Origin of the sequence: Streptomyces sp. NBC_00224 (genome assembly GCF_041435195.1) — a bacterium.
Taxonomy (GTDB): domain Bacteria; phylum Actinomycetota; class Actinomycetes; order Streptomycetales; family Streptomycetaceae; genus Streptomyces.
On record NZ_CP108106.1, the window covers coordinates 6,270,176 to 6,500,861 of the forward strand.

The 230,686-nt window shown below is 71.1% G+C and carries 198 protein-coding genes, 5 tRNA genes, 2 pseudogenes and 2 riboswitches (1 of these 207 only partly in view); of the genes and pseudogenes, 142 read left to right on the forward strand and 63 right to left on the reverse strand.

Going from position 1 to position 230,686, the window contains the following annotated elements:
• Together OG965_RS28140 and OG965_RS28145 are read left to right on the forward strand one after the other, a co-directional pair.
• A protein-coding gene (locus OG965_RS28140) for a LamG-like jellyroll fold domain-containing protein (RefSeq protein WP_371654843.1) crosses the window boundary here: on the forward strand, positions 1 to 3,829 show its final stretch. 6,743 nt of this gene lie to the left of the window's left edge; only the last 3,829 of its 10,572 coding nucleotides appear in the window; its start codon lies off the left edge, out of view; its stop codon occupies positions 3,827 to 3,829.
• Positions 3,826 to 4,185, forward strand: a complete 360-nt coding sequence (locus OG965_RS28145; RefSeq protein ID WP_371654844.1) for a hypothetical protein — start codon at positions 3,826 to 3,828, stop codon at positions 4,183 to 4,185. Before OG965_RS28140 ends, OG965_RS28145 begins: the two co-directional genes overlap by 4 nt.
• A 95-nt stretch (positions 4,186 to 4,280) precedes the next feature.
• Here OG965_RS28145 and OG965_RS28150 read toward each other — a convergent pair whose 3' ends face one another.
• The 4 genes from OG965_RS28150 to glgX form a co-directional block, all read right to left on the reverse strand.
• Positions 4,281 to 6,317, reverse strand: a complete 2,037-nt coding sequence (locus OG965_RS28150; RefSeq protein ID WP_371654845.1) for a M4 family metallopeptidase — start codon at positions 6,315 to 6,317, stop codon at positions 4,281 to 4,283.
• A gap of 435 nt (positions 6,318 to 6,752) precedes the next feature.
• On the reverse strand, positions 6,753 to 8,636 hold the full coding sequence (locus OG965_RS28155) for an ABC transporter ATP-binding protein (protein ID WP_371654846.1): 1,884 nt from the start codon (positions 8,634 to 8,636) through the stop codon (positions 6,753 to 6,755).
• A complete protein-coding gene (locus OG965_RS28160) occupies positions 8,633 to 10,612 on the reverse strand; it encodes an ABC transporter ATP-binding protein (RefSeq protein ID WP_371654847.1) in 1,980 nt (659 codons plus the stop codon). The genes OG965_RS28155 and OG965_RS28160 overlap by 4 nt, the downstream gene beginning before the upstream one ends.
• Before the next feature lie 101 nt (positions 10,613 to 10,713).
• A complete protein-coding gene (gene glgX, locus OG965_RS28165; RefSeq protein WP_371654848.1) occupies positions 10,714 to 12,993 on the reverse strand; it encodes a glycogen debranching protein GlgX in 2,280 nt (759 codons plus the stop codon).
• A gap of 141 nt (positions 12,994 to 13,134) precedes the next feature.
• Between glgX and OG965_RS28170 the strand changes: the two genes are divergently transcribed.
• The 6 genes from OG965_RS28170 (at position 13,135) to OG965_RS28195 (ending at position 19,904) form a co-directional block, all read left to right on the forward strand.
• Entirely contained in the window at positions 13,135 to 14,391 is a 1,257-nt protein-coding gene (locus tag OG965_RS28170; RefSeq protein ID WP_371654849.1) for an Ig-like domain-containing protein, read from the forward strand.
• A gap of 225 nt (positions 14,392 to 14,616) precedes the next feature.
• Positions 14,617 to 15,873 (forward strand): Ig-like domain-containing protein, encoded by a 1,257-nt coding sequence (locus OG965_RS28175; RefSeq protein WP_371654850.1) that lies wholly within the window; start codon positions 14,617 to 14,619, stop codon positions 15,871 to 15,873.
• A 106-nt stretch (positions 15,874 to 15,979) separates the two neighbouring features.
• Complete coding sequence (locus tag OG965_RS28180; RefSeq protein ID WP_371654851.1) at positions 15,980 to 16,747, forward strand: enoyl-CoA hydratase/isomerase family protein; 768 nt, start codon at positions 15,980 to 15,982, stop codon at positions 16,745 to 16,747.
• Between the two features lie 148 nt (positions 16,748 to 16,895).
• Complete coding sequence (locus OG965_RS28185; RefSeq protein ID WP_371657084.1) at positions 16,896 to 17,504, forward strand: ATP-binding protein; 609 nt, start codon at positions 16,896 to 16,898, stop codon at positions 17,502 to 17,504.
• A gap of 409 nt (positions 17,505 to 17,913) precedes the next feature.
• Positions 17,914 to 18,723, forward strand: a complete 810-nt coding sequence (locus OG965_RS28190; protein ID WP_371654852.1) for a polysaccharide deacetylase family protein — start codon at positions 17,914 to 17,916, stop codon at positions 18,721 to 18,723.
• Positions 18,723 to 19,904, forward strand: coding sequence for a YncE family protein (locus OG965_RS28195; protein ID WP_371654853.1), 1,182 nt, complete (start codon positions 18,723 to 18,725; stop codon positions 19,902 to 19,904). Before OG965_RS28190 ends, OG965_RS28195 begins: the two co-directional genes overlap by 1 nt.
• 80 nt (positions 19,905 to 19,984) lie before the next feature.
• Here the strand turns inward: OG965_RS28195 and OG965_RS28200 are convergent, their stop codons facing one another.
• The 3 genes and pseudogenes from OG965_RS28200 to OG965_RS28210 all read right to left on the reverse strand — a co-directional run bounded on the left by OG965_RS28200 (position 19,985) and on the right by OG965_RS28210 (position 22,783).
• A complete protein-coding gene (locus OG965_RS28200; protein ID WP_371654854.1) occupies positions 19,985 to 21,226 on the reverse strand; it encodes a cytochrome P450 in 1,242 nt (413 codons plus the stop codon).
• Positions 21,223 to 21,942 carry a tRNA-dependent cyclodipeptide synthase gene (locus OG965_RS28205; RefSeq protein WP_371654855.1) on the reverse strand — a complete coding sequence of 240 codons (720 nt, stop codon included), beginning with the start codon at positions 21,940 to 21,942 and terminating at the stop codon, positions 21,223 to 21,225. The genes OG965_RS28200 and OG965_RS28205 overlap by 4 nt, the downstream gene beginning before the upstream one ends.
• A gap of 171 nt (positions 21,943 to 22,113) precedes the next feature.
• Positions 22,114 to 22,783 (reverse strand): annotated as a pseudogene (locus tag OG965_RS28210) (GNAT family N-acetyltransferase).
• Positions 22,784 to 22,918: 135 nt separating this feature from the next.
• Here OG965_RS28210 and OG965_RS28215 point away from each other — a divergent pair.
• A complete protein-coding gene (locus OG965_RS28215) occupies positions 22,919 to 23,131 on the forward strand; it encodes an EF-hand domain-containing protein (RefSeq protein ID WP_371654856.1) in 213 nt (70 codons plus the stop codon).
• Between the two features lie 51 nt (positions 23,132 to 23,182).
• Here the strand turns inward: OG965_RS28215 and OG965_RS28220 are convergent, their stop codons facing one another.
• From OG965_RS28220 to gcvT, 4 genes are all read right to left on the reverse strand, one after another.
• Positions 23,183 to 24,553, reverse strand: a complete 1,371-nt coding sequence (locus OG965_RS28220) for an L-serine ammonia-lyase (protein WP_371654857.1) — start codon at positions 24,551 to 24,553, stop codon at positions 23,183 to 23,185.
• 151 nt (positions 24,554 to 24,704) lie between these two features.
• Entirely contained in the window at positions 24,705 to 25,964 is a 1,260-nt protein-coding gene (gene glyA / locus OG965_RS28225) for a serine hydroxymethyltransferase (protein WP_371654858.1), read from the reverse strand.
• 23 nt (positions 25,965 to 25,987) lie between these two features.
• Entirely contained in the window at positions 25,988 to 26,365 is a 378-nt protein-coding gene (gcvH, locus tag OG965_RS28230) for a glycine cleavage system protein GcvH (RefSeq protein ID WP_371654859.1), read from the reverse strand.
• A 69-nt stretch (positions 26,366 to 26,434) separates the two neighbouring features.
• The gene (gene gcvT, locus OG965_RS28235) at positions 26,435 to 27,547 is read right to left on the reverse strand and encodes a glycine cleavage system aminomethyltransferase GcvT (protein ID WP_371654860.1); all 1,113 of its coding nucleotides are present in this window, start codon (positions 27,545 to 27,547) and stop codon (positions 26,435 to 26,437) included.
• Positions 27,548 to 27,690: 143 nt separating this feature from the next.
• Positions 27,691 to 27,813: riboswitch (glycine riboswitch) on the reverse strand.
• Positions 27,814 to 27,942: 129 nt separating this feature from the next.
• On the opposite strand from gcvT, the gene OG965_RS28240 reads away from it, so the two are divergent.
• The 11 genes from OG965_RS28240 (at position 27,943) to OG965_RS28290 (ending at position 40,231) form a co-directional block, all read left to right on the forward strand.
• Positions 27,943 to 28,572 carry an AAA family ATPase gene (locus tag OG965_RS28240; RefSeq protein ID WP_371654861.1) on the forward strand — a complete coding sequence of 210 codons (630 nt, stop codon included), beginning with the start codon at positions 27,943 to 27,945 and terminating at the stop codon, positions 28,570 to 28,572.
• A 179-nt stretch (positions 28,573 to 28,751) separates the two neighbouring features.
• Entirely contained in the window at positions 28,752 to 29,513 is a 762-nt protein-coding gene (locus OG965_RS28245; RefSeq protein ID WP_371654862.1) for an enhanced serine sensitivity protein SseB, read from the forward strand.
• A 96-nt stretch (positions 29,514 to 29,609) separates the two neighbouring features.
• Positions 29,610 to 30,407, forward strand: coding sequence for an enhanced serine sensitivity protein SseB C-terminal domain-containing protein (locus tag OG965_RS28250; RefSeq protein WP_371654863.1), 798 nt, complete (start codon positions 29,610 to 29,612; stop codon positions 30,405 to 30,407).
• Between the two features lie 371 nt (positions 30,408 to 30,778).
• Complete coding sequence (locus OG965_RS28255) at positions 30,779 to 31,777, forward strand: ABC transporter permease (protein ID WP_371654864.1); 999 nt, start codon at positions 30,779 to 30,781, stop codon at positions 31,775 to 31,777.
• A gap of 65 nt (positions 31,778 to 31,842) precedes the next feature.
• Positions 31,843 to 33,600: an ABC transporter substrate-binding protein gene (locus OG965_RS28260; protein ID WP_371654865.1), complete on the forward strand. Its 1,758-nt coding sequence runs from the start codon at positions 31,843 to 31,845 to the stop codon at positions 33,598 to 33,600.
• 99 nt (positions 33,601 to 33,699) lie between these two features.
• Positions 33,700 to 34,710, forward strand: a complete 1,011-nt coding sequence (locus tag OG965_RS28265; RefSeq protein ID WP_371654866.1) for an ABC transporter permease — start codon at positions 33,700 to 33,702, stop codon at positions 34,708 to 34,710.
• A complete protein-coding gene (locus tag OG965_RS28270; protein WP_371654867.1) occupies positions 34,707 to 35,801 on the forward strand; it encodes an ABC transporter ATP-binding protein in 1,095 nt (364 codons plus the stop codon). The genes OG965_RS28265 and OG965_RS28270 overlap by 4 nt, the downstream gene beginning before the upstream one ends.
• Positions 35,798 to 37,081, forward strand: coding sequence for a dipeptide ABC transporter ATP-binding protein (locus tag OG965_RS28275; protein WP_371654868.1), 1,284 nt, complete (start codon positions 35,798 to 35,800; stop codon positions 37,079 to 37,081). The genes OG965_RS28270 and OG965_RS28275 overlap by 4 nt, the downstream gene beginning before the upstream one ends.
• A gap of 96 nt (positions 37,082 to 37,177) precedes the next feature.
• Positions 37,178 to 38,584 carry a M1 family metallopeptidase gene (locus tag OG965_RS28280; RefSeq protein ID WP_371654869.1) on the forward strand — a complete coding sequence of 469 codons (1,407 nt, stop codon included), beginning with the start codon at positions 37,178 to 37,180 and terminating at the stop codon, positions 38,582 to 38,584.
• 59 nt (positions 38,585 to 38,643) lie between these two features.
• Positions 38,644 to 39,303 (forward strand): trimeric intracellular cation channel family protein, encoded by a 660-nt coding sequence (locus tag OG965_RS28285; RefSeq protein ID WP_371654870.1) that lies wholly within the window; start codon positions 38,644 to 38,646, stop codon positions 39,301 to 39,303.
• An 82-nt stretch (positions 39,304 to 39,385) separates the two neighbouring features.
• Complete coding sequence (locus tag OG965_RS28290) at positions 39,386 to 40,231, forward strand: thioesterase family protein (protein WP_371654871.1); 846 nt, start codon at positions 39,386 to 39,388, stop codon at positions 40,229 to 40,231.
• 31 nt (positions 40,232 to 40,262) lie between these two features.
• On the opposite strand, the gene OG965_RS28295 is transcribed toward OG965_RS28290, so the two are convergent.
• Entirely contained in the window at positions 40,263 to 40,910 is a 648-nt protein-coding gene (locus OG965_RS28295) for a TetR family transcriptional regulator (protein WP_371654872.1), read from the reverse strand.
• Between the two features lie 134 nt (positions 40,911 to 41,044).
• On the opposite strand from OG965_RS28295, the gene OG965_RS28300 reads away from it, so the two are divergent.
• The 4 genes from OG965_RS28300 to mnmA all read left to right on the forward strand — a co-directional run bounded on the left by OG965_RS28300 (position 41,045) and on the right by mnmA (position 43,893).
• Entirely contained in the window at positions 41,045 to 41,203 is a 159-nt protein-coding gene (locus OG965_RS28300) for a hypothetical protein (RefSeq protein ID WP_329401865.1), read from the forward strand.
• Between the two features lie 2 nt (positions 41,204 to 41,205).
• Positions 41,206 to 41,475, forward strand: coding sequence for a DUF4190 domain-containing protein (locus tag OG965_RS28305; RefSeq protein ID WP_266984073.1), 270 nt, complete (start codon positions 41,206 to 41,208; stop codon positions 41,473 to 41,475).
• A 35-nt stretch (positions 41,476 to 41,510) separates the two neighbouring features.
• Positions 41,511 to 42,680, forward strand: a complete 1,170-nt coding sequence (locus tag OG965_RS28310; protein WP_371654873.1) for a cysteine desulfurase family protein — start codon at positions 41,511 to 41,513, stop codon at positions 42,678 to 42,680.
• Positions 42,681 to 42,768: 88 nt separating this feature from the next.
• Positions 42,769 to 43,893, forward strand: a complete 1,125-nt coding sequence (gene mnmA / locus OG965_RS28315) for a tRNA 2-thiouridine(34) synthase MnmA (protein ID WP_371654874.1) — start codon at positions 42,769 to 42,771, stop codon at positions 43,891 to 43,893.
• On the opposite strand, the gene OG965_RS28320 is transcribed toward mnmA, so the two are convergent.
• Positions 43,890 to 44,312, reverse strand: a complete 423-nt coding sequence (locus OG965_RS28320) for a DUF427 domain-containing protein (RefSeq protein ID WP_371654875.1) — start codon at positions 44,310 to 44,312, stop codon at positions 43,890 to 43,892. The genes mnmA and OG965_RS28320 overlap by 4 nt on opposite strands.
• 104 nt (positions 44,313 to 44,416) lie before the next feature.
• Here OG965_RS28320 and OG965_RS28325 point away from each other — a divergent pair, with 104 nt between their 5' ends.
• The 5 genes from OG965_RS28325 (at position 44,417) to OG965_RS28345 (ending at position 51,279) form a co-directional block, all read left to right on the forward strand.
• On the forward strand, positions 44,417 to 44,956 hold the full coding sequence (locus OG965_RS28325) for a TIGR00730 family Rossman fold protein (protein WP_371654876.1): 540 nt from the start codon (positions 44,417 to 44,419) through the stop codon (positions 44,954 to 44,956).
• Positions 44,957 to 44,972: 16 nt separating this feature from the next.
• Positions 44,973 to 45,662 (forward strand): SDR family oxidoreductase, encoded by a 690-nt coding sequence (locus tag OG965_RS28330; RefSeq protein WP_371654877.1) that lies wholly within the window; start codon positions 44,973 to 44,975, stop codon positions 45,660 to 45,662.
• On the forward strand, positions 45,659 to 46,687 hold the full coding sequence (locus OG965_RS28335; protein ID WP_371654878.1) for a methionine synthase: 1,029 nt from the start codon (positions 45,659 to 45,661) through the stop codon (positions 46,685 to 46,687). Before OG965_RS28330 ends, OG965_RS28335 begins: the two co-directional genes overlap by 4 nt.
• A 25-nt stretch (positions 46,688 to 46,712) precedes the next feature.
• Positions 46,713 to 48,911 carry an NAD-dependent DNA ligase LigA gene (gene ligA / locus OG965_RS28340; RefSeq protein WP_371654879.1) on the forward strand — a complete coding sequence of 733 codons (2,199 nt, stop codon included), beginning with the start codon at positions 46,713 to 46,715 and terminating at the stop codon, positions 48,909 to 48,911.
• A gap of 253 nt (positions 48,912 to 49,164) precedes the next feature.
• Positions 49,165 to 51,279 carry a putative bifunctional diguanylate cyclase/phosphodiesterase gene (locus OG965_RS28345; protein ID WP_371654880.1) on the forward strand — a complete coding sequence of 705 codons (2,115 nt, stop codon included), beginning with the start codon at positions 49,165 to 49,167 and terminating at the stop codon, positions 51,277 to 51,279.
• Positions 51,280 to 51,304: 25 nt separating this feature from the next.
• On the opposite strand, the gene OG965_RS28350 is transcribed toward OG965_RS28345, so the two are convergent.
• Positions 51,305 to 53,281, reverse strand: coding sequence for a phosphocholine-specific phospholipase C (locus tag OG965_RS28350; protein WP_371654881.1), 1,977 nt, complete (start codon positions 53,279 to 53,281; stop codon positions 51,305 to 51,307).
• Positions 53,282 to 53,339: 58 nt separating this feature from the next.
• Positions 53,340 to 54,758 (reverse strand): endonuclease/exonuclease/phosphatase family protein, encoded by a 1,419-nt coding sequence (locus OG965_RS28355; RefSeq protein ID WP_371654882.1) that lies wholly within the window; start codon positions 54,756 to 54,758, stop codon positions 53,340 to 53,342.
• 268 nt (positions 54,759 to 55,026) lie between these two features.
• Between OG965_RS28355 and gatC the strand changes: the two genes are divergently transcribed.
• The 8 genes from gatC to OG965_RS28395 all read left to right on the forward strand — a co-directional run bounded on the left by gatC (position 55,027) and on the right by OG965_RS28395 (position 62,967).
• Positions 55,027 to 55,323: an Asp-tRNA(Asn)/Glu-tRNA(Gln) amidotransferase subunit GatC gene (gene gatC, locus OG965_RS28360; protein WP_371654883.1), complete on the forward strand. Its 297-nt coding sequence runs from the start codon at positions 55,027 to 55,029 to the stop codon at positions 55,321 to 55,323.
• A 5-nt stretch (positions 55,324 to 55,328) separates the two neighbouring features.
• Positions 55,329 to 56,834: an Asp-tRNA(Asn)/Glu-tRNA(Gln) amidotransferase subunit GatA gene (gatA, locus tag OG965_RS28365; protein ID WP_371654884.1), complete on the forward strand. Its 1,506-nt coding sequence runs from the start codon at positions 55,329 to 55,331 to the stop codon at positions 56,832 to 56,834.
• Positions 56,831 to 57,070 (forward strand): hypothetical protein, encoded by a 240-nt coding sequence (locus tag OG965_RS28370; RefSeq protein ID WP_371654885.1) that lies wholly within the window; start codon positions 56,831 to 56,833, stop codon positions 57,068 to 57,070. The genes gatA and OG965_RS28370 overlap by 4 nt, the downstream gene beginning before the upstream one ends.
• Before the next feature lie 17 nt (positions 57,071 to 57,087).
• A complete protein-coding gene (gatB, locus tag OG965_RS28375; RefSeq protein ID WP_371654886.1) occupies positions 57,088 to 58,596 on the forward strand; it encodes an Asp-tRNA(Asn)/Glu-tRNA(Gln) amidotransferase subunit GatB in 1,509 nt (502 codons plus the stop codon).
• Between the two features lie 159 nt (positions 58,597 to 58,755).
• On the forward strand, positions 58,756 to 59,268 hold the full coding sequence (locus tag OG965_RS28380; protein ID WP_371654887.1) for a hypothetical protein: 513 nt from the start codon (positions 58,756 to 58,758) through the stop codon (positions 59,266 to 59,268).
• A gap of 204 nt (positions 59,269 to 59,472) precedes the next feature.
• A complete protein-coding gene (locus tag OG965_RS28385) occupies positions 59,473 to 61,692 on the forward strand; it encodes an MMPL family transporter (RefSeq protein WP_371654888.1) in 2,220 nt (739 codons plus the stop codon).
• 40 nt (positions 61,693 to 61,732) lie between these two features.
• Positions 61,733 to 62,302, forward strand: a complete 570-nt coding sequence (locus OG965_RS28390) for a GNAT family N-acetyltransferase (RefSeq protein ID WP_371654889.1) — start codon at positions 61,733 to 61,735, stop codon at positions 62,300 to 62,302.
• Positions 62,303 to 62,337: 35 nt separating this feature from the next.
• Positions 62,338 to 62,967 carry a hypothetical protein gene (locus OG965_RS28395; RefSeq protein ID WP_371654890.1) on the forward strand — a complete coding sequence of 210 codons (630 nt, stop codon included), beginning with the start codon at positions 62,338 to 62,340 and terminating at the stop codon, positions 62,965 to 62,967.
• 4 nt (positions 62,968 to 62,971) lie between these two features.
• Here OG965_RS28395 and OG965_RS28400 read toward each other — a convergent pair whose 3' ends face one another.
• The gene (locus tag OG965_RS28400) at positions 62,972 to 63,673 is read right to left on the reverse strand and encodes an SIMPL domain-containing protein (RefSeq protein ID WP_371654891.1); all 702 of its coding nucleotides are present in this window, start codon (positions 63,671 to 63,673) and stop codon (positions 62,972 to 62,974) included.
• 294 nt (positions 63,674 to 63,967) lie between these two features.
• Here OG965_RS28400 and OG965_RS28405 point away from each other — a divergent pair, with 294 nt between their 5' ends.
• Entirely contained in the window at positions 63,968 to 64,147 is a 180-nt protein-coding gene (locus OG965_RS28405) for a hypothetical protein (RefSeq protein ID WP_371654892.1), read from the forward strand.
• An 18-nt stretch (positions 64,148 to 64,165) separates the two neighbouring features.
• Positions 64,166 to 67,273 carry an AAA family ATPase gene (locus OG965_RS28410; protein WP_371654893.1) on the forward strand — a complete coding sequence of 1,036 codons (3,108 nt, stop codon included), beginning with the start codon at positions 64,166 to 64,168 and terminating at the stop codon, positions 67,271 to 67,273.
• 57 nt (positions 67,274 to 67,330) lie between these two features.
• On the opposite strand, the gene OG965_RS28415 is transcribed toward OG965_RS28410, so the two are convergent.
• Positions 67,331 to 68,488: a sorbosone dehydrogenase family protein gene (locus OG965_RS28415; RefSeq protein WP_371654894.1), complete on the reverse strand. Its 1,158-nt coding sequence runs from the start codon at positions 68,486 to 68,488 to the stop codon at positions 67,331 to 67,333.
• Between the two features lie 191 nt (positions 68,489 to 68,679).
• Entirely contained in the window at positions 68,680 to 69,681 is a 1,002-nt protein-coding gene (locus tag OG965_RS28420) for an aldo/keto reductase (RefSeq protein WP_371654895.1), read from the reverse strand.
• 83 nt (positions 69,682 to 69,764) lie between these two features.
• Here OG965_RS28420 and OG965_RS28425 point away from each other — a divergent pair, with 83 nt between their 5' ends.
• From OG965_RS28425 to OG965_RS28455, 7 genes are all read left to right on the forward strand, one after another.
• Complete coding sequence (locus tag OG965_RS28425) at positions 69,765 to 70,703, forward strand: 2-hydroxyacid dehydrogenase (RefSeq protein ID WP_371654896.1); 939 nt, start codon at positions 69,765 to 69,767, stop codon at positions 70,701 to 70,703.
• Positions 70,704 to 71,153: 450 nt separating this feature from the next.
• Positions 71,154 to 74,003 carry a putative bifunctional diguanylate cyclase/phosphodiesterase gene (locus OG965_RS28430; RefSeq protein WP_371657085.1) on the forward strand — a complete coding sequence of 950 codons (2,850 nt, stop codon included), beginning with the start codon at positions 71,154 to 71,156 and terminating at the stop codon, positions 74,001 to 74,003.
• A gap of 229 nt (positions 74,004 to 74,232) precedes the next feature.
• Positions 74,233 to 76,101: an acetolactate synthase large subunit gene (locus tag OG965_RS28435; protein WP_371654897.1), complete on the forward strand. Its 1,869-nt coding sequence runs from the start codon at positions 74,233 to 74,235 to the stop codon at positions 76,099 to 76,101.
• A 23-nt stretch (positions 76,102 to 76,124) separates the two neighbouring features.
• Positions 76,125 to 76,652, forward strand: coding sequence for an acetolactate synthase small subunit (gene ilvN, locus OG965_RS28440; RefSeq protein WP_067164603.1), 528 nt, complete (start codon positions 76,125 to 76,127; stop codon positions 76,650 to 76,652).
• Positions 76,653 to 76,753: 101 nt separating this feature from the next.
• The gene (ilvC, locus tag OG965_RS28445) at positions 76,754 to 77,755 is read left to right on the forward strand and encodes a ketol-acid reductoisomerase (protein WP_371654898.1); all 1,002 of its coding nucleotides are present in this window, start codon (positions 76,754 to 76,756) and stop codon (positions 77,753 to 77,755) included.
• A 235-nt stretch (positions 77,756 to 77,990) separates the two neighbouring features.
• The gene (serA, locus tag OG965_RS28450; RefSeq protein WP_371654899.1) at positions 77,991 to 79,583 is read left to right on the forward strand and encodes a phosphoglycerate dehydrogenase; all 1,593 of its coding nucleotides are present in this window, start codon (positions 77,991 to 77,993) and stop codon (positions 79,581 to 79,583) included.
• A 95-nt stretch (positions 79,584 to 79,678) separates the two neighbouring features.
• Positions 79,679 to 80,275, forward strand: coding sequence for a TetR/AcrR family transcriptional regulator (locus OG965_RS28455; protein ID WP_371654900.1), 597 nt, complete (start codon positions 79,679 to 79,681; stop codon positions 80,273 to 80,275).
• An 18-nt stretch (positions 80,276 to 80,293) separates the two neighbouring features.
• Here OG965_RS28455 and OG965_RS28460 read toward each other — a convergent pair whose 3' ends face one another.
• Entirely contained in the window at positions 80,294 to 81,469 is a 1,176-nt protein-coding gene (locus OG965_RS28460; protein ID WP_371654901.1) for a PucR family transcriptional regulator, read from the reverse strand.
• Between the two features lie 184 nt (positions 81,470 to 81,653).
• Here OG965_RS28460 and OG965_RS28465 point away from each other — a divergent pair, with 184 nt between their 5' ends.
• Both OG965_RS28465 and pruA read left to right on the forward strand, forming a co-directional pair.
• Positions 81,654 to 82,580, forward strand: a complete 927-nt coding sequence (locus tag OG965_RS28465) for a proline dehydrogenase family protein (RefSeq protein WP_371654902.1) — start codon at positions 81,654 to 81,656, stop codon at positions 82,578 to 82,580.
• 34 nt (positions 82,581 to 82,614) lie between these two features.
• On the forward strand, positions 82,615 to 84,246 hold the full coding sequence (pruA, locus tag OG965_RS28470) for an L-glutamate gamma-semialdehyde dehydrogenase (RefSeq protein ID WP_371654903.1): 1,632 nt from the start codon (positions 82,615 to 82,617) through the stop codon (positions 84,244 to 84,246).
• Between the two features lie 86 nt (positions 84,247 to 84,332).
• Here pruA and OG965_RS28475 read toward each other — a convergent pair whose 3' ends face one another.
• Both OG965_RS28475 and OG965_RS28480 read right to left on the reverse strand, forming a co-directional pair.
• Positions 84,333 to 85,199 (reverse strand): alpha/beta fold hydrolase, encoded by an 867-nt coding sequence (locus tag OG965_RS28475; protein WP_371654904.1) that lies wholly within the window; start codon positions 85,197 to 85,199, stop codon positions 84,333 to 84,335.
• A gap of 125 nt (positions 85,200 to 85,324) precedes the next feature.
• Positions 85,325 to 86,029, reverse strand: coding sequence for a nitroreductase family protein (locus OG965_RS28480; RefSeq protein ID WP_371654905.1), 705 nt, complete (start codon positions 86,027 to 86,029; stop codon positions 85,325 to 85,327).
• 66 nt (positions 86,030 to 86,095) lie between these two features.
• Here OG965_RS28480 and OG965_RS28485 point away from each other — a divergent pair, with 66 nt between their 5' ends.
• Positions 86,096 to 86,638 carry a GNAT family N-acetyltransferase gene (locus tag OG965_RS28485; protein WP_371654906.1) on the forward strand — a complete coding sequence of 181 codons (543 nt, stop codon included), beginning with the start codon at positions 86,096 to 86,098 and terminating at the stop codon, positions 86,636 to 86,638.
• Between the two features lie 55 nt (positions 86,639 to 86,693).
• On the opposite strand, the gene OG965_RS28490 is transcribed toward OG965_RS28485, so the two are convergent.
• Positions 86,694 to 87,542 carry an NAD-dependent epimerase/dehydratase family protein gene (locus OG965_RS28490; protein ID WP_371657086.1) on the reverse strand — a complete coding sequence of 283 codons (849 nt, stop codon included), beginning with the start codon at positions 87,540 to 87,542 and terminating at the stop codon, positions 86,694 to 86,696.
• Positions 87,543 to 87,665: 123 nt separating this feature from the next.
• Between OG965_RS28490 and OG965_RS28495 the strand changes: the two genes are divergently transcribed.
• The gene (locus OG965_RS28495) at positions 87,666 to 88,499 is read left to right on the forward strand and encodes a helix-turn-helix transcriptional regulator (protein WP_371654907.1); all 834 of its coding nucleotides are present in this window, start codon (positions 87,666 to 87,668) and stop codon (positions 88,497 to 88,499) included.
• Between the two features lie 110 nt (positions 88,500 to 88,609).
• On the opposite strand, the gene OG965_RS28500 is transcribed toward OG965_RS28495, so the two are convergent.
• The 3 genes from OG965_RS28500 to OG965_RS28510 form a co-directional block, all read right to left on the reverse strand.
• Positions 88,610 to 89,359, reverse strand: a complete 750-nt coding sequence (locus OG965_RS28500) for a hypothetical protein (RefSeq protein ID WP_371654908.1) — start codon at positions 89,357 to 89,359, stop codon at positions 88,610 to 88,612.
• On the reverse strand, positions 89,356 to 89,706 hold the full coding sequence (locus OG965_RS28505) for a PadR family transcriptional regulator (protein WP_371654909.1): 351 nt from the start codon (positions 89,704 to 89,706) through the stop codon (positions 89,356 to 89,358). The genes OG965_RS28500 and OG965_RS28505 overlap by 4 nt, the downstream gene beginning before the upstream one ends.
• Before the next feature lie 120 nt (positions 89,707 to 89,826).
• Positions 89,827 to 90,828, reverse strand: a complete 1,002-nt coding sequence (locus OG965_RS28510; protein WP_371654910.1) for an NADP-dependent oxidoreductase — start codon at positions 90,826 to 90,828, stop codon at positions 89,827 to 89,829.
• Between the two features lie 101 nt (positions 90,829 to 90,929).
• On the opposite strand from OG965_RS28510, the gene OG965_RS28515 reads away from it, so the two are divergent.
• Entirely contained in the window at positions 90,930 to 91,814 is an 885-nt protein-coding gene (locus OG965_RS28515; RefSeq protein ID WP_371654911.1) for a LysR family transcriptional regulator, read from the forward strand.
• 438 nt (positions 91,815 to 92,252) lie between these two features.
• Here OG965_RS28515 and OG965_RS28520 read toward each other — a convergent pair whose 3' ends face one another.
• Positions 92,253 to 92,381: a hypothetical protein gene (locus OG965_RS28520; RefSeq protein ID WP_371657193.1), complete on the reverse strand. Its 129-nt coding sequence runs from the start codon at positions 92,379 to 92,381 to the stop codon at positions 92,253 to 92,255.
• A 101-nt stretch (positions 92,382 to 92,482) separates the two neighbouring features.
• Between OG965_RS28520 and OG965_RS28525 the strand changes: the two genes are divergently transcribed.
• Positions 92,483 to 93,523: a 3-isopropylmalate dehydrogenase gene (locus tag OG965_RS28525; protein ID WP_067161675.1), complete on the forward strand. Its 1,041-nt coding sequence runs from the start codon at positions 92,483 to 92,485 to the stop codon at positions 93,521 to 93,523.
• Between the two features lie 254 nt (positions 93,524 to 93,777).
• Positions 93,778 to 94,863: a branched-chain amino acid aminotransferase gene (locus OG965_RS28530; RefSeq protein WP_371654912.1), complete on the forward strand. Its 1,086-nt coding sequence runs from the start codon at positions 93,778 to 93,780 to the stop codon at positions 94,861 to 94,863.
• 408 nt (positions 94,864 to 95,271) lie between these two features.
• On the opposite strand, the gene OG965_RS28535 is transcribed toward OG965_RS28530, so the two are convergent.
• Entirely contained in the window at positions 95,272 to 96,699 is a 1,428-nt protein-coding gene (locus OG965_RS28535) for a cytosine permease (protein ID WP_371654913.1), read from the reverse strand.
• Positions 96,700 to 96,878: 179 nt separating this feature from the next.
• Between OG965_RS28535 and ureA the strand changes: the two genes are divergently transcribed.
• The 7 genes from ureA (at position 96,879) to OG965_RS28570 (ending at position 105,960) form a co-directional block, all read left to right on the forward strand.
• Positions 96,879 to 97,601, forward strand: a complete 723-nt coding sequence (gene ureA, locus OG965_RS28540; protein ID WP_371654914.1) for an urease subunit gamma — start codon at positions 96,879 to 96,881, stop codon at positions 97,599 to 97,601.
• A complete protein-coding gene (locus OG965_RS28545) occupies positions 97,598 to 99,331 on the forward strand; it encodes an urease subunit alpha (protein ID WP_371654915.1) in 1,734 nt (577 codons plus the stop codon). Before ureA ends, OG965_RS28545 begins: the two co-directional genes overlap by 4 nt.
• Positions 99,332 to 99,342: 11 nt before the next feature.
• Complete coding sequence (locus OG965_RS28550) at positions 99,343 to 100,377, forward strand: agmatine/peptidylarginine deiminase (protein WP_371654916.1); 1,035 nt, start codon at positions 99,343 to 99,345, stop codon at positions 100,375 to 100,377.
• Positions 100,378 to 100,409: 32 nt separating this feature from the next.
• On the forward strand, positions 100,410 to 101,033 hold the full coding sequence (locus tag OG965_RS28555; RefSeq protein WP_371657087.1) for a TetR/AcrR family transcriptional regulator: 624 nt from the start codon (positions 100,410 to 100,412) through the stop codon (positions 101,031 to 101,033).
• Between the two features lie 91 nt (positions 101,034 to 101,124).
• Complete coding sequence (locus OG965_RS28560) at positions 101,125 to 102,462, forward strand: MFS transporter (RefSeq protein WP_371654917.1); 1,338 nt, start codon at positions 101,125 to 101,127, stop codon at positions 102,460 to 102,462.
• Positions 102,463 to 102,745: 283 nt separating this feature from the next.
• Positions 102,746 to 104,368, forward strand: coding sequence for a citramalate synthase (gene cimA, locus OG965_RS28565; protein WP_371654918.1), 1,623 nt, complete (start codon positions 102,746 to 102,748; stop codon positions 104,366 to 104,368).
• A 230-nt stretch (positions 104,369 to 104,598) separates the two neighbouring features.
• On the forward strand, positions 104,599 to 105,960 hold the full coding sequence (locus tag OG965_RS28570; protein ID WP_371654919.1) for a hypothetical protein: 1,362 nt from the start codon (positions 104,599 to 104,601) through the stop codon (positions 105,958 to 105,960).
• Between the two features lie 19 nt (positions 105,961 to 105,979).
• On the opposite strand, the gene OG965_RS28575 is transcribed toward OG965_RS28570, so the two are convergent.
• On the reverse strand, positions 105,980 to 106,582 hold the full coding sequence (locus tag OG965_RS28575; protein WP_371654920.1) for a YceI family protein: 603 nt from the start codon (positions 106,580 to 106,582) through the stop codon (positions 105,980 to 105,982).
• Positions 106,583 to 106,698: 116 nt separating this feature from the next.
• The gene (locus OG965_RS28580; protein WP_371654921.1) at positions 106,699 to 108,042 is read right to left on the reverse strand and encodes a helix-turn-helix domain-containing protein; all 1,344 of its coding nucleotides are present in this window, start codon (positions 108,040 to 108,042) and stop codon (positions 106,699 to 106,701) included.
• A gap of 112 nt (positions 108,043 to 108,154) precedes the next feature.
• Between OG965_RS28580 and OG965_RS28585 the strand changes: the two genes are divergently transcribed.
• The 4 genes from OG965_RS28585 (at position 108,155) to OG965_RS28600 (ending at position 113,959) form a co-directional block, all read left to right on the forward strand.
• A complete protein-coding gene (locus OG965_RS28585; RefSeq protein ID WP_371654922.1) occupies positions 108,155 to 109,528 on the forward strand; it encodes a M64 family metallopeptidase in 1,374 nt (457 codons plus the stop codon).
• 131 nt (positions 109,529 to 109,659) lie between these two features.
• Positions 109,660 to 111,999: a polysaccharide lyase 8 family protein gene (locus OG965_RS28590; protein WP_371654923.1), complete on the forward strand. Its 2,340-nt coding sequence runs from the start codon at positions 109,660 to 109,662 to the stop codon at positions 111,997 to 111,999.
• A 154-nt stretch (positions 112,000 to 112,153) separates the two neighbouring features.
• Entirely contained in the window at positions 112,154 to 113,737 is a 1,584-nt protein-coding gene (locus OG965_RS28595) for an acyl-CoA carboxylase subunit beta (protein WP_371654924.1), read from the forward strand.
• A gap of 12 nt (positions 113,738 to 113,749) precedes the next feature.
• Positions 113,750 to 113,959, forward strand: a complete 210-nt coding sequence (locus OG965_RS28600) for an acyl-CoA carboxylase subunit epsilon (RefSeq protein ID WP_371654925.1) — start codon at positions 113,750 to 113,752, stop codon at positions 113,957 to 113,959.
• Positions 113,960 to 114,031: 72 nt separating this feature from the next.
• Here OG965_RS28600 and OG965_RS28605 read toward each other — a convergent pair whose 3' ends face one another.
• The 9 genes from OG965_RS28605 to OG965_RS28645 all read right to left on the reverse strand — a co-directional run bounded on the left by OG965_RS28605 (position 114,032) and on the right by OG965_RS28645 (position 127,836).
• Complete coding sequence (locus OG965_RS28605) at positions 114,032 to 117,196, reverse strand: NACHT domain-containing NTPase (RefSeq protein ID WP_371654926.1); 3,165 nt, start codon at positions 117,194 to 117,196, stop codon at positions 114,032 to 114,034.
• 113 nt (positions 117,197 to 117,309) lie between these two features.
• Positions 117,310 to 117,891 carry an ATP/GTP-binding protein gene (locus tag OG965_RS28610; RefSeq protein ID WP_031229389.1) on the reverse strand — a complete coding sequence of 194 codons (582 nt, stop codon included), beginning with the start codon at positions 117,889 to 117,891 and terminating at the stop codon, positions 117,310 to 117,312.
• Complete coding sequence (locus OG965_RS28615; protein ID WP_371654927.1) at positions 117,872 to 118,441, reverse strand: DUF742 domain-containing protein; 570 nt, start codon at positions 118,439 to 118,441, stop codon at positions 117,872 to 117,874. The genes OG965_RS28610 and OG965_RS28615 overlap by 20 nt, the downstream gene beginning before the upstream one ends.
• 115 nt (positions 118,442 to 118,556) lie before the next feature.
• Positions 118,557 to 118,970, reverse strand: coding sequence for a roadblock/LC7 domain-containing protein (locus OG965_RS28620; protein WP_053725133.1), 414 nt, complete (start codon positions 118,968 to 118,970; stop codon positions 118,557 to 118,559).
• A gap of 10 nt (positions 118,971 to 118,980) precedes the next feature.
• Positions 118,981 to 122,319 (reverse strand): nitrate- and nitrite sensing domain-containing protein, encoded by a 3,339-nt coding sequence (locus OG965_RS28625; protein ID WP_371654928.1) that lies wholly within the window; start codon positions 122,317 to 122,319, stop codon positions 118,981 to 118,983.
• Positions 122,320 to 122,659: 340 nt separating this feature from the next.
• Positions 122,660 to 123,241: an ATP/GTP-binding protein gene (locus OG965_RS28630; protein WP_067164660.1), complete on the reverse strand. Its 582-nt coding sequence runs from the start codon at positions 123,239 to 123,241 to the stop codon at positions 122,660 to 122,662.
• On the reverse strand, positions 123,222 to 123,629 hold the full coding sequence (locus OG965_RS28635; RefSeq protein ID WP_371654929.1) for a DUF742 domain-containing protein: 408 nt from the start codon (positions 123,627 to 123,629) through the stop codon (positions 123,222 to 123,224). The genes OG965_RS28630 and OG965_RS28635 overlap by 20 nt, the downstream gene beginning before the upstream one ends.
• Positions 123,630 to 123,738: 109 nt before the next feature.
• Positions 123,739 to 124,152, reverse strand: a complete 414-nt coding sequence (locus OG965_RS28640; RefSeq protein WP_067164664.1) for a roadblock/LC7 domain-containing protein — start codon at positions 124,150 to 124,152, stop codon at positions 123,739 to 123,741.
• Positions 124,153 to 124,161: 9 nt separating this feature from the next.
• Positions 124,162 to 127,836 (reverse strand): nitrate- and nitrite sensing domain-containing protein, encoded by a 3,675-nt coding sequence (locus OG965_RS28645; RefSeq protein ID WP_371654930.1) that lies wholly within the window; start codon positions 127,834 to 127,836, stop codon positions 124,162 to 124,164.
• Positions 127,837 to 128,419: 583 nt separating this feature from the next.
• Here OG965_RS28645 and OG965_RS28650 point away from each other — a divergent pair.
• The 9 genes from OG965_RS28650 (at position 128,420) to OG965_RS28690 (ending at position 132,445) form a co-directional block, all read left to right on the forward strand.
• Entirely contained in the window at positions 128,420 to 128,602 is a 183-nt protein-coding gene (locus tag OG965_RS28650; RefSeq protein ID WP_371654931.1) for a hypothetical protein, read from the forward strand.
• 82 nt (positions 128,603 to 128,684) lie between these two features.
• Positions 128,685 to 129,458, forward strand: coding sequence for a fumarylacetoacetate hydrolase family protein (locus OG965_RS28655; RefSeq protein ID WP_371654932.1), 774 nt, complete (start codon positions 128,685 to 128,687; stop codon positions 129,456 to 129,458).
• Positions 129,451 to 130,935, forward strand: a complete 1,485-nt coding sequence (gene gltX / locus OG965_RS28660; protein ID WP_371654933.1) for a glutamate--tRNA ligase — start codon at positions 129,451 to 129,453, stop codon at positions 130,933 to 130,935. Before OG965_RS28655 ends, gltX begins: the two co-directional genes overlap by 8 nt.
• Before the next feature lie 169 nt (positions 130,936 to 131,104).
• On the forward strand, positions 131,105 to 131,824 hold the full coding sequence (locus OG965_RS28665) for an HAD family hydrolase (protein WP_371654934.1): 720 nt from the start codon (positions 131,105 to 131,107) through the stop codon (positions 131,822 to 131,824).
• 89 nt (positions 131,825 to 131,913) lie between these two features.
• Positions 131,914 to 131,985, forward strand: a tRNA-Gln gene (locus tag OG965_RS28670).
• 41 nt (positions 131,986 to 132,026) lie between these two features.
• Positions 132,027 to 132,099 (forward strand) — tRNA-Glu (locus OG965_RS28675).
• A gap of 62 nt (positions 132,100 to 132,161) precedes the next feature.
• Positions 132,162 to 132,234, forward strand: a tRNA-Glu gene (locus OG965_RS28680).
• 16 nt (positions 132,235 to 132,250) lie between these two features.
• Positions 132,251 to 132,322: transfer RNA gene (locus OG965_RS28685), tRNA-Gln, on the forward strand.
• A gap of 50 nt (positions 132,323 to 132,372) precedes the next feature.
• Positions 132,373 to 132,445 (forward strand) — tRNA-Glu (locus OG965_RS28690).
• 78 nt (positions 132,446 to 132,523) lie between these two features.
• Here the strand turns inward: OG965_RS28690 and OG965_RS28695 are convergent.
• Entirely contained in the window at positions 132,524 to 133,171 is a 648-nt protein-coding gene (locus OG965_RS28695) for a MerR family transcriptional regulator (RefSeq protein WP_371654935.1), read from the reverse strand.
• Between the two features lie 104 nt (positions 133,172 to 133,275).
• Here OG965_RS28695 and OG965_RS28700 point away from each other — a divergent pair, with 104 nt between their 5' ends.
• Positions 133,276 to 133,761, forward strand: a complete 486-nt coding sequence (locus tag OG965_RS28700) for a DUF4188 domain-containing protein (RefSeq protein ID WP_371654936.1) — start codon at positions 133,276 to 133,278, stop codon at positions 133,759 to 133,761.
• 242 nt (positions 133,762 to 134,003) lie between these two features.
• Here the strand turns inward: OG965_RS28700 and ndgR are convergent, their stop codons facing one another.
• A complete protein-coding gene (ndgR, locus tag OG965_RS28705) occupies positions 134,004 to 134,720 on the reverse strand; it encodes an IclR family transcriptional regulator NdgR (protein ID WP_371654937.1) in 717 nt (238 codons plus the stop codon).
• Between the two features lie 172 nt (positions 134,721 to 134,892).
• On the opposite strand from ndgR, the gene leuC reads away from it, so the two are divergent.
• The 4 genes from leuC to OG965_RS28725 all read left to right on the forward strand — a co-directional run bounded on the left by leuC (position 134,893) and on the right by OG965_RS28725 (position 138,206).
• Positions 134,893 to 136,317: a 3-isopropylmalate dehydratase large subunit gene (gene leuC / locus OG965_RS28710; RefSeq protein WP_371654938.1), complete on the forward strand. Its 1,425-nt coding sequence runs from the start codon at positions 134,893 to 134,895 to the stop codon at positions 136,315 to 136,317.
• A gap of 6 nt (positions 136,318 to 136,323) precedes the next feature.
• The gene (gene leuD / locus OG965_RS28715) at positions 136,324 to 136,917 is read left to right on the forward strand and encodes a 3-isopropylmalate dehydratase small subunit (RefSeq protein ID WP_371654939.1); all 594 of its coding nucleotides are present in this window, start codon (positions 136,324 to 136,326) and stop codon (positions 136,915 to 136,917) included.
• A gap of 247 nt (positions 136,918 to 137,164) precedes the next feature.
• Positions 137,165 to 137,392, forward strand: coding sequence for a hypothetical protein (locus tag OG965_RS28720; RefSeq protein ID WP_371654940.1), 228 nt, complete (start codon positions 137,165 to 137,167; stop codon positions 137,390 to 137,392).
• A gap of 145 nt (positions 137,393 to 137,537) precedes the next feature.
• Positions 137,538 to 138,206 carry an HU family DNA-binding protein gene (locus tag OG965_RS28725; RefSeq protein ID WP_371654941.1) on the forward strand — a complete coding sequence of 223 codons (669 nt, stop codon included), beginning with the start codon at positions 137,538 to 137,540 and terminating at the stop codon, positions 138,204 to 138,206.
• Between the two features lie 106 nt (positions 138,207 to 138,312).
• Here OG965_RS28725 and OG965_RS28730 read toward each other — a convergent pair whose 3' ends face one another.
• Positions 138,313 to 138,516: a hypothetical protein gene (locus tag OG965_RS28730; RefSeq protein ID WP_371654942.1), complete on the reverse strand. Its 204-nt coding sequence runs from the start codon at positions 138,514 to 138,516 to the stop codon at positions 138,313 to 138,315.
• A gap of 10 nt (positions 138,517 to 138,526) precedes the next feature.
• Positions 138,527 to 139,255, reverse strand: coding sequence for a 2-phospho-L-lactate guanylyltransferase (cofC, locus tag OG965_RS28735; protein ID WP_371657088.1), 729 nt, complete (start codon positions 139,253 to 139,255; stop codon positions 138,527 to 138,529).
• A 139-nt stretch (positions 139,256 to 139,394) separates the two neighbouring features.
• On the opposite strand from cofC, the gene OG965_RS28740 reads away from it, so the two are divergent.
• Genes OG965_RS28740 through OG965_RS28750 form a run of 3 tightly spaced genes read left to right on the forward strand, consistent with a single transcriptional unit; the run spans position 139,395 to position 142,355 of the window.
• Positions 139,395 to 140,147: a lysophospholipid acyltransferase family protein gene (locus OG965_RS28740; protein ID WP_371654943.1), complete on the forward strand. Its 753-nt coding sequence runs from the start codon at positions 139,395 to 139,397 to the stop codon at positions 140,145 to 140,147.
• The gene (locus OG965_RS28745; RefSeq protein ID WP_371654944.1) at positions 140,144 to 141,157 is read left to right on the forward strand and encodes an NAD(P)H-dependent glycerol-3-phosphate dehydrogenase; all 1,014 of its coding nucleotides are present in this window, start codon (positions 140,144 to 140,146) and stop codon (positions 141,155 to 141,157) included. The genes OG965_RS28740 and OG965_RS28745 overlap by 4 nt, the downstream gene beginning before the upstream one ends.
• 34 nt (positions 141,158 to 141,191) lie before the next feature.
• The gene (locus OG965_RS28750; RefSeq protein ID WP_371654945.1) at positions 141,192 to 142,355 is read left to right on the forward strand and encodes a D-alanine--D-alanine ligase family protein; all 1,164 of its coding nucleotides are present in this window, start codon (positions 141,192 to 141,194) and stop codon (positions 142,353 to 142,355) included.
• Here the strand turns inward: OG965_RS28750 and OG965_RS28755 are convergent.
• Positions 142,352 to 142,834: a DUF3515 family protein gene (locus OG965_RS28755; RefSeq protein WP_371654946.1), complete on the reverse strand. Its 483-nt coding sequence runs from the start codon at positions 142,832 to 142,834 to the stop codon at positions 142,352 to 142,354. The two genes, OG965_RS28750 and OG965_RS28755, sit on opposite strands and share 4 nt — an antisense overlap.
• A gap of 20 nt (positions 142,835 to 142,854) precedes the next feature.
• Positions 142,855 to 143,088: an Lrp/AsnC family transcriptional regulator gene (locus OG965_RS28760; protein ID WP_371654947.1), complete on the reverse strand. Its 234-nt coding sequence runs from the start codon at positions 143,086 to 143,088 to the stop codon at positions 142,855 to 142,857.
• 248 nt (positions 143,089 to 143,336) lie between these two features.
• Between OG965_RS28760 and OG965_RS28765 the strand changes: the two genes are divergently transcribed.
• Both OG965_RS28765 and thiD read left to right on the forward strand, forming a co-directional pair.
• Complete coding sequence (locus OG965_RS28765) at positions 143,337 to 144,299, forward strand: thiamine-phosphate kinase (RefSeq protein WP_371654948.1); 963 nt, start codon at positions 143,337 to 143,339, stop codon at positions 144,297 to 144,299.
• Complete coding sequence (gene thiD / locus OG965_RS28770) at positions 144,296 to 145,090, forward strand: bifunctional hydroxymethylpyrimidine kinase/phosphomethylpyrimidine kinase (protein ID WP_371654949.1); 795 nt, start codon at positions 144,296 to 144,298, stop codon at positions 145,088 to 145,090. The genes OG965_RS28765 and thiD overlap by 4 nt, the downstream gene beginning before the upstream one ends.
• A gap of 182 nt (positions 145,091 to 145,272) precedes the next feature.
• Here the strand turns inward: thiD and rpmB are convergent, their stop codons facing one another.
• Complete coding sequence (gene rpmB, locus OG965_RS28775; protein WP_003951095.1) at positions 145,273 to 145,458, reverse strand: 50S ribosomal protein L28; 186 nt, start codon at positions 145,456 to 145,458, stop codon at positions 145,273 to 145,275.
• A gap of 244 nt (positions 145,459 to 145,702) precedes the next feature.
• On the opposite strand from rpmB, the gene OG965_RS28780 reads away from it, so the two are divergent.
• From OG965_RS28780 to mutM, 9 genes are all read left to right on the forward strand, one after another.
• The gene (locus tag OG965_RS28780) at positions 145,703 to 147,286 is read left to right on the forward strand and encodes a DAK2 domain-containing protein (protein WP_371657089.1); all 1,584 of its coding nucleotides are present in this window, start codon (positions 145,703 to 145,705) and stop codon (positions 147,284 to 147,286) included.
• A gap of 105 nt (positions 147,287 to 147,391) precedes the next feature.
• Positions 147,392 to 149,599, forward strand: a complete 2,208-nt coding sequence (recG, locus tag OG965_RS28785) for an ATP-dependent DNA helicase RecG (protein ID WP_371654950.1) — start codon at positions 147,392 to 147,394, stop codon at positions 149,597 to 149,599.
• Between the two features lie 138 nt (positions 149,600 to 149,737).
• Positions 149,738 to 150,322, forward strand: coding sequence for a 16S rRNA (guanine(966)-N(2))-methyltransferase RsmD (gene rsmD, locus OG965_RS28790; protein WP_371654951.1), 585 nt, complete (start codon positions 149,738 to 149,740; stop codon positions 150,320 to 150,322).
• A 20-nt stretch (positions 150,323 to 150,342) separates the two neighbouring features.
• Entirely contained in the window at positions 150,343 to 150,825 is a 483-nt protein-coding gene (gene coaD / locus OG965_RS28795; protein WP_180357494.1) for a pantetheine-phosphate adenylyltransferase, read from the forward strand.
• 96 nt (positions 150,826 to 150,921) lie between these two features.
• A complete protein-coding gene (locus OG965_RS28800; protein ID WP_371654952.1) occupies positions 150,922 to 151,986 on the forward strand; it encodes a DivIVA domain-containing protein in 1,065 nt (354 codons plus the stop codon).
• Between the two features lie 121 nt (positions 151,987 to 152,107).
• Positions 152,108 to 152,794 (forward strand): DUF177 domain-containing protein, encoded by a 687-nt coding sequence (locus tag OG965_RS28805; protein WP_067164708.1) that lies wholly within the window; start codon positions 152,108 to 152,110, stop codon positions 152,792 to 152,794.
• A 2-nt stretch (positions 152,795 to 152,796) separates the two neighbouring features.
• Positions 152,797 to 152,970, forward strand: a complete 174-nt coding sequence (gene rpmF, locus OG965_RS28810; protein WP_003965982.1) for a 50S ribosomal protein L32 — start codon at positions 152,797 to 152,799, stop codon at positions 152,968 to 152,970.
• 19 nt (positions 152,971 to 152,989) lie between these two features.
• On the forward strand, positions 152,990 to 153,823 hold the full coding sequence (gene rnc / locus OG965_RS28815; RefSeq protein WP_371654953.1) for a ribonuclease III: 834 nt from the start codon (positions 152,990 to 152,992) through the stop codon (positions 153,821 to 153,823).
• A 131-nt stretch (positions 153,824 to 153,954) separates the two neighbouring features.
• Positions 153,955 to 154,815 carry a bifunctional DNA-formamidopyrimidine glycosylase/DNA-(apurinic or apyrimidinic site) lyase gene (mutM, locus tag OG965_RS28820; protein ID WP_371654954.1) on the forward strand — a complete coding sequence of 287 codons (861 nt, stop codon included), beginning with the start codon at positions 153,955 to 153,957 and terminating at the stop codon, positions 154,813 to 154,815.
• Here the strand turns inward: mutM and OG965_RS28825 are convergent.
• Both OG965_RS28825 and OG965_RS28830 read right to left on the reverse strand, forming a co-directional pair.
• Complete coding sequence (locus OG965_RS28825) at positions 154,788 to 155,186, reverse strand: winged helix-turn-helix transcriptional regulator (RefSeq protein ID WP_371654955.1); 399 nt, start codon at positions 155,184 to 155,186, stop codon at positions 154,788 to 154,790. The two genes, mutM and OG965_RS28825, sit on opposite strands and share 28 nt — an antisense overlap.
• A gap of 82 nt (positions 155,187 to 155,268) precedes the next feature.
• A complete protein-coding gene (locus OG965_RS28830) occupies positions 155,269 to 156,105 on the reverse strand; it encodes a CAP domain-containing protein (RefSeq protein WP_371654956.1) in 837 nt (278 codons plus the stop codon).
• Between the two features lie 167 nt (positions 156,106 to 156,272).
• On the opposite strand from OG965_RS28830, the gene OG965_RS28835 reads away from it, so the two are divergent.
• The 4 genes from OG965_RS28835 to OG965_RS28850 all read left to right on the forward strand — a co-directional run bounded on the left by OG965_RS28835 (position 156,273) and on the right by OG965_RS28850 (position 162,590).
• A complete protein-coding gene (locus OG965_RS28835) occupies positions 156,273 to 156,554 on the forward strand; it encodes an acylphosphatase (RefSeq protein WP_371654957.1) in 282 nt (93 codons plus the stop codon).
• A gap of 380 nt (positions 156,555 to 156,934) precedes the next feature.
• Complete coding sequence (locus tag OG965_RS28840) at positions 156,935 to 157,153, forward strand: hypothetical protein (RefSeq protein ID WP_067164723.1); 219 nt, start codon at positions 156,935 to 156,937, stop codon at positions 157,151 to 157,153.
• 248 nt (positions 157,154 to 157,401) lie between these two features.
• Complete coding sequence (smc, locus tag OG965_RS28845; RefSeq protein WP_371654958.1) at positions 157,402 to 160,974, forward strand: chromosome segregation protein SMC; 3,573 nt, start codon at positions 157,402 to 157,404, stop codon at positions 160,972 to 160,974.
• A gap of 197 nt (positions 160,975 to 161,171) precedes the next feature.
• On the forward strand, positions 161,172 to 162,590 hold the full coding sequence (locus tag OG965_RS28850) for a sugar porter family MFS transporter (RefSeq protein WP_371654959.1): 1,419 nt from the start codon (positions 161,172 to 161,174) through the stop codon (positions 162,588 to 162,590).
• A gap of 41 nt (positions 162,591 to 162,631) precedes the next feature.
• Here the strand turns inward: OG965_RS28850 and OG965_RS28855 are convergent, their stop codons facing one another.
• Both OG965_RS28855 and OG965_RS28860 read right to left on the reverse strand, forming a co-directional pair.
• A complete protein-coding gene (locus tag OG965_RS28855; RefSeq protein WP_371654960.1) occupies positions 162,632 to 163,603 on the reverse strand; it encodes an LLM class flavin-dependent oxidoreductase in 972 nt (323 codons plus the stop codon).
• Positions 163,604 to 163,662: 59 nt separating this feature from the next.
• Positions 163,663 to 165,114 carry a cytosine permease gene (locus tag OG965_RS28860; RefSeq protein ID WP_371654961.1) on the reverse strand — a complete coding sequence of 484 codons (1,452 nt, stop codon included), beginning with the start codon at positions 165,112 to 165,114 and terminating at the stop codon, positions 163,663 to 163,665.
• A gap of 189 nt (positions 165,115 to 165,303) precedes the next feature.
• Here OG965_RS28860 and ftsY point away from each other — a divergent pair, with 189 nt between their 5' ends.
• The gene (gene ftsY / locus OG965_RS28865) at positions 165,304 to 166,515 is read left to right on the forward strand and encodes a signal recognition particle-docking protein FtsY (RefSeq protein ID WP_371654962.1); all 1,212 of its coding nucleotides are present in this window, start codon (positions 165,304 to 165,306) and stop codon (positions 166,513 to 166,515) included.
• An 89-nt stretch (positions 166,516 to 166,604) separates the two neighbouring features.
• Here ftsY and OG965_RS28870 read toward each other — a convergent pair whose 3' ends face one another.
• Positions 166,605 to 167,252, reverse strand: coding sequence for a bifunctional DNA primase/polymerase (locus OG965_RS28870; protein ID WP_371654963.1), 648 nt, complete (start codon positions 167,250 to 167,252; stop codon positions 166,605 to 166,607).
• 429 nt (positions 167,253 to 167,681) lie between these two features.
• Here OG965_RS28870 and OG965_RS28875 point away from each other — a divergent pair, with 429 nt between their 5' ends.
• The 6 genes from OG965_RS28875 (at position 167,682) to ftsH (ending at position 177,622) form a co-directional block, all read left to right on the forward strand.
• Positions 167,682 to 169,157, forward strand: a complete 1,476-nt coding sequence (locus tag OG965_RS28875; protein ID WP_371654964.1) for a hypothetical protein — start codon at positions 167,682 to 167,684, stop codon at positions 169,155 to 169,157.
• Between the two features lie 332 nt (positions 169,158 to 169,489).
• Positions 169,490 to 170,833 (forward strand): ammonium transporter, encoded by a 1,344-nt coding sequence (locus OG965_RS28880; RefSeq protein ID WP_371654965.1) that lies wholly within the window; start codon positions 169,490 to 169,492, stop codon positions 170,831 to 170,833.
• Entirely contained in the window at positions 170,830 to 171,168 is a 339-nt protein-coding gene (locus tag OG965_RS28885; RefSeq protein ID WP_101390346.1) for a P-II family nitrogen regulator, read from the forward strand. The genes OG965_RS28880 and OG965_RS28885 overlap by 4 nt, the downstream gene beginning before the upstream one ends.
• 36 nt (positions 171,169 to 171,204) lie before the next feature.
• The gene (locus OG965_RS28890; protein ID WP_371654966.1) at positions 171,205 to 173,652 is read left to right on the forward strand and encodes a [protein-PII] uridylyltransferase; all 2,448 of its coding nucleotides are present in this window, start codon (positions 171,205 to 171,207) and stop codon (positions 173,650 to 173,652) included.
• 314 nt (positions 173,653 to 173,966) lie between these two features.
• Complete coding sequence (ffh, locus tag OG965_RS28895) at positions 173,967 to 175,508, forward strand: signal recognition particle protein (protein ID WP_371654967.1); 1,542 nt, start codon at positions 173,967 to 173,969, stop codon at positions 175,506 to 175,508.
• A gap of 194 nt (positions 175,509 to 175,702) precedes the next feature.
• Complete coding sequence (ftsH, locus tag OG965_RS28900) at positions 175,703 to 177,622, forward strand: ATP-dependent zinc metalloprotease FtsH (RefSeq protein ID WP_371654968.1); 1,920 nt, start codon at positions 175,703 to 175,705, stop codon at positions 177,620 to 177,622.
• Positions 177,623 to 177,685: 63 nt separating this feature from the next.
• Here ftsH and OG965_RS28905 read toward each other — a convergent pair whose 3' ends face one another.
• Complete coding sequence (locus OG965_RS28905; protein WP_371654969.1) at positions 177,686 to 178,531, reverse strand: methyltransferase domain-containing protein; 846 nt, start codon at positions 178,529 to 178,531, stop codon at positions 177,686 to 177,688.
• Between the two features lie 165 nt (positions 178,532 to 178,696).
• On the opposite strand from OG965_RS28905, the gene proS reads away from it, so the two are divergent.
• The 18 genes and pseudogenes from proS (at position 178,697) to OG965_RS28995 (ending at position 194,095) form a co-directional block, all read left to right on the forward strand.
• Positions 178,697 to 180,109 carry a proline--tRNA ligase gene (proS, locus tag OG965_RS28910; RefSeq protein ID WP_371654970.1) on the forward strand — a complete coding sequence of 471 codons (1,413 nt, stop codon included), beginning with the start codon at positions 178,697 to 178,699 and terminating at the stop codon, positions 180,107 to 180,109.
• 260 nt (positions 180,110 to 180,369) lie between these two features.
• A complete protein-coding gene (locus OG965_RS28915) occupies positions 180,370 to 180,963 on the forward strand; it encodes a hypothetical protein (protein ID WP_266984280.1) in 594 nt (197 codons plus the stop codon).
• Between the two features lie 254 nt (positions 180,964 to 181,217).
• Positions 181,218 to 181,658 (forward strand): 30S ribosomal protein S16, encoded by a 441-nt coding sequence (rpsP, locus tag OG965_RS28920; RefSeq protein ID WP_371654971.1) that lies wholly within the window; start codon positions 181,218 to 181,220, stop codon positions 181,656 to 181,658.
• A 2-nt stretch (positions 181,659 to 181,660) separates the two neighbouring features.
• Complete coding sequence (locus tag OG965_RS28925; protein WP_361391908.1) at positions 181,661 to 181,900, forward strand: RNA-binding protein; 240 nt, start codon at positions 181,661 to 181,663, stop codon at positions 181,898 to 181,900.
• Between the two features lie 151 nt (positions 181,901 to 182,051).
• A complete protein-coding gene (gene rimM / locus OG965_RS28930) occupies positions 182,052 to 182,627 on the forward strand; it encodes a ribosome maturation factor RimM (protein ID WP_371654972.1) in 576 nt (191 codons plus the stop codon).
• Complete coding sequence (gene trmD, locus OG965_RS28935) at positions 182,627 to 183,448, forward strand: tRNA (guanosine(37)-N1)-methyltransferase TrmD (protein WP_371654973.1); 822 nt, start codon at positions 182,627 to 182,629, stop codon at positions 183,446 to 183,448. The genes rimM and trmD overlap by 1 nt, the downstream gene beginning before the upstream one ends.
• Before the next feature lie 164 nt (positions 183,449 to 183,612).
• On the forward strand, positions 183,613 to 183,963 hold the full coding sequence (rplS, locus tag OG965_RS28940) for a 50S ribosomal protein L19 (RefSeq protein ID WP_371654974.1): 351 nt from the start codon (positions 183,613 to 183,615) through the stop codon (positions 183,961 to 183,963).
• Positions 183,964 to 184,041: 78 nt separating this feature from the next.
• Positions 184,042 to 184,815, forward strand: coding sequence for a signal peptidase I (gene lepB / locus OG965_RS28945; protein ID WP_371654975.1), 774 nt, complete (start codon positions 184,042 to 184,044; stop codon positions 184,813 to 184,815).
• Positions 184,808 to 186,133, forward strand: a pseudogene (gene lepB / locus OG965_RS28950) (signal peptidase I); the annotation flags it as partial. The gene lepB (OG965_RS28945) and the pseudogene lepB (OG965_RS28950), both read left to right, overlap by 8 nt.
• Positions 186,027 to 186,986, forward strand: coding sequence for a signal peptidase I (lepB, locus tag OG965_RS28955; RefSeq protein WP_371657090.1), 960 nt, complete (start codon positions 186,027 to 186,029; stop codon positions 186,984 to 186,986). The pseudogene lepB (OG965_RS28950) and the gene lepB (OG965_RS28955), both read left to right, overlap by 107 nt.
• A gap of 92 nt (positions 186,987 to 187,078) precedes the next feature.
• Positions 187,079 to 187,846, forward strand: coding sequence for a signal peptidase I (lepB, locus tag OG965_RS28960; protein ID WP_371654976.1), 768 nt, complete (start codon positions 187,079 to 187,081; stop codon positions 187,844 to 187,846).
• 133 nt (positions 187,847 to 187,979) lie between these two features.
• Complete coding sequence (locus tag OG965_RS28965; RefSeq protein WP_371657091.1) at positions 187,980 to 188,480, forward strand: NUDIX hydrolase; 501 nt, start codon at positions 187,980 to 187,982, stop codon at positions 188,478 to 188,480.
• A 55-nt stretch (positions 188,481 to 188,535) separates the two neighbouring features.
• A complete protein-coding gene (locus OG965_RS28970) occupies positions 188,536 to 188,844 on the forward strand; it encodes a DUF2469 domain-containing protein (RefSeq protein ID WP_003965949.1) in 309 nt (102 codons plus the stop codon).
• A 138-nt stretch (positions 188,845 to 188,982) separates the two neighbouring features.
• The gene (locus OG965_RS28975; RefSeq protein WP_371654977.1) at positions 188,983 to 189,375 is read left to right on the forward strand and encodes a YraN family protein; all 393 of its coding nucleotides are present in this window, start codon (positions 188,983 to 188,985) and stop codon (positions 189,373 to 189,375) included.
• Complete coding sequence (locus tag OG965_RS28980; RefSeq protein ID WP_371654978.1) at positions 189,376 to 190,992, forward strand: YifB family Mg chelatase-like AAA ATPase; 1,617 nt, start codon at positions 189,376 to 189,378, stop codon at positions 190,990 to 190,992.
• A gap of 158 nt (positions 190,993 to 191,150) precedes the next feature.
• A complete protein-coding gene (dprA, locus tag OG965_RS28985) occupies positions 191,151 to 192,371 on the forward strand; it encodes a DNA-processing protein DprA (protein WP_371657092.1) in 1,221 nt (406 codons plus the stop codon).
• Positions 192,372 to 192,612: 241 nt separating this feature from the next.
• Entirely contained in the window at positions 192,613 to 193,455 is an 843-nt protein-coding gene (gene whiG, locus OG965_RS28990) for an RNA polymerase sigma factor WhiG (RefSeq protein WP_371654979.1), read from the forward strand.
• 82 nt (positions 193,456 to 193,537) lie between these two features.
• Positions 193,538 to 194,095, forward strand: a complete 558-nt coding sequence (locus OG965_RS28995; RefSeq protein ID WP_371657093.1) for a TetR/AcrR family transcriptional regulator — start codon at positions 193,538 to 193,540, stop codon at positions 194,093 to 194,095.
• 58 nt (positions 194,096 to 194,153) lie between these two features.
• Here the strand turns inward: OG965_RS28995 and OG965_RS29000 are convergent, their stop codons facing one another.
• Positions 194,154 to 194,774, reverse strand: a complete 621-nt coding sequence (locus OG965_RS29000) for a murein hydrolase activator EnvC (RefSeq protein WP_371654980.1) — start codon at positions 194,772 to 194,774, stop codon at positions 194,154 to 194,156.
• Positions 194,775 to 195,062: 288 nt separating this feature from the next.
• Between OG965_RS29000 and rpsB the strand changes: the two genes are divergently transcribed.
• The 9 genes from rpsB to OG965_RS29045 all read left to right on the forward strand — a co-directional run bounded on the left by rpsB (position 195,063) and on the right by OG965_RS29045 (position 204,882).
• Entirely contained in the window at positions 195,063 to 195,995 is a 933-nt protein-coding gene (rpsB, locus tag OG965_RS29005) for a 30S ribosomal protein S2 (RefSeq protein ID WP_371654981.1), read from the forward strand.
• Between the two features lie 120 nt (positions 195,996 to 196,115).
• Positions 196,116 to 196,952: a translation elongation factor Ts gene (gene tsf, locus OG965_RS29010; protein ID WP_371654982.1), complete on the forward strand. Its 837-nt coding sequence runs from the start codon at positions 196,116 to 196,118 to the stop codon at positions 196,950 to 196,952.
• A 159-nt stretch (positions 196,953 to 197,111) separates the two neighbouring features.
• Positions 197,112 to 197,891: a UMP kinase gene (pyrH, locus tag OG965_RS29015; protein WP_067164809.1), complete on the forward strand. Its 780-nt coding sequence runs from the start codon at positions 197,112 to 197,114 to the stop codon at positions 197,889 to 197,891.
• A 120-nt stretch (positions 197,892 to 198,011) separates the two neighbouring features.
• On the forward strand, positions 198,012 to 198,569 hold the full coding sequence (gene frr / locus OG965_RS29020; protein ID WP_101392626.1) for a ribosome recycling factor: 558 nt from the start codon (positions 198,012 to 198,014) through the stop codon (positions 198,567 to 198,569).
• Positions 198,569 to 199,687 carry a phosphatidate cytidylyltransferase gene (locus OG965_RS29025; RefSeq protein ID WP_371654983.1) on the forward strand — a complete coding sequence of 373 codons (1,119 nt, stop codon included), beginning with the start codon at positions 198,569 to 198,571 and terminating at the stop codon, positions 199,685 to 199,687. The genes frr and OG965_RS29025 overlap by 1 nt, the downstream gene beginning before the upstream one ends.
• A 103-nt stretch (positions 199,688 to 199,790) precedes the next feature.
• The gene (gene rlmN, locus OG965_RS29030; protein WP_371654984.1) at positions 199,791 to 200,897 is read left to right on the forward strand and encodes a 23S rRNA (adenine(2503)-C(2))-methyltransferase RlmN; all 1,107 of its coding nucleotides are present in this window, start codon (positions 199,791 to 199,793) and stop codon (positions 200,895 to 200,897) included.
• An 18-nt stretch (positions 200,898 to 200,915) separates the two neighbouring features.
• Positions 200,916 to 201,025: riboswitch (TPP riboswitch) on the forward strand.
• Between the two features lie 76 nt (positions 201,026 to 201,101).
• Positions 201,102 to 202,199 (forward strand): thiamine ABC transporter substrate binding subunit, encoded by a 1,098-nt coding sequence (locus OG965_RS29035; protein WP_371654985.1) that lies wholly within the window; start codon positions 201,102 to 201,104, stop codon positions 202,197 to 202,199.
• A 38-nt stretch (positions 202,200 to 202,237) separates the two neighbouring features.
• Positions 202,238 to 203,863, forward strand: coding sequence for an ABC transporter permease (locus OG965_RS29040; protein ID WP_371657094.1), 1,626 nt, complete (start codon positions 202,238 to 202,240; stop codon positions 203,861 to 203,863).
• Positions 203,863 to 204,882 carry an ABC transporter ATP-binding protein gene (locus OG965_RS29045; protein ID WP_371654986.1) on the forward strand — a complete coding sequence of 340 codons (1,020 nt, stop codon included), beginning with the start codon at positions 203,863 to 203,865 and terminating at the stop codon, positions 204,880 to 204,882. Before OG965_RS29040 ends, OG965_RS29045 begins: the two co-directional genes overlap by 1 nt.
• Positions 204,883 to 205,106: 224 nt before the next feature.
• On the opposite strand, the gene OG965_RS29050 is transcribed toward OG965_RS29045, so the two are convergent.
• From OG965_RS29050 to OG965_RS29075, 6 genes are all read right to left on the reverse strand, one after another.
• On the reverse strand, positions 205,107 to 206,039 hold the full coding sequence (locus OG965_RS29050) for a hypothetical protein (protein ID WP_371654987.1): 933 nt from the start codon (positions 206,037 to 206,039) through the stop codon (positions 205,107 to 205,109).
• A 104-nt stretch (positions 206,040 to 206,143) separates the two neighbouring features.
• Positions 206,144 to 207,265, reverse strand: coding sequence for an LOG family protein (locus tag OG965_RS29055; RefSeq protein ID WP_371654988.1), 1,122 nt, complete (start codon positions 207,263 to 207,265; stop codon positions 206,144 to 206,146).
• Between the two features lie 45 nt (positions 207,266 to 207,310).
• Complete coding sequence (locus OG965_RS29060) at positions 207,311 to 208,468, reverse strand: hypothetical protein (RefSeq protein ID WP_371654989.1); 1,158 nt, start codon at positions 208,466 to 208,468, stop codon at positions 207,311 to 207,313.
• Positions 208,450 to 209,187 (reverse strand): ABC transporter ATP-binding protein, encoded by a 738-nt coding sequence (locus OG965_RS29065; RefSeq protein WP_371654990.1) that lies wholly within the window; start codon positions 209,185 to 209,187, stop codon positions 208,450 to 208,452. Before OG965_RS29065 ends, OG965_RS29060 begins: the two co-directional genes overlap by 19 nt.
• Before the next feature lie 199 nt (positions 209,188 to 209,386).
• The gene (locus OG965_RS29070) at positions 209,387 to 210,766 is read right to left on the reverse strand and encodes an aspartate aminotransferase family protein (protein WP_371654991.1); all 1,380 of its coding nucleotides are present in this window, start codon (positions 210,764 to 210,766) and stop codon (positions 209,387 to 209,389) included.
• Positions 210,751 to 211,242: an Lrp/AsnC family transcriptional regulator gene (locus OG965_RS29075; protein ID WP_190091075.1), complete on the reverse strand. Its 492-nt coding sequence runs from the start codon at positions 211,240 to 211,242 to the stop codon at positions 210,751 to 210,753. The genes OG965_RS29070 and OG965_RS29075 overlap by 16 nt, the downstream gene beginning before the upstream one ends.
• A gap of 179 nt (positions 211,243 to 211,421) precedes the next feature.
• On the opposite strand from OG965_RS29075, the gene OG965_RS29080 reads away from it, so the two are divergent.
• The 3 genes from OG965_RS29080 to OG965_RS29090 all read left to right on the forward strand — a co-directional run bounded on the left by OG965_RS29080 (position 211,422) and on the right by OG965_RS29090 (position 214,795).
• The gene (locus tag OG965_RS29080) at positions 211,422 to 212,861 is read left to right on the forward strand and encodes a gamma-aminobutyraldehyde dehydrogenase (protein WP_371654992.1); all 1,440 of its coding nucleotides are present in this window, start codon (positions 211,422 to 211,424) and stop codon (positions 212,859 to 212,861) included.
• A 161-nt stretch (positions 212,862 to 213,022) separates the two neighbouring features.
• Positions 213,023 to 214,210, forward strand: coding sequence for a PotD/PotF family extracellular solute-binding protein (locus OG965_RS29085; RefSeq protein ID WP_371654993.1), 1,188 nt, complete (start codon positions 213,023 to 213,025; stop codon positions 214,208 to 214,210).
• Positions 214,211 to 214,264: 54 nt separating this feature from the next.
• Positions 214,265 to 214,795, forward strand: a complete 531-nt coding sequence (locus OG965_RS29090; protein WP_371654994.1) for a hypothetical protein — start codon at positions 214,265 to 214,267, stop codon at positions 214,793 to 214,795.
• Positions 214,796 to 214,822: 27 nt separating this feature from the next.
• Here OG965_RS29090 and OG965_RS29095 read toward each other — a convergent pair whose 3' ends face one another.
• Both OG965_RS29095 and OG965_RS29100 read right to left on the reverse strand, forming a co-directional pair.
• Positions 214,823 to 215,527: a glycerophosphodiester phosphodiesterase gene (locus OG965_RS29095; protein ID WP_371654995.1), complete on the reverse strand. Its 705-nt coding sequence runs from the start codon at positions 215,525 to 215,527 to the stop codon at positions 214,823 to 214,825.
• A 20-nt stretch (positions 215,528 to 215,547) separates the two neighbouring features.
• Positions 215,548 to 216,579 carry an adenosine deaminase gene (locus tag OG965_RS29100; RefSeq protein WP_371654996.1) on the reverse strand — a complete coding sequence of 344 codons (1,032 nt, stop codon included), beginning with the start codon at positions 216,577 to 216,579 and terminating at the stop codon, positions 215,548 to 215,550.
• Positions 216,580 to 216,715: 136 nt separating this feature from the next.
• Here OG965_RS29100 and OG965_RS29105 point away from each other — a divergent pair, with 136 nt between their 5' ends.
• A complete protein-coding gene (locus OG965_RS29105) occupies positions 216,716 to 217,399 on the forward strand; it encodes a DUF4190 domain-containing protein (RefSeq protein ID WP_371654997.1) in 684 nt (227 codons plus the stop codon).
• A gap of 317 nt (positions 217,400 to 217,716) precedes the next feature.
• Here OG965_RS29105 and OG965_RS29110 read toward each other — a convergent pair whose 3' ends face one another.
• The gene (locus OG965_RS29110) at positions 217,717 to 218,262 is read right to left on the reverse strand and encodes an NADAR family protein (RefSeq protein ID WP_371654998.1); all 546 of its coding nucleotides are present in this window, start codon (positions 218,260 to 218,262) and stop codon (positions 217,717 to 217,719) included.
• Between the two features lie 181 nt (positions 218,263 to 218,443).
• Here OG965_RS29110 and OG965_RS29115 point away from each other — a divergent pair, with 181 nt between their 5' ends.
• The 8 genes from OG965_RS29115 (at position 218,444) to OG965_RS29150 (ending at position 228,304) form a co-directional block, all read left to right on the forward strand.
• Complete coding sequence (locus tag OG965_RS29115; RefSeq protein ID WP_371657095.1) at positions 218,444 to 219,961, forward strand: gamma-aminobutyraldehyde dehydrogenase; 1,518 nt, start codon at positions 218,444 to 218,446, stop codon at positions 219,959 to 219,961.
• A gap of 79 nt (positions 219,962 to 220,040) precedes the next feature.
• Positions 220,041 to 221,291, forward strand: a complete 1,251-nt coding sequence (locus OG965_RS29120) for a spermidine/putrescine ABC transporter substrate-binding protein (RefSeq protein WP_371654999.1) — start codon at positions 220,041 to 220,043, stop codon at positions 221,289 to 221,291.
• Positions 221,292 to 221,340: 49 nt separating this feature from the next.
• Positions 221,341 to 222,492 carry an ABC transporter ATP-binding protein gene (locus OG965_RS29125; protein ID WP_371655000.1) on the forward strand — a complete coding sequence of 384 codons (1,152 nt, stop codon included), beginning with the start codon at positions 221,341 to 221,343 and terminating at the stop codon, positions 222,490 to 222,492.
• Positions 222,489 to 223,409, forward strand: a complete 921-nt coding sequence (locus OG965_RS29130; protein ID WP_371655001.1) for an ABC transporter permease — start codon at positions 222,489 to 222,491, stop codon at positions 223,407 to 223,409. The genes OG965_RS29125 and OG965_RS29130 overlap by 4 nt, the downstream gene beginning before the upstream one ends.
• On the forward strand, positions 223,409 to 224,203 hold the full coding sequence (locus OG965_RS29135) for an ABC transporter permease (protein ID WP_371655002.1): 795 nt from the start codon (positions 223,409 to 223,411) through the stop codon (positions 224,201 to 224,203). The genes OG965_RS29130 and OG965_RS29135 overlap by 1 nt, the downstream gene beginning before the upstream one ends.
• 38 nt (positions 224,204 to 224,241) lie before the next feature.
• The gene (locus OG965_RS29140) at positions 224,242 to 225,663 is read left to right on the forward strand and encodes an NAD(P)/FAD-dependent oxidoreductase (protein ID WP_371655003.1); all 1,422 of its coding nucleotides are present in this window, start codon (positions 224,242 to 224,244) and stop codon (positions 225,661 to 225,663) included.
• A gap of 224 nt (positions 225,664 to 225,887) precedes the next feature.
• Positions 225,888 to 226,355 carry a hypothetical protein gene (locus OG965_RS29145; RefSeq protein WP_371655004.1) on the forward strand — a complete coding sequence of 156 codons (468 nt, stop codon included), beginning with the start codon at positions 225,888 to 225,890 and terminating at the stop codon, positions 226,353 to 226,355.
• A gap of 113 nt (positions 226,356 to 226,468) precedes the next feature.
• The gene (locus OG965_RS29150; RefSeq protein ID WP_371655005.1) at positions 226,469 to 228,304 is read left to right on the forward strand and encodes a chitinase; all 1,836 of its coding nucleotides are present in this window, start codon (positions 226,469 to 226,471) and stop codon (positions 228,302 to 228,304) included.
• On the opposite strand, the gene OG965_RS29155 is transcribed toward OG965_RS29150, so the two are convergent.
• Complete coding sequence (locus OG965_RS29155) at positions 228,240 to 229,067, reverse strand: phosphatase PAP2 family protein (protein WP_371655006.1); 828 nt, start codon at positions 229,065 to 229,067, stop codon at positions 228,240 to 228,242. The genes OG965_RS29150 and OG965_RS29155 overlap by 65 nt on opposite strands.
• 103 nt (positions 229,068 to 229,170) lie before the next feature.
• On the reverse strand, positions 229,171 to 230,505 hold the full coding sequence (gabT, locus tag OG965_RS29160; RefSeq protein WP_371655007.1) for a 4-aminobutyrate--2-oxoglutarate transaminase: 1,335 nt from the start codon (positions 230,503 to 230,505) through the stop codon (positions 229,171 to 229,173).
• Positions 230,506 to 230,686 lie beyond the last annotated feature (181 nt).

Genomic DNA, 230,686 nt, shown 5'->3' on the forward strand with positions numbered 1-230,686 from the left:
GTACACCTACGACACCAACGGCGACCAGCTCTCCGCGACCCGCCCGAACGGCGCCCGCCAGGAGTCGACCTTCGACTACCTGGGCCGCGAGGTCACCAGCACGGACGTGGTGCGCCAGCCGACCCCGCGCGCGTTCACGGCGATCAACTACTACGACGCGCCGGGGCAGCAGCTCTCCCGCCGGGTGAGCCCGGCCGGGGTCAGCGAGTCGTACGGCTACAACGCGCTCGGCGAGGTCACGTCCACCACGGACGGGGCCAACAACACCACGCGGTTCACCTACGACATGGACGGTGAGCTCCTCACCTCCACCGACCCGGACGGCACCAGCACCAAGAACACCTACAACGGGTACGGCGAGCTGTCCTCGGTCAGCGACCTGGACGCGACCGGCGCGGTGCTGCGCACCAGCAGCGCGGCGTACGACCGGATGGGCAACGCGGTCTCCACGACCGACTTCCGCGGGCACACCACCGCCTTCACGGTGGACCCGACGGGCCTGATCACCAAGGCCGTGCAGCCGGTCTCCGCGACCGAGTCGATCACCACGACCTACGGGTACGACGTCGGCGGCCACCGGACCCGCTCCACCGACGGGCGGGGCAACGCGTTCCTGACCACGTACAACACGTGGGGCCTTGAGGAGTCGCAGGTCGAGCCGTCCACCCCGGCCTACCCGAACGCGGCGGACCGCACCTTCACCCTGGTGTACGACGCCAACGGCAACGCGCGCGAGCAGCGCTCGCCCGGCGGGGTGACCGTCACCAACGAGTACGACGTCAAGGGCCGCCTCACCAAGCAGCACGGCACCGGCGCCGAGGCCGCGACGGCCGACCACACCTACACCTATGACTCGGACGACCGGATCACCTCGGTGACCGGCACCGACTCCGACACCGGAAAGGACACCTTCGGCTACGACGACCGAGGTCAGCTGCTGTCGACCAGCGGGCCGTCGGGCACCTCGTCCTTCGCGTACGACGGCGACGGCGGGATGACCTCGCGGACGGACGCCTCGGGCACGTCCAGCTACGGCTACGACAACGACGGACGTCTGTCCACGGTCAACGACGGCTCCACCGGCGCCACGCTGACCTACGGCTACGACGTCAACAGCAACCTCAAGTCGATCGACTACGGCACCGGCAAGGCCAAGCGCGCCTTCGGCTACGACGCCCTCCAGCAGCTCAAGTCGGACACCCTCACCTCGCCGACCGGCAGGACGCTGGCCTCGGTGGGCTACGGGTACGACGAGAACGGCAACGAGACGTCGAAGACGACGACCGGGGTCGCGGGCGCGTCCGCCAACACGTACACCTACGACTGGGCGAACCGCCTGTCGTCCTGGAACAACGGGACGACGACCGAGAGCTACGGGTACGACGCCTCCGGCAACCGGACGCGCGTGGGCGGCGACACCTACACCTACGACGCCCGCAACGAGCTCACCTCCGACGGGCACAGCTCGTACACGTACACCGCCCGCGGCACGATGAACACGCTCACCGACGAGCAGGGCAAGCAGACCGCGGTCAAGTCCGACGCCTTCAACCGGGTGATCAACGAGGGGGACCGCACCTACACCTACGACGGCCTGGACCGGGTGCTCAGCGCCAACGACCCGGGCATGGTCCCGGTGTTCCAGTTCGCCTACAGCGGCACCGGCAACGACGTCGCGAGCGACGGCTCGGCCACCTACAGCCGCAACCCCGACGGTTCGCTGGTCGGTGTGAAGGACGCGTCGCGGTCCGCGCTGGCGATGACCGACCTGCACGACGACGTCATCGCGCAGTTCACGGCGGGCGGCGAGGCGCTCAGCGGCTCGACCACCTACTCGCCGTTCGGCAAGGTCGGCCAGACCAGCACCATGCTGGGCCGGCTGGGCTACCAGTCGGGCTGGACCGACCCGGAGACCGCCAAGGTCAACATGGCGGCTCGCTGGTACTCGCCGCAGACCGGCCAGTTCAACAGCCGCGACACCGCGGACGTGTCGGACGCCGGGGCCTCGGTCAGCGGCAACAAGTTCGCCTACGGCGACGACAACCCGATGACCATGACCGACCCCACCGGTCACTGGAGCTTCGGCGGCGCCTGGAAGAAGTTCAAGAAGAAGGTCAAGCACGTCGCCAAGTCGGCGTGGCACAAGGCCAAGAAGGCCGTCAAGCACGTCGCCAAGGCCGTCAAGAAGGCCGCGAAGAAGATCAAGCACGCGGTCAAGAAGGCGGTCAAGCGGGTCAAGCACGCGGTCCGCAAGGCCGTGCACTACGTGCATGACGCCGTCAAAAAGGTCAAGAGATACGTCAAGCGGACCTACAAGCGCGTCAAGCACTACGTCCACAAGGTCGCCAAGGCCGTCAAGCACGCGGTGAAGCGGGTCGCCAAGGCGGTCAAGCACGTCGCCCACAAGGTGGTCAAGGCGGCCAAGAAGGTCGGCAGAGCGGTCAAGAAGGCCGCCAAGGCCGCAGCCAACTATGTGAAGCAACACGCCTCGACCATCGTCCCGATGGTGGTGGGAATCGCCGGTGCGGTCGCCTGTACGGCACTCACCGCCGGCGTCGGCGCGGTGGCGTGCGCCGCGGCGGCCGGGGCGCTGGCCAACGCGGTCGGCTACGCGATGAGCGACGGTCCCCACACCCTGGGCGGCTTCCTCGGAGCCGCCGCGATCGGCGCGGGCACCGGGCTGATCGGCATGGGCGCGGGCGCGGCGGTCGGCCGGGCCCTGGCGGGCAGCGCGATGGGCGCGGTGGCCAGGGGCGCGGCTTCGGGCATGGCGGCCGGAGCGGCCGAGAGCGGCTCCTACTACGGGGCCACCTGCGCGGGCAGCGAGGACGGCTGCAGCGTCAGCGGCGCCGTGAAGGCGACCGCCACCGGAGCGGCGCTCGGCGGCATCTTCGGCGCCGTGGGCGGCAAGGTGCGCGGCGGCTGCCACAGCTTCAGCGGTCAGACCTCGGTCGTGCTCGCGAGCGGTGCGGCCCGGCCCATCAGCCAGGTCAAGGTCGGCGACTTCGTCCTGACCGCCGAGCCGGGCAAGGACAAGAAGGAGGTCCACAAGGTCACCAAGGTCCATGTGACCAAGCACGACCGGGACTTCGTGGACCTGACCGTCGCCACCAAGGAGGGCCCCAAGCCGCTCCACACCACGGCGCTGCACCAGATCTACGAGACGACCGCCAAGACGTGGACGCGGGCGAAGGACCTGCACCCGGGCCAGCGGATCCAGACCCTCGACGGCTCCACCGCCGAGGTCCTGAACGCCCGCGCCTTCTCCAGCACCACGACCGTCACCTACGACCTGACCGTCGACGGACTGCACACCTACTTCGTCACGGTCGGCGACGAGTCGCTGCTCGTCCACAACTGCAACACGCCGAAGAACGTCGACGCCACGGTCTCCGCGAAGACCCGGGATCACGTGGTGAACGGCAATATCAACCAGAAGGGCGCGTTCGGGGGGTGGCACATGCACCCCAAGCAGTCCGGCGGCATCCCGGCCAACCGCTACATCAACGGTGAGCTGAGCACCAACGCCGACGGCTCGGTGACCGTTCGCGGGACGAACGGCGAGGGCCACGGCAAGGTCGGGGCCATCCGCGAGGACGGCACCACGCTGGAGAAGCAGGGCTCGGCGGGCCAGACCTTCTTCCCGGAGGACTGGTCGGCCGATGACATCATGGAAGCCGGGGCGAAACTCTTCTGCACCGGCAGATACAAGAAGGGCGGCACGGTGGTCCAGGGCGAGCACAGGGGAGTGAAGATGACCGGCTTCCTGGAGAAGGGCGGCGACGGCATGTACCGGCCCTCGACCTTCTACCCGAAGGGCAAGTCATGACCGGGTCCGCCCGCCCGGCCGTGTGGACGTTCGCCCTGGACGAGGACGAGGACTGGGTCCCGTCCAGGGAGCCGGCCGGAGACGAGAACCTCCGGCTGGCGGTGGAGACACTGCTCATGGGGATCGCCTCGGCCAAGGCCGCGGAGGCGTACCTCGCGGCCTGGCGCGCCGACACCGAGCGCTGGGGGTCGGGTTTCTCCCTGTCGACCGCCAGCGCCAGTGTCGAGCGGGTCTCCGCCGGGACCGTCCGGCTGATCGACATGTACGGGCAGTTCGAGGACTGCGACATCGCGGCGGACGAGTTCGACGCGATGCTCCAGGACTATCTGGCGGCCGCCCGGGCCGCCGAGAGCTAGCGGCAGGGCCGGGAGCCTCCCGGTGAAACGAGCGGTGCCCGGACCCCTTGTGGGGGTCCGGGCACCTTTCACGTTCTAGTCAGCCGCCTGACCGTTCAGAACGTGAGCTTGAAGTTGTCGATGTAGCCGGTGTCGATCCGCGCCTTGTCCTGGACCTTCAGCTTCCACGTGCCGTTGGCGACCTCCGAGGAGGCGTTGACGGTGTACGTGGTGTCGATGTTGTCCGTCGAGCCGCCGGTGCCCGTGGCCTTCAGCGGGTAGACCGAGCCGTCGGGCGCCACCAGGTCGATCTGGAGGTCACCGATGTAGGTGTGGACGATCTTCACGCCGACCTTGAGGGTGCTGGGCGCGTTGCCGGTGACACCGGTGACGCTGACCGACGAGGTGACCGCCGCTCCCGGGGAGTCCGGGATGTTGACGTTGGTGCCGCTCTCGAAGACCTTGCCGCCCGGGTCGCCGCCGCCGTGGCGGGCGCCGACCGCGATGGCCGCCCACGCGTCGGTGATGTTGTTGACCTCGGCGCTGCCCGCACCGTAGAGCTCGGTCGCCGCGGCGATGGTGCCGTCGCGGGCGCCCTTGTAGTCGGTGCTTGAGTTGAACTTGGTGGTGAGCGCCTTGTACCAGACCAGCTGGGCCTTGTCGCGGCCGATGCCGGTGACCGGCAGGCCGTCGGAGGTCGGCGAGTTGTAGGTCACGCCGTTGATGACCTTGGTGCCGCTGCCCTCGGAGGCCAGGTAGAACCAGTGGTTCGCCGGGCCGGAGGAGTAGTGGACGTCCAGGTTGCCGATGCCGGCGTACCAGCTGTCCTTGGAGCCGCCGTCCTTGCTCGGCTTGTCCATGTAGCGCAGCGGGGTGCCGTCGCCGTTGATGTCGATCTTCTCGCCGATGAGGTAGTCGCCGACGTCGGAGCTGTTGTTGGCGTAGAACTCCACCGCGGTGCCGAAGATGTCCGAGGTCGCCTCGTTGAGGCCGCCGGACTCGCCGCTGTACTCCAGGCCCGCCGTGTTGGAGGTGACGCCGTGCGTCATCTCGTGGCCGGCCACGTCCAGCGAGGTCAGCGGGTCGTTGTTGCCCGAGCCGTCGCCGTACGTCATGCAGAAGCAGCCGTCGTCCCAGAACGCGTTGACGTACGCGTTGCCGTAGTGGACGCGGGAGTACGCGCCGACGCCGTCGCCCTTGATGCCGCTGCGGCCGAAGACGTTCTTGTAGAAGTCCCAGGTCTCGCCCGCGCCGTAGGCGGCGTCGGCGCCCGCGGTGGCGGCGTTGGAGTTGGTGCCGTCGCCCCAGGTGTCGTTGGTCTGGGAGAACAGCGTGCCGGTGCCGGACGAGCCGTGGTTCAGGTTGTACGTCTTGTGGTTGCCGCGGCCGCCGTCGGTCAGCGTGTAGTTCGAGCCCGACTGCGTGCTGCCGAGGGTGACCTGGCCGCTGTAGTGGGTGTTGCCGACACCGGTCTCGATGCCCTGCCACTGGTACAGCTTCGCGCCGGTCGACGCGTCGGTGATGACGTGCAGCTGGTTCGGGGTGCCGTCGTCCTGCAGACCACCGACGACCGTCTCGTACGCGAGGGTCGGCGTGCCCTTGGCCATCCAGACGACCTTGCGCGGGGCGCGGTCGGCGCTGGCCTTCTTGGCGCCCTTGTCGGCGGCGGCCGCGAGAGCCTGCTTCTGCGCGCCGGCCGGGCCCTGCTTGGCCGTGGTGGCGATGTTCGCCAGCTGGGCGCCGTTCGCCTTGATGACGCCCTGGGTACGGCCGGCGGCCGTGTCGACGACGAGGTCGCCGCCGAGGACCGGGAGCCCGGCGTAGGTGCGCTCGTACCGCGTGTGCTGGGTGCCGTTCTGGTCCTTGGTCACATCGCGGACGACGAGCTTCTCCTGCGCGCCGAGGCCGAGGTTCTTGGCGGTCTCCGCCGTCTTGTCGCCGGCCTGGCGTATGAGCTCTGCGCGCTGCGAGGGCGAGAGCTTGGCGGGCAGAGCGCCCGGGTTGCGTACGGCCTGCGCCTTGAGGGCGTTGGCGGACGCGGAGTCGTCGGGACGTGCGCTGGCGCTACCTGCCTGGACTCCGACGGTGAGCATGGCGGCTGCGGAGAGCAGTGCGGCGGTGGCGGTGGCACGACGACGGTGCGTGGATCTCACGCGAACTCCTTCTGCGAGGGGGGTACCGGCGGCTGGGTAGGGCCGTCCGGGCGGAGCATGCGGAGCGGTGATTCTTGGATCGGGGAGAGAGTGCCAGGAGTGGCCGACCGCTGTCAGGAGCGCGTCAAGAAGTTGGCCGGAAATCGTTCGTTGTACGAAGGACGCCGTTCGTTAAGCGGACGTTTCCTTTGTCAACACCGTGTGTCCAGTGAGCAGTTGGGTGCGTCGCGATCGACGGGAGTGTCCGGATACGCACCCTGCCCGACCAGCACGAAAGGCGTTCCAAACGGTCGCGGAAACCGCTTTCGACAATGGCCGCAATGCGACTCCGCACTTGTCGCCGCGGAGCCCGGACGGCGTCCGCCAGGCGGACAGTGGGACGGATGCGGCGGCGATCCGGTTCCCGCCGCCCCGCCCCTTCCGGGCTCCTTCCGGCTACGCCAGGCTCTCCCGCCACGCCCGGTGAAGATCCGCGAACCGGCCGGTTCCCGCGATGAGTTCGGCGGGCGAGCCGTCCTCGACGACGCGCCCGTGCTCCATCACCAGCACCCGGTCCGCGATCTCCACGGTCGACAGCCGGTGGGCGATGACGACGGCGGTACGGCCGTGCAGCACCGTATGCATCGCGCGCTGCACCGCCCGCTCGCCCGGGATGTCCAGGGACGAGGTCGCCTCGTCGAGGATCAGCACCGCCGGGTCCGCGAGCAGCGCGCGGGCGAAGGCGACCAGCTGGCGCTGGCCCGCCGAGATGCGCCCGCCGCGCTTGCGCACGTCCGTGTCGTAGCCGTCCGGCAGCCGGACGATGAAGTCGTGCGCGCCGATCGCCTTCGCGGCCCGCTCGATCTCCTCGCGGGTCGCCTCGGGGCGGCCGATGGCGATGTTGTCGGCGACCGTACCGGAGAAGAGGAACGCCTCCTGGGTGACCATCACGACCCCGCGCCGCAGCTCGGGCACGGCCAGCTCGCGCAGATCGACGCCGTCCAGCAGGACCCGGCCTGTGGAAGGATCGTAGAAGCGGGCCAGCAGCTTGGCGAGGGTGGACTTGCCGGCGCCGGTCGAGCCGACCACGGCCACGGTCTGCCCGGCCGGGATCGTCAGGTCGAAGCGGGGGAGGACCTCGCCGCCCGTACGGTACGAGAAGCCGACGCCGTCGAACTCGACGCGCCGCCCCGGGAGTTCACCGGAACGCTCCGGCAGCGGCACCGGCCGCTCGGGCTCGGGCACGGTCGGCGTCTGGGCGAGCAGCCCGGCGATCTTCCCGAGGGACGAGACGGCCGCCTCGTACGAGTTGAGGAACATCCCGAGCCGGTCGATCGGGTCGTACAGCCGCCGCAGATACAGCACGGCGGCGGCGAGCACGCCCAGCGCGAGGGTGCCGTCGGCGACCCGGGAGGCACCCCACAGCACCATCGCGGCGACGGCGGTGTTGGCCACCAGACGCGAACCCACCACGTACTGGGCCATTTCGAGGATCGCGTCGCCGTTGGTGCGCTCGTGGTGGTGGTTGAGCTTGTGGAACTCCTCGTCGTTGGCGCGCTCGCGGCGGAACGCCTGGACCGGCCGGATGCCGTTGAGGGTCTCCGCGAACTTGACGATCACGGCCGCGATCGCCGTCGAGCGGGCGTCGAACGCGCGCGAAGCCCGGCGCCGGTAGCGGCGGATCAGCAGATGCAGCGGCGCGTACGAGGCGACGGCGAGCGCGCCGATGCCCCAGTCGAGCCAGAGCAGCATCGCGCAGATGTACACGGCGGAGAGCACGACGCCGATGAGCTCCTGGAGCCCCTCGTTGAAGAGTTCGCGCAGCGACTCCACGTCGGAGGTGGAACGGGAGATGAGCCGGCCCGAGGTGTACCGCTCGTGGAAGTCCACGCTCAGCGCCTGCGCGTGCCGGAAGATCCGCCCGCGCAGATCGAGCAGCACGTCCTGGCCGACACGGGTGGAGGCGCTGATGAACGCGTACTGGAGCAGCCCGGCCCCGAGGGCGCAGACGAGGTACCCGGAGCCGACGGCTATGAGGGGTCCGTATTCGTGCTCGCGAAACGCGGGCACACCCCGGTCGATGGCGTATGCGACGAGCATCGGCCCCGCCTGCACGGCGGCCTGCTGCAACAGGATGAGCAGCGCGGTGACGACGACGCGCCGCCGCATGGGGCGCAACAGGTCGAAGAGGAGGGCGCGGGTGGCGCCGGCGGGGGAGGGGAGGGCGTCGCGATCGAAGGGATCGCCGGCCGGTGGCGGCCCCTCGGTCCCCTTTGGCCCCTCTGACCCCTCCGGCTCCTCCGGATCGGCCTGGCGCTCCGCACCCATGGTGGTCGTCATCGGTCCTCCCCCTGATCCCCCGCGCCGGACATCAGCCAGGCGTACTCGGCGTTGCTGCGCAGCAGTTCCTGATGGGTGCCGACGGCGGCGACTCGGCCGCCGGAGAGCAGCGCGACCCGGTCGGCGAGCATCACCGTCGACGGGCGGTGGGCGACGACCAGCGCGGTGGTCTCGCGCAGGACGTCGCGCAGGGCCGCCTCGACGCGGGCCTCGGTGTGTACGTCGAGCGCGGAGAGCGGGTCGTCGAGCACCAGGAACCTGGGCCGCCCGACGACCGCCCGCGCGAGAGCGAGCCGCTGGCGCTGCCCGCCGGAGAGGCTGAGCCCCTGCTCGCCGACCTGGGTGTCGACGCCGTACGGGAGCTCCCGTACGAATCCGGCCTGCGCGACGTCCAGGGCGCGGTCGAGGTCCTCGGGCCCGCCGCCGCCCATCAGGACGTTCTCGCCCACGGAGGCGGAGAAGAGCGTGGGTTCCTCGAACGCCACGGCGACGAGCTCGCGGAGCCGCTCGCGGGGCATGGTGGCGATATCGACCCCGTCGAGGGTGATGCGCCCACCGGTCGCGTCGTACAGCCGAGGCACGAGCGCGGTGAGCGTCGTCTTCCCGGACCCGGTCCCGCCCACGATGGCCATGGTCTCGCCGCTCCGGATGTGGAGATCGATCTCGGAGAGGAGGGGCGGGCTGTCGGCGGGGGCGTCGGGGTAGCGGAAGGCGACGTGGTGGAATCTGATGCCGTGTTCGTCTGCGGGTGGGTGGGGGCTGGTCGCGCAGTTCCCCGCGCCCCTAAGGGGGTCGGGGGCGTGGCCAAATCCAGCCCCGGCGGCGGGAAAATCAGCCCCTCCGGCGTTTGAGGAGCGGGGTCCGGGGCGGAGCCCCGAAGCGGGGTGCAGGGGCCGCAGGCCCCGCTCGGGGTCCGGGGGCGTAGCCCCCGGGAGACCGCCCTTACCCCCACCCACCCCCGGAGGGTTTAGGGAAGGGGCGGGGTGGGGGCTCTCGTCCAGGACCTCGAAGAACCGCTCTGTCGCCGTCCCCGCCTCCTGGCTCATCGCCAGCAGGAACCCGATCGAGTCCACCGGCCACCGCAGCGCCAGCGCCGTGGACAGGAACGCCACCAGCGTCCCGGCCGACAGGTCACCGTCGGCCACCCGCACGGTCCCCAGCACCAGCGCCGCCCCGATGGCGAGTTCGGGTATCGCCGTGATCACGCCCCACAGCGCCGCGAGCAGCCGAGCCTTGTGCAGCTCGGTGCCCCGCAGCCCCCGCGCCAGCTCCCCGAACGCCCGCGCCTGGCTGCGATGGCGCCCGAACCCCTTGATGATCCGGATGCCGAGCACGCTCTCCTCGACCAGCGTCGTCAGATCGCCCACCTGGTCCTGTGCCCGCCGCGCCGCCACCGAGTAGCGCGACTCGAAGAGCGAACACAGCGCCACCAGCGGCACCACGGGAATGATCAGGACCAGCCCCAGCGTCCACTCCTGCGACAGCAGGATGACGAAGCCCACCAGGATGGTCACCGCGTTGACCAGCAAGAACGTCAGGGGGAACGCCAGGAACATCCGTACCAGGCTCAGATCCGTCGTCCCCCGCGACAGCAACTGGCCCGACGGCCACCGGTCGTGGAAGGACACCGGCAGCCGTTGCACATGCCGGTAGAGATCCGCCCGCATCGCCGCCTCCACCCCCGCGAGCGGCCGCGCCACCAGCCATCGCCGCAGGCCGAAGAGGAGCGCCTCCGCCACCCCGAGCAGCAGCAGGACGAGCGCCCCCAGCCAGACCCCGCCGGGGTCGCCGTCGCTGACCGGGCCGTCGACGATCCACTTCAGTACGAGCGGGATCACCAGCCCGAGGCAGGACGCGAGGACCGCGACCGACGCCGCGCTGAACAGGCGAGTTCGGACGGGTCGTACGTACGGCCAGAGCCTCAGCAGCGTACGGACCGTCGACTGGTTCTTGGTGGGTGCATGTATGTCTGGCATCAATCATCGAGCCTAAACTTCGCCACCGACAACGCCCACCGGCTTTTTGACCCGGGACCAAGGTCGTACCCCGTATCGACCGTTCGTTTGATGACCTCGACTCACCCCGTCACTCGCAGCACTTGTACCGACCGCGCTCCCACCCCCACCTCCGTCCCACCCCGGTGCACCCGCCCCGGCACCCCCGCCTGGTCCTCTCCGGACGTGTCCACCAGCACCTCGTACCCCTCCGCCCACGGCGCCCCCGGCACCACGAACCCCGTCGGGCGGCTGCCCGCGTGCAGGACGATCAGGAAGCTGTCGTCCACCACGGGGGCGCCCCGGGCGTCCCGGCCGGGGATGTCGCGGCCCGACAGGTAGAGGCCGAGCGTGGCCGTCGGCGCGTACCAGTCCCGCTCGGTCATCTCCTCCCCGCGCGCGGTGAACCACGCCAGGTCCCGCAGCCCGTCCGCCCCCTGCGCGCGGCCGGAGAAGAACGCGCGGCGGCGCAGCACCGGGTGGCGGTGGCGCAGGGCGACGAGGCGCCGCGCCAGTTCGAGCAGCCCGCGGGGGCCCGGCTGTTCCAGGAGGGACCAGTCGATCCACCCCACCTCGCCGTCCTGGCAGTACGCGTTGTTGTTGCCGCCCTGGGTGCGCCCCATCTCGTCCCCGGCCACCAGCATCGGCACCCCGGTGGAGACCAGGAGCGTCGTCAGCAGGTTGCGCAGCTGGCGGCGGCGCAGGGCGTTGACCCGGGGGTCCTCCGTCTCGCCCTCCACCCCGCAGTTCCAGGACCGGTTGTCGTCCGTCCCGTCCCGGTTGCCCTCCCCGTTCGCCTCGTTGTGTTTGTGCTCGTACGAGACCAGGTCGCGCAGGGTGAAGCCGTCGTGGGCCGTGACGAAGTTGATCGACGCGTACGGGCGGCGGCCGCCCCACGCGTACAGGTCGCTCGACCCCGAAAGGCGGTAGCCCAGGTCGCGCACATCGGGCAGCGCGCCGCGCCAGAAGTCCCGTACCGCGCCCCGGTAGCGGTCGTTCCACTCCGTCCACAGCGGCGGGAAGGCACCGACCTGGTACCCGCCGCGTCCCACGTCCCACGGCTCCGCGATCAGCTTGACCCGGCGCAGCACCGGGTCCTGGGCGATGACGGCCAGGAAGGGGGAGAGCATGTCGACGTCGTGCATCGAGCGGGCGAGCGCCGCCGCCAGGTCGAAGCGGAAGCCGTCCACCCCCATCTCCGTCACCCAGTACCGCAGCGAGTCCGTGATCAGCCGCAGCACCTGGGGCTGCACCACGTGCAGCGTGTTGCCGCAGCCCGAGTAGTCCGCGTACCGGCGCGCGTCCGACTGGAGGCGGTAGTACCCCTTGTTGTCGATGCCGCGCAGCGACAGCGTCGGGCCGCGCTCGCCCGCCTCCGCCGTGTGGTTGTAGACCACGTCGAGGATGACCTCGATGCCCGCCGCGTGCAGCGCCCGCACCATCCGTTTGAACTCGCCGACCTGCTGGCCCGCCGTCCCGGAGGCCGAGTACGCCGCGTGCGGCGCGAAGTAGCCGATCGAGTTGTAGCCCCAGTAGTTGCGCAGGCCCCGGCGCAGCAGATGGTCCTCGTGGGCGAACTGGTGCACCGGCAGCAGTTCGACCGCCGTCACCCCCAGGCGTACGAGATGGTCGAGCGCCGCCGGGTGCGCGAGTCCCGCGTACGTGCCGCGCAGCTCCTCCGGGATCCCGGGGTGCAGTTTGGTGAAGCCGCGCACGTGCAGCTCGTAGATGACCGAGTCGGCCCATGGCGTCTTCGGGCGGCGGTCGTCCGACCAGTCGTCGTCATCGTGGACGACGACACTCTTGGGGACGAACGGCGCCGAGTCCCGGTCGTCGCGGACGGTGTCGGCCACCTGCTGCTGCGGCCAGTCGCGCACATGCCCGTACACCTGCGGCGGCAGCGCGCTGTGTCCATCTCCTATGGAGCCGTCGACCGCCCGCGCGTACGGGTCGAGCAGCAGCTTCGACGGGTTCCAGCGGGCCCCCGTCCAGGGATCCCAGCGGCCGTGCACCCGGTAGCCGTACCGCTGCCCCGGCCGTACGCCCGGCACGAAGCCGTGCCAGATCTCATGGGTGAGCTCGACCAGGGCGAGCCGGGTCTCGGTGCCCGCCGCGTCGAACAGGCACAGCTCCACCGACTCCGCCCCGCCCGCCCACAGTGCGAAGTTGGTGCCCGCCACCCCGTCCGGCCCCACCCGGAACCGGGCCCCCAGCGGGGTAGGCGCACCCGGCCAGACCTGTGGCCGCAGCCCGCCGGGGCTGCCCCGCCGGCCGTGATGGCCGTTCAGTTCCCGGTGCCCTTCCCCGTGCGGAGCCGGTCGCCCCACCGCCCGCTCTGCCTCCTGCTCTGCTGCGCTCGACACCCCTCGGCCTCCCGCGGCTCGGCGCCTGGACGGAGCGCGGCGTCCCGGCCGCTGCTCCCCACGCGTGTCCTCGCAGGCTTTCTTCCCGTTACCCGGCTCGTACTCACGTTTCCCCCGGCGGGGCGCGGTCGTTGACCCGTCGTGAGATTCGTACTGAAGCGGGCAGGGGCGAGCACCGCGGCCGCCCTGACATGGGTGGGACTGACGGCGGCCCTGGTGGCCGGGCTGGCCGGGTGCAGCGGGGACCATCTGGACATCGGCGGGGTCGACGGGGTCAAGGACGTCGTCGCGGGCAAGGCACAGTCGCCCCGGGACGTGATCCTGGTGACCCCCGACGACGGGGCCAAGGGTGTCAAGGCGGACGGGAGGATCGGAGTGCGGGTGCCCGGCGGGCGCCTGGAGCGGGTCAGGGTGATGAAGGCCGAGGACGCGCAGCCCGAGGAGGTGCCGGGCCGGATCAGCGAGGACGGGCTCTCCTGGGAGCCGACCCGGGGCGCGGCGGAGCGGCTCGAACTGGCCGCCAAGTACACGGTGGACGCGGTGGCGCTCGACGGCCACGGCCACCGCCAGGCCCGGCACACCAGCTTCACCACGCTGGTGCCCGAGCACCGGTTCATCGGCTACTTCAAACCGGAGAACCGCTCGACGGTCGGCGTCGGCATGATCGTCTCGTTCAACTTCAACCAGGCGATCGAGAACCGGGCGGCCGTGGAGCGCGCCATCAGGGTCACCTCGAATCCGGCCGTCGAGGTGGTGGGCCACTGGTTCGGCAAGGAGCGCCTGGACTTCCGGCCCAGGGAGTACTGGAAGCCGGGCACCAAGGTCACCGTGGACATGCGGCTGCGCGACGTCCCCGGCGCCCCGGGGGTCTACGGCATCCAGGAGAAGCGGGTCGGCTTCACCATCGGGCGCGACCAGGAGTCCCTGGTGGACGCCGACGCGCACACGATGGAGGTGCGCCGGGGCGGCGAGCTGGTCAGTACGGTGCCGATCTCGGCGGGGTCGCCCAAGAACACCACGTACAACGGCAAGATGGTCGTCACCGAGATGTTCGACGTGACCCGGATGAACAGCCGTACGGTCGGCTTCGGCGGGGAGTACGACATCCCCGACGTGCCGCACGCCATCCGGCTGACCGCCTCCGGGACCTTCCTGCACGGCAACTACTGGGCGACGTCGGGCACCTTCGGCTCCAGCAACACCAGCCACGGCTGTGTGGGCCTGCGCGATGTGAAGGGCGGCAGCCCGGACACCCCGGCGGGCTGGTTCTTCGACCGCACGCTCGTCGGGGACGTGGTGGAAGTCATCAACTCCCGTGACAAAACGGTCGCGCCCGACAACGGGCTCGGTGGCTGGAACCTCGGCTGGGTGAAGTGGAGGGCGGGCTCGGCCCTCTGACCCACCCTCGCCGGCCGGCCCGGCCCGTACCCACCCCCGGTGACGTCGTGATGTCGCCACAGCGAACGCACGGGACTATTGGCACTGAACGGTGACATTCGCGTGGCGGTGCGTGTGCGTCCGGTGTGATTACCTAGGCAATCGTGTGCGCGCAGGATGCGCGCGGGGGTGTTTTTCAGTACGGGCCGTGGCTTGATCCAGGCCGTGCGAGGGGAGAGAACTGTCGTGAACGGGCAGCACATATCGGGGGCTCCGAACAGGGCGGCGGGACGGCGGCGCGGCACGCCGGGTCTGCTGGCTCTGCTGCTGGGGGCGCTGCTCCTGCTGGTCTCCGCCTGCGGTGGCGGCGACGACTCCGCCGGCGGCGGTGACGGCAAGGGCAAGGGCGGCGCCGGCAAGGCCGCCGAGGACACCAAGGCCTCGGCCGCGGTCGTGACCGTCGCGCCCAAGGACGGCGCCGGCGACGTGGCGACGAGCGGCGCGCTGAAGATCTCCGCGACCCAGGGCAAGCTCACCGCCGTCGCGGTCGCGGACACCAAGGGCAACGCGGTGGCCGGGAAGATCTCCGCCGACGGCGCCGCCTGGGCCCCGGACCAGCACCTCGCCTCCGCCACCAAGTACAAGGTCCACGCGATCGCCAAGGACGACCAGGGCCGCGAGTCCGCCAAGGACACGACCTTCACCACGCTCGTCCCCAAGAACACCTTCATCGGCACCTACGCCCCCGAGGACGGCGACACCGTCGGAGTCGGCATGCCGGTGTCGATCAACTTCAGCCGCGGCATCACCAACCCGCAGGCCGTCGAGAAGGCCATCAAGGTGACGGCCGAGCCGTCGGTGCCGGTCGAGGGCCACTGGTTCGGCAACGACCGCCTGGACTTCCGCCCGGAGAAGTACTGGGCGGCGGGCACCAAGGTGACCGTCAAGTTCAACCTCGACGGCGTCGAGGGCCGCCCCGGCGTCTACGGCAAGCAGACCCGTACGGTGAAGTTCACCGTCGGCCGCTCGCAGGTGTCCACGGTCGACGCGGCCGCCCACACCATGACCGTCGTGCGCGACAGCAAGACGCTCAAGACCATCCCGATCAGCGCGGGCTCCCCGCAGAACACCACGTACAACGGTCAGATGGTGATCAGCGAGAAGTACCAGGTGACCCGGATGAACGGCGCCACCGTGGGCTTCGGCGGCGAGTACGACATCAAGGACGTGCCGCACGCGATGCGCCTGTCCAGCTCGGGCACCTTCCTCCACGGCAACTACTGGGGCGACCCGTCGGTGTTCGGCAACACCAACACCAGCCACGGCTGCGTGGGTCTGCGGGACGCGCGCGGCGCGGGCGACTCCTCGACCCCGGCGGCCTGGTTCTACGACCGCTCGCTCATCGGTGACGTGGTCATCGTGAAGAACTCCAAGGACAAGCAGATCCAGCCGGACAACGGCCTGAACGGCTGGAACATGTCCTGGGCGGAGTGGACGAAGTAGGACGCGCCTGAAGAGACGCGCCTGAAGAGATCCGAAGGGGACGGACCCGGCCGCTGTGACGCACAGCACCGGGTCCGTCGCCGTTGACGGCAACTAACCTGCTGCCATGACTGTGACCCTCGAAGTCTCCGAAGGCGTCGGCACCCTCCGCCTGGACCGCCCCCCGATGAACGCCCTGGACATCGCGATCCAGGACCGGCTGCGCGAGCTCGCCGAGGAGGCGACCCGCCGCGACGACGTGCGCGCCGTGGTGATCTACGGCGGCGAGAAGGTGTTCGCGGCGGGCGCGGACATCAAGGAGATGCAGGCGATGGACCACACCGCGATGGTGGTGCGGTCCCGGGCGCTCCAGGAGTCGTTCACCGCCGTCGCGCGCATCCCCAAGCCCGTCGTCGCCGCCGTCACCGGGTACGCGCTGGGCGGCGGCTGCGAGCTCGCGCTCTGCGCCGACATCCGGATCGCCGCCGACAACGCCAAGCTGGGCCAGCCCGAGATCCTGCTCGGCCTGATCCCGGGCGCGGGCGGCACCCAGCGGCTGTCCCGGCTGATCGGCCCGGCCAAGGCCAAGGACCTCATCTTCACCGGCCGGATGGTCAGGGCCGACGAGGCGCTGACGCTCGGTCTGGTGGACCGGGTGGTCGCGGCGGAGAAGGTGTACGAGGAGGCGCACGCCTGGGCGGCGAAGCTCGCCCAGGGCCCGGCGCTCGCGCTGCGCGCCGCCAAGGAGTCCATCGACGCGGGTCTGGAGACGGACATCGAGACCGGGCTCGCCATCGAACGGAACTGGTTCGCGGGCCTGTTCGCGACCGAGGACCGCGAGCGCGGGATGCGCAGCTTCGTCGAGGAGGGCCCGGGCAAGGCCAAGTTCCTCTGAGCCGCGCGCGGTTGGAGGCCGGTCGTACACCCTGCGGGTGGATTAGCCTGGCCTTAAAGGAGTCTTAAGTACGACGGGTTACGAACGCTTGGTGATCAGCTGATCGCGGCCCGTCATCGCAGCTCGTGGGCGGTGCGGGCGTGATCCGCTGCCCTCGGCATATGCTGAACGAGCTCCCCGGAACCTCTGGTTCCGGGGGCCGTTTTCCCCGGGAACGGCCCCGGAGGCGGCTCCGGGCGGCCATGATGGGGGCATGGCGGGGCTGGATGGTGTGGAACAACCGCGGCAGCGCGGCAGCGCGACCGCGGCTCGGTGGACGCCGGCCGTCGAGGACGAACGGGCGCTCAAGGCACTGGAGTTGTTCGGCAACCCGACGGACCAAGAGGTGCGGCTGCCGTCCCGGCCCGAGTCCGCGGCGACCGCACGCCGGCTCACCCAGTGCGTGATACTGCGCCAGTGGGCGCTCTCCCCGGCCCTCGCCGAGCAGGCGATCCTGCTCGTCTCCGAACTGGTCGGCAACGCGGTACGGCACACCGGTGCCCGCGCCTTCGGGCTGCGGATGATGCGGCGCCGGGGCTGGATCAGGATCGAGGTGCGCGACCCCTCGCGCGGGCTGCCCTGTCTGATGCCGGTCCACGAGATGGACACCAGCGGGCGCGGGCTCTTCCTCGTCGACAAGCTCTCCGACCGCTGGGGCGTGGACCTGCTGCCGCGCGGCAAGACCACCTGGTTCGAGATGCGGGTCGCCGACCGCTAGAGCGGCCTTGAGGGCGGCCTTGAGTACGCCGAAGCCCCCGTGCCTGCCGGATGCGGCCTGCCTGCGGGGGCTTCTGCGGAGCGCCGCCGCGGATCGAAGGGGGTGTGATCCACGGCGACTGAAGACGACCGAGCTCGGGTCAATGAGGGGTCGTGTCCCCGACTATGGCAGACGGGGGGCCTTCACGCCAAAAGTCCTTACTCGGACAAACTTCCCCATACCCTCACAGTTTAGCTGTGAATCGTAGGTGAGCTAGAGCACGGGCCTTGTAAATGGTGAATAAGTATGGGCATCGCTGAGTGATTCAGTGAACCGGGTCGTCGGGCGAATGGCGCGTCCCGGCGACCCGCAAAGGTCCTGAAATGGGTCAATCATTACCTTCCGCCCGTCGGCGCACTTAAATGTCCATGTGCTCAATCCATCTCCCCGTGGGGTCGACCGCCGCAGCGCACTGCGTGCCGGGGCGGGGGCGGCCGTCGTGGGGGCCCTCGCGGCCGGCTGCACGGACGACGAGGGCGGCGCCGGACCGCCGCCCGCCGCAGCGACGCCCACCGGGTCCCCCGCCTCCGCCCGCCCCGGGACCACCCGCGCCGCCCCGGTCCCCCGCGCCTTCCCGGCGCAGCCGGCCCAGATCGCGAACGGCCCCCGCGACCGGCCGCAGATCGCGCTCACCTTCCACGGCCAGGGCGACCCCAAGGAGGCCACCGCCGTCCTCGCCGAGGCCGAGCGGGCCGGTGCCAAGGTGACCGTGCTCGCCGTCGGAAGCTGGCTCGACGAACACCCGCAGATGGCCCGCCGCATCCTCGACGGCGGCCACGACCTCGGCAACCACACCCAGCGCCACATCGACATCTCCGCGCTCGCGGAGCGGGACGCGTACGCCGAGATCACCGGCTGCGCGGACCGGCTGCGCCGGATCACCGGCTCCATCGGGACCTGGTTCCGGCCCTCCCGTACCCAGTACGCGACGCCGCTCGTTCAGAGACTGGCCCGGCGGGCGGGGTACCCGCACGTCCTCTCGTACGACGTCGACTCGCTCGACTTCACCTCGCCCGGCGCCTCGGCCGTGACGCGCAATGTCATCGGGCGGATCCGCAACGGATCCGTGGTGAGTCTGCACTTCGGCTACGCGGACACGGTCGCCGCGCTGCCGGCCCTCCTCGCCGACCTCGACCGCCGCGGACTGCGCGCGGTGACCACCACGGAGTTGCTGACCTGATGCCGACCCCCACCAAGAGGACCGCCGCGCTGCTGTGCGGCCTCCTGCTCGCCGCGCTCGCCGGCTGCGGCTCGTCCGCGGACAAGGGAGGGAACGAGGCCCTGGGCACCAAGGGCGCCGCGCAGCCCGTGCCGAAGAAGGCCGTGCCGCAGGGCCTGCCCGGGATGCCGCCGGTCCTGGACCCCAAGGACGCGTACGCCGCTGACCGCCCCAATGCGCTCCAGCCGGCCGTGAAGAACTTCCTCGAACGCGTCTATGTGCCCAACACCAACTCCAACACGGTGTCGGTGATCGACCCCAAGACGTACAAGGTCATCGAGACCATCCCGGTCGGGCACCAGCCCCAACACGTCGTCCCCTCCTGGGACATGAAGACCCTGTGGGTCAACAACGACCTGGGGGACAGCCTCACCGCCATCGACCCGGCGACCGGCAAGACGGGCCGCACGGTCCAGGTCTCCGACCCGTACAACCTCTACTTCACGCCCGACGGCAAGTACGCCGTCGTGATGGCGTCGATGGACCGCGAGCTGGTGTTCCGCGAGCCCGTCAACATGAACCGGGTCAAGACCGTCCCGGTCCACTGCGCGGGCGTCAACCACGCCGACTTCTCCATGGACGGCCGCTACTTCATCGTCTCCTGTGAGTTCTCCGGCGAGCTGCTCAAGGTCGACACGGCGAAGATGCAGGTCATCGCCCATCAGAAGCTGCCGTTCGAGGGGGCGATGCCGCAGGACGTGAAGATGTCCCCGGACGGCAAGACCTTCTACATCGCAGACATGATGGCCCACGGCATGTGGGTCCTGGACGGCGACCGGTTCAGCACGCCGACGCTGCTGCCCACCGGCAAGGGCTGCCACGGCCTGTACGTCAGCCGCGACTCCAAGGAGATGTACATCTCCAACCGGGGCGAGGGCACCATCTCCATCTTCGACTTCGCCCAGAACAAGCTGACCAAGAAGTGGCAGCTGCCGGACGGGGGCAGCCCCGACATGGGCGGGGTCTCGGCGGACGGCAAGGTCCTGTGGCTGTCCGGCCGTTACGACGCCGAGGTGTACGCGATCGACACCACCACCGGCCGGGAGCTCGCCCGCATCCCGGTCGGCTCGGGCCCGCACGGCCTCGCGGTCTACCCGCAGCCGGGCCGCTACTCGCTGGGCCACACCGGTATCTTCCGCTGAGTCCGTACGCACCGCTGCCCCCGGGGAGGACATCCCCGGGGGCAGCCGCGTCTCACCGGCCGTGTCTCACCGGCCGTGTCTCACCACAGCACCGGCAGCCGTTCCGGCAGGCGCTTGATGAAGCCGGTGCGCCACACCAGCTGTTCCGGCGGCACCGCCAGGCGCAGCCCCGGGAGCCGCTCCACCAGCGCGGTCAGCGCGATCTCCGCGTGCGCCCGGCCCAGACCCGTGGCCGGGCAGAAGTGGCTGCCCGCGCCGAAGGAGAGGTGCGGGTTGACCTCGCGGTCCAGGTCGAGCCGGTCGGGGTCGGTGAAGACCTCAGGGTCGAAGTTGGCGCCCTCGACCAGGACGAGCACCAACTCGCCCTTCCTGACCAGGACGTCACCGACCCGGGCGTCCTCGGTGGCCAGCCTCGGCAGGCCGTCCCCGATGGAGAGGTTCCAGCGCAGCAGCTCGTCCACCGCCCGGCCCATCCGGTCCGGACGCGCCCGCAAGTACTCGATCAGCTCCGGGTGCTGGAGCAGCGCGAGCACGGCGAGCACCAGGAACGCGGACGTGGAGACGGCGCCCGCGCCGAAGAGCGAGACCGCGACCGTCGCCAGCATCTCGTCGGTGAGGTGCGCGGACTCCTCCTCCGTACGCAGCTCCGCGAGGCGGCCGAGCAGACCCGCGCGCCGGTCCTCCGGCGCGTTGAGCCGGTCGACCATGTACCCCAGGTCCTTGTACCAGTTGAGGCGGGAGCCGTCGAAGGCGTGCGGGCTGGTCATGAACGCGATGTCCAGACCGCTCATCAGCCGCCGCCAGTCCGCGAACGGCACCCCGACCACCTTGCAGTGCAGAGCCGCCGAGAAGGGGTCGGCGAACCCCGCCCGGAAGTCCGCCGGCGGCCCCTCGGCGAGCAGCCCGTCGATGAACTCGTCCGCCCGCTCCCGCAGCCACTCCCGCAGGCCGTCGGTGCGCGGGTTGAGCGCCTTCATCACGGCGCCGCGCAGCCCGGCGCTGTTGATGTTCCCCATATTGTTGACGACCTCGGGCGGGATCGTCAGCGCGTACTGCCGCGGGGCGCCCGGGGCCGCGGTGTCCTTGAGGCTGAACCGGTCGTCCTCCAGGACCCGCTTGGCCAGCGCGTAACTGCTCACCAGCCAGGCGGTGTCGCCGGTCATGGTGCGCACCCGGGCCACCGGCTCCCTGGTGCGCAGGGCGGCGCACTCCTCGGGGAGCACATCGCCGCGCCGGCCGAGCGGGAAGCCGAGCAGCGGGCCGGTGCCGGTGGTGCCGGCGGTCGCGCCAGCGGTCGTGGTGGTGGTGCTCGTGCGGCTCATGCGGCGACTCCTTCCGGGCGGACGGCCTGCGGGCGCACGACCGCGTACGCCTGGTTGCGGGAGGCGCGCAGACCGCCGCCCTTGGCGTAGAGGAGTTCGGTGAGCGGGATCAGCGCGTGATAGCTGGACACCGAGGACGGGACCTGGAGGATTCCCGGGGTGTCGAGGAAGAACGGGAGCTCGGCGGCGATGTAGTCGAGGCAGGCGGCGGTCTGCGCCGGGCTCACCGGGGCGCCGTCGGCCTTCCCGGCCAGGAACGCGGCGGCCATCTCCTCGCAGCCGGTGCGGAATTCGCGGTCGGTCGCGAGGAAGTGCCGCACCCGGCGGTGCAACAGGTCGTACACCGGGTTCCCCTCGAACTCCGAGAGCGCGTGCACACCGACCGGGAGCCCGGGGCGGCCGGCCTCCTCGACGCCCCGCACGATCCTTCTGCGGACCGCCTTCAGCTCCTTGGCGGCCCGCCTGCGCGCGTGCTCGTCGTCGTAGCCGAGCGTCGCGAACATCCGGTCCACATGGCGGTCGGCGTAGACGAGGTCGACCCGGTCGAAGCGGGTGGAGGCCCAGCGGACGAGACCGGCGATGCGGTCGGCGCTGAAATAGCTGTTTCCCGGACTCACCCCGATGAGGACGTGGTCGCCCTCGTCCCAGATGAAACGACAGCTCCGGGTGAACGGCTGGAAGGTAAAGGTGGTGGTTGCTTCAGTGGTGGCAGTCACTCCTGAATCGCCCCAGCGCCGCGAGTCCCTGGGAGCCCTGTGCTCCCGGTGTGGCGGCGACAGCAAGAAGTTATCGCCCGGTGGCGGAGCGTAGGGAAGAGGGTTCCGGGCTTTTGGCGGGAATTCGACCCCTCGAAATGCCGTAGTCGATGTTTGCGGTGGCGGCAGGACTCAGTGCGCGACCAGCAGCGCTTCCGAGCCGACGGGGCGGTACCCCGCCGCCTGGAACGTCCGTACGCTGCGGGCGTTGCCCGGTGACTGCTGCGCCCAGACCACCGGCTCCGGCGCCAGATGCCGCGCCGCCAGCGCCAGCCGTACGCCAAGACCGCGCCCCCGCGCGCCCTCGTCCACCTCGATCGCCGCCTCCCAGCGGCCCGCCACGCCCCGCCCGAGGACCAGCACCCCGCCGTGCGTCGCCCACACCCTCACCTCGTCGCGGAACTTCAGCGCCCGCGCCACCCGGGGGTGGTCGGGGTCCGCCAGCTCCGTCAGCGCGAGCGGCGGCTCACCGGGCAGGGCGGGTGCGCAGGTGAGGAGGTCGACGCAGTTCATCCGACGGCCGGTACGTGCCATCAGCGCGGCCAGGAATCCCGGATTCATCGAGGCGCCCAGCGGATCGGCGTCGGTCGCGGCCAGGGTGGAGCGGATCCTCCCCCAAGCTCTTAAGGAGCAGGGGGGACCCCCACGGGTCCTCGTCCAGGAAGACCACCGAGTGCGCGGTGAAGGCGAGCACGCCCGCGTCGCGCGGGTTCGGCTGGGGAACGACGGTCGTCGCCCCGTCCGCGGGCGGGAAGTGCCCGCGTGCGGCGGCGGCCAGTATGTCGCCCAGTTCCTGCCCCATGCCCCTGCCACCTCTCCTGACCATCTCTGCTGCCCCCATGATCGCCCACGGGCGGGGCCGGGCGCCGTACGGGGAGGGCGCGGGGCCGGTTAGTCTGACCCCCGTCAAAAACGCACCAAGATAGGGGTGGACCCAGTGGCGGACATCGAAGAGGCCCGCAAGGCGTTCGCGCGACTCGACGTCGACGGCAACGGCGAGGTGACGGCGACCGAGTACAAGCAGGTCATGGCTCAGCTGGGCGACTTCAACGTCACCGAGACCGTGGCCCAGGCCATCATCCGGGCCAAGGACGCCAACAGCGACGGCAAGCTCTCCTTCGAGGAGTTCTGGGCGTCCCTCAACAAGTGACCCCGAGCCCGTCCGCCGGGCCGCGGTGACGCGGCCCGGCGGACGGAGCCGTCAGCACTCGATGATGTTGACGGCCAGACCGCCGCGTGCGGTCTCCTTGTACTTCACGGACATGTCGGCGCCCGTCTCCTTCATGGTCTTGATGACCTTGTCGAGGGACACCTTGTGGCTGCCGTCGCCGCGCATCGCCATCTTCGCGGCGGTCACGGCCTTCACGGCTGCCATGCCGTTGCGCTCGATGCACGGGATCTGGACCAGACCGCCGACCGGGTCGCAGGTCAGTCCCAGGTTGTGCTCCATGCCGATCTCCGCGGCGTTCTCGACCTGCTCGGGGGTGCCGCCGAGGACCTCGGCGAGGGCGCCCGCGGCCATCGAGCAGGCGGAGCCGACCTCGCCCTGGCAGCCGACCTCGGCGCCGGAGATCGAGGCGTTCTCCTTGAACAGCATGCCGATGGCGCCCGCGGAGAGCATGAAGCGGACCACGCCCTCGTCGTCCGCGCCGGGCACGAAGTTCATGTAGTAGTGCAGCACGGCCGGGATGATGCCCGCGGCGCCGTTGGTGGGCGCGGTGACCACGCGGCCGCCCGCCGCGTTCTCCTCGTTCACCGCCATCGCGTACAGCGTCGCCCACTCCATCGCGTGCGCGTCCGGGTTGCCCTCGGCGCGCAGCTGGCGGGCGGTGGTCGCGGCCCGGCGGCGGACCTTGAGGCCGCCCGGCAGGATGCCCTCGCGGGACATGCCGCGCGAGACGCACGCCTGCATCACGCGCCAGATCTCCAGGAGACCGGTGCGGATCTCGTCCTCGGTGCGCCAGGCCTTCTCGTTCTCCAGCATCATCGCGGAGATCGACAGGCCCGTCTCCTTGGCGAGGCGCAGGAGCTCGTCACCGGTGCGGAAGGGGTACTTCAGGACCGTGTCGTCCGGCACGATCGGGTTCTCGCCCGCCACCGCGTCCTCGTCCACGACGAAGCCGCCACCTACCGAGTAGTACGTCTTCTCCAGGACCAGGGCGCCCTCGCTGTCGTACGCGAAGATCGTCATGCCGTTGGCGTGGTACGGCAGCGCCTTGCGGCGGTGCAGGATCAGGTCCTCGTCGAAGTCGAAGGGGATCTCGTGGGCGCCGAGCAGGTTGATCCGGCCGTCCGACTTGATCCGCTCGACCTGCTCGTCGGCGCTCTCCACGTCGACCGTGCGCGGCGAGTTGCCCTCCAGGCCGAGCAGGACCGCCTTGGGGGTGCCGTGGCCGTGGCCGGTGGCGCCGAGCGAGCCGTACAGCTCCGCGCGTATCGCCGCGGTGTGGGCCAGCAGGCCCTCGTTCTTCAGCCGCCGCGCGAACATCCGGGCAGCGCGCATCGGGCCGACCGTGTGGGAGCTGGACGGGCCGATGCCGATCGAGAACAGGTCGAAGACCGAGATGGCCACGGGAGGACTCCTTGTGGGTTGGTAGACGCCGTTGTCTGCCGGGGTGGTGCGGAAGAGCAGGAAAACGGGCGGTGCAAGGGTTCGGGGCACCGCACTCACTGTCCAGTGTGCGCGGTGCCCCGAAGGTTCGTACGAATAAAAGGGTACGAAACTACTTCAGGCCGGGGTACAGCGGGTGCTTCGCGGCCAGGGCGGAGACCCGGGCGGCGAGAGCTTCCTTCTGGAAGTCCGGCTTCAGGGTCTCGGCGATGATGTCGGCGACCTCACGGAAGTCGTCGGCGCCGAAGCCGCGGGTGGCCAGTGCCGGCGTGCCGATCCGCAGGCCCGAGGTGACCATCGGGGGGCGCGGGTCGTTCGGGATGGCGTTCCGGTTGACCGTGATGCCGACCTCGTGGAGGCGGTCCTCGGCCTGCTGGCCGTCGAGCTCGGAGTTCCGCAGGTCCACGAGGACCAGGTGGACGTCCGTGCCGCCGGACAGGACCGAGACGCCGACCTCGGTCACGTCGTCCTGGATCAGGCGCTCGGCGATGATCCTGGCGCCCTCCAGGGTGCGCTCCTGGCGCTCCTTGAACTCGGGCGAGGCCGCCACCTTGAAGGAGACCGCCTTGGCCGCGATCACGTGCTCCAGCGGGCCGCCCTGCTGACCGGGGAAGACCGCCGAGTTGATCTTCTTGGCGAGCTCCTGCGTCGACAGGATGACACCGCCGCGCGGACCGCCGAGGGTCTTGTGCGTGGTGGTGGTCACGACGTGGGCGTGCGGCACCGGGTTGGGGTGCAGACCCGCGGCGACCAGGCCCGCGAAGTGGGCCATGTCGACCATCAGGTATGCGCCGACCTCGTCCGCGATGCGGCGGAACGCGGCGAAGTCCAGCTGGCGCGGGTACGCGGACCAGCCGGCCACGATCAGCTGCGGCTTGGACTCCTTGGCCAGGCGCTCGACCTCGGCCATGTCGACCTGTCCGGTCTCGTCGACGTGGTACGGGACCACGTTGTAGAGCTTGCCGGAGAAGTTGATCTTCATGCCGTGGGTCAGGTGACCGCCGTGGGCCAGGTTCAGGCCCATGATCGTGTCGCCCGGCTTGAGCAGCGCGAACATCGCGGCCGCGTTCGCCTGGGCACCCGAGTGCGGCTGCACGTTGGCGTGCTCGGCGCCGAAGAGCGCCTTGATGCGGTCGATCGCGATCTGCTCGACCACGTCGACGTGCTCGCAGCCGCCGTAGTAGCGGCGCCCCGGGTAGCCCTCGGCGTACTTGTTGGTGAGGACCGAGCCCTGGGCCTCCATGACCGCGACCGGAGCGAAGTTCTCCGAGGCGATCATTTCGAGGGTGGACTGCTGACGGTGGAGCTCGGCGTCGACGGCGGCGGCGACGTCCGGGTCCAGCTCATGGAGGGACTGGTTCAGAAGCGACATCAGAAGATCCCTGGAGTGGTAGGTCAGCCGGCGGTGAAGGCGGTGTACTCGTCGGAGGAGAGCAGGTCGCCCGGCTCGTCCGTGACGCGCACCTTGAACAGCCAGCCACCCTCGAACGGGGCGGAGTTCACCAGCGACGGGTCCTCCACGACGTCCTGGTTGGCGGCGACGACCTCGCCCGTGACCGGGGAGTACAGGTCGCTGACCGACTTGGTCGACTCCAGCTCGCCGCAGGTCTCGCCCGCGGTCACCGTGTCACCGACCTCCGGGAGCTGGACGAACACCACGTCACCGAGCGCGTTGGCCGCGTGCTCCGTGATGCCGACCGTCGAGACGCCGTCCTCGGCGCCCGACAGCCACTCGTGCTCCTTGCTGTAGCGCAGCTGCTGGGGGTTGCTCATGACCTGAATTCTCCTGTACGAGGGGGAGTGGTGGTGAACAGAGAAGTCTTGCGGTGCGTGTGCGAGGGGTCACTTCTGGCGCTTGTAGAACGGCAGCGCCACGACCTCGTACGGCTCATGCGTACCGCGAATGTCGACGCCGACGCCGGAGGTGCCCGGTGCGGCGTGCGCGGCGTCCACGTACGCCATGGCGATCGGCTTGCCCAGCGTCGGCGACGGGGCGCCCGAGGTGACCTCGCCGACGACCTCGCCCCCCGTGACCACGGAGAATCCGGCGCGCGGCACCCGGCGGCCCTCGGCGATCAGGCCGACCAGCTTGCGCGGGGCCTTGGCGGCGGCGCGCTCGGCGGCGGCCTCCAGGGCCTTGCGGCCCACGAAGTCGCCCTCCTTCTCGAACTTCACGACCCGGCCGAGCCCCGCGTCGAACGGGGTGAGCGCGGTGGTCAGCTCGTGCCCGTACAGCGGCATGCCCGCCTCCAGGCGCAGCGTGTCGCGGCAGGACAGACCGCACGGCACCAGGCCCGCGTCCTTGCCCGCGTCGGTGAGCGCGCGCCACAGCTGCTCGGCGTCGGCCGGGGCCACGAAGAGCTCGAAGCCGTCCTCGCCGGTGTAGCCCGTACGGGCGATCAGCGCCGGGACACCGGCCACGGTGCCGGGCAGGCCCGCGTAGTACTTCAGGCCGTCCAGGTCGGCGTCGGTGAGCGACTTCAGGATGCCGGGGGACTCGGGGCCCTGAATGGCGAGGAGGGCGTAGGCGTCCCGGTCGTCCCGTACGACCGCGTCGAAGGCGGCCGCGCGCTCGGTGATCGCGTCCAGCACGATCTGGGCATTGCCGGCGTTGGCGACGACCATGTACTCGTCCTCGCCGAGGCGGTAGACGATCAGGTCGTCGACGATGCCGCCGTCCTCCTGGCAGATCATCGTGTAGCGGGCGCGGCCCACGCCGATGGTGCTCATGTTGCCGACCAGCGCGTAGTCCAGCGCCTTGACGGAGTCCGGGCCGGTGACGGTGATCTCGCCCATGTGGGAGAGGTCGAAGAGACCGGCCCGGGTACGGACGGCGTTGTGCTCGTCGCGCTCGCTGCCGTACCGCAGCGGCATGTCCCAGCCGGCGAAGTCGGTCATGGTCGCGCCCAGCGAACGGTGAGTTGCGTCAAGGGCGGTGAGACGGGGATTGCTCATGAGGGTGTGGCTCCCAGGGCATGACGGCGAGGACGATCCTCCCCATCTGTCATCGGAACCTGAGAGGTTCGCCGGGAGACCCGGCTTGCACCTTGGGTGGAGCCGCGCCGTCTGAGAACGTGCGGCCCGCTTTTCAGATCTGCCTCATCCACGCGGTACGGGGCCTGAGAGATTCAAGGGAGGGACTTGCTCCTTCGGCGCCCCGCGATCCTCCCGGCCTTCTGGGGCCTTGGGGGAACTGCTGGGGACTCTCCCGCGTGGATTCAAGCGGCCGGTATGCAGTTTGGCGCGCACATCATTGCACGCCTCCCCCGGGCATCACATCACCTGAGTCTCATTACCATCCTTTTACGCGCATGGGGAAAGGGTCGTCCGACCCGGCAGGGGGAGCACCGATGACGGTTCACACGACGGCGGCGGCGCAGGCGGAGGTCCCGGTTCCGGCGGTACGGGACCTGCGCGGCCGGGACGGTCGCTCACCGCACACGCTCCGGTTCGCCGAGGGGGACGTGGTGGTGGTCTCCGGCCTGCCCGGCAGCGGCAAGACGACTCTGCTGCGCCGGGCCGTCACCGGCGTCGGCATCGACTCGCAGGACACCCGCCGCGCCTGGGAGGCCAGGATGGGCGGTGTGCCGTACGCGCTGTACCGCCCGGTGGTGCGGGTCGCCCACTTCCTGCGGATGCACCGGGCGCTGCGGTCGGGCGGGGGCCTCGCCGTCCACGACTGCGGCACCCACGCCTGGGTGCGCTGGTCGCTGGCGAAGGGTGCGGCACGGGAGGGCCGCTCACTGCACCTGGTGCTCCTCGACGTCACCCCGGAGACGGCCCTGGCGGGCCAGGTGGCCCGCGGCCGCAAGGTCTCCTCGTACGCCTTCGCCCGCCACGCCAGGGCGGTGCCCCGGCTGATAGCGGCGGTGGCGGAGGGCCGCCTGCCCCGGGGGGTGGCGTCGGCGGTACTGCTGGACCGCACGGCGGCGGAGACCGTGGGCCGAATCGCTTTCGGGGAGAGCGCTACGCGCCGCTAAGGTTTCGGTACGGGGGATCCACACCCCCCTGTTTTCAGGGGCGCGGGGCTGTGCCATTTGCGGCTCCGCCGCGGGGGCGCGACCCGCCGTACCCCCTAGGGGCGCGGGGCTGTGACATTTGCGGCTCCGCCGCGCGGGCGCGACCAGCCCAAGACGGCACGCAGACAAAGGACAGGCACATGGAATTCCCGCACCCCCAGGGCGGCGGAGGCTGGCCGGGCAACGAGCTGGAGGAGGCGCTGGCCGCCTCGCTCGGCGTCCCGGGTGCGGGCCCCCGCCTGATAGAGGTCCTCGGCCGCAACCCCGTCTGGATCCCCCTCCCCAACGGCGGCAGCCGGGACAGCGCCGACCTCGACCTCCCCACCATGGAGATCGCCGGCTCCCCCTACGTCCCCGTCTACAGCTCCGAGCAGCAGTTCCTCCAGTGCGTCGGCCCGCACATGTCGTTCGCCGTCGCCCCCGCCGTGGAGTTCGCCCGAGGGCTGCCGCCGCAGCTGGGCATCGCGCTGAACCCGGAGGGCGCGGTCGGCGTACCGCTGCCGCCGCCCGCCGTGGCCGAGCTGTGCCGCACCGGGCGCACCGCCCTCGACGGGCCTGCCTCCGGCGCCCGGGTGCGGCTCTTCGAGCCCGACTGGCAGGAGGACCCGGTCGACTTCCTGACCGCCGCGGCCGAGGAGTTCGACGCCACCGGCGTGGTGCGCACCGCCCGCCGTGCGCTCGCCTCCATCGAGGGCGACGACCCGACGCTCTTCGTCGGCGTGGAGTTCTCCACCTGGGACGGGGCCGGGCGTAACGCCCCCATGGAGGCGCTGGGCCGGGCGCTGGGCCGGGCCCCGGTCGGCTGGCCGGTGAACCTGGTGCTGCTCGACGTGGCCCAGGACCCGGTGGGCGAGTGGATGCGGGAGCGCGTGCGCCCCTTCTACACGCGGGCCACCCCCTAGTCCTCCCGCATAAGCTGGTTTCATAATCCGTAGACCCCCACGGCCGCACGCCTGTGCACCGGCGGCGCGGGGGAACGAAGAGGGGCGGGACCCAGGGTGAGTGCGTCAGGCACCGCGGCGGCCGGGCAGGTCGAGCACATGCTGCGCCAGGTGGCCCCCGGACGCTACGACGCGTACGAGGCGCTGCTGCACGCCCTCGCCGACCCCTCGTCCGGCCGGCTGTGGATGCTGCTCTGGCACGGCCGGCCCGGCGCCTCCGACGCGCAGTACGGGAACATGGAGGTCGACGGGGTGGCGTACGCACCCTGTGTGACCTCCGCCCAGGAGCTCTCCGCCAGTGGCTGGAACCGGGACCACGAGATGGTCACCGGCCGTGACATCGCCCGCGCCCTCTACCCCGACCGGTACGGGATCTGGCTCAACCCGCACGCCCCCGGCGGCGGGGTCGGCATCCCCTGGCCGGATCTGCGCCGGATCGCCACCGGCCTCGACCGGATGCCCGCGGGCCCGCTGCGGATCACCGAACCGGCCGTGGAGATCCCGCAGTTCTACGCCCTGCTCACCCAGCACGCGCACCGCACCCCGGCCGTCCGGGCGCTGCGCCGCGCCTGGGTGCAGCCCGCGCTCGGCATGGCGTATCTGGCCATCGGCCTCGACCTCTACGACACCGGGCCGCAGTCCGTCGACGCGGTGCGCGCGATGATGCAGCAGGCCGTCGCAGCCGTGCCCGACGGGCTGCCGGTCTCCACGGTCGCCCTGTCCGACGAGTACGACCCGGTCGGGCTGTGGCTGCGCGCCAACGGACGCCCCTTCTACGACCGCGAGGCGCACGCCGCCCCGGCGGCCCCCGCGGGCGGGTACGGCTACCCCCCGGCCGCCCCGCGCGCATACTGACGTCACACGCGTCACCTACGCAACACGTATCAAATCCCTCTTCATTCACCCCTGTCCCGGTTGCCCGGACTTCTTCACCCAATTCGACAGCTCATAAAGGCAGTTGGGTGACATGACCGATCTGGTCGGTTAGTACACGACTGATCCGCTCAGACGATCACCGCGTCCGGATAACGGAAGACGTCTGACCGCATCACGTTTAGGCAACCATTCACCGTCAGGTCTGGCGGGTGATCGCGAACGCGTTGAAGACTCCCGGCTAACAAGGGCCGGTTGGCCCGTCGCAGATCACCGCACCACCTGATGGAACAAGCCGCCACAGCGGCTGGTACGGGCCGGCCATCCGCCGGCCGGGAGGGGTCAGAGGCACTGTGACCGCACCGCTAGAGACCACCGGATCGGCTGCCGAGGTGCCGCCGGAGGCAGTACTCACGGGGGCCAAGCAGAGCCAGATCGAGGGCCGTTCACTCGGACAGATCGCCTGGACGCGCTTCAAGCGCGACAAGCTCGCGGTCGCCGGTGGCGTCGTCGTCGTCCTGCTCATCCTGCTCGCCGTTCTTTCCAAGCCGATCCAGTGGGCGTTCGGGATGGATCCGAACGAGTTCCACCAGGAGCTGATCGACCCGGCCCTGCTGGCACCCAAGGGAGCTTGGGGCGGCATGAGCTGGGAGCACCCACTGGGTGTCGACCCGCAGTACGGGCGCGACATCCTGTCCCGGATCATCGAGGGCTCCTGGGTGTCGCTGCTCGTCGCGGGCGGCGCCACCATGCTCTCCGTGGTCATCGGCGTGATCATGGGCGTCACGGCCGGCTTCTACGGAGGCTGGGCGGACACCCTGATCAGCCGGGCGATGGACGTCTTCCTGGCGTTCCCGCTGCTGCTCTTCGCCATCTCGATCTCCGCGTCCCTCCAGGACGGGGCGTTCGGGCTGACCGGGCTGCCACTGAGGATCAGCGTGCTGATCTTCGTGATCGGGTTCTTCAGCTGGCCGTACATGGGGCGTATCGTCCGGGCCCAGACGCTCAGCCTGCGCGAACGCGAGTTCGTCGAGGCGGCCAAGAGCCTCGGCGCCCGCGGTCCGTTCATCCTGATCCGGGAGCTGCTGCCGAACCTGGTCGCACCGATCCTGGTCTACGCGACGCTCCTGATCCCCACGAACATCCTGTTCGAGGCAGGCCTCAGCTTCCTCGGCGTCGGCATCTCGCCGCCGCAGGCATCGTGGGGCGGAATGCTCTCCACTGCGACCGACCTCTATGAGGCGGACCCGCAGTACATGATCGTGCCGGGCCTGGCGATCTTCGTCACCGTCCTGGCGTTCAACCTGCTGGGCGACGGGCTGCGAGACGCCCTCGACCCGCGAGGAAAGTAAGCACGCGGCACCTGCCACACAACGACACATCTGCCGCAACCATCCATAGAGGGGGCATTCCTCAGGTGAAGACGAGAAAAGCGACCGTTCTGATCGCTACCGCCGTGGCGCTGACACTGGGGGCCACCGCGTGCAACGACTCCAAGGACGACGACGGTGGTGCCAAGGGCGGCAAGTCCGTCACTGACGCCGGGCTCAGCCAGATCGTGAACAAGTCCGACAAGAAGGGTGGCACCGCCACCTACGCGATGTCGGACGTCCCGGACTCCCTGGACCCGGGCAACACGTACTACGGCTGGGTGCAGAACTTCTCCCGCCTGTACGGCCGTACGCTCACCACGTTCAAGCCGGCCGCCGGCAAGGACGGCCTGACCGTGGTCCCGGACCTCGCGGAGTCGCTCGGCAAGCCCAGCGCGGACGCGAAGACCTGGACGTACACCCTGCGCAAGGGCCTGAAGTTCGAGGACGGCACGCCGATCACCTCGAAGGACGTCAAGTACGCCGTCGAGCGGTCGAACTTCGCCCCCGAGGCCCTGTCCAACGGCCCGACGTACTTCAAGTCGCACCTGATCGACGGTGACAAGTACGAGGGTCCGTACAAGAACAAGGACCCCAAGGGCATCGCGTCGATCGAGACGCCGGACGACAACACCATCGTCTTCAAGCTGAAGGACGCCTTCGCGGACTTCGACTACCTGGCGACGTTCTCGCAGACGGCCCCCGTGCCGGCGGCGAAGGACAAGGGTGCGACCTACGTCCAGCACATCGTCTCCTCCGGCCCGTACAAGTTCGAGTCGTACGAGGAGGGCAAGGGCGCGACCCTCGTCCGCAACCCGCAGTGGGACCAGAAGACCGACCCGGTCCGCCCGGCCCTGCCGGACAAGATCAGCATCCGGTTCAAGGTCAACGCGGTCACGGTCGACAACGACCTGCTCGCCGACAACCTGACCGCCGACGCGGCCGGCACCGGTGTCTCCCCGCAGACCCAGCCGAAGGTCCTCACCAGCCCGAAGTACAAGTCGCAGACGGACGGTTCGTACGCCGGCGCCACCTCGTACATCGGTCTGAACCTGAACGTCGCCCCCTTCGACAACGTGCACTGCCGCAAGGCCGTCCAGTGGGGCATCGACAAGGCGTCGATCCAGGCCGCCGCTGGTGGCGCGCCCAAGGGTGACGTCGCCTCGACGCTGCTGCCGCCGTCGGTCAACGGCTACGCCAAGTTCAACCAGTACGAGACTCCGGGCGACAAGGGCGACGAGGCCAAGGCCAAGGAAGAGCTCAAGCAGTGCAACCAGCCGAACGGCTTCTCGACGAACCTGACGGCCCGCTCCGACCGCCCGTCCGAGATGGCCATGGCCACCGCGGTCCAGGCGTCGCTGAAGAAGATCAACATCAACGCTGAGATCAAGTCCTTCCCCGCGGGCAAGTACTTCCAGAACTTCGCCGGCAACCCGCAGTACGTGCACGACCACAAGCTCGGCATGATCATGACCGCGTGGGGTGCCGACTGGCCGACCGGCTTCGGCTTCCTGGACCAGATCATCAACGGCTCGGCCATCAAGCCGTCCGGTGGCAACAACGTCCAGGAGCTGAACGACCCGGCGATCAACAAGGCGCTGAACGACGCCATCGCCAACACGGACAAGACCGCCCGTGAGAAGGCCTGGGGCGACATCGACAAGATGGTCGCCGAGAACGCCTCCGCCGTGCCGCTGATCTACCGCAAGAACCTGCTGTTCCGCCCGACGTCCGCGACGAACGTCACGGTCACCCAGGCGTACCTCGGTATGTACGACTACCTGCTGATGGGTTCCTCCAAGTAAGCGGCTGAGCCCCCGAGTTCTTTGAAAGGCAGGTGAAGGCTCCGGTGCCCGCCGGGTCGGGAAACCCCCGGCCTGGCGGGCACCGGTTGCCGGACAGCTGTGGCTGCGTACATCATCCGACGCGCTTTCGGCGCGGTGGTCCTGCTGCTGATCGTCAGCGCGGTCACCTTCGCGATTTACTTCCTGGTGCCCCGGCTGGCAGGCCAGACGATGGACCAGTTGGCCGCCCAGTACGTGGGCAAGGACGCCAATGCCGGTGCGATTGCCGCGGTGAAGAAGAACCTCGGGTTCGATCAACCGCTCTACACCCAGTACTGGCACTTCATCAAGCAGATCTTCGTCGGCGCGACCTACAAGTTCGGCCCCGACGCCTCGGTCTGCAACGCCCCCTGCTTCGGCTACTCGTTCAAGAACCACGTCGAGGTCTGGCCGCAGCTGACCCAGCGCATCCCGGTCACCTTCTCGCTCGCCATCGGTGCGGCCGTCATCTGGCTGGTCTCCGGTGTGGCGGTCGGTGTCGTCTCCGCCCTCAAGCGGGGATCCTTCCTGGACCGCTTCTTCATGGGTGTCGCCCTCGCCGGCGTCTCCCTCCCGATCTTCTTCACGGGCATGCTCTTCCTGGGGATCTTCACCGTCCAATGGCCCATCTGGTCGGGCGTGAACTATGTGGCGTTCACGGACAACCCGGCCGACTGGGCATGGAACCTGCTGATCCCCTGGTGCAGCCTCGCCTTCCTCTACTCCGCGCTCTACGCCCGGCTCACCCGGGCCGGAATGCTGGAGACCATGGGCGAGGACTACATCCGCACCGCCCGCGCCAAGGGCCTGCGGGAGCGGACCGTCATCGGCAAGCACGGCCTGCGCGCCGCGCTCACCCCGATCGTCACCATCTTCGGCATGGACTTCGGTCTGCTGGTCGGCGGCGCGGTCATCACCGAGCAGGTCTTCTCCTTCCAGGGCCTCGGCTTCTACGCGGTCGACGGCGTCCGGACCAACGACCTCCCGGTCGTCATGGGCGTGACCCTGGTCGCCGCCTTCTTCATCGTTCTCTGCAATCTGCTGGTGGACCTGGTGTACGCCGCGATCGACCCCAGGGTGAGGCTCTCGTGAGCGACCTGAACAAGACCGGCGCGGCCGTCGGCGAGCCGGTGGCCGAGCGCCCCGCCGACGCCGGGGAGGCCTTCCTCTCCGTACGGGACCTGCGCATCCACTTCGACACCGACGACGGCCTGGTCAAGTCCGTCGACGGGGTCAGCTTCGACATCAAGCCCGGCAGGACCCTCGGCATCGTGGGCGAGTCCGGCTCGGGCAAGTCCGTCACCTCGCTCGGCCTGATGGGGCTGCACCGCAGCACCAACGCCAAGATCTCCGGCGAGGTGTGGCTGGACGGCGAGGAGCTGATCGGCGCCGACCCCGAGCACGTACGGCGGCTGCGCGGCCGGAAGATGGCCATGATCTTCCAGGACCCGCTCTCCGCGATGCACCCGTACTACTCGGTCGGCGCGCAGATCGTGGAGGCCTACCGGGTCCACAACCCGGTCAGCAAGAAGGTCGCCCGCACGCGGGCGATCGAGATGCTCGACCGGGTCGGCATCCCCGAGCCGGGCAAGCGGGTGGACTCCTATCCGCACGAGTTCTCCGGCGGTATGCGCCAGCGCGCGATGATCGCGATGGCGCTGGTCAACAACCCGGAGCTGCTGATCGCGGACGAGCCGACCACCGCCCTGGACGTCACCGTCCAGGCGCAGATCCTGGACCTGATCCGCGATCTGCAGAAGGAGTTCGGCTCCGCCGTCATCATGATCACGCACGATCTGGGCGTGGTCGCCGAGATGGCGGACGACCTCCTGGTGATGTACGGCGGCCGGTGCATCGAGCGCGGCCCGGCCGAGAAGGTCTTCTACGAGCCCCAGCACCCCTACACCTGGGGTCTGCTGGGGTCCATGCCGCGCATCGACCGCGAGGAGACGGACCGGCTGATCCCGGTCAAGGGCCAGCCGCCGTCGCTGATCAACGTGCCGTCCGGCTGCGCCTTCAACCCGCGCTGCCCGTACGCGGACCTCCCCAAGGACAACGTCACGCGCACCGTGCGTCCCGAGCTCAAGCAGTGGGACGACACCGAGGGGCACTTCTCGGCCTGCCACATGTCGCAGGAGGAGCGGGCCCGTATCTGGACCGAAGAGATTGCGCCGAAGCTGTGAGCGACAAGAAGCCCACACAGGGCACCGAGAAGGCGATCCCGGAGCAGTCGGCCGCCTCGCCCGAGCCGCTTCTCAAGGTGGAGGGGCTCGTCAAGCACTTCCCCATCAAGAAGGGCCTGTTCGGGCGGCAGACCGGCGCGGTCAAGGCGGTCGACGGCATCTCCTTCGACGTCCGGGCGGGTGAGACCCTCGGCGTGGTGGGCGAGTCGGGCTGCGGCAAGTCGACGATGGGCCGGCTGGTCACCCGGCTGCTCGAACCGACGGGCGGCAAGGTCGAGTTCGAGGGCCACGACATCACGCACATGTCGGCCGGGCGGATGCGTCCGCTCCGCCGCGACATGCAGATGATCTTCCAGGACCCGTACGGCTCGCTGAACCCGCGCCACACCATCGGCGGGATCGTCTCCACCCCCTTCCGGCTCCAGGGCGTCACGCCCGAGGGCGGGGTGAAGAAGGAGGTCCAGCGGCTGATGGAGCTGGTGGGCCTCAACCCCGAGCACTACAACCGCTATCCGCACGAGTTCTCCGGCGGCCAGCGCCAGCGCATCGGCATCGCCCGTGCGCTCGCGCTCAACCCGAAGCTGGTCGTGGCGGACGAGCCGGTCTCGGCGCTCGACGTGTCGATCCAGGCGCAGGTGGTCAACCTCCTCGACGACCTCCAGAGCGAGCTGGGCCTCACGTACGTGATCATCGCCCACGACCTGTCGGTCATCCGGCACGTCTCGGACCGGATCGCGGTGATGTACCTCGGCAAGATCGTGGAGCTCGCCGACCGCAAGTCGCTGTACTCGGCGCCCATGCACCCGTACACCAAGGCTCTCCTTTCGGCCGTGCCGGTGCCGGACCCCAAGCGCAAGGGCGTCAAGAGCGAGCGGATCCTGCTCAAGGGCGATGTGCCGTCGCCCATCTCGCCGCCGAGCGGCTGCCGCTTCCACACCCGGTGCTGGAAGGCGACGGAGATCTGCAAGACGCAGGAACCGCCGCTGATCGCCCTGAAGACCGGCCACCAGGTGGCCTGTCACCACCCGGAGAACGCGCCGGACCAGGTCCCGGGCGAGGCGGTGCTGCCCGAGGCGCGGGAGTCGGTGGAGGTGGTGTCGATCGTGAAGGGCGAGCCCGCGGCGGAGGAGACGGCCCCCGAGGAGACGGCCCCCGAGGTCATCGAGGTCATCGAGGTCACCGAGACGCCCGCCGACGCGGAAACGCCGGACGCCGACGAGGCCGAGCCGGAAGCCGCAACCGGACCGGACTCCACCGTTCAGGAGTCAACCGACAAGTAACGCATGACGGTTCGGCAAAGTCATGTTCACGCCGAAACGGGAGAGTGCAGAGTCTGCCTGTCCGTACGCACGGAAACGCGTTCGAAGGGCAGACCCATGGCACTCTCCCGTTCGGCACGCCGTACCTCACGGCTGCTCGCCCTCGCCACCGCGGCGGCCTCGGCCTTCACCATCGCCGCCGCACCCGGCGGCGGCTCGCCCGGCGCCGCCGGCATCGGCGACCCCTACTTCCCCGACCTCGGCAACGGCGGCTTCGACGCCCTCCACTACGACCTCGGCGTCAGCTACCACCCGGACTCCGGGCGGCTCGACGGGCGTACGACGATCACCGCCCGCGCCACCCAGACCCTCACCAGCTTCGACCTCGACCTCCAGAAGCTCACCGTCGACGCGATACGGGTGAACGGCAGACCTGCCGACTTCACCCGCAACGGCGACGAGATAGTGGTGACGCCCCGTCACAAACTGCGAAAGGGCCAGGAGTTCGAGGTCACCGTCGGCTACGGCGGAGTGCCCGTCGCGCTCAACGGGCCCATCGTCTTCGGCTCCGACTACGGCTGGATGAAGACCAAGGACGGCGTCTTCGTGGCCTGCGAGCCGAACGCCGCCTCCACCTGGTTCCCCTCCAGCGACCACCCCGCCGACAAGGCCACCTACGACATCCGCATCGACGCCCCCAAGGGCCTGACCGGCGTCTCCAACGGCCGTCTGGTCTCCTCGTACGACCGGGGCGACCGCTCGTACTCCCACTGGCGCGAGAACAGGCCGATGGCGACGTACCTGGCCACGGCGACCATCGGCAAGTTCGACGTGAGGACCGGGAAGACCCCGGCCGGGACGCCGATCTACGTGGCCGTCGACCCGGTGCTCAAGGGGCAGAACCAGGTCGACGTCTACGCGGTCACCGCCGAGGCCACCGACTACTGGTCCAAGGTCTTCGGCCCGTACCCGTTCGAGGAGACGGGCGCGATTGTCGACGACATGCCCCAGGCGGGCTTCTCGCTCGAAGTGCAGTCCAAGCCCGCGTACTCGGCGGTGCGCAACGAGACCACGATCGTCCACGAGCTCGCCCACCAGTGGTTCGGCGACTCGGTCTCGGTGGCGCAATGGAAGGACATCTGGCTCAACGAGGGCTTCGCGAGCTACTCGCAGTGGCTGTGGGAGGAGCACAAGGGGCGGGGGACCGCGCACGACCTGGCCCGCGCCTACTACGACCGGGTCCCGGCCGGGGACGCGTTCTGGCAGACGAAGGTCGCGGACCCGCAGCGCGACACCATGTTCGCCAACGCCGTCTACCGGCGCGGCGCGCTGACGCTCCAGGCGCTGCGCGAGCGCATCGGCGACGGGGCGTTCTTCAAGCTGCTGCCCGCGTGGACGAAGCTGCACCGGTACGGCAACGCGAACACGTCCGACTTCATCAAGCTCGCCGAGAAGGTCTCCGGGCAGCAGCTGGACGACCTCTTCCAGACGTGGATCTACTCGACCGGCAAGCCCACCTGGTAGGAGAGCCCGAATACCCGACACGTTCGAGCGGGAAACACGTATCGGGGTAAAAATGTCGGGTGCTCCATGAACTGTTCACCCCCTCCGTCCAGCATGCGCTCGACCTCGTCGGAATCTTCGTCTTCGCGATCTCCGGCGCGCTGCTCGCCGTACGCAAGAACTTCGACGTGTTCGGCATCGCGGTCCTGGCCGAGGTCACCGCGCTGGGCGGAGGGCTGTTCCGGGATCTGATCATCGGCGCGGTGCCGCCCGCCGCGTTCAGCGATCTCGGGTACTTCATCACTCCGCTGCTCGCCGCCGTCCTGGTCTTCTTCCTCCACCCGGAGGTCGAGCGCACCCAGAACGCGGTCAACGTCTTCGACGCGGCGGGCCTCGGCCTGTTCTGCGTCACGGGCACGACGAAGGCGTACGACTACGGGCTCGGCCTCACCTCGTCCGCGGCCCTCGGCCTCGCCACGGCGGTCGGCGGCGGCGTCCTGCGCGACGTGCTGGCCAACGAGGTCCCGTCCCTGCTCCGCTGGGACCGCGACCTGTACGCGGTCCCGGCGATCGTGGGCGCCGCGATCGTGGCCCTCTGCATCCGCTTCGAGACCCTGAACGCGGTCACGAGCGGCTTCGCCATCGTCACCGCGTTCCTGCTGCGGCTGGCGGCCATGCGCTACCACTGGCGCGCACCGAGGGCGTGGAACCGGAGGAGCGCGGCGGCGGAGGAGGGGTAGGGGGCGAAGCCCCGTGGCGGGGTGCGGGGCGGGGGGCAAAAAAAAGCTACCGCTCAGTAACGTACCCGTGTACCTTTGCCGCATGGCACAGGCAACGATCGGGGACAGCGAGTTCGACCGCGACACCGCCGTCACCCCGCGCGAAGACGAAGACGGCGTCTACGACGCCCACCTCTCGGCGGGGTGGACGATCATCCACGCCGTGAACGGCGGATATCTCCTCGCCCTCCTCGGCCGCACGCTCGGCCGCGCCCTCCCGCACGCCGACCCGTTCAGCGTGACGGCCCACTACCTCACCCCCTCGGCCCCCGGCCCGGCCGTCGTCCGCACCCAGCGCGTCCGCACCGGCCGTACGCTCTCCACCGGCCAGGCCTCGCTCTTCCAGTACGACGAGAACGGCGCCGAGGTCGAACGCATCCGCGTCCTCGCCTCGTACGGCGACCTGGACGCACTCCCGGACGATGTGCGCACCACCGCCAAGCCGCCCGCGATCCCGCCGATCGAGCACTGCCTCGGCCCGGCCGACGGCCCCGCCCCGATCCCGGGCAGCTCGGCCATCACCGAGCGGCTGATGCTGAAGCTCGACCCGACCACCCTCGGCTGGGCGGTCGGCGCCCCCTCCGGCAAGGGCGAGATGCGCGGCTGGTTCGGCCTGGCCGACGGCCGCGACGCCGACCCGTACTCGCTGCTCCTGGCCGTCGACGCGCTCCCGCCGACCGCGTTCGAGATGGGTCTGACGGGCTGGACCCCCACGGTCGAGCTGACCGTGCACATCCGCTGCCGCCCGGCGCCCGGCCCGCTGCGGGTCTCCATCACCACCCGCAACCTGGCCGGCGGCTTCCTGGAGGAGGACGCCGAGGTCTGGGACAGCGCCGACCGCCTGGTCGCCCAGTCCCGCCAGCTCGCCCGCGCCCTGCGCACGCCGTAGCCGTACGTATCCCTCCGCCGGGCCGCCGCCCTCAGTCCAGCCAGTGGCGGCGGCCCAGCGTGACCAGCCTCAACTGCCGCCGCGCGGTGGCCAGCACGGCCTCCTCGGCGCGCCGTGCCGCCTCTTCGTCGCCCTCCGCGCCCGCGCCCGCCTCCAGGATCGCCGAGGCCGTCATCACCATGTGGTCGACGTAGACCCCGGCCAGCATCCGCAGATCCGCCGCGCTCCACCCCTGCGACTCGGGGTCCGCGCCCAGTGCCTCGGCCACCTCGTCGGCGAACCGCCGCAGCTGGACGCCTATGGCCTCGCGCACCGGCGCCACCCCGCCGTGCCGCTCCCGTGCGATGAAGCGGACGTGCGCCGGGTGCGCCCGTACATGAGAGGCGATCAGATCCACGGCCCGGTCGATGCGCTCGTCGCTCCCGCCGGTCGTCACGATCGCCGCCCGGATCGTCTCGTGCAGACTCCCGAGCGCCCCCTCCACCAGCGCCACCCCGAGGTCGGCGGTGTCCTTGAAGTGCCGGTAGAACGCGGCGGGGGCGACCCCCACGGCCCGGGTGACCTCACGAAGTCCCAGGCTGCTGAGGCTCTGGTGCTCCAACAGCCCGAGTGCCGCGTCCAGGAGGGCCTGGCGCGTCTTCTGCTTCTGGGCCTGCCGGATCCCGAGAGTGTGGCTCATACCACTCAGTAAACAGCTGTTCGCTGAATTTGGGAAGGCTAGACTAGGTAGTCAGTGAACAGTCGTACTCCGAAAACGACTTGATCTGAAACCTGATCCGAAGCCTGATCCGAAACGAGCCAGAGAGGCACCCCATGCTTTTCCTCGTCGCAGCCCTCCTCCTGCTGGGGGTCGTGCTGGGCTCAGCGGCGCACCTTCCGCTCCCGGTCACCCTGGCCGTCGCCGGCGCCATCGGGCTCTGGCTGATCGTCTTCGCCGTACGTGAACGCATCTCCTCGCACCGGAGGGCCTGACCATGGAACTCGTCCTGAACCGCCGCCGTGTCCGCGACAAGGACGCCGACGGCATGGCTGTCGCCGCCTTCGTCCTCGGCCTGCTCGGCCTGCTGGTCATGAACGTCGTGCTCGGCCCGATGGCCATCGTGCTCGCCGGGCTCGCCCTGCGGTACCGCACCACCCGGCGCGGCCGCGCCTGGCTCGGACTCGCCCTCGGTATCGCCGACCTGGCGGTGCTCGCGGGCCTGGTCATGGCCGACGGAACCGTCTCCTGGGGGCTCGGCGCCTGAGGCCGGTCCCGGTGGCTCGTAGAATCGGGCCCACCATGGCTTACCTCGACCACGCCGCGACCACCCCGATGCTCCCCGAGGCGGTCCAGGCGATGACCGCCCAGCTCACCGCCACCGGCAACGCGTCCTCTCTGCATGCCGCCGGACGCCGGGCCCGCCGCAGTGCCGAGGAGGCCCGCGAAGAGCTCGCCGAGGCGCTCGGCGCGCGCCCCAGCGAGGTCGTCTTCACGGCCGGCGGCACCGAGGCCGACAACCTCGCCGTCAAGGGCCTGTACTGGGCCCGCCGCGACGCCGACCCGCGCCGGGTCCGGGTCCTGGCCAGCCCCGTCGAGCACCACGCCGTGCTCGACGCGGTCCACTGGCTCGCCGAACACGAGGGCGCGACGGTCGAGTACCTGCCCGTCGACCGGTACGGGCGGGTGCACCCGGAAGCCCTGCGCGAGGCGATCGCGCGCGACCCCTCCGACGTGGCCCTGGTCACCGTCATGTGGGCCAACAACGAGATCGGCACGGTCCTGCCGGTGGCGGAACTCGCCGCCGTGGCACGGGAGTTCGACGTCCCGATGCACGCCGACGCGGTCCAGGCCGTGGGCCAGCTCGACGTCGACTTCGCCGCATCGGGCCTGGCCGCGATGACGGTCTCGGGCCACAAGATCGGCGGCCCGTACGGCATCGGGGCGCTGCTGCTCGGCCGTGAGTACACCCCCGTGCCCGTGCTGCACGGCGGCGGCCAGGAGCGCCACGTCCGCTCCGGCACGCTGGACGTCCCGGCGATCGCCGCCTTCGCGGTGGCGGGCCGGCTGGCCGCCGAGCGCCGCGCCGACTTCGCCCGCGAGGTCGGGGGCCTGCGCGACCAGCTGGTCGACGTGGTCCGCAAGGCGGTCCCGGAGGCGATCCTGGGCGGCGACCCGGCCCCGGGCGGCCGCCTCCCGGCGAACGCGCACTTCACCTTCCCCGGCTGCGAGGGTGACTCGCTGCTGCTGCTCCTGGACGCCCAGGGCATCGAGTGCTCCACCGGCTCCGCCTGCACGGCGGGTGTGGCCCAGCCCAGCCACGTCCTGCTCGCCACCGGCACCCCGCCCGACCTGGCCCGGGGCACCCTCCGCTTCTCCCTCGGCCACACCTCCACGGAAGCCGACGTCCAGGCGGTGGCGACCGCGATCGGCCCGGCGGTGGAGCGGGCGAGGACGGCGGGGCTGAGCTGATCCCGGCGGGGTGCGGCGCCGCCCGCACCCCTCGCCCGGGATACTCGCGAGCCGCCCGCCCCTCACGGCACGTACCCTTATGGGTGCTATGACGAAGACACCCCCGCGCCCCCTCCGCGTGCTCGCCGCCATGTCCGGTGGCGTCGACTCGGCCGTCGCCGCCGCCCGCGCCGCCGAGGCCGGCCACGACGTCACCGGCGTCCACCTCGCCCTGTCCGCGAACCCGCAGTCCTTCCGCACCGGCGCGCGGGGCTGCTGCACCATCGAGGACTCCCGCGACGCCCGCCGCGCAGCCGATGTCATCGGCATTCCCTTCTACGTCTGGGACCTCGCGGAACGCTTCCGCGAGGACGTCGTCGAGGACTTCGTCGCCGAGTACGAGGCGGGCCGCACTCCCAACCCGTGCCTGCGCTGCAACGAGAAGATCAAGTTCGCCGCGCTGCTCGACAAGGCCCTCGCCCTGGGCTTCGACGCCGTCTGCACCGGCCACTACGCCACCGTCGTCCTCAACGAGGACGGCAGCCGCGAGCTGCACCGCGCCAGCGACATGGCCAAGGACCAGTCCTACGTCCTCGGCGTCCTCGACGAGAAGCAGCTCGCCCACGCGATGTTCCCGCTCGGCGACACGCTCACCACCAAGGACGAGATCCGGGCCGAGGCCGAGCGCCGGGGTCTGGCCGTCGCCAAGAAGCCGGACAGCCACGACATCTGCTTCATCGCCGACGGCGACACCCAGGGCTTCCTCGCCAACCGGCTCGGCAAGGCCGAGGGCGACATCGTCGACGAGTCCGGCACGAAGGTCGGCTCCCACGAGGGCGCCTACGGCTTCACCATCGGCCAGCGCAAGGGTCTGCGCATCGGCCACCCGGCCGCCGACGGCAAGCCCCGCTACGTCCTGGACATCTCCCCGGTGAACAACACGGTCACCGTCGGCCCCGTCGAGGCCCTGGACGTCACCGGCCTGACCGCGATCAAGCCCCGCTGGTGCGGCGACGCCCCGGCCGGCCCCGGCACGTACACCGCCCAGCTGCGCGCCCACGGCGGCGAGACGGCGGTGACGGCGGAGCCGGTGGGCGGCGAGCTGGTGGTGAGCTTCGCCGAGCCGGTGCGCGGCATCGCGCCCGGCCAGGCGATCGTGCTCTACGACGGCACGCGCGTGGTGGGGTCGGCGACGATCGCGACCACCACGCGACGTACCGAAGCGCTGGCCTAGTCCGCAGTAGGGGCGCCGGCCTCCGTGCCTATGAAGCACAGGTGGTCCTTTATCAACGTCACGGCCGCCAGCGGCTCGTGGTAGGACCAGGCTATGTCCGGCGCGTCCGGCAGCGACCAGTACGAGGCGACTCCCTTGTACGGGCACGTGGTTCGGGTGTCCGACGGGCTCAGCAGGTCCAGCCGGACGTCCTCGGGCGGCAGGTAATAGCGGACCGGCAGGCCGTCCTCGCGCACCAGCAGCGAGCGGGTGCTGTCGGCGAGCACCTGCCCGCCCCACATCACGCGGACGCGCAGCGCGCCCTCCCCGGCGGCCTCGGCCGTGACGAGGTGATCCGGGTCGTAGGGCGGAGGCGGGCCCGGCGGGGGAGTGGCCGCGTTCGTCGGCTCGGCGAGAATCGTGTGAATCGTCGTAGTCATGCCCGCTCAACGGCCCGTCGCCCGCCGGTTGTTCCCCCGATTCGCCGTTCGGGACACTGTTCACCCGTTCGAGTGGCGGAGGTGTCCCGGCGTACGGTTGAGCCATGAACATCTGCGTCTTCCTCTCCGCCGCCGACCTCGACGACCGCTACACCGTCCCCGCCCGCGAGTTCGCCGAGCTGCTCGGCAAGGGCGGCCACACCCTCGTGTGGGGCGGCTCGGAGAGCGGTCTGATGAAGGTCGTCGCGGACGGCGTGCAGGAGGCGGGCGGACGCCTCGTCGGTGTCTCCGTCGACTTCCTCGCGGCCAAGGCCCGCGCCAACGCCGACGAGATGGTCATCGCCAAGGACCTCGCGGAGCGCAAGGCGCTGCTCCTGGACCGGGCCGACGCCGTGGTCATCATGGTCGGCGGCACCGGCACCCTCGACGAGGCCACCGAGATCCTGGAGCTGAAGAAGCACGGCAAGCACACCAAGCCGGTGGTGCTGCTGAACACCGCGGGGTTCTACGACGGCCTCAAGGAGCAGTTCCGCCGCATGGACAACGAGGGCTTCCTGCCGCTGCCCCTCACTGACCTGGTCTTCTTCGCGGAGGACGCGGTCGCCGCCCTCGCCTACCTGGAGGAGTCTGCCGGCATCCAGTAGTGCGAGCATGTCGGGTATGGCTACACACCTGATCACTGGGGCAGGCTCCGGCATCGGCGCGGCGGTGGCGCGGCGGCTGCACGAGCGCGGCGACGAACTCCTGCTGCTCGCGCGCGACGCCGGGCGCGCCAAGGAACTCGCGGGGCGCTTCCCCGGCGCCCGCACGCTCGTCGCGGACCTCGCCGACCCGGACCGCATCTCCAAGTCGCTCGGCATGCAGCCGATGCCGGACCACCTCGACTCCCTCCTGCACATCGCGGGCGTCGTCGACCTCGGCCCTGTCGGCGAGCTCCGCCCCAAGACCTGGCACCAGCAGCTCAACGCGAACCTGATCTCGCCCGCCGAGCTCACCCGCCTCTTCCTGCCCCAGCTGCGTGCGGCCCGCGGCCACGTCCTGTTCGTGAACTCCGGCGCCGGGCTCAACGCGCACGCCGAGTGGGGCGCGTACGCCGCCTCCAAGCACGGCCTGAAGGCGCTGGCGGACTCGCTGCGCCACGAGGAGCACGCGGGCGGGGTGCGCGTCACCTCCGTCTACCCGGGGCGCACCGCCAGCCCCATGCAGGCCAAGGTGCACTCGCAGGAGGGCAAGGAGTACGTCCCGGCGAACTTCATCGACCCCGAGTCGGTGGCGACCACGATCGTCATGGCGATCGACCTGCCGCGCGACGCCGAGGTCAACGACCTGACGGTGCGGCCGGGCCGATGAGCGAAGCCGTCAGCGACTTCCCCTGGGGCTCGGCCACCGGCGTCGGCTCCATGCCTGGCGGCGACGCGCGCGAGGCCGCCAGGACCGTCACCGGGTCCCTCATCGGCGCCGACGGATCGGCCGGCGACTTCCCGTTCCTGCCCGAACTGCCCGCGCGCGGCCCCGGCGCCGACATGGTCGGGCGCACCGCCGGGCTGCTCGTCGAGATGTACGCGCGCGTGGAGCCCAGCGGCTGGCGGCTCGGCGACCGGCCGGGCCGCGACACCCGGCGGGCCCACTCCTGGCTGGGCGAGGACCTGGACGCCCTGGAGGAGTTCACCCAGGGGTACGAGGGTCCGCTCAAGGTCCAGGCGGTCGGGCCGTGGACGCTCGCCGCCGCGCTTGAGCTGCGCGGCGGCGAGGCCGCGCTCGGTGACCCGGGCGCCTCCCGCGACCTGGCCGGGTCGCTCGCCGAGGGCCTGCGCGCCCACCTGGCGGACGTGCGGCGCCGGGTGCCGGGCGCGCGGATCCTGCTCCAGCTCGACGAGCCGTCCCTGACCGCCGTGCTGCGCGGGCAGATCAGGACCGCCAGCGGCTACCGCACCCACCGGGCGGTCGACCGGCAGGTCGTCGAGTCGGCCCTGCGGGACGTCGTCGCGGTGCACGACGGCCCCGTCGTCGTCCACTCCTGCGCGCCCGACGTGCCGTTCGCCCTGCTGCGCCGGGCCGGCGCAGCCGCCGTCTCGTTCGACTTCTCCCTGCTCACCGAGCGTGACGACGAGGTGATCGGTGAGGCGGTGGAGAGCGGCACCCGGCTGTTCGCCGGAGTGGTCGGCGGCACCGACGGCCCATTGTCAGACCCTGCCGGTAGCGTCATGGGTGTCAGGACGTTGTGGCGCAGGTTGGGGCTGCATCCGGGGACTCTCGCCGAGTCCGTGGTGGTCACCCCGTCGTGCGGACTCGCGGGCGCCTCGCCGGCGTATGCCCGCGCGGCTCTCGCCCACTGCGTCCGGGCGGCGAGATCGCTCGCGGACAACCCTGAGTGACGGGGAAGACGGGAAACGGGAGGACATGACAGTGGCTGGCGAACAGAACGACGTGGTGCCCGCGGACGCACGGGAGAAGCACGCGCTCCTCGCCGAGCAGGTCGAGGAGCACCGCTTCCGGTACTACGTGAAGGACCAGCCGGTCGTCAGCGACGGCGAGTTCGACAAGCTGCTGCGCGGCCTGGAGGCCCTGGAGGAGGAGTATCCGGAGCTGCGCACCCCGGACTCCCCGACCCAGAAGGTCGCGGGGGCGTACGAGACGGACTTCGCCTCGGTGGAGCACCGCGAGCGGATGCTGTCCCTGGACAACGCCTTCGACGACGAGGAGCTGGGCGCCTGGGCCGAGCGCGTCGCCAAGGACGTCGGCACCGCCTCGTACCACTACCTGTGCGAGCTGAAGGTCGACGGCCTCGCGGTCAACCTGACGTACGAGCACGGGCGGCTGACCCGCGCCGCCACCCGCGGCGACGGCCGCACCGGCGAGGACATCACGCCCAACGTCCGTACGATCGCGGACATCCCCGACCGCCTCAAGGGCGACCGCGTCCCCGACCTGGTCGAGATCCGGGGCGAGGTCTACTTCCCGATGGAGGCGTTCGAGGGGCTGAACGCGCGCCTGGTGGAGGCGGGCGACAAGCCCTTCGCCAACCCCCGCAACGCGGCGGCCGGTTCGCTGCGCCAGAAGGACCCCAAGGTCACCGCCACCCGCCCGCTCCACATGGTGGTGCACGGCATCGGCGCGCGCGACGGCTTCACCATCGACTGCCTGTCGCACGCGTACGAGCTGCTGAGCGAGTGGGGCCTGCCCACCGCCCAGCACAACAAGGTGGTCGGCTCCCTGGACGAAGTGCGGCAGTTCATCGCGTACTTCGGAGAGAACCGCCACTCGGTGGAGCACGAGATCGACGGCGTCGTCGTCAAGCTCGACGAGATCCCCCTCCAGGGCCGCCTGGGCTCCACCGCGCGCGCCCCGCGCTGGGCGATCGCCTGGAAGTACGCGCCGGAGGAGGTCAACACCAAGCTGGTCAACATCCGCGTCGGCGTCGGCCGCACCGGCCGCGTCACGCCGTACGCGCAGGTTGAGCCGGTGACGGTGGCGGGCTCCGAGGTCGAGTTCGCCACCCTGCACAACCAGGACGTGGTCAAGGCCAAGGGCGTCCTCATCGGGGACACGGTGGTGCTGCGCAAGGCCGGTGACGTCATCCCGGAGATCCTGGGCCCCGTCGCGGACCTGCGGGACGGCACCGAGCGGGAGTTCGTGATGCCCGCCGAGTGCCCCGAGTGCGGCACCGGGCTGCGGCCCATGAAGGAGGGCGACATCGATCTGCGCTGCCCCAACGCGCAGTCGTGCCCCGCCCAGTTGCGCGAGCGGCTGTTCTATCTGGCGGGCCGCAAGTGCCTGGACATCGAGAACTTCGGCTATGTCGCCGCCGCGGCCCTCACCAAGCCGCTGGAGCCGTCCGAGCCGCCGCTGCTCGACGAGGGCGACCTGTTCGACCTGACCATGGACCGGCTGCTGCCCATCAAGGCGTACGTCCTGGACCAGGACAGCGGGCTGCCCAAGCGCGACCCCAGGACCGGCGAGGAGAAGGTCGCCCTGGTCTTCGCCAACATGAACGGCGAGCCGCGCAAGAACGCGGTCTCGATGCTGGAGAACATCGCGGCCGCCAAGGAGCGCCCGCTGGCCCGGATCCTCACCGGTCTGTCGATCCGTCATGTCGGCCCGGTCGCCGCCGAGGCGCTGGCGCGCGAGTTCCGCTCGGTCGAGCGCATCGAACAGGCCACCGAGGAGGAGCTCGCCGCGGTCGAGGGCGTCGGCCCGACCATCGCGGCCTCGCTCAAGCAGTGGTTCGAGGAGGAGTGGCACCGCGAGATCCTCCGCAAGTGGAAGGCCGCGGGCGTCCGTATGGAGGAGGAGGGCTCCGGCGAGGACGAGGGCCCGCGTCCGCTGGAGGGGCTGACGGTCGTGGTGACCGGAACTCTGGTCGACCACACCAGAGATGGCGCGAAAGAAGCGCTCCAGAGCCGTGGAGCCAAGGTCACCGGTTCCGTTTCCAAGAAGACGTCGTTCGTCGTCGTGGGGGACAGCCCTGGTTCGAAGTACGACAAGGCGATGCAGCTGAAGGTTCCGGTTCTCGACGAGGACGGGTTCGCTGTCCTGCTGGAACAGGGTCCCGAAGCGGCTCGCGAAGCAGCTGTGCCGAGCGCGGAAGAAGGGGAATAACAGGAGTGGAGGGCTCCTCTCGGACGGCGTTCGGTCACCCGTTCAGCGCATAGCAGACGGGCCGTGGTGGCCAGGTGGCATTCGGGCAAGAGCTGTAGACCGCTGCCCGTCAGAGCCCTCCGCGGCCTACTGTTGTGATGAGCGCCAGTCGTGCACGGCTGAAACGGGGAGCTTGGGGGAGTTCCCGGTCGTGGTGGCATGACTTAGGGGCCATCGCGTGGCATCGGCACCGCCGGCTGTGAGAGGGACGGGAATGAAACCGACCGAGAGCGCCGCCCCGGCCACACGGCTGCGCGGGTTCGCGGGATTCTCCTCCAGGCTGACCGCAGGAGTCCTCGGGACCGCCGCCCTCGCCCTGGCCGTGGGGTTCTACCGGGCCCTCGACACGGGCGACGCCCTCTTCCCCGGCTCCACCACGGGCTGGGCGCTGGCCGTCCTCACCGGGATCATCGTGGGCCATCTGGTCGCGCTCGGGCGCGACCGCTGGTGGGGCGGCACCGGTTCCGGCGCCGCCCTCACACTCGCCGTGCTGCTCCTGTACGGCTGGGTGCCGGCCGGGCTCGTCTCCATGGCGGTGGTGGTGCTCGTCGGCGCGGCCCGCCGCCACCGCTGGCGCCAGGGCGTGCTGCACGGCGCGGTCGACGTCCTCGGCATCGGCGCGGCCGCGCTGGTGCTCGCCGTGTTCGGCCACCACCCCAGCGTCCGCTCACCCTGGTGGCCCACCGACTGGACGGTCTCCTCTGCGCCGGTGGTGGTCCTGGCCGCCGGAACGTATCTGGTGGTCACCCGGATACTGCTCTGGTACGCGCTGGCGCCGCGCGGCGGCGGACTGCCCACGGTCGCCCGGACGGCCCTGCTGCGGCAGGGCCTCGTCGCGGTCGCCCTGCTCGGCATCGCCCCGCTGATCTGCGTGGTCGCGATGGCCCTGCCGGTCCTGCTGCCGCTCTTCGCGGTCCCGCTGATCGCCCTCGACTCCACTCTGTGGATCGCCCGCGCCCGCGCCGAGGAGCAACTGCGCGACCCGCTCACCGGACTGCCCAACCGCCAGTGGCTCCTGGAGCGCACCTGGGCGGCCCTGGAAGAGGCCGAGGGCCCCGGCAACCGGGCCGCTCTAGTCCTGATCGACATGGACCGGTTCCGCTCGGTCAACGACACCCTCGGACACCTCGCCGGAGACCGGCTGCTCCTCCAGATCGCCGAACGGCTGCGGCTCGCCCTGCCGCGCGGCGCCGAGGCGGCCCGGCTCGGCGGCGACGAGTTCGCCGTGCTGCTGCCCGTGGCGGACTCCGCGACCAGCACCATGCGGATAGCCCGCGGCCTGGTCGCCGAGCTCTCCTCGCCGCTCGACCTCGACGGGCTCACCCTGGTTCTGGAGGCCAGCGCGGGCGTCTCGGTCTACCCCGACCACGCGCTGGACGCGGAGGGGCTGCTGCGCCGGGCGGACGTGGCGATGTACCAGGCCAAGCGGGACCGCACGGGCGTGGAGGTGTACGAGTCGAAGCGCGACTCCAACACCCCCGACCGGCTGGGCCTGTTGGGCGATCTGCGGCGCGCGCTCGACGCGGGCGACGTGGAGCTCCACTACCAGCCGAAGGTCCGCTTCGACGGCCAGGTGGCCGGGCTTGAGGCGCTGGTGCGCTGGGTGCACCCGGAGCGCGGCCGGGTCCCTCCCGACGAGTTCATCGCCATCGCGGAGTCCTCGGGGCTGATGCCGCACCTGACCGAGTACGTCCTGGAGACCGCGCTCGCCCAGGTCGCCCGGTGGCGGGCGCAGGGGCTGAACGTCCCGGTCGCGGTGAACGTGTCGCCGCGCGACGTCCACACCCCGGGCTTCGCGGGCGCGGTGGCGGCCCGGCTGGCCCGGCACGGGGTCCCGGCGGGCTCCCTCCAGCTGGAGATAACCGAGCACGTCCTCCTGGAGGACCCGCAGCGGGCCGCCGACACCCTGGCGGGCCTGACCAGCCACGGCGTGAAGATGTCCCTGGACGACTTCGGCACGGGGTACTCGTCGCTGGTGCATCTGCGCCGGCTCCCCGTCAGCGAACTCAAGATCGACCGCTCCTTCGTGGCCCGGCTCGCCGTCGACAACGAGGACGCCGAGATCGTCCGCTGCACCCTCGACCTCGCCCACTCCCTGGGCCTGCTCGTCGTCGCCGAGGGCGTCGAGGACGACGAGACCTGGGAGCGCCTGCGCGACCTGGGGTGCGACGCCGTCCAGGGCTGGCTGGTCGCCGCCGCGATGCCGCCCGCCGAGGCCACCGCCTGGCTGCTCGCCCGCGGCTCGCGCGGCTGGCAGCGCCCCGCCGACCTGGAGGCGGCGGCCAACCTGGCCGCGGCCGAGGAGCCGTCGGGCACGCCGGTCCAGTGACCCGGCGCGCCCGTCCTCGCGGTGCTCAGCCCGAGTGGACCGTGCCCGCGTACCGCTGGACGAACCGGGTGCCCGCGTCCGACGTCACCGTAACGTCGTAGCGGCCTTCCAGGACACGCCAGTTGAGCGAGCCGTGGCCGTGCGGGCCCACCCAGACCGTGCGCGCGCCCCGCGCGTCGTCGTCGGCCGTGACCGTGAACGCGGTCGCCGTGTCACCGGAGTTGGCGAACCGCAGCTCCACCGTGGCGCGCTCCGGCCGGGCGCCGCGCAGAACCGCCGTCGCCGACGGCGCGGCCGCTCCCGCCTCGCGGCCCGCCCGGACGACCGTGCCCGAGAAGCGCCGCAGGAAGCCGTCGGCGCCGTGCACGGCGAAGTCGTAGCGGCCGTCCGTCTCGGCGGTGTCCCAGACGTACGTGGCGCGCGCCCCGGGGGCCACCGTGAACGGCGTACCGGTGAACGGCTTGAGGACGTTCGGCAGGACCAGGAAGTGGAAGGTCTCGCTCCCGTGGTTGGCGAGCGTGCAGGTGACCTTGCCGGAGACCCGGTCCACCGAGACGTCCGCCCACGGGCGGTACGGCAGCGCGCGGTGCGGACGGGAGCCCGGCTCCTGGGTGGCCATGGACTGGGCGCCGTTGCCGGGCAGCTTCACCGCGGGCAGCGCGTTGCCCGCGTCCGCCTTCGCCATCAGGGCCGTGGTGTCGGGCAGCCGCGGAATCGAGTAGTCCGGCTTGCTGAAGTCGAAGCAGCTGGTCAGATCGCCGCAGACGGCCCGGCGCCAGTCCGAGATGTTGGGCTCCCGCACCCCGGTGACGACCTCAAGGAAGCGCAGGACCGATGTGTGGTCGAACACCTGGGAGTTGACCCAGCCGCCGCGCGACCAGGGCGATATCGCCCACAGCGGCACCCGGTTGCCGAGCCCGATGGGCCGCCCGCCGGCGAACTCGTCGGGCGTGCCCGGCTCGGGGAACGGCGGCGGCACATGGTCGAAGTAGCCGTCGTTCTCGTCGTACATCAGCAGGAAGACCGTGTGCTTCCACACCTCGGGGTTGGCGAACAGCGACTGGAGGGCGGTGTTCACCCAGTGCGCCCCGTAGTCGGGGCTCGCGGCCGGGTGTTCGCAGAACAGGTACGGCGCCACCAGCCACGACACCGTCGGCAGCGTGCCGTCCTTGCAGTGCTGGTCGAACGCGGTGAGGTCGAACTTCGTCATCGCGTTGACGTACCGGGGGTCGTCCTTGGGGAAGGCGTGGAACTGCTTGAAGTACGACAGCCCGTTGTCGTCGTAGTCGCCGGTCCGGTCGTCCTTGCTGGGGTTGTGGTAGACGCGCCAGCTCACCCCGGCCGTCTCCAGGCGCTCGGCGTACGTCGTCCAGTCCGCGACCGGGTTGTCGGTGACCGGGGTGTTGTCCGTCCAGGGGCCGGTGGTGCCGTCCTTGCCGGGGCCGCAGGTGCCCGACCACAGATACAGCCGGTTGGGGTCGGTGGGCCCGGCCTGCGAGCAGAAGTAGCCGTCGCAGAGCGTGAACGCGTCGGCGAGGGCGTACTGGTAGGGGATGTCCTCGCGGGTGAAGTAGCCCATGGTGCGCTCGCCCTTGGCGGCGACCCACTTGTTCATCGCGCCGCCGTTGATCGCGGTGTGGCCGGTGCCCCAGTCGTGCGGCAGCCCGCCCGCGTTCTGCGCGTTGTACTTGGTGGTGTCCATCCGGAACGGCAGGACGAAGCCGTCGGCGCGGCCCGGGCTCGGCTGGCGGAAGACGGAGTCGCCGCCGGGGAGGGTCAGCGCCTGGCGGTCGTCGAAGCCGCGGGCGCCGGAGAGGGTGCCGAAGTAGTGGTCGAAGCTGCGGTTCTCCTGCATCAGGATCACTACGTGCTTCACGTCCTCGACACTGCCCTCGGCGCGCGCCCCGGTGACGGCGGCGGCGGTCTCGGGCAGGCCGACGGCAGCGGCGGCGGCGGTCGCGGCGGACGCGCCCACGAAGGCGCGGCGGCTCAGCGGAGTCATGTCAGCGATGTCCTTCGAAAGCTCAGGTGAAAGCTCAGGTGAAAGCTCGGGCGGAGGCTCAGTGGAGGGTGAAGGTGACGGCGGGGGCGGCGTGGTCGGACGGCCAGCCGTTGGCGGTGGTGTCCGGGACCGGCCGGGGCCAGCCGGTGCAGAGCGTGTGCGCGGCCTCGACCTGGAGCGGCCCGGCGTACTGGACCTGGTCGATGCGGTCCTGCGGCTCGTCGGGGCGCACCGGCGACCAGGTGGCCCCCGGTTCGCGCGCCGGACGGGGGTGCGCCTCGCGGTGGGCGTCGCGCAGCCCGGCGGCGGCCAGCGCCACGGTGACCGGCCAGCGGACCCGGGCGCCCCGGTCGAGGTGCGAGGGCGAGGCGAGTCCGGCGGCGAGTACGAGCGGGGTCCGCCGGGACGCCAGGTCCTTCTTCATCGCGGCGAGCAGCGCCGTGGCCTGCCGGTAGCGCGCGCTCTTGCGCTCGGCCGCCTCGACCTCGGCGGGGGAGCGCCCGTCGCGCAGCGCGTACGGGCCGTACCCGCTCTCGTCGAGCTGCGCGGCCCACACCCGTACCGCCCGGCCGCCGGGCAGCCGCAGGGTGGCGGCCACCGTGGGGACGTCCGCGAGCGGCGCCGAGGCGTCGTCGAGCGGGAAGCGGCTGAGCAGCCCGACCCCGGCCGCCGTGTCATGGGCGTACCACCCGAGGGCGCCGGCGAGAGCCTTCGCCGAGGAGGCGGCGGACTCCTGCAGCGCCACCACGTCGAGCCGCTGCCCGAGGACGAGCCGCAGCAGCTTCTCGTGCGCGTCGGCGGTGTGCGCCCCCGCGTCCCACAGGTTCAGCGACGCCACCGTCAGTGTCGGCCGGGCCCCGGGCCGGCGCACCGGCACCTGGACGGTGACCGTGTCGGAGCCGCCCGCGCTGTCCCTCACCGCGACCGCTATCCGGCCGGGGTGCGCGCCGGGCCGGGCGGGTGCGGTGCCGGTGACCGTTCCGTCGGGGCCCACGGTCAGCCAGGCGTCGCCGGACAGCCGGCGGAAGGACGGGGTGCCGGACGGGTTGCCCGCCGGGCGGATCCACAGCGGGGCCAGCGCCACCGAGACGCGCTCGCCCGGCCCGTACGCGCCGGTCGTGAAGGCGTCGGTGACCGCGTGCGGCCGGACCACGGGCGGTCGGGCGGCGACGGTGATGGGCGGGGTCCGGGCGAGGACGCCGTATCCGTCCTTGGCCAGCAGGTACGCGGTGTAGACGCCCTCGCCGAGGCCGGAGGTGTCGAGCGTGACGTCACCGGAGGCGGCCGTGACGTACGACCAGACCAGCGAGGAGCCGGTGCCGGGGCGGCGGTCGCCGTCGTAGATCCCGATCCAGTTCTTCGGGTCGGGCGCGTCGGTGGCCCAGTGGAAGGCGAGCCGGTCGCCCTCGCGGGGGGCGGTGGGCGCGGTGAGGGTCAGGGTGGCGGCGGGGGCCGCGGCCGTTCTGAGGGGGGACACGGAGGGTCTGGTCCTCTCGGGCTGAGTTGGCTGGACAACTTCGCCCAGTCAGCCAGGACTTCCCTCACGTGACGTGAACGGGACATGACCGGCGGCCGCAGATCCGGGGACGCGTCGGCGGGGCACGCGCGCGTGGCGGCGGCGACGGTGGAGGGGGCCGTGCGGGCCGTGATCGGGGGGCGCCGCACAAACCGTTTAGTGGAGTGGCGACCGGGCCCCATAGGATTGGCTCCAAACCACACACACCCGAACCCCTGAGGATCGCTGCATGCCTGGCATTACGCGCGAGGAGGTCGCCCACCTCGCCCGGCTGGCGCGTCTGGAGCTGAAGAGCGAAGAGCTGGACCACTTCGCCGGACAGCTCGACGACATCATCGGCGCGGTCGCCCGCGTCGCCGAGGTCGCCGACCAAGACGTGCCCCCGACCTCCCACCCGCTGCCGCTGACCAATGTCATGCGCGCGGACGAGGTCCGTCCGTCGCTCACCCCCGCGCAGGCGCTCTCCGGCGCCCCGGCCCAGGAGCAGCAGCGTTTCAAGGTGCCGCAGATCCTGGGGGAGGACTAATCACCATGACGGACACCAACGTCAACATCATCAAGCTCACCGCCGCCGAGATCGCCTCGAAGATCGCGTCCGGCGAGCTCACGGCCGTCGAGGTCACCGAGGCCCACCTGGCCCGGATCGACGCCATCGACGAGAAGGTGCACGCCTTCCTGCACGTGGACCGCGAGGGCGCGCTCGCGCAGGCCCGCGCCGTCGACGCCAAGCGGGCGGCGGGCGAGAAGCTGGGCCCGCTCGCCGGTGTCCCGCTGGCGCTGAAGGACATCTTCACCACCGAGGGCATCCCGACCACGGTCGGCTCGAAGATCCTCGAAGGCTGGATCCCGCCGTACGACGCCACGCTCACCAAGCGGCTGAAGGCCGCCGACGTCGTCATCCTCGGCAAGACCAACATGGACGAGTTCGCCATGGGGTCCTCGACGGAGAACAGCGCGTACGGCCCGACCGGCAACCCGTGGGACCTCACCCGGATCCCCGGCGGCTCCGGCGGCGGCTCCTCCGCGGCGCTCGCGTCGTACGAAGCCCCGCTCGCCATCGGCACGGACACCGGCGGCTCCATCCGCCAGCCCGCCGCCGTCACCGGCACCGTCGGCGTCAAGCCGACCTACGGCGCGGTCTCCCGCTACGGCATGGTCGCCTTCTCGTCCTCCCTCGACCAGGGCGGGCCCTGCGCCCGTACGGTCCTGGACGCGGCGCTGCTGCACGAGGTCATCGCCGGGCACGACCCGCTCGACTCGACCTCCATCGACGCGCCGGTCCCGCCGGTCGTCGAGGCCGCGCGCAACGGCTCGGTGGCCGGTATGCGCGTCGGTGTCGTCAAGCAGTTCGGCGGCGAGGGCTACCAGGCCGGCGTCGTCCAGCGCTTCAACGAGTCGGTCGAGCTGCTCAAGTCGCTCGGCGCCGAGATCGTCGAGCTGGACTGCCCGTCCTTCGACCTGGCGCTCTCCGCGTACTACCTGATCGCGCCGAGCGAGTGCTCGTCCAACCTGGCCCGCTTCGACGCCATGCGCTACGGCCTGCGGGTCGGCGACGACGGCACGAGGTCGGCCGAGGACGTCACCGCGCTCACCCGCGAGGCGGGCTTCGGCGACGAGGTCAAGCGCCGGATCATCCTCGGTACCTACGCGCTGAGCTCCGGCTACTACGACGCGTACTACGGCAGCGCCCAGAAGGTCCGCACGCTCATCACGCGGGACTTCGAGAAGGCCTTCGAGCAGGTCGACGTGATCGTCTCGCCGACGACCCCGACCACCGCCTTCCCGATCGGCGAGCGCGCCGACGACCCGATGGCGATGTACCTCGCGGACCTGTGCACCATCCCGACCAACATGGCGGGCAACGCCGCCATGTCGCTGCCCTGCGGCCTCGCGCCGGAGGACGGCCTGCCGGTCGGCCTGCAGATCATCGCCCCCGCCCTGAAGGACGACCGCCTTTACAAGGTCGGCGCCGCCGTCGAGGCCGCCTTCGTGGAAAAGTGGGGCCACCCGCTGCTTGAGGAGGCACCGTCGCTGTGAGTGCACTGACCAAGGCCAAGGGCTTCAAGAAGTCCAAGGCCGGTACGTACCTGTCCATCGGCACCACCGCGTTCGGCGCCTTCAGCGTGGTCAAGCAGGCCAAGAAGGCCCGCACCGAGAACGACACGCTGAAGCTGCTCGACGCCGTCGTCTCCGCCGCCGCCATCGCCACCGGCGTCGCCATCCTGCTGCGCGAGCTCAAGCGCATCGGTGACGACGACGTCCTGCTGGGCTGAGAGGGAAGTTTTTCACCGTGACCGTCATTGACCTGGTCTCGTACGAGGACGCCCTCGCGTCGTACGACCCCGTCATGGGCCTTGAGGTCCATGTCGAACTCGGTACCAAGACCAAGATGTTCTGCGGCTGTTCTACCGAGCTGGGCGCCGAGCCCAACTCGCAGACCTGCCCCACCTGCCTCGGCCTGCCCGGCTCGCTCCCGGTCGTCAACGCGATCGGCGTCGAGTCGGCCGTCAAGATCGGCCTCGCGCTCAACTGCGAGATCGCCGAGTGGTGCCGCTTCGCCCGGAAGAACTACTTCTATCCGGACATGCCGAAGAACTTCCAGACCTCCCAGTACGACGAGCCGATCGCCTTCAACGGCTATCTGGACGTCCAGCTGGAGGACGGCGAGATCTTCCGCGTGGAGATCGAGCGCGCCCACATGGAGGAGGACACCGGCAAGTCGACGCACGTCGGCGGTGCCACCGGCCGCATCCACGGCGCCTCGCACTCGCTGCTCGACTACAACCGGGCCGGCATCCCGCTCATCGAGATCGTCACCAAGCCGATCGAGGGCGCGGGCGAGCGGGCCCCCGAGGTCGCCAAGGCGTACGTCGCCGAGCTGCGCGAGCTCATCAAGGCGCTCGACGTCTCCGAGGCCCGGATGGACAAGGGCCAGATGCGCTGCGACGTGAACCTGTCGCTGCGCCCCAACGGGACCGAGAAGTTCGGCACCCGCAGCGAGACGAAGAACGTCAACTCGCTGCGGTCGGTCGAGCGTGCGGCCCGCTTCGAGATCCAGCGCCACGCGGCGGTGCTCTCGTCCGGCGGCACGATCGTGCAGGAGACCCGTCACTTCCACGAGGAGGACGGCTCCACCACCTCCGGCCGCATCAAGGACAACGCCGAGGACTACCGGTACTTCCCGGAGCCCGACCTCGTCCCGGTCGCCCCGGCCCGCGAGTGGGTCGAGGAGCTCCGCAAGGGGCTGCCCGAGCTGCCCCGGGTGCGCCGCAACCGGCTCCGCGAGGAGTGGGGCGTCTCCGAGCACGACATGCAGTCGATCCTGAACGCGGGCGCGGTCGACCCGATCGTCGCCACCATCGAGGCGGGCGCGGACGCCGCGGCCGCCCGCAAGTGGTGGATGGGCGAGCTGGCGCGCAACGCCAACGAGCAGGGCAAGGCCCTGGACGAGCTGCCCATCACCCCGGCCCAGGTGGCTCGCCTGGCGGCGCTCGTGGCCTCCGGCGACCTCAACGACAAGCTGGCGCGCCAGGTCATCGAGGGTGTCCTCGCGGGCGAGGGCGACCCGGACGCGGTCGTCGAGAAGCGCGGCCTCAAGGTCGTCTCGGACGAGGGCGCGCTCGGCGCGGCCGTGGACGAGGCCATCGCGGGCAACGCGGCCATCGCGGACAAGATCCGCGGCGGCAAGGTGCAGGCCGTCGGCGCGCTGGTCGGCGCGGTCATGAAGACCACCCGCGGCCAGGCGGACGCGGCCCGCGTCAAGGAGCTCATCCTGGAGAAGCTGGGCGTCGAGGGCTGAGCCCCTGACCCCGGAGCACGTTCTCCTACGTACGTAGTACGTGTACGAGTCGGCCCCCGCATCCATGGGATGCGGGGGCCGGGTCATATGCCACGGTTGCGCGGAATCAAACCCTCCTGCCGGGTGACCTGGTCCCGGAACGTCTATAGGGTGCCGAGCGTGGACGGGCGAGAAGCGGTGAGAGTGCTCGGGCGGCGTACGGCGCTGCGGTATCTGGCGCTGGGGACGGCGGCCAGTGCCGTGTCGGCCTGTACCGGCGCGGGGGCGGCGGAGGGGCCCCGCAAGCAGGCGCTGAAGGCGTTCGTGAAGGGCGAGTGGGCCTACCGCTCGAACCAGAACCACCAGGGCGTACTGACGGTCAATCCCGACGGCCACTGGTCTGTCACCCAATGGGGTGGAATGTCCGGTCAGTGGATGCTCGACGGCGCCGTTCTCTCGGTGAGCACCGACGCCCCCGCCGGTGACGCGGAGTCCGAGGAGCAGGAAGCCTTCACGCTGACCAGCATGCCGGAGAAGGTCAGCCGGTCGTTCTCCCAGCCCCTCACGCTCTCCGGCGGCTGGTCGAGCATCGGCACCGCCGTCGAGGCCGCCTACGGCAAGGGCGTCCTCACCCTCGCCTTCCGGGGCGACGGCGCCGAGGACCTGCTCGTCACCTGCACCCGCCGCAAGTGACCGGAGGGGCCGCTGGGGCCCCTGTCCGCAGTGTCCGGTGAGCAACCCGGCACTGCCCTGTGAGTAACCCCACGAAACGGGCAAACGATCACTATTCGCTGTCAGAGTTGCAGCGCGTAGAGGTCATGCGTTCTTTGCGGGCTGTTCAAGTCGTACCGGCTGTTCCCGGGCAAAGATCCACGAACCATCCAGGGAGCACATTCGTTGGCAGCCATCGCACGGTGGTGCATCAGGCACCGCCTCGTCGCCGTCCTGCTCTGGCTCCTCGCGTTCGGCGGCGCCACGGCCGCCACCGCCGTCGCCGGCTCCGCGTACTCCAACGACTACGAAGTCCCGGGCACCGAGTCCGGCCGCGCCACCGCCCTGCTCGACGCCGGGTTCCACGGCGGCCGCGGCGGCGACACCGACACGGTCGTCTGGCGCACCGACACCGGATCCGTACGCGCCCCCGACGTACAGCAGCGCATGTCCAAGGCCCTCGGCGCGGTCGCGAAGCTCCCCGGTGTGGCCTCCGTGAGCGGTCCGTACGGCCGCGACGGCGGCGCGCAGATCAGCGCCGACGGGCGCACCGCCTACGCCTCCGTCACCTTCGACCACACCGCCGGTGAGATCCCCAAGGCCCAGGCGCGGGACGTCGTCGACACCGCGAAGGCCGCCTCCGCCGACGGCCTCCACGTCGCGGTCGGCGGCAGCGCCGCCGCGCTCACCGAGACCAGCTCCGCGCACCTCAGCGAGATCGTCGGCGTGGTCGTCGCGGCCGTCGTCCTCTTCCTCGCCTTCGGCTCGCTCGCCGCCAGCATCCTGCCCATCGTCACCGCGGTGATCTCCGTCGGCACCGCGTACGCGGGCATCGGGCTGCTCGGCCACGCCATGACCGTCGCCGACTTCGCGCCCATGCTCGGCCTGCTCATCGGGCTCGGCGTCGGCATCGACTACGCCCTGTTCATCGTCACCCGGCACCGCCGGGGCCTGCGCCAGGGGCTCACCGTCGACGAGGCCGCGACCCGGGCCGTGGCGACGACCGGGCGGGCCGTGGTCTTCGCCGGTGCGACCGTCTGCATCGCACTGCTCGGCATGCTCATCCTGCGGCTCGGCTTCCTCAACGGGGTCGCCGTCGCGGCCTCGCTGACCGTCGTGCTCACCGTCGCCGCGTCCGTGACGCTGCTGCCCGCGCTGCTCTCCCTCATCGGGACGCGGGCGCTCAGCCGCCGCGAGCGCCGTCGGCTCGTCGAGCACGGGCCGCAGCCGGAGCTGCCCACCGGCTTCGCGGCCCGCTGGTCCGCCTTCGTCGAGCGCCGCCCCAAGCTGCTCGGCGCGGTCGCCGCCGTGGTGATGCTGGTGCTCGCGCTGCCCACGTTCTCGCTCCATCTGGGCACCTCCGACCAGGGCAACAACCCGGCGAAGTCGACCACCCGCACCGCCTACGACCTGCTCGCCGATGGGTTCGGGCCCGGCGTCAACGGGCCGCTCACCCTCGCCGCGAAGCTCGACGGCGCCGACGACCGGCTCGCCATGGAGCGGCTGCCCGGGCTGCTGCGGTCGAGCGAGGGCGTCACCTCGGTGAGCCCGGTGACGTACAACGCCAGCGGCGACACTGCCGTCCTGACCGTGGTGCCGGACTCGGCGCCGCAGTCCCAGGACACCAGCGCCCTCGTCGACCGGCTGCGCCACCAGGTGCTGCCGGGCGCCGAGAAGGGCACCTCGCTCGACGTCCACGTGGGCGGCGTGACCGCGAGCTACGACGACTTCGCGGGCGTGATCATCGGGAAGCTGCCGCTCTTCGTCGGCGTGGTGATCACCCTCGGCTGCGTCCTGCTGCTCCTCGCCTTCCGCTCGCTCGGCATCCCGCTCAAGGCCGCCGCGATGAACGTGGCGGCGGTGGCGTCCGCGTTCGGCATCGTCGTCGCGGTGTTCCAGTGGGGGTGGGGGAGCGAGCTGCTGGGCCTCGGGGCGTCCGGCCCGATCGAGCCCTTCCTGCCGGTGATCATGGTCTCGGTGCTCTTCGGGCTCTCCATGGACTACCAGGTGTTCCTGGTCAGCCGGATGTACGAGGAGTGGCTGGAGACCGGCGACAACCGGCGCGCGGTCCGGGTCGGCCTCGCCGAGACCAGCCGGGTGATCAACTCGGCCGCCGTGATCATGATTTCGGTCTTCCTGGCGTTCGTGCTCAGCGGCGAGCGGGTGATCGCGATGTTCGGCATCGCCCTCGCGGCGGCAGTGGCCCTCGACGCGTTCGTGCTGCGCACCCTGCTCGTACCGGCCCTGATGCACATGCTCGGTGGCGCCAACTGGTGGCTGCCCGGCTGGCTGGACCGGCGGCTCCCCAGGATCAGCATCGAACCGCCCGAGTGCCGCCGTGCGACGATTCCGGTGCAGCGCGCGAGCGAGCCGGTGGACGAGCCGGTCGACGAGCTCGTGGGCTAGCCGTACGGGAACGACGCACGACATACGAGGGAGCAGCGGGATGTTCGCGATATCGCTGGGGGACGACGGCGCCGAGCTGCGGCCGCTGGAGCCGCACCACGCCGAGGAGTACCTCGCGCATATCGACCGGGGGCGTGACTTCATCGGGCAGTTCATCCTGCTCGCCGAGGTGAGCCAGGACCTCGAATCGTCGCGGGCGTTCCTCCAGGGGTATGCGGACAAGGCGGCCGCCGACACCGGGCGCATCTACGGCATCTGGTCCGACGGCACGCTCGTCGGCGGTGTCCTCTTCCGTACGTTCGACGCCCGGCTCGGCACCGCCGAGGCCGGCTGCTGGCTGGAGGAGTCGGCGGTCGGGCGCGGGCTCGTCACACGCGCGGTCCGGGTACTTATCGACTGGGCCGTCGAGGAGCGCGGGATCCACCGGGTGGAGTGGCTCGCCGCCTCCGGCAACACCGCCAGCATCAATGTGGCCAAGCGGCTCGGGATGTCGCGGGACGGGGTGCTGCGGGAGAACTACCCGTACCGGGGCGTACGCCAGGACACCGAGGTGTGGGCGGTGCTGGCCCCGGAGTGGCGGGCGTCCCGGGAGGCGCGGCCCGTCCGTTAAGGAGCCTCTCAGAAAGGCCGCCTACCGTCCCCGGCATGACTGCCACCCCCGCCACCACCAAGACCGACAACGAAGCCGACGCCGAGGCGACGGCTGCCCAGGAGTCCGGGGCCGCCGCCGCGCAGGCCCCGGAAGGCTCGGAGGACCACGCCGAGAAGGCGCGGCTCTCGAAGGAAGCGCCCGCCGACGAGGCCGCGGACGGCGAGGACGATGACGAGCTCGATGACGAGCTCGATGACGACGGACTGCCCGTCGCGCCCGCCCGCACCGGGATCGGCGCCGGCGCCGCCGCCGTCGTCTCCGGGGCGCTCGGCCTCGCCTCGCTCACCGGCACCTGGACGGGCAAGATCCTCTCCGAGCGGGAGACCCTGCTCGGCCAGATCAAGACCGCCCAGGGCGGCTCGGCGTCCGCGCAGATCCACGAGATCTACGGCGACTCCTGGCACACCACCGCCGCCGTCAACGGCGGCTTCGCGCTGCTCGCCCTGCTCGTCGGCGCGTTCGTCCTGGCCCGCCCGGCGTTCGGCGCCCCCGACGCCCCGCCGCAGCCCGTCTGGGTGCGGGCGGTCGCGCTCGGCGGCCTCGTCCTCGGCGCGATCGGCCTGCTGCTCTCCGTCGGAATGTATTTCGACCTGTTCGCGACCCTGCCCTCGACCGGCTCCTGACGCCTCAGAGCGCCGGGGGCACCATCGTGAAGCGGGCCAGTACGGCGGCGCGCACGGTCTGGCGCTGAGGCTCCAGATCGAGCTCCGGGACGGCCTCCGGCGCGCCGCCGCCGTACCCCGCCGCGCGCATCATCCCGGGCGCCGCCGCCGGATACGGCCGCGCGTCCTCGGCGCCCTCGTCGGCCAGTTCGAGCAGCGCCACCAGCTCGCTGCCGAGCGCCGTCGCGTACTCGCGGGCGCGCTCCACCGCCTGCTCGACGGCCCGGCGGCGGGCCTTCCCGTACGCGGGCGAGGCCGGGCGCAGGCCCCACCAGGGGCCGTCCACCCGGGTCAGTTCGAGGGAGGCCAGGCGCGAGACGAGTTCGCCGAGCGCCGTGAAGTCACCGAGCTCCACCGTCACCCGCACCTGCCCGTGGTACGCGCGGACCCGCTCGCCCCGGCCGTGCCTGCCCAGTTCGGGGCTGACCGAGAACGAGCCCGTCTCCAACTGCTCCACCGCCTCCCCGTACGACTTGACGAGGTCGAGGACGGCCGCGTTGCGGCGGGTGAGGTCCTCCAGCGCGGTACGGCGGTCGGTGCCGCGCGCGGTGACCGTCACACCGAGCCGGGCGATCTCCGGGTCGACGTCGAGCACGGCCTCGCCCCGGACCGCGATCCGGGGGGCTTCGGGGGTGCCGTAGGGCAGGTGCGGGGACGGCTGGGTCATCTCGGCTCCCTGGGGTGGCTGGGTGCGGCCCACTCTTCCACCGGCCCGCCCCCAAGGCATCCACCGCACGTCTGAGGGGGCGGGCCGACATCTAAGTCCCCCCTGCCGGATCTAAGTCCCCCGCCGGGCGCCTAAGTCCCCCGCCCCGCCGCCCGCCGCGCGTCTAAGGCCCCGCCGCCGTGCGGATGCGGCACTCTCCCGATGTGCCGGGACCCCCTGGGAGGCGAGAGTTGAGGCATCGCAGGAAGCGATGAACCACCAACTCAAGCCCCCCGGGGCGACAGGGAGCCGAAGATGTTCCAGTACGAGATGCACAAGGTGAACCAGGCCGAGCTGCTCCGCGAGGCCGCCGCCCAGCGGCTGGTCCGCCAGGCCCGCGTGGCCCGCCGGGCCCGCCGGAACGCCGATCACGAAGCCGAAGGGCGGGTGAACCACCTCCGGGACCTGCGCGACCGTTTCGCGCACGCCGCCTGAGCGCCCGCGAGAACCGCGATGACCTTGATCGTCACCACGGGTGCCGCTGGACCGGACGGCTGTGCGATGCTCGGCGACGTGGAGACCAGGTCTTTCAGCCCCGTGTTCGTCGGCCGCGCCGGTGAACTGACCGCCTTGAACGAAGCGCTCGCCCGCGCCACCGCGGGCGAGCCGCAGGCGTTGCTGCTGGGCGGTGAGGCCGGCGTGGGCAAGACCCGGCTCATCGAGGAGTTCACCAGCGCCGCCTGCGACGCCGGAGCAGTGGTCGCGGTCGGCGGCTGCGTCGAAATCGGCGCCGACGGCCTGCCCTTCGCCCCGTTCTCCACCGCCCTGCGCACCCTGCGACGCCGACTGCCCGACGAACTCGCCGCGGCCGCCGAAGGCCAGGAGGAGGAGCTGGCCCGGCTGCTGCCGGAGCTCGGCGAGGCCAGCCGGGAGAGCGGCGAGGACGGCACCGCCCGCCTCTTCGAACTCACCGTACGGCTCCTGGAGCGGACCGCTGCCGACCGCACGGTCGTCCTGGTGCTCGAAGACCTGCACTGGGCGGACGCCTCCACCCGCCATCTGCTCGCCTATCTCCTGCGCACCCTGCGGCGCGGCCGGCTCGTCGTCGTCGCCACCTACCGCGCCGACGACATCCACCGCCGCCACCCGCTGCGCCCCCTGCTCGCCGAACTCGACCGGCTGCGCACGGTCCGGCGCATCGAGCTGTCCCGCTTCAACCGGGGCGAGGTCCACCGCCAGCTCACCGGGATCCTCGCCGCCGAACCCGAACAGGCGCTGGTGGACGAGATCTTCGCGCGCTCCGACGGCAACGCCTTCTTCGTCGAGGAGCTGAGCGTGTGCCACGAGTCGGGCTGCGTCCCCGGCGGCGGCCTCAGCGAGTCCCTGCGCGACCTGCTGCTCGTACGGGTCGAGACGCTGTCCGAGGACGCCCAGCTCGTCGTGCGCATCCTCGCCGAAGGCGGCTCCACCGTGGAGCACCCGCTGCTCGCCGCGGTGTGCCGGCTCGCCGAGGACGACCTCAACGCGGCGCTGCGGGCGGCCGTCGGCGCCAACATCCTGCTGCCGACGGAGGACGGCGACGGCTACCGGTTCCGGCACTCGCTGGTCCGCGAGGCGGTCAGCGACGACCTGCTGCCCGGCGAGCGCTCCCGCCTCAACCGCCGTTACGCCCAGGCCCTGGAGGCCGACCCTTCGCTGGTCCGCGCGGATGTGCACGCCACCCGCCTGGCCAGCTACTGGTACTGCGCGCACGACGCCGCCAAGGCGCTGCCCGTGGTGCTGCGCGCCGCCGTCGAGGCGCGCAAGCGGCACGCCTACTCCGAGCAGCTGCGCCTGCTCGAACGCGGCATGGAGCTGTGGGAGTCGGTCCCCGCCGAAGTCCGCGCCGATCTGCGCCCGCTGGACTACGCGGGCGCCTACCCCTCGTGCGGCACCTGCGACCCCGCCACCACCCCGCTCGGCTATCTCGACCTGCTCGCCGAGGCGGCCGTCGCGGCCCGCTTCTGCGGTGAGCGCGAGCGCGCCGTGAAGATAGCCAAGCGCGCGCTGCGGCTCATCGAGTCCGACGAGGCGGACGCCCCGCCCGGCACCCCGCACGGCGACCCGCTGCGGGCCGCCTGGTTCTGGACCGAGCTCGCCAAGCTGGTGCAGAACCTCGGGCGCGGTGACGGCTGGGACGAGATCGCCACCGCCCAGGAGCTGGTGCGCGGGCTGCCGCCGTCCGCCGTGCACGCGGCGGTCCTGGCCACCGCCGCGGGCTGGGGCATGCTGCACCGCCCCGGACCCGAGTCGCTCGCCGCCGCCGAACGGGCCGTGGAGTACGCCAAGTTGGTCGACGCCGAGGAGACCGAGCTCAACGCCCGGCTCACCCTCGGCGGCCTGATGGTCGACGCGGGCGACATCGAGGGCGGCCTCGCCATGATGCGCGGGGTCGTCGACCGCTCGCTGGAGCTCGGTCTCGTCGGTGAGGCGGGCCGCGGCCATGTGAACCTCTCCTCCAGTCTCGAATCGGTCGGCCGCTCCCAGGAGGCCGCGCGAACCGCGGCTGAGGGCGTACGGGTGTCGCGCAAGTACGGCCTCCTCGACAACGAGGCCTGGGCCGCGGCCAACGAGTCCGACGCCCTGCTCAGCCTCGGCCGCTGGGACGAGGTCATCGAGCGCGCCGAGTGGGTCCAGCGCTCCGCGGTGAGCGGCAAACCCAGGGGTTACGCCGCACTCCGTCTCGCCCAACTCTTCTTGGCGCGCGGCGATTTGGAGCTCGCTGCCGCCCGTCTCACCGATGCCATCGGCTACTTCGGTGCCCGCGACCCGCTCCCGCAGAGCGCGGTGCCGGTGGCCCGGGCCGAGCTGGCCGTCGCGGCCGGGCAGGGCCGGTTCGCCGACGCGCGGGCCGGGCTCGCCCGTGCGGTCGAGGCCGGCTTCCCGCCCGGCACCCAGCGGTACGGCTGGCCACTGCTGATCGACGCCGCCGCCGTGGAGGCCGATCTGCGCGGGCTGCCCGCCGCCGGGCCCGGCCGGACGGAGGCCCTGGCCCTGATCCGCTCGGCGGCCCGGACGATGCCCACCCCCAGCCCGCTCGCCAAGGCGTACGCCCTGTGCGTCGAGGCGGAGCTGGCTCGCGCCGAGGGCCAGGACGGCGCGGCCCGCTGGGAGGCGGCCGCCACCGCGCTCCAGCCGCTTGAGCGCCCGTACGAACTCGCCCGGGTCTGCCACCGGTGGGCCGCCGCGCTGCTCGCCGAGGGCAACCAGCGCGACACCGTCGGCACGCTGCTGCGGCAGTCGTACTCCGCCGCCGTACGCCTCGGGGCCCGGCCGCTCGTGGAGGAGCTGGAGCTGCTGGCCCGCCGGGCCCGGCTGCCGCTCACCGCGCCGGAGCCCGCCGTCCCGGACGAGGCCGCCGACCCCGCCGGGGCGCTCGGGCTGACCAGCCGCGAGCAGGACGTCCTGCGCCTGGTCGCCGTGGGGCACAGCAACCGCCAGATCGCCGAGGAGCTGTACATCTCCCCGAAGACGGCCAGCGTGCACGTCTCCAACATCCTGGCCAAGCTGGGCGTCTCGGGCCGGGGCGAGGCCGCCGCGCTGGCCCACCGGCTCAACCTCTTCACCGACAGGGCGGCCTGAGCGGGGGCGCGGGGTGCGGGGCGCGGCTCGGCGTGCCCGCGCCCCGTGCTCCTGCGCCTACGTCACCTCCAGTTCCAGGATCTTGTCGTCGCCCGGCTTCGGGGTGCCCCGGCCGTCGGTCGCGCTGGTGACCAGGAGCAGGGTGTGCGGCCCCGTCGCCATCACCGTCCGCAGCCGTCCGTACGTGGACGTCAGGAACGCCTCGGGCCGCGCGAGCGGTTTGGTGCCGTCGAGCGGGATGCGCCACAGCCGCTCGCCGCGCAGGGACGCCATCCAGATGCTGCCCGCCGCGTACGCGATACCGCTCGGTGAGGCGTCCGCGGTCTTCCACTGCTCCACCGGGTCCACGAACCCCGGCTTGTTCCCCTTGCCCTCGACCACCGGCCAGCCGTCGTTCTCACCCGGCCCGATCACGTTCAGCTCGTCCCAGGTGTCCTGGCCGAACTCCGAGGCCCACAGCCGCTTCGCGCCGTCCCAGGCGAGGCCCTGCACATTGCGGTGGCCGTACGAGTACACCACCGAGTCCGCGTCGGGGTTGCCGTGCACCGGCTGTCCGTCCGGCGTCATCCGCAGGATCTTGCCGCCCAGCGACTTCTTGTCCTGGGCCAGACCCCGGTCGCCCGTCTCGCCCGTGCCCGCGTACAGCATCTTGTCCGGGCCGAAGGCGATCCGGCCGCCGTTGTGGATGGTGCCCTTGGGGATGCCCCGCAGGATGGTGTCGGGCGCGCCCAGCTGCTCGCCCGCCGGGCGCTTCTCGTCGTAGATCATGCGGGCGATGCGGTTGTCGGACTCGGTGGTGAAGTACGCGTACACCTGGTGGTCCGAGGCGTACGCGGGGGAGAGCGCGAGGCCGAGGAGGCCGCCCTCGCCGCCCGGTTCGACCCCCGGCACGCTGCCGATCACGGTCTGTTTTCCGGCCGAGTCGATCCGGCTCACCGTGCCCTCGTCGCGCGAGGCGACCAGCAGGCCCCCGTCGGGCAGCGGGGCCACGCCCCAGGGCGACTTCAGGCCCTGGGCCACGGTTCTGGTGACCTTCACCGAGCCCTTCGGTGGTGGGAGATCGGCGGCGGGCGTGGAGGCCGAGGCCCCCGGGGAGCTGGGCGCGGGCGTCGAGCGGACGCCGCCGTCGGGCCGCGGGGCGGTCCCGGACGAGCACCCGGCCGCGAGCACCAGCACGGCAGCGGCCAACAGGGCCGTCACAGCAGGACGTTGCACGGTTCGCTTCCTTTCGAGCGGCTGCGGTCTCTACCGTACTTACACCGCCCGAGCCACTCAGGTTCCCGATCGCGTTTCCGGCGCTCCGGGGAACCGCCGGCTGCCGCGGAAACCCGACCGGGGCCCGGCCGCACCCCGGCCGCACCTCGGCCGACCCCGGCCGCACCCGGGCACCCCCACCCGCCCCGCCCTCAGTCCCAGGACCCCCGCGCCCCCGGCAGCCGTTCGATCTCCGCCTCGTCCCGGGCCGTCAGGGCGAGCCCGGCCGCCGCGGCGTTCTCGCGGGCCCACTCCTCGCGCTTGGTGCCCGGGACCGGCACCACGTGCGGGCCCCGGCCGAGCAGCCAGGCCAGGGCGACCTGGGCCGGGGTCACCTCGTCCCCGTGGCGCGCCGCGACCCGGCGCAGCCCCACCACCACGGGCTGGTTGGCCGCCATCATCTCGGCGGTGAAGCGGGGGTGCCGGGCCCGTACGTCCTCCGGCTCGAAGCCCTGGCCGGGGGTGAGCGTGCCGGTGAGGAAGCCGTTGCCGAGCGGCATCGCGGCCAGGAAGCCCACTCCCCGCGCCGCACACCACGGCAGCAGCCCGTCCAGCGCCTCGCGCGACCACACCGACAGCTCCGCCTGGATGGCGCTGACCGGGAAGACCTGCTGTACGCGCTCCAGTTGACGAATCGTCACTTCATAAGGGGCGCCGGACCGGCGGGCCCTCGGTGCGCCGCCCGTCGCGCACACCCCGAGCGCCCGCACCTTGCCCGCCGTCACCAGCTCCGCCATCGCGCCCCAGGTCTCCTCGACCGGCACCTCGGGGTCCGCCCGGTGCAGCTGGTAGAGGTCGATCACATCCGTCTGGAGCCGCCGCAGCGAGGCGTCGCAGGCGCGCTTCACATAGCCGGGCCGCCCATTGGCCACGACATGTGCGTCGCCGCCGACGAGCAGCCCGCACTTGGTGGCGACGAAAGCCTCGGCCCGCCGCTCCTTCAGCGCCCGGCCCACCAGCAGCTCGTTCTTGAACGGGCCGTACATGTCCGCGGTGTCGAGCAGAGTGGACCCGGCGTCGAGCGCGGCGTGCACGGCGCGCAGCGAGCGGTCCCCGCGCTGCTGCGACGTGGTGTATCCCCAGCTCATCGGCATACAGCCGAGGCCGATCGCGCCCACCTCCAGGGCCGCCGCACCGATAGTCCTGCGCTCCAACTCCCCGTACCCCTCCGTACCGCCCTGGGTGTGACCCCCAAACTAACCTCTGGCCGCCACCGGTCCTGACATAGCCTCCCGGCATGACTGCAGACGTATGGATCCCCCTCCCGGCCGACGAGATCCCGGGCCTCCCCGACGGCCTCTCCTACCGCTTGTGGGACGGCGGTCCGGACTATCCCGCCGACCCCGCCGCCTGCGCCTTCTACGTGGTCCCGTACATGAAGGGCACCGCCACCGCGGTGCGGCCGCTCGCCGCGATGACCGGCGTACGGGTCGTGCAGACACTGTCGGCGGGCATCGACCACGTACAGCCGGGCCTGGGCGCGCTGCCGACGGGCGTACGGCTCTGCAACGCGCGCGGTGTGCACGAGGCGTCCACCGCCGAGCTCACCCTCGCGCTGATCCTGGCCTCGCTGCGGGGCATTCCCTCGTTCGTCGCGGGGCAGGAGAAGGAGGAGTGGCGGTCCGGGTTCTATCCGGCCCTCGCCGACAAGTCGGTGCTGATCGTCGGGTACGGATCGATCGGCGCGGCCATCGAGGACCGGCTCGCGCCATTTGAATGCGCCCGGGTGGCGCGCGTGGCGCGCTCCTGGCGCACGACTGCGCGCGGCCCAGTGCATCCCCTCACCGAATTGCCGGCACTCCTTCCGGAAGCCGACGTGGTGGTCCTCTCCACGCCGCTCACCGAGCAGACGAAGGGCCTGGCGGGCGCAGAGTTCCTGGGCCGCATGAAGGACGGGGCGGTCCTGGTGAACGTGGCCCGGGGCCCGGTCGTGGACACCAAGGCGCTCCTCGCCGAGCTGGAGAGCGGCCGCATCCGCGCCGCCCTCGACGTCACCGACCCCGAGCCGCTGCCCGCCGGACACCCGCTGTGGCATGCGCCGAACGTTCTGATCAGCCCTCATGTCGGGGGCTCCACTTCGGCGTTCCTGCCGCGCGCGAAGGCGCTGATCGCCCGTCAGCTGACCAAGTACGCGGCCGGGCAGCCGCTGGACAACGTGGTCCTGACGACCGAGTAGGGCCCCGCCGCCTCCGATTGGCGACTCTGCGCACCGGCCCGAGTGCGATCCGTATCCACAACTCCCTTGGTGGTCACGGAGCGTAGAGGAACTATGTCCCTGAGTGACGAGACTGGTGTATCGTCCCGACCGGGGGCTGCGCCGCGTGTCTGGCGGCGCGGGGGAGCGAATGTCACAGCGAGGGGGGCGACGGGCGATGCACGGCCAATGGACCAACGATCCGACGCGGCGGAGCCGCCGACGGCTACCCCGAGGCGCGAGGGCGGGGCTCCCGAGGGACCGCAGCCGGCCCAGGATCCGCAGCCGGGCCCGGACCCGGCCGCCGGCCCGGGCGGCCCGTCCGCCCTCCCCGACCGCCCGCCCGGCGGCCGCGAGGGCCCACCCGCCGGGCCGGGCGAGCGGCCCCCGGTCGCCCCGCACCCGTACCGCGTCCGGACCCGGAGGGGCCCGGTGAGCGCCCCGGGAGTGGCACTGCCCCACCGGCCCGTCCCCGGCGGCGGGACGGGCCTGGTGCCCCAGCTCGTCCTCGCGGTGATCTGCGCGGGGTACGCGACCGGAGCCGCGCTCGGCTGGGGATCCCCGGAAGTCGCCGATGCGATGGGGGACTTCGGACTCAGCGCCGCGGCCACGGCGGCCTCGGTCTCCTGCTTCCTCTACGCGCGCGGAAGCGCCGGGGAGGCGGAGAGCCGCTTTCGGCCCGCGTGGCTGCTCTTCTCTTTCTCTTCCGCCATGTTGGCGAGCGGCAACGGAGTCTGGGGGTGGTACCAAGTGGTCCTCGGACACCCGGTCCCCTCACCCTCGCTGGCCGACCTGTTCTTCCTGCTCTTCGCGCCGCCCGCGATCGTCGGTCTCCTTGTGCTGGCCAAGCGTCCGGTCACCCGGGCGGGCTGGGTCTGCCTGGCCCTCGACTCCTGGCTGATCGGCGGCTCGCTGCTGACCCTCTCCTGGAGCCTGGCCCTCGCGCACACCGCGCACTTCGAGGGCGAGAGCGTCGCCCGGGCCGCACAGGCGCTGGCGTACCCGCTGCTCGACATCGCGCTCGTGAGCATGGTGCTCGCACTGCACTTCCGGCGCTCCTCCGCCAACCGGTCGGCGATCAACACGGCCATCGCCGCGCTCGCCCTGACCGTGCTGTGCGACGCGCTGTACACCTCACCGCTGCTGCGCGAGCACTACCGCTCCGGCCAGTTCCTGGACGCGGGCTGGTTCGCCGCGTCGCTGCTGCTCGCCTACGCGCCGTGGGGCGCCCGCAAGCTCGCCCCGGGCCTGGGGTTCGCGCCGCCACCGCCGCCCCGGCGGCCCGGCGCGCTCCCGGCCGGCCGGCCGATCGCGGGCTCGCTGGGGGCGCTCACGCCGTACCTCGCGGCCACGGTGTGCACCCTGGGGATCCTCTACAACGTCATCGAAGGCCGCCGGGTCGACCGGGTGGTGGTCTTCACCGGGTGCACGGTGGTGCTCGCGCTCGTGGTGCGCCAGGGGATCATGCTCGTCGACAACATCGCGCTGACCCATGAACTGGCCCAGAAGGAGAACCACTTCCGCTCCCTGGTGCAGGGCTCCAGCGACGTCATCATGATCGCCGCGCCCACCGGGGTACTGCGCTATGTCAGCCCCGCCGCCGCGGGCGTCTACGGACGGGACGCGGAGGACCTGGTCGGCTCCGAGCTGGCCTCCCTCATCCACCCCGAGGACCTGGGCCGGGTCGTGCACGAGGTGCGGCGCTTCCTCGCCGCGCCCCCGCTGGACGAGCCCGCGGGCCGGATCGAGTGCCGCTTCAGGTCGGGCACCGGCGAGTGGCTGAACGTGGAGTCGACCATCAACCGCCACCAGGGCGGCCTCATCCTCAACAGCCGGGACGTCACCGAACGGGTGCGCCTGCAGGCCCAGTTGCAGCACAACGCCGAGCACGACCCGCTCACCGACCTGCCCAACCGCGCCCTGTTCACCGAGCGCGTCCGCCAGGCGCTGACCGGCCGCCGCGCCTCCGACCCCGGCACGGCGGTGCTCTTCATCGACCTCGACGGCTTCAAGCAGGTCAACGACACCATCGGCCACCAGGCCGGCGACGAGCTGCTGATCCAGGCGGCCCGCCGCCTCCAGGACTCGGTGCGTGCCGGTGACACCGCGGCCCGTCTCGGCGGCGACGAGTTCGCCGCGCTGATCCTCGGCGACGGCGGCCGCGACCGGGCGGCCCGCCAGCGCCAGGTGTACGAGATCGCCGACCGCCTGCGCCTGACGCTCTCGCAGCCGTACCAGATCGACGGCAACGAGGTACGGGTCGCCGCCTCCATCGGCGTCGCCTTCGCCGAGAGCGACGTCAGCGCCCGCGAGCTGATGCGCAACGCCGACCTCGCGATGTACCGGGCCAAGTCCGGTGGCAAGAACCGCGTCGAGATGTACGCGCCGCAGATGCAGGCCGAGGTCGTCCGCAAGACCGAGCTGGCCGCCCGGCTGCGCACCGCGCTGCACGAGGGCGAGTTCGCGCTGCTGCACCAGCCGGTGGTCAACCTCACCACCGGGCGGGTGGCCGCCGTGGCCGCGCAGGCGCGCTGGAGATCCGCCCAGGGGATCCTGTTCACCCCGGCCGAATTCCTGCGGGTCGCCGACGACAGCGAGCGCACCGCGGAGCTGGGCCGCTGGCTCCTCGAAGAGGCCGTCGAGCAAGCCGCCGAGCGCGGCCGGGCCGGGCACGACACCCCGGTCGCGGTCCGCCTCCCGGCCCGTCGGCTGCTCGACAAGTCGATGCCGCTGGGCTCCGTGGAAGCCCTGCTGACCAGGCACGGGCTGCCGTCGGGCGCCCTGGTGATCGAACTGGCCGACAGCGACCCCAGGATCTCCTTCGACGAGCTGGAGCGACGTCTGGTGGCCCTGCGCCGGCTCGGTGTGCGGATCGCCCTCGACGGCTTCGGCAGCGGGTACGCGGCGATCAACGCCCTGCGCCGGCTCCCCATCGACGTACTGAAACTGGACAGGGGACTGGTCGAGGGCGTGGTCGAGTCCGCCCGGCTGCACAAGATCACCAGCGGGCTGCTGCGGATCGCCTGCGACCTCGGGATGCAGTCCGTGGCCGACGGCGTGGACGTGCCGGAGCAGGTCCTGGCGCTGCGGGCCATGGGGTGCACCCACGGGCAGGGCATGGCCTTCTCCGGGCCGCTGGACGAGTACCGGCTGCGCCGGGCCCTGGTGCGGGGCACCTTCCCGGTGCCGGGCGGGGCCGCGTTGCCCGTGCTCAGCGGCCGGTCGCTGCCCTCTGTCCGGGTCAATCACTCAAATAGTGAGACACCCGTCCCACCCACTTGACACTACCGGGGCGCCGGGGGGAGGGTCATTGCCATGCGCACCCGAATTCTCGTACTTGGAAAGCGCGTCGGCTGAAGCCGGGCCCCCCACGCGGGCCCAGTGGACCACACCCGACGCGCTCCCCTCGCTTGCCTCACGGCACGAGGGGTTTTTTGTTGCACTGGCACCCCTGAAGCACGACAGCGATCTCGACCAAACCCCCGCATAAACCCTCAGCTTCGAGAAGAGAATGCCGATGACCGAGCAGGCCACCGGGGCCCACCACCCGCAGCCGCGGGCCCGTAACGGCGGACACCACGCCGCCACCGTTGAGCACGTCACGGGCGCGCAGTCCCTCATCCGCTCTCTTGAGGAAGTCGGGGCCGAGACCGTCTTCGGCATTCCGGGCGGCGCCATCCTCCCGGCGTACGACCCGATGATGGACTCCACCCGGGTCCGCCACGTCCTGGTCCGCCACGAGCAGGGCGCCGGTCACGCCGCCACCGGCTACGCGCAGGCCACCGGCAAGGTCGGCGTCTGCATGGCGACCTCCGGCCCCGGCGCCACCAACCTGGTCACGCCGATCGCGGACGCCCACATGGACTCCGTCCCGCTGGTCGCGATCACCGGCCAGGTCTCCTCCAAGGCGATCGGCACCGACGCCTTCCAGGAGGCGGACATCGTCGGCATCACCATGCCGATCACCAAGCACAACTTCCTGGTCACCAAGGCCGAGGACATCCCGCGCACCATCGCGGAGGCCTTCCACATCGCCTCCACCGGCCGCCCGGGCCCCGTCCTGGTCGACATCGCCAAGGACGCCCTCCAGGCGCGCACCACCTTCTCCTGGCCGCCGCACCTGGACCTGCCGGGCTACCGCCCGGTGACCAAGCCGCACGCCAAGCAGATCCGCGAGGCCGCCAAGCTGATCGTCCAGGCCAAGCGCCCGGTCCTGTACGTCGGCGGCGGCGTCCTGAAGGCCGGCGCCACCGCCGAGCTGAAGGTCCTCGCGGAGCTCACCGGAGCGCCCGTCACCACCACCCTGATGGCGCTCGGCGCCTTCCCCGACAGCCACCCGCTGCACGTGGGAATGCCCGGCATGCACGGTGCGGTCACCGCCGTCACCGCGCTGCAGAAGGCGGACCTGCTGGTCGCGCTCGGCACCCGTTTCGACGACCGGGTCACCGGCAAGCTGGACAGCTTCGCCCCGTACGCGAAGATCATCCACGCGGACATCGACCCGGCCGAGATCGGCAAGAACCGCGAGGTCGACGTGCCGATCGTGGGCGACGCCCGCGAGGTCATCGCCGATCTGGTCCAGGCCGTCCAGGCCGAGCACACCGAGGGCCACACCGGTGACTACACCGCCTGGTGGAACGATCTGAACCGGTGGCGCGAGACCTACCCGCTCGGCTACGACCAGCCGGACGACGGCACCCTCTCGCCGCAGCAGGTCATCCAGCGCATCGGCGAGCTCTCCCCGGCCGACACCATCTACGCGGCCGGCGTCGGCCAGCACCAGATGTGGGCCGCCCACTTCATCAACTACGAGCGCCCCGCCACCTGGCTGAACTCCGGCGGCGCCGGAACGATGGGGTACGCGGTCCCGGCCGCCATGGGCGCCAAGGCCGGTATGCCGGACCGCCCGGTCTGGGCGATCGACGGCGACGGCTGCTTCCAGATGACCAACCAGGAGCTCACCACCTGTGCGCTCAACAACATCCCGATCAAGGTCGCCATCATCAACAACGGCGCCCTCGGGATGGTCCGCCAGTGGCAGACCCTCTTCTACAACCAGCGCTACTCCAACACCGTGCTGCACAGCGGCCCGGAGAACGGCATCGCCGAAGAGGGCAGGCCCAGCGGCGGCACCCGCGTCCCGGACTTCGTGAAGCTGTCCGAGGCCATGGGCTGCTACGCGATCCGCTGCGAGCGCCCGGAGGACCTGGACAAGGCCATCGAAGAGGCCAACTCCATCAACGACCGCCCGGTCGTCATCGACTTCATCGTCCACGAGGACGCCCAGGTGTGGCCGATGGTCGCCGCCGGCACCTCCAACGACGAGGTCATGGCAGCCCGGGGCGTCCGTCCCGACTTCGGCGACAACGAAGACGACTGAGAGAGCAGAGAGAGACCGTCACCATGTCTACCAAGCACACGCTCTCCGTCCTGGTGGAGAACACCCCCGGCATCCTCGCCCGGATCGCCGCGCTCTTCTCCCGTCGCGGCTTCAACATCGACTCGCTCGCCGTCGGTGTCACCGAACACCCCGACATCTCCCGCATCACCATTGTGGTCAATGTCGAGGACCTGCCCCTGGAGCAGGTGACGAAACAGCTCAACAAGCTGGTCAACGTCCTGAAGATCGTCGAACTTGAGCCCAGCGCTGCGATCCAGCGCGAGCTCGTTCTGGTGAAGGTGCGTGCCGACAACGAAACGCGCTCCCAGATCGTCGAGATCGTCCAGTTGTTCCGCGCCAAGACCGTCGACGTCTCGCCCGAAGCCGTGACCATCGAGGCCACCGGCGGCGCCGACAAGCTGGAGGCGATGCTCAAGATGCTGGAGCAGTTCGGCATCAAGGAGCTCGTCCAGTCCGGGACGATCGCCATAGGGCGTGGCTCGCGGTCCATCACCGACCGCAGCCTGCGGGCCCTGGACCGCACGGCCTGAACCCGCCCCCTCGCGGTGTTCGTATCGCGAGACTCAAAACTTCCCGACGCATCCCCACCGTACGGTGGGACGCAACACCAGCACACCAAGGAGATATCCCAGTGGCCGAGCTGTTCTACGACGACGACGCCGACCTGTCCATCATCCAGGGCCGCAAGGTCGCGGTGATCGGTTACGGCAGCCAGGGCCACGCCCACGCGCTGTCGCTCCGTGACTCGGGTGTCGACGTCCGCGTCGGTCTGCACGAGGGCTCCAAGTCCAAGGCCAAGGCCGAGGAGCAGGGCCTGCGCGTGGTCACGCCCGCCGAGGCCGCCGCCGAGGCCGACGTCATCATGATCCTGGTCCCGGACCCGATCCAGGCCCAGGTCTACGAGGAGTCCATCAAGGACAACCTGAAGGACGGCGACGCGCTGTTCTTCGGCCACGGCCTCAACGTCCGCTTCGGCTTCATCAAGGCCCCCGAGGGCGTCGACGTCTGCATGGTCGCCCCCAAGGGCCCGGGCCACCTGGTCCGCCGCCAGTACGAGGAGGGCCGCGGCGTTCCGTGTATCGCGGCCGTCGAGCAGGACGCGACCGGCAACGGCTTCGCGCTCGCGCTCTCGTACGCCAAGGCCATCGGCGGCACCCGGGCCGGCGTCATCAAGACGACCTTCACCGAGGAGACCGAGACCGACCTCTTCGGCGAGCAGGCCGTGCTCTGCGGCGGCACGTCCGCGCTGGTCAAGGCGGGCTTCGAGACCCTCGTCGAGGCGGGCTACCAGCCGGAGATCGCCTACTTCGAGTGCCTCCACGAGCTGAAGCTCATCGTCGACCTGATGTACGAGGGCGGCCTGGAGAAGATGCGCTGGTCGGTCTCCGAGACCGCCGAGTGGGGCGACTACGTCACCGGCCCCCGCATCATCACCGCCGACACCAAGGCCGAGATGAAGAAGGTCCTCACGGAGATCCAGGACGGCACCTTCGCCAAGAACTGGATGGACGAGTACCACGGCGGTCTGAAGAAGTACAACGAGTACAAGACCCAGGACGAGAACCACCTCCTGGAGACCACCGGCAAGGAGCTGCGCAAGCTCATGAGCTGGGTGGACAACGAGGAGGCGTAAGCCTTCGGGCCGACGGGGCCGGACATCGCGTCCGGCCCCGTCGCTGCCATGGACAACCAGTCCAACCCCATCGGGTGATCCTTCCTCCACGGCGGAGAACCCCGACTTGAGCACCACTACACTGCTGCTCAATACATCGCGTCAGGCCCACAGCGTCGTGCGTCTTCCACGCGGCTAAGCGACACCGCCTGCGGCCGTCGGGACGGCCGTCCGCATTGGACTTGTGAGGACTCACGTGAGCTCGAAACCTGTCGTACTCATCGCTGAAGAGCTGTCGCCCGCCACCGTCGACGCACTCGGTCCGGACTTCGAGATCCGGCACTGCAACGGGGCGGACCGCGCCGAACTGCTGCCCGCCATCGCCGACGTGGACGCGATCCTGATCCGCTCCGCGACGAAGGTCGACGCCGAGGCCGTCGCGGCCGCGAAGAAGCTGAGGGTGGTCGCCCGCGCGGGCGTCGGCCTCGACAACGTGGACGTCTCCGCCGCCACCAAGGCCGGCGTGATGGTCGTCAACGCCCCGACCTCCAACATCGTCACCGCCGCCGAGCTCGCCTGCGGTCTGCTCGTGGCCACCGCGCGCAACATCCCGCAGGCCAACACCGCGCTGAAGAACGGCGAGTGGAAGCGGAACAAGTACACCGGCGTCGAGCTGAGCGAGAAGACCCTCGGCGTCGTCGGCCTCGGCCGCATCGGCGTTCTGGTCGCCCAGCGCATGTCGGCCTTCGGCATGAAGATCGTCGCGTACGACCCCTATGTGCAGCCCGCGCGCGCCGCGCAGATGGGCGTCAAGCTCCTCACCCTCGACGAGCTGCTCCAGGTCGCGGACTTCATCACCGTGCACCTGCCCAAGACCCCGGAGACCCTCGGCCTCATCGGCGACGAGGCGCTCCACAAGGTCCAGCCGCACGTCCGGATCGTGAACGCGGCGCGCGGCGGCATCGTCGACGAGGCCGCGCTGTACTCGGCGCTCAAGGAGGGCCGCGTCGCGGGCGCGGGCCTCGACGTGTACGCGAAGGAGCCCTGCACGGACTCCCCGCTCTTCGAGCTCGACCAGGTCGTCTGCACCCCGCACCTGGGCGCCTCCACCGACGAGGCCCAGGAGAAGGCGGGCATCGCGGTCGCCCGCTCGGTGCGCCTGGCCCTCGCCGGCGAGCTGGTGCCGGACGCGGTCAACGTCCAGGGCGGCGTCATCGCCGAGGACGTCAAGCCGGGTCTGCCGCTCGCGGAGCGCCTGGGCCGGATCTTCACCGCGCTCGCGGGCGAGGTGGCGGTCCGCCTCGACGTCGAGGTGTACGGCGAGATCACCCAGCACGATGTGAAGGTGCTCGAACTCAGCGCGCTCAAGGGCGTGTTCGAGGACGTGGTGGACGAGACCGTCAGTTACGTGAACGCCCCCCTGTTCGCGCAGGAGCGCGGCGTCGAGGTCCGGCTCACCACCAGCAGCGAGTCCCCGGACCATCGCAACGTGGTCACCGTGCGCGGCACGCTCTCGGGCGGCGAGGAGGTGGCGGTCTCCGGCACGCTGGCGGGCCCCAAGCACCTCCAGAAGATCGTGGCGATCGGTGAGTTCGACGTGGACCTGGCGCTCGCCGACCACATGGTCGTCCTGCGCTACGAGGACCGCCCGGGCGTCGTCGGCACGGTCGGCCGGATCCTCGGCGAGGCCGGGCTGAACATCGCGGGCATGCAGGTCGCTCGCGCGGAGGAGGGCGGCGAGGCGCTCGCGGTCCTGACCGTGGACGACACCGTGCCGCAGCCGGTGCTCACCGAGCTCGCGGAGGCGATCGGCGCGGCCTCGGCCCGCTCGGTCAACCTGGTGGACTAGCCCGACGAGGTCCGTCCCGCTTACTTCAAGCCGCGTACCCGGCCCATAGACGCTTGTCTTAGACATCCGTCTGTGGGCCGGGTACGCTGCTGTGCATGGGACACCGTGAGGATCTGCTCGAAGGCGCCAAGCGCTGCCTGCTGGAGAAGGGCTTCGCGCGCACGACCGCGCGGGACATCGTCAAGGAGTCGGGGACGAATCTGGCGTCCATCGGCTACCACTACGGATCCAAGGACGCGCTGCTCGCGCAGGCCTACATCGCCCTGGTGGAGGGGGTCTCGGTCGCCTTCGAGGGCCCCGCGCAGGCGACGGCCACCGAGCCCGGCTCCCTGGAGCGCTTCCAGGAGGTCTGGTCGAACATCATCGCCACCATGGAGCAGCCCGGCTCGATGTGGCACCTCAGCATGGAGATCATCGTCATGGGCGACCAGCTGCCAGGGGTGCGCGACCATCTGGCGCAGGCTCAGCGCGAGGGCGCGCGCGGCATCATCCCCATGTTCATGGGGGGCGAGGAGGCCGAGGTCGGCGACGACGACGTCGACACGCTCGGCAAGCTCTATATGACGATGATGATGGGGCTCATCGCCCAGTGGACCTTCGACCCGGGGACGGCGTCGAGCGCGGCCGAGCTGACCGAGGGGCTGCGGCGGCTCATCGCGTCGGCCGGACCCCAGAAGCCGCCACAGGCCTGACCGGCCCGGGGGCGGCCGTCACAGGCGTGACGCCTTCAGCGCCATGTGCAGCAGCAGCCGGTCCTCGCCCTCGTCGAGGTCCAGGCCGGTGAGCTGCTCGACCCGGGAGAGCCGGTAGTAGAGGGTCTGGCGGTGGATGCCGAGCGCCGCCGCCGTACGGCCCGCCTGGCCCGCGCAGTCGAGGAACACCTCGGCGGTGCGGGCCAGTTCGGTGTGGGCCGGGGTGAGCAGGGCGCGGACCGCCACGTCGTGGGGCGCGGTGTCGGGGAGCGCGGTCAGCAGCCGGTACGGGCCGATCGCCGCCCACTGGGCGACCGGGCCGAGCCCCGGTTCGGCCCGGGCCGCCCGGGCCGCCGAGGCCGCCTCGTGCCAGGAGGCGGGCAGCTCGCCGAGGCCCCGGCGGGGCAGCGCGATCCCGGCGGCGGCGCCCGGCCCCGCCGTGGCGCGCAGCCGCTCGGCGGCGGTCAGCGCGGGCGCGAGCGCGTCCGGCGAGCGGAGCCGGACGAGCGCGCCGAGCACCTGGACGGGCGGGGCGTCCGATGGCCCGTCGGTCCCCTCCTCGCCGTGCGCCCCCCACGGCACCGCGCACAGCGCCGCCGTCCCGGGGACGGTCCGTACGGACGGTGTCTCCTGGGGCCAGGGGCTGACGCAGACCACCGCGTGCAGGCCGTCCGCGTCCGGGCCGAGCGCCGCGCGCAGGGCCGCCGTCGCCATGTCGCGCTGCCAGCCCCGCCCGGCGGTCAGGGCCGCCCGGAACTCGCGGGAGAGGTCGGTGCCCGCCTGTGCCTCGTCCGCCAGCAGGCCGCCGATGCGGGCGGCCACCTCCATCGCGGCGGTGAGGCGGTCCTCGGGCGGGCCCGGGTCGGCGTCCAGGAGCCATACGTAACCGAGCACCACGCCACGGTGGCGGACCGGCAGGCAGATGCGGCCCCGGTTGACGCCCGCCTCGGGGGCGGCCGGGATACGGACCGGGCCGGTCGCGCGGGTGATGCCGAACCCCTCGAACCAGGCGCGGACCGCCGGGGTGGAGCGGCGGGTGAGGATCGAGCGGGTGCGCACCGGGTCCATGGCCGAGTCGTCCTCGGAGTCGTGCGCGCCGAAGGCGATCAGCCCGAAGTCCCGGTCCTCCAGGGTCGCGGGGGCGCCGAGCAGCGCCGAGATCTCATCGACCAGGTCCTGGTAGTCGCCCTTCACGCAAGCCATTCTCGCGCATATCGGCGCCGCCTTCAGACATATGTCTGAGATGCGGGGCACGGATGCGTGACAGGTGTCGATGGCAGAGGATCGGAAGGATCCTTAGGTTTCACGGTGGTTCTCCGTGCCGTTCCCGGATCGTCGGGTTTCGGCCTTCTGCTACCCCTTTCCATGGAGGTGCCCCGTGCTGGGTCCCGTGATCCTCGCCGCGTCGCGCAGCGACAAGATGCGCCGTTTCATCTCGGCCGCACCCGGCACCAAGCAGGTCGTCGACCGGTTCATCGCCGGGGAGACGGTCGAGCAGGTCGTGCCGATCGTCAAGGACGCCGCGGGCAGGGGCCTGGAGGTCACCCTGGACGTGGTGGGCGAGGACATCACCACCGTGGAGCAGTCGTACGCCGCGCGCGACGCCTACCTCCAGCTCATCGAGCGCCTCAAGGACCTGGACCTCGGCACCCGCGCCGAGATGTCCGTCAAGCTCTCCATGTTCGGCCAGGCGCTGGAAGGCGGCCACGAGCTCGCTCTCGCCAACGTCCGCCCGGTCGTCGAGGCCGCCGCGGCCATCGGCACCACGGTCACCCTGGACGCCGAGGACCACACCACCCTCGACTCGATGTTCGCCATCCACGAGGAGCTGCGGAAGGACTTCCCGCAGACCGGCTGCGTCATCCAGGCGTACCTCTTCCGCACCGAGGACGACGCCCGCCGCCTGGCCGCCGCCGGCAGCCGGGTCCGGATCGTGAAGGGCGCCTACAAGGAGCCCGCCTCGGTCGCGTACCAGGACAAGGGCGAGATCGACAAGGCGTACGTCCGCATCCTCAAGATCCTGATGGACGGCGAGGGCTACCCGATGATCGGGTCGCACGACCCGCGCCTGATAGCCATCACCCAGGAGCTCGCGCGGCGCGCCGGGCGCAAACTGGACGAGTACGAGTTCCAGATGCTGTACGGCATCCGCAGCGACGAGCACGTCCGGCTCGCGGCCGAGGGCCACCGGATGCGCGTCTACACGGCGTACGGCACGGACTGGTACGGCTACTTCATGCGCCGCCTGGCGGAGAAGCCCGCCAACCTGCTCTTCTTCGCCCGCTCCATCCTCACCAAGGGCTGAGCCCACCACCCCTCATCAAGGAGTTCAGAGACTCATGGACGCTGTAACCCAGGTCCCCACTCCCGTCAACGAGCCGGTGCACGGCTACGCCCCCGGTTCCCCGGAGCGCGCGCGCCTGGAGGCCAAGCTCAAGGAGCTGGCCGAGAACCCGATCGAGCTGCCGATGACCATCGGCGGCGAGAAGCGGATGGGCGGCGGCGAGCGCTTCGACGTCGTGCAGCCGCACAACCACAAGGCCGTCATCGGCACGTTCGCCAACGCGACGACGCAGGACGCGCAGGACGCGGTCGACGCCGCGCTCGCCGCCGCCCCGGCGTGGCGCGCGATGTCGTTCGACGACCGCGCCGCGATCATCCTGCGCGCGGCGGAGCTGCTGGCCGGCCCGTGGCGCGAGACGCTGGCCGCGTCCACGATGCTCGGCCAGTCGAAGACCGCCCAGCAGGCCGAGATCGACACCCCGTGCGAGCTCGTCGACTTCTGGCGCTTCAACGTCCACTATGCCCGCAACCTGCTCGCCGAGCAGCCCCCGGCGAACTCCCCGGGCGTGTGGAACCGTATGGACCACCGTCCGCTGGAAGGTTTCGTCTACGCGATCACGCCGTTCAACTTCACGGCCATCGCGGGCAACCTGCCGACCGCCCCGGCCCTGATGGGCAACGTGGTCGTGTGGAAGCCGTCCCCGACCCAGACCCACGCCGCCGTGCTGCTGATGCAGCTCCTGGAGGAGGCCGGTCTGCCCAAGGGCGTCATCAACCTGGTGACCGGTGACGGCCTGGCCGTCTCCGAGGTCGCGCTGAACCACCGCGACCTGGCGGGCATCCACTTCACGGGTTCGACCAAGACCTTCCAGCACCTGTGGAAGACGGTCGGCACCAACATCGAGAAGTACCGCACCTACCCGCGTCTGGTCGGCGAGACCGGCGGCAAGGACTTCGTCGTCGCGCACCCCAGCGCCGACCGCGCGGTCCTGAAGACCGCCCTGACCCGTGGCTCCTTCGAGTTCCAGGGCCAGAAGTGCTCGGCCTCCTCGCGTGCGTACGTCCCGGCGTCGATCTGGAACGACGGCTTCAAGGAGGAGTTCGCGGCCGAGGTCGACGGCATCACCATGGGTGACGTCACCGACCTGTCGAACTTCATCGGCGCCGTCATCGACGAGCGCTCCTTCGCCAAGAACAAGGCCGCGATCGACCGCGCGAAGGCCGACGCCTCCTGCACGATCGTCGCCGGCGGCACCTACGACGACTCGGTCGGCTACTTCGTCCGCCCGACCGTCATCGAGTGCAGCGACCCCGAGAACGAGGTCTTCACGACCGAGTACTTCGGTCCGATCCTGGCGATCCACGTCTACGAGGACGCCGAGTACGACGCGATGTTGGAGCAGATGGAGTCGGTCTCCGACTACGCCCTCACCGGCGCCGTCATCTCGGGCGACCGCGCGGCGGCCGCGTACACGATGGACAAGCTCCGCTACGCGGCGGGCAACTTCTACATCAACGACAAGTCGACCGGCGCCGTCGTCGGCCAGCAGCCCTTCGGTGGCGGCCGCGCCTCGGGCACCAACGACAAGGCGGGCGCCCCCCAGAACCTGATGCGCTGGACGCTGACCCGCGCCATCAAGGAGACCCTGGTCCCGCCGACCGACTACACGTACCCCCACATGGGCTGACGCGCAGTCACCTTTGAACCCCGCCCCCGTCCTTGGTCCCCCAACCGAGGACGGGGGCGGTTTCCATTTCCCGGCTCCCGGGCCCCTCACAGCTTCCGTACGAGGAAGTCGTCGATCAGTGAGGCGATCTGGGCCGCGTGGGTCTCCAGGGCGAAGTGGCCGGTGGGCAGGAGGTGGATCTCCGCCTCGGGCAGGTCGCGGAGGAAGGCGAGCGCCCCGGCCGGGACGAAGATCTCGTCGTGGGCGCCCCAGGTCGCCAGGAGTGGCACCCCGCTGGTGCGGAAGTACTCCTGGAAGGCCGGGTAGAGGTCGAAGTTGGAGCCGTAGTCGGCCATCAGGTCGAGCTGGATGGCGTCCTGGCCCTCGCGCGCCATGAGCGCCGCGTCGTAGTGGTACGCGTCCGGGCTGACCAGCGAGGGGTCCGGAAGGCCGTGCAGATACTGCCACTTGATGCCCTCCAGGGAGCGGATCTCCCGCACGGGCGCCTCGGTCTCGGGTGTGCGCCCGGCGATCAGGGCGAGCGGCGCGTCCCAGGCCTCGCCCAGGCCCTCGGTGTACGCGTTGCCGTTCTGCGTGACGATCGCCGTGATGCGCTCGGGGTGTGCGAGGGCGAGCCGCAGCCCGATGGGGGCGCCGTAGTCCTGGATGTAGAGCGCGAACCGGGTGAGGCCGAGCTGTTCGGTGAACTCCTGTGTCAGGGCGGCCAGGTTGGCGAAGGTGTACGTGAACTCGTCGGCCGACGGCGCCGAGGAGTAGCCGAAGCCGAGGTGGTCCGGGGCGATCACGTGGTAGCGCGCGGCCAGCCGGGGGATCAGGTCGCGGAACATGTGGGAGCTGGTGGGGAAGCCGTGCAGGAGCAGCAGGGTGGGGGCGTCGGGCGACCCCGCCTCCCGGTAGAAGATCTCCTGGCCGCCGACGACCGCCGTCCGGTAGTGGATCCGCTCCGCGCTCATATCTAACCCCTCATACCCGCTTGACCGGTTGTCTTGGTGTGCGAGCAGCCAACCATGGGCTGGGCTAACCAGTCAAGTGCAGTAGAGGGGTTAGATGTGAGGGGTGAGGGGTGAGGGGTGAGGGGTCAGAACTCCACCAGTACCTGCTCCAGTGACTTCCGTACGAGATCGGGGACTTCGCAGCCCTCGGCCGGGTAGCCGACCGGGATCACCGCGAACGCCTTCTCGTTCACGGGGCGGCCGAGCACCTCGCGCAGGAACCGCATCGGGCTCGGTGTGTGGACGAGTGCGGCCAGACCGCTCTGGTGGAGGGCGCTCAGGAGCATCCCGACCGCGATCCCCACCGACTCGTCCACGTAGTAGTGCTTGTGCTTGGTGCCGTCCTCGGCCAGCCAGTACCGCTGCTCGAAGACCACGATCAGGGCCGGGGCGTCGGTGAGGTGGCTCTTCACGGCGTCCGTGCCCAGCGGGCGCAGCGCCGCCAGCCACTCCTCGCCGAGGCGCCCGTCGTAGGAGACGCGCTCCTCGTGCTCGGCCGCCTCCCGTATCCGCCGCCGCACCTCCTGGTCGCGTACGAGCACGAAGGTCCAGGGCTGCTGGTGCGCGCCCGAGGGGGCGGTCGCCGCGCAGGCGACGGCGTCCCGGACCGCCTGCTCCGGGACCGGGTCGGGGGAGAACTGCCGTACCGTACGGCGCCGGTGCATCGTGTCGCGCAGTGCCGCCGCCCGCTCAAGGGACTCGGCGGCGGGCATCCGGGCGGGGTTGTAGGGGACCGGGCGGTAGGGCTCGCCGTGGGTCGGGGTCCACTGCTGCTGTGTCGACGGTGACATGGAAGCGAGTCTGGAGCAGTCGCGCCCGGCGCGGAAGAACGCGAAGCGGCCTGCCACAGTGGGCGCATGACTGAGTCTCAGCACACCGCGCACACCTCGCAGCTCGGCCCGGACGGCCTGCCGAGAATCCGCGAACTGCTCGACACCGCCTTCGGCGGGGACTTCAGCGACGAGGACTGGGACCACGGGCTCGGCGGGGTCCACTCGTTCCTGGACGACGAGAAGGGGATCGCCGCGCACGGCAGCGTGATCATGCGCCGGGTGCTGCACGGCGGCCGGTCCTACCGGGTCGGCTACGTCGAGGCCGTCGCCGTGCGCGAGGACCGGCGCCGCCAGGGGCTCGGCGGGCGGGTGATGGCCGCCCTGGAGCACGTGATCGACGAGGCGTACGAGTTCGGCGCGCTCTCCGCCTCCGACGAGGGCGCCGCGCTCTACCGGGCGCGCGGCTGGCAGGTCTGGCCCGGGCGGATCGAGGTGCTGAGCCCGGACGGGGTGGTGCGCCTCGCCGACGAGGAGGGCACCACCTACGTCCGCCCGGCCGCGGGCGGGCCGCTGCCAGACCCCGCGCGGCCGCTGGTCTTCGACTGGCGCGACGGCGACGTGCTGTAACGCCGTTACAGACCCGCCGTTACAGACCCGCCGTTGCAGACCGGCCGTTGCGGACCTACAGGACGCCCGCGTCCCGTGCCGTCCACACCGACGGGTACAGCGGGCGGAAGCCCAGCTCGTCGCGGATCCGCAGGGTCGACACGATCGTGTAGAACGGGTCCGGGTCGGTGCGCTGCGCCAGCTCCGGCGGTACCTCGATCCCGTTGAGCTGGTGCAGCTCGACCGCCGTCACCGGGCTGTCGTCCGCGATGTTGTACTTGCGGCCCGCCACCCCCGGCGCGTACAGCAGCCGCATCAGACCCTGCGCCACGTCCGCGTGGTGCACCATCGGCAGCCGCTGGGCCGCGGCCCACTGCCCCGCCCAGTGCACCGAATAGGCCAGGTGCGGATCGCCCTCGCCGTAGACGAAGGCGAGCGCGCCCACGCGTACGTCCAGACCGTGCTCGCGGTGGAGGGCGAACAGGCCCTCCTCGGCGGCCGCCTTGGACTCCGCGTACGTCCCCCACAGCGGGCCGCCGGGCAGCGGCTCGTCGTCCTCGGTCAGCGGCCGCCCGCGCCCCAGCCCGTACGCCAGGTTCGACGACACCTGCACGAACCGGCTCACCCGTGCCTCCAGCGCCGCCCGGCCCAGCGCGAGCGCCGCGTCGCGGTTGACCGCGCGGTTCTCCTCGTCCGTCACATCGCGGTACGCCACCGCGAGGTTCACCACCGCGTCCACCCCGGCCAGCGCCTTGGTCACGGACTCCTCGTTCCGTACGTCGCCGACCACCACCTCATGGGCGCCGAGGGCGGCACCGCGCGCCTCGTCGCGCACCAGGACCCGCACCACGTCGGCCCGCTGGACCAGCCTCGGCACGAACCTACGGCCGACCTCGCCCGTCGCCCCCGTCACCAGAATCCGCATCATCCGCTCCTCTCGGTTGCCTGGCCCAAGCCTGGCGCCAAGTGGCCGACGGCGGGAGGGACGTCCCCATCCAGGGAGCGGGACTCCCTGGATACCCGCCGCGGCCACCGTCATGCTGTGGACGTGGACAGAGAAGAACTCGCGGACTTCCTGCGGCACTGCCGGGCCCGTCTCGAACCGTCGGACGTCGGCCTCGCGGCCGGGCCCCGGCGGCGGACGGCCGGGCTGCGCAGGGAAGAGGTCGCCCAGCTCACCGGGATGTCGGCGGACTACTACACCCGGCTGGAGCAGGCCCGCGGCTCGCGCCCGTCCCGGCAGATGCTGACCGCGCTGGCGCGGGCGCTGAGGCTCAGCCGGGACGGGCGCGATCACCTCTTCCACCTCGCCGGCGAGGAGCCGCCGCGCGAGCGGCACGGCTCGGTCCATGTGCGCCCCGGCCTGATGCTGATCCTCGACCGGCTGCACGACGCGCCCGCGCAGGTGATGAGCGACTGGGGCGAGGTGCTCGCCCAGAACGCGATGGCGGCCGCCCTGGTCGGCGAGTCCGCATCCGGCCGGAACATCATCCGCGGCTACTTCACCGAGGCGTCGCTGCGCCGCCTCTTCCCGCCCGAGGACCAGGCCGAGCACGCGCGCAGCCATGTCGCCCAGCTGCGGGCGGTGCTCGCGGCCCGCCCGGACGACCCGGAGCCGGCGGCGCTGGTGGCCGAACTGCGCGCGGTCAGCGAGGAGTTCTCGGCGCTCTGGGACGAGCACGAGGTGGAGACGCGGCACGCCAAGGTGAAGCGGTTCGTCCACCCGGTGGTCGGCCTCCTGGAGCTGGACTGCGAGGTGCTGCTGAGCTCCGGCGAGGGCCAGTTCCTGGTGGTGCACTCGGCCCGCCCGGGCACGGAGGCACACCAGCGCCTGGAACTGCTGCGGGTGGTGGGCCTCCAGGACCTGACGGTCGGCGGCTGACGGACAGCGGCTGACAGATGCCAAACAGTGGCTGTCAGGTATCAGATATCAGCCGTGGAGGGCGCGCCGCGAGCCGCCGGCGGCGCACTGGTCCACGCGTCTTCGACGCGTTACGCGTCCTCGACGCCCTGCGCGACCTCCCGCTTGATGCGCTGCCAGCCGAGGGCCAGGCCCACCGGGGCGGCGACCGCCGCGCCGATCAGCGCCGGGTAGGCCACCGGGTCGCCGCCGTAGTGGATCGCGGCGGCGGTCACCGTTCCCGAGACGACCGCCGCGGCCACCATCTGCTTGAGCTTTCCCCGGTAGGTGTTGCTGAGGAAGAGCTGCTTGGCGGGCGGCGCCACCAGCTCGTCGAGCCCGGCCGCGGGCCCGGCGCTCGCGGCCTTCGGGCGCTTGAAGTACATGAAGAACATCCACTGCCCGCACGGCTCCCAGCCGTCCGGGGCGAGCCCGGCGGTGACCGATTCGCGCTCGGCCGCGTTGTTCGCGCTCTCGCGCCGGTACTCCCACCGCATCGCCGCCGCCGGGTCGCGGCGGCAGACGAACCGGCCGAGCCGGTCCAGGCCCTGGACCTCCCAGCCCTGGTCGCCGTAGTGGTTGAGGTGCTTGCGGTCGGTGTAGATGTCGGCGGTCCACTTCCAGGTCTCCGCCTCCGCGCCCGGCTCCTCGGCCGCCCGGCCCCCCGTGAGCCGGGCCGCGAAGTCCTCCGGCGCGCCGAACTCCTCGTACGGGTCGGCGGATCCGGACTCCGCCAGATAGCCGCTGAGCTCGGCGACGGTCGCCGCCACCTCGCTCCGCGGCATCCCCGAGGCGCGCAGCTTCCCGGCGAGATCCCCGAAGTAGTCGTTCTGCTCGCTCATGACGCTCGTCCCCCTGGTGTCGCGCTGGTCAGCATGGTCTGTACGGCGGTGTGGAACTCCAGCCAGGACGCGCCCTGTTCGGCGAGCGCCCGGTGTCCCTCGTCGGTGAGCCGGTAGTACCGGCGGCCCGGCCCGCGCTCGGCGGCGCGGAACTCCCCGACGGCGAGCCCGGCCTCTTCGAGCCGGTTCAGGACGGGGTAGAGCGTCCCGCCCTTGATCTCTCCGAGCCCGGCCGCGGCCAGGGTCTTGGAGATCTCGTACCCGTAGCTCTCGCCCCCGGTGAGACAGGTGAGGACGAGGAGGTCGAGGACGCCTTTGAGCCAACTGGATCTGCGGTCTGCGGCCATGCGTGTATTCCAGCACTAGCTAGATAGGAATGCAAACTAGGTGGCGGTGCTTGAGTAGGTTGCGGTGCCGACAAGGTCCGCCGGACAGGTGCCGGGGGCGGGCGCTGGGGGCGGGCGCGACTACTCGCCCACCCGGATCAGCATCTTCCCCGTGTTGCCGCCCCGCAGCATGCCGATGAACCCCTCCACCGTCCGCTCGATCCCGTCGACCACCGTCTCGTCCGACACCACCCGCCCCGACCGCAGATGCGGCACCAGGAACTCCTCCAACTCGCCCTGTACGTCACGGTGGTTACGTACGAGCACGCCCTCCAGGCGCAGGCTCTTCTCCACCACCGAGTAGAGGTTGCGGGGCGCGGCGGGCGGTGCGGCGAGGTCGTTGTACTGGGCCACCGCGCCCACCCAGGCGATCCGCCCGTGGTCGCGCAGCACGGAGATCGCGCCCTCCAGATGGTCGCCGCCCACGTTGTCGACGTACGCGTCGATGCCGTCCGGGGCCGCCTTCGCCAGCTGCTCGCCCACCGGGCCGTCGTGGTAGTCGAAGGCGGCGTCGTACCCGACCTCCTCCGTCAGGAAGGCCGTCTTCGCGGCCGAGCCCGCGCTGCCCACGATCCGGCCCGCGCCGAGCAGCCGCGCGATCCGGCCCGCCGCCGTGCCGACGCCGCCGGCGGCCGCCGAGACGAACAGGTCCTGGCCGGGCCGCAGTTCCAGGGTGCGGGTGAGCGCCACGTACGCGGTGAGTCCGGTGCCGCCCAGGATGCCCAGATGCGCGGAGAGCGGTACGCCCTCGTACGCCTGGATCGTGCGCGTCCCGTCCACGCCCAGGGTGACCAGGGCGTGGGTGCGCCAGCCCTGCCGGTGGAAGACGAGGTCGCCCTCGCGCAGGCCCGGGTCGAGGGAGGCGACGACCCGGCCGAGCGCGCGGCCCTCCAGCGGCTCGTTCAACGGGTCGAAGTCCATCGCCTCGCGGTGGTACGGGTCCACGGAGAGGTAGAGGTTCCGGACGAGGGCGGTGCCGGGCGCGGGCTCGGGGACGGGGCCCCGCACGAAGGCGAAGTCGTCGGGGGAGGGCAGGCCCTTGGGTCGGGCGGTCTGCTGCACGGTGAGCGAGGTCGTCGTCATGCGCAAGACGCTAGGCAGGAATGCGCGGACCGGGCAGGGGGTTGCGTCGATGGAACCGCCCGATCCATCGATATTGCTCATACGTCCAGGTGGGAGCCCTGATGCCGAACGACCTCGCCCCGCGTGAACTGCGTGTGCTCGCCGCCGTCGAGCAGGAGCGCAGCTTCTCCGGGGCCGCCGTGGCGCTCGGGATGACCCAGTCGGCCGTGTCGCACTCGGTGCGGTCCAGCGAGGCCAAGATCGGCGCGGTGCTCTTCGAGCGGGGCCGTAGCGGCGCGACCCCGACGCCCGCCGGTGCCCGCGCCGCAGCGTACGCCCGCCGGGTGCTGCGGATGCTCGACGCGCTGGCGGCCGAGGCGCGTGGCGCGGCCCCGGACCCGGCCCAAGACACCGTGGCGGGACCGCTGCGGATCGCCGCCTTCCGCAGCGCCGCACTGCATCTGCTGCCGCCCGCCCTGGAACGGCTCACCGCCCGCCACCCCGGGATCACCCCGCAGGTCCGGCTGGTGCGGGAGCTGGGGGCCGGGACGGCGGGGGAGGTGGCGGCGGGCCGCGCGGACCTCGGCATCGCGACGATCGGGACGGGCTCGCCGGTGCCGCCGGGGCTGGTGGGTGGCGTCCTTCTGGAGGAGGGGTACGCGCTGGTCCACCCCTCGGGGCATTCGGCGCCGCGCTCGCTGCCGCTGGTCGACTGGATGGAGAACTGCTCCTCGTACACCCGTCAGTGGTGGGCCGAGCAGGACTGGATCCCGGCGGCCACGGTGCAGGCCGAGGACGACGGAGCAGTGCTCTCGATGGTGAGCAGTGGTTTCGGTATGGCGATCATGCCGGAGCTGTCGCTGACCGGAGCGCCGCACACGGTCGAGATCACTGATCTCGGTTCGGAGCGCCCGACGCGGTCCGTGGGCTATGTGACGACGCCGGAGCTCGCGGGGACGGTCGCGGTTCGCGCCCTCATCCGCGAGCTGCGTGCGCTGCGCCGCTGAAGCGGCCGTCTCAGATAGTAGGAAGTCCGAGTAATTGTGGAGACAGAAGCGGAGTCCTCCCTTAGTTTTGTAGAAGCCGAACGTCTCGCTAGATCCAGCGAATGGCGGTCGCGAGCGCGGTGCCCCTTGGCAGGCAACCCCTGCGGCAGCGCTCCCCGCCCCTTCCGGCGCCTCGATATCCCCGTGATCTCTAGGAGTCGATCCCTCATGTCCGAGACGACGACCGTCCGCCGTGTCCGCCACGCTTCCCGTACGAGTGATGCCGATCGCAAGAACGCCGCGGCCGCGCTTCAGAGGGCGCTTGACCGCCGTGACAACGGGGGTTCCACCGGGCATTAGGCCGGTTTTCGGGTGCGGGCCGGCTGTGGCTGGTCGCGCAGTTCCCCGCGCCCCTGAAAGCCGGTAGTCCGGGGCGCGGGGGTTGCTGTCCACCGCCTGCTACTTCCCGTGCTTGATCTCGAAGTGGTCGACTCTCGCGCCCGACTCGGCCAGGGCCGTCACTGTCATGCGGGCGTGGCGGCCCGCCTCCACCTCCACCGCGAGGAACGAGTAACCGGTGAAGCGCACCCGGGCCACTCCTGTGCGCCCGTCTCGGCCGGGCGGAAAACGGGCTGTCCGCATGGTGGACTCGACATGTCAATGCATGGGACGCGGAGTACGGTGCTTTCATGTCTCGCAGCATCGATCTCGCAGTGATCCCCGGTGACGGCATCGGCCAGGAAGTGGTGGCCCAGGGCCTCAAGGTCCTCAATGCCGTCCTTCCAGCGGACGTGAAGCTGGAGACCAAGGAGTACGACCTCGGCGCCCGGCGCTGGCACCGCACCGGCGAGACCTTGCCGGACGCGGAGCTCGAAGCGCTCAGGACCCACGACGCGATCCTGCTCGGCGCCATCGGCGACCCGAGCGTCCCGTCCGGCGTCCTGGAGCGCGGTCTGCTGCTGAAGCTGCGCTTCGCCTTCGACCACTTCATCAACCTGCGCCCGTCGAAGCTGTTCCCGAACACCGCGACCCCGCTGGCGGGTCGCCCCGACATCGACTTCGTGGTGGTCCGCGAGGGCACCGAGGGCCCCTACACGGGCAACGGCGGCTCGCTGCGCACCGGCACTCCGGCCGAGGTCGCCACCGAGGTCAGCGTGAACACGGCGTACGGCGTGGAGCGCGTGGTGCGCGACGCGTTCGCCCGCGCCCAGGCGCGGCCGCGCAAGAAGCTGACCCTGGTCCACAAGAACAACGTGCTGGTCTTCGCCGGCCACCTGTGGAAGAACATCTTCGACACGGTGGCGAAGGAGTACCCGGACGTCACCACCGACTATCTGCACGTCGACGCCGCGACGATCTTCTTCGTCACCCAGCCCGAGCGGTTCGACGTGATCGTCACCGACAACCTCTTCGGCGACATCCTCACCGACCTCGCCGCGGCCGTGACCGGCGGCATCGGTCTGGCCGCGTCCGGCAACATCAACCCGACCGGCGCGTTCCCCTCGATGTTCGAGCCGGTCCACGGCTCCGCGCCGGACATCGCGGGCCAGGGCAAGGCCGACCCGACCGCCACGGTCCTCTCCGTCGCGCTGCTCCTGCGCCACCTCGGTTACGAGGCCGAGGCGGCTCGGATCGAGGACGCCGTCCAGGCCGACCTGGCCGCACGGGACGGCTCCGCCCGTACCACCGACGAGATCGGCGACGCGCTCGCCGTACGCGTATCGGGCTGACCCGAACGCTCTTCCTCAAGAAAGCCGCCGGGTCGCACCAGCACCCGGCGGCTTTTCCTGTACGGCCCCGGGGTGCCACCATCAGTCCCTGGGCCGCAATCACACCGTTTCTGTCATGGTCCCGCACGAGCGATAATCGAACGTGGGACCGCGGCATGCGGAAAAAGCTCGGACGTCCTGGCTGAAGCCCCTGGCGGAAGCGAAGACGGCGTGAGCGCGGTCCGACCCACACAACCGGTGAAGGACACGCAACCATGACGACGCCCACGATCGAGCTCAAGCCCTCCGCGAACCCGCTGTCCGACGCGGAGCGTGACGCGATCCTGGAAAGCCCCGGATTCGGCCGCCACTTCACCGACCACATGGTGACGGCCAAGTGGACCGAGGGCCGCGGGTGGCACGACGCGGAGCTCACTCCGTACGCGCCGCTGTCGATGGACCCGGCGAACATGACGCTGCACTACGCGCAGACGATCTTCGAGGGTCTGAAGGCCTACCGTCAGCCCGACGGCACGGTGGCGACCTTCCGCCCCGAGGCCAACGCGGAGCGCTTCCGCTCCTCGGCCCGCCGCATGGCGATGCCCGAGGTGCCGACCGAGCTGTTCATCGCCGCCTGCGACGCGCTGATCCAGCAGGACAGGGGCTGGGTCCCCTCCTCCGGCGAGGCCTCCCTCTACCTGCGCCCGTTCATGATCGCGAGCGAGGTCGGGCTCGGTGTGCGCCCCGCCAACGAGTACCTCTTCATCGTGATCGCGTCCCCCGCCGGGGCCTACTTCCCGGGCGGCGTGAAGCCGGTCTCGGTCTGGCTCTCCGAGGAGTACGTGCGCGCGGTCAAGGGCGGTACGGGCGCGGCCAAGACCGGCGGCAACTACGCCGCGTCCCTGGTCGCCCAGGCCGAGGCGGCCGAGCACGGCTGCGACCAGGTGGTCTGGCTGGACGCGGTGGAGCACCGGTGGATCGAGGAGATGGGCGGGATGAACCTGTACTTCGTGTACGGGGACCGCATCGTGACCCCCGAGCTGACGGGCTCGCTGCTGCCGGGCATCACCCGTGACTCCCTTCTGAAGATCGCCCGGGACCTCGGCTACACGGCGGAGGAGGGGCGGATCTCCACGGAGGACTGGAAGCGGGACAACGAGGCGGGCACGCTGACCGAGGTGTTCGCCTGCGGCACGGCGGCGGTGATCACGCCGGTGGGGTCGGTGAAGTCCGCTCGGGCGAACTGGACGCAGGGGGATGGGGAGCCGGGGTCTGTGACGATGCGCCTGCGCAAGGCGCTCCTCGACCTCCAGACTGGCCGCACCCCGGACACGCACGGCTGGATGCACCCCCTGGGCTGACCCCGGTTTGCCCCACCCCGCCCCTTCACCTAGACCCTCCGGGGGTGGGTGGGGGGTGAGGGTGGTCTCCCGGGGGCTACGCCCCCGGACCCCGTTGGCGGGGCTGCGCCCCTGCACCCCGCTTCGGGGCTCCGCCCCGGACCCCGCTCCTCAAACGCCGGAGGGGCTGAATGTGCCCGGGCCCTGCTCCTTGCGCGCCGGAGGGGCTGAATTTCGGACCGCCGGGGCTGGAGTTACCTAAGGGGCGCGGGGAACTGCGCGAGCAACCACAGCCGACCCGCAGACGAACACCGGGCCCAAAAGGGGCGCGGGGAACTGCGCGACCAGCCCCCGCCGGCCCGCAGGCGAACAGGGGGCGGGGGCGCAGCCCCGCAACGGGGTCTGGGGGCGTAGCCCCAGCAAGCCCCCTCAGCCCACCTCCACCCCCGGAGGGTTCAGGGAAGGGGCGGGGTGGGGGAGCCTCCCCCGGGTCAGTGTCGCGTACGCGACACCGCCCACCACCCCCGACAGCAGGAAGCTGCAGTCCACCCCGCCAGTGAAGCGGAGCAGCGGGCCCGACCACTGGGGCAGGGACACCGCCAGCAGGCCCGCCCCCGCGCCCAGGGCCCACGAAACCACGGCCCGCCAATTCCAGCCGCCCCGGTACCAGTACGCCCCGCCCCGCGAACGGCGGTTGAAGACCTGGAGGGCGTCCGCGTCGTACACCCCGCGGCAGCGCGCGAAGCCGATCAGGGTGATGACCGCCCACGGCGTGCCGATCGCCGTCAGGAGTAGGACGAAGGACGTCATCGCGGCCTGCGCGTCCCACGCGTAGTGGCCCGCGAAGACGCACACCGTGGCGACCGCCGCCACCGCGAACGTCGCCTGGGTGCGCGACGCGCGCGGCAGGATCGCGTCGAGGTCGAGCCCCATCGAGTAGAGCATCAGGCCCGCGTTGCCGACCGAGCCCGCCGACGCGGCGAGGAGGAGGGGAAGCAGGTACCAGCCGGGGGCCGCCGCGACCAGCGGGCCCGCGTAGTCCGCCGCCGCCCGCGCCGCGTACGCCGTGAACGTGCCGAACAGCTGCGGCACCAGCAGCCCCGCGGTCAGGCCGAGCCAGGTCGCGTGGAGCACCCGGCGCGGGGTGTGGCGCGTGGGGGAGATGTAGCGCGTGTAGTCGCCCAGGAGCGTGATGAAGGCGATCGGGCCGCTCAGCCCGGCCGCGACCAGGGCGAGCAGCCACGTCGGCCAGAACGAGCCGAGGAGGTAGCCGCCCGCGTCGGGCAGCGCGCCCGTCGTGAAGTGCGGGGCGTACGCCGCCACGCCCAGGACCAGCAGCGCCGTCATGACGACCGCCAGGATCCGGGACAGGCGCAGCAGCACCCGGTATCCGTACACCGCGCCGATCACCGTCGCCGCCGCGAGCAGCGCGTACACGACCGCGTACGAGACACCGCCCGTGGGCAGTCCGAACAGCCGGTGCAGGACGCCCGTCATCGCGTCGCCGCCGATCCACACCGTCAGCGCGGTGTAGCCGAGCGAGAGCAGCAGCCCGACCACCGAGCCGACCAGCCGGCCCCGCACCCCGAACTGCGCGCCCGACGACGTCGACAGGTTCGTCGCCGTGCGCAGGGACACCAGCGCCAGCGGGGCCGTCAGCAGCGTGCCGGCCAGCGTGCCCGCGACGACCGCGCTCACCGAAGCCCACCAGCCGAGGCCGAAGGAGACCGGCAGCCAGCCGAAGACGATCACGCCAAGACAGAGGTTGGAGCCGAGCAGGATCGACACCAGGTCACGCGGACCGCTGGTGCGCTCCGCCTCCGGGATGGTGTCGACTCCGCGCTGTTCTATCGGCATGGGCTGCCCCTGAGTCTCGGATGGTTTGGCTTGGATGGCCTGGGTGGCTTGAATTCGCTGTTTCTCTGTTTGAGTGACGTTCAATGTGTGGCATCGCTGCGCGCCCGTCAACCCCCTTGGCTCATGACAGACCGCAATATGTGTGGTTAGAGTGGTGTTCAAACAGGAGGTGTGGTGGCGTGCGACTGACCCCCACGGAACGCGACCGGCTGCTGCTCTTCGGCGCCGCCGAGCTCGCTCGGGCCCGCCGGGCCCGCGGGCTGAGACTGAACGTGCCCGAGGCGACCGCGCTGATCGCGGACACCGTCTGCGAGGCGGCCCGGGACGGGCGCCGGCTCGCCGAGGCGATCGAGGCGGCCCGCGCGGTGCTCGGCCCCGACGACGTCCTGCCGGGCGTCGCGGACGTGGTCACCGAGGTGCACGTCGAGGCCGTCTTCGACGACGGCTCGCGGCTCGCGGTGGTCCCGGCGCCCATCCGGGGCGCCGCCGGGCTCGGCGAGGACGCGCCCGGCGCCGTGCTGCCCGGGCCCGAGGCCCCCGATCCGGAGCCCGCCGTCCGGCTCACCGTGCGCAACACGGCGGCCGTCCCGGTCAGCGTGACCTCGCACTTCCACTTCTTCGAGGCCAACCCGCGCCTCGACTTCGACCGCGCGGCCGCGTACGGGATGCGGCTGTGCGTCCCGGCCGGGTCGTCGGTCCGGTTCGACCCGGGCGGCGAGGGCGAGGTCGGGCTCGTACCGATCGGCGGCGCCCGGATCGCCATCGGCTTCGCCGGGCTCGTCGACGGGCCCCTCGACGCACCCGGAGCCAAGGAGGAGGCCCTGCGCAGGGCCGCCGCCTGCGGCTATCTGGGCACCGGCGCCGCCCCCGGACCCGCCCACCCGGAAGGGACCCCCGCATGAGCAAGCAGACCCGGCACAGCGACCACTGCGCGCCCGGCAGCCGGCACATCGACCCGCAGGAGTACGCGGCGGTCTTCGGGCCCCGCGCGGGTGACCGGATCCGGCTCGGCGACTCGGGTCTGACCGTCCGCGTCGAGTCGGACGCCCAGCGGCCCGGCGACGAGTTCCTCGCCGGGTTCGGCAAGACCGCCCGGGACGGGCTGCACCTGAAGGCCGCCGCCGTCCGCGAGACCTGTGACGTCGTGATCAGCAACGTCGTGGTGATCGACGCCGTGCAGGGCATCCGCAAGGTGTCCATCGGCATCCGCGAGGGCCGTATCCACGCCATCGGGCGGGCCGGGAACCCGGACACCCTCGACGGCGTGGACGTCGTCGTCGGCACCGGGACCAGCATCGTCTCCGGCGAGGGGCTCATCGCCACCGCCGGCGCCGTGGACACCCACGTCCATCTGCTCTCGCCGCGCATCATGGAGGCCTCGCTCTCCTCCGGCGTCACCACCCTCATCGGCCAGGAGTTCGGCCCGGTGTGGGGCGTCGGCGTCAACTCGCCCTGGGCGCTGCGCAACGCCTTCGCCGCCTTCGACGCCTGGCCCGTCAACATCGGCTTCCTGGGCCGGGGTTCGTCCTCCGACGGCGCCCCGCTGGTGGAGGCGCTCGCCGAGGGCGGCGCCTGCGGCTTCAAGGTGCACGAGGACATGGGCGCGCACACCCGCGCCCTGGACACGGCGCTGCGGGTCGCCGAGGAGCACGACGTGCAGGTGGCGCTGCACAGCGACGGCCTGAACGAGTGCCTCTCGGTCGAGGACACCCTGCGCGTCCTCGACGGCCGTACGATCCACGCCTTCCACATCGAGGGCTGCGGCGGCGGCCACGTCCCCAACGTCCTGAAGATGGCGGGCGTGCCCAACGTCATCGGCTCGTCCACCAACCCGACCCTGCCGTTCGGCCGGGACGCGGTCGCCGAGCACTACGGGATGATCGTCTCCGTACACGGCCTCAAGCCGGACCTGCCCGGCGACGCCGCCATGGCGCGCGACCGCATCCGGGCCGGGACGATGGGCGCCGAGGACGTGCTGCACGACCTGGGCGCGATCGGCATCACCTCCTCCGACGCCCAGGGCATGGGCCGCGCGGGCGAGACCGTACGGCGCACCTTCGCCATGGCCGGGAAGATGAAGGCCGAGCTCGGGCCCCTGGAGGGCGACGGGGACGGCGACGACAACGCGCGCGTGCTGCGCTACATCGCCAAGCTGACCATCAACCCGGCCCTCGCCCACGGCCTGGCGCACGAGATCGGCTCCATCGAGGTCGGCAAGATGGCCGACCTCGTGCTGTGGCGGCCCGCCTACTTCGGCGCCAAGCCGCAGCTGGTGCTCAAGTCCGGCTTCCCCGCCTGGGGCGTCACGGGCGACCCCAACGCGGCCACCGAGACCTGCGAACCCCTCGTCCTCGGCCCGCTCTTCGGCGCCCACGGCGCGACCCCCGCCGAGCTCTCCGTCGCCTTCGTGGCCCGCGCCGCCCTCGACCAGGGTGGCGATCTGATGCCCACCCGCCGGCGCCGGGTCGCCGTGCGCGGCACCCGCGGCATCGGCCCCGCCGACCTGGTGTTCAACTCCCGCACCGGAGCCGTGGACGTGGACGGCCGCACCGGTCTGGTCACCCTCGACGGCGACCCGTTGCGCTCCGAGCCCGCCGACTCCGTCTCCCTCAACCGCCTCTACTTCCTGTAAGGACCCGCCTGATGTCTGCTGCCGCCGACGGCTTCCGCATGCCCGCCGAGTGGGCCCCGCACGAGCGCACCTGGATGGCGTGGCCCGGCCCCAACGTCACCTTCCCCAACGAGGCGGAGCTCGCCGAATCCCGGGCCGCCTGGGCGTCCGTCGCCCGCGCCGTGCGCCGCTTCGAGCCGGTCACCGTCGTCTGCGGCCCCGGTCAGAGCGCTGAGGCGGCCGCTCTGCTCGGCCCGGACATCGACCTCGTGGAGCGCGAGCTCGACGACGCCTGGATGCGCGACATCGGCCCCACCTTCCTGACCGACGGCACCGAACTCGCCGCGGTGTACTGGACGTTCAACGGCTGGGGCGCCCAGGACTGGGCCCGCTGGGAGCACGACGCCAAGATCGGCGCGTACGTCTCGGACCTGGCCGGGGCGCGTACGTACACCTCGCGCCTGGTCAACGAGGGCGGGGCGATCCACGTCGACGGCGAGGGCACCGTCCTGCTCACCGAGTCCGTGCAGCTCGGGCCCGAGCGCAACCCCGGCTGGACCCGCGAGCAGGTCGAGGCGGAGATCCACGGGATGCTCGGCACCCGCAAGGCGATCTGGCTGCCGCGCGGCCTGACCGCCGACTATCCCCCGCACGGCTACGGCACGCTGGGCCACGTCGACATCGTGGCCGCGTTCGCCCGCCCCGGAGTGGTCGTCGCCCACACCCAGCCGGACCCGGCCCACCCCGACCACGAGGTGTGCAAGGAGAACGTGGCGCTGTTGCGGAGCCAGACCGACGCCCGGGGCCGCGGCATCGAGGTCGTGGAGATCCCCGCCCCGACCGTCCTCACCGACGACCACGGCTGGGTCGACTACTCGTATATCAACCACTACCTCTGCAACGGCGGCGTCGTCCTGTGCGGCTTCGACGACCCCAGGGACGAGAACGCGGCGGGCATCTTCCGCCGTCTCTTCCCCGAGCGGACCGTGACCCTCGTCGACGCACGTACGATCTTCGCGGGGGGCGGTGGCATCCACTGCATCACCCAGCAGCAGCCCAGGGTGTGATCCGCCGGGGTGTGATCCAGGAGGAAGAGGACATGGCCGGTCCGGCCCGCGCGCGGAAGAACGCGCCGCCGCGCGAGGAGGTGCTGGCCGCCGCCATGGCCACGATCGCGGACCGCGGTCTGGACGGTCTGACCATGGCCGGGCTCGGCCGCGAGGTCGGTATGTCCAGCGGCCACCTCCTCTACTACTTCCGCAGCAAGGACGAGCTGCTGCTCGAAACCCTGGAGTGGAGCGAGGGCCGGCTCGGCGGCGAGCGCCGGGCCCTCCTCTCCCGGCCGGGCACGGTCCGCGAACGCCTCGACGCCTACGTCGACCTGTACGTGCCCGACGGCCCCCGCGATCCGCACTGGATCCTGTGGCTGGAGGTCTGGAACCGCTCGCAGAGTGCTGCCACCGACGCCGGCGCCCGCGCCCGCCAGGCCGCCATCGAGGGCGCCTGGCACCGCGACCTGGTCGCGATCATCGCGGAGGGCGTCTCGCGCGGCGAGTTCCGCCCGGTCGACGCCGACCGCTTCGCGGCCCGGCTGCGGGCGCTGCTCGACGGCTTCAGCGTGCATGTGGCGGTCGGCATACCCGGTACCGGACGGCCCCAAGTCCTCGACCACGTACGGGAGTTCGTCGACGAGTCGCTCGCGCGACCACTGACGGGCCGTTGAGCGGGGCCTGAACGCAACGTACGCAAGTACGCCTGATCGTTGCGTCCGCAACCCTTGTCGGCCGCATCGGCCTGGGCCACCGTGATCGTCCATGGGACGAGAGCAGTGGAAGAAGATCTGGGTCGGCTCGGCAGGGAACATGGTCGAGTGGTTCGACTGGTTCGTGTACGCCACCTTCGCGGTGTACTTCGCGGACGCGTTCTTCCCGAAGGGGAACGAGACCGCGAACCTCATGAACACGATGGGGATCTTCGCCGTCGGCTTCTTCATGCGGCCGGTGGGCGGCTGGCTGCTCGGCCGCATCGGCGACCGGCGCGGCCGCAAGGCGGCGCTGACCCTGACCGTCACCCTGATGTCCGCCTCGGCGATCCTGATCGCGGTGGCGCCGACGTACGGGGTGGCCGGGTACGGGGGAGTGGCGGTCCTCCTTGTCGCCCGCCTCCTCCAGGGCCTCTCCGTCGGTGGCGAGTACGCGGCGAGCGCCACCTATCTGACCGAGGCGTCCGACCCCCGCCGCCGGGGCTTCGCCTCCAGCTTCCAGTACGTGTCGATGACCGCGGGCCAGCTCGTCGGGCTCGGCCTGCTGATCGTCATGCAGCGCACGATGTCCGAGCACGCGCTGCACAGCTGGGGCTGGCGGATCCCCTTCATCGTGGGGGCGTTCGGCGCGGCGATCGTCTTCTACCTCCGGCGCAACATGCTGGAGACCGAGGTGTACGAGGAGTCCGGCGCGGCCCGCGACGAGGACCGGGGCACGCTGAAGGCCCTGTGGCGCCACCGCAGGGAGGCTTTCCTGGTCATGGCCCTGACGATGGGCGGCACGGTCGCGTACTACACCTACACCACCTATCTGACGAAGTTCCTCTCCAAGAGCGCGGGCATGCCGAAGCCGACGGCGTCGCTGGTGTCGTTCTGCGCGCTGTTCGTCTTCATGTGCCTGCAGCCGCTGGCGGGCATGCTCTCCGACCGGATCGGCCGCCGTCCGCTGCTGATCACGTTCGCGGTCGGCTCGACGTTCCTGACCGTGCCGATCATGACGATGCTCAAGCACGCGGGCACGTTCTGGCCGGCCTTCGGCCTGGCGCTGCTCGCCCTGGTGGTCGTGACCGGCTACACCTCCATCAACGCGTGCGTGAAGGCGGAGCTGTTCCCGACCGGCATCCGCGCCCTGGGAGTCGCCCTCCCGTACGCCATCGCCAACGCCCTGTTCGGCGGTACGGCGGAATATGTGGCGCTCTGGTTCAAGAAGGCGGACATGGAGTCCGGCTTCTACTGGTACGTGGCGGGCTGCGCGGCGGTGTCGCTGGTGGTGTACCTGACGATGAGGGAGACGCGCACGATCGACCTGAACCGCGTCGGCCCGGTTCCTCCTGGCGGTGGGCAGGCGTCGCGCGCGGCGGGACGGGCGGACGGGGTGCCCGCATCCTGAGACCCGGCTCCGCCCGCCGCGGGGCGTATGGCAGACTGCGGACCGTGCTCGCTTTCATGATGATTATGGACAGCAGCGCGCCGGTCCGCAGTGACCGCTGAACCCGCGGCAAACCCCCGCGGCAGCGGACATCGTGCCCCAGACCCGCGCGCAGACCCTTCGCACCCGCGAGGGGTTTTTTCGTTTCCCGGCCCACCACGGCCGGACGCGAGCCGCACGCGATGATGGGGGCAAGTGGAGCCAGAAAATCCGGAGCCACTCATCCGACAGGAGTCACCCCAGCATGACGGCCAACGAGGCACCTGAAGAGAGCCATCGCGTCGACGACACGTTCCACGTCTTCGACACCACGCTGCGCGACGGCGCCCAGCGCGAGGGCATCAACCTCACCGTCGCGGACAAGCTGACGATCGCCCGGCACCTGGACGACTTCGGGGTGGGGTTCATCGAGGGCGGCTGGCCCGGCGCCAACCCCCGCGACACGGAGTTCTTCGCCCGCGCCAAGCAGGAGATCGACTTCAAGAACGCCCAGCTGGTGGCGTTCGGGGCCACCCGCCGCCCGGGCGGCAGCGCGGCCACGGACCCGCAGGTCAAGGCGCTGCTCGCGTCCGGTGCGCCGGTGATCACGCTGGTCGCCAAGTCCCACGACCGCCATGTCGAGCTCGCCCTGCGCACCACGCTGGACGAGAACCTGGAGATGGTCCGGGACACGGTGTCCTACCTGCGGGAACAGGGCCGCCGGGTGTTCGTCGACTGCGAGCACTTCTTCGACGGGTACCGGGCCAACCCCGAGTACGCCAAGTCGGTCGTCCGGGCCGCGAGCGACTCCGGCGCCGATGTCGTCATCCTCTGCGACACCAACGGCGGCATGCTGCCCGCCCAGATCCAGGCCGTGGTCGCCACCGTCCTCGCCGACACCGGCACCCGGCTCGGCATCCACGCCCAGGACGACACGGGCTGCGCCGTCGCCAACACGCTCGCGGCCGTGGACGCGGGCGCCACGCACGTGCAGTGCACGGCCAACGGGTACGGCGAGCGGGTGGGCAACGCGAACCTGTTCCCGGTGGTGGCGGCCTTGGAGCTCAAGTACGGCAAGAAGGTGCTGCCGGAGGGCGCACTGCCCGAGATGACGCGCATCTCGCACGCGATCGCGGAGGTCGTGAACCTCACGCCCTCGACGCACCAGCCGTACGTGGGGGTCTCCGCCTTCGCCCACAAGGCGGGCCTGCACGCCTCGGCGATCAAGGTCGACCCGGACCTTTACCAGCACATCGACCCGGGCCTCGTCGGCAACCGCATCCGGATGCTGGTCTCCGACATGGCGGGCCGCGCCTCCATCGAGCTCAAGGGCAAGGAGCTCGGCGTCGAACTAGGCGGCGACCGCGAGCTGGTCGGCCGGGTCGTCGCCCGGGTCAAGGAGCGCGAGCTCAAGGGCTACACGTACGAGGCGGCGGACGCCTCCTTCGAACTCCTCCTGCGCGCCGAGGCCGAGGGCCGGGCCCGCAAGTACTTCCGCATCGAGTCCTGGCGCGCCATCGTCGAGGACCGCCCCGACGGCACCCACGCCAACGAGGCGACGGTGAAGCTGTGGGCCAAGGGCGAGCGGATCGTGGCGACGGCGGAGGGCAACGGCCCCGTCAACGCGCTCGACCGGGCCCTGCGGGTCGGCCTGGAGCGCATCTACCCCCAGCTGGCCAAGCTGGAACTGGTCGACTACAAGGTCCGCATCCTGGAGGGCCGCCACGGCACGGACTCCACGACGCGCGTCCTGATCACGACGACGGACGGGGCGGGGGAGTGGGCCACGGTCGGAGTCGCGACGAACATCATCGGGGCGTCCTGGGGGGCGCTGGAGGATGCGTACACGTACGGGCTGCTGAGGGCTGGGGTGGAGCCGACGGAGTAGTCGGCCGGGAGTTTCCCCACCCCGCCCGTTCCCTCAAGCCCGCTGGCGGGCGGCCGGGTTCTTCGCCTGCGGGGTGCAGGGGCCGCAGGCCCCGCGACGGGGTCCGGGGGCGCAGCCCCCGGGAGACCACCCTCACCCCCACCCACCCCCGGAGGGTTCAGGGAAGGGGCGGGGTGGGAGGCTAAAGGGTGTTTGTCCGGTTCGTCGGGGAGTCGGGTAGCGTCGGACTCATGAGGTCCCGCGTTTTGATCGCACTCTCCGCCGCCGCACTCGCCACGCTGGCGACCATCGCCCCCACGGCCGCGGCTCCCGCCGCGTCCGGCGTCGAAGAAGTCGCCACCGCACTGAAGAAGGCGCCGGTGTACGTCGACCCCGGCGCCGCCGGGCAGCTGTCGGCCGCCCAGGCCGACGCGCTGGCCAAGAAGATCAAGGACGCCGACAAGCCGCTCTTCGTCGCCGTGCTGCCCGCGACCGCCGCGTTCCCGAAGGACACCCTCCTGCGGAACCTGCGCACGGACACCGGCGTCACCGGCCTGTACGCCGTCCGCTTGGGCGACGCCTTCAACGCCGGCGCCGACCGCAAGGTCATGTCGGCGCAGGCCGTCGACAACCTGAAGACCGCCGTACGCGCCCCCGGCACCGCCACGGACGCGTCGACCCAGCTCAACGCGTTCGTCGACCGGGCCCTGCCCACGATGCGCGGCCGCGCCCCCGCCTCCTGGGGCGGCGGCTCCGGGGCCGACGACAGCAGTGGTGTTTCCGGCACCGCCCTCATCGTCACCGGCGCGGTCGTCGTCGCGGGCGGCGCCGGTGCGTACGCCCTGGTCCGGCGCAGCCGCAAGAAGAAGGCCGAGGAGGAGCGGGCCGCGCTCCAGCGGCTCCAGGTGGTGGTCGACGAGGACATCACCGCGTTCGGCGAGGAGCTCGACCGGCTCGACTTCCACCCCGCCGAGACCGGCGCCGACGATGCCATGCGCGCCGACTACGAGCGCGCCCTCGACTCGTACGAGAGCGCGAAGACCCTGATGGCGGCGGCCCGGCACCCCGGCGACGTACGCGGGGTGACGCAGGCCCTGGAGGACGGGCGGTTCTCGCTCGCCGCCCTCGCCGCCCGCCGCGAGCACCGGCCGCTGCCCGAGCGCCGCGCCCCCTGCTTCTTCGACCCGCGCCACGGCCCCTCGGTCGAGGACGCAGCCTGGTCTCCGGCGGGCGGCGCCCCGCGCCAGGTCCCGGTCTGCCTGGCGGACGCGACCCGTCTGCGGGACGGGCAGGACCCGCTGGTGCGCGAGGTCGACACGGACGGGGGCCGCCGTCCGTACTACGACGCGGGCCCGGCGTACGGCCCCTGGGCCGGCGGCTACTTCGGCGGCGGCATCCTGCCCGGTCTGCTCATGGGCACGATGCTCGGCTCGATGCTCTCCACCCCGGCCTACGCGGCCGACTACGGCGGCGCCGACTTCGCGGGCCAGAGCTACGACGGCGGCGACGTCTCCGGCTCCGACTTCAACCCGTCCGACTTCGGCGGCGGCTGGGGCGACGGGGGCGGCGGAGGCGGAGACGGCGGCGGGTTCGACGGGGGCGGCGGCTGGTAGGGGCGGCGGTGGGCCGGGGTCACGCGCCCTTGATCGCCGAGATGTCGAAGGTCAGCTTGACCTTGTCGCTGACGACGACGCCGCCGGTCTCCAGTGCGGCGTTCCAGGTCAGGCCCCAGTCGGAGCGCAGGATGTCGGCGCTGCCCTCGAAGCCGACGCGCTGGTTGCCGTAGGGGTCGGTGGCCGAGCCGTTGAACTCCAGGTCGATGGCGAGCGGCTTGGTGACGTCCTTGATGGTGAGGTCGCCGACGATCCGGTACTTGTCGCCGCCGAGCTGCTGGGCCTCGGTGGAGCGGAAGGTCATCAGCGGGAACTGCTCGGCGTCGAAGAAGTCGCCGCCGCGCAGGTGGTTGTCGCGGTCGCCGATGCCGGTGTCGACGGAGGCGATCTTCACGTCGATGACGGCGGCGGAGGCGGCGGGGTCGGTGCCGTCGAGGGTGAGGGTGCCCTCGTGCTCGACGAACGAGCCGCGAACGTTGGTGACCATCGCGTGACGCACGGTGAAGCCGATGCTGCTGTGGGCCGGGTCGATGGTGTACGTGCCGGTCAGGGCGGCGAGGGCCGGGTCGACGGGGGCGATGGTCGTGGTCGTGCTGGTGCTCTTGCGGGCGAAGATTCCCATGGCTGCTGCTCCTTCGGGGCGGTCGGTTGAATGTTCAACAAGAGCGACTGTAGACCCATTCCGTTCAACTTTCAACAACCAAGTTTCCGGGCGCGCCACGACCCCTGCCGGGCGCCCTAATACCGCGGCGGCACCGGCGCCGGCCCCAGTGTCGTCGTCCCCGGCGCCGCCCGGTGCCCAAGGCCCGTGCGGTACGCGTCCAGTGCCGCCTCCGTGCGGCCCGTGCGGCGCAGCAGGTCGCCGAGGAGGCGGCACAGGTCCGCCAGGTCGCCCGTCGCGCCGCTGCGCTCCAGTAGGCCGAGGGCCGTGACGTAGTGCTCCTCGGCGGCCTCCAGGTCGCCGCTCTCCTCGCGGATCAGGCCGAGGAGGCGGTGCGCGCCGCCCGCGTGGACCGCGCCGTGCTGGTCGCCCAGCTCCGGCGCCGGGTCGACGAGCGGGGTGAGCAGCGAGGCCGCCTCCGCGTGGCGGCCCAGGCGGCGCAGGACGTCGGCCAGTTCGACCTCGACCTGGCAGGTGAAGAGCGCGGCCCGCTTGGCGGCCAGCATGTCGCGGGCCGTGCGCAACTCCCGCTCGGCGGCGGTCAGTTCGCCGTCCTGGGCGTATACGTACCCCCGCATCCAGTGGCAGTGCGCCAGGTCGGTGCGCAGGCGCAGCTGGCGGTAGACCGACTGGGCCTTGGCGAGTGACGCGTCGGCGTCGGCCGTGCGGCCCTCGGCCAGGAAGGTGCGGGCGACCTGGCGGTGCATGCCCGCCACCAGCGCCGGGTCGGAGACCTGCGGCGCGAGTGCCAACGCCAGTTCGGCGGCGTGCGCGGCGCGCGCCTGGGCGCCCATGTCCAGGTATGGGCCGATGACCGCCGAGTAGAGCAGGACCAGCGACTCCGGGTCGTTGAGGCCGCTCGTGCCGAGTTCGTCGATGGTCGATTCGAGGAGGTAGCAGGCGTAGCGGAGCTCGCCCGCCAGGACGTGGGCGATCGCCCGGCCCCGGATCGCGCGCGCCCGGCGCGGCAGCGGCTCGCCCACCTGCTGGCGCTCGGACGCCTCGAAGTGCCGTATGGCGTCGGCCAGTTCGCCGGTCTCCAGGGCGCAGTCGCCCAGGCCGAGCAGGGCCTCCGCCTGTTCGGGGAGCAGGTCGTGCAGCTCGGCCTCGGTCAGCAGCTGGCGGTAGCGTACGGCCGCCTCCTCCGCGTCGCCGGTGGCCAGGAGCCGCTGGGCGTCGGTGAGGCCCAGGCGCAGTTCGGTCGCGAGGTGGGCGGGGCGGCCGGTGGCCAGTTCCTCGTACGTGGTGCCCAGGCGCTCGGCGAGGTGGCGCAGCGCCGCTTCGGAGGGCCTGACCTTGCCGGACTCCAGGGTCGACACATAGGCCGGGGTGTAGGCGGGCTCGGCCAGCTGACGCTGGGTGAGTCCCCGTTCGGCGCGCAGTCGCTGCACCCGGCGGCCGATCACGGCAGGTTCGTCCATCGTGTCTCCCTCGTCCCGGGGCATTGCGCATGCCCCGTGCGCCCCCTAACTTAAGCGAGCCGTTCAACAGATTTACCCGACCGCTTAACTTCCGTCACTGGGGGAGGACTTCATGCGCCCAGCCTTGCGTCCGTCGTTGCGCAGAACGTCGTTGCGCAGAACCATAGCGGCGACCGGACTCGCCGCATCCGTCGTTGCCGCACTCCTGTCCGTGCCCGCCTCGGCCGCCGGCGCTCCGGCTCCCCGGCCGCGTGTCGAGGTCGAGATACCCGGGCCCGAGGAGGGCGGCGAGGCCGGGTCCGGGCATGTGCGCGTTCCGGCCACGGGGGCGAGCCGCCCCGCTGCCCGGCTCTCCGGGCGGGCCGCCGACGCCGACGGCGACGTCAGCGAGATCGTCGACAACGGGCCGAGCGCCGACCGCCTCGACGTCGTCATCGTCGGGGACGGGTACACCGTCGACCAGTTGGCGAAGTTCCACGCCGACGCCAAGGAGAAGTGGGGCGAGGTGACCGGCGTCGAGCCGTACACCACTTACCAGAACCTCTTCAACGTATGGACCGTCGACGCCGTCTCGGCGCAGTCGGGCGTCTCCGGCGACCCCGCCCAGGGCGATGTGAAGAACACCGCGCTCGGCGCCTACTTCTGGTGCGACGGCATCGAGCGGCTGCTCTGCATCGACCAGGACAAGGTCGACTCGTACGTCGCCAAGGCCCCGCAGGCCGATCTGGTGATCGTGCTGGCCAACAGCACCAAGTACGGCGGCGCCGGGTACAACGAGCCCAGCCAGAAGCTCGGTTACGAGGGGATCTCCACCGCGTCGGCCGGCAACGCCAAGTCCGGTCAGGTGGCCATCCACGAGACCGGCCACTCGCTGGGCAAGCTCGCGGACGAGTACTTCTACCCGGGCACGCCCGGCTACGAGCACTACTCCGGGCCCGAGGTCGCCGAGTCCAACATCTCGGTGCTGAGCGCCGACGCGATGGCCGCGCAGCGGACCAAGTGGTACCGGTGGCTGGGGGAGACCTCGCCCGACGGCGGCACGGTGGGTGCGTACGAAGGCGGCGGCTACTACGTCACGGGGCTCTTCCGCCCCACCGACAACTCGATCATGCGCATCCTCGGCAAGCCCTTCAGCCTGCCCGGGCGCGAGGCGATGATCGCCGGGTTCTACCGGCACGCCTCGATCGCCACGGCCGCCGTGCCGACCGCGCAAACCCTGCGCGCCCACGACCGGGCGCGGGTGACCGTGCCCCTGCTGGCGGGCGCGGACGTCAAGCAGCCGAGGATCCGCTGGTACCTGGACGGCCGCGAGCTCACCCGGTTCGAGGGGCGCACCTGGGTCGGTGTCGCGCAGGCCATCATCTCCCCGTGGGACCGGCGGACCCATCAGCTGAAGGTGACGGTGACCGACCCGACGAAGTCGGTGCGGGACCCGCGGATCGCGGCCGGGCTCAGCGACTCCGTCACGTGGAGCGTGCGGCGTTGAGTGGGTGACCCGATCGGGTAACCGGATTGGGTAAGCGCTTTCTGTTCGGCGTGTCCGGGGCATTGAACGCCCGGGCACGCCGTGCTACACCAACGGCAGCGGTCTACACCACTTCCCTCCGGGAGTTCCCTGTGTCCTTGCTGCCCCCGTGGTCCCGTCGCACGTTCCTCACCGTCGTGGGGGCAAGCGCTCTCACCCTGGCCGTGGTTCCCGAGGCGTCCGCCGCCGATGAGTTCGCCCTGCTGCGCGGCCGCTGGCGCGACCTCTCGCTCGGCACCGGCTTCGACCCGGACGCCGAGCCGTACGCCTCCCGGCTCAAGGAGACCGGCGACCGCGCCCGGACCTTCCGGGCCTCGATGGCCCCGGCCGACCACTCGCTCTGGCCGGACTGCCCGTTCGACCCGCCCGCCGGGATCACCCAGAGCTACGGCCGGCTGTGGACCATGGCCCAGGCCTTCCTCCAGCCCGCCACCGGCCTCACCGGCGATACGGGTCTCCTCGGCGATGTCGTCGCCGGTCTCGATCACCTGGCGGCGAAGGTCTACAACCCGTCCACCACGCGCTACGGCAACTGGTGGGAGTGGCAGATCGGCAGCCCCCGGCTGCTGACCGACCTGGTCAACGCGCTGTACGAGCACCTGGACGAGGACCGGATCCAGGCCGCCTGCGCCGCCGTCGACCACTTCGTCCCCGACTCCGCGCTCGCCGACTACTCGGGCACCTCCACCGGCGCCAACCGGGTCGACCTGTGCCGCTCGGTCGCGGTGCGCGGGGCCCTCGGCCGCACCCCCGCCAAGCTCGCGCTCGCCCGCGACGCCCTGTCGCCGGTCTTCCCGTACGTCACCAAGGGCGACGGCCTCCACGCCGACGGATCGTTCATCCAGCACACGTCCATCGCCTACTCCGGTACGTACGGACAGGTCATGCTCGACGGGCTCGGGCGGCTCTTCACGCTGTTCGCCGGGACGAGCTGGGCCGTCACCGATCCCAACCGGCAGATCATCCTCGACAGCGTGGAGCGCGCGTACGCGCCGCTGATCCACAACGGACTGGTCATGGACAGCGTCAACGGGCGGGCGGTGAGCCGGGGCTATCTGCTCGCGGACGATCTGCACGTGATGCGCGGCGACCACTTCCACGGGCAGGGGATCATCGCCGCCGTCGCGGTCCTCGCGGGCGGCGCCTCCGAGGCCGAGCGGACCCAGTGGCAGGGCATGATCAAGGGCTGGATCGAGCGGGATCCCACTCATCCCGTCCTGTCCGCCCGCCAGTTCGGGGTCGCGGACCTGGCCCGGCTCCAGGCGGTCGTCGAGTCACCCGTGGCCGCCGCGCCCGAGCCGGTCGGGCACACCCTCTTCGCCGCCATGGACCGCGCCGTCCACCGCCGCCCCGCCTGGACCGCCAACATCGCCATGGCCTCGGAGCGGATCTCGTACTACGAGTGCGGCAACGGCGAGAACCCGCGCGGCTGGCACACCGGCGCCGGAATGCTCTACTGGTGGCCCGGGGAGCAGGGCAACGACCAGTACACGGACTGGTTCTGGCCGACCGTGGACCCGTACCGGCTGCCGGGGACCACCGTGTCCACCAAGCGGCTCGCGGACCGGGCGGGCGGTGAGTGGGGCGCGGCCAAGCCCGCCGTGAAGTGGGTGGGCGGGGTGAGCGACGGGGAGTTCGGAGCCGTCGGCCAGCATGTGAAGGGGCTCGGCTCGACCCTTGAGGCCCGCAAGTCCTGGTTCTGCACGGCCGGAACCGTCATCTGCCTCGGCGCCGGGATCACCGCCACCGACGGCGTCCGGGTCGAGACGGTCGTCGACAACCGCAACCTCGGCGAGGCCGGGACCGGCACGTTCACCCTCGACACAGCCGCCCGCCCCCGCTGGGCGCATCTGGAGGGCCACGGCGGCTGGGTCCTCCCCGGCACCACCACCGCGCTGCACACCCTGCGCGAGGCCAGGACCGGGGCGTGGAGCGACATCAACACCACGAGCTCGACCGAGCGGCGCACCCGCACCTATCAGACGCTGTGGCTGGATCACGGGACCGACCCGGTGGGCGCCTCGTACAGTTACCAGCTGATGCCGGGCGCCTCGCGGCAGACGGTCGCGGCCCGCGCCGCCGACGCCGGCTGGCTGTCGGTCCTCGCCAACACGGCCGCCTGCCAGGCCGTGTCCGTGCCCGCGCTCGACCTGCTGTGCGCCAACTTCTGGCAGCCTGGCAGCGCGGGCCCGCTGGCGGTCTCGGCGCCGGCGAGCGTCCTCGTACGGAGCAAAGGGGCGACGGCCACGCTCCGGGTCAGCGAGCCGCCGCGCACCGGCCAGCCCTTCGAGGTGACCTGGAACCATCCCGTACGACGGGTGACCAGTGCCGATCCCACGGTCGAGGTCCTCGCCACCGGCAGGGCGCTGCGGCTGCGGATCACACCGGGCACGGCGGGCGCGAGCCACCGCTGTGACGTGGCTCTCATCTGATCGCGTTGTTGGACCCCAACAAAGCGGGATGCCCTTGAGCTGGCACTTCGCCTGCATCGCAGGATTGTTCTGTTCAGGGCTACCAGGAAAACGGTCCGGAGACTGTACGGAGTCGACGGCGGGAAATTCTTGGTCGGCTTCGTAGGGTCGATGCATGACCGTTGTGGACGAAACCCCGGGTGAGCCGAGGGACGCGCGTGGCCGCGTGGCCGAGCTGCTGGCCCTGCGTGAGCAGGCCCGGCGCGGGCCGAGCGAGCGCGCGACCGAGGCGCAGCACGCCAAGGGCAAGCTGACCGCGCGCGAGCGGATCGAGCTGCTCCTCGACCCGGGTACGTTCCGCGAGGTCGAGCAGCTGCGGCGGCACCGGGCGACCGGCTTCGGCCTGGAGAACAAGAAGCCGTACACGGACGGTGTCATCACCGGCTGGGGCACGGTCGAGGGCCGTACGGTCTTCGTCTACGCGCACGACTTCCGCATCTTCGGCGGCGCCCTCGGCGAGGCCCACGCCACCAAGATCCACAAGATCATGGACATGGCCATCGCGGCCGGAGCGCCGCTGGTGTCCCTGAACGACGGCGCCGGCGCCCGTATCCAGGAAGGCGTCAGCGCCCTCGCGGGCTACGGCGGCATCTTCCAGCGCAACACGCGCGCCTCGGGCGTCATCCCGCAGATCAGCGTGATGCTCGGCCCGTGCGCTGGCGGCGCCGCCTACAGCCCGGCGCTCACCGACTTCGTGTTCATGGTCCGCGAGACCTCGCAGATGTTCATCACCGGCCCGGACGTCGTCCGCGCGGTGACCGGCGAGGAGATCACCCAGAACGGGCTCGGCGGCGCGGACGTGCACGCCGAGACGTCGGGCGTCGCGCACTTCGCGTACGACGACGAGGAGACCTGCCTCGCCGAGGTCCGCTACCTCCTGTCGATGCTCCCGTCCAACAACCGCGAGAACCCGCCGACGCACCCCAGCGAGGACCCGGCGAACCGGCGCGGCGACGTGCTGCTCGACCTGGTGCCCGCCGACGGCAACCGCCCGTACGACATGCACAAGGTGATCGAGGAGCTCGTCGACGACGGCGACTACCTGGAGATCCACGAGCGCTGGGCCCGCAACATCATCTGCGCCCTCGCCCGGCTCGACGGCCAGGTCGTGGGCATCGTGGCCAACCAGCCGCAGTCGCTCGCGGGCGTACTGGACATCGAGGCGTCGGAAAAGGCTGCCCGTTTCGTCCAGATGTGCGATGCTTTTAATATCCCGATCGTCACTCTTCTGGACGTCCCCGGCTTCCTGCCCGGTGTCGATCAGGAGCACGGTGGAATCATCCGGCACGGCGCGAAGCTGCTGTACGCGTACTGCAACGCCACCGTGCCCCGGATCTCGCTGATCCTGCGCAAGGCCTACGGCGGGGCGTACATCGTCATGGACTCCCAGTCCATCGGCGCCGACCTCACCTACGCCTGGCCGACCAACGAGATCGCGGTGATGGGCGCCGAAGGTGCCGCCAACGTCATCTTCCGCAAGCAGATCGCGGAGGCCGAGGACCCCGAGGCGATGCGCGTGCGCATGGTCAAGGAGTACAAGGCCGAGCTGATGCACCCGTACTACGCGGCCGAGCGGGGCCTGGTCGACGACGTCATCGACCCCGCCGAGACCCGCGAGGTGCTGATCGCCTCCCTCGCGATGCTGCGCACCAAGCACGCCGACCTGCCGTCCCGCAAGCACGGCAACCCGCCTCAGTAACGAGGAGCTCCGTTGACCACCCCGACCCCTTCCTCTCCTTCCGTCCTCCGCGTCGAGAAGGGCGAAGCCGCGCCCGAGGAGCTGGCGGCCATCACGGCCGTCCTGCTCGCCCGCGCGGCCGCCCAGTCCGCCCCGGCCCCGTCCCACGGCCGCGACACGGCAGGCTGGCGCCGCCTGGAGCGCACACCGGGCTTCCGGGCGCCGCACTCCTGGCAGGGCTAGGCCCTAGTGCCTCTTGAAGGCCCCGCTGCTCCTTTGGGAGTGGCGGGGCCTTTGGCGTACGTACGCGGGTGGTCAGCGGCGTTTGATGCGGACGCCGGGGATGGGGGAGGCGGGGGCTGAGTACGGGGTGCTGCCGGTGATCTTTACGGTGAGCTTGGATTGGGTGGGGGTGCGGGCGAGGGTGTGGAGGGCGAGGGGGCGGTGGTCGGGGGTGCGGCAGTTGGACAGGGACAGGCTGCGCAGCTGGTCCGCCGTGCCGAATACGCCCAGGTCGCGGGGCAGCACGCAGTTCTGCAGACCCAACGTGATGAGCTTCGGAGGAAAGCGTTCCTGCCTGCACAGCCACTCGCTCAGGTCGTAGCCGTGCAGATGTAACGTGAGCAGCCGTTTCATCGAGCCGAGCCCGGTGAGGCCGTGCGGCGCGCCGTTGCCCTGGAGCAACAGAAAGTACAACCGCTTCAGATCGTTCAGCCGACCCAGATCGGTGTCCGACGCCAGCCGCCCCAGTCCAAGGCCCTGCAGCCGGTCGTCCAGCGGGATGGCTTCCAGCGGAGGCAACGACGGCCAGTTCTGCAACTGGAGAGTGTCCAGCGTCGACAGTTCGCGCAGCGGCTCCGCGTCGTGGAGCGGGACGTTCCCCCACAGTGACAGGCTGGACAGCCCGGGCCGGTGCCTCAATGGTGACAGGTCGTCGGTGTCGCGCAGGTTGGGCAGCCAGAGTAGATCCAGTTCACCGAGCGCGTCGGTGGCCGTGAGCCCGTCCTTGAACGCGTACTGGATCGCGACCCTCCGCGTCTGTGGCAACTCCAGGAGGGCGGGCCACTGGGTCGGATGGGTCAGCGACAGCCACGTGCGGGCCAGCGGTAGCTGGGCCAGTACCCGCCGGGCGTAGTCGTGTGGATCGAAGTACTCCCATACCGTGGCGAGTTCGGGCCGCACAACCTCGAACCCTTCCCCCGCGTACTGCGCAAGCCGCTCCAGCGCCTCGTCGCCCCCGATCACCGCCGCTGTCCGTACGACCGCGACGGCTGCCCTGTTCGACAGCCCGGTCAGCGACTCCGGCAGCTTGCGCAGCGCGGCAAGCCCCACCCCCGCCAGCGCCTCCGGGTCCGTCCGGCGGCGGGGCGGCACCAGCATGCCGAGCACCTCCTCCAACTGCCCCGCCACCCCCTCCGGCACCGTCGTCATCGTCTCCAGACAGGACACCGCCACCAGCCGCAACCCCCGCGCCCGCCGGGGCTCGGCGGAAGCGCGGGCCAGAATGCCCCCGATCAGCTCCTCCCGCTGGCTGCGGTTCGCATGGCCCGCCGACATCACCACCGTCTCGCGCCACAGATCCAGATGCGCGCGCTCGATCAGATTGCCCATGCGGTCCTCGGCCGCGATCTCCGCCGCCGCCAGGTACTCCTGGAACGTACGGTGCAGGAAGTCGACGCGGCCCTCGGCCGGGGACCTCAACACCCCGGAACGGGCCACCAGATGGTCCAGCAGGACTTGGCCGTCCACGCCGTCCAGATGGCGCATCGCGGCCGTCTTCGCGGCGACGTGGGTCGCGGCCTGCTCCCACGCGATCTCGCTGCGGTTGTTGTCGGACAGTCGCCAGGCGAGGTCCTGGAGTACGCAGATCTTGTCCGTGAGGCTCAGCGGTACGTCCAGTGCGCTGGGCACCAGCCGGTCCGCGTCCCGCCGCTGCACCAGGATCTCCAGGGCGATCCGGTACAACTCCATCCGGTTGCGCGGCAGCTGGCGGCGGCGGTTGAGGTGCAGGGCGCACAGCAGCGCGGCCAACAGGGGGCTGGTGGCCAGGGACTGGAGGTGGGGGCGGTCCTGGAGGCTGGTCAGGAGGGAGCGTTCGTAGTGGGGTAACTGCTCGGCTGCGCACGGCAGTTGGTCGCCCTGTTCGCGGACCGCCTCGTGCCACTGGCGGATGAACGCCGCCAGGTCCGGCGGCCGCATCCGGTCCAGGTGCAGCGCCGTGAACCCCTCCGCCCGCAGCCAGTCGGCGCGCGCGGCCGCCGGACGGGAGGTGACCACCACCTGGTTGTCGGGGTACGCGTGCAGCAGCCCGCGCAGCCAGTCGCGTACCGCTCGTCGCTCTCCGGCCAGGAGTTCGTCGACCCCGTCGACAAGCAGCAGTACGCGGCCCGCCGCCAGCTCCCGGTCCAGCCAGGCCGTCGGCATATGGCCCGTGAGCGGCCCGGCCACCGAGTCGAGCAGCGCCTCCGGCAGCGGCAGCTCGCGGCCCGCGTACCGGCGGAGCTTCACCAGGACCGGTACCCGGCCGTTCCAGTCGGCGAGTTCGCCCCCGAAGGCGCCCCGGGCCGCCGTGACGGCGAGCCATTGGAGCAGCGTGGTCTTGCCGGAGCCCGCCTCGCCGCGCAGCAGCACCCTGGCGGTGTTCCTGAGCGCCGTCTCGACCCGTACGCCGGGGCTGTCGTCCTCCCCGTCGGCCCAGGCGCCCACCCCGGTCCGCAGGGGCGGGCCCGGGCGGGCGGGGCGCGGGCCGTCGTCGCCGGTGGCGCGCAGACTCACGTACGCCACCGACAGCTTGGCGCGCGGGGCTCGTTCGGAGGCGAAGCTGAACAGCTCCACCTCGTCGAGCGAGCGGCTGATGAGCTCCAGGTACTCACGGCGGAACGCGTCGTCCTGGCCCGTGCCGCGCGGCGCGTACAGCGAGCGCACGGGCAGCCGCTCCAGTACGAGCGTCACATCGGCTCCCAGCGAGGTGGTGCGGCCGAGGAGCTCGGTGACGGCCCGCTCGGTGAAGACCGGGAGCCTGCGCAGGATCCGTACGTAGCAGTCGCAGCACTCGGAGAAGAGCAGGTCGTGGAAGCGGGCCGTCGGCTCGTCCAGGCCGGGCGGCACCGGGGCCGTCCGGCGGATGCGGCGGGCCAGCTCGGCCGGGTCGGCGTCGGAGCCGATCACTGCCTCGTCGGAGAGGTCCGCGCGGGCGAACGCGTCCGTCACCGCGTCCAGCGCGGCCTGCCGCCCGGCGGCCGTGAGGTCGCGGAACTCATGGGCGAGCAGCGGTTCCAGGCGCCCCGCCACCGCGTCGGCGATCTGCTCGAACTGCCGCTCCACGCCCCGCTGGGCGCGCAGACCCGGCACCCGCAGCCGTACCAGGTCCGCCATCGCGCTCCGGGCCTCCTGGTCCCGGCGGCGCGGGCCGAGCCACAGCCCGGCCGCCCGGGTCGCCACGACCCGGCCGAGATTGATCGCCGCCACCTCTGCGCTCATCGCACCCCCTTCCGGCATTGTGGCGGCCCCGGGTCGCGCGGGCCCCCGAAAACCACAAACGCCGGGACCCGTGTGACGGGTCCCGGCGTCGGGAGATGCTTGCGTGCGTGCGGCTACCGCAGGCGGGCCATCAGCGCGTGCTCGACCAGGGTGATCAGGCCGCTCTTCGCGTCCGCGCGGTGGCGGGCGTCGGTGGTGATGATCGGGGTGTCCGGGCCGATCTGCAGGGCCTCGCGGACCTCGTCCGGGGTGTACGGCTGGTGGCCGTCGAAGCCGTTGAGGGCGATGACGAACGGGAGGCCGCTGTTCTCGAAGTAGTCGACGGCCGGGAAGCAGTCGGCGAGGCGGCGGGTGTCGACGAGGACGACGGCGCCGATCGCGCCGCGGACCAGGTCGTCCCACATGAACCAGAAGCGGTCCTGGCCGGGGGTGCCGAACAGGTACAGGATCAGGTCCTGGTCGAGCGTGATGCGGCCGAAGTCCATCGCGACCGTGGTGGTCGTCTTGTCGCCCGTGTGCGTGAGGTCGTCGATGCCCGCGGAAGCGGACGTCATGACGGCCTCGGTACGCAGGGGGTTGATCTCCGAGACCGCGCCGACGAACGTGGTCTTGCCCACGCCGAAGCCGCCCGCCACCACGATCTTCGCGGAAGTAGTGGAGCGGGCAGCACCGCCGCTAGAGCTTGCGAAGTCCACTGAGCACCCTTTCGAGCAGTGTCACATCTGGCTGGCCGCCGGCGGACTCGTCGCCGCCGGGCTGGTGGATGGCGACAAGTCCGGCCTCCGCCAGGTCGGCGACGAGGATCCGGGCAACGCCGAGGGGGATGGAGAGGAGTGCCGAGATCTCGGCGACCGACTTGATCTCACGGCACAGATGGCAGATCCGCTGGTGCTCGGGCAACTGCCCTTGCAGCCTGGCGGGTTCCGCCGTGGTGTGCACCAGCGCCTCGATGGCGAGCTGGTAGCGCGGCCGGGTGCGGCCGCCGGTCATGGCGTACGGACGCACAAGGGGGTTGTGCGTGCCGCCCGCCGGGGAAGGCTGGGGGGTCTGCCGCGGCTGCACCGGCTCGATGCGGGGCTGCGGCGGCTGGTCGTACGGACCCGGCTGACGGTGGGGCTGCTGGTACGGGTGCTGGCCCTGGCCGCTTCTGCTGGGGGCGGAGGGAAAGTTGAACCGGTTCTGCCCGTGCTCACCCTGAGACTGCTGGCCACCGTTGTATGGGTGTCCGCCTGGGGGTGTTGTCACGTTTCCTCCTCCGACTGCCGGTCGCCCGTTCCTGTGGGACCGCGCCACCGCACTTTATGGCGCGGTGGCGAGAAACGCACTGCCTGTCTGGTAGTTGAGAACGGGAAGTTCACAACTAATTAAGGAGACTGCCCTGGAGTTCCGCGCGCAGGTCCGGGGTGAGGACGGAGCCCGCACGGTCGACAAGGAGAGCCATCTCATAGCCCACGAGGCCGATGTCGGCCTCGGGGTGGGCGAGTACGGCCAGCGAGGACCCGTCCGAAACGGACATGATGAAGAGGAAGCCGCGCTCCATCTCCACGACCGTCTGGTTGACGGCGCCGCCCTCGAAGATCCGGGAGGCTCCCGCGGTCAGGGACGTCAGTCCGGAGGCAACAGCCGCCAGCTGATCGGCCCGGTCCCGGGGGAAGCCTTCGGACATCGCCAGCAGGAGTCCGTCGGCGGAGACCACCACCGTGTGGGACACCCCGGGGGTGTTGTCCACGAAGTTGGTGATCAACCAGTTCAGATTCTGCGCCGCCTGGCTCATCGGGCTCACACTAACGCTCCTGGTTGTAGGTGTTACTTGTGTCCGACCCCGCGCTGCGGCCCTGCTGGACACCGCGGCGCAGGTTGCTCAACCTGCCGCGGACGTCCTCGGGAGCGCGGGAGACCTGTGGGCCGCCCTGCGGGGTCTGCTCCGCCGCGCCCTCGACCAGATTGGCCTTGGGCACCCGCCGGGGAAGCCCGGACGGGGTGACCCCGCCGGCCTTCGGCTCACGCAGCTTCTCGGCCCGCGTCCAGCGCTCGTCATTGGTCGAACGCCAGTCGCCGGTGGGCTCGCCGGTGCCGGATTCGGCGCCGTTCGCGGCTCCGGTACCGGTGCCGTTCACGGTTCCGTTCGAGGATCCGTTCACGGTCGCGGGGCCGGTGCCGTTGACGGGCTGCCGCTGCTGCTCGGGCCGCTGCGGTTCGGACTTCTGCTGCGGCTCCTGGGCGGCGGGCTGCCAGTTCTGCTGGCCGCTGCCGCGCCTGGGCAGACCGGCGCCGGTCAGTGCGTGGGAGGAGGCCGGGGTGGGGCCCGGCCGGTCGAAGCCTACGCGGTCGCGGCCACCGGCGGGAACGTCCGGAGCGGATTCCGCTTCCTCGTTCGCCTGCGGGTAGTCGGCCGGGTAGGAATCCTGCTGGTACGAGGCGTTCTGCTGCCACTCGCCCTGGTGGGGCGCGTCGCCGTAACCGCCGTCGTACTGCGGACCGTCGGCCGCGGGCGCCTGGTAGGCGGCCTCCGCATAGCCCTGGTCCGGGTAGCCGTTCTGCTGCTGTCCGTAGGACTCCTGCGGGTACGCGGCGGGGTAGTCCTGCGTGTACTGCTGCTGCCCCTGCTGCCCGTCGAACTGGTCGTCGTACGAGGCCTGCCGGCCGTTGTACGGCTCCTCGTACCCGTTCTCGTAGGACTGCTGCTGCCCGTACTGCTCGTCGTACGCGCCGCCCTGCTGCACACCGTCGACCTCGTCGCGGTAGAGCGGGCGGTCGCCGCCCTGCGCCTGGGCCTCCAGGGCCGCACGGCGCTCCTCGCGCATCAGCGAGCGGTTGACCGGGTCGAGCTGGAGGGGGTCCTCCCCGTCCTGCCCGCCCTGCTCGTAGCGGGAGTCGTCGAAGCCGAGCTCGGCGGCGGTGCGCAGCACCGGGGCAGGGGCCTCGAAGCTCTGCTGCTGCTCCGGGATGATCTGCGAGACCGTGAAGTCGTCGCCGGGCAGCGCCTGGCCGCCACCACCGTGGGTGATCGCGTCCGGGAGCATGACCAGCGAGGTGGTGCCCGCCTGCTCGCCGGAGGGGCGCAGCTGGACGCGGATGCCGTGCCGGTCGGAGAGTCGGCCGACCACGAACAGGCCCATGCGCTGCGAGACGGCGGCGTCCACGGTCGGCGGGTTCGCCAGCTTGTGGTTGATGTCCGCGAAGTCCTCGGCGGTGAGGCCGATGCCCTTGTCGTGGATCTCGACCATGACGCGGCCGTCGGGGAGACGGGTGGCGGTGACGCGGACCTTGGTCTGCGGCGAGGAGAACGTGGTGGCGTTCTCCAGGAGCTCGGCGAGCAGGTGCACGAGGTCGGTCACGGCCTGGCCGTGGATCTCGCTCTCCGGCACACCGGTCAGCTCGATGCGCTCGTACGACTCCACCTCGGAGGAGGCGGCGCGCAGCACGTCGACCAGCGGGACCGGCTGGTTCCAGCGGCGGCCCGGCTCCTCACCGGCGAGGACCAGGAGGTTCTCGCCGTTGCGGCGCATACGGGTCGCGAGGTGGTCCAGCTTGAAGAGGCTCTCCAGCTGGTCCGGGTCGGCCTCGTTGTTCTCCAGGTCGGTGATGAGGGTCAGCTGGCCCTCGATCAGGGACTGGTTGCGGCGCGACAGGTTGGTGAAGATCGCGTTGACGTTCCCTCGCAGGAGCGCCTGCTCGGCGGCGAGCCGGACGGCCTCGCGGTGGACCTGGTCGAAGGCGCGGGCGACTTCGCCGATCTCGTCCGTGGAGGTGATCGGGATGGGCTCGACCCGGGTGTCGACCCGGCCGGGCTCGGTGCGCGAGAGTTGGTCGACGAGCATCGGCAGTCGCGTTTCGGCCACCTCGAAGGCGGCGGAGCGCAGCCGGCGCATCGAGCGGCTCATCTGGCGGGCCACCATGCCGGCCAGGATGAAGGCGGCGAGCAGGGAGACCACGACGATCGCGCCGTTGATGTACGCGGAGGTCTTGGCGTCGTCCGCGATCTGACCGGCCTCGGTCACGGCCCGGTTGACCAGGTCCTGCTCGATCTCGGTGTAGCCGTCGAACTTGGCGGTGGAGGCGGCCATCCAGGCGTCCGGCGTGATGCCCTGGGCCTTGAGCTGCTTGGCGTTCTGGCCCTCGCCGATCGCGGCGGCCATGCTGTTGAAGGGCGAGCCGTCGCGGGCCGGGGCGGCACCGATGCGCGGGCTGTCGTCGGCCTGCTGGCGCGTCGCGGGGAGGTCCTTGGCGGCCTGGGCGGCCTTGGCCTCCATGACCTGCTTCAGATGGGCGCTGTCCGCGTCCGTACCGCCCGCGTCGAACTCGCCGAGGGCGATGAACTCCAGGTAGTTGTACGAGTTGAACGCCTTGACCTGCATCTGGAAGGTCTTGGGGTCCTCGCTCGGCCGGAGGATGAGGTGCAGACCAATGGAACGCTGCAGCGACTCGGCGGCCTTGGCGAGGTCGACCGCGTAGACCATGCGGCCGTAGCTGGTGATGTTGCCGGTGCCGAGGCCGAGCTCGTTGGAGAACGTGCTCAGGTAGTGGGGGACCGCGGTGTAGCCCTCTTCGGTGAGCACCGGGTTCTTCGCCTCGACGCCCTTGGCGTAGGCGGTCTTGCGCAGCTGGTCGAGGCTCTTCTCGGCCTCGCGGACCTTGGACAGACGGCGCTGGAGGCTCGCCGTGTCCGGCATGCCCTTGACCTCGTCGTCGAACTTGGCGCGGGCCGCGTCCGAGGCGGCGTACGCCTTGTTGATGACGTCGCTGTTGCGCTTGTTCTGCAGCAGGGGCTGAGCGGTCAGGTCACGCTCGTTGAGCAGGGCCTGGCCGTACGCCGACGCGGCGCTCACGATGTGCGCCGTCTTCTCGGCGTCACGCGCGTCGCGCCAGGTGGATATGGACCCCTTGACCTCGAAGCCGCCCATGACCAGGCCGACGAGGACGGGGATGAGGAGGATGGCGTTCAGACGGGTGGCCACCCGCCAGTTGCGCGGCGAGAACTTGCTCTGACTGCCGGTGTCGGGGCCCGCGGGCTTCCCCCCGGAGGGTTTCGGCAGCTCGTCCGGCGTCGCCGCATTGCGCTGCGGCGGGGTGAAGTTGCCCCGCGCCTGCTGCGTCGCGGAGCTCGTCGTGCTTCGCCTCACTCGACCAACAACCTCTCGGCGCCGGCACCTCTCGTGGTGTGCCTTTAAATGTTCTGAGCCGTACTACTCGGGAGTTCGTCGAATTCCAGCACGCCAGGGGGGTCCGTTCCAAACAGCTGGAATGAGGGGTTCCGAGTGGCACACGCCTCAGATAAAACGGGCATAAAGAGCGAGCCCCGCCAAAAGACGGGGCCAATGTGAGCGCAGCGACACCACGTGAACGCGGCGGGTTGCCGTGACGTGGGAATTCTCTGTCGAAACGTTATGAACACAGGGGCGGATCGTGTCAAAGGACACAGTCCGCCCCTGTTCGTCTACGACAACTGCCGTATACCCCTGACTACTTGAGTCGTGCCATCAGTGCGTGCTCCACCAGCGTGATCAGCGCGCTCTTCGCATCGCCGCGGTGGCGGGCGTCGGTGGTGATGATCGGAGCGTCCGGACCGATCTGCAGAGCCTCGCGGACCTCGTCCGGCGTGTACGGCTGGTGGCCGTCGAAGCCGTTCAGCGCGATGACGAACGGGAGGCCGCTGTTCTCGAAGTAGTCGACGGCCGGGAAGCAGTCGGCGAGGCGGCGGGTGTCCACCAGCACGACGGCGCCGATCGCGCCGCGGACCAGGTCGTCCCACATGAACCAGAAGCGGTCCTGGCCCGGCGTACCGAAGAGGTACAGGATCAGGTCCTGGTCCAGGGTGATGCGGCCGAAGTCCATCGCGACCGTGGTGGTCGTCTTGTCCCCGGTGTGGGTGAGGTCGTCGATGCCCGCGGAAGCGGACGTCATGACGGCCTCGGTACGCAGCGGGTTGATCTCCGAGACCGCGCCGACGAACGTGGTCTTGCCCACGCCGAAGCCGCCCGCCACCACGATCTTCGCGGAGGTGGTAGAGCGTGCCGCTCCGCCGCTAGAGCTTGCGAAGTCCACTGAGCACCCTTTCGAGCAGCGTCACATCCGGCGTGCCGCCGGCCTCTCCATTGCCCGGCTGGTGGATGGCCACCATGCCGGCCTCCGCCAGGTCGGCGACAAGAATCCGGGCCACGCCGAGCGGCATCTGCAGCAGCGCCGAGACCTCCGCCACCGACTTGACCTCGCGGCACAGGTGGCAGATCCGCTGGTGCTCCGGGAGCAGCGTGGACAGGTTCGCCGGGTCCGCGGTCGTGCTGACCAGGGCCTCGATGGCGAGCTGGTAGCGCGGCCGGGTCCGGCCGCCCGTCATGGCGTACGGGCGGACCAGCGGCTGGTCGCCTTCACTGTCGTAGTGCGCGTCGTGCAGAGCGCCGTACGAATCGTGTGAGGCGGGTGGCGGGGTCATTGATCCTCCGGGCGGGACAGCATGGACAGCGAGTGTCTTCGAGCCGTCGGATGTGGCCGGTGGGGGGCTTTGTGCGGCCGGACGGTGGTTTCTGACTGAGTGGGGGGCCTCAGTGGAGCAGGCTTCCCTGGAGCTCCGCTCGCAGGTCCGGGGTGAGGACGGAGCCCGCGCGGTCGACCAGGAGGGCCATCTCGTAACCGACCAGGCCGATGTCGCACTCGGGGTGTGCGAGCACGGCCAGCGAGGAGCCGTCGGAGACGGACATGAGGAAGAGGAAGCCGCGCTCCATCTCCACCACGGTCTGGGCGACGGTGCCGCCCTCGAAGATCCGGGACGCACCCGCGGTCAGCGAGGTGAGGCCGGACGCCACGGCCGCGAGCTGGTCGGCCCGGTCCCGCGGAAATCCTTCGGACATGGCAAGCAGCAGGCCGTCGGCGGAGACCACCACCGTGTGGGACACCCCGGGGGTGTTGTCCACGAAGTTGGTGATCAACCAGTTCAGGTTCTGCGCCGCCTGGCTCATCTGACTCAACTATCGCTCCTGCTGGTGAGTGGGGTCCATCGAGAAACTGCCGGTCGACGGGCCGTTTCCGGCCTGCCGCCCCTGCTGGATACCCCGGCGGAGATTGGTCAGTCGGCCGCGCACGTCGTCGGGCGCACGCGAGACCTGGGGGCCTGCCTGGTTCTGCTGCTGCTGTGCGGTGCCCGCGACCAGATTGGCACGCGGAACCCGCTTGGGCAGACCGGAAGTGGTGACACCGCCGGCGGCGGGCTTGCGGGCCCGCTCGGCCTGGCGGACGAGTTCGTCGTTGGGCGAGGGGCGCCAGGAGCCGTTGCCGGGCGCGCCGTTGGCGTCGCCCTGGACGGGCGCCGGGCGGCGCTCCGCGCTCTGCGGCGCCGGGGCCGGGGGCTGCGCCGGACGCAGACCCTGGGGTCCGCCCTGGCCGCCCTGGCCCTGGTTCGCCTGGCCCTGGGCGCCCGGTGCGGGCTGCCCCGGCTGCTGGCCGTTCTGACCGCCCTGACCGTGGAACCAGTTGGTCTCCAGGGTGTCGTACAGCGGCGTACGGCCGTCACCGGCGTTCGGAGCCGGCGGCAGTGCCTCGGGCTGCGGCTGCTGCGGCGGGTTCCCGGCGTCCGGACGCGGCCCCTGGTTCTGCCGGGGCTGCTGCGGCGCCTGGTACTGCTGCGGCTGCGGCTGCTGCGGGGCACGCGGCGCGTCGAAGTCCGGCCGGGCGAACTCCGAGGTGGCCCCGGGTCCCTGGCGGTCGTCCATCGGCGGCCGGGCGTACTGGCCGGTGTTCTGGGCGTTGCCCTGGCCCGTGTTCTGGCCGCTGTTCTGGCCGTACGTGCCGGGGCGCTCGAACTGGCCATTCGCCTGCGGCGACAGAGGTGACGGGTCCTGGGCGCCCTGCGGCGCGCCGAAGACGTCCGGGCGGACGAACTGGCCGGTCGACGAAGTGTCCTGGCGGCCGGGCGGCGGCCCGTCGAAGTCCGGGCGGGCGAACTCGGCCGTGGAGCCGGGGCCCTGGCGGTCGTCGAGCTGGGGCCGGGGGTACTGGCCGGTGTGCTGCTCGATCTCCTCGTGGCCGCGCGGGCCGTCCGGCGACGCCTGCTCGTTGCCCCAGCTCGCGGCCTGCGGGCGCTGCGGGGCGCCGCCGGGCAGCTCGGCGCGCGGGGCGCCGGGCGGCGGGGTCAGCGGGCGGTCGCCGCGGCGCGGGGCCGGGGGCTGCTGGGCCGGGGTGCCGGTGCCGAAGGCGCCGCCCTGGCCGAAGCCGCCCTGGTTCTGGCCCTGGCGGGGCTGCTGGGCGCTGCTGTCGCGCGGGGGCAGCGCGGCACGGGGACCGGCGCCGCCGGCCACCGCTCCGCGCGGGGCGCCCGCGCCGAGCCGTCCGCCGCCACCGGGGCCGCCGGCCGGGCCGCTGCCGAGCGCACCGGCGAGACCGGCGCGGGCACCGGGGCCCGGGGTCACGCCGGGACGGCCGGCACCGGGGCCCGCCGGGCCCTGCGTCTGGGGGCCGCCGGGCTTGCCCGGGGCCTTCTTGCCGCCCTGGGCGACGTCGACGGGCAGCATGACGAGTGCCGTCGTACCGCCGGAGTCGGAGGGGCGCAGCTGGATGCGGATGCCGTGTCGCAGGGACAGGCGGCCGACCACGAACAGACCCATGCGGCGCGAGACCGAGACGTCCACGGTGGGCGGCGAGGCGAGCCGCTCGTTGATCGCGGCGAGGTCCTCGGGGGAGAGGCCGATGCCGGTGTCGTGGATCTCGACCAGGACGCGGCCGTCGGGCAGCGCGTGACCGGTGACGCGGACCTTGGTCTGCGGCGAGGAGAACGAGGTGGCGTTCTCAAGCAGCTCGGCGAGCAGGTGCACGAGGTCGTTGACCACGCGGCCGGCGACATCGGTGGCGGGCACGGCGGCCAGCTCGATGCGCTCGTACTGCTCCACCTCGGAGGCCGCGGCGCGGAGCACGTCGACCAGCGGGACGGGCCGGGTCCAACGGCGACCGGGCTCTTCACCCGCCAGAACGAGGAGGTTCTCACCGTTACGGCGCATACGGGTCGCGAGGTGGTCGAGCTTGAAGAGCGAGGAGAGCTGGTCCGGGTCGGCCTCGCGGGACTCCAGTTCGGAGATGAGCGAGAGCTGACGCTGGATGAGGCCCTGCGAGCGGCGCGAGAGGTTGGTGAACATCGCGTTGACGTTGCCTCGCAGCAGGGCCTGCTCGGCGGCGAGACGCACGGCCTCGCGGTGCACGTCGTCGAAGGCCGCGGCCACCTGGCCGATCTCGTCCCGGGAGTGCACACCGACCGACTCCACGGACGTGTCGACGTCCTGCGGGTCGGACTCGGAGAGCTGCTTGACGAGCTCGGGCAGCCGGTCCTGGGCGACCCGGGTCGCGGTGTCCTGGAGGCGCCGCAGCGAGCGGATCATGGACCGGGCCACGACGAACGCGCCGACCAGCGAGACACCGAGGACGATAAGGATCAGGGCACCGTTGAGGATCGCGTCCCGCTGCGACTGGTCGCGCAGCTCGCGGGCCTTCTGCTCCATCTCGCCGAGCAGGGTCTGCTCGATCGTCTTCATCTGGTTGATCTTGTTGGAGTCCTGGTCGTACCAGTCGAGGTACGAGCGCTTGGTCTCCGTGGCGAGGCCGCCCTTGAGGACACGCTGGGAGTACGCGTTGGCCGCGGTGATCTCCGAGTTGCCCTTGTCGAGCGGGGCCATCAGCTCTTCGGGGTTGCCGTGGTTGCTCTCGTAGACGATCGAGAACGACGACAGCTCCTGGCGCTCGCCGTCCGCCGCGGACTTGGCGTAGAGGCGGTCGGCCTCCTTGAGGTCGCCGCTCTTGTCCTTGGTCGCGGGGAGCGCGGCGGCGATGATCGCGCGCTGGATGGAGGCGTACTCCTTGGCGGAGGAGAACGCGGCCAGCGCACGGGTGCGCTTGATCATCTCCGGGTTGGAGGTGGCCTGCGCCATGTCCGCGGAGAGGCTGAGCAGGCTGCGGATGAGGCGGCTGTAGCCCTCGACGGTCTGGGAGTCCGAGACGTCGCCCTGGTAGGCGCTCTTACGGATGTTGTCGAGGTCCTGGAGCTGGATCGCGATGGCCGTGACGTTACGGCGGATCGACTCCAGGGCGTCGTCGTTGTCCGGGTTGTCGACGTCCTGGGTGGCCGTCATGAACGACTGCTTGACCCGGTCGGTGGTGGCCTTCGCCGTGTTGACCCGGTCGACGCCACCGGTCTGGACCGCACCCGCCGACTTGTCGCGCTCCTCCTGGAGCGCGGCGGCCAGCTCGGTGGCCTGCTTGGTCATGTCGGTGAGCAGCTGCATGTGGTCGAGCTGCTTCATGTCGTTCATCGACTGGTTGATGCGCAGCCCGCCGAGGGTGGTCGCGGCGACCACGGGCAGGGTCAGCAGTGCGACCAGTCGGGTGGAGATGCGCCAGTTGCGCAGGGCTATTCGCGACCCGGTGTTCACGGCCGGCTTCGGCTGGGGCGCGGCGGGCTTCTCACCGCCCGCGGCGGAGCGACCGGTCGGGCCGGAGGGGCCGCCGTTCTCGTCGCCGCCCGGCGAAGGAGCCGATGGATTCTGGGTGGCCCGGGGGTTCTGGGCGTGCTGGGGCGAGGAACTGACTGATGTGGGGCCAGTCCCGCCGTGCGGCTCCTGCTCCGCCGCAGCGCTGCCATCCCTCTTGAAACGTCCCTGCACTAGCGTCGCAACCTCTGGACCAGGCGTCCCCCCGCTCTGAACGGAAGGGACGGTGTCGGCGTCGTGGGGCAAGTGTGCGCCCCATGTGTTGGTCGTGAGTGACCGGCGCTTGTTGGACTCCCCCTCCCCGCCGCCACTCGGCGCTGCGTTGCGCCCTGCGCGCCGGTCAGTGACCCGCGGCGGTGCGTGGAATTCCAGCACAGTGCCGGATCTCCAACAAGGCCCGCGTACCGGGCTGTGACCTGAGTGACACATTGTGATGGCCGGGTAACGAGCCGTAGAAACTATGCCCGGATGAATCGGACTTTTACCCACGAGTCGCTTACGTGGGAGGAGTGACCCAGTCGCCATGATCAAGAGCGGAATGGAGGGTTCAGTGGTGCAATGTCCGTTTCGGTGGCCATAATTGATGGACCGTAATGCCCGAATTGTTTACCAACTCGTGAGCAAACTCACACGATGATCGTCGCCTCTACAGCCGTTTGCCGGGAATTCGAATGTTTAGCCTGACGCTTTACAGGGATGGCCAATCCGACAACCGGCGCCGCCGCGCGCCCCGCAACCGACAGGGTCCGAACGGCAGATGAAGACGACGATGATGATCCGCACCATAGCCAACCCGCGCCGCACCACCCTGGCGCATCTCGCGGACGCCGAGGAGATGCAGACGGAGCTCCTGCCCGAGCACGCTGTCGACCTGCCCACCCAGACGGCCAACCCGCGCCGCACCGTCCTGATGGACGCCCCGGTCGCCGCCGCCCGGTAGATAGCGCAGGTCGCCCCCTCACCCGCGTTAGCCTGGAGCGTCAGTCTCCAGCCAGCGACCAAGTGAGGGGCGACAGCATCCCGTGCGCATCGCCAGATTCTCCATCGACGGCAATGTCGCCTTCGGCGCGGTCGAGGACACCCCGCAGGGGCTCGTGCTCGACATCATCAAGGGCATTCCGTACGCCGACTTCGAGCTCTCCGGAACCAAGGTCCCGCTGAGCAAGGTCCGGCTGCTGCCGCCGGTGCTGCCCAACAAGGTCGTGGCCATCGGCCGCAACTACGCGGAGCACGCCAAGGAGCTCGGCAACGAGGTCCCTGAGGTGCCCGTCGCCTTCTTCAAGCCCACCACCTCGGTGATCGGCTCCGGCGACGCGATCGAGTACCCCTCCTTCTCCAACGAGCTGCACCACGAGGCCGAGCTGGCCGTGGTGATCGGCCGGATGTGCCGCGAGGTCCCGCGCGAGCGCGTCAAGGACGTCATCTTCGGCTACACCTGCGCCAACGACGTCACCGCGCGCGACGCCCAGCAGCGCGAGAAGCAGTGGGCCCGGGCCAAGGGCTTCGACACCTCGTGCCCGCTCGGCCCCTGGGTGGAGACCGACCTCGACCCGACGGATCTCACGATCCAGGCGACGGTCAACGGCGAACAGCGCCAGCTGGGCCGCACGAGCGACATGATCCGCTCCATCGAGGACCTGGTCGTCCACATCACCGAGGCCATGACGCTGCTCCCGGGCGACGTCATCCTCACCGGCACCCCCGCCGGGGTCGGCCCCCTCAACGTCGGCGACGAGGTCGCCGTCACCATCGAAGGCATCGGCACTCTCACCAACAAGGTTGTCAAGCGTGGCTAGCGCATCCGGCTCCCCCGTACGCGTACGTTTCTGTCCCTCCCCGACCGGCAACCCGCACGTCGGCCTGGTCCGCACCGCCCTGTTCAACTGGGCGTTCGCCCGGCACAACCAGGGCACCATGGTCTTCCGCATCGAGGACACCGACGCGGCCCGCGACTCCGAGGAGTCGTACAACCAGCTGCTCGACTCGCTGCGCTGGCTGGGCCTCGACTGGGACGAGGGCCCCGAGGTGGGCGGCCCGCACGCGCCCTACCGCCAGTCCCAGCGGATGGACATCTACAAGGACGTGGCCGAGAAGCTGCTCGCGGGCGGCTACGCGTACCACTGCTACTGCACCACCGAGGAGCTCGACGCGCGCCGCGACGCGGCCCGCGCCGCCGGCAAGCCGTCCGGCTACGACGGCCACTGCCGCGAGCTGAGCGCGGAGCAGAAGGCGGCGTACGAGGCGGAGGGCCGCACGGCCATCGTCCGCTTCCGGATGCCCGACGAGCCGATCACCTTCACGGACCTGGTCCGCGGCGAGCTGACCTTCACCCCGGACAACGTGCCGGACTACGGCATCGTCCGCGCCAACGGCGCTCCGCTGTACACGCTGGTCAACCCGGTCGACGACGCCCTGATGGCGATCACCCACGTGCTGCGCGGCGAGGACCTGCTCTCCTCCACCCCGCGCCAGATCGCGCTCTACAAGGCGCTGATCGAGCTGGGCGTGGCCAAGGAGACCCCGGCCTTCGGCCACCTCCCGTACGTCATGGGCGAGGGCAACAAGAAGCTCTCCAAGCGCGACCCGCAGGCGTCCCTGAACATCTACCGGGAGCGCGGCTTCCTCCCGGAGGGCCTGCTCAACTACCTCTCGCTCCTCGGCTGGTCCTTCTCGGCCGACCAGGACGTCTTCTCGATCTCCGACATGGTCGCGAAGTTCGACGTCGCGGACGTCAACGCCAACCCGGCCCGCTTCGACCTGAAGAAGGCCGAGTCGATCAACGCGGACCACATCCGCCTGCTCGACGTGAAGGCGTTCACGGCCGCCTGCGAGCCGTGGCTCACCGCCCCGCACGCCAACTGGGCGCCCGAGGACTTCGACCGCGCCGCCTGGGAGGCCATCGCGCCGCACGCCCAGACCCGTGTGACCGTCCTCTCGGACATCACGGCCAACGTCGACTTCCTCTTCCTGAAGGAGCCGGTCCAGGACGAGGCGTCCTGGGCGAAGGCGATGAAGGAGGGCTCGGACGGGCTGCTGCGCACGGCCCGCGAGAAGCTGGAGGCGGCCGACTGGTCCTCCCCGGAGTCCCTCAAGGAGGCCGTCCTGGCCGCCGGCGAGGCGCACGGCCTCAAGCTCGGCAAGGCCCAGGCCCCGGTCCGGGTCGCCGTCACCGGCCGCACGGTGGGTCTGCCGCTCTTCGAGTCCCTGGAGATCCTGGGCAAGGAGAAGACCCTGGCCCGCATCGACGCTGCGCTGGCCAAGCTGACCGCGTAGACACCCGCGTACGACCCGAAGGGGCGGCAGCCGGACCGGCTGCCGCCCCTTCGGCGTACCGTCGACGCATGACCGTCCAGGCCGTCCTCTGGGACATAGACACTGCGTTCTTCGGGGAATAACCCCCGAACCCCCAGCCGGGGAGCGGCGCCGGGGTACCGTCGAGGACATGGCGACCCGGGCTGTCCTCTGGGACATAGACGACACCATCTTCGACTACGCCTCGGCCGCTCGCAGGGGCATGCACGTGCACCTGGAGGCCGAGGGGCTGCCCGCCGCGTACGCGTCGATGGAGCAGGCGCTCACGACCTGGGACGAGCTCACCGCGTACCACTGGGCGCGGTTCGCCGCGGGGGAGACCGACTGGCAGGGGCAGCGGCGCGACCGGGTGCGCGCCTTCCTCGGCGCCGAGCTGGCCGACCCCGAGGCGGAGGCCTGGTTCGAGCGGCACCTGGCCCACTACGAGGCGGCCTGGTCGCTCTTCCCGGACACCGTGCCCGTCCTCGACCTGCTCGCCGACGGCTACCGGCACGCCGTCCTCTCCAACTCCTCCCTCCACCACCAGGAGCGCAAGCTCCAGGTCCTGGGCGTACGGGACCGGTTCGAGGCCGTGGTGTGCGCGGCCGAGCTGGGGATCTCCAAGCCCGACCCCGGGGCCTTCCACGCGGCCTGCGAGGCGCTGGGCCTGGCGCCGGAGGAGGTCGCGTACGTGGGCGACCAGCCGGACATCGACGCGCGCGGGGCCGTCGAGGCGGGGCTGCTGGGGATCTGGCTGGACCGCAACGGAGTGGGCGGACGGCCCGAACTGATCCGGATCACGGGCCTGGAGGAGCTCCCCGGCCTGCTGCGCCGCGATACCCGTTTTGGAGCGCCGGACACCTTCGGGTAATGTTCTTCCTGCGCCGAGGGGAGCGGGAAGAAAAGCCCGGAACCGAAAGCGCAAGCCGAGCAAAACCTCCCTCGGAGGTTGCGTTTTGGTGGCCTATGGTGTAATTGGCAGCACGACGGTTTCTGGTTCCGTTAGTCTAGGTTCGAGTCCTGGTAGGCCAGCTCGCAGAGCTTATCTGCACCGCGGATTCCAGATCCGCAAAGCCCCCGTTGTGTAGCGGCCTAGCACGCTGCCCTCTCACGGCAGTAGCGCCGGTTCGAATCCGGTCGGGGGTACAGATCCTTCCCAGGGAGGCAGTCCGGGTCGCACCCGCTGACTCTCATGCAGGATCGCTAGGGCCCCCGTTGTGTAGCGGCCTAGCACGCTGCCCTCTCACGGCAGTAGCGCCGGTTCGAATCCGGTCGGGGGTACTGGTCTAAACCACCATGGGCTATGGTGTAATTGGCAACACTACGGTTTCTGGTACCGTCATTCTAGGTTCGAGTCCTGGTAGCCCAGCGGATCGCAAGGTCGAAGATCTTGTGGTTCATCGATCCCTCGGGATCCACGCCCCCGTTGTGTAGCGGCCTAGCACGCCGCCCTCTCAAGGCGGTAGCGCCGGTTCGAATCCGGTCGGGGGTACGTGAAGAAGGGGCCCGGCACACACTGTGTGCCGGGCCCCTTCCGCATGCCTGGGGGCGGCCCGCCCCCGGGCGGCGCTCACGGCCGGACGAACCGCCGCGCCGACTCCTGCGCCTGGGCCAGCCGCCGCAGACTCAGCAGCACCGGCTCGTACAGGACGGTCAACGCCACCGCCGCCTCGACCTGTTCGGCGGGGGCGGCGTAGCGCTCCACCAGGTCCAGGTCGGTGATCGCCATTTGGGCGGCGGCCGCCGCGTACGGGGCCAACTCCTCGGTGCCGCAGGGGTATCCGAGCCGGGTGAGTGCGGTCACCGCCGTGAGCAGCGTCAGATACGCCCCCGAGCTGCCCTGCGGGTCCGAGCCGCCGTACTGCCAGCCGAGTCCGTCGATCAGCGCGTCCACCGACTCGCGCGCGGTCCGCGCGTGCGGGTCGCCGGGGTCGGGCTCCGGCGCGTTCGGCAGGGCCTCCACGGCGACGCCCAGCCGGGAGTGGTGGTCCAGGGACTCGTCCTCCAGGGCCGCGAGCACCTCCTTGGCGGCGGCCACCGGCACCCGGCCCACCTGGATCAGCGCGCGCACCAGCTTGAGCCGCTGGAGGTGGGTGGCGTCGTAGTCGGCCTGGGTGGCGGTGACCCGGTGGCCGGGCGGCAGCAGCCCCTCGCGCAGGTAGTACTTGATCGTCGCCGGGGCGACCCCGCTCCGCTCGCTCAGCTCCGCCAGTCTCATTCCTCTTGCGCCTTCCCTTGGAGAGTGCCACTATCTAACCATCGGATAGCGGAACTATCCAATGCACGGCCCAAGCAACTGTCACTGGTCACTGGGGGAACGTCATGAGCGAGAAGCCGACCGAAGGACGCATGACCGCCGCCGCCGAGGGGGACGTGGTGGTCTTCCTCATCGGGATGCGCATCAACCGGTTCCGCGCGCTGCGCAGTTGGCTGCCGGTCACCTCCGCGATGCCCCGGATGCTGAAGGAGCTCGTCAAGGAGGAGGGCAGCGGGCTGCTCGGCTTCCAGCCCGTCCTGGCCGGGCCGCGCACGCTGGCGGTGGTGCAGTACTGGGAGTCCAAGGAGAAGCTCCTGGCGTACGCGTCGGCGCAGGACAAGGAGCACCGCCCGGCCTGGGCGGCCTTCAACCGCCGGGCGCGCGGCGCCAAGGGGGCCGTGGGGATCTGGCACGAGACGTATGTGGTCCCGGCGGGCTCGTACGAGTCGATCTATGTGTCCATGCCGGGGTTCGGCCTGGGCAAGGCGACGGGCGTGGTCCCGGTGGGGCGGCGGGGGGACGGGGCGGCGGACCGGCTGAAGACAGCGTGAGCGGGCCTGTCGCAGGCTTTTAGGGGCGCGGGGAACTGCGCGAGCAACCCAGCACGGTCCGCAGACGAACGATGGTTTTCAGGGGCGCGGGGAACTGCGGGCCCAGCCGTCCACGGTCTGCGGACGAAGGCGGGTCTTTGAGGGGCGCGGGCCCACCACCGGCCCGCAGGCAAAGTCCGGGCACGACAAGGCCCACCGCTGCGGCGTTGAAGCGGTGGGCCGGAGGCGGACGTGGGGGCGGGCTAGCCGTTGCGGCGCAGGGCCTCGGAGAGGCGGGCGGCGGCGTCGATGACCGCCTGGGCGTGCATCCGGCCCGGATGGCGGGTCAGGCGCTCGATCGGTCCGGAGACCGAGACGGCCGCCACCACGCGGTTGGACGGGCCGCGCACCGGCGCCGAGACCGAGGCCACGCCCGGCTCGCGCTCGCCGATCGACTGGGCCCAGCCCCGGCGCCGTACGCCCGAAAGGGCCGTCGCCGTGAAGCGGGCGCCCTGCAGGCCCCGGTGCAGGCGCTCCGGCTCCTCCCAGGCCATCAGGATCTGGGCGGAGGAGCCCGCCTTCATCGTCAGGGTCGAGCCGACCGGCACGGTGTCCCGCAGTCCGGACAGCCGCTCGGCCGCCGCCACGCAGATCCGCATGTCGCCCTGACGGCGATAGAGCTGCGCGCTCTCGCCCGTCACATCGCGCAGATGCGTGAGCACCGGCCCGGCCGTGGCCAGCAGACGGTCCTCGCCGGCCGCTGCCGCGAGCTCCGCGAGGCGCGGGCCGAGGATGAACCGGCCCTGCATGTCCCGCGCCACCATCCGGTGGTGTTCCAGTGCCACGGCAAGGCGGTGTGCCGTGGGTCGTGCGAGCCCGGTGGCCGCGACCAGAGCCGCGAGGGTGGCCGGACCGGACTCCAGGGCGCTCAGGACGAGAGCCGCCTTGTCGAGAACGCCGACGCCGCTAGAGTTGTCCATGAAACGATACTCGCGTCTCACTCTGTGAAACGCAAGTTCAATTTTCTCCGGAACTTGCGAACCTGTACTGGCGGTCCGCACAACGGTCCGCAGCCACCGTCCGGTCCCGGGGGCCCGGGCGGAGCACCGGTCTCTAGTTGGGCCGGCGACGACGCCGGCCGGAGGGAAAGCGATGGGTAGGACACTCGCGGAGAAGGTCTGGGACGACCATGTCGTCAGGCGCGCCGAGGGCGAGCCCGACCTCCTCTTCATCGATCTGCACCTGCTGCACGAGGTGACCAGCCCGCAGGCCTTCGACGGTCTGCGCGCCAACGGCCGCCCGGTCCGGCGCCTCGACCTCACCATCGCCACCGAGGACCACAACACCCCGACCATCGACATCGACAAGCCCATCGCCGACCCGGTCTCCCGGATCCAGCTGGAGACGCTGCGCAAGAACTGCGCAGAGTTCGGCGTGCGGCTGCACCCGCTCGGCGACGTCGAGCAGGGCGTCGTCCACGTGGTGGGACCGCAGCTGGGCCTCACCCAGCCCGGTACCACCGTGGTCTGCGGCGACTCGCACACCTCCACGCACGGTGCCTTCGGAGCCCTGGCGTTCGGGATCGGCACCTCACAGGTAGAGCATGTGCTCGCCACCCAGACCCTGCCACTGGCGCCCTTCAAGACCATGGCCATCACCGTCGAGGGCGAGCTGCCCGACGGCGTCACCGCCAAGGACCTGATCCTGGCCATCATCGCCAGGATCGGCACCGGCGGCGGCCAGGGCTACGTCCTGGAGTACCGCGGCCCGGCCATCGAGAAGCTCTCGATGGAGGCCCGGATGACCATCTGCAACATGTCGATCGAGGCCGGCGCCCGAGCGGGCATGATCGCCCCCGACCGCACCACGTTCGACTACCTCGAAGGCCGCGCGCACGCCCCCGAGGGCGCGGACTGGGACGCGGCGGTCGCGTACTGGCAGACCCTGAAGACGGACGAGGACGCGGTCTTCGACGCCGAGGTGGTCATCGACGCCACCGAGCTCTCGCCGTTCGTCACCTGGGGCACCAACCCGGGCCAGGGCGCACCGCTTTCGGCGGCCGTCCCCGACCCGGCTTCGTACGAAGACGCTTCGGAGCGCCTGGCCGCCGAAAAGGCCCTGGAGTACATGGGGTTGACCGCGGGGCAGCCGCTGCGCGCCATCGACGTCGACACCGTCTTCGTAGGTTCGTGCACCAACGGCCGCATCGAGGACCTGCGCTCGGCCGCCTCCATCCTGGAGGGCCGCAAAGTCGCCGACGGCGTACGGATGCTGGTCGTCCCGGGCTCGGTGCGGGTCGCCCTGCAGGCCGTCGAGGAGGGCCTGGACAAGGTCTTCACCGCCGCCGGCGCCGAATGGCGGCACGCGGGCTGCTCGATGTGTCTGGGCATGAACCCGGACCAGCTGGCCCCCGGCGAGCGCTCCGCCTCCACCTCCAACCGCAACTTCGAGGGCAGGCAGGGCAAGGGCGGCCGCACCCACCTGGTCTCGCCGCAGGTCGCGGCCGCGACAGCGGTTCTCGGCCATCTGGCCTCGCCCGCCGACCTCACCGACGCCCGTACGCCCGCTGGAGTCTGATCAGCCATGGAAGCTTTCACCACGCACACCGGCCGGGCCGTCCCGCTGCGCCGCTCCAACGTCGACACCGACCAGATCATTCCGGCCCACTGGCTGAAGAAGGTCACTCGGGACGGCTTCGAGGACGGGCTGTTCGAGGCCTGGCGCAAGGACCCGTCCTTCGTCCTGAACAAGCCCGAGCGCCAGGGGGCGTCGGTGCTGGTCGCGGGCCCCGACTTCGGTACGGGATCCTCCCGCGAGCACGCGGTCTGGGCGCTGCAGAACTACGGCTTCAAAACCGTGATCTCGTCCCGGTTCGCCGATATCTTCCGGGGCAACTCGCTGAAGAACGGGCTGCTCACGGTGGTTCTCGACCAGAAAGTCGTGGACGCGCTCTGGGAGCTGACGGAAAGCGACCCGAACGCCGAGATCACGGTGGACCTCCAGGACCGCCAGGTCCGCGCGAACGGCCTCACGGCGGACTTCGAACTCGACGAAAACGCCCGCTGGCGGCTGCTGAACGGCCTGGACGACATCGGCATCACCCTGCAGAACGAGGCGGACATCGCCGCGTACGAGGCGAAGCGGCCCTCCTACAAGCCCAGCACCTCGCAGGTCTGACGGCCGGGCGCCGCCTCCCCGGCGGGCCTTCGGCAGTCTTTCGGCCCAACACGCCCCCTGTCTTTCGGGACAGGGGGCGTGTTGCGTTGCGGGGTGTCAGGGTGGCGTCAACTAGCCTAGGCTGCACTGCAGATGGCCGGATTGGGACTTGCGCTACCGGTGGTCGTTGGGGGGCCGGAAACCACCCGGAATCCCTCAGTTGCCCCCGCCGGAGGCGACAACTCGCCCCAGATGGCACAATCGGCGCATGGAACGCGACAGCCAACTCAAGCTCTACCGGGTCGTCGCGGACCAACTGAAAGAAGCGCACACAGTGGTGCGCGAACTGCAAGTCCCGGAGGGCGTACGGATGGCGCTGTCCCGGAAGCTGCTGGTCATCACAGCGGCTGCCAAACACGATCTCGCCGACGCGGCAAGGCGTCTGGACCGGTTGATGAAGGACCTCGACGAGGGCCGATTCCCCGAAGGCGACTGAGTCACAAGGAGTTCGGCGAAGGCCGACTTCGTTGCGGCACTAGGGTGATTAGCCCGTTTCGTGTTTGATTTGCGGTATATATCTGCCTAACGTGCGAAAAAGCCAGAACAGATTCGTTCCGGCCAATGTCTCCGAAGGGGAAGACGTGAACAAGGCGCAGCTCGTAGAAGCGATTGCCGACAAGCTCGGCGGCCGACAGCAGGCCGCGGACGCCGTGGACGCGGTGCTGGACGCGGTCGTCCGGGCCGTCGTCGCCGGCGACCGTGTCTCGGTCACCGGTTTCGGTTCGTTCGAGAAGGTCGACCGTCCGGCCCGGTACGCCCGCAACCCGCAGACGGGTGAGCGCGTGCGGGTCAAGAAGACCTCGGTTCCGCGCTTCCGTGCGGGTCAGGGCTTCAAGGACCTGGTCAGCGGCTCGAAGAAGCTCCCCAAGGGTGACGAGGTCGCCGTGAAGAAGGCGCCCAAGGGCAGCCTCTCCGGTGGCACGTCCAGCCGGAGCACGGTCAAGAAGGCCGCGGCGAAGAAGGCCACCACCGCCAAGAAGGCCGCCGCCAAGAAGACCACGGCGAAGAAGACCGTCGCGAAGAAGACCGCCACGAAGGCCGTGGCGAAGACGACGGCGGCGAAGAAGACCACCGCCAAGAAGGCCGCCACCGCCAAGAAGGCGACCCCGGCCAAGAAGGCGACCACCACCAAGAAGGCCGTGGCGAAGAAGACCGCGCCCGCGAAGAAGGCCGTCGCGAAGAAGGCGCCCGCCAAGAAGGTCACCGCGCGCAAGACCACCGCCAAGAAGACGACTGCCCGCAAGAAGTAGGCACCGCCGGACGGCTCACGCGCCGGGCCGGGCTCCCCTCGGGGAGCCCGGCCCGCGGCGTGTCCGGCCCGCCCTCGGAGGGTCCGCACCCTCAGAAGGCCTGTCCTCAGAAGGTCTGCAGCGTCACCAGTGTGATGCGCAGGGACGTGCCCGCGCCCTCCGTCTCGATACGGACGCGCTGGCCCACCCGCAGCAGCCGCAGCCCGCCCGCGTCGAACGCCTCGGCCCCGAAGTCCACCGGGGTGCCGTCGTCGAGCAGCACACTGCCGCTGCGGGTCTCGAAGTCGTATGTGTACGCGGTCGCCTGCATGCCAAAGAGACTAGTGCCCCGGTACGACATCCACCGCTGCCCGCAGCGCCGCCGTCGCCGGGCCCGGGCCCAGGGCCAGGGCGGTCAGCAGATCCGCGCCGGTGTCCACGTCCTGGCGAACCGAGTCCACCCCGCCCAGCAGGATTTCCGCCGCCCCCGAGGCCGAATGCGCGGCGCGCGACGGGCCGCCGAAAACCGGGGCCAAATCCACCCCGGGCCCGGCCGAAAGGAATGTCGTCCCGATTCCGGCGGCATCGGCCAGAAATGCGCGCGGAAATGCGGAGGCGGCATCCAGGACCCGGCCCAATTCCGCCGGCCGCAGTGCGGGCAGATCCGCGTTCAGGGCCGCGACCGCCGCCCCGGGGCGCAGGGCCCGTACCGCGTACGCCCCGTGCGCGAGGGCGGCGTTGAGGCCGGCGCCCGGGCGGTCCTCGACGATCCGGGCGCCGAGCGCGGCCAGCTCCGCGCCCGCCAGCGGATCGTCCGTGACGACCGCCACATCCCGTACCGCCGGGCAGGTGAGCGCCGCCCCCACGGTGTCCAGGGCGAACGCCAGAGCGAGCCGGGGCCGCAGCGCCGCGCCGACGGCGGCGGCGAGCCTGCTCTTCGCCAGTGCCAACGGCTTCAGCGGCACGACCAGGGACCAGCGGCCCGGTGATGCGGTGTTCGTGGCGTCCCCCTCGCTCTTGTCTCTCCCCGCCCCGTCGAACGGATAGCCGCTGGACAGGACGGGGATCATTGTCACCCGGCCAGGAGGAGTCGCCCCGCGGTCGGGGCGTACGGTGTTCTCGACAGACCGGAGGGCCGGGGCGACACTTGCTCCCTGCGTTGGTCGCGCAGTGGTCGACAGTGGTCTGTCCTAGAGGAAGGTGCTCCGAGTGTCCCGCCGCAGAATCGGCTTCTGGTACCGCCTGGCGGCGGTCATCGCCAAACCTCCACTGGTGGTGCTTTTCAAGCGGGACTGGCACGGAATGGAGAACATTCCGGCGGACGGCGGCTTTATCACCGCCGTCAATCACAACTCGTATCTCGACATGTTCTCCTACGGACACTTCCAGTACAACACCGGACGGGTCCCCCGATTCCTCGCCAAGGCGGCGCTCTTCAAGGTGCCCGTGGTGGGACCGCTGCTGCGCGGCACGGGCCAGATTCCCGTCTACCGCGAGTCCTCCAACGCCTTCGGCGCCTTCCGGGCCGCCGTCGAGGCCATCGAGCGGGGTGAATGCGTCGTGTTCTACCCCGAGGGCACCCTCACCCGCGACCCCGACATGTGGCCGATGACCGCCAAGACCGGTGTCGCGCGCGCCGCGCTGCAGACGAAGGCCCCGGTCATCCCGGTCGCCCAGTGGGGCGCCAACTTGGCGATGCCGCCCTACGCCAAGGAGAAGAAGGTCCGCTTCTTCCCCCGCAAGACCCTCCAGGTGCAGGCCGGTCCGCCGGTCGACCTCGACCGCTTCTACGACAAGGAGCCCACCCCCGAGGTGCTGCGCGAGGCGACCGAGGTCATCATGGCCGCGGTCACCCGCCAGCTGGAGGAGATCCGGGGCGAGAGCGCCCCCGCGAAGCCGTACGATCCGCGCGAAGTCCGCGCACAGCAGCGCCGCAAGGCCGCCGGGGAGGGCACCAAGTGACTCACGCCGCCACCAAGGCAGCAGTATTCGGAACCGGCTCCTGGGGTACGGCGTTCGCCATGGTCCTCGCCGACGCGGGCTGCGAGGTGACCCTCTGGGGCCGCCGCCCCGAACTCGCCGAGGCGATCAACACCACCCGCACCAACCCCGACTACCTGCCGGGCATCGAACTGCCCGCGGCGGTACGGGCGACCACCGACCCCGCCGAGGCCGCCGAGGGCGCCGACTTCACCGTCCTGGCCGTGCCCTCGCAGACGCTGCGCGGCAACCTCGCCGCCTGGACGCCGCTGCTCGCCCCCGGCACCGTGCTCGTGTCCCTGATGAAGGGCGTCGAACTCGGCACCGCCAAGCGGATGAGCGAGGTGATCGAGGAGGTCGCCAAGGTCTCCGCCGACCGCGTCGCCGTGGTCACCGGCCCCAACCTCGCCAAGGAGATCGCCCAGCGCCGGCCCGCCGCCGCCGTGGTCGCCTGCCGCGACGAGGCCGTCGCCCAGCGCCTCCAGGCCGCCTGCCACACCCCGTACTTCCGCCCGTACACGAACACCGACGTCGTCGGCTGCGAGCTCGGTGGCGCCGTCAAGAACGTCATCGGGCTCGCGGTGGGCATCGCCGACGGCATGGGCCTGGGCGACAACGCCAAGGGCTCGCTCATCACCCGGGGCCTCGCCGAAACCACCCGGCTCGGCCTCGCGATGGGCGCCGACCCGCTGACCTTCTCCGGTCTCGCGGGCCTCGGCGACCTCGTCGCCACCTGCTCCTCGCCGCTCTCGCGCAACCACACCTTCGGCACCAACCTCGGCCGGGGCATGACGCTCCAGGAGACCATCGCGGTCACCAAGCAGACCGCCGAGGGCGTCAAGTCCTGCGAGTCCGTACTGGATCTGGCCCGCCGCCACGGTGTCGACATGCCCATCACCGAGACCGTCGTCGGCATCGTCCACGAGGGCAAGCCCCCGGTGGTCGCCCTCAAGGAGCTGATGTCGCGCAGCGCCAAGTCCGAGCGGCGCTGAAGGCGGCGGACCGAACGGGTACGCTCAACGCGATATGAGCAGCGAGAACCTCCCCCAGAGCCCTGAGAGCAGCCAGCAGCCGCGCAAGCCGCGGGTGGCCGTCGTGTTCGGCGGCCGCAGCTCCGAGCACGGCATCTCGGTCGTCACCGCCGGTGCCGTGCTGCGCGCCATCGACCGTACGAAGTACGACGTGCTGCCCATCGGCATCACGACGGACGGCCGCTGGGCGCTCACCGCCGACGAGCCGGAGCGGATGGCCATCGCCGACCGCAAGGTGCCCAGCGTGGCGGAGCTCGCCGAGTCCGCAGAGGGCGCCGTCGTGCTCCCCGTGGACCCCAACAGCCGCGAGGTCGTCTACACCGAGCCCGGCGCGGTCCCCAAGGCGCTGGGCGAGGTCGACGTCGTCTTCCCGGTGCTCCACGGCCCGTACGGCGAGGACGGCACCCTCCAGGGCCTCCTGGAACTCTCCGGTGTCCCCTACGTCGGCTCGGGCGTGCTCGCCTCGGCCGTCGGCCAGGACAAGGACTACATGAAGCGGGTGTTCACCTCGTTCGGGCTGGCCGTCGGCCCCTACCTGGTGGTCCGGCCGCGCGAGTGGGAGCAGGACGAGCAGGGCGCGCGTAAGCGGATCGCCGCGTTCGCGGGCGAGCACGGCTGGCCGCTGTTCATCAAGCCGGCCCGGGCCGGCTCCTCCTTCGGCATCACCAAGGTCGACTCCTTCGAGGGCCTGGACGAGGCCATCGAGGAGGCGCGGCGCCACGACCCCAAGTTCCTGGTCGAGTCGCTGCTGCGCGGCCGTGAGATCGAGTGCGGCGTCCTGGAGTTCGAGGACGGGCCGCGCGCGAGCGTGCCGGCCGAGATCCCGCCGGTCAGCGACCACGCGTTCTACGACTTCGAGGCCAAGTACATCGACTCGGCCGACGGGATCGTGCCCGCCCCGATCGGCGCCGAGGCCACCGCCGAGGTGCGCCGGCTCGCCGTGGAGGCGTTCGAGGCCGCGTCCTGCGAGGGGCTGGTCCGGGCGGACTTCTTCCTCCAGGAGAACGGCGAGTTCGTGATCAACGAGATCAACACGATGCCGGGGTTCACGCCGATCTCGATGTACCCGCGCATGTGGGAGGCGACCGGCGTGGACTACGCGGAGCTGGTGGACCGGCTCATCGACGCGGCGCTGCGCCGTTCGACGGGCCTGCGCTAGACCGTCTTCGGGATGGCCTTCTGTACGGGGGCGCCGAACGGCTGGAGCACCGACGCGTCGTTCGCGTACCGCTTCCCCGTTCGCAGCTCGACGTAGGGGTCCCGGTACTGGGTGATGAAGCGGGGCCCCTCGGCGCGCCGCTGCACGGTCCAGTCGACGCCCTCCACGCCGACGCCCGGGAGCGTCGGATCCGACATCTCCTCGGGTCGCGGAATGCCGCAGCGCAGTACGATCTCCGCGTCCCCGTTCCCCCACCGGGCCGTCAGCGGTGAGTCAGGGGTGGGGTCGTGCCGCTTCTGCCCGGCCACGGTGTCCGGCAGCGCCTTGTCCAGCGCCGCGCAGGCGGCCGCCTCCTTCGCCGCCGGCGAGGGAACCGCGGCCCCCGCGTCGGCGTCGGACGAGGAAGAACAGCCCGCGGCCGCCATGAGCATGGCGACCGCGGGCAGGACGAGCAGCGGACGGCGGCGCGGAGAAGTCACCGGTCAAGGGTAAGCGGGGGCTACAGATGAACCACCGGGCAGGTCAGGGTGCGGGTGATCCCGTCCACCTGCTGGACCCTGGCGACCACCATGCGGCCCAGCTCGTCGACCGTGTCCGCCTGGGCGCGCACGATCACGTCGTACGGCCCGGTGACGTCCTCGGCCTGGATCACTCCCGGAATCTTTGCGATGGTCTCGGCGACGGTCGACGCCTTGCCCACCTCGGTCTGGATGAGGATGTACGCCTGTACCACGGAACCTCCAGGGCGGCCACGAGGATCATGTCCCCTCCCTACGGCGGGGAGGCCCAAGGGGGGAAGAAAGAGACGCCACGGTATCGCGTCGCCGTGTGCGCCGGGGAGTACCGCGCAGGCGCGGGCGCTCGCACATCCGCGTGCGCGGAGCAGAAGTTGACGTATGTGTTGACGGTACCCACCGAGGTGACCGCTCGCGACCGCGAGCGCGCCGGGTGCCAAGGGGTAAGAGGATGAGAGGTGGCACGGTGAAAGGCACTGTGGGCGAGTTGGGGGAGTTCGGGCTCATCAGGGAGCTGACCTCCCGGCTCACCTCGACCCCCGCCGTACGGATCGGCCCCGGCGACGACGCCGCGGTCGTGACCGCACCCGACCGCAGGGTGGTGGCGAGCACGGACATCCTCCTGGAGGGCCGCCACTTCCGGCGCGACTGGTCGACCGCGTACGACGTGGGCCGCAAGGCCGCCGCGCAGAATCTGGCCGATATCGCCGCCATGGGCGCGGTCCCGACCGCGCTGCTGCTCGGCCTGGTCGTCCCGGCCGAGCTCCCGGCCACCTGGCCGATCGAGCTGATGGACGGGATCCGCGACGAGTGCCAGGTCGCGGGGGCGGCCGTGGTCGGCGGCGACGTGGTCCGCGGCGACACCATCACCGTCGCCATCACCGCCCTCGGCGACCTGCGCAACCACGAGCCGGTGACCCGCGGCGGCGCGCAGCCCGGCGACGTGGTCGCGGTGACCGGCTGGCTCGGGTGGTCGGCGGCGGGTTACGCGGTCCTCTCGCGCGGCTTCCGCTCGCCGCGCGCCTTCGTGGAGGCCCACCGCCGACCGGAGCCGCCGTACCACGCGGGCCCCGCGGCCGCCGGGCTCGGCGCCACCGCCATGACGGACGTCAGCGACGGCCTGGTGGCGGATCTCGGGCACATCGCGGAGGCGAGCAAGGTCCGTATCGACCTGCGCTCGGGCCTGATCGACATCCCGACGCAGATGAACGACATCGGCCAGGCGGTCGGCGTCGACCCGCTCCAGTGGGTGCTGACCGGGGGAGAGGACCACGCCATCGTGGCGACCTTCCCGCCGGACGTGAAGCTGCCCGCCCGCTGGAAGGTCATCGGGGAGGTCCTCAACCCCTCGGCGCTGCCCCAGGTCACCGTCGACGGCGCCCCCTGGACCGCCAAGGGCGGCTGGGACCACTTCGGGGACGAGGAGTGAGCGCCGCCCCGCCCCGGGTGCTGACCGTCGCCGGTTCCGACTCCGGCGGCGGCGCGGGCATCCAGGCCGACCTCAAGACGATGCTGGCCCTGGGCGTCCACGGGATGAGCGTGATCACCGCGGTGACCGCGCAGAACTCGCTGGGCGTCCAGGGTGCCTGGGAGCTGCCCGCCGAAGCGGTCCGGGCGCAGTACCGCTCGGTCGTCGACGACATCGGCGTCCAGGCCGTGAAGACCGGAATGCTCTCCTCCGCCGCGCTGGTGGAGACCGTGGCGGAACTCCTGTCCGGCACGGACGCGCCGGTGGTCGTGGACCCCGTGGGCGTCTCCAAGCACGGCGACGCGCTGCTCGCCGCCGAGGCGCTGGATTCCGTACGGAAAAGGCTGCTGCCGACAGCGACCGTGGCCACACCCAACCTGGACGAAGTGGCGCAGCTCACGGGCGTACGGGTCGAGGACGAGGACGGGATGCGGCGGGCGGCCGACGCGATCCTCGCCTTCGGCCCCCGCTGGGCCCTGATCAAGGGCGGCCACTTCCCGGGCGACGCGATCGACCTGCTCACCGACGGCACGGAGGAGCACTGGCTCCGAGCCCCGCGCCACGACAACCGCCACACCCACGGCACGGGCTGCACTTTGGCGTCGGCGGTGGCGTCGGGCTTGGCGAAGGGACTCCCGGTCCCGGAGGCGGTGAGGCAGGCGAAGGAGTACGTGACGGGCGCGATCGCGCAGGGCTTCGCGCTGGGGTCGGGAATCGGCCCGGTGGACCACTTCTGGCAACACCGCACCTGAGGCCACGGGGATCGGCCCGCCGGCTCACGGCTGCCGATCCCGCACCTCCTAGGGGCGCGGGGAACTGCGCGACAAGCCCCACCGGCCCGCAGACGAACGGGCACGGCAAAAAGCCGGCCCACCGAGGTGGACCGGCTTTTTAAGGCAACCGCAGGGGCTGCGCTACGACGAAACGTCGCGTGTTAGCGCGAGACCTTGCCGGCCTTGATGCACGAGGTGCAGACGTTGAGCCGCTTCGGCGTCCGACCGACCACGGCACGCACACGCTGGATGTTCGGGTTCCAGCGACGAGACGTACGGCGGTGCGAGTGCGAAATGTTGTTGCCGAAGCTCGGCCCCTTGCCGCAAACGTCGCAGTTGGCAGCCACGGGTCACTCCAAAGACTTCAGATGCACTTACAGTGAAATCCGGCGCACCGGAATCAGAGATCTGAAGTGGCTTGCCGGGGGAATGGCCCGGCTCTCGCCGGGCAACCGAAGCAGCATACAACGGCTGCTCCTGAGATACGAAACTACCATGACCGCCGCCGCACCCCACCCCGGGCCCGAGCTCCTCCCCGGGTCTACCCTGCTGCTGGCCCGCAGCTCACCGGCCGCCCAAGGAGGACACCAGGTGCCGCAGACTTTCGACGCCGTCGCGGTGCGCACCTGGTGCTCGCTGGCCCTGGACGGGCTCGGCCGGGACCGCGAGGAGATCGACGCGGTCAACGTCTACCCCGTCGCGGACGGGGACACCGGCACCAACCTCTATCTGACCGTGGAGTCCGCCCACCAGGCGGTCGAGGCGGTCTTCGCCGCGTACACCGAGGCGCCGGAGACGGCCGACGTCATACGGGCCATGGCGCACGGCGCCCTCGTCGGCGCCCGCGGCAACTCCGGCACGATCCTCTCCCAGCTGCTGCGCGGCATGGCCGAGGTCCTCGCCGAGCGCGGCACGGATCTGCCCGGGGCCCTGCGCCGGGCCGCCGAGTCGGCGTACGAGGCGGTCGCGCACCCGGTCGAGGGCACGGTCCTGACGGTGGCGAGGGCCGCGGCCGAGGCGGCCCGGGGGGCGGACGGCGACGCGGCGGCCGTCGCCACCGCGGCCTACGGCGGCGCCCGACAGGCCCTGGAGGAGACACCCGGACAGCTCGCGGTCCTCGGCCGCGCCGGGGTCGTGGACGCGGGCGGCTGGGGTCTTGTGACGGTCCTGGGGGCGCTGGCGCAGGCGCTGACCGGCGAGGCCCCGCCCGTACGGCACGAGGCGCATCCGCCGCTCGACCCGCACTCCTGCCCCACCGACCCCGCCGAGAACGCCGGGCCCGCCTTCGAGGTGATCTACCTCCTGGAGGCCGGGGACGAGGCCGTGGCCCGGCTGCGGGGCCGCCTGGACGCGCTCGGGGACTCCCTGGTGGTCGTCGGCGGCGACGGGCTGTGGAACGTCCACGTACACGTGGACGACGCGGGCGCGGCCGTCGAGGCGGGCGTGGAGGCCGGGCGCCCGTACCGGATCCGCATCACCCACTTCGGGGCCCGCCCCGAGCCGCGCGAGCAGGTCCAGCGTGCCGTCGTCGCGGTCGTGCCCGGCGAGGGCCTGGCCGGGCTGTGCGCCGAGGCCGGGGCCACCGCCGTCCTCGCCCGCCCCGGCGAGCCCCCGGCCAGCGGCGAGCTCGTCGACGCGATCCGCCGCGCCCACGCGCGCGAGGTCGTCCTGCTGCCCAACGACGCCGAGCTGCGCCACACCGCCGCCGCGGCCGTGGAGCAGGCGCGCGCCGAGGGCGTACGGGTCGCGCTCATCCCCACCCGGGCCGCCGTCCAGGGCCTCGCCGCGCTCGCGGTGCACGCCCCCGACCGCCGCTTCGACGAGGACGTCGTCGCGATGACCGCGGCGGCCGGCGCCACCCGGTACGCCGAACTGGCCGTCGCCGAGCGGCAGTCGTGGACCACGGCGGGCATCTGCCAGGCCGGGGACGTGCTGGGCCTCATCGACGGCGACGTGGCCGTGATCGGCCAGGACCTGGCCCGTACGGCCAAGGCGGTCCTGGACCGGATGCTGGCGGCGGGCGGCGAGCTGGTCACCCTGGTGCTGGCCGCCGACGCCCCGGCGGACCTGGCGCCGGGCATCGAGGCCCATGTGCGCGAGGCCCATCTGGCGGTCGACACCGTCGTCTACGCGGGCGGCAACCAGAGCGCCCCGCTGCTGATCGGCGTCGAGTAGCCGGTCAGGGGGCCGGTCGAGGGGTCGGCCGAGTGGCCGCCGTACGCGGCGAGTTGTCCACAGGGGGCCGGGGGATCCTGCGGGATGTCAGTGGTGTGGTGTGCAATGGATCGCGTGCCTGCGCTCGATGAACCCCTCAAGAAGCTGCTCGGCGGACCCACCGCGAAGGTGATGGCCGAGCAGCTCGACCTGCACACGGTCGGCGACCTCCTCCACCACTACCCGCGGCGGTACGAGGAGCGCGGCCAGCTGACGAAGCTGGCCGAGCTGCCCCTCGACGAGGACGTCACGGTCGTCGCCCAGGTGGCCGACGCGCGCGTGCACACGTTCAACGGCGGCCGCGGCCAGCGCCTGGAGATCACCATCACCGACGGCAGCGGCCGCCTCCAGCTGGTCTTCTTCGGCCGCGGCATCCACAAGCCGCACAAGGACCTGCTGCCCGGCAGCCGCGCGATGTTCGCGGGCAAGGTGTCGATGTTCAACCGCCGCCTCCAGCTCGCCCATCCCACGTACGCGAAGCTGAGCGCCGACGGCGACGACTCCGCCGACGTGGTGGACTCCTGGGCGGGCGCGCTCATCCCGATCTACCCCGCCTGCAAGGGCCTGGAGTCCTGGAAGATCGCCAAGGCGGTCGACGCGGTGCTGCCCAGCGCCCAGGAGGCCGCCGACCCGCTGCCCCCCTCCCTGCGGGAGGGCCGTGGCTTCGTCCCGCTGCCCGAGGCGCTGCTCAAGGTCCACCGCCCGCACAGCAAGGACGACGTGGAGCAGGCCCGCCAGCGCCTGAAGTGGGACGAGGCGTTCGTCCTCCAGGTGGCACTGGCCCGGCGGCGGTTCGCGGACACCCAACTGCCCGCCGTGGCGCGCAGACCCGCCCCCGACGGCCTGCTCGACGCCTTCGACGCCAAACTGCCCTTCACCCTCACCGACGGCCAGCGCAAGGTCTCCAAGGAGATCTTCGACGACCTGGCCACCGAACACCCGATGCACCGGCTGCTCCAGGGCGAGGTGGGGTCGGGGAAGACCATGGTCGCGCTGCGCGCGATGCTCGCCGTGGTCGACAGCGGCGGCCAGGCCGCCATGCTCGCCCCGACCGAGGTCCTGGCACAGCAGCACCATCGGTCCATCACCGAGATGATGGGCGAGCTGGCCGAGGGCGGCATGCTGGGCGGGTCCGACCTCGGTACCAAGGTCGTGCTGCTCACCGGGTCGATGGGCACGGCCGCCCGCCGCCAGGCGCTGCTCGACCTGGTCACCGGCGAGGCGGGGGTCGTGATCGGCACGCACGCGCTGATCGAGGACAAGGTGCAGTTCCACGATCTGGGCCTGGTCGTGGTGGACGAGCAGCACCGGTTCGGTGTCGAGCAGCGCGACGCCCTGCGCGGCAAGGGCAAGCAGCCGCCGCACCTCCTGGTGATGACGGCGACGCCGATTCCGCGCACGGTCGCGATGACCGTCTTCGGTGACCTGGAGACCTCGGTCCTGGACCAGCTCCCGGCGGGGCGTTCGCCCATCGCCAGCCATGTCGTCCCCGCCCAGGACAAGCCGCACTTCCTGGCGCGCGCCTGGGAGCGGGTCCGCGAGGAGGTCGCCAAGGGCCACCAGGCGTACGTGGTGTGTCCGCGCATCGGTGACTCCGCGGACGAGGCGGACGAGAAGAAGGCGGCCAAGAAGAAGTCCGCGGAGGACGAGGCGGAGAAGCGTCCGCCGCTGGCCGTCCTCGACATCGCGGAGCAGCTGCGGAAAGGCCCGCTCCAGGGGCTGCGCGTCGAGGTGCTGCACGGCAGGATGCAGCCCGACGACAAGGACGACGTGATGCGCCGGTTCGCGGCCGGTGACGTGGACGCGCTGGTCGCGACCACGGTCATCGAGGTCGGGGTGAACGTGCCGAACGCCACCGCGATGGTGATCATGGACGCGGACCGGTTCGGTGTCTCGCAGCTGCACCAGCTGCGCGGCCGCGTCGGCCGTGGCTCGGCCCCGGGCCTGTGCCTGCTGGTGACCGAGATGCCGGAGGCGAGCGCGGCCAGGGCCCGGCTGAACGCGGTGGCCGCCACCCTGGACGGCTTCGAGCTCTCCCGGATCGACCTGGAGCAGCGCCGCGAGGGCGATGTGCTGGGCCAGGCCCAGTCGGGTGTGCGCTCGTCGCTGCGGATGCTCGCGGTCATCGAGGACGAGGAGGTGATCGCGGCGGCCCGCGAGGAGGCGGTGGCGGTGGTGGGCCAGGACCCGGATCTGGAACGGCTGCCCGCACTGCGGACGGCGCTGGACGCCCTGCTGGACAAGGACCGCGAGCAGTACCTCGACAAGGGCTGAGAGCCTGTCTTTGAACCCTCGCCTGAGCCCCGACGCCCGGCACGCACGCTCGGTACCCCGGCCGGGGCGCGGCGTCCGCGTCGGGTTCTGAGAAACTTGGGGGACACCAGTGACGTACGTACACCGACAAGGACTCAGATGACCCGCGTGATCGCCGGCCGGGCCGGCGGACGCCGCCTGGCCGTACCGCCGGGCAACGGCACCCGCCCCACCTCCGACCGCGCGCGCGAGGGCCTCTTCTCCACCTGGGAGGCCCTGCTCGGCACGCTGGAGGGGATCCGGATCGCGGATCTGTACGCCGGGTCGGGCGCGGTCGGCCTGGAGGCGCTCTCCCGGGGCGCCTCGCACGCGCTGCTCGTCGAGGCCGATGCCCGGGCCGTGAAGACCGTCCGCGACAACGTGCGCGTACTGGGCCTTCCGGGCGCGGAGGTACGTAACGGAAAAGCGGAGCAGATCGTTGCGGGCCCGGCCCCTGAAACCCCCTTTGACGTGGTGTTTCTCGACCCGCCGTACGCCGTGACCGACGACGATCTTCGCGAGATCCTCCTCACACTCCGCACTCAGGGCTGGCTCGCCGACGAGTGCCTGGTCACCGTGGAGCGCAGCACCAGGGGCGGAGAATTCGGCTGGCCGCAGGGGTTCGAACCACTGCGGGCCCGTCGTTACGGCGAGGGCACGCTTTGGTACGGTCGCGCCGCCTCTACGTGCGAAGACGCACCATGACCGGGAGCGAGGGACTTCAGTTGCGCCGAGCCGTCTGTCCGGGGTCGTTCGACCCCATCACCAATGGACACCTCGACATCATCGCCCGCGCCTCCAAGCTGTACGACGTGGTGCACGTCGCGGTGATGATCAACCAGTCGAAGAAGGGCCTGTTCACCATCGAGGAGCGGATCGGGATGATCCGCGAGGTGACCGCCGACTTCGGCAACGTGGAGGTCGAGTCCTTCCACGGCCTGCTGGTCGACTTCTGCAAGCAGCGCGACATCCCCGCCATCGTGAAGGGCCTGCGCGCGGTCAGCGACTTCGACTACGAGCTCCAGATGGCCCAGATGAACAACGGGCTCTCGGGCGTCGAGACCCTGTTCGTGCCCACCAACCCGACGTACAGCTTCCTGTCGTCGTCGCTGGTCAAGGAGGTCGCGGCATGGGGTGGAGACGTCTCCCACCTGCTGCCCGCCACCGTCCACGAGGCGCTGGTGGCACGGATCGCCGAGCAGCGCTGAGCTGACAGTCCGTCAGCTGGTGTCGGGCGGGCCTCGACTGGCCTTACAGTCGTCCCGTCCGTCTCCCAACCAGTCGTAGAGAGTGGCGAGCACACGGTGGACGTGCAGAAGAAGCTGGACGAGATCGTCGGTGTGGTCTCCGGCGCCCGCTCCATGCCCATGTCGGCCTCGTGCGTGGTCAACCGCGCCGAGCTGCTCGCGCTCCTGGAAGAGGTGCGCCAGGCCCTGCCCGGCTCCCTCGCCCAGGCCCAGGAGCTGATCGGCGGCCGCGAGCAGATGGTCGAGCAGGCCCGCCAGGAGGCCGAGCGGATCATCGAGTCCGCGCACGCCCAGCGGGGCACGCTGATCTCCGACACGGCGGTCGCCCGGCAGTCGCAGGACGAGGCCGACCGCATCCTCGCCGACGCCAAGCGCGAGGCCGACGAGATCCGCGCCGAGGCCGACGACTACGTCGACTCCAAGCTGGCCAACTTCGAGGTCGTCCTCACCAAGACCATCGGCTCGGTCGACCGCGGCCGCGAGAAGCTGCTCGGCCGCGGCCCCGGCCTGGACGAGCAGGGGCAGGCCGACGCGGACGCCCCCGAGTACAGCCCCGACCCGCAGACCCTGATCCGGCGGGCCGACGAGTACATCGACACCAAGCTCGGTGCCTTCGAGGCCGTCCTCGCCAAGACCCTCGAAGCGGTCGGCCGCGGCCGCGAGACCCTGCACGGCCGGATCGCCAGCGACGAGCTGGGCGCGCACATGGCCGCCCAGGACGCCGCGGGGGCCCTCGGGGGCGGCCACACCAGCGACGCGGACTACCTCGCGGGCCTGGCCGAGCTGGCGGACCCGCAGCCGCAGCCCGCCGCCCAGCCCCAGCAGGCCCAGGTCCCGGCGCAGGTCTACGACCCGTACGGCTACGGGCAGGCCCAGGCCCAGCCGCAGCAGGACCCGTACGCCTACCAGCAGCAGCCCCAGCAGCAGTACGCCCAGTACGGCTACGACCAGCAGCAGCCGCAGCAGGACCCGTACGGCTACGACCCGCAGGCGTACGGACACCAGCAGCAGGCCGTCCCGCAGCCCGCGCACCCGCCGCAGGGCGCCCTGGACGAGACCAGCCTCTTCGACACGAGCATGATCGACCTGGAACAGCTGCGTCAGTACGAGCAGGGGCGCTAGGGCCTGAGGCTTCACGGAGCCCGGATTGGGTCAATCGCGGCCCGTCCAGTATCCTGGCTCTTCGGTCGCGCGTACGTCCGCGATCAACGCTGCCCGCGCATCGCCGCACCCACGGCGACGCATGGCAGCCACCCTCCACGATCCGAAAGCAGGAAGAACCCTGAGTACGCACCTCGACCACCGCAACCCTCTCGTGTTCGACACACACGAGCTGGGTCGGCGTCCCGGTGCCCTCCAGCGGATCTCCCGCACGGTCGAGGCGCCCGCCGATCTCGGGATCGACGGCGTCGTCGGAGTGCCCCAGGGCGCGCCGGTGGAGATCGAGCTCCGCCTGGAGTCGGTCATGGAAGGGGTGCTTGTCACAGGCACCGCCCGTGCATCGGCCGAGGGTGAGTGCGTAAGGTGTCTGGAGCCGCTTGAGCTCGCGCTCGATGCGGACTTCCAGGAGTTGTTCTCGTACCCTGACGCCGACGACCGGGGCCGCAGCAAGCAGGCGGAGCCGGCCGACGACGCCGAGGACGAGGACACCATCCCGCTTGAGGACGGACTTTTCGACCTTGAGCCAGTGCTGCGTGATGCGGTGGTGCTTGCACTGCCGATGCAGCCGGTGTGCCGGGAGACCTGCCTCGGCCTGTGTTCCACCTGTGGATTCAGGCTTGAGGACGACCCCGACCACCACCACGATGCCGTCGACATCCGTTGGGCGGCACTGCAAGGACTCGCCGGGACCATCCAGGACGGCGAGAAGGACAACATGAGCGGCACTGCCTCTGACGTGCAGCGCGCCGCCGAGAAGCAGGAGAAGTAGCCGTGGCTGTTCCGAAGCGGAAGATGTCGCGCAGCAACACGCGCCACCGCCGGTCGCAGTGGAAGGCTGCGGTCCCCACCCTGGTTTCGTGTGAGCGTTGCCAGGAGCCGAAGCTCCAGCACATCGCGTGCCCGAGCTGCGGCACCTACAACAAGCGCCAGGTCCTCGAGGTCTGAGCGGCTGGTGAGAGGCCCGATGTCTGATCTGTCGAATGCCGGCGCCAAGAAGGCGGGCAGTAGCGACAACAACTCGGCCTCGTCCCACACGCTTCTGGAAGGGCGGCTCGGGTATCACCTTGAGTCCGCCCTTCTGGTGCGTGCACTGACCCATCGTTCGTTCGCGTACGAGAACGGCGGTCTGCCGACCAACGAGCGGCTTGAGTTCCTCGGGGACTCGGTGCTCGGTCTTGTCGTCACCGACACGCTGTACCGCACCCACCCCGACCTCCCGGAAGGCCAGTTGGCCAAGCTCCGGGCCGCGGTGGTCAATTCTCGTGCGCTTGCGGAAGTGGGCCGCGGGCTCGACCTCGGCTCCTTCATCCGGCTCGGCCGGGGCGAAGAGGGCACAGGCGGCCGGGACAAGGCTTCCATCCTCGCCGACACCCTTGAAGCGGTGATCGGCGCGGTCTATCTGGACCAGGGTCTTGGGGCGGCTTCCGAGCTCGTCCACCGGCTCTTCGACCCCCTGATCGAGAAGTCCTCGAACCTCGGGGCCGGCCTGGACTGGAAGACCAGTCTCCAGGAGCTCACCGCGGCCGAAGGCCTCGGCGTTCCGGAGTACCTGGTCTCCGAGACAGGTCCCGACCACGAGAAGACCTTTACTGCTGCCGCCCGCGTCGGTGGTGTCTCGTACGGCACCGGCACCGGCCGCAGCAAGAAGGAAGCGGAGCAGCAGGCCGCGGAATCGGCATGGCGCGCGATCAGCGCGTCCGCCGACGAGCGGCTCGCGAAGGCCAAGGCGGAGGCCGAGGCCGTCGTCGCCGAGCCGGAGGGCGGGACGCCGACCCCCGCCGCCGACCCGGCAGCCTGACCGTTTCCTGAACCCCTGCCCGTACGGATTCCGTACGGGCAGGGGCTTTTCCGTACCCGGGCCCGGGGCCGCCCGCCGCCGGGGATACGCTGCGGTCATCCCCGCGTCCACCCGCTCCCCCGGAGGATCCCGTGCCCGAACTGCCCGAGGTCGAAGTCGTGCGGCGGGGTCTGGAGCGCTGGGTGGCCGGGCGGACCGTCGACCACGTGGACGTGCTGCACCCCCGGGCCGTGCGCCGCCACCCGGCCGGCGCGGCGGACTTCGCGGCCCGGCTCAAGGGGCACCGCATCGGGGTGGCCCGGCGGCGCGGAAAGTATCTGTGGCTGCCCCTGGCGGACACCGACCAGTCGGTGCTCGGGCACCTCGGGATGAGCGGGCAGCTCCTGGTGCAGCCCGAGAGCGCGCCCGACGAGAAGCACCTGCGGATCCGGCTGCGCTTCCAGGACGCGGCGGGCACCGAGCTGCGCTTCGTCGACCAGCGGACCTTCGGCGGGCTCTCGCTCCACGACAACACCCCGGACGGGCTGCCCGACGTGATCGCGCACATCGCGCGCGACCCGCTCGACGAACTCTTCGACGACGCCGCCTTCTTCACCGCGCTGCGGCTGCGGCGCACGACCGTCAAGCGCGCGCTGCTCGACCAGTCGCTCATCAGCGGGGTCGGCAACATCTACGCCGACGAGGCGCTGTGGCGCGCCAAGTTGCACTACGAGCGCCCCACTTCGACCCTCACGCGCCCCAAGTGCGCCGAACTCCTCGGCCACGTACGGGACGTGATGAACGCGGCGCTCGCCGTCGGCGGCACCAGCTTCGACAGCCTCTACGTCAATGTGAACGGCGAGTCGGGGTACTTCGACCGCTCGCTCGACGCGTACGGGCGAGAGGGCGAGCCCTGCCACCGGTGCGGCACTCCGATGCGCCGACGCCCCTGGATGAACCGGTCCAGCTACTTCTGCCCGCGCTGTCAGCGCCCGCCGCGCACCGCGTCGTAGCGCTCGCGGGCTTCGAGGACCGACGGCATCCGGTCCTCCATCAGATGGATCAGACCGAGGAGGCGCTCGGCGACCTCGTACCCCAGAGGGGTCAGGGTGTAGTCGACGCGCGGCGGGTTGGTCGGCTGGGCCACGCGGTGGACGAGTCCGTCGCGCTCCAGCGCGTGCAGCGTCTGGGAGAGCATCTTCTCGCTCACGCCGTCGACCCGCCGCCGCAGCTCGTTGAAGCGGAAGCTCCCCTCGTGGAGCGCGCCCAGGGTGAGGCTGCCCCAGCGGCCGGTGACGTGCTCAAGGGTGCCGCGGGAGGGGCACGCCTTGGAGAAGACGTCGAACGGCAGGTCCGCGGGGTCGGCGGTGGCGGTCTCTTCCATGCCTCACACCATACGACGACACAGCGCTAACCAGAAGTTAGCGCTGTGTCGATGAGCTGTGTGTTGAGCGGGGTCCGTCGGTTCAGAAGCCGAAGTCCTGCGTCCACCACGGGCCGCCCTCGCCGAAGTGCACGCCGACGCCGAGCGTCTTGTAGTCGCAGTTCAGGATGTTCGCCCGGTGGCCCGGGCTGTTCATCCAGGCCTCCATGACCGCCTTGGCGTCGGCCTGGCCGCGGGCGATGTTCTCGCCGCCCAGATTGCCGACCCCCGCCTTCGCGGCCCGGTCCCAGGGGCTCTTGCCGTCCGGGTCGGTGTGGTCGAAGAAGCCGCGCGCCGCCATGTCGTCGCTGAACGCGGTGGCCAGCGCCGCCAGCGAGGCATCGGCCTTCACCGGGCTGCAGCCCGCCTGCGCGCGCTGCTGGTTGACCAGCGAGACAATGGTGGCAGCGGCCGCCTGCTCGGCACTGGGCGCCTTGATCTGCCGCTGCTCCGGGACGACCTTCGCCTTGGACGGGTGCGCGGACGGCGTGGCCGTCTTCGGCGCGGCCGCCGGGGCGGACGTCTTCTCCCGCGTCGGCGTCGGCGCGGCCGACGACGGCTTCTGGGAGGGCGTGGCGGAGGGAGAGGTGAGAGGTGCGTGACTGCTCGGCGAGGTGATCGGCGCCGAGGGGGCCGCGCTGGTCGGCTTCACGGCCTCGCCGCCCTGCTGACGCAGATCGGAGGTGCCGCCCGCCTGGACGTGCTCGCCCGTGGGGCCGCCGTTGAGCTCGAAGGAGGAGCCGCCCGGCAGTAGGCCGGAGGCTATGGCTACGGCGCCCACCGCCACGGCGGCGGACGCGCCGAGCAGCCCGGTGCGCACGGGCACGACGGGCCGCTTCTTGTTCTTGGCGGGCGCGGCGGAGCGACGATGGCGTCCCATCAGCGGGCCTCCCTCATTGCTTCGGTGCTGTGGTCCCTGGGCCCCAGGCCCCGTACGGGGGCGACGGATGCTGGTCCGAACGGGTGAGGCTCATTGCGTCGGGACTGTACGCCATGACGCAAGAGGGCGAAGTGCTCCGTGAGGTATTGGCCGGTTAGCGTGCACCCATGAACGAAGATGCACGGCTCACCGCCTGGGTACGCGGCCGAGTACAGGGAGTGGGCTTCCGCTGGTTCACCAGGGCAAACGCTTTGGAGATCGGTGGCCTCGTCGGATTCGCGCTCAACCTCGACGACGGCAGGGTGCAGGTCGTGGCCGAGGGGCCGCGTGATAAATGCCACCGTCTGCTGGAGTGGCTGAGGGACGGCGACACACCCGGCAGGGTCGACGGAGTCACCGAGATCTGGGCCGCGCCGCGCGGCGGCTACGACACCTTCGCGATCCGCTAGGACGGCCCGGCCGCCCGCATCGCGGCCCGGGGGCCGCCTACCAGTCGGTCGGTCCGGGTCCGGGGCCCCTGACCTCGTACGACTTCGTTGTTGCCAATCGCCCTCCGGCGTGCAAGGCTGCCGCTAGAAGGATGATCTCCACGCCCCCAGGGCTCCGAGGAGAGGCCTCGCCGGGTGCGTCCCGGCCGAACGGCCCCCGGACTGCCCGCCGATACGGGGCGTGATCGTGTTGACCGTCAAACTTTTTGGTGAGACGCTGGAAGCCCCGCGCACCTTAGCTGTTTGGCACCAAGAACACAGTCAAGTCCAAGCACCGCGGGTGCGATTCCCTCACGACCCAACCGCTTCGGTCGGTCACTCATTGTGGAGGACCATCCATCATGGCAAAGGCGCTTCTCGGTTACGTCGGCGGTTCCGACCCGCGACTCCTCGCCGAGATGCGACGGCTCCAGCAGCGTGTCCAGGACCTAGAGTCCGAGCTCGTACGGATCCAGTCCGAGAAGGACGCGCTGTCCGCTGCCGTTGCTTCGCACCGCGGAGACTCGCTGCTCGAAGGCATCGACATCGACGTACCCCAGGCGGAGCCTGCGCTCACCTGATCCCGGGTCGCACCCGAAGGCCCGTAGGTGAGATCCACTCTCCAGAGATAGATATGCAAGGGGCGCCTTGGCGTCCCTTCTTTCTTGCCCGGACCGTCTTTGTCGCCCGTCTCTGCCGCCCGGTGTGCGCCGCCCCTCCGCTCCGTGCGGTCTTTCTCATCCGGTGTGCCCTGCGTGGCCAGAGGTGAAACCGCCGGGGGTGCGCCTTCCCGGGGCGTCACGGGGCGCGGAGAGTAGAGTCCGACGGCGTGCACCTCAAGGCCCTCACCCTGCGCGGGTTCAAATCCTTTGCTTCCGCGACGACGTTGAAGTTCGAGCCCGGCATCACCTGTGTGGTGGGCCCCAACGGCTCCGGCAAGTCCAATGTGGTGGACGCGCTGTCCTGGGTCATGGGCGAGCAGGGCGCCAAGTCGCTGCGCGGCGGCAAGATGGAGGACGTCATCTTCGCCGGGACGACCGGCCGCCCGCCGCTGGGCCGCGCCGAGGTCTCCCTCACCATCGACAACTCCGACGGCGCCCTGCCCATCGAGTACGCCGAGGTCACCATCACCCGGATCATGTTCCGGGGCGGCAGCAGCGAGTACCAGATCAACGGCGACACCTGCCGTCTGCTCGACATCCAGGAGCTGCTCTCCGACTCCGGCATCGGGCGCGAGATGCATGTGATCGTCGGGCAGGGACAGCTCGACTCGGTGCTGCACGCCGACCCGATGGGCCGCCGGGCCTTCATCGAGGAGGCGGCCGGCGTCCTCAAGCACCGCAGGCGCAAGGAGAAGGCGCTGCGCAAGCTGGACGCGATGCAGGCCAACCTCGCGCGCGTGCAGGACCTCACCGACGAACTGCGGCGCCAGCTCAAGCCGCTGGGCCGGCAGGCGGCCGTCGCCCGCCGGGCCGCCGTCATCCAGGCCGATCTGCGCGACGCCCGGCTGCGTCTGCTCGCCGACGACCTGGTGCGGCTGCGCCGGGCGCTGCGGGCCGAGATCGAGGACGAGGCGGCGCTCAAGCAGCGCAGGGACAGCGCCGAGGCCGAGCTGAAGGCCGCCCTCGCGCGCGAGGCGGAGCTGGAGGACGAGGTCCACCGGCTCGCGCCCCGCCTCCAGAGCGCCCAGCAGACCTGGTACGAGCTGTCGCAGCTGGCCGAGCGGGTGCGGGGCACCGTCTCGCTCGCGGACGCGCGCGTGAAGAGCGCCACCGCCCAGCCGCCGGAGGAGCGGCGCGGGCGCGACCCGGAGGATATGGAGCGCGAAGCCGCCCGGATCCGGGAGCAGGAGGCGGAGCTGGAGGCGGCCCGCGAGGCGGCCGAGCGCGCCCTGGAGGACACCGCGTCCCACCGCGCCGAGCTGGAGCGGGAACTCGCGCTGGAAGAGCGTCGTTTGAAGGATGTGGCCCGGGCCATCGCGGACCGGCGCGAGGGCCTGGCGCGGCTGCACGGACAGGTCAACGCGGCGCGGAGCAGGGCGGGTTCGGCGCAGGCGGAGATCGACCGGCTGGCGGCGGCGCGCGACGAGGCGGGCGAGCGGGCGGCGCTGGCCCAGGAGGAGTACGAACAGCTGAAGGCCGAGGTCGACGGCCTGGACGCGGACGACCACGAGCTCGGCGAGGCGCACGAGCGCGCGAAGCGCGAGCTCGCGGAGGCCGAGGCGGCCCTGGGCGCCGCCCGGGAGGCGGTCACGGCCGCCGAGAGGAAACGTGCCGCCGTGGCCGCCCGCCACGACGCGCTCGCCCTGGGCCTGCGCCGCAAGGACGGCACGGGCGCGCTGCTCGCCGCCCAGGACTCGCTCGCCGGGCTGCTCGGCCCGGCCGCCGCGCTGCTCACCGTCGCGCCCGGCCACGAGGTGGCGGTGGCCGCGGCCCTGGGCGCCGCCGCCGACGCGCTCGCGGTGTCGGGACCCGCCACCGCCGCCGAGGCGATCCGGCTGCTGCGCAAGCAGGACGCCGGGCGGGCCGCGCTCCTGGTGGGCGGGCTGCCCGGCCCCCAGGAGCCCGATCCCGTACGGCCGGGCGGGCCGCCGTACGCGGCGGACCTGGTGCGCGGCCCGGAGGAACTGCTGCCCGCCGTAAGGAAGTTGCTGCGCGGGATCGTGGTCGTGGGCACCCTGGAGGACGCCGAGGACCTGGTCTACGCGCAGCCGGGCCTGACCGCCGTCACCGCCGAGGGCGATCTGCTCGGGGCGTACTTCGCACACGGAGGATCCGCCGGGGCGCCCAGCCTGCTGGAGGTGCAGGCGTCGGTCGACGAGGCCGCCGCCGAACTCGCCGAGCTCGCGGTGCGCTGCGAGGAGCTCGCCGAGGTCCAGCGAACGGCGGGGGAGCGGCGGACCGGGTGCGCCGAGCGCGTCGAGGAGCTGGGGGAGCGGCGCCGGGCCGCCGACCGGGAGAAGTCGTCCGTCGCCCAGCAGCTCGGGCGGCTCGCCGGGCAGGCGCGCGGCGCCGCCGGCGAGGCCGAGCGCACGGCGGCGGCCGCGGCTCGCGCCCAGGAGGCCCTGGAGAAGGCGCTTGAGGAGGCGGAGGAGCTGACCGAGCGGCTGCTCGTTGCCGAGGAAAATCGCCCCTCCGGGGAAGAAGGGGCGGAGGAGCCGGACACCTCCGTACGGGACCGGCTCGCCGCCGACGGGGCCAACGCCCGCCAGACCGAGATGGAGGCCCGCCTCCAGCTGCGTACGCACGAGGAGCGGGTGAAGGGCCTGGCCGGGCGGGCCGACGCGCTGGACCGGGGCGCCCGCGCCGAGCGCGAGGCCCGCGCCCGGGCCGAGGAGCGGCGCGAGCGGCTGCGCCACGAGGCCCGGGTGGCGGCGGCCGTGGCGGCGGGCGCGCGGACCCTGCTCGCCCACGTCGAGGTCTCGGTGGTGCGGGCGGAGCGGGAGCGGGCCGCCGCCGAGGCCGCGAAGGCCGCGCGCGAGCAGGACCTGGCGGGCGCCCGGGCCACCGGCCGCGACCTCAAGGGCGAGCTCGACAAGCTGACGGATTCGGTGCACCGCGGCGAGGTACTCGGTGCCGAGAAGCGGATGCGGATCGAGCAGTTGGAGACGAAGGCGCTGGAGGAGCTGGGGGTGGAGCCGGCCGGGCTGGTCGCCGAGTACGGCCCCGACCAGCCGGTGCCCCCGTCCCCGGCCGCCGAGGGAGAGGAGCTTCCCGACGACCCGGACCACCCGCGCAACCGGCCCACGGGTTTCGACCGGGCGGATCAGGAAAAGCGACTGAGGTCAGCCGAACGGGCGTACCAGCAGTTGGGAAAGGTCAACCCGCTCGCGCTGGAGGAGTTCGCGGCGCTGGAGGAGCGGCACAAGTTCCTCTCCGAGCAGCTGGAGGACCTGAAGAAGACCCGGGCCGACCTTCTTCAGGTGGTGAAGGAGGTGGACGAGCGCGTCGAGCGGGTCTTCACGGAGGCGTACCGGGACACGGCCAGGGAGTTCGAGGGCGTCTTCTCGCGGCTCTTCCCGGGCGGCGAGGGGCGGCTGATCCTGACCGACCCGTCCAACATGCTCGCCACCGGTGTGGACGTGGAGGCGCGGCCGCCGGGCAAGAAGGTGAAGCGGCTTTCGCTGCTCTCGGGCGGCGAGCGGTCGCTGACGGCCGTGGCGCTGCTGGTGTCGATCTTCAAGGCGCGGCCGAGCCCGTTCTATGTGATGGACGAGGTCGAGGCGGCGCTCGACGACACCAATCTGCAGCGGCTCATCCGGATCATGCAGGAGCTCCAGGAGTCCTCGCAGCTGATCGTGATCACGCACCAGAAGCGGACGATGGAGGTCGCGGACGCGCTGTACGGCGTGTCCATGCAGGGTGACGGCGTCTCCAAGGTCATCAGCCAGCGCCTTCGCTAACCCATCTTCAAGACTTGAACAAGTGCGACACGCCAGGGTCGCTCAACTCACAGGTCTACCCCTATTGACTTCGAAACTTGAAGGCATAGTCTCTGCAACGTTGCTTTTACCTTCAAGTGGTGGGTGACCTGAAGTTGTGCGCCACTTGAAGTGCCCCCAACGCCCGGCGACGCTGCCGGGCGGCCCCAGGAGTTCACGTGACCAGCACCACGCAGCCACAGGCCTCGGGAGCCCGCACGGCGCACCCCGAGCACCTCGGCCATGTCATCTTCATCGCGGCGGCGGCCGCGATGGGCGGCTTCCTCTTCGGCTACGACAGCGCCGTGATCAACGGCGCCGTCGAGGCCATCAGGGGCCGTTACGACATCGGCTCGGCGGCGCTCGCCCAGGTCATCGCGATCGCCCTGATCGGCTGTGCGATCGGCGCCGCCACCGCGGGCCGGATCGCCGACCGCATCGGCCGCATCCGCTGCATGCAGATCGCCTCCGTGCTCTTCACCATCAGCGCCGTCGGCTCCGCGCTCCCCTTCGCCCTGTGGGACCTGGCCTTCTGGCGCATCATCGGCGGCTTCGCCATCGGCATGGCCTCGGTGATCGGCCCCGCCTACATCGCCGAGGTCGCCCCCGCCGCGTACCGCGGGCGGCTCGGCTCCTTCCAGCAGGCCGCCATCGTCATCGGCATCGCGATCTCGCAGCTGGTCAACTGGGGCATCCTCAACGCCGCGGGCGGCGACCAGCGCGGGCACCTGATGGGCCTGGAGGCCTGGCAGGTCATGCTCGGCGTGATGGTCGTCCCGGCCGTCCTGTACGGCCTGCTCTCCTTCGCGATCCCCGAGTCGCCGCGCTTCCTGATCTCGGCCGGCCGCGACGCGCGCGCCCGTGAGGTGCTCAAGGAGGTCGAGGGCGAGCACATCGACCTGGACGCCCGCGTCGCCGAGATCGAGCACGCCATGAAGAGCGAGCACAAGTCGTCCTTCAAGGACCTGCTCGGCGGCTCGTTCTTCTTCAAGCCGATCGTCTGGGTCGGCATCGGCCTCTCGGTCTTCCAGCAGTTCGTCGGCATCAACGTCGCGTTCTACTACTCCTCGACGCTGTGGCAGTCGGTCGGCGTCGATCCTTCGCAGTCGTTCTTCTACTCGTTCACCACGTCGATCATCAACATCGTCGGCACCGTGATCGCGATGATCTTCGTCGACCGGATCGGCCGCAGGCCGCTGGCGCTCATCGGCTCGGTCGGCATGGCCGTCGGCCTCGCCCTGGAGGCCTGGGCCTTCTCGTACGACCTCGTCGACGGCAAGCTGCCCGCCACCCAGGGCTGGATCGCCCTGGTCGCCGCGCATGTCTTCGTGCTCTTCTTCGCCCTGTCCTGGGGCGTGGTGGTCTGGGTCTTCCTCGGGGAGATGTTCCCGAACCGGATCCGCGCCGCCGCCCTCGGCGTCGCCGCCTCCGCCCAGTGGATCGCCAACTGGGCCATCACCGCGAGCTTCCCGTCGCTGGCCGACTGGAACCTCTCCGCGACCTATGTGATCTACACGATCTTCGCCGCCCTCTCGATCCCCTTCGTACTGAAGTACGTGAAGGAGACCAAGGGCAAGGCGTTGGAGGAGATGGGCTAATCCCCGCTGCCCCTCTCTCCTCGAACGCGTACTGCCCCGGCTCACCCATGGAGCCGGGGCAGTACGTCGTCCGTGAACAGGCGCAGACTGCGCCACCCCTCCTCCAGTGGCATCCCGCCGCACAGCGGGTGCAGGACGAGGCTCTCGGCGCCGAGCGAGGCGCACTCCTCGGGCGTCACGATCCGGTAGACGCCCTCGGCGCGCAGCTCCTCCACCGTGGACGCCGCCGACCGCACCGCCGAGCGGATGTCCTTGGACTGCCAGGACGCGTACATCCGCGCCTCGTGCAGGAAGTGCTGCCCGTACAGCGCCCAGGCCCGGTCCGGGTCCTCGCTCAGATGCAGCAGGGGAGTCTTCTCGGCGGGCATCATCGTCCAGCCCTCGGTGCCGTGCAGGGCCAGCTGCTCGCGGTAGTACGCATCGAGGTCCGGCAGGTGCGCGCTCGGGAAGAACGGCAGCCCGAGCCGCGCCGCCCGCCGGGCCGCCGCCTTCGAGGAGCCGCCGACGAGCAGCATCGGGTGCGGCTGCGTGAACGGGCGCGGGGTGACCCGTACCGTGCGGCCCTGGTAGGTGAACGGCTCGCCCGTCCACGCCTTGAGCAGCGTCTCCAGGAGCAGGTCCTGGAGCTTGCCGCGCCGGCCCCACTCGACGCCCGCCTGCTCGTACTCCTCGGGCCGGTAGCCGATCCCCGCGACCGTCACCAGGCGCCCGCCGCTGAGCAGGTCCAGGACGGCGATGTCCTCGGCGAGCCGCAGCGGGTCGTACAGCGGGCCGATGATCGCGGAGACGGTGACCGCGATCCGGCTGGTGGCGCCGAAGACAGCGCCCGCGAAAGCGAACGGGGAGGGCAGCCAGCCGTTGCCGGTGCCGTGGTGCTCCTCGGTCTGGACGGTGTCGACGCCGTGCGCGTCGGCGTACGCGGCCATCTCCACCGCGGCGCGGTAGCGGGCCGACAGGGTCTCGGGCGGCTCGTGCGGGGCCACCAAGTTCATGCGTACGACCGTGAACGGCATGGGAAAGTCCCCCTCCGCCGGGCTGGATCCGGTGGAGGGGGACGGTAGCTGACGAAGCGTCAGACGGCCAGGGGTGCGCGCTCCCCGGCCGCCTCGCCCGCCTCTGCCGGGGCCGGCACGGCGGGCTTCGGCAGGACCACGTACAGCAGGGCGGAGACCACGATGGTGGCCACCCAGCCCAGGCCGTACTCGCCGACCGGGTTGTTCGAGGCGAGCGGGCCGGTGAACCAGTCCGAGGTGGTGAACAGCAGGCCCGAGCCGAGGCCCACCGCCCAGGCGGCGACGGCGGCGGGGGAGAAGCCGCCCGTGTACCAGTAGGCGCTGGTGGGGGTGGTGTCGAGCAGCGCCTTCGCGTCGTACTCCGTGCGCCGCAGCATGTCCGCGCCGAAGACGCCGACCCAGGCCGAGAAGGCGACGGCGAGCAGCGAGAGGAAGGCGATGAAGGAGCCCATGAAGCTCTTGGCGACCAGCATCAGCACACCGCCGAAGGCCAGCGAGATCACGGCGTTGACCGAGACCGCCCAGTGGCGCGGGATCTTGAAGCCGAGGGTCTGCGCGGTGAAGCCGGCCGAGTACATCGACATCGAGTTGATCAGCACCATGCCGACCAGGGCGATCAGCAGATACGGCACCGCGATCCACAGCGGCAGGATCTCGCCGAGGAAGGAGACCGGGTCCGCGGCCGAGGCCAGGTCCGGCGTGGAGACCGCCATGACCGCGCCCATGAGGATCATCGGCAGCACGACGATCCCGGCGCCGCCCACGGAGCTGGCGACCATGGCCTTGGACGAGGCCGTGCGCGGCAGATAGCGGGTGAAGTCCGGGGCGGACGGGATCCAGCTGACACCGCCCGCGGCGATCAGGCCGGTGCCCGCCACCATCAGCGAGACCTTGCCCGCCGGGCGGTCGAAGACCGCGCTCCAGTCGGTGTCCAGGGCCAGGTAGACGAGCACGAGCACGGAGAACGCGCCGAACAGATAGGTCGCGTACTTGTTGCACTTCTGCACGACGTTGATGCCGAGCCCCGAGATCGCGAAGGTCGTCACCACGAAGACCAGCAGCGTCACGATGATCAGGAAGGTGTTGCTCTTCACGCCGAGGACGATGTCCAGGACGGTCAGCATCGCGTAGGCGCCGGTGACTGCGTTGATGGTCTCCCAGCCCCAGCGGGCGACCCAGATCAGCGCGCCCGGCAGCAGGTTGCCGCGCTGCCCGAAGACCGCGCGCGACAGCGCCATGCCGGGTGCGCCACCGCGCTTGCCGGCGATGGAGATGAGCCCCACGAGGCCGTAACTGACGGCCGGAGCGGCGGTCCCGACGACGATCGCCTGCCAGAAGTTCAGCTTGTACGTCACGACGAGGCTGGCGCCCATCGTGAGCAGCAGCACGCTGATGTTGGCGGCGACCCAGGTCGGGAAGAGATCCCGCGTTCTGGCGGTGCGCTCGCTGTCGGGGACGGGCTCCAGGCCACGGGTTTCCAGTGCGCCTTCGGACTGGGATGTGGTGCTCATGGGGGTGCGGTTGCCTCTCGCTCGGCTCTGGAGGGAGCCGGTGGGGGTCATCTCGGGGGACTCTACGCGCGTTGATGCCTCCCCCTCCATCGTAACTTAATACGACGATTGCCCCATAATTCCCCTTGATCTTCATGCGAAGACACGACCGGGGCCCCGCGACGGCCCATGACTGATACTGGGGTGGTTATGGAATTCGTCATCCTTGCTGTAGTCATCGCCCTGGTCGCGGTCGGCGTGATCAGCGGGCTCGTGGTCAGCAGCCGCAAGAAGAAGCAGCTGCCCCCCACGGCTCCGCCGTCCACGCCGACCATCACTGCCCCGCCCGCCGAGCCTCACGTCGGCGAAGACGCCGCGGAGACGGCCGAGGAGCAACGCCGCACGATCGAGGAGGTCGCCCTCCCCGAGGCCCCGGCGAGCCCCGTCGTCGAGGAGGCGCTTCCCGAGGCGCCCGCCGCGCCCGAGATCGAGGTGCCCGAGCCGACGGCCGGCCGCCTCGTACGGCTGCGCGCCCGGCTCGCCCGCTCCCAGAACTCGCTGGGCAAGGGGCTCCTCACGCTGCTCTCCCGGGACAACCTCGACGAGGACACCTGGGAGGAGATCGAGGACACCCTGCTCACCGCGGACGTCGGCGTCGCCCCGACCCAGGAGCTGGTCGAGCGGCTGCGCGAGCGCGTCCGGGTGCTCGGCACCCGCACCCCCGCCGAACTGCGCACCCTGCTGCGCGAGGAGCTCGTGGCGCTGCTCGGCCCGGACCTCGACCGCACGGTGAAGACCGAGGGCGGCCTGGAGAGCCCCGGTGTCGTCATGGTCGTCGGGGTCAACGGCACCGGCAAGACCACCACCACCGGCAAGCTCGCGCGCGTCCTCGTCGCCGACGGCAAGTCGGTCGTCCTGGGCGCGGCGGACACCTTCCGCGCGGCCGCCGCCGACCAGCTGCAGACCTGGGGTGAGCGCGTCGGCGCCCGCACCGTGCGCGGCCCCGAGGGCGGCGACCCGGCGTCGATCGCCTTCGACGCGGTCAAGGAGGGCATCGCGGAGGGCGCGGACGTCGTCCTCATCGACACCGCGGGCCGGCTGCACACCAAGACCGGGCTCATGGACGAGCTCGGCAAGGTCAAGCGCGTCGTGGAGAAGCACGGCCCGCTGGACGAGATCCTGCTGGTCCTCGACGCCACCACCGGACAGAACGGGCTGGTCCAGGCCCGCGTCTTCGCCGAGGTCGTCGACATCACCGGCATCGTCCTCACCAAGCTCGACGGCACCGCCAAGGGCGGCATCGTCATCGCCGTCCAGCGCGAGCTCGGCGTCCCGGTCAAGCTCATCGGCCTCGGCGAGGGTGCGGACGACCTGGCGCCGTTCGAGCCGGGGGCGTTCGTGGACGCGCTCATCGGCGACTAGGCGTTACGTACGTAACGCGTATACGTACGACGAAGTGCCCGCTCCCCTCGTGCAGATGGGGGCGGGCACTTCCGTATGCCGGGAACGCGTCAGAACGGGGCCCGGTGGCAGATGTACGCCAGCGTGCCCAGCAGCAGCCGGGCCTCCGGCGGGCGGGTCGCGGTGTCCAGGGACGGCGGGCGCAGCCAGTGGACGTCCGCCGACGGGGGAGCGGGCACATACGCCCCGGGCCCCGGGCAGACCAGGTCCAGGTCGGCGTCGTCCCAGCCCATCCGGTAGAGCAGGCGCGGCAGTTCGGCCGCGGCCCCCGGGGCGACGAAGAAGTGGGTGCGGCCCGCCGGGGTGGTCGAGACCGGGCCGAGTGGCAGCCCCATCCGCTCCAGGCGCACCAGCGCCCGCCGCCCCGCGGGCGCCGCCACGTCCAGGATGTCGAAGGTGCGGCCCACCGGAAGCAGCACCGCGGCCCCCGGGCACTCCGCCCACGCCTTGCCGACCTCGTCCAGGGTCGCGCCCGCGGGCACCTCCGGCGCGAAGTCCAGCGGGTGCGCTCCCGGCGCCGGGCAGCCCGCCTCGCCGCACGAGCACTGGCCGGAGAGCTCCCGGGCCCCCGGGGCGACGTCCCAGCCCCACAGGCCCGTGTACTCCGCCACCGCGGTGACTTCGGTCGCGCGGCCGCGGCGCCGCGAGCCGGCCCGGCTTTCGCGGATCCCCCGGCTGCCACCGATCGTGAACCCCATGCCCCCTCCAACGGATCTGACTCGACGGTGGTTACGATCCGGAGTTCCCTGATTGCGCGCTGCTCACCCGGCGGCTCGCGGCGGAAGGGAGGGTGGTGCGAACCGGTCCGCGCGCCCCGGCGTGCACCGTTCCATCGACTCCTGATCGACCTCTGTCAAGTGAATCGCGCACAGCGCCAAGGGAGTTCATTCGAAGGGGTGGCGAATGGTGGCGTTTCTGGAATCGCCCTCGCGGGAGCGGTGATCGTAGGATTACTTTCAGTACATGGACCCCGGAGGCCCACGCGCTCGTGGGTATGCCAACGGCAAGGAGCTGTACCGTCCGAAGGGCCGCGTACTGAGGACAACAGGCCCCGACTCGCGGCATTCTGATAGGGGTTCGCATGGCAGGGAAGACGCACATGGCTTTAGCTGAATGGGGGCGTTCCAGTGGGCGGCAGTGGGGCTAGCGGTACGAGCGCCGGCAAGCGCCCCAACGAACAGCTGAGTTCGTGGTTCGTGCGGAGCGGCTGGTCGAAGGGCGAGCTCGCGCGGCAGGTCAACCGGCGGGCGCGCCAGCTCGGCGCGCACCACATCAGCACGGACACCTCCCGGGTGCGCCGCTGGCTCGACGGCGAGATGCCGCGCGAGCCGATCCCGCGCATCCTCTCCGAGCTGTTCTCCGAGCGGTTCGGCAGCGTCGTGGCCGTCGAGGACCTCGGGTTGCGCACCGCACACCAGTCCCCGTCGGTCTCCGGCGTCGACCTGCCCTGGGCGGGCCCGCAGACGGTCTCCCTGCTCAGCGAGTACTCGCGCAGCGACCTGATGCTGGCCCGGCGAGGCTTCCTCGGCACCTCCCTGATGCTGTCGGCCGGGCCCGCCCTGATCGAGCCCATGCAGCGCTGGCTGGTGCCCGCGCCGCCCGGCGAGTCCATCAACGTGGAGACGCCCGCCAACGCCCGGCGCCCCTCCCGGCTCTCCAAACCGGAGCTCGACCTCCTGGAGACCACCACCGAGATGTTCCGCCAGTGGGACGCCCAGTGCGGCGGCGGACTGCGCCGCAAGGCCGTCGTCGGCCAGCTCCACGAGGTCACCGACCTCCTCCAGGAGCCGCAGCCCGAGGCCACCGCCCGGCGCCTGTTCCGGGTCGCCGCCGAACTCGCGGAACTGGCCGGGTGGATGAGCTACGACGTGGGCCTGCAGCCCACCGCCCAGAAGTACTTCGTCCTCGCCCTGCACGCGGCCAAGGAGTGCGGCGACAAGCCCCTCGGGTCGTACATCCTGTCCTCGATGAGCCGCCAGATGATCCACCTCGGCCGCCCCGACGACGCCCTGGAACTCATCCACCTCGCCCAGTACGGCAGCCGCGACTGCGCCACCCCCCGCACCCAGGCGATGCTGTATGCGATGGAGGCGCGCGCGTACGCGAACATGGGCCAGCCCAGCAAGTGCAAGCGGGCCGTCAGAATGTCCGAGGACACCTTCGGCGACGCCGGACTCGACGGCGAGCCGGAGCCCGACTGGATCCAGTTCTTCTCCGAGGCGGAGCTCAACGGGGAGAACGCGCACTCGTTCCGCGACCTGGCCTATGTGGCCGGGCGCAGCCCCACGTACGCCACGCTCGCCGAGCCGGTGATGGAGAAGGCGGTCGCGCTCTTCGGCAAGGACGACGTCCACCAGCGCTCGTACGCGCTGAACCTGATCGGCATGGCCACCGTCCACCTCCTCAAGCGCGAGCCCGAGCAGTCCACCGTGCTGGCCGGACAGGCCCTGAAGATCGCCAAGATGGTCCGCTCCGAGCGGGTCAACACCCGGCTGCGCAAGACCGTCGACACCGCCGTGCGGGACTTCGGGGACGTGGCCGAGGTCGTCCAGTTCACCGATCTGCTCGGCCGGGAGCTGCCCGAGACCGCCGAGGCCGTCTGAACACCCCGGGGAGCCGCCACGGCGGCATACAGGACGCCGGCCGCGACGCCCACCCCGTACAGCCCGACTCGGCTCCCCCACGCCAGGTCAACCGGGGGACGTCGCGGCCGGTCACCCGTCCGCGTGTACGCGGATGGTAGCCGCCCCCAGGGCACTGATCCGGCAGTTCATGCCGGTGTAACACGCCCGACCTCTTCGTCACGGTGGCGAAACATCGTGCGGCATCGACGGAAACCGCGCTGCGCCAACCTCATGGCGCATAACGGCCCACCCCTTCGCAGCCACTCGTTCGCCCCCGCACGGGCCGCCGTACCGACGACGAGGAGACGCCGATGCCCCCAGGCATCACGCTCGCAGCTGACGCTCCGCAGCTGTCCAGCGCCAACACCGGATTCATGCTGATCTGCTCAGCGCTGGTGATGATCATGACCCCCGGCCTGGCCTTCTTCTACGGAGGCATGGTCCGCGTCAAGAGCACGCTCAACATGCTGATGATGAGCTTCATCAGCCTCGGGATCGTCACGATCCTGTGGGTGCTCTACGGCTTCAGCCTCAGCTTCGGCGAGTCCAACGGCTTCATCGGCTGGTCCAAGGACTACTTCGGGCTCAGCGGCATCGGCATCGTCCAGCTCTGGCCCGGCTACACCATCCCGATCTACGTCTTCGCCGTCTTCCAGCTGATGTTCGCGGTCATCACACCGGCGCTGATAAGCGGCGCGCTCGCCGACCGCGTCAAGTTCAGCGCCTGGGCGCTGTTCATCACCCTGTGGGTCAGCGTCGTCTACTTCCCGGTCGCCCACTGGGTCTGGGCCTCCGACGGCTGGCTCTTCAAGAAGGGCGTCATCGACTTCGCGGGCGGCACCGCCGTCCACATCAACGCCGGTGCGGCCGCCCTCGGCGTCATCCTCGTCATCGGCAAGCGCGTCGGCTTCAAGAAGGACCCGATGCGGCCGCACAGCCTGCCGCTGGTCATGCTCGGCGCCGGGCTGCTGTGGTTCGGCTGGTTCGGCTTCAACGCCGGCTCCTGGCTCGGCAACGACGACGGCGTCGGCGCGGTGATGTTCGTCAACACCCAGGTCGCCACCGCCGCCGCCATGCTCGCCTGGCTCGGCTACGAGAAGCTGCGCCACGGCTCCTTCACCACCCTCGGCGCCGCCTCCGGCGCGGTCGCGGGCCTCGTCGCCATCACCCCCTCCGGCGGCTGCGTCAGCCCCCTCGGCGCGATCGCCGTCGGCGCCATCGCGGGTCTGCTCTGCGCCATGGCCGTCGGCCTCAAGTACCGCTTCGGCTATGACGACTCCCTCGACGTCGTCGGCGTCCACATGGTCGGCGGCATCGCCGGCTCCCTCCTCGTCGGCCTCTTCGCCACCGGCGGCGTACAGTCCGACGCCAAGGGCCTCTTCTACGGCGGCGGCCTCGACCAGCTCGGCAAGCAGGCCATCGGCGTCGGCGCGGTCCTCGGCTACTCCCTGGTGGCCTCCGCGGTCCTCGCCTTCCTGCTCGACAAGACGATCGGGATGCGGGTCCCCGAGGACGACGAGGTCTCCGGCATCGACCAGGTCGAGCACGCCGAGACGGCGTACGACTTCAGCGGCGCGGGCGGCGGCACCGCCACCCGCACGCCCGCCCCGGCCCCGGGCGAGAAGGCAGCGCAGAACAAGAAGGTGGACGCATGAAGCTGATCACCGCGGTCGTCAAGCCGCACCGTCTGGACGAGATCAAGGAGGCCCTCCAGGCCTTCGGGGTCCAGGGCCTCACGGTCACCGAGGCCAGCGGATACGGGCGCCAGCGCGGCCACACCGAGGTCTACCGCGGCGCCGAGTACACCGTCGACCTCGTCCCCAAGATCCGCATCGAGGTCCTGGTCGAGGACGACGACGCCGAGCAGCTGATCGACGTCGTGGTCAAGGCCGCCAGGACCGGGAAGATCGGGGACGGCAAGGTGTGGAGCGTGCCGGTCGAGACGGCGGTCCGGGTCCGCACCGGCGAACGCGGCCCCGACGCCCTCTGAGTTGGTCCCCCGATTCGGTACGGACAGGAGCTGCCGGTGACGCGTGTGGAAGTCAGCACAGAGACAGAGGACTCCGGATCCGGCGGCTACGCGGCGGCCCGGCTGCGCCTTCTCCAGGAGGAGGCGCGGTCCGGGCCGCCGCGCCGTGCCGCCCTGGCCAAGCTCACCGACGACTGGCTGGCCCAGCTCTTCACGGGAGCGGCCGGGGCGGCCGGGGTGCGCGGGGCCGCCCTGATGGCCGTCGGCGGCTACGGGCGCGGCGAACTGTCGCCCCGCAGCGACCTCGACCTGGTGCTCGTGCACGACGGCAGCGCGAGCGCGAGCGCCGTCTCCGCGCTCGCCGACAGCCTCTGGTACCCCGTCTGGGACCTGGGTCTGGCCCTCGACCACTCGGTCCGCACCCCCGCCGAGGCCCGCAGGACCGCGGGCGCCGACCTCAAGGTGCACCTCGGCCTCCTGGACGCCCGCCATCTGGCGGGCGAGCAGAGCCTGACGGCCTCTCTGCGCAGCGCCGTCCTCGCCGACTGGCGCAACCTCGCGCCCAAGCGGCTGCCCGAACTCGACGCGCTGTGCCGCGAACGGGCCGAGCGCCAGGGCGAGTTGCAGTTCCTGCTCGAACCCGACCTCAAGGAGGCGCACGGCGGGCTGCGGGACGCCACCGCCCTGCGCGCGGTCGCCGCGTCCTGGCTCGCCGACGCGCCCCGCGAGGGCCTGGGGGAGGCCCGGCGCCGGCTCCTGGACGTCCGCGACGCGCTCCATCTGGCCACCGGCCGGGCCACCGACCGCCTCGCCCTCCAGGAACAGGACGCCGTCGCCGCCGCGCTCGGCGTGCTGGACGCGGACGTACTGCTGCGCCAGGTGTACGAGGCCGCGCGGACCATCGCGTACGCCAGTGACGTCACCTGGCGCGAGGTCGGCCGGGTCCTGCGGGCCCGCTCGGCGCGGCCCCGGCTGCGGAGTCTGCTCGGCGGCCGGACGGCGGCCCCCGAGCGGACCCCGCTCGCCGAAGGGGTGGTCGAGCAGGACGGCGAGGTGGTGCTCGCGCTCGCCGCGAAACCCGAGCGCGACCCGGTGCTGCCGCTGCGGGCCGCCGCGGCCGCCGCCCGCTCCGGGCTGCCGATCTCGCTGCACGCCGTGCGCCGCCTCGCCGCCGCGGTCCGGCCGCTGCCGGTGCCCTGGCCCGCCGAGGCCCGCGAGGAGCTGGTGACGCTGCTGGGCGCGGGCGAGTCCACCGTGCCCGTCTGGGAGGCGCTGGAGGCCGAGGGCCTGATCACCCGGCTGCTGCCCGACTGGGAGCGGGTGCGCTGCCGCCCGCAGCGCAACGCCGTGCACACCTGGACCGTCGACCGCCACCTGGTGGAGACGGCCGTACGGGCCTCCTCGCTCACCCGCCGCGTCGGCCGCCCCGACCTGCTCCTGGTCGCGGCGCTGCTCCACGACATCGGCAAGGGCTGGCCGGGCGACCACAGCGTGGCGGGCGAGGTCATCGCGCGCGACGTGGCCACCCGGGTCGGCTTCGACAAGGACGACGTGGCCGTGGTCGCCGTGCTCGTACGCCACCACCTGCTGCTCGTCGAGACGGCGACCCGGCGCGACCTGGACGACCCCGCGACGGTACGGGCGGCGGCCGAGGCGGTCGGTACGGTCTCCACGCTCGAACTGCTCCACGCGCTCACCGAGGCGGACGCGCTGGCGACCGGACCGGCCGCCTGGTCGTCGTGGCGGGGCTCGCTCGTGGCGGACCTGGTGAAGCGGGTGGGGGCGGTGCTGGCGGGGGAGCCGGTGGACCCGGAGCCGCCGCTCACCACGGCCGAGCAGGAGCGCCTCGCGATGGAGGCCCACCGCACGCGCGGCCCGGTCCTCGCGCTGCGCGCCCAGACGGACGCGCCTGTGGACGAGGGGGCCCGTGAACCGCTCGGCGTGGAACTCCTGATCGCGGTCCCGGACCAGGACGGGGTGCTGCCGGCGGTGGCGGGCGTGCTGGCGATGCACCGCCTCACCGTGCGGACGGCGGAGCTGCGGGCGATCGAGCTGCCCGACCCGGTGGGCGGGGAGATCCTCCTGCTGGACTGGCGGGTGGCGGCGGAGTACGGCTCGCTCCCGCAGGCGGCCCGGCTCCGCGCCGACCTGGTCCGGGCCCTGGACGGCTCCCTGGACCTGCCCGCCCGCCTGGCCGAGCGCGAGGCGGCCCGCCGCCGCGGCCCGGCCGCGCCCCCGCCCCGCGTCACGGTCGCCCCGGCGGCGTCCCGCCTGGCCACGGTGATCGAGGTCCGCGCCCAGGACGCCCCCGGCCTCCTGCACCGCATCGGCCGCGAACTGGAGCGGGCCGGGGTACGAGTGCGCAGCGCCCACGTCTCGACGCTGGGGGCGAACGCGGTGGACGCGTTCTATGTGACAGACGGGGAGGGGGAGCCACTGGGGGCGGAGGTGGCGGTGGGGGTTGCGCGGGGGGTGGAGCGGGCGCTGGGTTCTGAGCGAGGTTGATTTCTCCACCCCGCGGGGGGCTTCGCCCCGGGGCCCGGTTTTTGTCCGCGGGTGGGTGGGGGCTGGTCGCGCAGTTCCCCGCGCCCCTGAGATGCGCCCCTTCGGGGCGCTCAGGGGATTGCCGCAGAGCGGCATTTTTAGGGGCGCGGGGAACTGCGCGAGCAACCATCGACGGCCCGCAGACGACGAACAAGGCCCCCCACCCCTACCCCCGCTCCCCCCGGAGGGACGCGGCGGGGTGGGGAAAACGTCCGCCGGGATACCCTGGGGGGCGTTCACCCGACCGCCCTACGAGCCGAGGATCCGCGACCACCGTGTTCGACACCCTCTCCGACCGCCTCAGCGCGACATTCAAGAACCTCCGGGGCAAGGGCCGCCTGTCCGAGGCGGACATCGACGCCACGGCACGCGAGATCCGTATCGCCCTGCTCGAAGCCGACGTCGCCCTGCCCGTCGTGCGCGCCTTCATCAAGCAGGTCAAGGAGCGCGCGTCCGGCGTAGAGGTCTCCCAGGCGCTCAACCCCGCCCAGCAGGTCGTCAAGATCGTCAACGAGGAGCTCATCACCATCCTCGGTGGTGAGACCCGTCGGCTGCGGTTCGCCAAGACCGCCCCGACGGTGATCATGCTCGCCGGTCTCCAGGGCGCCGGTAAGACCACCCTCGCCGGAAAGCTCGGCCAGTGGCTCAAGGGCCAGGGCCACGCGCCGCTGCTCGTCGCCTGCGACCTGCAGCGTCCGAACGCCGTCAACCAGCTCTCCGTCGTCGCCGAGCGCGCCGGCGTCGCGGTCTACGCGCCGGAGCCCGGCAACGGCGTCGGCGACCCGGTCAAGGTCGCCCAGGACTCCATCGAGTACGCCCGGTCGAAGCAGTACGACGTGGTCGTCGTCGACACCGCCGGCCGCCTCGGCATCGACTCCGAGATGATGCAGCAGGCCGCGGACATCCGCGACGCGGTCCGCCCGGACGAGATCCTGTTCGTCGTCGACGCCATGATCGGCCAGGACGCGGTCAACACCGCGGAGGCCTTCCGCGACGGCGTCGGCTTCGACGGCGTGGTGCTCTCCAAGCTCGACGGCGACGCCCGAGGCGGTGCCGCGCTCTCCATCGCGCACGTCACCGGCAAGCAGATCATGTTCGCCTCCAACGGCGAGAAGCTCGACGAGTTCGACGCGTTCCACCCGGACCGCATGGCGTCGCGCATCCTCGACATGGGTGACCTGCTCACCCTGATCGAGCAGGCGGAGAAGACGTTCAGCCAAGAAGAGGCCGAGAAGATGGCCTCCAAGCTGGCGTCGAAGAAGGGCCAGGACTTCACGCTCGACGACTTCCTGGCGCAGATGGAGCAGGTCCGCAAGATGGGCTCCATCTCCAAGCTGCTCGGCATGCTCCCGGGCATGGGGCAGATCAAGGACCAGATCAACAACATCGACGAGCGCGACGTGGACCGCACCGCCGCGATCATCAAGTCGATGACCCCGGGCGAGCGCCAGGACCCGCACCTGATCAACGGCTCGCGCCGCGCCCGTATCGCCAAGGGCTCCGGCGTCGAGGTCAGCGCGGTCAAGAACCTGGTCGAGCGGTTCTTCGAGGCCCGCAAGATGATGTCGCGGATGGCCCAGGGCGGCGGGATGCCTGGTATGCCGGGGATGCCGGGCATGGGTGGCGGCCCCGGCCGTCAGAAGAAGCAGGTCAAGCAGGCCAAGGGCAAGCGCAAGAGCGGCAACCCGATGAAGCGCAAGGCCGAGGAGCAGGCGGCCGCCGAGCGCCGCGAGCAGGGCCCCGCGGGCCTGCCCGCCGCCGCGCAGGCCCCCGAGGACTTCGAACTGCCGGACGCGTTCAAGAAGTTCATGGGCTGACGCCCGTTCGGGTGCGTACTACGTACTTCGTACGTACGAGACGTCCGACGCAGCACCGGAAGGGCCCGCGAGCCGTACAGGCCGCGGGCCCTTCCGCGTATCCGGGGCACCCCCCTTCGGCCCCTTCGGCCCACCCGGAATGCCCCGCTCCGCCCGCTCTCCGATAATCGCCGTACAGGCCAGAGGAGAGCAGCGTGCCCACTCCCGTACCCCCGCGAGATCGCACCGACCAGCCGTGGCGCTCCGAGGGTGCGCCCCCGCCGCCACCGCCGAAGCGGAAGATGCCCGGGGGCTGGGGCAGCCTGATCCTCGCCGCGCTCGTCGTCTACCTGATCACCAATCTGATCCTGTCGTTCTTCGACGAGGGCAACGAGCCGACGCTGTCGTACACCGAGTTCAGCAAGCAGGTCGCCGCCGGCAACGTGGAGAAGATCTACGCCAAGGGCGACGCCATCCAGGGGCAGCTCAAGAGCTCCCAGACGGTGCCCGGGGGCAGCGACAAGTACACCAAGTTCACCACCCAGCGGCCGACGTTCGCCGACGACGACCTGTGGTCGCAGCTGACCAAACAGAGCGTCACGGTCACCGCCCAGCCGGTCGTCGAGCACCGCAGCTTCCTGGCCAACCTGCTGATCTCGCTCGCGCCGATGCTCCTGCTGGTCGTCCTGTGGCTGTTCATCGCGCGCCGGATGAGCGCCCGTCTCGGCGGCGGCGGGATGCTGGGGCGCAAGGCGCCGCCCAAGCCGGTCGAGCTGACCGAGGACAAGCGGACCACGTTCGAGGACGTGGCGGGCATCGACGAGGTCGAGGGCGAGCTCAACGACGTCGTCGACTTCCTCAAGAACCCCTCCGCGTACCGGAAGATGGGTGCCCGGATGCCCGGCGGCGTGCTGCTCGCGGGCCCGCCCGGCACCGGCAAGACCCTGCTCGCGCGGGCCGTGGCGGGCGAGGCGGGGGTGCCGTTCTTCTCCGCGTCGGCCTCCGAGTTCATCGAGATGATCGTGGGCGTGGGCGCCTCGCGGGTACGTGAACTCTTCGCCGAGGCACGGAAGGTGGCCCCCGCCATCATCTTCATCGACGAGATCGACACCATCGGCCGGGTGCGCGGCGGCGGAGCCGGGATGGGCGGCCATGACGAGCGCGAGCAGACGCTCAACCAGATCCTCACCGAGATGGACGGCTTCTCCGGATCCGAGGGCGTCGTCGTCATCGCCGCCACCAACCGGGCCGACGTCCTGGACCCGGCGCTCACCCGGCCCGGCAGGTTCGACCGGATCGTGCAGGTCAGCCCGCCGGACCGGGGCGGCCGCGAATCCATCCTGAAGATCCACACCCGTGAGATCCCGATGTCCCACGACGTCGACCTCGCCCAGCTGGCCCGCACCACCCCCGGCATGACCGGCGCCGAACTCGCCAACCTGGCCAACGAGGCGGCCCTGCTCGCCGTCAAGCGCCGCCAGAGCGAGGTCACCCAGTCGGACCTCTCCGACGCCCTGGAGAAGGTGCAGCTCGGCGCCGAGCGGCCGCTGGTGATGCCGGAGGAGGAGCGCCGCCGCACCGCCTACCACGAGAGCGGCCACGCCCTGCTCGGCATGCTCCAGCCCGGCGCCGACCCCGTCCGCAAGATCACCATCGTGCCCCGCGGACGGGCGCTCGGCGTGACGCTGTCCACCCCGGACGCCGACAAGTACGCGTACACCGAGGACTATCTGCGCGGCCGCATCATCGGCGCGCTCGGCGGCATGGCGGCCGAGCACGTCGTCTTCGACGTGGTCACCACGGGCGCCGAGAACGACCTCGAACAGGTCACCAACCTGGCCCGGGGCATGGTGGCCCGCTGGGGCATGAGCAAGAAGATCGGCCCCCTCACCGCCCTGCCGAGCGACGCCCAGCAGGCGTACGGGCTCGCCGCGGCCCCCGAGACCCTGGACGCCATCGCCACCGAGATGCGCCGCATCGTCGACGAGTGCTACGCCGAGGCGTGCCGCCTGCTGCGCGAGCACCGCCCCAAGCTCGACGCCCTCGCCGAGGCGCTGCTCAAGAACGAGACGCTGGAGGAGGAGGCCGCGTACCGCGCGGCGGGCATCCCGCGCCTGGCGAAGACGGAGTCCTGAGCGGCGCGGGGCTCGTGAGCCCCTACGCGCGCGTAGTCCGAAGAGTCCGGGGGCCCCGGAGCCCTACGGCGTACGCGCGATCAGATACCGGAACACGTTCGGCATCCACACCGTGCCGTCCCGGCGCAGATGCGGATGCAGCGCCTCCGCCAGCTCCTTCTCGACCTGGACCTGGTCGGTGGCCCTGGCCGCCGCGTCGAACAGACCCGTCGAGAGCAGCCCGCGCACCGCGCTGTCCGCGTCCGCGTAGCCGAACGGGCACGCCACCCGCCCCGACCCGTCGGGCCGCAGACCCGCCCGCGACGCCAGGTCCTCCAGGTCGTCGCGCAGGCTCGGCCGCCAGCGGGGCGCGTCGGTGAGCCGGGCCGCGACCCGCAGCACGCCCGAGGTGGCACACCGCTCCGGCGGACCCCAGCCCGCCAGCACCACCGCGGCGCCGCGCTCGGCGAGCCGCACCGCGGCCTCCAGGGCCGGGACGAGACCGTCCGCGTCGCCCGCCGCGCAGCCGACCGGCTCGAAGGCGGTCACCAGGCCGTAGCGGGCCCCGGACGGATCGGCCGCGGCGTGCGGACCGCCCGCCAGGACCCGGGCGTCGTCGCGGTCCCCGGCGCGCCCCCACACCCCCTCCGGCAGCAGCCGCTCACGGGCCAGCGCGAGCCGCTCCGACCGGGTGTCGACACCCGTCACGCGCGCGCCGCGCGAGGCCGCCATCAACAGGGCGAGCCCGGAGCCGCAGCCCAGGCCGAGCAGCCGGGTGCCGGGTCCCACCTCCAGCCGCTCGTACACCGCCTCGTAGAGCGGTACCAGCATCCGCTCCTGGATCTCCGCCCAGTCACGCGCGCGTGCACACGCCTGCGCGGGCGGGGCGGAGGCCGAGGGGGACTGGTGCCGGACGAGCGTAGGTGTCATGGAAAGCGCCCCAATCCGCAGAAGAGGTCAGCCGTGCGCTGATGGAAAGCCCCCGTACACGTGCGGTCGCACTCCCCCCGTATGCCAGGGAACTCCGCATCCGCCATCGCGTCCAGAGGGAGGGCGATTCACGTTCGGGGCCGCCGGGCCCGTACCATTCGCGCCATGGCAAAGGCACCCGTTCTCACGCCCCAGGCGGAAGACTTCCCCCGCTGGTACCAGGATCTGATCAACAAGGCCGAGCTCGCGGACAACGGTCCGGTGCGCGGCACCATGGTGATCCGACCGTACGGCTACGGCCTGTGGGAGCGGATGCAGCAGGAGATGGACGCACGCATCAAGGACGCGGGCGCCCAGAACGCGTACTTCCCGCTGTTCATCCCCCAGTCCTACCTGACCCGCGAGGCCGAGCACGTCGAGGGCTTCGCGCCCGAGCTCGCGGTGGTCACCCACGGCGGCGGCAAGGAGCTCGACGAGCCCGTCGTGGTGCGCCCCACCTCCGAGACGATCATCAACGACTACTTCTCGAAGTGGGTGCAGAGCTACCGCGACCTGCCGCTGCTCATCAACCAGTGGGCCAACGTGGTCCGTTGGGAGATGCGGCCGCGCGTGTTCCTCCGTACGAGTGAGTTCCTCTGGCAGGAGGGCCACACCGCGCACGCCACCTACGAGGACGCCCGCGACTACGCGGCGCGCATCCACAAGGACGTCTACGCGGACTTCATGATCAACGTCCTGGGCATCGACGTGGTCCTGGGCCGCAAGACGGCCAAGGAGCGGTTCGCCGGCGCCATCAACACCCTCACGCTCGAAGGCATGATGGGCGACGGCAAGGCCCTCCAGATGGGCACCAGCCACGAGCTGGGCACCAACTTCGCCAAGGCCTTCAACACCCAGTACCTGTCCAAGGACGGCAAGCAGGAGCTGGTCTGGCAGACCTCGTGGGGCGTCTCCACCCGCATGGTCGGCGGTCTGATCATGTCGCACGGCGACGACAACGGCCTGCGCGTGCCGCCGCGGCTCGCCGCCGTCCAGGTCGTCGTCATGGCGATCAAGGGCGACGAGGCCGTCGCCAAGGTCCGTGAGCTCGGCGACCGCCTGAAGGCGCTGGGCATCCGCGTCCAGGTCGACGACCGGGTGGACACCCCCTTCGGCCGCCGCGCGGTGGACTGGGAGCTCAAGGGCGTTCCGGTCCGCATCGAGATCGGCCCGCGCGACCTGGAGGCCGGCACCGCGATGCTGGCCCGCCGCATCCCCGGCGGCAAGGAGCCCGTCTCCATCGACGCGCTCGGCGAACTGCTGCCCAAGGTCCTCGAAGAGGACCAGGCGCAGCTGCTGCGCGAGTCGCGCGAGCGCCGCGAGTCCCGTACGAGCGAGGTCACCACCATCGAGGAGGCCGCCGAGGCGGCCACCGCCGGCGGCTGGGCGCGCATCCCGTGGGCCACCCTCGGCGCCGAGGGCGAGGCCAAGCTCGCCGAGCAGGCCGTGTCCGTACGGTGTCTGGTCGCCGAGGACGGGTCCGTCCCCGACGCCGACGACGCCCCCGGTACGGTCGCCATCGTCGCCCGCTCCTACTGAGCGGCCCGCGGCCTGTTCCGGTCGGCCGAAAACGCCTCTTGCGCACCGGCTGATTTCTGGAACCCCGGCGTGTTGACATCATCTACGCGCCGGGGCGTACGCGCCGCTACGTACTACCTTGGTGTGAGCTGTGAGGCTTCTCCGCAGATCAGCGCACCCGCCCTCGTCCGGACGCATCAACGGCAACTGACGGGTACGTGCAAATTATTTGGGATGCCCCGGAATAGGAACACCGGGGCACTCCGGCTCGTTGTCACGACGTGAGCACGACACCACCTGTTCTCGCCGCAGAGCTGGCGCAGGCGTGGGCCGACATTCAGCGGTACCACTCCGAGCTGCCTGACCTTGCCGCGCCCGAGTCCCTGATCGGAGAGTCCTCGTCCGCCTGCGGCGCCGAGCTCTCCTTCGAGCGACTGCTCCACGAGGCAGTCCACGGCATTGCCGCCGCCCGGGGTGTCCGCGACACATCCCGGGCCGGGCGGTACCACAACCGCAGATTCCTGGCCATCGCCGAGGAGCTCGGCCTCGACCATCCCGAGGAGCCGCACCCCAGCAGTGGCTTCTCACTGGTCGCGCTGAACCCCGAGGCGAGGCGCCGCTACCGGCCGACGATCGAGCGGCTGCAGCGCGCCCTCAAGGCACACACCGTGGCCACCGCCGCCGACACCAAGCGCTCCTTCCGGGGCCCGGCGGCACGGCACGGCTCCTCAGGCGGCGGCGTCCGCGTCAAGGCCGTCTGCGACTGCGGCCGCAACGTGCGCGTCGTCCCGTCCGTGCTCGCCCAGGCGCCGATCGTCTGCGGCGGCTGCGGCAAGCCGTTCCGTATCCCCGAGGTCGTGGCCGCGGCGAGCTGATCCCGGGCCGGTCGCCGGACGGGGGCGGCGCGGGCCGGAAGGCGGACACAGCGCTGACGCGCCGCCCGGGGGTGCCCCACGGACCCCCGGCGTGCCCGGCGCCGGGCATGTGGCACAATGGCTAGCTGTACTCGACAGCCGCATAGGAACCCTCTCGCCTCCGGCTGACGCGTCCATCGGGCACCCCGAGTACCGCAACCCCACGTGGCATCCCGTTGTGCCCAACCACGTCAAGACCAGGAGACACCACTCCAGTGGCAGTCAAGATCAAGCTCAAGCGCCTCGGCAAGATTCGCCAGCCGCACTACCGCATCGTCGTCGCCGACGCCCGCACCCGCCGTGACGGTCGCGCGATCGAAGAGATCGGTATCTACCACCCGACGTACAACCCGTCGCGCATCGAGGTCAACGCCGAGCGTGCGCAGTACTGGCTGTCCGTCGGCGCCCAGCCCACCGAGGCTGTGCTCGCCATCCTGAAGCTGACCGGTGACTGGCAGGCGCACAAGGGCCTCCCGGCCCCCGCGCCGCTGCTGCAGCCGGAGACGAAGGAGAGCAAGCGCCGCTCCTTCGACGAGTTCGCCGCGGCCCTCGCGGGCGACGACGTCAAGGGTGAGGCCATCACCCCCAAGGCCAAGAAGGCTGACAAGAAGGCGGACGAGGCTCCGGCCGACGCCGCCGAGTCGACCGAGGCCTGAGCATGCTCGAGGAGGCTCTTGAGCACCTCGTGAAGGGCATCGTCGACAACCCCGACGACGTGCAGGTCGCCTCGCGCACCCTGCGCCGGGGGCGCGTGCTGGAGGTCCGGGTCCACCCCGAAGACCTCGGCAAGGTGATCGGCCGCAACGGCCGCACCGCCCGCGCCCTGCGTACCGTCGTGGGCGCCATCGGTGGCCGTGGTATCCGCGTCGACCTCGTCGACGTGGACCAGGTCCACTGACAAAGTTGGTTGTTTTACCAGATGCGCCGGCTCGGGCCGGGGAGGGCCATAGCGCCCGCCCCGGCCCGCAGTCGTCTGTGGAGCCCCCGCAGCCGCCTGTGAAGCCGTAGCCACCGAGAAGCCGCAGGCCCCGACAGGAAAGTTGAACGACGTGCAGCTGGTAGTCGCGCGGATCGGCCGCGCCCACGGCATCAAGGGCGAGGTCACCGTCGAGGTGCGCACCGACGAGCCGGAGCTGCGGCTCGGCCCCGGCGCCGTACTGGCCACCGACCCGGCCTCCACCGGGCCGCTCACCATCGAGACCGGCCGCGTCCACAGCGGCCGTCTGCTGCTGCGCTTCGAGGGCGTACACGACCGGACCGCCGCCGAGGCCCTGCGCAACACCCTGCTCATCGCCGACGTGAACCCGGACGAGCGCCCCGAAGAGGACGACGAGTACTACGACCACCAGCTCATCGACCTCGACGTGGTCCTCACCGACGGCACCGAGGTCGGCCGGATCACCGAGATCTCGCACCTGGCGTCCCAGGACCTCTTCATCGTCGAGCGGCCCGACGGCACCGAGGTCATGATCCCGTTCGTCGGGGAGATCGTCACCGAGATCGACCTGGACGAGCAGCGCGCGGTCATCGACCCGCCGCCCGGTCTGATCGACGACCAGGCCGAGATCGCCTCCGCGCGCGACGAGGACGAGAGCGGCGCCGAGGAAAGCCGGGGCGAGAACTGATGCGCCTCGACGTCGTCACGATCTTCCCCGAGTACCTGGAACCCCTGAACGTCTCCCTCGTCGGCAAGGCACGCGCGCGTGGACAGCTCGACGTCCACGTACACGACCTGCGGGAGTGGACCTACGACCGGCACAACACGGTCGACGACACCCCCTACGGCGGCGGCCCCGGCATGGTCATGAAGACCGAGCCCTGGGGCGCCTGCCTCGACGGCGCGCTGGCCGACGGGTACGAGGCGGGGGCCCACGGCCCCGTCATGGTCGTGCCCACGCCCAGCGGACGGCCCTTCACCCAGGAACTCGCCGTCGAGCTCTCCCGGAAGCCGTGGCTGATCTTCACGCCCGCGCGCTACGAGGGCATCGACCGCCGTGTCATGGACGAGTACGCCACGCGGATACCGGTGTACGAGGTGTCCATCGGCGACTACGTCCTCGCGGGCGGGGAGGCCGCCGTCCTGGTGATCACCGAGGCCGTGGCCCGGCTGCTGCCCGGTGTCCTCGGCAACGCCGAGTCCCACCGCGACGACTCCTTCGCCCCCGGCGCCATGGCCAACCTCCTCGAAGGGCCGGTGTACACCAAGCCCCCCGAGTGGCGCGGCCGCGGCATCCCGGACGTCCTGCTCAGCGGGCACCACGGCAAGATCGCCCGCTGGCGGCGGGACGAGGCGTTCCGCCGCACCGCCCTGAACCGGCCCGATCTGATCGAGCGCTGCGACCCCGCGGCCTTCGACAAGAAGGACCGCGAGGTGCTGTCCATCCTCGGCTGGGCACCGGAGCCCGGCGGCCGATTTTGGCGCAGGCCCCAGGACGTGGAAGAATAAGCCGCTGCTGTACGCCCGGCCCACGCCCCTGCCACAGGGGGAAGGGCAAAGCGTTCCCCGCGCACGCGGGAGTCGCCCCACGGCGGTCCGGTGCGAACGGCATCCTGAACCCCATCACGATATTCCGCTGATGACCTGTGGCATCGGCGAGGAAGCAGAAGAACATGGCCAGCCTGCTCGACTCCGTCAACGCCGCGGCGATCCGCAGCGACGTCCCGGCCTTCCGCCCGGGTGACACCGTCAACGTCCACGTGCGCGTGATCGAGGGCAACCGCTCCCGTATCCAGCAGTTCAAGGGCGTTGTCATCCGCCGCCAGGGCGCCGGCGTCTCCGAGACCTTCACGGTCCGCAAGGTCTCCTTCTCCGTCGGCGTCGAGCGCACCTTCCCGGTGAACTCCCCGATCTTCGAGAAGATCGAGCTCGTCACCCGCGGTGACGTCCGCCGCGCGAAGCTGTACTACCTGCGCGAGCTCCGCGGCAAGGCCGCGAAGATCAAGGAGAAGCGCGACAACTGAGCTCCGGCTCGGCGGTGAGCTGCGGCCCACCACACTCGCGCACGGTTCCACAGGACGGGCGGATAGGCTCTGCCCCCGATGGACACCGAAGCACAGCACACGGAGCGCGACCTCCCCTCCACCCCTCAGCCGGGGCCGGAGCGGGGGTCGCGCTCCGCGCGTTTTCCCGCCGTCGCCGCCCACCTGGAAGGGCCCTGGCGCAAGACCGCGGCCCTGTTCGCGGTGTGCCTGCTCTTCCTGCTGCTGTTCAGCCACTTCGTCGTCCAGCCCTTCCTGATCCCCAGCGGCTCCATGGAACCCACCCTGAAAGTGGGCGACCGGGTCCTGGTCAACAAGCTGGCGTACCGTTTCGGCAGCCATCCGGCCCGCGGTGACGTCGTCGTCTTCGACGGCCGGGGCTCTTTCACGGACGAGGCGCCCGAGGGGAACCCCGTGGGCAGGGCCCTTCGTTCAGCCGTTGCGGCCCTGGGGCTGACGGAGTCCGCCGGGAACGTCTACGTGAAACGGGTCGTCGGCGTCGGCGGCGACCGGATCGTGTGCTGCGACAAGGGCGGGAGGGTCCAGGTGAACGGGAGACCGGTGACCGAGGAGTACGTGCACCCGGGCGACGCCCCCTCCCAGGTGCCGTTCGACATCGTGGTGCCCGACAGCACCCTCTTCGTCCTGGGCGACCACCGCTCGCGCTCCAGCGACTCCCGCGACCACCTCGGCTCCCCGGGCGGCGGCATGGTGCCCGTGGACCACGTGGTGGGGCGGGTCGACTGGATCGGCTGGCCCTTCGGCCGCTGGTCGGGGATCGGCGGCTCCGGCGCCTTCGCGCGCGTGCCCGCACCGGGCGGCGCCCATGGGTAACCGCGGGCGCCCGCGCTCGGCGCCCCGCCCGGCCGACGAGCCGCTGCCCACCGGTACCCGGCCGACGTCGCGTGCGACGGCGCGAGGAGCGAGAGCTGCCGCGGGGCCCACCCCGCAGCCCGACGCCTTCGCGGCATCCGAGGCACCCACGGCCGAACCGACGGGCCCCGACGGCCCTTCGGGACCCTCCGGGCCCGCCTCGCCTCCCACGGAGGCGGCGGCCGCCGAGCGCCCACCCGGCCGCCGGGCCCAGCAGGGCCGGGCCGACCGGCGCAGGCTCGCCCGGAAGGTGAAGCGCCGTCGGCGCAGGTCCGCGGTGAAGGAGATACCCCTGCTCGTCGGGGTGGCGGTGCTCATCGCCCTCGTACTGAAGACGTTCCTCGTCCAGGCCTTCGTGATCCCGTCCGGCTCGATGCAGCAGACGATCACCATCGGCGACCGGGTGCTCGTCGACAAGCTCACGCCCTGGTTCGGCTCGAAGCCGCAGCGCGGCGACGTGGTGGTCTTCAAGGACCCCGGCGGCTGGCTCAAGGAGGAGAAGAAGACCACCGGCGGCAGCGACCCGGTGGTCGTCAAGCAGGTCAAGCAGGCCCTCACCTTCATCGGGCTGCTGCCCTCCGACAACGAGCAGGACCTCATCAAGCGGGTCATCGCGGTCGGCGGCGACACCGTGAAGTGCTGTGACGCGGGCGGCAAGGTCACCGTCAACGGCGTGCCCCTGGACGAGCCCTATGTGAACCCGGGCAACCCGCCCTCGGAGATCAACTTCGAGGTGAAGGTGCCCGAGGGACGGCTCTTCATGATGGGCGACCACCGCTCGAATTCGGCCGATTCCCGCTTCCACCTCGACGAGGCGTACCACGGGACCGTCTCCGAGGGCGGGGTCATCGGGCGGGCCGTCGTCATCGGCTGGCCCTTCGACCGCTGGAAGTGGCTGGAGGAGCCCGGGACATTCGGCTCGGTGCCGGACGCGCCCGGCAGGTCGGATAACGCGCTCGGTGCGTCGCATAGGGTGTCTTCCCGGGATCCGGCTGCGGATCCCGACAGATCACATGAAGTAGCAGTAAATAAATCGATATCGGATGACCCGAAATCGAACGAAGCGATCCTGCCCCCGAGCCCTGCGGAACTCCCGCTCGTTATGGGAGTGGTGGGCCTGCGCCTGGCACGGCGCGGGCGGTGGCACGGAGTGAGGAGTGGATGTGGGGGATTTGGCGGTCGGCGCACGATCCGGACACGACGAGCCCGAGGAGCGGCCGGACCGGCACGCCGACTCTCCCGCACAGGCTCAGGCCGACAGCGGCGGTGGCGGCACCGCCGACGGCGGCTCGGGAGGTGACGGCGAGCCGGGCGGCGGCCCGGACCCCACCCCCTCGGACCCCGCCCCCAGAAAGCAGCGCTCCTTCTGGAAGGAGCTGCCGCTGCTCATCGGCATCGCGCTGATCCTCGCGCTGCTGATCAAGACGTTCCTGGTGCAGGCGTTCTCGATCCCCTCGGACTCGATGCAGAACACCCTCCAGCGCGGTGACCGCGTCCTGGTCGACAAGCTGACGCCGTGGTTCGGCTCCACGCCCGAGCGCGGCGAGGTCGTCGTCTTCCACGACCCGGGCGGCTGGCTGGAGGACCAGAAGCCGGCCGAGCCCAACGTGGTGCAGAAGTTCCTCAGCTTCATCGGCCTGATGCCGTCCGCCGAGGAGAAGGACCTGATCAAGCGGGTCATCGCGACCGGCGGCGACACCGTGGAGTGCAAGAAGGGCGGCCCGGTCAAGGTCAACGGCCACGCCCTGAACGAGCCGTACATCTTCCCCGGCGACAGCGCCTGCGACGACATGCCGTTCGGCCCGATCAAGGTCCCCAAGGGCCGGATCTGGGTGATGGGCGACCACCGCCAGAACTCGCTGGACTCCCGCTACCACCAGGAGCTGCCGGGCGGCGGCACCGTCTCCAACGACGACGTCGTGGGCCGCGCGTTCACCATCGCCTGGCCGCTCAACCGCCTCGACTGGCTCGGCATCCCGGGCACCTTCGACCAGAAGGGCCTCAACGGCATGGGCTCGGCGGCCCCGGTGGCGGCGGGGCTCGCGGGCGCGGTGCCGATCGTGCTGTGGCGCCGCCGGCTCACCCGGCCGAGTGACGCGATCGAGGGCACCGACCTCACCCGGGAGGGCTGACCGCGCGGGATACCGCCGGGTAGGGTGCCGTCCCAGATCGTCGATCTCCGGGGCCCGCGCAGGACGCGGATGACCGGGGGAGGAGCACTGGGATGAGCGGAACAGGACGTACGGACGACGGCCGCGGCCGCGGTCTCGGCAATCTGCTGTCGGGACTGGCCGTGGCCGTCGGCTGTGTGCTCTTCCTCGGCGGGTTCGCCTGGGGCGCCGTCGAGTACAAGCCGTACACGGTGCCGACCCAGTCCATGAACCCGACGGTCAAGGCAGGCGACCGGGTCCTCGCCCAGCGGATCGACGGCGCTGACGTCAAGCGCGGCGACGTGGTGATCTTCAAGGACAAGGTCTGGGGCGACGTCCCCATGGTCAAGCGCGTCGTCGGTATCGGCGGCGACACCGTCAAGTGCTGCGACCAGGGCGGCAAGCTGACCGTCAACGGCCAGGCGATCGACGAACCGTATCTGCACAACACGGCCCCCTCCACGACCAAGTTCAGCGCCACCGTCCCCAAGGACCAGCTCTTCCTCCTCGGCGACGAGCGCGACGTCTCGCTGGACTCCCGGGTGCACCTGGAGGACGCGGCGAACGGCTCGGTGCCGCGCTCGGCCGTCAGCGCGCGCGTGGACGCCGTGGCGTGGCCGCTGGACGGCATGCTGAAGCGTCCGACGGGCTTCAAGGCGCTGCCGGGCGGCATCTCGCAGCCCGGCCCGCTCATGCTGGTCGTGGGCGCGGTGGTCGCCGGAGCCGTCCTGATCGTGGTCGGCGCGGCCTACGGACCGCTGGCGCGAAGCCTTGGCCGGCGCGGGGCCGGGAAGCGGGGCGGCGGCGCGGTGGGGCGGGAGGTGCCGGTTGCGGGGCAGTGAGGTTGGTGGGTCCGGTGGGGCTAGGGGGCTTCGGCCTGAGGCTGGCGAGGCCGGCGGCGCTGGTGGGACCGGTGAGGCTCGTGGGCGTCGGCCTGAGGCTGGCAGGACTGGTGAGGCCAGTGGGCCTGGCGGGCTGTATGGCGGCGAGGCGCCGGGGTTTCGCAAGGTCGCCCGGGTCGTGCTGCTCGATCCGCAGGACCGCATTCTGCTGATGCACGGATACGAACCGGACAATCCCGACGACACCTGGTGGTTCACCCCCGGCGGCGGCCTGGAGGGCGACGAGACCCGGGCCCAGGCGGCGCTGCGCGAGCTGGCCGAGGAGACGGGGATCACGGACGTGCAGCTGGGGCCGGTGCTGTGGCGCCGGATGTGCTCGTTCCCCTTCGACGGGCGCCGCTGGGACCAGGACGAGTGGTACTTCCTGGCCCGTACCGCTCAGACCGAGGCCGCGCCGACCGACCTCACCGAGCTGGAACGACGCAGTACCGCGGGGCTGAGGTGGTGGACCTCCGCCGAACTGTCGGCGGCCCGTGAGACGGTGTACCCGACCAGACTCGCCGAGCTGCTGCGCACGCTGCTCGACGAAGGTCCTCCGGGTGCGCCGGTGGTCCTGGCTCCGGAAATCGTCTAGGGGTCCGGGGGGCTGACGCACAATAGGGGGACGCACGGCTGAAGGGGAACATGCCATGAGCGCCGAGGACCTCGAAAAGTACGAGACCGAGATGGAGCTGAAGCTCTACCGGGAGTACCGCGACGTCGTCGGTCTGTTCAAATACGTGATCGAGACCGAGCGGCGTTTCTACCTCACCAACGACTACGAGATGCAGGTGCACTCGGTCCAGGGCGAGGTGTTCTTCGAGGTGTCGATGGCGGATGCCTGGGTCTGGGACATGTACAGGCCGGCCCGCTTCGTCAAGCAGGTCCGCGTCCTCACATTCAAGGACGTGAACATCGAGGAGCTCAACAAGAGCGACCTGGAGCTTCCGGGGGGCTGATCCTCCGCGTCCACGGCGCTCGCGGCGTTTCGGGGAGTTCGGGGCGTCAACCGATTTCGCCGCGTCCACCGTGCGGATGGCCGGGTTATCCACAATGGCCCGACTGTCCACCAAGATCCACTCGATGGCGGCGGGTGCGTGACAGTCGGTGCCGGAGGTGGTGCCGAAATGAACGCACGAGGAGCACTCGGGCAGTACGGCGAAGACGTGGCGGCCAGACTGCTGGCCGACGCCGGAATGACAGTGGTCGCCCGCAACTGGCGCAACGGCAGGACCGGAGAGATCGACATCGTCGCCCGTGACGGCGACGTGCTGGTGGTCTGCGAAGTCAAGACACGCAGAGCGGGCCCGTTCGAACACCCCATGGCGGCCGTCACCCCCGCCAAGGCCGAGCGGCTCAGACACCTCGCCGAGCGATGGCTGGCCGACCACGGAGGACCGCCGCGCGGCGGCGTCCGCATCGACCTCGTCGGCGTCGTCCTGCCCCAGCGCGGCGCCCCCCGCGCCGAACACGTGCGGGGGGTGGCGTAGATGGGATTCGCCCGCACCTGCTCCGTGGCGCTCGTCGGCGTCGAGGGCGTCGTCGTGGAAGTCCAGGCCGACCTGGAACCGGGCGTCGCCGCCTTTACCCTCGTCGGCCTGCCCGACAAGAGCCTCAGCGAAAGCCGCGACCGCGTCAGAGCCGCCGTCGTCAACTCCGGCGGCGACTGGCCCCAGAAGAAACTCACCGTCGGCCTCAGCCCCGCCTCCGTCCCCAAGAGCGGCAGCGGCTTCGACCTCGCCGTGGCCTGCGCCGTCCTCGGCGCCGCCGAGCGCATCGACCCCAGAGAGCTCGCCGACCTGGTGATGATCGGCGAACTCGGCCTCGACGGCCGAGTGCGCCCCGTCCGCGGCATCCTGCCCGCCGTCCTCGCCGCCGCAGAGGCCGGATACGAACAGGTCGTCGTCCCCGAACAGACCGCGGCCGAAGCGTCCCTGGTCCCCGGCATCTCCGTCCTCGGCGTGCGGAGCCTGCGCCAGCTCATCGCCGTCCTCACCGACGAACCCGTGCCCGAGGAGGAACCCGACCAGCAGGGCAGACCCGACGCCATGCTCGCCGGACTGGTCGTCCCCGGCGCCGGAGTCGGCACCGGCCTCTCCATCGACGCCGACACCAGCCCGCCCGACCTCGCCGACGTCGCCGGCCAGCGCACCGCCCGCACCGCCCTGGAAGTCGCCGCGGCCGGCGGCCACCACCTGATGCTGTACGGACCGCCCGGCGCAGGCAAAACCATGCTGGCCGAACGGCTCCCCGGCATCCTGCCGCCACTCACCCGCCGGGAATCCCTCGAAGTCACCGCGATCCACTCGGTCGCCGGAATCCTGCCCCCGGGCAAACCCCTCGTCCACAAAGCCCCCTACTGCGCACCCCACCACTCGGCGACCATGCAGTCCCTCGTCGGCGGAGGCAACGGCCTGCCACGGCCCGGAGCCGTCTCGCTCGCCCATCGAGGCGTCCTGTTCCTCGACGAAGCCCCCGAGTTCACCGGCAAGGCCCTCGACTCCCTGCGCCAGCCCCTGGAGGCCGGACACGTCGTCGTCGCCCGCAGCGCTGGCGTCGTCCGTCTTCCCGCCCGGTTCCTCATGGTCCTCGCCGCCAACCCCTGCCCCTGCGGCCGCCACACGCTGCACGGCGCGGGCTGCGAATGCCCCCCGTCCGTCATCCGCCGCTACCAGGCCCGGCTCTCCGGACCGCTCCTCGACCGCGTCGACCTGCGCGTGGAGGCCGAGCCTGTCCGGCGCGAGGACCTGCTCGCCCAAGGCGGACGCGGCGAAACCACGGCGCTGGTCGCCGAACGCGTCCTGGCCGCCAGGGAACGGGCCGCCGCCCGCCTCCAGGGCACGCCCTGGACCACCAACAGCGAAGTCCCCGGACACGAGCTGCGCACCCGCTGGGTCACAGCCCCCGGAGCCCTCGCCGCGGCCGAACGGGACATGGAACGCGGCCTGCTGACCGCCAGAGGCCTCGACCGCGTCCTACGCGTCGCCTGGACCCTCGCCGACCTCTGCGGCGACGACCGCCCGGACGAGACCCACATCGGCCTCGCGCTGGAACTGAGAACGGGCATCTCCAGGGGTGCGCCGCTGCTGGTGGGGGGTGCGGGGTGACGGGGGCCGGGCCTGGGGGTGGGCTTGGCCCCGGGCCGGGGTCTCTTCCCGTCCCCGGGACCGGCCCTGGCCCCGGTTCCAGACCCGCCCCCGACCCCCTTCCCGGCCGAGCGGGGGAACTGCCCACCGGGGCGGCCGCTGGGCCGGACGGGGAGGGCCTGGTCGGTGGCGGAGTCGGCGACGATGTCGGCGCGGGCGAGGGCGGCCAGGCCCGGGGCTGCCCGGGCGACGACCGTGAGCGGCTGGCGCGGGCCGCGCTGACCAGGGTCATCGAGCCCGGGGACGAGCGGGGCGGCCGATGGCTGCGTACGTACGGGGCGGTGGAACTGATGCGGCGCCTCACCTCGCCCGAGGACGCCGACGACCCGCTCACCGGAGTGAGCGCCGCACGGCTCGCCGGGTACCGCAGACGCGCGGCGGGCATCGACCCCGAGCGGGACCTGGCCACGCTGGCCGCGCTCGGCGGGCGGTTCATCTGCCCCGAAGACCACGAGTGGCCGGGACAGCTCGACGACCTGGGCGACACCCGCCCGGTCGGGCTCTGGCTGCGGGGCCCGGCCGACCTGCGGTTATGGGCACTGAGATCCGTCGCCGTGGTCGGCGCCCGAGCCTGTACGCCCTACGGCGCCCACATGGGCGCCACCCTCGGCGCAGGGCTCGCCGAAAAGGGCTGGGTGGTCGTCTCCGGCGCCGCCGCGGGCGTGGACGGCGCCGCCCATCGCGGCGCCCTCGCGGCAGGCGGCGCCACCATCGCCGTCCTCGCCAGCGGGGTCGATGTCGTCTACCCGCGCGCCCACGCCGAGTTGATCAGCCGTATCGCCGAACAAGGCGTACTCGTCGCGGAGTTGCCGCCGGGTGACCATCCAACCCCCAGCCGGTTCGTCCAGCGCAACCGCGTGATCGCGGCCCTCACCAGAGGCACCGTCGTGGTCGAGGCCGAGTACCGCAGCGGCTCCCTCGTCACCGCGCGCAACGCCCAACGGCTCGGCCGCCACACCATAGGCGTACCAGGCCCAGCCACCAGCGGACTCTCCGCCGGAGTCCACGAACTGCTGCGCGGCGACGCCGCCCTGGTCACCGACGCCGCCGAAGTCGTCGAACTCGTGGGGGAGATGGGCGAACTCGCCCCGGCCCGCCGGGGCCCCGTCCTGCCCAGGGACCTCCTGGCCCCCGCCACCGCACGCGTACTCGACGCCCTGCCCGGCCATGGCGAAGCCCCCGTACGGGACATCGCCCGCGAGGCCGCGACCACGCCCGAGGAAGCCCTCGGCAGGCTGTACGAACTGCACTCCCTGGGGTTCGTCGAACGGGAAGGGGACGGCTGGCGGTTGACGTCAAGCCCCGTCCGTACGCCCGGCACGCGGCGAGGCGGTGCTTGACCTGGAGCATTCGGGTGAAAAGGTAAGGCCGATGACCACCGAGGGCCGCACGCCAGCGCTTTCGGGGCCGACGCACCCCGCGACGGCCCCCACCCCCGCGCGTGACCGGCCGCCCGCACCGGGCAAGCCCGATCCCCCGACGTTTGCGCACCGCAACAGCCCGGTCACGCTACGCTCACGAGAACCCCGCAGCAGAGACAGCTCCCCGCTCACGTCACAGCAGAACGGCTCAAGGCAACGAATGCCCCAGCACACCTCCGGGTCTGATCGCACGGCAGCTCCCCCCGCTGCCCGCGCCGGCGGCACCGTGCGACCACCGGCGCCCTCGTCCGTCGACGAACTGTGGCGCTCGTACAAGAACAGCGGCGACGAGCGCCTGCGCGAACAGCTGATCCTGCACTACTCGCCGCTGGTCAAATACGTCGCGGGCCGGGTGAGCGTCGGGCTGCCGCCCAACGTCGAACAGGCCGACTTCGTCTCCTCCGGAGTCTTCGGACTCATCGACGCCATCGAGAAGTTCGACATCGAGCGGGCCATCAAGTTCGAGACGTACGCCATCACGCGCATCCGGGGCGCGATGATCGACGAACTCCGCGCACTCGACTGGATCCCGCGCTCCGTACGGCAGAAGGCCCGCGCCGTCGAGCGCGCCTACGCGACCCTCGAAGCACAGTTGCGCCGTACGCCATCGGAGAACGAAGTCGCGGCCGAGATGGGCATCGCGGTCGAGGAACTGCACGCCGTATTCAGCCAGTTGTCGCTCGCCAACGTGGTCGCGCTCGAAGAGCTGCTGCACGTCGGCGGCGAGGGCGGCGACCGGCTCAGCCTCATGGACACCCTGGAGGACACCGCCGCCGACGACCCCGTCGAGGTCGCCGAGGGCCGCGAGCTGCGCAGACTGCTCGCCCGCGCCATCAACACGCTGCCGGAGCGCGAGAAGACGGTCGTCACCCTCTACTACTACGAAGGCCTCACCCTCGCCGAGATCGGCAACGTCCTCGGCGTCACCGAGAGCCGCGTCAGCCAGATCCACACGAAGTCCGTCCTCCAGCTGCGGGCCAAACTCGCCGACGTGGGCCGCTGAGCACAACCCCGGTAAAGCGTCCCTCCGCGGATCCCCGCCCCAGCCTTACAGTGGAGCGGTGCCAAGGATTCGAGCGGCCTCAGTGGCCGAGCACCGCGCCATGCAGCGCGCCGCCCTGCTGGACGCCGCACGCTCTCTGCTGTCCCAAGGCGGCACCGACGCCCTGACCTTCCCCGCCCTGGCCGAGCGCACCGGGCTCGCCCGGTCCTCCGTGTACGAGTACTTCCGCTCCCGGGCCGCCGTCGTCGAAGAGCTCTGCTCCGTCGACTTCCCGCAGTGGGCGGCCGACATCGAAGCCGCCATGCAGCAGGCCGCTGGCCCAGAGGAGAAGGTCGAGGCGTACGTACGCCGCCAACTGGAGCTCGTCGGCGACCAGCGCCACCGCGCCGTCGTCGCCATCTCCGCCAGCGAGCTCGACGCGGGCGCCCGCGAGAAGATCCGCGCCGCCCACGGCGGCCTCATCGCCATGATCGTGGAAGCCCTCGGCGACCTGGGCCACACCCAACCCCGCCTCGCCGCGATGCTCCTCCAGGGCGTGGTCGACGCCGCAGTCCGCCGCATCGAACTCGGCGCGGCGGAAGACCCGGCGGCGATCACGGAAGCGGCGGTAGGAATGGCCTTGCGAGGCGTGGTCGGCTGACCCCGGGGGGCCTCCCCTCCCCTCCCCCCCCCGCCCCCCACCCCCCCCTCCCCTCGTCCTAACCCCCCACCCCAACCCCCATCACCGGCAGCAGCCGCGAATGCCCCCCGCGCATCAAAGCCAGCGGGTTCACATAGGCATCCCCCCGTTTCAGCCCCCAGTGCAGGCACCCTTCCTCCCCGCAGTGCGGCGGTTCCGCGTCCAGGACCGCCACCGGCTGGCCCGCCGACACGCGTTCGCCCGGGTGGACGAGGGCGTGGACCGGCTCGTACGTCGTCCGGAGTGGTGGGCTTCCGGAGCCGTCCAGGGTGATCGTGAGGACGCCCTGGCCCGCGACGGGGCCCGCGAAGGTCACCCGGCCCGCCGCGACCGCACGGATCTCCGTCCCCGGTGGTGCCGCCAGGTCGACGCCTCGGTGGCCGGGGCCGTACGGCGTGGCCGGGGGGTCCCAGCCTCGTACGACCACCGGTGGGCCGGGGACGGGCCAAACCCTGCCGACGACGACCAAGCCCGGGGCCCCCATGGCCCTGGCCAAGGCCACCGGGGCCGACACGTCCCCCACCCCCGCCCCCACCGGCCCGCCTGCCGCCAGCGATGCCCCCGCCACCCCCGTCGCCCCCAGGGCGAGCAGGGCGCGGCGTAAGCGGCGGCGGCCTGGTGTGTGGTGCTTGCGGTTCATGGAGGAAGCATCGCGAAAACCGGCGTTTCGCGGTGATCATGGGCCGGGGCTGTGGACAACCAGCCGGTTGTGGACAGTGGCGTCACCCGGCACGGTGAGGGTCCCGTACACTTCTTGTGGCGATCCGGGTCACCGGGTCGACTTCGCACGCCCCGCCGATGGTCCAGACCACCGGCCGCGTCTCTCGGTCCTTCACCTGTCACACGGTGCGGGGCACGGCGCATTGGGGCGTCAGGCGCGGCAGCCGACCGGCAGCCGCGATAACCGAGTACCTCAAGGAGTACGGCCATGGCCGTCGTCACGATGCGGGAGCTGCTGGAGAGCGGCGTCCACTTCGGTCACCAGACCCGTCGCTGGAACCCGAAGATGAAGCGCTTCATCTTCACCGAGCGCAACGGCATCTACATCATCGACCTGCTCCAGTCGCTGTCGTACATCGACCGCGCCTACGAGTTCGTCAAGGAGACCGTCGCGCACGGCGGCTCCATCATGTTCGTCGGTACGAAGAAGCAGGCTCAGGAAGCCATCGCGGAGCAGGCGACTCGCGTGGGCATGCCCTACGTGAACCAGCGCTGGCTCGGCGGCATGCTGACCAACTTCTCCACCGTCTACAAGCGTCTGCAGCGCCTCAAGGAGCTTGAGCAGATCGACTTCGAGGACGTCGCGGCCTCGGGTCTCACCAAGAAGGAGCTCCTGGTCCTCTCGCGCGAGAAGGCCAAGCTGGAGAAGACCCTCGGTGGTATCCGCGAGATGTCGAAGGTTCCCAGCGCCGTCTGGATCGTCGACACCAAGAAGGAGCACATCGCCGTCGGTGAGGCGCGCAAGCTCCACATCCCGGTCGTCGCGATCCTCGACACGAACTGCGACCCCGACGAGGTCGACTACAAGATCCCGGGCAACGACGACGCGATCCGCTCCGTCACCCTGCTCACCCGCGTGATCGCCGACGCCGTCGCCGAGGGCCTGATCGCCCGTTCCGGCGTCGCCACCGGTGACTCGAAGCCGGGCGAGAAGGCCGCTGGCGAGCCGCTCGCCGAGTGGGAGCGCGACCTGCTTGAGGGTGACAAGAAGGCCGACGACGCCGAGGCCCCCGCGGCCGAGGCCGTTGCCGCCGAGGCTCCGGCCGCCGAGGCCGAGAAGCCGGCCGAGGCCGCTGCCGAGGCTCCGGCCGCTGAGGCCCCGGCCGACGAGGCTCCGGCCGCGGACGCCGAGCAGGCCTGACCTTCACGGTCTTCGCTTCGGCGGTGACGGCGGGGGCACAGGCTGTGCCCCCGCCGTCACCCCGTAGCCCCGTAGATCTTTCAGACTTCGAGTCAGACTTCGAGAGAGAAACACAGACTCATGGCGAACTACACCGCCGCTGACGTCAAGAAGCTCCGCGAGCTCACCGGCGCCGGCATGATGGACTGCAAGAAGGCGCTGGACGAGGCCGACGGCAACGTCGACAAGGCCGTCGAGGCGCTGCGCATCAAGGGCCAGAAGGGCGTCGCCAAGCGCGAGGGCCGTTCCGCCGAGAACGGTGCGGTCGTCTCCCTCATCGCCGAGGACAACACCTCCGGTGTCATCCTTGAGCTGAAGTGCGAGACGGACTTCGTCGCCAAGGGCGAGAAGTTCCAGGCCACCGCCGCCGCGCTGGCCGCGCACGTCGCCGCGACCTCCCCGGCCGACCTGGAGGCGCTGCTCGCCTCCGAGATCGAGGCCGGCAAGACCGTCCAGGCGTACGTCGACGAGGCCAACGCCAACCTGGGCGAGAAGATCGTCCTGGACCGCTTCGCGCAGTACGGCGACGGCTTCGTCTTCGCGTACATGCACCGCACCATGCCCGACCTGCCGCCGCAGATCGGTGTTCTGGTCGAGCTGGACAAGGCCGACGCCGACGTCGCCAAGGGCATCGCGCAGCACATCGCCGCGTTCGCCCCGAAGTGGCTGTCCCGCGAGGACGTCCCGGCCGAGATCGTCGAGACCGAGCGTCGTGTCGCCGAGGAGACCACGCGCGCCGAGGGCAAGCCCGAGGCCGCGCTCCCGAAGATCGTCGAGGGTCGCGTCAACGGCTTCTTCAAGGACGCCACGCTCCTTGGCCAGCCGTACGCGCTCGACAACAAGAAGTCCGTCCAGAAGGTTCTGGACGAGGCCGGTGTCACCCTGAAGCGCTTCTCGCGCATCAAGGTCGGCATCTGAGTCCGTTCAGCGATCGACGGAAGACCCCGCTAGGGTCTGAGGCAGTCGTCGGCCGCGCTCGCGACGGACGACCGCAGATCTGACGAGGAGGCCATTGCCGCTCAGGGACACAGCACCCACCGGCAATGGCCTTCTTCGTATGTGTACGAGGAGATCCCCATGAATCAGGGCGCGGACGCCGCCACCCAGGCTGACCACAAGCGCGACGACGGCAAGGTGACCGGGCGCTTCATGCTGAAGCTCTCCGGTGAGGCGTTCGCCGGCGGAGGGGGTCTCGGCGTGGACCCCGACGTCGTGCACGCCATCGCCCGCGAGATCGCCAATGTCGTACGGGACGGCGCGCAGATCGCCGTCGTCATCGGCGGCGGCAACTTCTTCCGTGGAGCCGAGCTCCAGCAGCGCGGCATGGACCGGGCCCGCTCCGACTACATGGGCATGCTCGGCACGGTCATGAACTGCCTCGCTCTCCAGGACTTCCTGGAGAAGGAGGGCATCGACTCCCGGGTCCAGACCGCCATCACGATGGGCCAGGTCGCGGAGCCGTACATCCCGCTGCGCGCGGTGCGCCACCTGGAGAAGGGACGCGTCGTCATCTTCGGCGCGGGCATGGGCATGCCGTACTTCTCCACCGACACCACGGCCGCCCAGCGCGCCCTGGAGATCGACGCCGAGGCCATGCTGATGGGCAAGAACGGGGTGGACGGGGTCTACGACTCCGACCCCCGCGTCAACCCGGACGCCGTGAAGTTCGACGCGCTGGAGTACGGCGAGGTCATCACCCGCGACCTGAAGGTGGCGGACATGACGGCCATCACCCTCTGCCGCGACAACAACCTCCCCATCCTTGTCTTCGAACTGCTCGCCGAGGGCAATATCGCTCGCGCGGTCAAGGGTGAGAAGATCGGCACGCTCGTGAGCGACCAGGGCACCCGGGCCTGACCGGGGGATGGACAATCCCCTGACGGTCGGACACCGTGCAGGGGAAGACGCGGGTTACGCAGGGCCGTTGAGCACCCCACGGAGCACTCCCGGCCCACTCAAGACATGCAGGAGCAAGTGGTGATCGAAGAAATCCTCCTCGAAGCCGAGGAGAAGATGGAGAAGGCCGTCGTGGTCGCCAAGGAGGACTTCGCCGCGATTCGCACCGGCCGTGCGCACCCGGCGATGTTCAACAAGATCGTGGCTGACTACTACGGTGCGCTGACGCCGATCAACCAGCTGGCCTCGTTCTCGGTGCCCGAGCCGCGCATGGCCGTGGTGACCCCGTTCGACAAGAGCGCGCTGCGCAACATCGAGCAGGCGATCCGCGACTCGGACCTGGGCGTCAACCCGAGCAATGACGGCTCCATCATCCGGGTGACGTTCCCGGAGCTGACGGAGGAGCGCCGCCGGGACTACATCAAGGTCGCCCGGACCAAGGCCGAGGACTCCAAGGTGTCGATCCGTTCCGTGCGCCGCAAGGCCAAGGACGCCCTCGACAAGCTCGTCAAGGACAAGGAGTCCGGCGAGGACGAGGTCCGCCGTGCGGAGAAGGAGCTCGACGACACCACCGCGAAGTACGTCGCGCAGGTGGACGAGCTGCTCAAGCACAAGGAAGCAGAGCTGCTCGAAGTCTGATGAACGACTCTTCCTGGGGGGCTCCGCCGCGCCCCGAGCACTGGGGGCCGTCCGACCAGGGGCCTTCCCAGGAGGTGCCTTCGGCGGGCGCTGCCTACGATGCGTATGACGCCCCGTCCCGGACGCACCGATCGCCCGCAGTGCCAGACGCGGGCAGAGACGCCGTAGACCGCGAACAACGTGACCGGGGGGCCGCTCGGGTGAGCGGTCCCCTGTTCCGCGAAGAGACGCCGCAGGAGCCCATGCCCAGCTCGGTACCACCTTCGACTCCGCAGCAGCCGCAGCGGCCCGCGCAGCCGGAGAAGAAGCGGGCCGGGCGCGACCTGCGGGCCGCGATAGGGGTCGGCGTCGGGCTCGGCGCGGTGATCCTGGCGTCGCTGTTCGTCGTCAAGGCCGTCTTCGTCGGGGTGATCGCGGTGGCGGTCGTCGTCGGCCTGTGGGAGCTCACCTCCCGGCTCGACGAGCGCAAGGGCATCAAGGCGCCGCTGGTGCCGCTCGCGGTGGGCGGCGCGGCGATGGTCGTCGCCGGCTACGCGCGCGGTGCCGAAGGCGCCTGGGTCGCGATGGCGCTCACGTCGCTCGCGGTGCTGGTGTGGCGGATGACGGAGAAGCCCGAGGGCTATCTCAAGGACGTCACCGCGGGTGTCTTCGCGGCGTTCTACGTGCCGTTCCTGGCCACGTTCGTCGCGATGATGCTGACCGCCGACGACGGGCCCTGGCGGGTCTTCGTCTTCCTGCTGCTGACCGTGGTCAGCGACACCGGCGCGTACGCCATCGGCTGGCGCTTCGGCAAGACGAAGCTGGCGCCGCGCATCAGCCCCGGCAAGACCCGTGAGGGCCTGCTCGGCGCGGTGACGTTCGCGATGGCGGCGGGCGCGGTGTGCATGCAGTTCCTCATCGACGACGGCCAGTGGTGGCAGGGCCTGCTGCTCGGCCTCGCGGTCGCGGCGAGCGCCACGCTCGGCGACCTCGGCGAGTCGATGATCAAGCGGGACCTCGGCATCAAGGACATGGGCACGCTGCTGCCCGGCCACGGCGGCATCATGGACCGCCTGGACTCCTTGCTGCCTACGGCACCAGTGGTGTGGCTGTTGATGGTCGCCTTCGTCGGCAGCTGACCGGCTGCTTCACCAGGCGCTGACCTGCTGTTTCATCGGTCGGGGGCTCGTTGTCCACAGGACGGCGAGCCCCTTTCCGTATGTCTGAGACACTGGTGGGACCATGCCGAAGCCCGGAGAACTCACTTTCGTCGCCCCCCGCGGAGCCAAGAAGCCGCCGCGGCACCTCGCCGACCTCTCGCCCGCCGAGCGGAAAGAGGCTGTCGCCGCGATCGGCGAGAAGCCGTTCCGCGCCAAGCAGCTCTCGCAGCACTACTTCGCGCGGTACGCGCACGACCCGGCCGAGTGGACGGACATCCCCGCGGCCGCGCGCACCCGGCTCCAGGAGGAGCTGCTGCCGGACCTGATGTCGGTGGTGCGGCACATCTCGTGCGACGACGACACCACCCGCAAGACGCTGTGGCGGCTGCACGACGGGACGCTCGTCGAGTCGGTCCTGATGCGCTACCCCGACCGGGTGACCATGTGCATCTCCTCGCAGGCCGGCTGCGGTATGAACTGCCCGTTCTGCGCGACCGGCCAGGCGGGCCTGGACCGCAACCTGTCGACCGCCGAGATCGTGCACCAGATCGTCGACGGCATGCGCGCACTGCGCGACGGCGAGGTCCCCGGCGGCCCGGCGCGCCTGTCGAACATCGTCTTCATGGGCATGGGCGAGCCGCTCGCCAACTACAAGCGGGTCGTCGGCTCCATCCGCCGCCTCACCGACCCCGAGCCCGACGGCCTGGGCCTGTCCCAGCGCGGCATCACCGTCTCCACCGTCGGCCTGGTCCCGGCCATGCACCGCTTCGCCGACGAGGGCTTCAAGTGCCGCCTCGCCGTGTCGCTGCACGCGCCGGACGACGAGCTGCGCGACACCCTGGTCCCGGTCAACACGCGCTGGAAGGTCCGCGAGGTCCTGGACGCGGCGTGGGAGTACGCGGAGAAGTCCGGCCGCCGCATCTCGATCGAGTACGCACTGATCCGCGACATCAACGACCAGGCCTGGCGCGGTGACCTGCTCGGCCGCCTCCTCAAGGGCAAGCGCGTCCACGTCAACCTGATCCCGCTGAACCCGACGCCGGGCTCGAAGTGGACCGCCTCGCGCCCCGAGGACGAGAAGGCGTTCGTCGAGGCCATCGCCGCCCACGGGGTGCCGGTCACCGTCCGGGACACCCGTGGCCAGGAGATCGACGGAGCGTGCGGACAGCTCGCCGCGTCCGAGAGGTAGTCTGGGCTCGAAATTTGCATATTCCGACAGGGGAGCGCCACAGCGCTGAGAGTGCGACACCGTCAGGTCGCAGACCCTCTGAACCTTGCCCAGGTCATTCTGGGTAGGAAGTTCGGTCATCACTCAAGCTGTTGCGCCCTGCTCGCCGCCGCCCGGTGAGCAGGGCCGCGTCTCTTCCTGGTCCCACCAGGAGGATCCACAACCATGCGCAGTACGAAGAAGTTGGCGGCCGGCGCGCTCGCCGCCGCCCTCGGGGTCAGTACGCTCGCCGCGTGCGGCGGCAAGGACGACGGCGCCGGCAAGTCCGACGGCGGCACCATGTCCAAGACCGTCACGCTGGTCAGCCACGACTCGTTCGCCGCCTCCGACGCGGTGCTCAAGGAGTTCACCGCGCAGACCGGCTACACGGTCAAGGTCCTCAAGAGCGGCGACGCGGGCGCGGCGCTCAACCAGGAGATCCTCACCAAGGGTTCCCCGCGCGGCGACGTCTTCTTCGGCGTCGACAACACCCTGCTCTCGCGCGCCCTCGACAACGGGATCTTCACCCCGTACGAGGCGAAGGGCCTCGCCGCCGTCCCCGCGGCCGTCCAGCTCGACCAGGGCAGGCACCGGGTCACGCCGATCGACACCGGCGACATCTGCGTCAACTACGACAAGAAGTACTTCGCGGACAAGAAGCTCAGCCCGCCGAGCTCCTTCGCCGACCTGATCAAGCCCGAGTACAAGAACCTGCTGGTCACCGAGAACGCGGCGACCTCCTCGCCGGGCCTGGGCTTCCTGCTCGGCAGCGCCGCCCAGTACGGCGACGACGGCTGGCAGGACTACTGGAAGAAGCTCAAGGACAACGGCGTCAAGGTCGTCGACGGCTGGGAGCAGGCCTACAACCAGGACTTCTCCGGCTCGGCCGGCGGCAAGAAGGCCAAGGGCGACCGCCCGCTGGTCGTCTCCTACGCCTCCAGCCCGCCCGTCGAGGTCCTGTACGCCAAGCCGCAGCCCACCGAGGCCCCCACCGGCGTCGCCACCGGCACCTGCTTCCGCCAGACCGAGTTCGCCGGGCTCCTCAAGGGCGCCAAGAACGAGGCGGGCGGCAAGGCGCTCCTCGACTTCCTGATCTCCAAGAAGTTCCAGGAGGACATGCCGCTCAACATGTTCGTGAACCCGGTGCTCAAGGACGCCAAGCTGCCCGAGCTGTTCACCAAGTTCGGCGCCACGGTCACCGAAACGCACGACGTCGCTCCGGAGAAGATCTCCAAGAACCGTGAGCAGTGGGTCAAGTCGTGGTCCTCGCTCGTGCTGAAGTAAGCCGCACGCCCGGCGCGAAGAGGGTGCGCGCGAACGCGGTGCGGCTCGGCCTGATGGCCCTGCCGCTCGCGTTCTTCGCGCTCTTCTTCGCCTGGCCCGTGGCCGCGATCGTCGGCCGCGGGCTGCGCGTCGACGGCGTCTGGCACCTCGGCCGGATCGGCGAGGTGATCACCGACCCGGACATCGGGCACGTCCTGTGGTTCACCACCTGGCAGGCGCTCGCCTCCACCGCGCTCACCCTGCTGATCGCGCTGCCCGGCGCGTACGTCTTCGCGCGCTTCGACTTCCCCGGCCGCCAGCTGCTGCGGGCCGTGGTCACGGTCCCCTTCGTGCTGCCCACCGTCGTCGTCGGCACCGCCTTCCTGGCGCTGCTCGGCCGGGGCGGGCTCCTTGACGAGCTGTGGGGCGTACGGCTCGACACCACGGTGTGGGCGATCCTGCTCGCGCATGTCTTCTTCAACTACGCGGTCGTCGTACGGACCGTCGGCGGCCTGTGGGCACAGCTCGACCCGCGCCAGGAGGAAGCCGCCCGGGTCCTCGGCGCCTCCCGGTTCGCGGCGTGGCGCACGGTGACCCTGCCCGCGCTCGGGCCCGCCGTGGCGGCCGCCGCCCTGATGGTCTTCCTCTTCACGTTCACCTCGTTCGGCGTCGTGCAGATCCTCGGCGGCCCCACCTTCTCCACGCTCGAAGTGGAGATCTACCGCCAGACCGCCCAGCTCCTCGACCTGCCCACCGCCGCGGTCCTGACCCTCGTCCAGTTCGCCGCGGTCGGCGCGGTCCTCGCCGTGCACGCCTGGACGGTACGGCGGCGCGAGAGCGCCCTGAAGCTCGTCGACCCCGCGCGCACGGCCCGGCGCCCGCGCGGCGCGGGACAGTGGACGCTGCTCGCGGCGGTGCTGGCCGTGGTGGCCGTACTGATCCTGCTGCCGCTGGGCGTGCTGGTCGCCCGCTCCCTGGACACCCCCGACGGCTACGGCTTCGGCTACTTCCGCTCCCTCCAGTCGGTGGGGGCGGGCGGAACGTTCCTGGTGCCGCCGCTGGAGGCGGTGTGGAACTCCGTGCAGTACGCGCTGGCCGCGACCGGGATCGCGGTGGTCGTCGGCGGACTGGCGGCCGCGGCCCTCACCCGCCGCGGAGGACGCCTGGTCCGAGGCTTCGACGCGCTCCTGATGCTGCCGCTCGGGGTCTCCGCCGTCACCGTCGGCTTCGGCTTCCTGATCACCCTGGACCGGCCGCCGCTGGACCTGCGCACCTCCTGGATCCTGGTGCCGCTGGCCCAGGCGCTGGTGGGTGTGCCCTTCGTCGTACGGACCATGCTTCCCGTACTGCGCGCGGTCGACGGACGGCTGCGCGAGGCGGCCGCCGTGCTCGGCGCCTCGCCGCTCAGGGTCTGGCGGGAGGTGGACCTGCCGCTGGTGCGGCGGGCGCTGCTGATCGCTGCGGGCTTCGCGTTCGCGGTCTCGCTCGGGGAGTTCGGTGCGACCGTGTTCATCGCCCGCCCCGACCGCCCCACCCTGCCGGTCGCGGTGGCGCGCCTGCTCGGCCGGGCCGGGGACCTCAACTACGGCCAGGCGATGGCACTCAGCACGATCCTGATGGTGGTGTGCGCCCTGTCCCTGCTGCTCCTCGAACACCTTCGTACGGACCGGACCGGAGAATTCTGATGCTGAAGCTCGACGGGGTGACGGTCCGGTTCGGCGAGCGGGCCGCGCTCGACGCGGTCGACCTGGAGGTCGCCGAGCACGAGACGGTGTGCGTGCTCGGGCCCAGCGGCAGCGGCAAGTCCACGCTGCTGCGAGTGGTGGCCGGGCTCCAGCCGGCCGACGCGGGGCGGGTGCTGCTCGCGGGCGCGGACCAGACGAGTGTGCCCGTGCACCGGCGGGGCGTGGGCCTGATGTTCCAGGACCACCAGCTGTTCCCGCAGCGGGACGTCGCCGGGAACGTGTCCTTCGGCCTGCGCATGCGCGGTGTGCCGCGAGCCCAACAGGCCGCCAGGGTCGAGGAGTTGCTGGAGCTCGTGGGGCTGCCCGGGGCGGGGCGGCGGGCGGTCGGGGCGCTCTCCGGCGGCGAGCAGCAGCGCGTCGCCCTCGCACGCGCGCTCGCGCCCTCGCCGCGGCTGCTGATGCTGGACGAGCCGCTGGGCCAGCTGGACCGTACGCTGCGGGAGCGGTTGGTGGTCGAACTGCGTTCCATGTTCGGCCGGTTGGGCACGACCGTGCTCGCCGTCACGCACGACCAGAGCGAGGCGTTCGCGCTCGCCGACCGGGTCGTGGTGATGCGGGACGGCCGCATCGCCCAGACCGGTACGCCGCTCGACGTCTGGCAGCGGCCGGCCTCGGAGTTCGTGGCGCGTTTCCTCGGCTTCGAGAACGTGGTCGCGGCGACGGTGTCGGGGTCGGTGGCGTCGACGGAGTGGGGCAAGGTGCCGGTGCCGGCGGGCTCGCCGCAGGGGTCCGTACGCCTCCTCGTCCGCCCGGCGGGGGTCCGGCTGCTCCCGGCCGAGGAGGGTCTGGAGTGCGAGGTCCTGGCCCGCACGTTCCGGGGCAACCACGTCGCCCTGCGCCTGCGCCCTCGCTCCGGTCCGCTGTTGGAGGCGGAGTGCGGGGTGCGGGACGCGGTGGGGGTGGGGGAGTTGGTGGGGGTGGGGTTTGTGGGGGCGGAGGTTGTGGTTCTGGAGGGTTGAGCCCCTCCCCGCCGGGGCTGCGCCCCCCGGACCCTCTTGTTTGTCTGCGGGTTCGGTGGGGGCTGGTCGCGCAGTTCCCCGCGCCCCTAAAGGGGCCTGGGCAAAATCAGCCCCTCCGGCGTTTGAGGAGCGGGGTCCGGGGCGGAGCCCCGAAGCGGGGTGCAGGGGCCGCAGGCCCCGCCCGGGGGTCTGGGGGCGAAGCCCCCAGGAAAAACCTTCCCCCCTCACCCCCGGAGGGTCTCGGGAAGGGGCGGGGTGGGGGAGAACTCCCGCCCGGCCTCACCCGCACCCGCACCCTCCGGTTCCGCCCCGAACCAGGCCACCCCCACCGCCCCCGCCACCGCCAGGACGAAGCCCAGTACCGCCATCCACGCGAATCCCGCCCGGGACGCGTCGCCCAGCCAGAGGACGCCGATCGCGCCCGGCAGAACCGTCTCCCCGACCACCAGCGCCGCCGTCGCCCCGTTGACCGAGCCGATCTGGAGCGCCACCGTGTGCAGGTACATCCCGCCGACCCCCGCCACCAGGATCGCGTAGAGCGCGGGGTCCGAGAGCAGGCGGCCCAGGTCGAAGGGGTCGACGCCGTTCAGGACGCGGACCCCGACCCCCAGCGCGCCGAAGCCGAGGCCGGACAGCAGGCCCGCCAGGATCGCGGCGCGGGCGCCGAGGAGGCGTACCGCCACCGCGCCGCCCGCCATCAGCAGCACCGACACCACCAGCAGCCACCAGTGCGTGGCGAGGGACGTGTGGCCGCCGCCCTCCGCGCCCGCCGCCGTGGCCAGCAGCACCAGGGCGGAGCAGACCACCGCGATGGAGCCCCACTCGGCCCGGCTCAGCCGGATGCCGAGGAGCTTGACGCTCAGCACCGCCGTGATCACCAGGTTCGCGCTGATCACCGTCTGGGAGAGGAAGAGGGGGAGCAGGCGGGCGGCCAGGGCGCCCAGGCCGAAGCCGACGAAGTCCAGCACCGTGCCCACCATGAATTCCCAGGTCATCGCCGCCTTCGCGGTGGACGACAGGCTCGGGCCGCCGTGCTGGGTACGGGCCGTCGCGGCCGCCTCGCGGCGCGCGGACTTACGGGATCCGACGGCTTGCAGGACCGAGCCCGTGCCGTAGCAGATCGAGGCCGCGATCGCGGTGAGTAGGCCGATCAGCACCAAAAGCTCCGTTCCAGGGGATCAACAGGAGCACGATTCCGCTCCTCAGCAGCAGACGTGCGCGGACCGCCCCGCGTTGCCTGGTGTGATCTATGCGTCGCCGCTCACGCCGACAGGCGTGCCAGCTCCGCCGCCGCCTCGTCCACCGAGTCCACCAGCGCGATCCGCGCCGCCATCGGGCGGTCCTGCGCGAGCGCCTGGAGCAGCGGCCACGCGGGCAGCCGCTCCGTCCAGTGCGCCCGGTCGACCAGCACCATCGGCGTCGGCTCGCCCCGCGACCCGTAGTAGTTCGGGGTCGCGTTGTCGAAGATCTCCTGTACGGTCCCGGCCGCGCCCGGCAGGAACACCACGCCCGCGTTGGAGCGGGCGAGCAGGCCGTCCTCGCGGGTGGCGTTGGCGAAGTACTTGGCGATGTGGCCGGCGAACGCGTTCGGCGGCTCGTGGCCGTAGAACCAGGTGGGGATGCCCACCGACACCCCGCCCCCGGGGTGGCGCCCGCGCACCTCGAAGGCCGCCCGCGCCCAGTCCGAGACGGACGGCGCGAAGGACGGCGCCTTGGCGAGCAGTTCCAGCGCCTCGCCGAGCACGGCGTCCGTGAACGGCGCCGTGTAGGCGCCCAGGTTCGCGGCCTCCATCGCGCCGGGCCCGCCGCCCGTGGCGACGGTGAACCCGGCCCGGGCCAGCGTGCGGCCGAGCCGGGCGGCCCCGGCGTACGCCTCGCTGCCCCGGCCCATCGCGTGCCCGCCCATCACGCCCACGACCCGCGCCCCGGCCAGGAACTCGTCGAGCGCGTCCGAGACCGAGTCGTCGTGGATCGAGCGGAGCATCGACGCGAAGACGTCGCCGTCCGACTTGGCGCGCTGGAACCAGGCGTACGAGCGGGCGTCGGGCGTGTGCTCGTAGCCGGCGTCGAGGTCCTCGAACAGCTCGTCGGGGGTGTAGAGCAGGCCCCGGTACGGGTCGAAGGGCAGATCGGGCACGGGCGGGAAGACCAGCGCCCCGTCGGCGCGCACCTTGGCGGTGGCGTCCGGCTCCATCCGGCAGCCGAGGAAGACGGCGCCCGCGGTGTCGGTGGACAGGAGCGCGAACGTACGGTCCGTCAGATCGAGGGACTGCAGGCGGTGTCCGACCAGCGTCCCGCCCGCGACGACCTCGTCGAACTCGGCGACGGACTCGATCTCCCGGTCCCGCGCGCTCGGAACCCGCTGAAAGTCTTCACTGGCCATCCGGCCACGATAGGCCGTACCGGGACGGCTTATCGTGGCCGGGGCTCAGCCCGTCAGGGGCAGCGCCGCGAGCTCGGCGATCCCCCAGGTCACCGGGCCGAACAGGGCCAGGACCGCCGCCGCGCGCAGGGCGGCCGAGGCGCGCAGCAACTTGGCCGGGGTGCCCAGGCGCAGCAGCGCCGCCGTCGTCTCGCCGCGGGCGTGCTTGGACTCCAGGGCAGCCGTCAGCAGCGTCGCCACCGTGCACCCCGTCACCAGCGCCGCGCCCAGGCCGGTGAGCGGGCCGAAGGGGTGCGGGCCCGCCTCGTCGCCGTACAGCGTGGCGGCCGCGATCGTGGCCGAGGCCACCGCGCACACCACGCCCAGCGGACGTCCGATGCGGCGGGCCTCCTCCATCAGGACGCGCCCCGCAAGGAGTCGGGCCGCCCCCGGGCGCGCCGCCTGGAGCAGCCGGCCGCACAGATGGGTCAGGGCCGGGCCCGCCACCGCGAGGCCCAGCGCGGTGAGGATCCAGCCGGCCAGCACTCCGGCGGGGCTGCTGTCGGGGTGGCCAGGCATGGGGATCGCGGAGCCCGGGGTGCCCCGGCTCGCGAACGACTCCATCGCCAGGCCCGCCGTGATCAGGGTGATCCCCCACGGCAGGCCCGCCGGGACGGACGCCGGGGGCCGTTCCGCGCCGGTCGGCCGGGGCCGGGGCGGCTCCTTGCGGGGGCGCAGGGCGAGCCCGGCCGCCGCCGACGCGGTCAGCGGCAGTACGCAGAGCAGGGTGAGGGCCGCGGCCAGCGGCAGCGGCCGGTCGGCGGCGAGCAGCCCGGCCGCCGCGCCGTCGAAGGGCAGCCCGGTGATGTCGCCGCGCAGATGGAGGTAGACGAGCAGGGCGACCGTCGAGCCGAGCGTGCAGGCCACCGCCGTCGACGCCGCCGCGATCGCGGTGAGCCGCGCGGGGCCCAGGCCCACCGCGGAGAGCCCGGGGCGCGGGCGGGTGCTCGGGTCCGTACGGGCCACGGCGACCGCGAAGTGGACGGTCGCGGCGAGCGGCACCGCGCACCACAGCAGCCGCAGCACCGAACCGCCGGGGTGCGCCACCGCGTGGCCCAGGGTGCACAGGAGCAGGAAGCCGACCCCCGCCGAGGCCGCGGCCACCAGGAGGCGGCGCAGCAGGACCAGCGGGTGGGTGCCGCGGGCTAGACGGAGAGCGAGCACGTGGCGCGGCCCTCCGCGTCGGGGGCCCCGGCGTGCCCGACGGAGTTGACCCGGCGTCCGTCGAGCAGCCACACCGTGCGGTCGGCGAGCGCCGCGACCTCCGCGTCATGGGTGGCCAGGACCGTGGTGATGGCGTGCGAGCGGGCCGCGGCCGTCAGGGTGCGCAGCACCTGGGCGCGGTCGGCGCGGTGCAGGGTCGCGGTCGGCTCGTCCGCGAAGAGCACCGCGGGCGAGGTGACCAGGGCACGGGCGATCGCCACGCGCTGGCGCTGCGCGGTGAGCAGGGCGTGCGGGCGGCGGCGGGCGCAGGCGCCGATGTCGAGCCGCTCCAGCCACTCCAGGGCGGCCTTCTTGGCGGTGCGGTGCGAGATGCCGCGCAGCAGCAGGGGCAGCGCCGCGTTCTCCCAGGCGTTGAGCTCGGGCACCAGGGTCGGCTCCGGGTCGATCCAGCCGAACCGGTCCCGGCGCAGCCGCTCGCGCGAGAGCGCTCCCATGGTGTGGACGGGGGCGCTGTTGAACCACACCTCGCCCTGGTCGGGCACGAGCTGGCCGGACAGACAGCGCAGCAGGGTCGTCTTGCCGCTGCCGCGCGGGCCCCCGACGGCCAGGATCTCGCCCTCGCGGATCCCGAGGGAGACTCCGGTCAGGGCGGGCGAGCCGCCGTGGGAGTGATGCAGGGAACGTCCCCAGAGCACATCGTTGTCCGGCGGGGCCACCATGGCGTACACCTCGGTTCAGATCAGATTTCCTGTTCCCCCGTACGGGGGAACGAAGGCAGGGCCGATCGGTCACTGGGCACCGTAGGGACTCGTACGCTCCGGCCTTGACAGCACGCGGCCCGGTGGCGCCCATCTCACTCGGATGGGCGCCACCGGGCCGGTGCGTTCAGACGAATCGCAAAGACGATCCGGGGGACGGCTACAGCTTCGTCCAGGCCTCCGTCAGGACCTGGCGCAGGATGCCCTCGATCTCGTCGAAGGTCTCCTGGTTGGAGATCAGCGGCGGGGCCAGCTGGACCACCGGGTCGCCCCGGTCGTCGGCGCGGCAGTACAGGCCGTTGTCGTACAGCGCCTTGGAGAGGAAGCCGTACAGGACGCGCTCGGTCTCCTCGTCGGTGAAGGTCTCCTTGGTGACCTTGTCCTTCACCAGCTCGATGCCGTAGAAGAAGCCGTTGCCGCGGACGTCGCCGACTATCGGCAGGTCGTGGAGCTTCTTGAGGGTGTCGAAGAAGGCGCCCTCGTTGTCGAGCACGTGCTGGTTGAGGCCCTCGCGCTCGAAGATGTCGAGGTTGGCGAGACCGACCGCGGCCGAGACCGGGTGGCCGCCGAAGGTGTAGCCGTGCAGGAAGGTGTTGTCGCCCTTGTAGAACGGCTCCGCGAGCTTGTCGGAGATGATGCAGGCGCCGATCGGGGAGTAGCCCGAGGTCATGCCCTTGGCGCAGGTGATCATGTCCGGTACGTAGTCGAACTTGTCGCACGCGAACATCGTGCCCAGGCGGCCGAAGGCGCAGATGACCTCGTCGGAGACGAGCAGCACGTCGTACTTGTCGCAGATCTCGCGGACCCGCTGGAAGTAGCCGGGCGGGGGCGGGAAGCAGCCGCCCGCGTTCTGCACGGGCTCAAGGAAGACCGCCGCGACCGTCTCGGGGCCCTCGAAGAGGATCTCCTGCTCGATCTGGTCGGCGGCCCAGCGGCCGAAGGCCACCGGGTCGTCGGCGTGGATCGAGGCGCGGTAGATGTTGGTGTTCGGCACCTTGTGCGCGCCGGGGACCAGCGGCTCGAAGGGGGCCTTCAGCGCGGGCAGACCGGTGATGGACAGGGCGCCCTGCGGGGTGCCGTGGTAGGCGACCGCGCGCGAGATGACCTTGTACTTCGTGTGGTTGCCGGTGAGCTTGTGGTACTGCTTCGCCAGCTTCCAGGCGGTCTCGACGGCCTCGCCGCCGCCGGTGGTGAAGAAGACCTTGTTGAGGTCGCCCGGGGCGTAGTTGGCGAGACGTTCCGCCAGCTCCACCGCCTTGGGGTGGGCGTAGGACCACACCGGGAAGAAGGCCAGCTCCTGCGCCTGCTTGTAGGCGGTCTCGGCGAGCTCGTGGCGGCCGTGGCCGGCGTTGACGACGAACAGGCCGGAGAGACCGTCGAGGTACTTCTTGCCCTTGTCGTCGTAGATGTAGGTGCCCTCGCCCCGCACGATGGTGGGAACGGGCGCGTTCTCGTACGACGACATGCGGGTGAAGTGCATCCACAGGTGGTCGTAGGCGGTCTGGCTCAGGTCCTTGCTCACGGCTATCGGGTTCCCCACATATAGGTCTGCTTCTTCAACTTGAGGTAGACGAAGCTCTCGGTGGAGCGCACGCCGGGGAGGGCGCGGATCCGCTTGTTGATGACGTCCAGCAGGTGGTCGTCGTCCTCGCAGACGACCTCCACCATCAGGTCGAAGGAGCCCGCTGTCATCACCACGTACTCGCACTCGGCCATGGCTGTCAGCGCCTCGGCGACGGGGTCGAGGTCTCCCTCGACATTGATGCCGACCATCGCCTGGCGCCGGAACCCCACGGTGAGGGGGTCGGTGACGGCGACGATCTGCATCACGCCCTGGTCGAGCAGCTTCTGCACGCGCTGGCGTACGGCCGCCTCGGACAGGCCGACGGCCTTGCCGATCGCGGCGTACGGGCGACGCCCGTCTTCCTGGAGCTGCTCGATGATCGCCAGGGACACGGCATCGATCGACGGGGACGATCCGTTCCCGGTCCTGGGGTCTGCGCTTCGACTGGCCACGGAGCCACTGTGCACCCGACTCGTCTGTCCCGCAACCCCAAAGCGATGAAATTCGTTGTTCTGTGACCTCAGAAGCACTGAATCCGAAGTTGCCGGGCGGTGGGTCTGTCGAAAGCGACACTGGACCGACTAGGGTGGGTTGTCTCACCCATCGGACATCGGACCGGGAGGCCAGCGAAGTGACCACCGAACTGCGTCGTTTGCGCAACTACATCGACGGAGAGTTCCGCGATGCTGCCGACGGGCGGACCATCGAGGTGGTCAACCCGGCCACGGGCGAGGCGTACGCCACCTCGCCGCTCTCCGGCCAGGCGGACGTCGACGCCGCCATGGCCGCGGCCGCCGTGGCCTTCCCGGCCTGGCGCGACACCACGCCGGCCGAGCGCCAGCGGGTCCTGCTGAAGATCGCGGACGCCTTCGAGGAGCGCGCCGAGGAGCTGATCGCCGCCGAGTCGGAGAACACCGGCAAGCCGCTCGCGCTCACCGCCAGCGAAGAGATCCCGCCGATGGTGGACCAGATCCGCTTCTTCGCGGGCGCCGCCCGGCTGCTCGAAGGCCGCTCGGCCGGCGAGTACATGGAGGGCATGACCTCGATCGTCCGCCGTGAGCCGGTGGGTGTCTGCGCGCAGGTCGCGCCGTGGAACTACCCGATGATGATGGCCGTGTGGAAGTTCGCCCCGGCGCTCGCCGCGGGCAACACGGTCGTCCTCAAGCCCTCGGACACCACCCCCGCCTCCACCGTCCTGATCGCCGAGATCATCGGCGCGATCGTCCCCAAGGGCGTCTTCAACGTCATCTGCGGCGACCGCGACACCGGCCGCGCGATGGTCGAGCACCCGACGCCCGCGATGGCCTCCATCACCGGTTCCGTACGGGCCGGCATGCAGGTCGCGGAGTCGGCGGCCAAGGACGTCAAGCGCGTCCACCTGGAGCTCGGCGGCAAGGCCCCGGTCGTCGTCTTCGAGGACGCCGACATCGCCAAGGCCGTCGAGGACATCGCGGTGGCGGGCTACTTCAACGCGGGCCAGGACTGTACGGCCGCGACCCGCGTCCTGGTCCACGAGTCCATCCACGACGAGTTCGTGACCGCGCTCGCCAAGGCCGCCGCCGACACCAAGACCGGCCAGCCGGACGACGAGGACGTGCTGTACGGCCCGCTCAACAACGCCAACCAGCTCAAGCAGGTCACCGGCTTCATCGACCGCCTCCCGGCGCACGCCAAGGTCGAGGCGGGCGGCCACCGGGTCGGCGACAAGGGCTACTTCTACGCCCCGACCGTCGTCTCCGGCCTCAAGCAGGACGACGAGATCATCCAGAACGAGGTCTTCGGCCCGGTCATCACGGTCCAGTCCTTCACCGACGAGAAGCAGGCGCTCGAATACGCCAACGGCGTCGAGTACGCACTGGCCTCCTCGGTCTGGACGAAGGACCACGCCCGCGCGATGCGCATGTCCAAGTACCTGGACTTCGGCTGCGTCTGGATCAACACGCACATCCCGCTCGTCGCGGAGATGCCGCACGGCGGCTTCAAGAAGTCCGGCTACGGCAAGGACCTCTCGGCGTACGGCTTCGAGGACTACACCCGCATCAAGCACGTGATGACGTCGTACGAGGGCTGATCCCCCCGGCACGGCTCGGACTTGTGGTGCGGCACCGGACGGGGTGCCGCACCACACGTGTGTGCGGGGGCCGTTGCGGTCGACAGGGTGTCGGGCCTGCCGCGTACGGCTGTACGCAGCGTCCATTGCCCCGTACACCCGCGCCCCGGCATCCTTCCGGGGTGCGAGCGACCCCCAAGAACCCCCTCTCCCGCCGTCAACTGCTGCGCGCGCTCGGCGGTGGCGCCCTGGCCACCGCGCTGGCGGGCTGCGGAGTGCCCGCGGCGTACGTCGGACCCGGCGACCGCGCGGCGCGCGACCGCTCGGCAGCCGACCACCGGCTCACCTTCGCCAACTGGCCGCTGTACATCGACACCGACGAGGACGACAAGTCGAAGCGGCCCACCCTCGCGGCGTTCACCAAGGCCACCGGGATCTCCGTCACCTACACCGAGGAGATCAACGACAACGACGAGTTCTTCGGGAAGATCAGCCCGGCTCTGATGAACCATCAGGCGACCGGCCGGGACATCGTCGTCGTCAGCGACTGGATGGCGGCCCGGTTCGTCCGGCTCGGCTGGGTGCAGGAGATGGACCGCGCCCGCCAGCCCAACGTCGCCAAGTACCTGGATCCGCAGCTGACCTCGCCCGCCTTCGACGAGGGGCGGCTGCACAGCGTTCCCTGGCAGTCCGGGATCACCGGCATCGCGTACAACAAGAAGAAGCTCGGCCGCGAGATCAAGCACACCGGTGACCTGTGGGACCCGCGCCTTGCGGGCAAGGTGACGCTCCTGTCCGGGCTCGACGAGTCGTTCGCGCTGCTGATGCAGGGCGACGGCGTCGATGTGACGCGGTGGACGGCGGACGACTTCCACCGGATGTGCGACCGCGTCGAGAAGCAGGTGCACAAGAAGCAGATACGCCGCTTCACCGGCAACGACTACATCAAGGACCTCTCCACCGGCGACGTGCTCGCCTGCCAGGCGTACTCGGGCGACGTGATCCAGCTCCAGGCGGACAACCCCGACATCGAGTTCGTGGTGCCCGAGGAGGGCGCCGAGCTGTGGGCCGAGTCGATGATGATCCCCAACCTGGCCCGCCACAAGGCCAACGCCGAGGCGCTGATCGACTACTACTACGACCCGCACGTGGCGGCGGAGCTGGCGGTCTGGGTCAACTACGTCTGCCCGGTCCCGGCCGCCCGCGAGGTCCTCGCGGCCTCCAAGGACAAGGACCGCGCGGAGCTCGCCGAGGACCCGCTGGTCTTCCCGGACGCCGAGATGCGCCAACGGCTCGCGATCGCCCGGGACATCACGTCGGAGGAACGGATGGAGTTCGCGAAGAGGTGGAACGCGATCGTGGGGCTGTAGGGGGTCGGGGATCTGCAGTTTGAACACGTTCAAACCGCGGCGTAGGCTGCGGTCATGAGCGAGCGAAGAGCTGCCCTCGTGCGGCGCATACGCCTGTGGCTTGTCGTCTTCATCGTCTGCCTCGTGCTGAGCGGACTGACCGCGTTCCCGCTGGTGCACGAACTGCGCTGGACGCAGAGCCTGTTGCGTTCCACACCGGCGGGGGACTGGTTCCCGGGCCTGACGGGCTGGATCGACAGGGTGCGCGAAGGGCTCGACGCGACGGACGCGGAGTACCCCTTCGTGCTCTACGGAACGGACTGGCTGGCGTTCGCGCACCTCGTCATCGCGGTCGCCTTCTACGGGCCCTACCGCGACCCGGTGCGCAACATCTGGGTGATCGAGTTCGGGATGATCGCCTGCGCCGGGATCATCCCTCTGGCGCTGGTCTGCGGGCCGGTGCGCGGGATCCCCTTCTGGTGGTCGGTGATCGACATGTCGTTCGGCGTGTTCGGGGTGATCCCGCTGTACGTCGTACGCCGGAAGATCAAGGAGCTGGAGGCGCTGACGGCGCCGGCCGCCGCGGGGGCACCGGCGTCGGCGTGAGCCGGCCGCGGGCCGGGAGGCCGAAGGTCAGCCGTCTCCCCTCCCACCCGTACCCCGCGCCAGGACCGCGCGCAGCGCGTCCACCCGGTTCGTGGTGACCGAGTCCACGCCCTGCCCGATCAGCCGCCGCATGGTCCGCCCGGTGTCCGCCGTCCACACGGACACGAGCATCCCGTCGCGGTGGATCCGGGCGGCCAGCTCCGGACTCATCAGCCCGAAGCGGTAGTTGAGCCACCGTGGCTTCACCGCCGCGATCAGCTCCGGGCGCGGCGGGGCCAGTGTCGTCCACGTCAGGGCGATCTCGGCGGACGGGTCGGCGGCGCGGACCTTCAGCATGGTGGCGGCGCCCGCGCAGTAGTACACGCGGTCGCCCGCCCCGCACTCCTGCACCGTGCCCACGACCGCGCGCACCGCCGCCTCCGTGGCACCGGGCAGATCGATCATCACCCGGTGGGCGCCCGCCGCCATCAGGGCCGCGCGCAGGGTCGGGACGCCGGAGCGGGTCAGCTCGCGCACGTCCTCGTACACGAGGGAGGACAGCGGGCGGTCGTGGCCCCACAGCCGCTCCAGCGTGTCGTCGTGGAGCAGCACGGGGACGCCGTCGCGGGTGAGCCGTACATCGATCTCGACCGCGTCCGCGCCGCGCTCCAGCGCCGAGTGGATCGACGGGAGCGTGTTCTCGCGGACGCGGTACGGGTCGCCGCGGTGGGCCACGGCAGTCACGGTGCGCATGGGCCCATTGTCGTCGGGCGTTACGGCGCCAGCCACTTGGTGGTGTAGTCGTCGATCTCGGCCGCGAGCCTCGTCTTGCCCGCCTCGTCGAGGAAGGACGCCTCGACCGCGTTCTTGGCGAGGCCGGCCACGCCGCGCTCGTCCAGCTCCAGGAGGCGGGCGGCGACCGCGTACTCGTTGTTGAGGTCGCTGCCGAACATCGGCGGGTCGTCGCTGTTCACGGTGACGAGCACGCCCGCCTGGACCATCTCCCTTATCGGGTGCTGGTCGATGTCGGCGACGACGCGGGTCGCCAGGTTGGAGGTCGGGCAGACCTCCAGGGCGATCCGGTGGTCGGCGAGGTGCCTGAGCAGGTCCGGGTCCTGGGTGGCGCTGGTGCCGTGGCCGATGCGCTCGGCGCGCAGGTCGCGCAGGGCGTCCCAGATCGACTGCGGGCCGGTGGACTCGCCCGAGTGCGGCACCGAGTGCAGTCCGGCGGCGATCGCCCGGTCGAAGTACGGCTTGAACTGCGGGCGCGGTACGCCGATCTCGGGGCCGCCGAGGCCGAAGGAGACCAGGCCCTCGGGGCGGATGCCGTCGTCGGTGGCGAGCCGGGTCGTCTCGGCGGCCGCCTCCAGACCGGCCTCGCCCGGAATGTCGAAGCACCAGCGCAGCACTGTGCCGAGCTCCTTCTCGGCCGCCTTGCGGGCGTCCTCGATCGCGTCCATGAAGGCGCGCTCGTCGATGCCGCGGCGGGTGGAGGAGAAGGGGGTGATGGTCAGCTCGGCGTACCGGATGTTCTGCCGGGCCATGTCGCGGGCGACCTCGTACGTGAGAAGCCGCACATCCTCCGGGGTGCGGATCAGGTCGACGACCGAGAGGTAGACGTCGATGAAGTGCGCGAAGTCGGTGAACGTGAAGTAGTCCGCGAGGGCCTCGGGGTCGGTGGGGACCTTCGAGTCGGGGTGGCGGGCCGCCAGTTCGGCGACGATACGGGGGGAGGCCGAGCCGACGTGGTGCACATGGAGCTCCGCCTTGGGCAGGCCCGCGATGAACGGGTGCAGGTCGGTCATGGTTTCCTCCGCAGGCTGTCGGCTTCGCTCTTCGAGGATCATGTTAGGCCGGGCGGATCCCCCGGAACCCGTGGATCCCGCGGATCCTGCCGAGGGCGGGAGCTTTAGCATGTCGGAACCACGATGGGGGAGGCCCATGTCAGACAACCGCGATCAGCCGTCCGGGGGCGCCGAGCCCGTGGACCCGTGGGCACCGCCGGAGCGGAAGGTTCCGCTGGAGAAGCCGGTGCGGCCGGCGCAGCCGGTACACGACCAGCCCACGGTGACGTCTCTGCCTGCGGCCGGGGCGGAGCCGGGTCCTGGTGCTGGTCCTGGTCCGGTGGGCGGGCCCGGGTGGGGTGGGCCGGTGCCGCCGCCCCCGACCGCGCCGGGCGGTCCCGGCCAGGCGGTCCCGGGCAGCTACGGCTACCCGGCGTACCCCGGCTATCCCGACTACCCGGGCTACGGCTACGGGCACCCCGGCTGGACCGGAATGGCCGCCCCGCTCAACGGCTTCGGCACCACCGCGCTGGTCCTCGGCATCGTCTCCGTCGTGCTGTTCTGCATGTGGGGCCTCGGGATCATCCTGGGCATCCTCGCGCTGATCTTCGGGTTCCTGGGGCGGGGGCGGGCCAAGCGGGGCCAGGCCACGAACGGGGGGCAGGCGCTGGCCGGGATCATTCTGGGGGCGGTGGGGATCGTGGTCAGCGGGGTGTTCCTCGGGCTGATGATCTGGGCGGTCACGAATGACGAGGACTCGGACGACTCGTCCACGTACGACGACCCGTTCGCGACGTCGCTGGTCGTGAGGGATGTGGGCCCCACCCCGCCCCTTCCCTAAACCCTCCGGGGGTGGGTGGGGGTGGGGGTGGCTTCCCGGGGGCTATGCCCCCGGACCCCGTGGGCGGGGGCTCCGCCCCCTGCACCCCAGTGGGGCTTCGCCCCTGCGCCCCTTGCGGGGCCTGCGGCCCCTGCACCCCGCTTTCGGGGCTCCGCCCCGGGCTTCGTTCGTCTGCGGGCCGTCTGTGGCTGGTCGCGCAGTTCCCCGCGCCCCTAAAGGGGCTCGCATCTCGCACGCCGGAGGGGCTGGAGTTACCTAAGGGGCGCGGGGAACTGCGCGCTCAGCCCCCACCGACCCGCAGGCGAACCCCACCCCCACTAAGCCCCCAACCTCCCCCGCGCCTCCATCAACGCGAACCCCAGCAAGTTCTCCCCCCGCCACTTCGACGGGTCCTCCGCCTCGGGGGCGTCCGCTGCCAGGCCTATGCCCCAGATTCGGTCCAGGGGGCTGGCCTCCACCAGGACACGGTCGCCCGTGGCCAGGAGGTAGGCCCTCAGCGCGGGGGACTGGCCGAACTTGTGGAGGCTGCCCGCCAGCACGATCCCGTACCGCTCCCGCTTCCACACCTCGTCGTCGAAGCCGCGGACCAGGCGGCCCGCCTTCTTCGCCGCCGCCGGGCTCGTCGCGGTGAGCGCGGCGCGCTCCGCCTCCGCGTCGCCGAACAGGCGCGCCTTGGCCGCCATCATCCAGTGCTCGGCCGTCGCGTACGCCACGCCGTCCACCTCGAACGGCGACGGCCACCACTGGCTGAAACAGCTCGGTCCGAGTGTCCCGTCGCGCCGGGGCGCGTGGCCCCAGAAGTGCAGGAACTTGACCCTTTCACCATCCTTGACCTGCGCGATCAAATTGTCGATCTTCTCCATACACGCGAGTCTGGCATCCGCCACTGACACTCCGTACGGGTATTTACAGCCTGACCCGACACATGGTCGACAGATTCCGTCGCGTAACCAAAAGGCAACAACGGAATCACTTGTTGGTCAGATGCTGCTCTGTCAGGATCGGCACTCAAATCGAGCTGGAGCTACGGAGACCGTGAGCGAGATGGGCAACAGCAACAGCAGTCGCTTCCCGGCGCAGGACCGTTTCGAAGGCGGCGCCCAGTACATCGGCGGGCGGTTCGCCCCCGGCACCTCCGGGCGCAAGCAGGATGTCGTCGACCCGGCCACCGGCCACGTCGTCCACACCTATGAGCTGGCCGGCACGGGAGACGTGGACGCCGCCGTCGCCGCCGCCAAGGACGCCTTCCCGGGGTGGGCCGGCGCCACCCCCGCCGAGCGCTCCGACGCCCTGCACCGCTTCGCCGCCGTCCTCGCCGACCGCGCGGAGGAGTTCGCGCAGGCCGAGTCGCTCCAGTGCGGCAAGCCGATCAAGCTCAGCCGGGAGTTCGACGTCCCGGGGACCGTCGACAACACCGCGTTCTTCGCCGGGGCCGCCCGCCACCTCCAGGGGCAGTCCGCCGGGGAGTACTCGGGCGACCACACCTCGTACGTCCGCCGCGAGGCCATCGGGGTCGTCGGCTCCATCGCACCCTGGAACTACCCGCTCCAGATGGCCGCCTGGAAGGTGCTCCCGGCGATCGCGGCCGGCAACACCATCGTCCTCAAGCCCGCCGAGATCACCCCCCTCACCTCGCTGCTCTTCGCCGAGGCAGCCACCGCCGCCGGGATTCCGGACGGGGTCGTCAACATCGTCTCGGGCGCCGGGCGCGATGCCGGGGAGCACCTCGTCGGGCACCCCGACGTCGTCATGACCTCCTTCACCGGGTCCACCGCCGTCGGCAAGCGCGTCGCGGAGATCGCCACCGCGACCGTCAAGCGGACCCATCTGGAGCTCGGCGGCAAGGCGCCCTTCGTCGTCTTCGACGACGCCGACCTCGAAGCCGCCGTCCACGGCGCGGTCGCCGCCTCGCTCATCAACTCCGGCCAGGACTGCACCGCCGCCACGCGCGCGTACGTACAGCGTCCGCTCTACGAGGCGTTCGTCGCCGGGGTCGCGGACCTGATGGCGAGCGTCCGGGTCGGCGACCCCTTCGACCCGGCCACCGACCTCGGCCCGCTGATCAGCCACGTCCACCGAGACCGAGTCGCAGGCTTCGTCGACCGCGCCCGCTCCTACGCCCGGATCGTCACCGGTGGCACGGCCCCGAGGAGTGAGGGGGCCTTCTATCTGCCCACGCTCATCGCCGATGCCCCGCAGGACAGCGAAGTCGTCCAGTCCGAGATCTTCGGGCCCGTCCTCGCTGTCCTTCCCTTCGACTCCGATGACCAGGGCATCCGGCTCGCCAACGACACCCCGTACGGTCTCGCCGCCTCCGCCTGGAGCCGGGACGTCTACCGGGCGGGCCGCGCCACCCGGGAGATCAAGGCCGGGTGCGTCTGGGTCAACGACCACATTCCGATCATCAGCGAGATGCCGCACGGCGGCTACAAGGCGAGCGGCTACGGAAAGGACATGTCGGCTTACTCCTTCGAGGAGTACACGCAGGTCAAGCATGTGATGTACGACAACACGGCGGTCGCCGCGAAGGACTGGCACCGCACGATCTTCGGGGACCGATAAAGCATCCGATCAGCGGCGCCGCCGCGTGGCGGCCGTCCGACCAGCGGCCGTCACCTCCACCCGAAAGGGCACACAGCGCATGGAGCAGTACGAGCCGGACCGCCTGTCCGGGGCCCAACTGGCCGCCATACAGCGCAGCCTGACCAGCGGCCGGGGCGCCCTGACCCGCCGTTCGCTGATGCGGGCCACGGGCTTCGGCGCGCTCGCCGTCGGCGGCCTCGCCGGGCTCACCGGGTGCGGCATCCCGGCCGCCAAGAAGGCGGACGGCCAGGCCCCCGCGTCGACGGACCACTCGGCCAAGGAGAAGGTGATCAACTTCTCCAACTGGACCGAGTACATGGACGTCAGCGACGACAAGAAGCACCGGCCGACGCTGGACGCGTTCACCAAACGGACCGGCATCCAGGTCAAGTACACCGAGGACATCAACGACAACGTCGAGTTCTTCGGCAAGATCAAGCCGCAGCTCGCGGCCGGCCAGGACATCGGCCGGGACGTCATCGTCGTCACCGACTGGCTGGCCGGGCGGCTCATCCGGTTCGGCTGGGCGCAGAAGCTCAACGCCTCGAACCTGCCGCACGCCTTCGCCAACCTCGCCGCGCCCTTCCGCACCCCCGACTGGGACCCGGGCCGGGCCTACTCGTACCCCTGGACCGGTATCCCGACCGTCATCGCCTACAACTCCAAGGCGACCGGCGGGCGGACCGTCGACTCGGTCACCCAGCTGCTCGACGACCCCTCCCTCAAGGGGCGGGTCGGCTTCCTCACCGAGATGCGCGACACCGTCGGGATGACCCTGCTCGACATGGGCAAGGACCCGGCGAAGTTCACCGACGCCGACTACGACGCGGCGATCGGCCGGCTCCAGAAGGGCGTCGACAAGAAGCAGATCCGGCGCTTCACCGGCAACGACTACACCGGCGACCTGGACAAGGGCGACCTCGCCGCGTGTGTGGCGTGGGGCGGGGACGTCACCCAGCTCCAGTCCGACAACCCCGACATCAAGTACGCGATCCCCGCCGCCGGATACATGCTCTCCAGCGACAACCTGCTGATCCCGGCGAAGGCCCGGCACCAGTCCAACGCCGAGCGGCTGATCGACTACTACTACGAGCCGACGGTCGCGGCCCAGCTCGCCGCGTACATCAACTACGTGTGCCCGGTCGACGGCGTGCGCGACGAGCTCACCCGGATCGACCCCAAGCTGGCCGAGAACACGCTGATCCTGCCCGACAAGGCCATGGCCGCCAAGGCGCACTCCTTCCGCTCGCTCAGCAGCGAGGAGGAGACCAAGTACGAGGAGAAGTTCGCCAAGCTCATCGGCGCCTGACCCCTCAGTTCCTTCCCCTCGTCCCTCTCCACCCCTGGGATCGCAACCCATGACTGACGACAAGAACGGCGGCGACGTCCGCCTCACCGGGATCAGCAAGACGTACGGCTCCTTCACTGCCGTCCATCCGCTCGAACTGACCGTCCCGCAGGGCTCGTTCTTCGCTCTGCTCGGCGCCTCCGGGTGCGGCAAGACCACCACTCTGCGCATGATCGCCGGACTGGAGGAGCCCACCACCGGGACCGTCTTCCTCGGCGACAAGGACGTCACCGATCTGCCGCCCTACAAGCGGCCGGTGAACACCGTCTTCCAGTCGTACGCGCTCTTCCCGCACCTCGACGTCACCGAGAACGTCGCCTTCGGGCTGCGCCGCCGGGGCATCAAGTCGGTGAAGAAGCAGGTCGACGACATGCTGGAGCTCGTCCAGCTCGGCGACTTCGCGAGGCGCAAGCCGCACCAGCTCTCCGGCGGCCAGCAGCAGCGCGTGGCGGTCGCCCGCGCGCTCATCAACCACCCGCAGGTGCTGCTCCTCGACGAGCCGCTCGGCGCCCTCGACCTCAAGCTGCGCCGCCAGATGCAGCTGGAGCTCAAGCGCATCCAGACCGAGGTCGGCATCACCTTCATCCACGTCACCCACGACCAGGAGGAGGCCATGACCATGGCCGACACGGTCGCGGTGATGAACGGCGGCCGCGTCGAACAGCTCGGCGCCCCCGCCGACCTCTACGAGAACCCGAAGACCACGTTCGTGGCGAACTTCCTCGGCACTTCCAACCTCATCGAGGCCGAGGTCGTCGAGAAGAGCGGCGAGGACCTCGTCGTCACGGCGGGCGGGGCCAAGCTGCGGCTGCCCGGTGGGCGATGTTCGGCCCCCGACACCAGTGGCGGGAAGATCCTCGTGGGTGTGCGCCCGGAGAAGATCTCCCTCGCCCACAAGGACGACGAGGCCTCGATAGCGGAAGGCCGCAACCGGGTCCCCGGACGGATCGTCGACTCCTCCTTCATCGGCGTCTCCACCCAGTACGTCATCGACTCCCCGGCGGGCCGGGGGCTGGCGGTCTACGAGCAGAACATCGAGCGCGACACCCGTCTGGTGCCCGGCGCCGAGGTGATCCTGCACTGGAACCCGGCGCACACCTTCGGCCTCGACGCGGCGCAGGCGATCGACGCGGGCGTGGAGAAGGTCGAGGACGCCGCGTGAGCGCCCTGACCGAGGCGCCCCCGGCCGCCGACCTCCCCGTACGCAAGGCGTCGGTGCGCAAGCGTCTGGTGCCCTACTGGCTGCTGGTGCCCGGCCTCCTGTGGCTGATCGTCTTCTTCGCGCTGCCGATGGTCTACCAGGCCTCCACCTCGGTGCAGACCGGCTCCCTGGAGAAGGGCTTCCAGGTCACCTGGCACTTCCAGACCTACTGGGACGCCTTCAAGGAGTACTACCCGCAGTTCGTGCGCTCGCTGCTCTACGCGGGGACCGCGACGCTGCTCTGCCTGCTGCTCGGCTATCCGCTGGCGTATCTGATCGCCTTCAAGGCGGGGCGCTGGCGCAATGTGATCCTGGTGCTCGTCATCGCGCCGTTCTTCACCAGCTTCCTGATCCGCACCCTCGCCTGGAAGACGATCCTCGCGGACGGCGGCCCGGTGGTGCACGCGCTCAACTCGCTGCACGTCCTCGACGTGACGAGCTGGCTGGGCTGGACCGAGGGCAACCGCGTCCTGGCGACGCCGATGGCGGTGGTCTGCGGCCTCACGTACAACTTCCTGCCGTTCATGATCCTGCCGCTCTACACGTCCCTGGAGCGGATCGACTCCCGGCTGCACGAGGCCGCCGGTGATCTGTACGCGACCCCGGCGACCACCTTCCGCAAGGTGACCTTCCCGCTCTCCATGCCGGGCGTCGTCTCGGGCACGCTGCTCACCTTCATCCCGGCGAGCGGCGACTACGTCAACGCCGAACTGCTCGGCTCCACCGACCAGAAGATGGTCGGCAACGTGATCCAGTCGCAGTTCCTGCGGGTCCTCGACTATCCGACGGCCGCCGCCCTGTCGTTCATCCTGATGGCGATCGTCCTGGTCATGGTCACCGTCTACATCCGCCGAGCCGGGACGGAGGACCTGGTCTGATGCGCTGGCTCCGACGCAATGTGATCGTCATCGCCGGGCTCGCGACCCTCGCGTACCTGATCCTGCCGAACGTCGTCGTGATGGTGTTCTCGTTCAACAAGCCGAACGGGCGCTTCAATTACTCGTGGACGCGGTTCTCCACCGACGCCTGGCAGGACCCGTGCGGCGTCGCCGACATGTGCGGCTCACTGTCGCTCTCGCTCCAGATCGCCACCTGGGCGACGGTCGGTGCGACCGTGCTCGGCACGATGATCGCCTTCGCGCTCGTCCGCTACCGGTTCCGGGCGCGCGGCGCGATCAACTCGCTGATCTTCCTGCCGATGGCGATGCCCGAGGTCGTCATGGCCGCCTCGCTGCTGACGCTCTTCCTCAACCTGGGCGCGCAGCTCGGCTTCTGGACCATCCTCATCGCCCACATCATGTTCTGTCTCAGCTTCGTGGTGACGGCGGTCAAGGCGCGGGTGATGTCGATGGACCCGCGTCTGGAGGAGGCCGCGCGCGATCTGTACGCGGGGCCGGTCCAGACGTTCGTCCGGGTCACCCTGCCGATCGCCGCCCCCGGAATCGTCGCGGGCGCGCTGCTCGCCTTCGCGCTCTCCTTCGACGACTTCATCATCACCAACTTCAACGCGGGCTCCACCGTGACCTTCCCCATGTTCGTCTGGGGATCGGCACAGCGCGGCACGCCCGTGCAGATCAACGTCATCGGTACGGCCATGTTCGTCATCGCCGTGGTGGTGGTCGTCGCCGGCCAGCTCGTCGCGAACCGGCGCGGCAACAGTGCGAAAGCCTAGGCAGTAACCGACCGAACCCTTTGAGGGAGTTGGAAGTCATGGCCGTCACCCGAGCCATGCGCAGTGCGGCAGCCCATTCACTGACGGACGCCCAGCCCGTCCCCTTCTGGCTGGAGGACCCGGGCAGGCCCGGCGCCCACCCCGCCCTCGCGGGCGACGAACGGTGCGACCTGCTCGTCGTCGGCGGCGGCTACAGCGGACTGTGGACCGCGCTCCTGGCCAAGGAGCGCGACCCCGGACGCGATGTCGTGCTCATCGAGGGCAAGGAGATCGGCTGGGCGGCCTCGGGCCGCAACGGCGGCTTCTGCGCCGCCTCCCTCACCCACGGCCTGGGCAACGGCCTCGCCCGCTGGCCGGACGAGCTGCCCCGGCTTGAGAAGCTGGGCGCGCAGAACCTCGACGCCATCGAGGCGGCCGTCGCCCGCTACGGCCTGGACTGCGACTTCGAGCGCACCGGTGAGATCGACGTGGCCACCGAGCCGCACCAGCTCGACGAACTGCACGAGATGCACGAGGAGGCGGTGGGGCTCGGATTCGAGGGCCTGGAACTGCTCGACGGGGACGCGATGCGGGCCGAGGTCGACTCGCCGACCTTCCTCGGCGGGCTCTGGGACCGGCGCGGTGTGGCGATGCTGCACCCCGCCAAGCTCGCCTGGGGCCTCAAGCGCGCCTGTCTGGAACTCGGCGTACGGATCTACGAACACACCCCCGGCCTCGATCTGGTCGCGGCAGGTCCCGGCATGGCGGTGCGCACCCCGTACGGGCGGATCCGCGCCCGCCGGGTCGCGCTCGGCACCAATGTGTTCCCCTCGCTGGTCAAGCGGGTGCGCGCGTACACCGTCCCGGTCTACGACTACGCGCTGATGACCGAGCCGCTGAGTGCGGAGCAACTGGCCGCGATCGGCTGGAAGAACCGGCAGGGGCTCGGTGACTCGGCCAACCAGTTCCACTACTTCCGGATCACCGCGGACCACCGCATCCTGTGGGGCGGCTACGACGCTATCTACAAGTACGGCGGGAAGGTGCGGGCCGAGTACGACGACCGGCCCGCCACCTATCTCAAGCTGGCCGAGCACTTCTTCCGCTGCTTCCCGCAGCTGGAGGGGTTGCGTTTCAGCCATGCCTGGGGCGGGGCGATCGACACCTGCTCGCGCTTCTCGGCGTTCTTCGGCACGGCCCACGGCGGCAGGGTCGGGTACGCCGCCGGGTACACCGGCCTCGGCGTCGGCGCGACCCGCTTCGGCGCGGACGTGATGCTCGACCTGCTGGCGGGGGAGCGCACCGAACGTACGGAGCTGGAGATGGTCCGCAAGAAGCCGCTGCCGTTCCCGCCGGAGCCGGTCGCCTGGGCGGGCATCGGCATCACCAAGTGGGCGCTGGCGAGGGCGGACGCGAACGGAGGGCGCCGCAATCTGTGGCTGAAGGCGATGGATCGGGCCGGGCTGGGCTTCGACAGCTGACGGTTCATCAATGATGTGTGACGGGTGGCGGATCGGGGAATCGGCCACCCGTCACCTTTTCAACCAGATCATTCCGCGCCGGTGCCGCGCCGGGGGCGCACAACGGTGATCTTGGTGTGAGCCGGTTCACTACCGTTAAGTAGCGAAACCCGCGTCATAGCCGGGCCCCACCCCGCTCTCCCCACGTGAACGCAGGTCCGCGCTCACGGAAGGAAGACCGGGTGATGAATGGCTCGGGGCCGAAGACAGCGGTGGAATGGCTGGCGTCGGTGGCGCCGGATCCCGACGCCTGCCGGTGGGAGTGGGAGCGCAACCCCCTCGGGGTCGCCCTCCTGCCGGCCGGCAGGCGCTGGGACGTACTGATCCTGCCGGGCGAACTGGGGCACCTGGCGCTCGACGTACTGCTCCGGCTCGTCGACCGGCCGGGCCCCGTCCTCGCCGACTTCGGCGACGCGCGCCTGGGGTTCTTCGTGCCCCCCGGTACGGCCGCGCGCTGGCTCGGCACCGGGGTGCGCGGGGCCGGGCAGGGCACTTGGATCGTGGTCCCGTACCCGGGCCGGATCAGCGGCGGGGTGCGCTGGCTGGTCCCGCCCGACGGTTCGGGCACCCTCACCGATCCGGCGCTGCTCGAACTCGCGATGCACGAGGCGGCGGCCCGGATCGCGCGGGAAGGGCGGGAGGGACGGGACTGAGCGAGGTACTGCCAGAGGTCTTGACAACCCGATTGGTCTGGACCACATTGTGGCGGGCTCGGCCTCATCCCCGCCATTCCCGGATCCGACCCCCCCCATGCCCGGAGGACGTTGTGGACCGCACCGGACGCCTCGCCAGAACCTCCAGACCACCCAGACTCCTCGCCGCCGTCACGGCGGCCGTCCTCGCCGCGGGCGCCCTGGTCGCCTCCGCGCAGACCGCCCGCGCCGCCGACACCGAACTCGCCCTCAACGGCGGCTTCGAGGCCGCGCTCGACGGCTGGAGCTGTACGGCGGGCAGCGGCACGGCGGTCGCCTCGCCCGTGCACGGCGGCGCCAAGGCCCTCAAGGCCACCCCGGCCGGGAGCGACAACGCCCAGTGCTCCCAGACCGTCACGGTCAAGCCCGACTCCACGTACACCCTGAGCTCGTGGGTGCAGGGCAGCTACGTCTATCTGGGCGCCTCCGGCACCGGCACCACCGACGTCAGCACCTGGACCCAGTCCGCCCCGTCCTGGCAGCAGCTGACCACCACCTTCAAGACCGGCGCGAACACCACCGCGGTGACGATCTACACGCACGGCTGGTACGGCACCGGCGCCTACCACGCCGACGACGTGAGCCTGCTGGGCCCCGGCGGCGGGCCCGTCCAGCTCCCGGCCGCCCCCACCGGCCTGACCGCGGGCTCCGCGACCTCCTCCAGCATCGCCCTCAACTGGGCGGCCTCCTCCGGCGCCACCGGCTACAACGTCTACCAGGGCGGCTCCAAAGTCCTCTCGGTGAGCGGGACTTCGGCCACCGTGACGGGCCTGACCGCCTCCACCGCGTACACCTTCCAGGTCACCGCCACCAACACGGCCGGTGAGTCCGCGAAGTCCGCCGCCGTCACCGCCTCCACCACGAGCGGCGGGGGAGGGAACCCGGGCGGCGGTCTGCCCACCCACGCCCTCGTCGGCTATCTGCACTCAAGCTTCGCCAACGGCTCCGGCTACACGCGGATGGCCGACGTCCCCGACTCCTGGGACGTCATCGACCTGGCCTTCGGCGAGCCGACCTCCGTCACCTCCGGCGACATCAGGTTCAGCCTCTGCCCGGTCAGCCAGTGCCCGGGGGTCGAGTCCGCCGCCGACTTCAAGGCCGCCATCAGGGCCAAGCAGGCCGCGGGCAAGAAGGTCCTGATCTCCATAGGCGGCCAGAACGGCCAGGTCCAGCTCGCCACCACGGCCGCCCGCGACACCTTCGTCTCGTCGGTCTCGAAGATCATCGACGAGTACGGACTCGACGGCCTGGACGTCGACTTCGAGGGCCACTCGCTCTCGCTGAACACCGGCGACACGGACTTCCGCAACCCGACCACCCCCGTCGTCGTGAACCTCATCTCGGCGCTGAAGACACTGAAGGCCAAGTACGGCGCGAAGTTCGTGCTGTCGATGGCCCCGGAGACGTTCTTCGTGCAGCTCGGCTACCAGTACTACGGATCCGGTCCCTGGGGCGGCCAGGACCCGCGCTGCGGCGCCTATCTGCCGGTGATCCACGCCCTGCGCGACGATCTGACCCTGCTGCACGTCCAGGACTACAACTCGGGCTCGATCATGGGCCTGGACAACCAGTACCACTCGATGGGCGGCGCGGACTTCCACATCGCCATGACCGACATGCTGCTCACCGGCTTCCCGGTGGCGGGCGACACCGGCCGGACGTTCCCGGCCCTGCGCCCCGACCAGGTCGCCATCGGCCTCCCGGCGTCCACCAACGCGGGCAACGGCCACACGGCTCCCGCCGAGGTCACCAAGGCGCTGGACTGCCTCACCAGGAAGGCGAACTGCGGCTCGTACCAGACCCATGGGAGCTGGCCGGGGCTGCGCGGCCTGATGACCTGGTCCGTCAACTGGGACCGGTTCGGCGGCGGGGAGTTCTCGAAGAACTTCGACGCATACCCGTGGAGCTGAGCAGCAGGAGCAGCTCGCACAGGCAGCCGCTCGCCAGTACGTCCAGGGGCCAGTGGTAGCCGTGCAGCACCAGACCGATGCCCGTCGCCGCGGTGAGCACACCCGCGGCGGCGGGCATCACCCATGCGCGGCGCGGGGCGGTGTACGGGGCGAGCAGCAGGGCCGCGCCGCCGTACGCCACCATCGCGGTGGCCGTGTGGCCGGACGGGTAGTAGCCGGTGTCGGAGGTGAGCGGGCCCGCGCGGTCGGTCCAGATCTTCAGCGGGACGACCAGCGCCGGGACCAGGGCCATCGTGACTGCCGCGATCAGCGCGTCCAGGCGGGCGCCGCGCCACACCGCGTACCCCAGGGCGAGCGCGAGCACCGGCAGGGCGACGGGCATCGAGCCGAGGTCGGCCAGGGCCTGGGCCACGTCCTGCGGGCCCCGGCCCGCGAGGTGGCCGCCGACGCGCTCGTCGAGCCGGCGCAGTGGGCCGTCGGCGACGACCTGCCAGGTCAGGAGCGAGAAGAGCGCCGCGAGGGCGGCGAAGGCCGGCAAGAGGAAAGCCGGCCGCCCCGGAACAGGGGGGGAGGTTCCGGGGCGGCCGCCTTGACCGGTGTGCCGTGCGCCCCGGGGGGTGTGGGGCGGACGGCCATCCGATCGGTGAGGAGTTCCGGAGCCAGAAGCACCGGTGGTGTGCGCCAGGGCACGACCAGAACGAGGCTGGGGATGCGCCGCCCTGGAGCCGCCCGCAGTCTCCTGCGGGCGAGGTGTTTCTCTCATCTGCAGAAACCGTACGGCAGTGGGAGGGGGACCGACAGCCGGAACTCCATCCCGCCATCGGCCCCCCACACGTTCTTCACAGGCCGGACCTCCGGCCCGGTGATCAGAGCGCGGAGAAGGCCTGCTCGATGATGTCGAGGCCCTCGTTCAGCAGGTCCTCGCCGATCACCAGCGGCGGCAGGAAACGCAGGACGTTGCCGTAGGTGCCGCAGGTCAGGACAAGGAGGCCCTCAGCGTGGCAGGCCTTGGCGAGCGCCCCGGCGGCGGCCGCGTTCGGCTCCTTGGTGGCGCGGTCCTGGACCAGCTCGATGGCGATCATGGCGCCGCGGCCGCGGATGTCACCGATGATGTCGAACTTCTCGGCCATGGCGGACAGGCGGCCCTTCATGACCTCCTCGATGCGCTTGGCCTTGCCGTTGAGGTCGAGCTCCTTCATGGTCTCGATCGCACCGAGGGCGCCGGCGCAGGCCACCGGGTTGCCGCCGTAGGTGCCACCGAGGCCGCCCGCGTGCGCGGCGTCCATGATCTCGGCGCGGCCGGTCACGGCGGAGAGCGGCAGACCGCCCGCGATGCCCTTGGCGGTGGTGATCAGGTCCGGGACGATGCCCTCGTCCTCGCAGGCGAACCACTGGCCGGTGCGGCAGAAGCCGGACTGGATCTCGTCGGCGACGAAGACGATCCCGTTGTCCTTGGCGAACTGTGCGATCGCGGGCAGGAAGCCCTTGGCGGGCTCGATGAAGCCGCCCTCGCCGAGGACCGGCTCGATGATGATCGCGGCGACGTTGTCGGCGCCGATCTGCTTGTTGATCATGTCGATGGCCTGGGCGGACGCCTCGGCACCGGCGTTGTCCTGACCGGTCGGCCAGCGGTAGCCGTAGGCGACCGGGACGCGGTAGACCTCGGGCGCGAACGGGCCGAAGCCGTTCTTGTACGGCATGTTCTTGGCGGTCAGCGCCATCGTCAGGTTGGTACGGCCGTGGTAGCCGTGGTCGAAGACGACGACGGCCTGGCGCTTGGTGTACGCACGGGCGATCTTGACCGCGTTCTCGACGGCCTCGGCGCCGCTGTTGAACAGGGCGGACTTCTTGGCGTGGTCGCCCGGGGTCAGCTCGGCGAGCGCCTCGGCGACCTCGACGTAACCCTCGTACGGCGTGACCATGAAACAGGTGTGGGTGAAGTCCGCGAGCTGCGCGGCGGCGCGGCGCACGACGGCCTCGGCGGAGGCGCCCACCGAGGTCACGGCGATGCCGGAACCGAAGTCGATCAGACGGTTGCCGTCGACGTCCTCGATGATGCCGCCGCCCGCGCGCGCGGTGAAGACGGGCAGGGTGGAGCCCACACCGGCGGCGACCGCGGCGACGCGGCGGGCCTGCAGCTCCTGCGACTTGGGGCCGGGGATCGCGGTGACGATGCGGCGCTCCTGCGGAATCGCGCTCATGGGGGCTCCTGGATGATCTGCGTCTTCGGACGCGGGGGTTTTGGACGCTTCCTTGGCTTTCTTCGCAGGCTAGGGCCCGGCGCGGGGTGCGGGCATGCTCCGTTAGGGAGTGGTGAAGGTGTGTCGTTGTCCTTCGCGGACATAGCAGCGCGGGATGCGTGGTCGGTCAGGTGCGGGCCGT

What these genes read in the sequence shown, in the direction of transcription:
- OG965_RS28145 (WP_371654844.1), top strand. Translation starts at nt 3,826, where the DNA reads ATGACCGGGTCCGCCCGCCCGGCCGTGTGGACGTTCGCCCTGGACGAG.
- OG965_RS28155 (WP_371654846.1), bottom strand. Translation starts at nt 8,636, where the DNA reads ATGACGACCACCATGGGTGCGGAGCGCCAGGCCGATCCGGAGGAGCCG.
- OG965_RS28160 (WP_371654847.1), bottom strand. Translation starts at nt 10,612, where the DNA reads ATGCCAGACATACATGCACCCACCAAGAACCAGTCGACGGTCCGTACG.
- OG965_RS28180 (WP_371654851.1), top strand. Translation starts at nt 15,980, where the DNA reads ATGACTGTGACCCTCGAAGTCTCCGAAGGCGTCGGCACCCTCCGCCTG.
- OG965_RS28195 (WP_371654853.1), top strand. Translation starts at nt 18,723, where the DNA reads ATGCCGACCCCCACCAAGAGGACCGCCGCGCTGCTGTGCGGCCTCCTG.
- OG965_RS28200 (WP_371654854.1), bottom strand. Translation starts at nt 21,226, where the DNA reads ATGAGCCGCACGAGCACCACCACCACGACCGCTGGCGCGACCGCCGGC.
- glyA (WP_371654858.1), bottom strand. Translation starts at nt 25,964, where the DNA reads ATGTCGCTTCTGAACCAGTCCCTCCATGAGCTGGACCCGGACGTCGCC.
- gcvH (WP_371654859.1), bottom strand. Translation starts at nt 26,365, where the DNA reads ATGAGCAACCCCCAGCAGCTGCGCTACAGCAAGGAGCACGAGTGGCTG.
- gcvT (WP_371654860.1), bottom strand. Translation starts at nt 27,547, where the DNA reads ATGAGCAATCCCCGTCTCACCGCCCTTGACGCAACTCACCGTTCGCTG.
- OG965_RS28240 (WP_371654861.1), top strand. Translation starts at nt 27,943, where the DNA reads ATGACGGTTCACACGACGGCGGCGGCGCAGGCGGAGGTCCCGGTTCCG.
- OG965_RS28245 (WP_371654862.1), top strand. Translation starts at nt 28,752, where the DNA reads ATGGAATTCCCGCACCCCCAGGGCGGCGGAGGCTGGCCGGGCAACGAG.
- OG965_RS28280 (WP_371654869.1), top strand. Translation starts at nt 37,178, where the DNA reads ATGGCACTCTCCCGTTCGGCACGCCGTACCTCACGGCTGCTCGCCCTC.
- OG965_RS28290 (WP_371654871.1), top strand. Translation starts at nt 39,386, where the DNA reads ATGGCACAGGCAACGATCGGGGACAGCGAGTTCGACCGCGACACCGCC.
- OG965_RS28295 (WP_371654872.1), bottom strand. Translation starts at nt 40,910, where the DNA reads ATGAGCCACACTCTCGGGATCCGGCAGGCCCAGAAGCAGAAGACGCGC.
- OG965_RS28300 (WP_329401865.1), top strand. Translation starts at nt 41,045, where the DNA reads ATGCTTTTCCTCGTCGCAGCCCTCCTCCTGCTGGGGGTCGTGCTGGGC.
- OG965_RS28305 (WP_266984073.1), top strand. Translation starts at nt 41,206, where the DNA reads ATGGAACTCGTCCTGAACCGCCGCCGTGTCCGCGACAAGGACGCCGAC.
- OG965_RS28310 (WP_371654873.1), top strand. Translation starts at nt 41,511, where the DNA reads ATGGCTTACCTCGACCACGCCGCGACCACCCCGATGCTCCCCGAGGCG.
- mnmA (WP_371654874.1), top strand. Translation starts at nt 42,769, where the DNA reads ATGACGAAGACACCCCCGCGCCCCCTCCGCGTGCTCGCCGCCATGTCC.
- OG965_RS28320 (WP_371654875.1), bottom strand. Translation starts at nt 44,312, where the DNA reads ATGACTACGACGATTCACACGATTCTCGCCGAGCCGACGAACGCGGCC.
- OG965_RS28325 (WP_371654876.1), top strand. Translation starts at nt 44,417, where the DNA reads ATGAACATCTGCGTCTTCCTCTCCGCCGCCGACCTCGACGACCGCTAC.
- OG965_RS28330 (WP_371654877.1), top strand. Translation starts at nt 44,973, where the DNA reads ATGGCTACACACCTGATCACTGGGGCAGGCTCCGGCATCGGCGCGGCG.
- OG965_RS28335 (WP_371654878.1), top strand. Translation starts at nt 45,659, where the DNA reads ATGAGCGAAGCCGTCAGCGACTTCCCCTGGGGCTCGGCCACCGGCGTC.
- ligA (WP_371654879.1), top strand. Translation starts at nt 46,713, where the DNA reads ATGACAGTGGCTGGCGAACAGAACGACGTGGTGCCCGCGGACGCACGG.
- OG965_RS28345 (WP_371654880.1), top strand. Translation starts at nt 49,165, where the DNA reads ATGAAACCGACCGAGAGCGCCGCCCCGGCCACACGGCTGCGCGGGTTC.
- OG965_RS28350 (WP_371654881.1), bottom strand. Translation starts at nt 53,281, where the DNA reads ATGACTCCGCTGAGCCGCCGCGCCTTCGTGGGCGCGTCCGCCGCGACC.
- gatC (WP_371654883.1), top strand. Translation starts at nt 55,027, where the DNA reads ATGCCTGGCATTACGCGCGAGGAGGTCGCCCACCTCGCCCGGCTGGCG.
- gatA (WP_371654884.1), top strand. Translation starts at nt 55,329, where the DNA reads ATGACGGACACCAACGTCAACATCATCAAGCTCACCGCCGCCGAGATC.
- OG965_RS28390 (WP_371654889.1), top strand. Translation starts at nt 61,733, where the DNA reads ATGTTCGCGATATCGCTGGGGGACGACGGCGCCGAGCTGCGGCCGCTG.
- OG965_RS28395 (WP_371654890.1), top strand. Translation starts at nt 62,338, where the DNA reads ATGACTGCCACCCCCGCCACCACCAAGACCGACAACGAAGCCGACGCC.
- OG965_RS28400 (WP_371654891.1), bottom strand. Translation starts at nt 63,673, where the DNA reads ATGACCCAGCCGTCCCCGCACCTGCCCTACGGCACCCCCGAAGCCCCC.
- OG965_RS28405 (WP_371654892.1), top strand. Translation starts at nt 63,968, where the DNA reads ATGTTCCAGTACGAGATGCACAAGGTGAACCAGGCCGAGCTGCTCCGC.
- OG965_RS28410 (WP_371654893.1), top strand. Translation starts at nt 64,166, where the DNA reads ATGACCTTGATCGTCACCACGGGTGCCGCTGGACCGGACGGCTGTGCG.
- OG965_RS28425 (WP_371654896.1), top strand. Translation starts at nt 69,765, where the DNA reads ATGACTGCAGACGTATGGATCCCCCTCCCGGCCGACGAGATCCCGGGC.
- OG965_RS28435 (WP_371654897.1), top strand. Translation starts at nt 74,233, where the DNA reads ATGCCGATGACCGAGCAGGCCACCGGGGCCCACCACCCGCAGCCGCGG.
- ilvN (WP_067164603.1), top strand. Translation starts at nt 76,125, where the DNA reads ATGTCTACCAAGCACACGCTCTCCGTCCTGGTGGAGAACACCCCCGGC.
- OG965_RS28455 (WP_371654900.1), top strand. Translation starts at nt 79,679, where the DNA reads ATGGGACACCGTGAGGATCTGCTCGAAGGCGCCAAGCGCTGCCTGCTG.
- pruA (WP_371654903.1), top strand. Translation starts at nt 82,615, where the DNA reads ATGGACGCTGTAACCCAGGTCCCCACTCCCGTCAACGAGCCGGTGCAC.
- OG965_RS28475 (WP_371654904.1), bottom strand. Translation starts at nt 85,199, where the DNA reads ATGAGCGCGGAGCGGATCCACTACCGGACGGCGGTCGTCGGCGGCCAG.
- OG965_RS28480 (WP_371654905.1), bottom strand. Translation starts at nt 86,029, where the DNA reads ATGTCACCGTCGACACAGCAGCAGTGGACCCCGACCCACGGCGAGCCC.
- OG965_RS28485 (WP_371654906.1), top strand. Translation starts at nt 86,096, where the DNA reads ATGACTGAGTCTCAGCACACCGCGCACACCTCGCAGCTCGGCCCGGAC.
- OG965_RS28490 (WP_371657086.1), bottom strand. Translation starts at nt 87,542, where the DNA reads ATGCGGATTCTGGTGACGGGGGCGACGGGCGAGGTCGGCCGTAGGTTC.
- OG965_RS28500 (WP_371654908.1), bottom strand. Translation starts at nt 89,359, where the DNA reads ATGAGCGAGCAGAACGACTACTTCGGGGATCTCGCCGGGAAGCTGCGC.
- OG965_RS28505 (WP_371654909.1), bottom strand. Translation starts at nt 89,706, where the DNA reads ATGGCCGCAGACCGCAGATCCAGTTGGCTCAAAGGCGTCCTCGACCTC.
- OG965_RS28510 (WP_371654910.1), bottom strand. Translation starts at nt 90,828, where the DNA reads ATGACGACGACCTCGCTCACCGTGCAGCAGACCGCCCGACCCAAGGGC.
- OG965_RS28515 (WP_371654911.1), top strand. Translation starts at nt 90,930, where the DNA reads ATGCCGAACGACCTCGCCCCGCGTGAACTGCGTGTGCTCGCCGCCGTC.
- OG965_RS28525 (WP_067161675.1), top strand. Translation starts at nt 92,483, where the DNA reads ATGTCTCGCAGCATCGATCTCGCAGTGATCCCCGGTGACGGCATCGGC.
- OG965_RS28530 (WP_371654912.1), top strand. Translation starts at nt 93,778, where the DNA reads ATGACGACGCCCACGATCGAGCTCAAGCCCTCCGCGAACCCGCTGTCC.
- OG965_RS28535 (WP_371654913.1), bottom strand. Translation starts at nt 96,699, where the DNA reads ATGCCGATAGAACAGCGCGGAGTCGACACCATCCCGGAGGCGGAGCGC.
- OG965_RS28545 (WP_371654915.1), top strand. Translation starts at nt 97,598, where the DNA reads ATGAGCAAGCAGACCCGGCACAGCGACCACTGCGCGCCCGGCAGCCGG.
- OG965_RS28550 (WP_371654916.1), top strand. Translation starts at nt 99,343, where the DNA reads ATGTCTGCTGCCGCCGACGGCTTCCGCATGCCCGCCGAGTGGGCCCCG.
- OG965_RS28555 (WP_371657087.1), top strand. Translation starts at nt 100,410, where the DNA reads ATGGCCGGTCCGGCCCGCGCGCGGAAGAACGCGCCGCCGCGCGAGGAG.
- OG965_RS28560 (WP_371654917.1), top strand. Translation starts at nt 101,125, where the DNA reads ATGGGACGAGAGCAGTGGAAGAAGATCTGGGTCGGCTCGGCAGGGAAC.
- cimA (WP_371654918.1), top strand. Translation starts at nt 102,746, where the DNA reads ATGACGGCCAACGAGGCACCTGAAGAGAGCCATCGCGTCGACGACACG.
- OG965_RS28570 (WP_371654919.1), top strand. Translation starts at nt 104,599, where the DNA reads ATGAGGTCCCGCGTTTTGATCGCACTCTCCGCCGCCGCACTCGCCACG.
- OG965_RS28575 (WP_371654920.1), bottom strand. Translation starts at nt 106,582, where the DNA reads ATGGGAATCTTCGCCCGCAAGAGCACCAGCACGACCACGACCATCGCC.
- OG965_RS28580 (WP_371654921.1), bottom strand. Translation starts at nt 108,042, where the DNA reads ATGGACGAACCTGCCGTGATCGGCCGCCGGGTGCAGCGACTGCGCGCC.
- OG965_RS28585 (WP_371654922.1), top strand. Translation starts at nt 108,155, where the DNA reads ATGCGCCCAGCCTTGCGTCCGTCGTTGCGCAGAACGTCGTTGCGCAGA.
- OG965_RS28595 (WP_371654924.1), top strand. Translation starts at nt 112,154, where the DNA reads ATGACCGTTGTGGACGAAACCCCGGGTGAGCCGAGGGACGCGCGTGGC.
- OG965_RS28605 (WP_371654926.1), bottom strand. Translation starts at nt 117,196, where the DNA reads ATGAGCGCAGAGGTGGCGGCGATCAATCTCGGCCGGGTCGTGGCGACC.
- OG965_RS28620 (WP_053725133.1), bottom strand. Translation starts at nt 118,970, where the DNA reads ATGAGCCAGGCGGCGCAGAATCTGAACTGGTTGATCACCAACTTCGTG.
- OG965_RS28635 (WP_371654929.1), bottom strand. Translation starts at nt 123,629, where the DNA reads ATGACCCCGCCACCCGCCTCACACGATTCGTACGGCGCTCTGCACGAC.
- OG965_RS28640 (WP_067164664.1), bottom strand. Translation starts at nt 124,152, where the DNA reads ATGAGCCAGGCGGCGCAGAACCTGAACTGGTTGATCACCAACTTCGTG.
- OG965_RS28650 (WP_371654931.1), top strand. Translation starts at nt 128,420, where the DNA reads ATGAAGACGACGATGATGATCCGCACCATAGCCAACCCGCGCCGCACC.
- OG965_RS28665 (WP_371654934.1), top strand. Translation starts at nt 131,105, where the DNA reads ATGGCGACCCGGGCTGTCCTCTGGGACATAGACGACACCATCTTCGAC.
- OG965_RS28695 (WP_371654935.1), bottom strand. Translation starts at nt 133,171, where the DNA reads ATGAGACTGGCGGAGCTGAGCGAGCGGAGCGGGGTCGCCCCGGCGACG.
- OG965_RS28700 (WP_371654936.1), top strand. Translation starts at nt 133,276, where the DNA reads ATGAGCGAGAAGCCGACCGAAGGACGCATGACCGCCGCCGCCGAGGGG.
- ndgR (WP_371654937.1), bottom strand. Translation starts at nt 134,720, where the DNA reads ATGGACAACTCTAGCGGCGTCGGCGTTCTCGACAAGGCGGCTCTCGTC.
- leuC (WP_371654938.1), top strand. Translation starts at nt 134,893, where the DNA reads ATGGGTAGGACACTCGCGGAGAAGGTCTGGGACGACCATGTCGTCAGG.
- leuD (WP_371654939.1), top strand. Translation starts at nt 136,324, where the DNA reads ATGGAAGCTTTCACCACGCACACCGGCCGGGCCGTCCCGCTGCGCCGC.
- OG965_RS28720 (WP_371654940.1), top strand. Translation starts at nt 137,165, where the DNA reads ATGGAACGCGACAGCCAACTCAAGCTCTACCGGGTCGTCGCGGACCAA.
- OG965_RS28730 (WP_371654942.1), bottom strand. Translation starts at nt 138,516, where the DNA reads ATGCAGGCGACCGCGTACACATACGACTTCGAGACCCGCAGCGGCAGT.
- cofC (WP_371657088.1), bottom strand. Translation starts at nt 139,255, where the DNA reads ATGATCCCCGTCCTGTCCAGCGGCTATCCGTTCGACGGGGCGGGGAGA.
- OG965_RS28750 (WP_371654945.1), top strand. Translation starts at nt 141,192, where the DNA reads ATGAGCAGCGAGAACCTCCCCCAGAGCCCTGAGAGCAGCCAGCAGCCG.
- recG (WP_371654950.1), top strand. Translation starts at nt 147,392, where the DNA reads ATGGATCGCGTGCCTGCGCTCGATGAACCCCTCAAGAAGCTGCTCGGC.
- rsmD (WP_371654951.1), top strand. Translation starts at nt 149,738, where the DNA reads ATGACCCGCGTGATCGCCGGCCGGGCCGGCGGACGCCGCCTGGCCGTA.
- OG965_RS28805 (WP_067164708.1), top strand. Translation starts at nt 152,108, where the DNA reads ATGGCAGCCACCCTCCACGATCCGAAAGCAGGAAGAACCCTGAGTACG.
- rnc (WP_371654953.1), top strand. Translation starts at nt 152,990, where the DNA reads ATGTCTGATCTGTCGAATGCCGGCGCCAAGAAGGCGGGCAGTAGCGAC.
- OG965_RS28825 (WP_371654955.1), bottom strand. Translation starts at nt 155,186, where the DNA reads ATGGAAGAGACCGCCACCGCCGACCCCGCGGACCTGCCGTTCGACGTC.
- OG965_RS28830 (WP_371654956.1), bottom strand. Translation starts at nt 156,105, where the DNA reads ATGGGACGCCATCGTCGCTCCGCCGCGCCCGCCAAGAACAAGAAGCGG.
- OG965_RS28835 (WP_371654957.1), top strand. Translation starts at nt 156,273, where the DNA reads ATGAACGAAGATGCACGGCTCACCGCCTGGGTACGCGGCCGAGTACAG.
- OG965_RS28840 (WP_067164723.1), top strand. Translation starts at nt 156,935, where the DNA reads ATGGCAAAGGCGCTTCTCGGTTACGTCGGCGGTTCCGACCCGCGACTC.
- OG965_RS28855 (WP_371654960.1), bottom strand. Translation starts at nt 163,603, where the DNA reads ATGCCGTTCACGGTCGTACGCATGAACTTGGTGGCCCCGCACGAGCCG.
- OG965_RS28860 (WP_371654961.1), bottom strand. Translation starts at nt 165,114, where the DNA reads ATGAGCACCACATCCCAGTCCGAAGGCGCACTGGAAACCCGTGGCCTG.
- ftsY (WP_371654962.1), top strand. Translation starts at nt 165,304, where the DNA reads ATGGAATTCGTCATCCTTGCTGTAGTCATCGCCCTGGTCGCGGTCGGC.
- OG965_RS28870 (WP_371654963.1), bottom strand. Translation starts at nt 167,252, where the DNA reads ATGGGGTTCACGATCGGTGGCAGCCGGGGGATCCGCGAAAGCCGGGCC.
- OG965_RS28880 (WP_371654965.1), top strand. Translation starts at nt 169,490, where the DNA reads ATGCCCCCAGGCATCACGCTCGCAGCTGACGCTCCGCAGCTGTCCAGC.
- OG965_RS28885 (WP_101390346.1), top strand. Translation starts at nt 170,830, where the DNA reads ATGAAGCTGATCACCGCGGTCGTCAAGCCGCACCGTCTGGACGAGATC.
- OG965_RS28905 (WP_371654969.1), bottom strand. Translation starts at nt 178,531, where the DNA reads ATGACACCTACGCTCGTCCGGCACCAGTCCCCCTCGGCCTCCGCCCCG.
- proS (WP_371654970.1), top strand. Translation starts at nt 178,697, where the DNA reads ATGGCAAAGGCACCCGTTCTCACGCCCCAGGCGGAAGACTTCCCCCGC.
- OG965_RS28925 (WP_361391908.1), top strand. Translation starts at nt 181,661, where the DNA reads ATGCTCGAGGAGGCTCTTGAGCACCTCGTGAAGGGCATCGTCGACAAC.
- trmD (WP_371654973.1), top strand. Translation starts at nt 182,627, where the DNA reads ATGCGCCTCGACGTCGTCACGATCTTCCCCGAGTACCTGGAACCCCTG.
- rplS (WP_371654974.1), top strand. Translation starts at nt 183,613, where the DNA reads ATGGCCAGCCTGCTCGACTCCGTCAACGCCGCGGCGATCCGCAGCGAC.
- lepB (WP_371654975.1), top strand. Translation starts at nt 184,042, where the DNA reads ATGGACACCGAAGCACAGCACACGGAGCGCGACCTCCCCTCCACCCCT.
- lepB (WP_371654976.1), top strand. Translation starts at nt 187,079, where the DNA reads ATGAGCGGAACAGGACGTACGGACGACGGCCGCGGCCGCGGTCTCGGC.
- OG965_RS28970 (WP_003965949.1), top strand. Translation starts at nt 188,536, where the DNA reads ATGAGCGCCGAGGACCTCGAAAAGTACGAGACCGAGATGGAGCTGAAG.
- OG965_RS28980 (WP_371654978.1), top strand. Translation starts at nt 189,376, where the DNA reads ATGGGATTCGCCCGCACCTGCTCCGTGGCGCTCGTCGGCGTCGAGGGC.
- whiG (WP_371654979.1), top strand. Translation starts at nt 192,613, where the DNA reads ATGCCCCAGCACACCTCCGGGTCTGATCGCACGGCAGCTCCCCCCGCT.
- OG965_RS29000 (WP_371654980.1), bottom strand. Translation starts at nt 194,774, where the DNA reads ATGAACCGCAAGCACCACACACCAGGCCGCCGCCGCTTACGCCGCGCC.
- rpsB (WP_371654981.1), top strand. Translation starts at nt 195,063, where the DNA reads ATGGCCGTCGTCACGATGCGGGAGCTGCTGGAGAGCGGCGTCCACTTC.
- tsf (WP_371654982.1), top strand. Translation starts at nt 196,116, where the DNA reads ATGGCGAACTACACCGCCGCTGACGTCAAGAAGCTCCGCGAGCTCACC.
- pyrH (WP_067164809.1), top strand. Translation starts at nt 197,112, where the DNA reads ATGAATCAGGGCGCGGACGCCGCCACCCAGGCTGACCACAAGCGCGAC.
- OG965_RS29025 (WP_371654983.1), top strand. Translation starts at nt 198,569, where the DNA reads ATGAACGACTCTTCCTGGGGGGCTCCGCCGCGCCCCGAGCACTGGGGG.
- rlmN (WP_371654984.1), top strand. Translation starts at nt 199,791, where the DNA reads ATGCCGAAGCCCGGAGAACTCACTTTCGTCGCCCCCCGCGGAGCCAAG.
- OG965_RS29035 (WP_371654985.1), top strand. Translation starts at nt 201,102, where the DNA reads ATGCGCAGTACGAAGAAGTTGGCGGCCGGCGCGCTCGCCGCCGCCCTC.
- OG965_RS29045 (WP_371654986.1), top strand. Translation starts at nt 203,863, where the DNA reads ATGCTGAAGCTCGACGGGGTGACGGTCCGGTTCGGCGAGCGGGCCGCG.
- OG965_RS29055 (WP_371654988.1), bottom strand. Translation starts at nt 207,265, where the DNA reads ATGGCCAGTGAAGACTTTCAGCGGGTTCCGAGCGCGCGGGACCGGGAG.
- OG965_RS29065 (WP_371654990.1), bottom strand. Translation starts at nt 209,187, where the DNA reads ATGGTGGCCCCGCCGGACAACGATGTGCTCTGGGGACGTTCCCTGCAT.
- OG965_RS29090 (WP_371654994.1), top strand. Translation starts at nt 214,265, where the DNA reads ATGAGCGAGCGAAGAGCTGCCCTCGTGCGGCGCATACGCCTGTGGCTT.
- OG965_RS29095 (WP_371654995.1), bottom strand. Translation starts at nt 215,527, where the DNA reads ATGCGCACCGTGACTGCCGTGGCCCACCGCGGCGACCCGTACCGCGTC.
- OG965_RS29100 (WP_371654996.1), bottom strand. Translation starts at nt 216,579, where the DNA reads ATGACCGACCTGCACCCGTTCATCGCGGGCCTGCCCAAGGCGGAGCTC.
- OG965_RS29105 (WP_371654997.1), top strand. Translation starts at nt 216,716, where the DNA reads ATGTCAGACAACCGCGATCAGCCGTCCGGGGGCGCCGAGCCCGTGGAC.
- OG965_RS29110 (WP_371654998.1), bottom strand. Translation starts at nt 218,262, where the DNA reads ATGGAGAAGATCGACAATTTGATCGCGCAGGTCAAGGATGGTGAAAGG.
- OG965_RS29115 (WP_371657095.1), top strand. Translation starts at nt 218,444, where the DNA reads ATGGGCAACAGCAACAGCAGTCGCTTCCCGGCGCAGGACCGTTTCGAA.
- OG965_RS29120 (WP_371654999.1), top strand. Translation starts at nt 220,041, where the DNA reads ATGGAGCAGTACGAGCCGGACCGCCTGTCCGGGGCCCAACTGGCCGCC.
- OG965_RS29125 (WP_371655000.1), top strand. Translation starts at nt 221,341, where the DNA reads ATGACTGACGACAAGAACGGCGGCGACGTCCGCCTCACCGGGATCAGC.
- OG965_RS29135 (WP_371655002.1), top strand. Translation starts at nt 223,409, where the DNA reads ATGCGCTGGCTCCGACGCAATGTGATCGTCATCGCCGGGCTCGCGACC.
- OG965_RS29140 (WP_371655003.1), top strand. Translation starts at nt 224,242, where the DNA reads ATGGCCGTCACCCGAGCCATGCGCAGTGCGGCAGCCCATTCACTGACG.
- OG965_RS29145 (WP_371655004.1), top strand. Translation starts at nt 225,888, where the DNA reads ATGAATGGCTCGGGGCCGAAGACAGCGGTGGAATGGCTGGCGTCGGTG.
- OG965_RS29155 (WP_371655006.1), bottom strand. Translation starts at nt 229,067, where the DNA reads ATGAGAGAAACACCTCGCCCGCAGGAGACTGCGGGCGGCTCCAGGGCG.
- gabT (WP_371655007.1), bottom strand. Translation starts at nt 230,505, where the DNA reads ATGAGCGCGATTCCGCAGGAGCGCCGCATCGTCACCGCGATCCCCGGC.